The sequence below is a fragment of the Streptomyces sp. NPDC048337 genome (genome assembly GCF_043201175.1).
GTDB lineage: Bacteria > Actinomycetota > Actinomycetes > Streptomycetales > Streptomycetaceae > Streptomyces.
In genome coordinates this window covers 113,383-302,969 of the sequence record NZ_JBICYR010000008.1, presented here as the reverse complement: position 1 = coordinate 302,969, position 189,587 = coordinate 113,383, and the positions used below count along the sequence as shown (strand labels likewise).

The 189,587-nt window shown below is 72.5% G+C and carries 170 protein-coding genes, 1 tRNA gene, 4 pseudogenes and 1 riboswitch; of the genes and pseudogenes, 77 read left to right on the top strand and 98 right to left on the bottom strand.

The genetic code is table 11. The features are described 5' to 3' along the window. Positions 1 to 97: 97 nt before the first annotated feature. The 4 genes and pseudogenes from ACGFYU_RS16825 to ACGFYU_RS16810 all read right to left on the bottom strand — a co-directional run. Positions 98 to 422, bottom strand: a pseudogene (locus ACGFYU_RS16825) (transposase); the annotation flags it as partial. A gap of 294 nt (positions 423 to 716) precedes the next feature. After that, complete coding sequence (locus tag ACGFYU_RS16820; RefSeq protein ID WP_393828033.1) at positions 717 to 1,769, bottom strand: hypothetical protein; 1,053 nt, start codon at positions 1,767 to 1,769, stop codon at positions 717 to 719. Positions 1,770 to 1,772: 3 nt separating this feature from the next. Next, complete coding sequence (locus ACGFYU_RS16815) at positions 1,773 to 4,136, bottom strand: hypothetical protein (RefSeq protein WP_393828032.1); 2,364 nt, start codon at positions 4,134 to 4,136, stop codon at positions 1,773 to 1,775. A gap of 196 nt (positions 4,137 to 4,332) precedes the next feature. Further along, entirely contained in the window at positions 4,333 to 4,599 is a 267-nt protein-coding gene (locus ACGFYU_RS16810) for a hypothetical protein (RefSeq protein WP_393828031.1), read from the bottom strand. Between the two features lie 321 nt (positions 4,600 to 4,920). Here ACGFYU_RS16810 and ACGFYU_RS16805 point away from each other — a divergent pair, with 321 nt between their 5' ends. Continuing rightward, a complete protein-coding gene (locus ACGFYU_RS16805) occupies positions 4,921 to 5,430 on the top strand; it encodes a hypothetical protein (protein WP_393828030.1) in 510 nt (169 codons plus the stop codon). Positions 5,431 to 5,476: 46 nt separating this feature from the next. On the opposite strand, the gene ligD is transcribed toward ACGFYU_RS16805, so the two are convergent. Then, a complete protein-coding gene (gene ligD, locus ACGFYU_RS16800) occupies positions 5,477 to 6,496 on the bottom strand; it encodes a non-homologous end-joining DNA ligase (protein WP_393828029.1) in 1,020 nt (339 codons plus the stop codon). 75 nt (positions 6,497 to 6,571) lie between these two features. Between ligD and ACGFYU_RS16795 the strand changes: the two genes are divergently transcribed. Further along, positions 6,572 to 7,651, top strand: coding sequence for an ATP-dependent DNA ligase (locus tag ACGFYU_RS16795; protein WP_393828028.1), 1,080 nt, complete (start codon positions 6,572 to 6,574; stop codon positions 7,649 to 7,651). 4 nt (positions 7,652 to 7,655) lie between these two features. On the opposite strand, the gene ACGFYU_RS16790 is transcribed toward ACGFYU_RS16795, so the two are convergent. Then, entirely contained in the window at positions 7,656 to 9,107 is a 1,452-nt protein-coding gene (locus tag ACGFYU_RS16790) for an NAD(P)-binding protein (protein ID WP_393828027.1), read from the bottom strand. Positions 9,108 to 9,293: 186 nt separating this feature from the next. On the opposite strand from ACGFYU_RS16790, the gene ACGFYU_RS16785 reads away from it, so the two are divergent. After that, entirely contained in the window at positions 9,294 to 9,812 is a 519-nt protein-coding gene (locus ACGFYU_RS16785; protein ID WP_393828026.1) for an NUDIX hydrolase, read from the top strand. On the opposite strand, the gene ACGFYU_RS16780 is transcribed toward ACGFYU_RS16785, so the two are convergent. The 4 genes from ACGFYU_RS16780 to ACGFYU_RS16765 all read right to left on the bottom strand — a co-directional run bounded on the left by ACGFYU_RS16780 (position 9,809) and on the right by ACGFYU_RS16765 (position 15,114). Beyond that, the gene (locus ACGFYU_RS16780) at positions 9,809 to 10,468 is read right to left on the bottom strand and encodes a GPP34 family phosphoprotein (protein WP_393828025.1); all 660 of its coding nucleotides are present in this window, start codon (positions 10,466 to 10,468) and stop codon (positions 9,809 to 9,811) included. The genes ACGFYU_RS16785 and ACGFYU_RS16780 overlap by 4 nt on opposite strands. A 101-nt stretch (positions 10,469 to 10,569) precedes the next feature. Continuing rightward, entirely contained in the window at positions 10,570 to 12,666 is a 2,097-nt protein-coding gene (locus ACGFYU_RS16775) for an MDR family MFS transporter (RefSeq protein WP_393828024.1), read from the bottom strand. A 36-nt stretch (positions 12,667 to 12,702) separates the two neighbouring features. Continuing rightward, the gene (locus tag ACGFYU_RS16770) at positions 12,703 to 14,058 is read right to left on the bottom strand and encodes a 6-phospho-beta-glucosidase (protein ID WP_393828023.1); all 1,356 of its coding nucleotides are present in this window, start codon (positions 14,056 to 14,058) and stop codon (positions 12,703 to 12,705) included. Between the two features lie 69 nt (positions 14,059 to 14,127). Further along, positions 14,128 to 15,114, bottom strand: coding sequence for a helix-turn-helix domain-containing protein (locus ACGFYU_RS16765; RefSeq protein WP_393828022.1), 987 nt, complete (start codon positions 15,112 to 15,114; stop codon positions 14,128 to 14,130). A gap of 218 nt (positions 15,115 to 15,332) precedes the next feature. On the opposite strand from ACGFYU_RS16765, the gene ACGFYU_RS16760 reads away from it, so the two are divergent. The 3 genes from ACGFYU_RS16760 to ACGFYU_RS16750 all read left to right on the top strand — a co-directional run bounded on the left by ACGFYU_RS16760 (position 15,333) and on the right by ACGFYU_RS16750 (position 17,810). Continuing rightward, positions 15,333 to 16,001, top strand: coding sequence for a helix-turn-helix domain-containing protein (locus ACGFYU_RS16760; RefSeq protein WP_393828021.1), 669 nt, complete (start codon positions 15,333 to 15,335; stop codon positions 15,999 to 16,001). A gap of 64 nt (positions 16,002 to 16,065) precedes the next feature. After that, on the top strand, positions 16,066 to 16,623 hold the full coding sequence (locus ACGFYU_RS16755) for a toxin-antitoxin system, toxin component (protein ID WP_393828020.1): 558 nt from the start codon (positions 16,066 to 16,068) through the stop codon (positions 16,621 to 16,623). Further along, positions 16,620 to 17,810: an MAB_1171c family putative transporter gene (locus tag ACGFYU_RS16750; protein ID WP_393828019.1), complete on the top strand. Its 1,191-nt coding sequence runs from the start codon at positions 16,620 to 16,622 to the stop codon at positions 17,808 to 17,810. The genes ACGFYU_RS16755 and ACGFYU_RS16750 overlap by 4 nt, the downstream gene beginning before the upstream one ends. Before the next feature lie 12 nt (positions 17,811 to 17,822). Here ACGFYU_RS16750 and ACGFYU_RS16745 read toward each other — a convergent pair whose 3' ends face one another. The 3 genes from ACGFYU_RS16745 to ACGFYU_RS16735 form a co-directional block, all read right to left on the bottom strand. Next, positions 17,823 to 18,599 carry a hypothetical protein gene (locus tag ACGFYU_RS16745; RefSeq protein ID WP_393828018.1) on the bottom strand — a complete coding sequence of 259 codons (777 nt, stop codon included), beginning with the start codon at positions 18,597 to 18,599 and terminating at the stop codon, positions 17,823 to 17,825. A 45-nt stretch (positions 18,600 to 18,644) separates the two neighbouring features. After that, positions 18,645 to 19,220: a hypothetical protein gene (locus ACGFYU_RS16740; RefSeq protein WP_393828017.1), complete on the bottom strand. Its 576-nt coding sequence runs from the start codon at positions 19,218 to 19,220 to the stop codon at positions 18,645 to 18,647. 111 nt (positions 19,221 to 19,331) lie between these two features. After that, positions 19,332 to 20,048 carry a 4'-phosphopantetheinyl transferase family protein gene (locus ACGFYU_RS16735; protein WP_393828016.1) on the bottom strand — a complete coding sequence of 239 codons (717 nt, stop codon included), beginning with the start codon at positions 20,046 to 20,048 and terminating at the stop codon, positions 19,332 to 19,334. Positions 20,049 to 20,396: 348 nt separating this feature from the next. Here ACGFYU_RS16735 and ACGFYU_RS16730 point away from each other — a divergent pair, with 348 nt between their 5' ends. The 11 genes from ACGFYU_RS16730 (at position 20,397) to ACGFYU_RS16680 (ending at position 30,211) form a co-directional block, all read left to right on the top strand. Further along, positions 20,397 to 20,552: a hypothetical protein gene (locus ACGFYU_RS16730; protein ID WP_393828015.1), complete on the top strand. Its 156-nt coding sequence runs from the start codon at positions 20,397 to 20,399 to the stop codon at positions 20,550 to 20,552. A 12-nt stretch (positions 20,553 to 20,564) separates the two neighbouring features. Next, a complete protein-coding gene (locus ACGFYU_RS16725; protein WP_393828014.1) occupies positions 20,565 to 20,894 on the top strand; it encodes a TcmI family type II polyketide cyclase in 330 nt (109 codons plus the stop codon). Continuing rightward, the gene (locus ACGFYU_RS16720; protein ID WP_393828013.1) at positions 20,891 to 22,165 is read left to right on the top strand and encodes a beta-ketoacyl-[acyl-carrier-protein] synthase family protein; all 1,275 of its coding nucleotides are present in this window, start codon (positions 20,891 to 20,893) and stop codon (positions 22,163 to 22,165) included. Before ACGFYU_RS16725 ends, ACGFYU_RS16720 begins: the two co-directional genes overlap by 4 nt. Beyond that, positions 22,162 to 23,388: a ketosynthase chain-length factor gene (locus ACGFYU_RS16715; protein ID WP_393828012.1), complete on the top strand. Its 1,227-nt coding sequence runs from the start codon at positions 22,162 to 22,164 to the stop codon at positions 23,386 to 23,388. Before ACGFYU_RS16720 ends, ACGFYU_RS16715 begins: the two co-directional genes overlap by 4 nt. A gap of 53 nt (positions 23,389 to 23,441) precedes the next feature. After that, on the top strand, positions 23,442 to 23,702 hold the full coding sequence (locus ACGFYU_RS16710) for an acyl carrier protein (RefSeq protein ID WP_393828011.1): 261 nt from the start codon (positions 23,442 to 23,444) through the stop codon (positions 23,700 to 23,702). A gap of 28 nt (positions 23,703 to 23,730) precedes the next feature. Further along, positions 23,731 to 24,516, top strand: a complete 786-nt coding sequence (gene fabG, locus ACGFYU_RS16705) for a 3-oxoacyl-ACP reductase FabG (RefSeq protein WP_393828010.1) — start codon at positions 23,731 to 23,733, stop codon at positions 24,514 to 24,516. 63 nt (positions 24,517 to 24,579) lie between these two features. Continuing rightward, positions 24,580 to 25,533 carry an aromatase/cyclase gene (locus tag ACGFYU_RS16700; RefSeq protein WP_393828009.1) on the top strand — a complete coding sequence of 318 codons (954 nt, stop codon included), beginning with the start codon at positions 24,580 to 24,582 and terminating at the stop codon, positions 25,531 to 25,533. Positions 25,534 to 25,535: 2 nt separating this feature from the next. After that, the gene (locus tag ACGFYU_RS16695) at positions 25,536 to 27,035 is read left to right on the top strand and encodes an FAD-dependent monooxygenase (protein ID WP_393828008.1); all 1,500 of its coding nucleotides are present in this window, start codon (positions 25,536 to 25,538) and stop codon (positions 27,033 to 27,035) included. Continuing rightward, positions 27,032 to 28,552 carry an FAD-dependent monooxygenase gene (locus tag ACGFYU_RS16690; protein WP_393828007.1) on the top strand — a complete coding sequence of 507 codons (1,521 nt, stop codon included), beginning with the start codon at positions 27,032 to 27,034 and terminating at the stop codon, positions 28,550 to 28,552. Before ACGFYU_RS16695 ends, ACGFYU_RS16690 begins: the two co-directional genes overlap by 4 nt. Next, positions 28,549 to 29,427 (top strand): alpha/beta hydrolase, encoded by an 879-nt coding sequence (locus tag ACGFYU_RS16685; RefSeq protein ID WP_393828006.1) that lies wholly within the window; start codon positions 28,549 to 28,551, stop codon positions 29,425 to 29,427. The genes ACGFYU_RS16690 and ACGFYU_RS16685 overlap by 4 nt, the downstream gene beginning before the upstream one ends. A 43-nt stretch (positions 29,428 to 29,470) precedes the next feature. Then, positions 29,471 to 30,211: a DUF427 domain-containing protein gene (locus tag ACGFYU_RS16680; RefSeq protein WP_393828005.1), complete on the top strand. Its 741-nt coding sequence runs from the start codon at positions 29,471 to 29,473 to the stop codon at positions 30,209 to 30,211. A 68-nt stretch (positions 30,212 to 30,279) separates the two neighbouring features. On the opposite strand, the gene ACGFYU_RS16675 is transcribed toward ACGFYU_RS16680, so the two are convergent. From ACGFYU_RS16675 to ACGFYU_RS16665, 3 genes and pseudogenes are all read right to left on the bottom strand, one after another. After that, entirely contained in the window at positions 30,280 to 30,477 is a 198-nt protein-coding gene (locus ACGFYU_RS16675; RefSeq protein WP_393828004.1) for an acyl-CoA carboxylase epsilon subunit, read from the bottom strand. Beyond that, positions 30,474 to 32,048 carry an acyl-CoA carboxylase subunit beta gene (locus ACGFYU_RS16670; RefSeq protein ID WP_393828003.1) on the bottom strand — a complete coding sequence of 525 codons (1,575 nt, stop codon included), beginning with the start codon at positions 32,046 to 32,048 and terminating at the stop codon, positions 30,474 to 30,476. Before ACGFYU_RS16670 ends, ACGFYU_RS16675 begins: the two co-directional genes overlap by 4 nt. 25 nt (positions 32,049 to 32,073) lie before the next feature. Next, positions 32,074 to 32,823 (bottom strand): annotated as a pseudogene (locus ACGFYU_RS16665) (SDR family oxidoreductase); the annotation flags it as partial. Positions 32,824 to 33,057: 234 nt separating this feature from the next. On the opposite strand from ACGFYU_RS16665, the gene ACGFYU_RS16660 reads away from it, so the two are divergent. From ACGFYU_RS16660 to ACGFYU_RS16650, 3 genes are read left to right on the top strand one after another with little or no spacing between them, the layout of a single operon-like run. Continuing rightward, entirely contained in the window at positions 33,058 to 33,459 is a 402-nt protein-coding gene (locus tag ACGFYU_RS16660; protein WP_393828002.1) for a hypothetical protein, read from the top strand. Beyond that, complete coding sequence (locus ACGFYU_RS16655; RefSeq protein WP_393828001.1) at positions 33,456 to 34,544, top strand: questin oxidase family protein; 1,089 nt, start codon at positions 33,456 to 33,458, stop codon at positions 34,542 to 34,544. Before ACGFYU_RS16660 ends, ACGFYU_RS16655 begins: the two co-directional genes overlap by 4 nt. A 52-nt stretch (positions 34,545 to 34,596) precedes the next feature. Further along, entirely contained in the window at positions 34,597 to 35,700 is a 1,104-nt protein-coding gene (locus ACGFYU_RS16650; protein WP_393828000.1) for an NAD(P)/FAD-dependent oxidoreductase, read from the top strand. Positions 35,701 to 35,773: 73 nt separating this feature from the next. Here the strand turns inward: ACGFYU_RS16650 and ACGFYU_RS16645 are convergent, their stop codons facing one another. Continuing rightward, positions 35,774 to 37,714 (bottom strand): multicopper oxidase domain-containing protein, encoded by a 1,941-nt coding sequence (locus tag ACGFYU_RS16645; RefSeq protein WP_393827999.1) that lies wholly within the window; start codon positions 37,712 to 37,714, stop codon positions 35,774 to 35,776. 299 nt (positions 37,715 to 38,013) lie between these two features. Continuing rightward, positions 38,014 to 38,460: a winged helix-turn-helix transcriptional regulator gene (locus ACGFYU_RS16640; RefSeq protein WP_393827998.1), complete on the bottom strand. Its 447-nt coding sequence runs from the start codon at positions 38,458 to 38,460 to the stop codon at positions 38,014 to 38,016. 330 nt (positions 38,461 to 38,790) lie between these two features. Between ACGFYU_RS16640 and ACGFYU_RS16635 the strand changes: the two genes are divergently transcribed. The 5 genes from ACGFYU_RS16635 to ACGFYU_RS16615 all read left to right on the top strand — a co-directional run bounded on the left by ACGFYU_RS16635 (position 38,791) and on the right by ACGFYU_RS16615 (position 44,795). Beyond that, positions 38,791 to 39,567 carry a response regulator transcription factor gene (locus ACGFYU_RS16635; protein ID WP_393828044.1) on the top strand — a complete coding sequence of 259 codons (777 nt, stop codon included), beginning with the start codon at positions 38,791 to 38,793 and terminating at the stop codon, positions 39,565 to 39,567. A 126-nt stretch (positions 39,568 to 39,693) separates the two neighbouring features. Beyond that, a complete protein-coding gene (locus ACGFYU_RS16630; RefSeq protein WP_393827997.1) occupies positions 39,694 to 39,909 on the top strand; it encodes a hypothetical protein in 216 nt (71 codons plus the stop codon). Beyond that, complete coding sequence (locus ACGFYU_RS16625) at positions 39,906 to 41,441, top strand: YfcC family protein (RefSeq protein WP_393827996.1); 1,536 nt, start codon at positions 39,906 to 39,908, stop codon at positions 41,439 to 41,441. Before ACGFYU_RS16630 ends, ACGFYU_RS16625 begins: the two co-directional genes overlap by 4 nt. Before the next feature lie 154 nt (positions 41,442 to 41,595). Next, a complete protein-coding gene (locus ACGFYU_RS16620) occupies positions 41,596 to 43,302 on the top strand; it encodes a LuxR C-terminal-related transcriptional regulator (protein WP_393827995.1) in 1,707 nt (568 codons plus the stop codon). A gap of 107 nt (positions 43,303 to 43,409) precedes the next feature. After that, positions 43,410 to 44,795, top strand: a complete 1,386-nt coding sequence (locus tag ACGFYU_RS16615) for an FAD-binding oxidoreductase (protein WP_393827994.1) — start codon at positions 43,410 to 43,412, stop codon at positions 44,793 to 44,795. A gap of 206 nt (positions 44,796 to 45,001) precedes the next feature. On the opposite strand, the gene ACGFYU_RS16610 is transcribed toward ACGFYU_RS16615, so the two are convergent. After that, positions 45,002 to 45,220: a hypothetical protein gene (locus tag ACGFYU_RS16610; protein ID WP_393827993.1), complete on the bottom strand. Its 219-nt coding sequence runs from the start codon at positions 45,218 to 45,220 to the stop codon at positions 45,002 to 45,004. 155 nt (positions 45,221 to 45,375) lie between these two features. Beyond that, positions 45,376 to 47,091 (bottom strand): methionine--tRNA ligase, encoded by a 1,716-nt coding sequence (metG, locus tag ACGFYU_RS16605; protein ID WP_393827992.1) that lies wholly within the window; start codon positions 47,089 to 47,091, stop codon positions 45,376 to 45,378. A 373-nt stretch (positions 47,092 to 47,464) separates the two neighbouring features. On the opposite strand from metG, the gene ACGFYU_RS16600 reads away from it, so the two are divergent. Next, positions 47,465 to 48,115, top strand: coding sequence for a sigma-70 family RNA polymerase sigma factor (locus ACGFYU_RS16600; protein ID WP_393827991.1), 651 nt, complete (start codon positions 47,465 to 47,467; stop codon positions 48,113 to 48,115). 842 nt (positions 48,116 to 48,957) lie between these two features. After that, positions 48,958 to 49,677: pseudogene (locus ACGFYU_RS16595) on the top strand (IclR family transcriptional regulator C-terminal domain-containing protein); the annotation flags it as partial. Positions 49,678 to 50,302: 625 nt separating this feature from the next. Here the strand turns inward: ACGFYU_RS16595 and ACGFYU_RS16590 are convergent. Both ACGFYU_RS16590 and ACGFYU_RS16585 read right to left on the bottom strand, forming a co-directional pair. After that, positions 50,303 to 50,387, bottom strand: a tRNA-Leu gene (locus ACGFYU_RS16590). 202 nt (positions 50,388 to 50,589) lie between these two features. Next, positions 50,590 to 51,531 carry a beta-ketoacyl-ACP synthase III gene (locus ACGFYU_RS16585; RefSeq protein ID WP_393827990.1) on the bottom strand — a complete coding sequence of 314 codons (942 nt, stop codon included), beginning with the start codon at positions 51,529 to 51,531 and terminating at the stop codon, positions 50,590 to 50,592. Positions 51,532 to 51,731: 200 nt separating this feature from the next. Here ACGFYU_RS16585 and fdhD point away from each other — a divergent pair, with 200 nt between their 5' ends. Then, a complete protein-coding gene (fdhD, locus tag ACGFYU_RS16580) occupies positions 51,732 to 52,559 on the top strand; it encodes a formate dehydrogenase accessory sulfurtransferase FdhD (RefSeq protein ID WP_393827989.1) in 828 nt (275 codons plus the stop codon). A gap of 5 nt (positions 52,560 to 52,564) precedes the next feature. Here fdhD and ACGFYU_RS16575 read toward each other — a convergent pair whose 3' ends face one another. Continuing rightward, positions 52,565 to 52,999 carry a (2Fe-2S) ferredoxin domain-containing protein gene (locus tag ACGFYU_RS16575; protein ID WP_393827988.1) on the bottom strand — a complete coding sequence of 145 codons (435 nt, stop codon included), beginning with the start codon at positions 52,997 to 52,999 and terminating at the stop codon, positions 52,565 to 52,567. A 9-nt stretch (positions 53,000 to 53,008) separates the two neighbouring features. Then, positions 53,009 to 54,043, bottom strand: coding sequence for a bile acid:sodium symporter family protein (locus tag ACGFYU_RS16570; protein ID WP_393827987.1), 1,035 nt, complete (start codon positions 54,041 to 54,043; stop codon positions 53,009 to 53,011). Positions 54,044 to 54,191: 148 nt separating this feature from the next. Between ACGFYU_RS16570 and ACGFYU_RS16565 the strand changes: the two genes are divergently transcribed. The 7 genes from ACGFYU_RS16565 (at position 54,192) to ACGFYU_RS16535 (ending at position 63,417) form a co-directional block, all read left to right on the top strand. Continuing rightward, a complete protein-coding gene (locus ACGFYU_RS16565; RefSeq protein ID WP_393827986.1) occupies positions 54,192 to 55,043 on the top strand; it encodes a LysR family transcriptional regulator in 852 nt (283 codons plus the stop codon). A gap of 225 nt (positions 55,044 to 55,268) precedes the next feature. Beyond that, positions 55,269 to 57,092 carry an AMP-dependent synthetase/ligase gene (locus ACGFYU_RS16560; RefSeq protein ID WP_393827985.1) on the top strand — a complete coding sequence of 608 codons (1,824 nt, stop codon included), beginning with the start codon at positions 55,269 to 55,271 and terminating at the stop codon, positions 57,090 to 57,092. Between the two features lie 115 nt (positions 57,093 to 57,207). Next, positions 57,208 to 58,470 (top strand): ABC transporter substrate-binding protein, encoded by a 1,263-nt coding sequence (locus ACGFYU_RS16555; protein ID WP_393827984.1) that lies wholly within the window; start codon positions 57,208 to 57,210, stop codon positions 58,468 to 58,470. A gap of 15 nt (positions 58,471 to 58,485) precedes the next feature. Next, a complete protein-coding gene (locus tag ACGFYU_RS16550) occupies positions 58,486 to 61,209 on the top strand; it encodes an ATP-binding cassette domain-containing protein (protein WP_393827983.1) in 2,724 nt (907 codons plus the stop codon). Beyond that, entirely contained in the window at positions 61,206 to 62,009 is an 804-nt protein-coding gene (locus tag ACGFYU_RS16545; RefSeq protein WP_393827982.1) for an ABC transporter ATP-binding protein, read from the top strand. Before ACGFYU_RS16550 ends, ACGFYU_RS16545 begins: the two co-directional genes overlap by 4 nt. Positions 62,010 to 62,123: 114 nt before the next feature. Next, a complete protein-coding gene (locus ACGFYU_RS16540) occupies positions 62,124 to 62,972 on the top strand; it encodes an aldo/keto reductase (RefSeq protein ID WP_393827981.1) in 849 nt (282 codons plus the stop codon). Between the two features lie 19 nt (positions 62,973 to 62,991). Next, positions 62,992 to 63,417, top strand: a complete 426-nt coding sequence (locus ACGFYU_RS16535) for an RICIN domain-containing protein (RefSeq protein WP_393827980.1) — start codon at positions 62,992 to 62,994, stop codon at positions 63,415 to 63,417. 133 nt (positions 63,418 to 63,550) lie between these two features. Here the strand turns inward: ACGFYU_RS16535 and ACGFYU_RS16530 are convergent, their stop codons facing one another. Next, on the bottom strand, positions 63,551 to 63,856 hold the full coding sequence (locus tag ACGFYU_RS16530; RefSeq protein WP_393827979.1) for a 4a-hydroxytetrahydrobiopterin dehydratase: 306 nt from the start codon (positions 63,854 to 63,856) through the stop codon (positions 63,551 to 63,553). A 179-nt stretch (positions 63,857 to 64,035) separates the two neighbouring features. On the opposite strand from ACGFYU_RS16530, the gene ACGFYU_RS16525 reads away from it, so the two are divergent. Together ACGFYU_RS16525 and ACGFYU_RS16520 are read left to right on the top strand one after the other, a co-directional pair. Then, complete coding sequence (locus ACGFYU_RS16525; RefSeq protein ID WP_393827978.1) at positions 64,036 to 65,817, top strand: FAD-dependent oxidoreductase; 1,782 nt, start codon at positions 64,036 to 64,038, stop codon at positions 65,815 to 65,817. A gap of 25 nt (positions 65,818 to 65,842) precedes the next feature. Continuing rightward, positions 65,843 to 66,637: a helix-turn-helix domain-containing protein gene (locus ACGFYU_RS16520; protein WP_393827977.1), complete on the top strand. Its 795-nt coding sequence runs from the start codon at positions 65,843 to 65,845 to the stop codon at positions 66,635 to 66,637. On the opposite strand, the gene ACGFYU_RS16515 is transcribed toward ACGFYU_RS16520, so the two are convergent. Further along, positions 66,623 to 67,039 carry a hypothetical protein gene (locus tag ACGFYU_RS16515; RefSeq protein ID WP_393827976.1) on the bottom strand — a complete coding sequence of 139 codons (417 nt, stop codon included), beginning with the start codon at positions 67,037 to 67,039 and terminating at the stop codon, positions 66,623 to 66,625. The genes ACGFYU_RS16520 and ACGFYU_RS16515 overlap by 15 nt on opposite strands. Positions 67,040 to 67,292: 253 nt before the next feature. Here ACGFYU_RS16515 and ACGFYU_RS16510 point away from each other — a divergent pair, with 253 nt between their 5' ends. Then, entirely contained in the window at positions 67,293 to 68,729 is a 1,437-nt protein-coding gene (locus ACGFYU_RS16510) for an NAD(P)/FAD-dependent oxidoreductase (RefSeq protein ID WP_393827975.1), read from the top strand. On the opposite strand, the gene ACGFYU_RS16505 is transcribed toward ACGFYU_RS16510, so the two are convergent. Beyond that, positions 68,726 to 70,216 carry a peptide MFS transporter gene (locus tag ACGFYU_RS16505; protein WP_393827974.1) on the bottom strand — a complete coding sequence of 497 codons (1,491 nt, stop codon included), beginning with the start codon at positions 70,214 to 70,216 and terminating at the stop codon, positions 68,726 to 68,728. The genes ACGFYU_RS16510 and ACGFYU_RS16505 overlap by 4 nt on opposite strands. A gap of 124 nt (positions 70,217 to 70,340) precedes the next feature. After that, on the bottom strand, positions 70,341 to 71,186 hold the full coding sequence (locus ACGFYU_RS16500) for a bifunctional 5,10-methylenetetrahydrofolate dehydrogenase/5,10-methenyltetrahydrofolate cyclohydrolase (protein ID WP_393828043.1): 846 nt from the start codon (positions 71,184 to 71,186) through the stop codon (positions 70,341 to 70,343). A gap of 66 nt (positions 71,187 to 71,252) precedes the next feature. Beyond that, positions 71,253 to 71,355, bottom strand: a riboswitch (ZMP/ZTP riboswitch). Positions 71,356 to 71,632: 277 nt separating this feature from the next. Between ACGFYU_RS16500 and ACGFYU_RS16495 the strand changes: the two genes are divergently transcribed. Continuing rightward, on the top strand, positions 71,633 to 73,231 hold the full coding sequence (locus ACGFYU_RS16495) for an RNA polymerase sigma factor (RefSeq protein WP_393827973.1): 1,599 nt from the start codon (positions 71,633 to 71,635) through the stop codon (positions 73,229 to 73,231). 4 nt (positions 73,232 to 73,235) lie between these two features. Here the strand turns inward: ACGFYU_RS16495 and ACGFYU_RS16490 are convergent, their stop codons facing one another. From ACGFYU_RS16490 to ACGFYU_RS16465, 6 genes are all read right to left on the bottom strand, one after another. Next, positions 73,236 to 75,035: a hypothetical protein gene (locus ACGFYU_RS16490; RefSeq protein WP_393827972.1), complete on the bottom strand. Its 1,800-nt coding sequence runs from the start codon at positions 75,033 to 75,035 to the stop codon at positions 73,236 to 73,238. Then, entirely contained in the window at positions 75,032 to 76,093 is a 1,062-nt protein-coding gene (locus tag ACGFYU_RS16485) for an ATP-binding protein (RefSeq protein ID WP_393827971.1), read from the bottom strand. The genes ACGFYU_RS16490 and ACGFYU_RS16485 overlap by 4 nt, the downstream gene beginning before the upstream one ends. A gap of 93 nt (positions 76,094 to 76,186) precedes the next feature. After that, positions 76,187 to 76,636 (bottom strand): SRPBCC family protein, encoded by a 450-nt coding sequence (locus ACGFYU_RS16480; protein ID WP_393827970.1) that lies wholly within the window; start codon positions 76,634 to 76,636, stop codon positions 76,187 to 76,189. A 42-nt stretch (positions 76,637 to 76,678) separates the two neighbouring features. After that, positions 76,679 to 78,088, bottom strand: a complete 1,410-nt coding sequence (locus tag ACGFYU_RS16475; protein WP_393827969.1) for an amino acid permease — start codon at positions 78,086 to 78,088, stop codon at positions 76,679 to 76,681. 75 nt (positions 78,089 to 78,163) lie between these two features. Then, positions 78,164 to 80,290: a phage holin family protein gene (locus ACGFYU_RS16470; RefSeq protein ID WP_393827968.1), complete on the bottom strand. Its 2,127-nt coding sequence runs from the start codon at positions 80,288 to 80,290 to the stop codon at positions 78,164 to 78,166. 160 nt (positions 80,291 to 80,450) lie between these two features. Further along, positions 80,451 to 80,855 carry a hypothetical protein gene (locus ACGFYU_RS16465; protein ID WP_393827967.1) on the bottom strand — a complete coding sequence of 135 codons (405 nt, stop codon included), beginning with the start codon at positions 80,853 to 80,855 and terminating at the stop codon, positions 80,451 to 80,453. Between the two features lie 117 nt (positions 80,856 to 80,972). On the opposite strand from ACGFYU_RS16465, the gene ACGFYU_RS16460 reads away from it, so the two are divergent. Together ACGFYU_RS16460 and ACGFYU_RS16455 are read left to right on the top strand one after the other, a co-directional pair. Next, positions 80,973 to 81,749 (top strand): MBL fold metallo-hydrolase, encoded by a 777-nt coding sequence (locus ACGFYU_RS16460; protein WP_393827966.1) that lies wholly within the window; start codon positions 80,973 to 80,975, stop codon positions 81,747 to 81,749. Beyond that, a complete protein-coding gene (locus ACGFYU_RS16455) occupies positions 81,746 to 82,378 on the top strand; it encodes a DedA family protein (RefSeq protein WP_393827965.1) in 633 nt (210 codons plus the stop codon). Before ACGFYU_RS16460 ends, ACGFYU_RS16455 begins: the two co-directional genes overlap by 4 nt. On the opposite strand, the gene ACGFYU_RS16450 is transcribed toward ACGFYU_RS16455, so the two are convergent. The 3 genes from ACGFYU_RS16450 to ACGFYU_RS16440 form a co-directional block, all read right to left on the bottom strand. Then, positions 82,375 to 83,430 (bottom strand): MBL fold metallo-hydrolase, encoded by a 1,056-nt coding sequence (locus tag ACGFYU_RS16450; protein ID WP_393827964.1) that lies wholly within the window; start codon positions 83,428 to 83,430, stop codon positions 82,375 to 82,377. The genes ACGFYU_RS16455 and ACGFYU_RS16450 overlap by 4 nt on opposite strands. Positions 83,431 to 83,459: 29 nt before the next feature. Beyond that, positions 83,460 to 84,677 (bottom strand): aminotransferase class I/II-fold pyridoxal phosphate-dependent enzyme, encoded by a 1,218-nt coding sequence (locus ACGFYU_RS16445; protein WP_393828042.1) that lies wholly within the window; start codon positions 84,675 to 84,677, stop codon positions 83,460 to 83,462. A gap of 114 nt (positions 84,678 to 84,791) precedes the next feature. Next, positions 84,792 to 85,364 (bottom strand): TIGR03086 family metal-binding protein, encoded by a 573-nt coding sequence (locus tag ACGFYU_RS16440; protein ID WP_393827963.1) that lies wholly within the window; start codon positions 85,362 to 85,364, stop codon positions 84,792 to 84,794. A gap of 188 nt (positions 85,365 to 85,552) precedes the next feature. Here ACGFYU_RS16440 and ACGFYU_RS16435 point away from each other — a divergent pair, with 188 nt between their 5' ends. Beyond that, positions 85,553 to 86,371, top strand: coding sequence for a methyltransferase domain-containing protein (locus ACGFYU_RS16435; protein ID WP_393827962.1), 819 nt, complete (start codon positions 85,553 to 85,555; stop codon positions 86,369 to 86,371). A gap of 95 nt (positions 86,372 to 86,466) precedes the next feature. After that, positions 86,467 to 86,991: a hypothetical protein gene (locus tag ACGFYU_RS16430; protein ID WP_393827961.1), complete on the top strand. Its 525-nt coding sequence runs from the start codon at positions 86,467 to 86,469 to the stop codon at positions 86,989 to 86,991. A gap of 34 nt (positions 86,992 to 87,025) precedes the next feature. Here the strand turns inward: ACGFYU_RS16430 and ACGFYU_RS16425 are convergent, their stop codons facing one another. Together ACGFYU_RS16425 and ACGFYU_RS16420 are read right to left on the bottom strand one after the other, a co-directional pair. Further along, complete coding sequence (locus ACGFYU_RS16425) at positions 87,026 to 88,993, bottom strand: DUF5107 domain-containing protein (RefSeq protein WP_393827960.1); 1,968 nt, start codon at positions 88,991 to 88,993, stop codon at positions 87,026 to 87,028. 65 nt (positions 88,994 to 89,058) lie between these two features. Next, positions 89,059 to 89,625, bottom strand: a complete 567-nt coding sequence (locus tag ACGFYU_RS16420) for a GNAT family N-acetyltransferase (RefSeq protein WP_393827959.1) — start codon at positions 89,623 to 89,625, stop codon at positions 89,059 to 89,061. Between the two features lie 38 nt (positions 89,626 to 89,663). Here ACGFYU_RS16420 and ACGFYU_RS16415 point away from each other — a divergent pair, with 38 nt between their 5' ends. Together ACGFYU_RS16415 and ACGFYU_RS16410 are read left to right on the top strand one after the other, a co-directional pair. Continuing rightward, entirely contained in the window at positions 89,664 to 90,395 is a 732-nt protein-coding gene (locus ACGFYU_RS16415; protein ID WP_393828041.1) for a hypothetical protein, read from the top strand. Between the two features lie 61 nt (positions 90,396 to 90,456). Continuing rightward, positions 90,457 to 91,005, top strand: a complete 549-nt coding sequence (locus ACGFYU_RS16410; protein ID WP_393827958.1) for a hypothetical protein — start codon at positions 90,457 to 90,459, stop codon at positions 91,003 to 91,005. 6 nt (positions 91,006 to 91,011) lie between these two features. Here the strand turns inward: ACGFYU_RS16410 and ACGFYU_RS16405 are convergent, their stop codons facing one another. From ACGFYU_RS16405 to ACGFYU_RS16385, 5 genes are all read right to left on the bottom strand, one after another. Next, positions 91,012 to 92,997 carry a prolyl oligopeptidase family serine peptidase gene (locus tag ACGFYU_RS16405; protein ID WP_393827957.1) on the bottom strand — a complete coding sequence of 662 codons (1,986 nt, stop codon included), beginning with the start codon at positions 92,995 to 92,997 and terminating at the stop codon, positions 91,012 to 91,014. Between the two features lie 13 nt (positions 92,998 to 93,010). Further along, positions 93,011 to 94,378, bottom strand: a complete 1,368-nt coding sequence (locus ACGFYU_RS16400; protein WP_393827956.1) for a M20/M25/M40 family metallo-hydrolase — start codon at positions 94,376 to 94,378, stop codon at positions 93,011 to 93,013. Position 94,379: 1 nt separating this feature from the next. Then, positions 94,380 to 95,213, bottom strand: coding sequence for a M55 family metallopeptidase (locus tag ACGFYU_RS16395; RefSeq protein WP_393827955.1), 834 nt, complete (start codon positions 95,211 to 95,213; stop codon positions 94,380 to 94,382). 178 nt (positions 95,214 to 95,391) lie between these two features. Further along, positions 95,392 to 95,835, bottom strand: a complete 444-nt coding sequence (locus ACGFYU_RS16390) for an SRPBCC family protein (protein WP_385172089.1) — start codon at positions 95,833 to 95,835, stop codon at positions 95,392 to 95,394. Between the two features lie 75 nt (positions 95,836 to 95,910). Then, positions 95,911 to 96,738: a hypothetical protein gene (locus tag ACGFYU_RS16385; RefSeq protein ID WP_393827954.1), complete on the bottom strand. Its 828-nt coding sequence runs from the start codon at positions 96,736 to 96,738 to the stop codon at positions 95,911 to 95,913. A gap of 112 nt (positions 96,739 to 96,850) precedes the next feature. On the opposite strand from ACGFYU_RS16385, the gene ACGFYU_RS16380 reads away from it, so the two are divergent. Continuing rightward, the gene (locus ACGFYU_RS16380; RefSeq protein ID WP_393827953.1) at positions 96,851 to 97,882 is read left to right on the top strand and encodes an Rv2578c family radical SAM protein; all 1,032 of its coding nucleotides are present in this window, start codon (positions 96,851 to 96,853) and stop codon (positions 97,880 to 97,882) included. Positions 97,883 to 97,994: 112 nt separating this feature from the next. Further along, entirely contained in the window at positions 97,995 to 99,566 is a 1,572-nt protein-coding gene (locus ACGFYU_RS16375) for an alpha/beta hydrolase (RefSeq protein ID WP_393827952.1), read from the top strand. A gap of 9 nt (positions 99,567 to 99,575) precedes the next feature. Here ACGFYU_RS16375 and ACGFYU_RS16370 read toward each other — a convergent pair whose 3' ends face one another. Both ACGFYU_RS16370 and ACGFYU_RS16365 read right to left on the bottom strand, forming a co-directional pair. Continuing rightward, positions 99,576 to 99,986, bottom strand: coding sequence for a RidA family protein (locus ACGFYU_RS16370; protein WP_393827951.1), 411 nt, complete (start codon positions 99,984 to 99,986; stop codon positions 99,576 to 99,578). A gap of 26 nt (positions 99,987 to 100,012) precedes the next feature. Beyond that, positions 100,013 to 100,573, bottom strand: coding sequence for an adenylosuccinate lyase (locus tag ACGFYU_RS16365; RefSeq protein ID WP_393827950.1), 561 nt, complete (start codon positions 100,571 to 100,573; stop codon positions 100,013 to 100,015). 581 nt (positions 100,574 to 101,154) lie between these two features. On the opposite strand from ACGFYU_RS16365, the gene ACGFYU_RS16360 reads away from it, so the two are divergent. From ACGFYU_RS16360 to ACGFYU_RS16310, 11 genes are all read left to right on the top strand, one after another. Continuing rightward, the gene (locus ACGFYU_RS16360) at positions 101,155 to 102,951 is read left to right on the top strand and encodes a 3-hydroxyacyl-CoA dehydrogenase family protein (protein ID WP_393827949.1); all 1,797 of its coding nucleotides are present in this window, start codon (positions 101,155 to 101,157) and stop codon (positions 102,949 to 102,951) included. A 193-nt stretch (positions 102,952 to 103,144) separates the two neighbouring features. After that, complete coding sequence (locus tag ACGFYU_RS16355; RefSeq protein WP_393827948.1) at positions 103,145 to 103,960, top strand: TetR family transcriptional regulator; 816 nt, start codon at positions 103,145 to 103,147, stop codon at positions 103,958 to 103,960. A 399-nt stretch (positions 103,961 to 104,359) separates the two neighbouring features. Beyond that, positions 104,360 to 105,697, top strand: coding sequence for a crotonyl-CoA carboxylase/reductase (ccrA, locus tag ACGFYU_RS16350; protein WP_393827947.1), 1,338 nt, complete (start codon positions 104,360 to 104,362; stop codon positions 105,695 to 105,697). Positions 105,698 to 105,729: 32 nt separating this feature from the next. Further along, positions 105,730 to 107,799: a protein meaA gene (locus tag ACGFYU_RS16345; RefSeq protein WP_393827946.1), complete on the top strand. Its 2,070-nt coding sequence runs from the start codon at positions 105,730 to 105,732 to the stop codon at positions 107,797 to 107,799. Beyond that, positions 107,796 to 108,827 (top strand): HpcH/HpaI aldolase/citrate lyase family protein, encoded by a 1,032-nt coding sequence (locus ACGFYU_RS16340; RefSeq protein ID WP_393827945.1) that lies wholly within the window; start codon positions 107,796 to 107,798, stop codon positions 108,825 to 108,827. Before ACGFYU_RS16345 ends, ACGFYU_RS16340 begins: the two co-directional genes overlap by 4 nt. Positions 108,828 to 108,907: 80 nt before the next feature. Further along, on the top strand, positions 108,908 to 109,420 hold the full coding sequence (locus ACGFYU_RS16335) for a MaoC family dehydratase (protein ID WP_393827944.1): 513 nt from the start codon (positions 108,908 to 108,910) through the stop codon (positions 109,418 to 109,420). A gap of 2 nt (positions 109,421 to 109,422) precedes the next feature. Then, the gene (locus ACGFYU_RS16330) at positions 109,423 to 110,628 is read left to right on the top strand and encodes an acyl-CoA dehydrogenase family protein (protein WP_393827943.1); all 1,206 of its coding nucleotides are present in this window, start codon (positions 109,423 to 109,425) and stop codon (positions 110,626 to 110,628) included. Positions 110,629 to 110,814: 186 nt separating this feature from the next. Then, the gene (locus ACGFYU_RS16325) at positions 110,815 to 111,471 is read left to right on the top strand and encodes a phosphatidylserine decarboxylase (RefSeq protein ID WP_030010161.1); all 657 of its coding nucleotides are present in this window, start codon (positions 110,815 to 110,817) and stop codon (positions 111,469 to 111,471) included. A gap of 64 nt (positions 111,472 to 111,535) precedes the next feature. Then, on the top strand, positions 111,536 to 112,312 hold the full coding sequence (pssA, locus tag ACGFYU_RS16320; RefSeq protein ID WP_393828040.1) for a CDP-diacylglycerol--serine O-phosphatidyltransferase: 777 nt from the start codon (positions 111,536 to 111,538) through the stop codon (positions 112,310 to 112,312). Positions 112,313 to 112,768: 456 nt separating this feature from the next. Next, entirely contained in the window at positions 112,769 to 114,253 is a 1,485-nt protein-coding gene (locus tag ACGFYU_RS16315) for an AlkA N-terminal domain-containing protein (RefSeq protein ID WP_393827942.1), read from the top strand. Between the two features lie 14 nt (positions 114,254 to 114,267). Continuing rightward, positions 114,268 to 114,771, top strand: coding sequence for a methylated-DNA--[protein]-cysteine S-methyltransferase (locus ACGFYU_RS16310; protein WP_393827941.1), 504 nt, complete (start codon positions 114,268 to 114,270; stop codon positions 114,769 to 114,771). Here the strand turns inward: ACGFYU_RS16310 and ACGFYU_RS16305 are convergent. The 4 genes from ACGFYU_RS16305 to ACGFYU_RS16290 form a co-directional block, all read right to left on the bottom strand. After that, complete coding sequence (locus tag ACGFYU_RS16305) at positions 114,768 to 115,043, bottom strand: hypothetical protein (RefSeq protein ID WP_393827940.1); 276 nt, start codon at positions 115,041 to 115,043, stop codon at positions 114,768 to 114,770. The genes ACGFYU_RS16310 and ACGFYU_RS16305 overlap by 4 nt on opposite strands. Before the next feature lie 81 nt (positions 115,044 to 115,124). Next, a complete protein-coding gene (locus ACGFYU_RS16300; protein WP_393827939.1) occupies positions 115,125 to 115,553 on the bottom strand; it encodes a hypothetical protein in 429 nt (142 codons plus the stop codon). Positions 115,554 to 115,604: 51 nt separating this feature from the next. Next, positions 115,605 to 116,105 carry an NUDIX domain-containing protein gene (locus ACGFYU_RS16295; protein ID WP_393827938.1) on the bottom strand — a complete coding sequence of 167 codons (501 nt, stop codon included), beginning with the start codon at positions 116,103 to 116,105 and terminating at the stop codon, positions 115,605 to 115,607. 19 nt (positions 116,106 to 116,124) lie between these two features. Next, complete coding sequence (locus ACGFYU_RS16290; RefSeq protein WP_393827937.1) at positions 116,125 to 117,864, bottom strand: BCCT family transporter; 1,740 nt, start codon at positions 117,862 to 117,864, stop codon at positions 116,125 to 116,127. 143 nt (positions 117,865 to 118,007) lie between these two features. On the opposite strand from ACGFYU_RS16290, the gene ACGFYU_RS16285 reads away from it, so the two are divergent. Next, on the top strand, positions 118,008 to 119,156 hold the full coding sequence (locus ACGFYU_RS16285) for a glycerate kinase (protein ID WP_393827936.1): 1,149 nt from the start codon (positions 118,008 to 118,010) through the stop codon (positions 119,154 to 119,156). A gap of 118 nt (positions 119,157 to 119,274) precedes the next feature. Continuing rightward, positions 119,275 to 122,070, top strand: a complete 2,796-nt coding sequence (locus tag ACGFYU_RS16280) for a SpoIIE family protein phosphatase (protein WP_393827935.1) — start codon at positions 119,275 to 119,277, stop codon at positions 122,068 to 122,070. Positions 122,071 to 122,144: 74 nt separating this feature from the next. On the opposite strand, the gene ACGFYU_RS16275 is transcribed toward ACGFYU_RS16280, so the two are convergent. The 6 genes from ACGFYU_RS16275 to ACGFYU_RS16250 all read right to left on the bottom strand — a co-directional run bounded on the left by ACGFYU_RS16275 (position 122,145) and on the right by ACGFYU_RS16250 (position 129,996). Beyond that, positions 122,145 to 124,205, bottom strand: coding sequence for a SpoIIE family protein phosphatase (locus ACGFYU_RS16275; protein ID WP_393827934.1), 2,061 nt, complete (start codon positions 124,203 to 124,205; stop codon positions 122,145 to 122,147). Between the two features lie 104 nt (positions 124,206 to 124,309). Continuing rightward, on the bottom strand, positions 124,310 to 125,161 hold the full coding sequence (locus ACGFYU_RS16270; RefSeq protein WP_393827933.1) for a sulfurtransferase: 852 nt from the start codon (positions 125,159 to 125,161) through the stop codon (positions 124,310 to 124,312). Positions 125,162 to 125,189: 28 nt separating this feature from the next. Beyond that, positions 125,190 to 126,548: a rhodanese-like domain-containing protein gene (locus ACGFYU_RS16265; protein WP_393827932.1), complete on the bottom strand. Its 1,359-nt coding sequence runs from the start codon at positions 126,546 to 126,548 to the stop codon at positions 125,190 to 125,192. Positions 126,549 to 126,575: 27 nt separating this feature from the next. Next, a complete protein-coding gene (locus ACGFYU_RS16260; protein ID WP_393827931.1) occupies positions 126,576 to 127,688 on the bottom strand; it encodes a molybdopterin-dependent oxidoreductase in 1,113 nt (370 codons plus the stop codon). A 219-nt stretch (positions 127,689 to 127,907) separates the two neighbouring features. Next, positions 127,908 to 129,125, bottom strand: a complete 1,218-nt coding sequence (locus ACGFYU_RS16255; RefSeq protein WP_393827930.1) for an aromatic amino acid transaminase — start codon at positions 129,123 to 129,125, stop codon at positions 127,908 to 127,910. Continuing rightward, positions 129,118 to 129,996 carry a DMT family transporter gene (locus tag ACGFYU_RS16250; RefSeq protein WP_393827929.1) on the bottom strand — a complete coding sequence of 293 codons (879 nt, stop codon included), beginning with the start codon at positions 129,994 to 129,996 and terminating at the stop codon, positions 129,118 to 129,120. Before ACGFYU_RS16250 ends, ACGFYU_RS16255 begins: the two co-directional genes overlap by 8 nt. Before the next feature lie 278 nt (positions 129,997 to 130,274). On the opposite strand from ACGFYU_RS16250, the gene ACGFYU_RS16245 reads away from it, so the two are divergent. Beyond that, the gene (locus tag ACGFYU_RS16245; protein ID WP_393827928.1) at positions 130,275 to 130,748 is read left to right on the top strand and encodes an Lrp/AsnC family transcriptional regulator; all 474 of its coding nucleotides are present in this window, start codon (positions 130,275 to 130,277) and stop codon (positions 130,746 to 130,748) included. Between the two features lie 10 nt (positions 130,749 to 130,758). Here the strand turns inward: ACGFYU_RS16245 and ACGFYU_RS16240 are convergent, their stop codons facing one another. The 13 genes from ACGFYU_RS16240 to ACGFYU_RS16180 form a co-directional block, all read right to left on the bottom strand. Then, the gene (locus tag ACGFYU_RS16240; protein WP_393827927.1) at positions 130,759 to 131,268 is read right to left on the bottom strand and encodes an O-acetyl-ADP-ribose deacetylase; all 510 of its coding nucleotides are present in this window, start codon (positions 131,266 to 131,268) and stop codon (positions 130,759 to 130,761) included. Then, positions 131,268 to 132,686, bottom strand: coding sequence for a phytoene desaturase family protein (locus ACGFYU_RS16235; protein ID WP_393827926.1), 1,419 nt, complete (start codon positions 132,684 to 132,686; stop codon positions 131,268 to 131,270). The genes ACGFYU_RS16240 and ACGFYU_RS16235 overlap by 1 nt, the downstream gene beginning before the upstream one ends. A gap of 68 nt (positions 132,687 to 132,754) precedes the next feature. Then, on the bottom strand, positions 132,755 to 133,579 hold the full coding sequence (locus tag ACGFYU_RS16230) for an inositol monophosphatase family protein (RefSeq protein ID WP_393827925.1): 825 nt from the start codon (positions 133,577 to 133,579) through the stop codon (positions 132,755 to 132,757). A gap of 111 nt (positions 133,580 to 133,690) precedes the next feature. Further along, positions 133,691 to 134,272 carry a TetR/AcrR family transcriptional regulator gene (locus ACGFYU_RS16225; protein WP_393827924.1) on the bottom strand — a complete coding sequence of 194 codons (582 nt, stop codon included), beginning with the start codon at positions 134,270 to 134,272 and terminating at the stop codon, positions 133,691 to 133,693. Continuing rightward, positions 134,269 to 135,363, bottom strand: coding sequence for a saccharopine dehydrogenase (locus ACGFYU_RS16220; RefSeq protein ID WP_393827923.1), 1,095 nt, complete (start codon positions 135,361 to 135,363; stop codon positions 134,269 to 134,271). The genes ACGFYU_RS16225 and ACGFYU_RS16220 overlap by 4 nt, the downstream gene beginning before the upstream one ends. A gap of 130 nt (positions 135,364 to 135,493) precedes the next feature. Next, a complete protein-coding gene (locus tag ACGFYU_RS16215; protein WP_393827922.1) occupies positions 135,494 to 135,961 on the bottom strand; it encodes a hypothetical protein in 468 nt (155 codons plus the stop codon). Positions 135,962 to 136,050: 89 nt separating this feature from the next. Beyond that, positions 136,051 to 137,052, bottom strand: a complete 1,002-nt coding sequence (locus tag ACGFYU_RS16210) for a TIGR03842 family LLM class F420-dependent oxidoreductase (RefSeq protein ID WP_393827921.1) — start codon at positions 137,050 to 137,052, stop codon at positions 136,051 to 136,053. 43 nt (positions 137,053 to 137,095) lie between these two features. Continuing rightward, a complete protein-coding gene (hydA, locus tag ACGFYU_RS16205) occupies positions 137,096 to 138,496 on the bottom strand; it encodes a dihydropyrimidinase (RefSeq protein ID WP_393827920.1) in 1,401 nt (466 codons plus the stop codon). A 10-nt stretch (positions 138,497 to 138,506) separates the two neighbouring features. Beyond that, entirely contained in the window at positions 138,507 to 139,802 is a 1,296-nt protein-coding gene (locus ACGFYU_RS16200) for an aspartate aminotransferase family protein (RefSeq protein ID WP_393827919.1), read from the bottom strand. Further along, a complete protein-coding gene (locus tag ACGFYU_RS16195; RefSeq protein WP_393827918.1) occupies positions 139,799 to 140,641 on the bottom strand; it encodes a nitrilase-related carbon-nitrogen hydrolase in 843 nt (280 codons plus the stop codon). Before ACGFYU_RS16195 ends, ACGFYU_RS16200 begins: the two co-directional genes overlap by 4 nt. Before the next feature lie 166 nt (positions 140,642 to 140,807). Continuing rightward, positions 140,808 to 142,280, bottom strand: coding sequence for a hypothetical protein (locus ACGFYU_RS16190; RefSeq protein WP_393827917.1), 1,473 nt, complete (start codon positions 142,278 to 142,280; stop codon positions 140,808 to 140,810). 99 nt (positions 142,281 to 142,379) lie between these two features. Then, the gene (locus tag ACGFYU_RS16185; protein ID WP_393827916.1) at positions 142,380 to 142,760 is read right to left on the bottom strand and encodes a PPOX class F420-dependent oxidoreductase; all 381 of its coding nucleotides are present in this window, start codon (positions 142,758 to 142,760) and stop codon (positions 142,380 to 142,382) included. Positions 142,761 to 143,003: 243 nt separating this feature from the next. After that, on the bottom strand, positions 143,004 to 143,255 hold the full coding sequence (locus ACGFYU_RS16180) for a helix-turn-helix domain-containing protein (protein WP_393827915.1): 252 nt from the start codon (positions 143,253 to 143,255) through the stop codon (positions 143,004 to 143,006). Positions 143,256 to 143,319: 64 nt separating this feature from the next. Between ACGFYU_RS16180 and map the strand changes: the two genes are divergently transcribed. Then, positions 143,320 to 144,087: a type I methionyl aminopeptidase gene (map, locus tag ACGFYU_RS16175; protein WP_393827914.1), complete on the top strand. Its 768-nt coding sequence runs from the start codon at positions 143,320 to 143,322 to the stop codon at positions 144,085 to 144,087. Between the two features lie 3 nt (positions 144,088 to 144,090). Here map and ggt read toward each other — a convergent pair whose 3' ends face one another. Continuing rightward, positions 144,091 to 145,890, bottom strand: coding sequence for a gamma-glutamyltransferase (gene ggt / locus ACGFYU_RS16170; RefSeq protein WP_393827913.1), 1,800 nt, complete (start codon positions 145,888 to 145,890; stop codon positions 144,091 to 144,093). A gap of 138 nt (positions 145,891 to 146,028) precedes the next feature. Here ggt and ACGFYU_RS16165 point away from each other — a divergent pair, with 138 nt between their 5' ends. After that, positions 146,029 to 146,757, top strand: coding sequence for a hypothetical protein (locus ACGFYU_RS16165; protein ID WP_393827912.1), 729 nt, complete (start codon positions 146,029 to 146,031; stop codon positions 146,755 to 146,757). Here the strand turns inward: ACGFYU_RS16165 and ACGFYU_RS16160 are convergent. Genes ACGFYU_RS16160 through ACGFYU_RS16135 form a run of 6 tightly spaced genes read right to left on the bottom strand, consistent with a single transcriptional unit; the run spans position 146,717 to position 153,527 of the window. Further along, positions 146,717 to 147,988, bottom strand: coding sequence for a cytochrome P450 (locus ACGFYU_RS16160; protein WP_393827911.1), 1,272 nt, complete (start codon positions 147,986 to 147,988; stop codon positions 146,717 to 146,719). The two genes, ACGFYU_RS16165 and ACGFYU_RS16160, sit on opposite strands and share 41 nt — an antisense overlap. Positions 147,989 to 148,045: 57 nt before the next feature. Next, positions 148,046 to 148,576 (bottom strand): GerMN domain-containing protein, encoded by a 531-nt coding sequence (locus ACGFYU_RS16155; protein WP_393827910.1) that lies wholly within the window; start codon positions 148,574 to 148,576, stop codon positions 148,046 to 148,048. Continuing rightward, complete coding sequence (locus ACGFYU_RS16150) at positions 148,573 to 150,018, bottom strand: ATP-binding protein (RefSeq protein ID WP_393827909.1); 1,446 nt, start codon at positions 150,016 to 150,018, stop codon at positions 148,573 to 148,575. The genes ACGFYU_RS16155 and ACGFYU_RS16150 overlap by 4 nt, the downstream gene beginning before the upstream one ends. A 6-nt stretch (positions 150,019 to 150,024) precedes the next feature. Next, a complete protein-coding gene (locus tag ACGFYU_RS16145) occupies positions 150,025 to 150,708 on the bottom strand; it encodes a response regulator (RefSeq protein WP_393827908.1) in 684 nt (227 codons plus the stop codon). Positions 150,709 to 150,747: 39 nt separating this feature from the next. Further along, positions 150,748 to 152,415, bottom strand: coding sequence for a murein biosynthesis integral membrane protein MurJ (murJ, locus tag ACGFYU_RS16140; RefSeq protein WP_393827907.1), 1,668 nt, complete (start codon positions 152,413 to 152,415; stop codon positions 150,748 to 150,750). After that, the gene (locus ACGFYU_RS16135) at positions 152,412 to 153,527 is read right to left on the bottom strand and encodes a lipid II:glycine glycyltransferase FemX (protein ID WP_393827906.1); all 1,116 of its coding nucleotides are present in this window, start codon (positions 153,525 to 153,527) and stop codon (positions 152,412 to 152,414) included. Before ACGFYU_RS16135 ends, murJ begins: the two co-directional genes overlap by 4 nt. A 285-nt stretch (positions 153,528 to 153,812) precedes the next feature. Here ACGFYU_RS16135 and ACGFYU_RS16130 point away from each other — a divergent pair, with 285 nt between their 5' ends. Next, positions 153,813 to 154,982, top strand: a complete 1,170-nt coding sequence (locus ACGFYU_RS16130) for an Ig-like domain-containing protein (RefSeq protein WP_393827905.1) — start codon at positions 153,813 to 153,815, stop codon at positions 154,980 to 154,982. Positions 154,983 to 155,104: 122 nt separating this feature from the next. Next, the gene (locus tag ACGFYU_RS16125; protein ID WP_393827904.1) at positions 155,105 to 156,691 is read left to right on the top strand and encodes a CocE/NonD family hydrolase; all 1,587 of its coding nucleotides are present in this window, start codon (positions 155,105 to 155,107) and stop codon (positions 156,689 to 156,691) included. 37 nt (positions 156,692 to 156,728) lie between these two features. Here ACGFYU_RS16125 and ACGFYU_RS16120 read toward each other — a convergent pair whose 3' ends face one another. The 12 genes from ACGFYU_RS16120 to ACGFYU_RS16065 all read right to left on the bottom strand — a co-directional run bounded on the left by ACGFYU_RS16120 (position 156,729) and on the right by ACGFYU_RS16065 (position 166,834). Beyond that, on the bottom strand, positions 156,729 to 157,610 hold the full coding sequence (locus tag ACGFYU_RS16120) for an amino acid ABC transporter permease (protein ID WP_393827903.1): 882 nt from the start codon (positions 157,608 to 157,610) through the stop codon (positions 156,729 to 156,731). Next, entirely contained in the window at positions 157,607 to 158,251 is a 645-nt protein-coding gene (locus tag ACGFYU_RS16115) for an amino acid ABC transporter permease (RefSeq protein ID WP_393827902.1), read from the bottom strand. The genes ACGFYU_RS16120 and ACGFYU_RS16115 overlap by 4 nt, the downstream gene beginning before the upstream one ends. Before the next feature lie 16 nt (positions 158,252 to 158,267). After that, entirely contained in the window at positions 158,268 to 159,173 is a 906-nt protein-coding gene (locus ACGFYU_RS16110) for a glutamate ABC transporter substrate-binding protein (protein ID WP_393827901.1), read from the bottom strand. A gap of 12 nt (positions 159,174 to 159,185) precedes the next feature. After that, entirely contained in the window at positions 159,186 to 159,929 is a 744-nt protein-coding gene (locus ACGFYU_RS16105) for an amino acid ABC transporter ATP-binding protein (protein WP_393828039.1), read from the bottom strand. Between the two features lie 109 nt (positions 159,930 to 160,038). Beyond that, positions 160,039 to 160,479: a DUF6278 family protein gene (locus ACGFYU_RS16100; RefSeq protein WP_393827900.1), complete on the bottom strand. Its 441-nt coding sequence runs from the start codon at positions 160,477 to 160,479 to the stop codon at positions 160,039 to 160,041. 67 nt (positions 160,480 to 160,546) lie between these two features. Further along, the gene (locus ACGFYU_RS16095) at positions 160,547 to 161,332 is read right to left on the bottom strand and encodes an exodeoxyribonuclease III (protein ID WP_393827899.1); all 786 of its coding nucleotides are present in this window, start codon (positions 161,330 to 161,332) and stop codon (positions 160,547 to 160,549) included. 30 nt (positions 161,333 to 161,362) lie between these two features. Then, positions 161,363 to 161,995, bottom strand: coding sequence for an MBL fold metallo-hydrolase (locus tag ACGFYU_RS16090; protein ID WP_393827898.1), 633 nt, complete (start codon positions 161,993 to 161,995; stop codon positions 161,363 to 161,365). Between the two features lie 190 nt (positions 161,996 to 162,185). Next, positions 162,186 to 162,782, bottom strand: coding sequence for a hypothetical protein (locus ACGFYU_RS16085; RefSeq protein WP_393827897.1), 597 nt, complete (start codon positions 162,780 to 162,782; stop codon positions 162,186 to 162,188). Then, positions 162,779 to 163,957, bottom strand: coding sequence for an ROK family glucokinase (locus ACGFYU_RS16080; protein WP_393827896.1), 1,179 nt, complete (start codon positions 163,955 to 163,957; stop codon positions 162,779 to 162,781). The genes ACGFYU_RS16085 and ACGFYU_RS16080 overlap by 4 nt, the downstream gene beginning before the upstream one ends. Before the next feature lie 23 nt (positions 163,958 to 163,980). Next, the gene (locus tag ACGFYU_RS16075) at positions 163,981 to 164,829 is read right to left on the bottom strand and encodes an ATP-binding cassette domain-containing protein (protein ID WP_393827895.1); all 849 of its coding nucleotides are present in this window, start codon (positions 164,827 to 164,829) and stop codon (positions 163,981 to 163,983) included. Next, positions 164,826 to 165,857, bottom strand: coding sequence for an ABC transporter permease (locus ACGFYU_RS16070; protein ID WP_393827894.1), 1,032 nt, complete (start codon positions 165,855 to 165,857; stop codon positions 164,826 to 164,828). Before ACGFYU_RS16070 ends, ACGFYU_RS16075 begins: the two co-directional genes overlap by 4 nt. Next, entirely contained in the window at positions 165,854 to 166,834 is a 981-nt protein-coding gene (locus tag ACGFYU_RS16065) for a substrate-binding domain-containing protein (RefSeq protein ID WP_393827893.1), read from the bottom strand. The genes ACGFYU_RS16070 and ACGFYU_RS16065 overlap by 4 nt, the downstream gene beginning before the upstream one ends. A 184-nt stretch (positions 166,835 to 167,018) precedes the next feature. Here ACGFYU_RS16065 and ACGFYU_RS16060 point away from each other — a divergent pair, with 184 nt between their 5' ends. Beyond that, on the top strand, positions 167,019 to 168,023 hold the full coding sequence (locus ACGFYU_RS16060) for a Gfo/Idh/MocA family oxidoreductase (protein WP_393827892.1): 1,005 nt from the start codon (positions 167,019 to 167,021) through the stop codon (positions 168,021 to 168,023). A 16-nt stretch (positions 168,024 to 168,039) separates the two neighbouring features. Here ACGFYU_RS16060 and ACGFYU_RS16055 read toward each other — a convergent pair whose 3' ends face one another. Then, on the bottom strand, positions 168,040 to 169,227 hold the full coding sequence (locus ACGFYU_RS16055) for a cytochrome P450 (RefSeq protein ID WP_393827891.1): 1,188 nt from the start codon (positions 169,225 to 169,227) through the stop codon (positions 168,040 to 168,042). A gap of 52 nt (positions 169,228 to 169,279) precedes the next feature. Further along, the gene (locus ACGFYU_RS16050; protein ID WP_393827890.1) at positions 169,280 to 170,188 is read right to left on the bottom strand and encodes a DMT family transporter; all 909 of its coding nucleotides are present in this window, start codon (positions 170,186 to 170,188) and stop codon (positions 169,280 to 169,282) included. 136 nt (positions 170,189 to 170,324) lie between these two features. Here ACGFYU_RS16050 and ACGFYU_RS16045 point away from each other — a divergent pair, with 136 nt between their 5' ends. Together ACGFYU_RS16045 and ACGFYU_RS16040 are read left to right on the top strand one after the other, a co-directional pair. Beyond that, entirely contained in the window at positions 170,325 to 170,696 is a 372-nt protein-coding gene (locus ACGFYU_RS16045; protein ID WP_393827889.1) for a hypothetical protein, read from the top strand. A gap of 43 nt (positions 170,697 to 170,739) precedes the next feature. Next, positions 170,740 to 171,207 carry a hypothetical protein gene (locus ACGFYU_RS16040; protein WP_393827888.1) on the top strand — a complete coding sequence of 156 codons (468 nt, stop codon included), beginning with the start codon at positions 170,740 to 170,742 and terminating at the stop codon, positions 171,205 to 171,207. Positions 171,208 to 171,293: 86 nt separating this feature from the next. On the opposite strand, the gene ACGFYU_RS16035 is transcribed toward ACGFYU_RS16040, so the two are convergent. Beyond that, positions 171,294 to 171,911, bottom strand: coding sequence for a dihydrofolate reductase family protein (locus ACGFYU_RS16035; RefSeq protein WP_393827887.1), 618 nt, complete (start codon positions 171,909 to 171,911; stop codon positions 171,294 to 171,296). A 114-nt stretch (positions 171,912 to 172,025) separates the two neighbouring features. Between ACGFYU_RS16035 and ACGFYU_RS16030 the strand changes: the two are divergent. Continuing rightward, positions 172,026 to 172,341, top strand: a pseudogene (locus tag ACGFYU_RS16030) (SDR family oxidoreductase); the annotation flags it as partial. 102 nt (positions 172,342 to 172,443) lie between these two features. Here ACGFYU_RS16030 and alc read toward each other — a convergent pair. Further along, the gene (alc, locus tag ACGFYU_RS16025) at positions 172,444 to 173,562 is read right to left on the bottom strand and encodes an allantoicase (RefSeq protein WP_393827886.1); all 1,119 of its coding nucleotides are present in this window, start codon (positions 173,560 to 173,562) and stop codon (positions 172,444 to 172,446) included. 2 nt (positions 173,563 to 173,564) lie between these two features. Next, positions 173,565 to 174,899 carry an allantoinase AllB gene (gene allB / locus ACGFYU_RS16020; RefSeq protein WP_393828038.1) on the bottom strand — a complete coding sequence of 445 codons (1,335 nt, stop codon included), beginning with the start codon at positions 174,897 to 174,899 and terminating at the stop codon, positions 173,565 to 173,567. A gap of 337 nt (positions 174,900 to 175,236) precedes the next feature. Between allB and ACGFYU_RS16015 the strand changes: the two genes are divergently transcribed. Together ACGFYU_RS16015 and ACGFYU_RS16010 are read left to right on the top strand one after the other, a co-directional pair. After that, positions 175,237 to 176,040 carry an IclR family transcriptional regulator gene (locus tag ACGFYU_RS16015; protein ID WP_393827885.1) on the top strand — a complete coding sequence of 268 codons (804 nt, stop codon included), beginning with the start codon at positions 175,237 to 175,239 and terminating at the stop codon, positions 176,038 to 176,040. Between the two features lie 187 nt (positions 176,041 to 176,227). Continuing rightward, entirely contained in the window at positions 176,228 to 177,748 is a 1,521-nt protein-coding gene (locus ACGFYU_RS16010) for a hypothetical protein (protein WP_393827884.1), read from the top strand. Here the strand turns inward: ACGFYU_RS16010 and ACGFYU_RS16005 are convergent. Together ACGFYU_RS16005 and ACGFYU_RS16000 are read right to left on the bottom strand one after the other, a co-directional pair. Continuing rightward, entirely contained in the window at positions 177,715 to 178,425 is a 711-nt protein-coding gene (locus ACGFYU_RS16005; protein WP_393827883.1) for an ABC transporter ATP-binding protein, read from the bottom strand. The genes ACGFYU_RS16010 and ACGFYU_RS16005 overlap by 34 nt on opposite strands. After that, positions 178,422 to 179,516, bottom strand: a complete 1,095-nt coding sequence (locus ACGFYU_RS16000; protein ID WP_393827882.1) for an ABC transporter permease — start codon at positions 179,514 to 179,516, stop codon at positions 178,422 to 178,424. Before ACGFYU_RS16000 ends, ACGFYU_RS16005 begins: the two co-directional genes overlap by 4 nt. 134 nt (positions 179,517 to 179,650) lie before the next feature. Between ACGFYU_RS16000 and ACGFYU_RS15995 the strand changes: the two genes are divergently transcribed. Together ACGFYU_RS15995 and ACGFYU_RS15990 are read left to right on the top strand one after the other, a co-directional pair. Further along, positions 179,651 to 181,000 (top strand): sensor histidine kinase, encoded by a 1,350-nt coding sequence (locus tag ACGFYU_RS15995; RefSeq protein WP_393827881.1) that lies wholly within the window; start codon positions 179,651 to 179,653, stop codon positions 180,998 to 181,000. Beyond that, complete coding sequence (locus tag ACGFYU_RS15990; protein ID WP_393827880.1) at positions 180,997 to 181,632, top strand: response regulator; 636 nt, start codon at positions 180,997 to 180,999, stop codon at positions 181,630 to 181,632. The genes ACGFYU_RS15995 and ACGFYU_RS15990 overlap by 4 nt, the downstream gene beginning before the upstream one ends. Positions 181,633 to 181,644: 12 nt before the next feature. Here the strand turns inward: ACGFYU_RS15990 and ACGFYU_RS15985 are convergent, their stop codons facing one another. Then, positions 181,645 to 183,135, bottom strand: a complete 1,491-nt coding sequence (locus tag ACGFYU_RS15985; RefSeq protein ID WP_393827879.1) for a PLP-dependent aminotransferase family protein — start codon at positions 183,133 to 183,135, stop codon at positions 181,645 to 181,647. Between the two features lie 237 nt (positions 183,136 to 183,372). On the opposite strand from ACGFYU_RS15985, the gene ACGFYU_RS15980 reads away from it, so the two are divergent. Then, on the top strand, positions 183,373 to 184,002 hold the full coding sequence (locus ACGFYU_RS15980) for an NTP transferase domain-containing protein (RefSeq protein WP_393827878.1): 630 nt from the start codon (positions 183,373 to 183,375) through the stop codon (positions 184,000 to 184,002). Positions 184,003 to 184,252: 250 nt separating this feature from the next. Further along, positions 184,253 to 185,872 carry a malate synthase A gene (gene aceB, locus ACGFYU_RS15975; RefSeq protein WP_393827877.1) on the top strand — a complete coding sequence of 540 codons (1,620 nt, stop codon included), beginning with the start codon at positions 184,253 to 184,255 and terminating at the stop codon, positions 185,870 to 185,872. Between the two features lie 87 nt (positions 185,873 to 185,959). On the opposite strand, the gene ACGFYU_RS15970 is transcribed toward aceB, so the two are convergent. Next, positions 185,960 to 187,036 carry a hypothetical protein gene (locus ACGFYU_RS15970; protein WP_393827876.1) on the bottom strand — a complete coding sequence of 359 codons (1,077 nt, stop codon included), beginning with the start codon at positions 187,034 to 187,036 and terminating at the stop codon, positions 185,960 to 185,962. A gap of 300 nt (positions 187,037 to 187,336) precedes the next feature. Here ACGFYU_RS15970 and ACGFYU_RS15965 point away from each other — a divergent pair, with 300 nt between their 5' ends. Beyond that, positions 187,337 to 188,458, top strand: a complete 1,122-nt coding sequence (locus ACGFYU_RS15965; RefSeq protein ID WP_393828037.1) for a GDSL-type esterase/lipase family protein — start codon at positions 187,337 to 187,339, stop codon at positions 188,456 to 188,458. A gap of 55 nt (positions 188,459 to 188,513) precedes the next feature. Further along, positions 188,514 to 189,107: a 3'-5' exoribonuclease domain-containing protein gene (locus tag ACGFYU_RS15960; RefSeq protein WP_393827875.1), complete on the top strand. Its 594-nt coding sequence runs from the start codon at positions 188,514 to 188,516 to the stop codon at positions 189,105 to 189,107. 33 nt (positions 189,108 to 189,140) lie between these two features. Here the strand turns inward: ACGFYU_RS15960 and ACGFYU_RS15955 are convergent, their stop codons facing one another. Next, entirely contained in the window at positions 189,141 to 189,380 is a 240-nt protein-coding gene (locus tag ACGFYU_RS15955) for a hypothetical protein (protein WP_393827874.1), read from the bottom strand. Positions 189,381 to 189,587: the final 207 nt, after the last annotated feature.

Sequence of the window (189,587 nt, the reverse complement as noted above, 5' to 3'; positions counted from 1 at the left end):
TCCATCGAGAGCATGGACAGCCTCTACCCAGACGACAACACCTGCCTGCCCGGCACCACCGAATGATCAGCTACACCACTCCAAGGGACATGACCCCGTCGACCGCTGCCCGTGAAAAGTCCAGGGCATTCGCACCGCGCAGCTCGGCCAGAAGAGTCTGGTGCAGCCGGGGCCACACACCGGCTTCGGTCCACTCGGCCAGGCGGCGCCAGCAGGTCATGCCCGAGCCGAAACCGAACTCCTGCGGCAGATGTTCCCAAGCGATCCCGGTGTGCAGCACGAACAGGATGCCCTGGAAGACCAGCCGGTCCGGATGCCGCTTGCGCCCCCGGATGCCGAACCCGGCGCTCCACTTTCGGCAACAGCGGCTCAACCACCGCCCACAGCTCGTCATCAACATGCCACGGCTTCGGCCGAGCCACTCCGCACCCCCGGATCAACCGTCCCGGAGTGATCCAATCAGCTCGAAGATCATTTCGTTAGGAGTTCTAAATAGCTTTCGCAGTTCTTGCTCATCGAGCAGTGCGTACATCGCCGGATGGGGCGGCGGGGCCCGGAGAGGTCAGCGGCGACGGCGCTTGAGGATCATCGTGATGCCGAGGCCGAGTGTCGCGGCGCGCAGTGTCTCCGCGTTAGCACAGTCGTGCTGCCGAGCCCCGTCGGCCGTCGCCTCGTGTTGGTCCGCCGACCCAGGAGCCCCCGGATCGGCGGACGGGTCAGCTTGTCGTCTTCCCGCAGCCGCGCTCTGCGGTCACGGCGTTGGTGAACGCGTCGAACAGCGCCGTTCGGGCCTGCGAGGCTTTGTCCATGCCTTCGTCCAGGAGCAGGTCACGGTAGACGTCGTTGAAGCTCATGCCCAGGTACAGGTCGCCGTTCGTGCAGGTTGTGACGGTTCGGGCGCGGTCCTGGGTGGCCGCCTTGTCGCGGCGTACTCCCTGGGCCAGAACGGGGTCGTCACTGATTGCGAAGTCGATCCGTGGTGATGCCGGCCCGTCCAGGTTCAGGCTGCACACCCGGGTTCGGGACTCCTTGCCGGTGACGCGCTCCGTACCCTGCTCCGCCTTGCCCTGGACCAGAGCCGCTTCCGGCAGCCGGAACCCCGGAATGCCGCATGCGTTGGCCGGGTCAGTGGGTTTCGGCGCACCGGCCGGCCCCTGCAGGTGGGCGGGGTCCTTCAAGGTGCCCGTGTCCTTGCAGCCGAGGCCGTCGGCCACGTGCCGGGCCCCGGACATCGCTACACGGGCGAGCGCCTCGGGTGTGGTGCGGCCCTGTGCGAGGTTCACCTTGAGGACCGGGACCTCGGATTCCTTGGAGTTGGGCCGCACCGCGCCGGGGCAGCCGACCGGAAGCAGGACCCATGCCTGCGTCTCGGAGGCCGCACCGGTCGCCCCGCCGACGAAGTAGGAGAAGGCGGAGGCGTCCTTCCATAGCGCGGAGCCGGTCCAGGCGAAGTCTGCGCCGTCGAAGGACAGCTCGGCTTCCAGACCGGGCTGGTCGTCGCTCAGGAACTTGTTGGTGCGCTGCACCTTGCACGAGAACGCGTAGTACGGGTCCGACCCGTCCTGCAGGCTCTGCTGGACGATCCGGCCGGGGCCGGGGAGCGCGGAGCCCGCCTCGGTCGAGGTGAGGGCGCCGGCGCAGAAGTGGTCCGGACCCAGGGCATCCGTGTTCCAGAAGGTGAGCAGCCCGGCGCAGCCGACCAGGGCGGCCACTGCGGCCAGGACGGCGACCGCCCGCCCGGGGCGGGTACCTCGTGTGCGTATGGCCATGGACTACTTCCGTTCCCGCAGTGCGTCGTAGGCGCTCTCGCGCCCGCTCGTATAGCTCTGTCGTGCTTCTCGCTGGGCGGCGTCGATCATGGTGTCCGACTGCCGCGTCTGCATGCCCCAGCTGTCGAAGATCGCGTTGAGGTCGTCCTGGGCGGCGTCGTTGCCGGAGCTGATGCGGTCCCGGGCCAGCAGGCCCTGTTCCGCGGTGACGCCCTTGAGCCACTCGTTCCAGTAGCCGTCGACTACTCGCTGGGCCATGTCGCCGACGACCGGGATGCCGGTGACGGCACCGCCGACGACGTGGTAGCCGTAAACGCGCTGGTCGCCGGCGGCACTCAGCTTGGAATCCCGCTCGCCCAACTTCACATCGCCGCCGACCGCGTTGTACGCGCCGTTGGCCTCGCCGATCTTCGCGGCGAGGTTCTTGACGGCCTCGGGATCGGACAGGTCCTGCGTGGTGAGCTGATGTGCCGTGTAGCGGCGCTCGGCCTCGTGCAGGAGGAAGAAGTTCTCGGGGTCCTCGGAGACGCCGCGCATGATGCGGAGCATGCTGCTCCGGCTGTTCTGGATCCGGGAGTCGCTTCCGTCGGAATCGGAACCGGGCCGGCCGCTCATGGTGCCGTCGCCGACGATCGTGTCCACCATGTCCGGCGTGTACGAGGCCAGTGCCCTCGCGAGCGAGCCGCGCATGCTCGCGTAGCCCGGCTCCTTGAGCAGGTTGTCGCCGTTCGCCTTCGAGTCGTCGCCGCCCCTGCCGGTGGCACTGCCGTAGTCGAGGAGGTTGATCGTGTCGTGCATGATGCGGGCCTGGGCCTCGCTGTGGTGGCCGAGTTCCGCGCCCGGCGAGCCGGCCGCGCGGCCCGTCGTGGCTGCCTCGATGGCCAGGCCGAGGCCGGCGCGGGCGTCCTTGTCGAAGGTGTCCTTACCGGTGACCTCGATGTTGCCGCGCCAGTCGGCGGTGTTGACGACGTCCCAGTCCCGCTTCGTCAGCAGGTGCTCCAGGCGGTTCTTGTCGCCGTCGTTCGCCGGGTCGAGGTAGCCGGTCGCCGTCGCGGGGTCGCGGCTCATGATCCCTAGTGTTGCGTCGACGGGGTCGTTGGCGAACCAGCCGTCCTTCTTGCCCTCGAACGTGCCGTGCAGGTCCCAGACGTCCTTGTCCTTCTTCTCGGCGTCGATCATCTGGTCGGTGAGGTCGCCGAGGAACTGCGGGGAGTAGCCGCTGCCCTGCTGCATGAGGGTGACCAGGCCCTGGTATCCGCGGATCTCCTGGCCCTGGCCGCGGGTCATGGGGGCCTTGTCACCTGCGACGTCCAGGTCGAACTTGTCCAGGCCGGCCTTCTTCAGGTCGCCCATGAAGTCGTTGTAGAACTTCGCGTCGGAGCTCTTCGACCACTTCTCGTACGCCTCCCGGTACTCCTTGGTGCCGTAGGGAGGGTTCTTCTTCCCGTCCTCGAAGACCACCTGCGTGGCGTTCGAGAGGGTGTTCGCCAGCATCTTGTTGGTGTCGCCGTAGAGGCCCTTGCGGCCGGAGTCGCTGCCGTGCGCGCCGTTGTTGAGCGTGTTCGACAGCTTGATCGTTCCTTCGGCGCCGCCGATGGCCGTCACGAAGTCACGGCCGAAGTCCGTGTGGTGCTTGAAGGCGGTGTTGCCGTTGTCGCGCAGGATGCGGTTGAGGCTCTCGACGTCGGCGTTCGAGACCTTCTCGCCGTTGTTGAGGCGGGTGGCGACGTCCTTGGCGTGCTCCAGCTCGTACTGCTCGATGTCGCTCTTCGCGCCCGCGTTGAAGCCGCTGCCCGTGGCGTCCTTGCCGCCGGGGATGCGGTCCTTGTTGCTGTCCTTCACGGCGGCGTCCAGGGCCATCTTCACGCCGGCGTCGGCGTCCTCGAAGGCCTTGACGTACTTCTTGATCTGGTCGGCCCAGTCGTTGGCCGCCTTGTTCCACTCCCCGAGCAGCTTCTGGCCGTCGGGGTCGTGGACGTACGCGTAGCGTTCCTGGGCGGTCAGGTCGGGGCGGACGTTGCCCTCGTCGTCGACGGCCATCTTCGCCTTGCGGGCGTCCGCGACCACCGACTCCAGCCGCTGCTTCAGTTCTGTGAACTGCCCGTGCGCGTCCCGCAGCAGGTTTGCGACGGCCTTCGCCTGCGTCTGCGCGGCCCCGTACTCGTACTGCGTGCCGGCGAAGTTCGTGTACGCGGTGCCCTGGGCTATGCCCTGCCAGGTGGTGTTGCCCTGCGCCAGCCCCTGGGTGGCGGCCGCGTAGGCCGATTCCGCCTTCTTGAAGTCGCCCGCCATGTCGTCCCAGGCCTTCGCCGCGGCGGTGAGCTTGTCGTACTGGGTCGACATGACCTTCTTGTACGTGAGTCCCATGGTCTACTGCTCCCCTCTCAGCGGTATGCCTCGACGCCCGGCTCGGGCGCGGGCTTCAGCAGCGGGCGGAAGCCGTTGTATATCTCGTTGTCCTGACCCAGGAACATCCGCCGTGTGACGGCCAGGTTGTGGGACTCCGTGGCCAGGCGGCTCAGCAGGTTCTTGACCTGATTGTCCCAGGTCGTCTCGACCGTCTTCAGCCCGCCGCAGTGTCCCAGCCGGAGAAGGCGGTGATGGCGGCGGCTGTCTCTTCGTCGGCCTTCTTGGCGGCGGTCTCCGTCTGCGTCTTGACCTCGCCGCCGAGCTTTCCGGATGCGATCTTCTTCTTCGACTCGTCGCTGCCGAAGTCGGCCGAGCCGCCTCCGCCGCCGTCCGGTGCGGCGAGCTGGTTCAGACGCATGGCGGGGTTCTGGCGTGCCGCCGCCTCCGTGCGCAGTTGGGCCCATTCCTCGTCGAAACCCATCGTCTCCCCCGTGGTTGTCCCTCGAGACCGCGAATGCCTCGGATGTCAGTTCTATCAAGGTGTGCGGGTGCGAAGGGTTATGCGTGGCACACCGGAAGCACATCGTGATCTTCGCATCATCGTATGCCGCGAGGTCGCGTTGTGCGGGCGGGGCGAGGGCTGCGAATCCCGCACGGATGGATCCTCCAAGTCCGACGCCGGCAGGTACAGGCCCACCGCCGCCCAGCCGAACACCCGGGCCTTCCCGCGGCCGCGGAACCACGACAGCGTCAAGCCCGCAGCAACGCCATCGGAAGCAAAAGCAGCAGAACCGTCCATCCTGTGGGCCGCCCCCTCATCGTGGTCGCACCGATCGTCGCGATCGGCGTCCTCTACTCGCTCTACAGCAACTGGCACTGGAGCGAGGGCGAGCTTCGTGCGGCCGTCCACGAGGCCGCCGATGCACTGAACCCCAAGCCCCGGTACACGAACCGCGACGCACCCCAGGACGACCTGGTCCGCGCCGCTGTCCCGGAGACCGGCGCAGGACCGGGGCCCGGGGTGCGTGTCCGGGGAAACGGAACGGCCGGGTACACGATCAACACCGAGCACACCGGCGCGGCGTTCTGCATGCGCCTGTCCCTAACCCCGGTCGACACCGCCGCGCCCTTTCCGGCCGCCCTCGAACGTCGGAGCGGCTGGGGAACCCAGCGCTACGTGTACAACCACCGCAATCCGTCAGGGATGGCGCTCATCCTCATCACGACGGTCGTCACCATCGGCGTCGTGATCGGTTTCCACAGCGGTTCGCAGTGGCGGCGCCTGAGACCAGTGGTACGAAGCTGTGTCTGAGCACCGAACACCGCCGTGCCGTCATCGGCGTTGCAGCGCTCGCGAGTCAGTCCTCGCGTTTCGCCCGGCTCGGCTGGACGCGCTTCGGTTCGCCCGGCATCTTCGGGTAGTCCGGGGGGTAGGGCATGTCTCCCAGCCCGTGCTCGTGCTCGTCGCGGTCGGCGAGTTCCAGTACGGGCTCCAGGCTGAAGGCGTGCTCGTCCATCTCCGCGTGCAGGTCGCCCAGTTCGGCGAAGCGGGCCGGCATCGTGACGATGTCGAAGTCGCGCGGCTCGGCCTCGTCCACCTCCTCCCAGCGCAGCGGCGCCGAAACCGGCGCGTGCGGGCGCGGGCGGATGGAGTAGGCGGAGGCGATCGTGCGGTCGCGCGCCGTCTGGTTGTAGTCGACGAAGATCCGCTCGCCGCGCTCCTCCTTCCACCAGGCGGTGGTGACCTTGCCCGGCATCCGTCGTTCCAGCTCGCGGCCGAGGGTGATGGCGCAGCGCCGGACCTCCGTGAACGTCCAGCGGGGCTCGATCGGTACGAAGACGTGCAGCCCGCGTCCGCCCGAGGTCTTGGGCCAGCCGCGCAGGCCCAGTTCCTCCAGCAGGGCGCGCAGTTCGTGGGCGGCGGCCACCGCGTGGTGGTAGTCGGTGCCCGGCTGCGGGTCCAGGTCGATGCGCAGTTCGTCGGGCCGGTCGGTGTCATCGCGCCGCACCGGCCAGGGGTGGAAGGTGAGGCAGCCCAGATTGGCGGCCCACAGGACGGCGGCCGGCTCGGTCGGGCAGATCTCGTCGGCGGAGCGTCCGCTGGGGAAGGCGATGTGGGCCGTCGGAATCCAGTCGGGAAGGTTCTTCGGGGCCCGCTTCTGGAAGAAGGACTCGCCCTCCACCCCGTCCGGGAAGCGTTCGAGCGTGGTCGGCCGGTTGCGCAGGGCGCGGGTGATGCCGTCCGCGACCGCCAGGTAGTACGCGGCCACGTCCCGCTTGGTGAGGCCGCGCTCCGGGAAGTACACCTTGTCCGGGTTGGACAGCCGTACCGTGCGCCCGCCCGCCTCCAGCTCGATGGCATTGCCCGCAGCACCCATGTGCGCCACGGTAGGCGGGGCCGGGCGGGCGCGCACACCGGGCGGGGCCGGACGTACCACCGCAGAATCGGAGGCATGGATCTGCCAGTGATGCCGCCCGTGAAGCCGATGCTCGCGAAGTCCGTGGCGAAGATCCCGCCCGGCATGCAGTACGAGGCCAAGTGGGACGGTTTCCGGGCCGTCGTGCACCGCGACGGCGACGAGGTCGAAATCGGCAGCCGTACGGGCAAGAGCCTGACCAGGTACTTTCCCGAGCTGGTGACGGCCCTCAGGGAGAACCTGCCCGACCGCTGCGTCGTGGACGGCGAGATCGTGATCGTTCAGGGCGGGCGCCTCGACTTCGACCGGCTGACCGAGCGGATCCATCCCGCCGCGTCCCGCGTGAAGCTGCTCGCCGAGACGACCCCGGCCAGCTTCGTCGCCTTCGATCTGCTCGCGCTCGGCGACGAGGCGCTCCTCGACACCCCGCTGGCCGACCGCCGCAACGCCCTCGCCCAGTCCCTCTCCACCGCTCGGCCCCCCGTCCACCTCGCGCCCGCGACCACCGATCCCGCGCTCGCGCAGGAGTGGTTCGAGCGGTTCGAGGGCGCCGGGCTCGACGGGGTCATCGCCAAACCGCTCGATCTCCCCTACCGGCCCGATGCCCGCCTCATGTTCAAGATCAAGCACGAGCGTACGGCCGATGTCGTCGTCGCGGGTTTCCGTTTCCACAAGAGCGGTCCGATTGTCGGATCGCTGCTCCTCGGCCTGTACGACGGCCACGGCGCCCTCCAGCACGTCGGCGTCTGCGCCGCCTTCCCCATGAAGCGCCGCGCCGAACTGATCGAGGAGCTCGAACCCCTGCGCATGCCGGACCCCACGGGCCATCCGTGGGCGGCCTGGGCCGAGGAGTCCGCCCACGAGGGCGCCCGGCTGCCCGGTGCGCAGAGCCGCTGGACCGGCAAGAAGGACCTGTCGTGGGTGGCGCTGCGCCCCGAGCGGGTCGTCGAGGTCGCCTACGACCACATGGAGGGCGACCGTTTCCGGCACACCGCCCAGTTCCGCCGCTGGCGGCCCGACCGGGCGCCGGAGAGCTGCACCTACGACCAGTTGGAGGAGGTCGTCGGATACGACCTCGCCGAGGTGCTCGGCCCGCCGCCCTCCGCAGCCCGCTGAAGGCTCATCCCGCCGTCAGCTTCTCCCACTCCGCCCGGCCCGGCCCCGCCGCGTTCGGCGTGTACTCCGGCCGCGCGGCCAGCCAGCGCGCCACCCGGGCCCGGATCTCCGGATCCGCGTACGCCCGCTCCGGCGGCTCGGCCAGGTGCCGGACCCGGGCCCGCGCCCGCATCACCTCGGGGTCCTCCAGCGCGCAGTCGAACAGCGCGGCCACCTCGCGCGTGGGCCCCGTCCGCACCGCCCGGGTCGCGAAGCGCTCCCCGATGGCCGCGTCGGCGACGACCTGGAAGTCGAACCACGGCTTCAGGGTGCGCACCGCCCACGCGTGGTGGTCGGCGGCGTACTGCAAGGATCCCGGGTCCCGGTGTGCCGTACTGGCCACCCTGCGCGCGGCCCACAGCGCGAGCGAGGTGCCCTGCCCGAGGGTGGGGTTGGTGTGCGTGATCGCGTCCCCGACCGGCACCAGCCCGCTCACCACCGGGCCCCGCTCGTCGGCCAGCGCGCTCCACCGGTTGTCCAGGCTCGCGGTGGCCAGCACCTCCGACCGGGGCTCGGCGCCCAGTGCCAGCCAGGCCGCGCCGGGCGGGAAGGCACGCGCGGCGGCCTCGAAGACGGCCGGGTCGCGCAGGGCGGAGCGCGTGGTGTCCGCGGTGTGCACGAACAGCGTCACGGCGAACAGCCGGTTGTCGGCGGGGAAGACCGCGCATCCGGCGAAGGCGCCGCCCGTGACCGCCCAGGGCCGGCGCGGACCCTCCGCCATGCCCTCGGGCAGCCGGTACCACCGGCAGAAGTAGGCGAGCCCGGTGCGGTGCCGTTCGACGACGGGTGGGCGGCTGCCCGCGGCGGCCAGCCAGCGCTCGGCGCCGCCGCGCCGCCCGCCCGCGTCCACCACCAGGTCCCCCTCGTGGCTCCCGGCGCCGGTGGTCACTCCCGTCACCCGGATCCCGCCCCGCTCGCCCCCGTCGCCCCCGTCGCCCCCGTCGCCCCCGTCGCCCGCGTCGCCGCCGCCACTGCCTCGGTCCGTGATCAGCCCGGTCACCGGTTCCCCGTACCGCGCCACCACGCCCGGTTCCGCGCGCAGGGCGCTCGCCAGTGCGCTCTCCAGCACGATGCGCCGGGCCTGGAGCATGACGAGGTCCTCGTCGCCGGGGCGCGCGGGCGGGCGTACGTCGAACCAGTCCAGCTCGTGCCGTTCGCGGGCCCCGAGCCGGAGCATCTCCTGGTACACGTCCGGCAGTTCGTCGCGCAGCACGTTCCGCGCGGCGCCCAGCAGCGCGTGCGGCTGGGTGGCCTGCGGTACGGTCGGCCGCCGCCAGCCGAAGAAGTCGCGGTCGAGCGCGGTGCCCGGGGCGCGCGTGTCCCGCTCGAAGAGTTCGACCGTGTGCCCGCGCCGTGCCGTGAGCAGCGCCGTGGCCAGTCCCCCGAGACCTCCGCCGATGACCAGCACATGTGCCATTGCGCCCCCCTGAGCCGATGAACCGTACGACGATCACACCGCCCAGAGCCTGCGCGGACGGACCCTGGCCGAAACCCGCACAGATGTCCTAGAGCGCGCCCGGGGCGGCTCGCACCACGGGCCCGGCTTGACACAGGTTGTTGCCGAAGTGGCAAATGGAGCCATGCCCACAGCGGAAGGACGTCCATGACCACCAAGACCGGCGAACGCCCCGAGCGGGCCGTCCCCCAGCCCAACGCCGTCGTCGGCGTCGGGCTGGTCGTCGTCGGCCCGGACGGCCGGGTGCTGCTCGGCCAGGCGCACGACGGCCGCTGGGAACTGCCCGGAGGCAAGGTCGACCCCGGGGAGGGCTTCGAGCAGGCCGCCTCCCGGGAGCTGGCCGAGGAAACGGATCTGCGGGCGGCGCCCGAGGGGATCCGGGTGCTCTCCGTCCAGATCGACGCGAAGTCCGGCGTGACCCGGCTTACGGCGGCCGCCGTCACCACCACCGCGCAGGGCGTGCCCGCCGTCACCGAGCCCCACAAGATCGCCCGCTGGCAGTGGTTCGCCCCGGCAGAGATCCCCACCGCGCTCTACGCCCCGTCGGCGGCGGTCCTGCGCACCTGGCGCCCGGAGCTCGCGACCCTGCCGCACGTGCCCTCGTACGACTACCCGACGGCAGACCACGCGACATCGGACCACCCCACGGCCGCCGAGGCCGGCTAGCTCGTCGCCGCGGCCGTCGCCGCCATGGCCGTCACCATCGCCGCCTGGGTGTCACGGATGGCGGCGCGCACGCTGTCGGTCGCCCACTGACCGGCGGCTATCTCCGCCATCCGCGCGGCGACACCCCTGCGCGGCACGTCGGGGAAGGCCAGCCGGTGCAGCTTGGCCGCGTGGAGCAGGGCGACCAGACCGGCCGTACGTTCGTCCGGATCGAGTCCCCCGACCACCACGGCCCCGAGCCGCTCCCGCAGTTCGCGCCCGACCGTGCCGTCCGCCTCCGGGTGTCGGCGCCGCGGGAACATCCCGAGCACCTTGTCCAGCTCCGCCCCGACCACCCCCCGCGCGTGCAGCCGCTCCAGGGCGCCGCCGACCGCCCGCGTGTGGTCCCTGGTCAGCCAGTCCGTCACCCGGCGCTTGCTGCGCCCCCGCAACCACGCGCCGATCAACCCGATGCGGCTGTCGAGCAGTTCCTCCCCGGTGGACGTGGTGTCCGACAGCGACAGGTACTTGTCGGTCACCGACACCCGCTCCGCCATGACGAGTTCGACCAGGATCCCGCCCGCCGCGGCCCAGCCCACCGCCTGCCGCTGCCGCGCCACCCCGGACTCCCCGTCCAGGGACAGCAGCACGATCTCCTCCGCCAGCGTGATCCCCATGAGCAGCCCCCCGTTGCCCGCGCGCCTCGAAGGAAAGGACGTCCGGCGGCAGCAGGAAGTTCCACACCGGCAGTCCCGCACCGGCAGTCCCACACCCGCCGCTACCCCCGCAGGACCGTCCGCGGTGCGAAGTTGCCCTCCCCCAGGTCCTCGGCCAGCAGCCGCTTCGCGATCGCGTCCGCGGCCACCCGCAGTTCGGCGCTGCGCGGCCGGCCCCGGTCCTTCTCCAGCCGGTCCCCCAGCCAGTCCGCCCACGCGTGCGAGATGACGGCCGCCTCGCGCTCCCCCGCCGGAGTGTGCGCGAGGAAGTTGCCCTCGCGCGTCAGGTACCCCTCGTCGACCATCCGGTCGAACACGGGCAGCAGCACCTCCGGCGGCAGCGACCGGCGGTTCGCGATGAGCCCCAGGCTTGCGTGGCCGACCGTCCGGGTCAGCAGGTCCACCTGCATCACCGCCCACGCGCCCGCCATGTCCAGCCTGGTGTCGGAGGCATCGACGATCGCGCGCGCCTGCTCCGGCCCCATGGTCCGTACGAGTTTCCCGACCGCCAGCTCCAGCAGCTTGGCCGAGTCCCCCGAGGCCGTCGCCGGCGAGGCGAAGCCGTCGCCCATGTCCGTGGACCCGGCCCGGGCGGTGTCGCGCAGGTGGACCTGCTTGAGGAAGAGCGCCACGACGAAGCCGACCACCGCCACCGGCACGGTCCACAGGAACACCGTGTGCAGGGCCTGCGCGTACGCGTCGATGACCGGTCCGGCCTCCGCGGGATCGAGCGCGTGCACGCCCTGCGGGCTCTGCGCGGCCGCGCCCAGTCGCGCCGGATCGGTACCGGTCGCCCGCGCCGCCTCCGCGACCCCCGCCTTCAGCTCGGGCCCCAGGCTGTTGGCGTAGATCGTGCCGAAGACGGCGGTCCCGAAGGAGCTGCCGAGCGTACGGAAGAAGGTGACGCCCGAGGTGGCCGTGCCGAGGTCGGCGTAGTCGACGGTGTTCTGGACGGCGATCGTCAGCACCTGCATGCACAGCCCGATGCCGGCACCCAGCACGAACATGTACGACGATTCCAGCCAGGCGCCGGTCCCCGGCCCCATCCGGGACAGCAGGTACAGGCCGACGCCCATCACCGCGCAGCCCACGATCGGGAAGATCCGGTACCGGCCCGTCTTGCTGGTGACGTTGCCGCTGAAGACGGACGCGATCAGCAGCCCGATGACCAGCGGCAGCGTCCGTACGCCCGACACCGTGGCCGAATCCCCGTCCACGTACTGCAGGTAGGTGGGCAGGAAGGTCATCGCCCCGAGCATCGCGAAGCCGACGACGAAGCTGAGCACCGAGCAGACCGTGAAGACGGGATTGCGGAACAGCCGCATCGGCAGCATCGGTTCCGCGGCCCGCGTCTCGGCCACGCAGAACAGCGCCAGGGCCACCGCCCCGCCCGCGAACAGCCCGATGATGGTCCCCGAGCCCCACGCGTACTCGTTCCCGCCCCAACTCGTGGCCAGGATCAGCGCGCTGGAGCCGGCCGCGACGAGCGCGATGCCCAGGTAGTCGATCCTCGGCCGCCCCGCGGCCCGCACGGAGGGGATCGTCCGGGCGGCCGCCGCCACGACCAGGACCGCGATGGGTACGTTGACGTAGAAGGCCCAGCGCCAGCTCAGGTGGTCGGTGAACAGCCCGCCCAGCAGCGGTCCGATCACCGTCGCGACGCCGAAGACGGCGCCGATCGCGCCCTGGTACTTGCCGCGTTCGCGCAGCGGGACCACATCGGCGATCAGTGCCATCGAGGTGACCATGAGGCCGCCGGCGCCGATGCCCTGCACGCCCCGCCACAGGATGAGCAAGGACATGTTGCTCGCGAGCCCGCACAGGAAGGAGCCGGTGATGAAGACGATCGCCGACACCTGGAAGATCAGTTTGCGGCCGAAGAGGTCGCCGAACTTGCCCACCAGCACCGTCGCGACGGTCTCCGCGAGCAGGTACGAGGTCACCACCCACGACATGTGGTCCGCGCCGCCCAGGTCCGCCACGATCGTGGGCAGAGCGGTGCCCACGATCGTCTGGTCGAGTGCGGCCAGCAGCACGCCGAGCATGATCGTGCCGAAGACGACGTTGCGCCTCCGCCGGTCGAGCACGGGTGGCGCCGCGACTGCGGCGGGGGCAGTGGTCACATCTCGCACTCTCACAGCACCCCCGCCGCGCCGCATGCGGCGCTGGGCCGTACGGGCGACTCCGCGAGGGGATCAGCGCAGGTAGGCCAGGCCCGGGTGCTCGGCGGCGTAGCCGTCCAGCAGCCGCCGGGCCACCCCCACCGAGTCCACCAGCGGATGCAGCGCGAAGGCCTTCACCGCGGCCGCCCGCGAGCCGCTCGCCGCGGCGGCGAGGACCTCCCGCTCCACCGCCTTCACCGAGGTCACCAGCCCGACCGCGTGCAGCGGCAGCGGGGCGACGCCCACCGGGTGGGCGCCGTTCGCGTCGACCAGGCAGGGCACCTCGATGACCGCCTCGGCGTCCAGGACGGACAGCGTGGAGCGGTTGCGGACGTTGAGGATCAGCGTGGCCCGCTCGTCGCGCGCGATGGCCCGCATCAGGGCGAGCGCGACCTTCTCGTAGCCCCCGGACTCCAGGTCGCTCTCCTCGCGCTCGCCGACGCCCGCCGCCTCGCGGTTCTCGGCCATGTACGTGGCCTCGCGCTCGGCCCGGGTCCGGTCCCAGGCGGCCAGCGCCGCTCCGGCCGGCAGCCCGGGCCGGCCGGCCTCGGCGTAGAAGCCGTGCTGCTGGTCGCGCAGGAAGGCCCCGCGGGTCTGCTTGGCCTCCTGGTAGGCCCGTACGGTGTCGCGGTTGAAGTAGTAGTAGTGCAGGTACTCGTTCGGGATCGCGCCGAGCGAGCGCAGCCACTCGGCCCCGAAGAGCCGGCCCTCCTCGAAGGACTCCAGCGCCTCGGCGTCGGCGAGCAGCCGGGGCAGCGCGTCCCGCCCGGCGATGCGCAGCCCGCGCACCCAGCCCAGGTGGTTGAGGCCGACGTAGTCGATCCAGGCCTCCTCGGGCCGCGCGCCCAGCAGTCGGGCGATGCGCCGTCCGAGCCCCACGGGGGAATCGCAGATGCCGATCACCCGCTCGCCGAGCTCCTCGGCCATCGCCTCGGTGACCAGCCCGGCCGGATTGGTGAAGTTGATGACCCAGGCCTCGGGGGCGCTGCGGGCGATCCTGCGCGCCAGCTCGCGGGCCACCGGCACGGTCCGCAGGCCGTACGCGATCCCGCCCGCGCCCACGGTCTCCTGGCCCAGCACACCCTCGGCCAGCGCGATCCGCTCGTCGGCGGCGCGTCCCTCCAGGCCGCCGACGCGGATGGCGGAGAAGACGAAGTCGGCCCCGCGCAGGGCCTCGTCGAGGTCCCCGGTGGCCGTGACGGCCGGCGCGTCCGGCACTCCGGCGGCGGCCGCCTGGTCCGCGAGCACCCGGGCCATGGCCGCGAGCCGCCCGGCGTCCTCGTCGTACAGCGTCACCCGGGTCACCCGGCCCTCGGCGTGGTCGCCGAGCAGTGCTCCGTAGACGAGCGGTACCCGGAAACCGCCCCCGCCGAGGATCGTCAGCCGCACGCCCCTACCGCCCTTCGCCGTGCCCGGTGCCCTGCGCCCGGAGTCAGTGCACCAGTCTCCCCCGGCGGTTCACTCCGCGGGAGACGGCACGGCGCGCAGCCTGGCGCCCTGCTGGTGCGCGGCCCCGCGGCCCGGGACGAAGCCCGCCGGCGCGCCCTGCGGGGCCGAGAGGATCAGGGTGATCCGGGTCAGCCCCATGGCGTCCAGCATCCGGCTGGTTTCGGCCACCATCCGGCAGCGCACGAGGCCCGACCGCGGGTCGGGGTGGCGCACGGTGCGCACCGCCCCGTCCTGCTCGGCCGCCTCGGCCCCGCGGCAGCTGAGCCAGTGCGGCACCCCGTACCGGTAGGCCGCCTCCATGAACGGGTCGCGGGCCACCTCCTGGCGGATGCTGCGCAGCCCCTCGTCCTCGGGGGCGGCGGCCAGCGCGGTGGCGAACTGGGCCAACAGGGGGACGCACCAGGCCGGTTCGTGGTCCTCCAGCACCGCCGCCGCGTCCGGGTGGAACAGCACGAAGCGCAGGAAGTTGTCGTCCGGCAGGGCCGTCGGGTGCGGCCGTACGGACTGGAAGAGCTGGTCGAAGGCCGAGTTGGTGAGCGCGACGTCCCAGCGGTGGTCCACCAGGAAGCTCGGGTAGGGGACGGCCTCCATGAGGGCCGCGTAGTCGCACAGGTAGTCGCGCTGCGCGGGGTCCTCGGGCAGCCGGTTCTCCTCGGCGGCCCGCCAGGTGGGCGGCGGGTCGCGGTCGACCATGACCCGGAAGAGCCAGAAGCACTGCCGCTCGCTCATCTCCAACGCCTCGGCGAGGGCGAGCAGTTTACGGTCCGTCCACTCCTTGACCAGGCCGCGTTCCCAGTTGCCGTACGCACGCACGCTGATGCGGAGCCGGGCCGCGAGGTCCTCCTGGCTCAGCCCCAGCTCTTCGCGGCGCTGGCGCAAAATCTCCTTGCGTCGCTCCGACCGCACGGCGCCACGTGCGGGCTCCTCGCCCGCCAGGCGCTCCTCACCGGCTCGGGCGAAGCCATCGGACGGGCCCACCGCTGCGAGATGTGGCACCGAGAGCTCCCCCTCCTCACGGTCTGGATCTTCATTTCCGTGTGGCGATCCTGCTACCGACCTCATTCGAGTGTCAACTATTGTGGCAATTCCAGCCTCTTGACAGCTCATTCCCGCCACAGCTGTGGCACGTTCTAGCCCTTCGCTGCAGGAACGGATAGATTCCAGAAGCCGACCACGTGCCCGTACCGACTTCGCGCGATCTAGGAGAACCACTGGTGACAGACGGCTTCCCGGCTCCCGTCGCGGTGGCCCACGCACCCCTGGCAGCCACCATCACGCGTGTCGCCGAACTCGCGGGCAAGATGGGCCGCGATCTGAATCAGGTCTTCGATCTGCGGCGCCTCTCGGAGGCCTCCGGCGTACCGGCGGACGTGGTCAGAACCCTGCTCGACGGCAGGCCCGCCGGCGAACCCGATCTCCAGACGCGCTTCCTCCAGCGCCTCGACCTGCTCCGGCGCACCCGGGTCAAACCCAACGGCCGCCGCTACACCCAGCAGGAGATCGCGGACGGCGCCGGCATGTCCCGGCAGCAGGCCGGAGCCCTGATCAACGGCGACCGCCGCCCCACCATGGAGCACTGCGACGCGATCCAGCGCTTCTTCGGGGTGCACGCGGGCTTCCTCACCGCCCACGACGCCGACGCCCTCACCGACGCGCTCCAGCGCACCGAGCAGCAGCTGCTCCAGGACTTCGCCGGGCGGGCGCGGGAAAACACCCCGGCCGCGGCCGCTTCGGGCGGCGACCCGCTGGCAAGACTCCTCCAGAACCACGGTGTACGGGGCATCGCGTGGCGAGCCGCCCAACTGCCCAGCGACAAGCATCGGGACAAGGTGACCGAATGGCTGGACATGCTCCTCGAAAGCGTAAAACCGAACGAATCCTGACCCAGTCGAGAGTCTGGGTCTGATCCTTGAGTCCTGATCCGGATCCGCGCCGACGGGGAGAACGGTGAGCATAGGCAGAGAGCAGCGGCGGTTGTGCGGGGAGCTGGTGGCCGGGATCCGGCTGACCGCGCCCGTGGAACCCGTGGACCTCTACGCCGCCCTCTGCGAGGGCATGAGCAGGCACCGCGGCCGTCGGGTGGAGTTCCGGATGGCCTCGTTCCCGCCGGGGACGGCCAGCGGCCTGTGGCTCGACATGGCGGACCGCGACCTCGTGGTCATCGAGGAACGGACCGCTCCCGACCACCAGTTGGTGATCCTGGGTCACGAGCTGTGGCACATGAAGGCCGGCCACTGCAGCCACCACGTCGACGGCGCCGCCGTCGCCGCCCGCCTGCTGTGCGACGAGGCCGACCTCGGCGAGACCGTCCGGCGGGTCGCCGCGCGCACCCGCGCCGACGTACAGGAGGAGACCGAGGCCGAGACGTTCGGCTTACTGCTGGGTGCCCGGTGCAGGACCTGGCTGGCCGGGTCGGCGAGCCACCGGGCGCCGGCACAGCGCGACGAATTGGCGGGCCGGATCGAGGCCTCGCTGGGCTACCGGGGGCACAGGAACGACCGTTGAGCGGCGAGGACTACTACATACCGGCCATCGCACTGGCCATCTCCCTGGCCTTCAAACTGCCGGCCCTCCGCTCCAACTGGCGTGATCCGCTCCTGCGTTCCGTCTGCGCCCTGCTGATCCTGGCCGCCTCGGTGTTCACCTTCGCCGCCCCGCCCACCATCGACGCGGTCAACCGCCGCACCGGGATCGCCAACGTCTCCGCCCCGCTCGTCTACTGCCTGATCACCGCCTTCAGCGCCTCCTGCCTGGTCCTCATGGTCAACTGGCGAGGCGGCCCGGCCGAGCAGACCCGCCGCGTCTCGCGGCGCTGGATCCTGGGCTACAGCGTGGTCATCGTGGCCCTGATCGTGCTGTTCGCCCTCGGTGAGGCCCCGGTCGAGCGGCTGCGCGACTTCGACACCTACTACGCCAACACGCCCTACCTCGGGCAGATGATCGGCCTCTACCTGCTGGCGCACCACGTGGCCGCGGTCGTGATGGTGTCGCTGTGCTGGCGCTGGTCCCTCCAGGTGCGGGGCTGGCTCCGGGTCGGCCTGGTGATCATCGTCTCGGGCTACGTCTTCAACCTCGCCTACGACGCCGCCAAGATCTCCGCGGTCGTCGCCCGCTGGCTCGGCCACGACCTGGACGACCTGAGTACCTACGTCGCCCCGCCGCTCGCCGCCGTGGGCGCGCTGATCAGCGCGACGGGCTTCGTCGTCCCCCTCGTGTGCCAGCGGCTGTCGGACAACTGGCAGACCTGGACGACGTACCGGAAGCTCGGCGCCCTCTGGCAGGAGGTGCAGATGTGCACGCACAGCTGCACCCCCGGCGTACGGATGTCCTGGTGGTCCGCGGCCGAGCTCCGGGTGATCCAGCGCGAGTCGGACATCCACGACGGGTTCCTGCACCTGGGCCCGTACTTCGACCGGAGCATCCGCGGCGGCGCCTACGAACGCGCCCTCGCGGACGGGGCCGACGCGGCGACGGCGTGTGCGGTCGCCGACGCCGCCATGGTCGCGGCGGCCGTGCAGGCCCGTTCCGCGGACCCCGAGGGCCGAACCATCGGGGACGGCGAGGAGAGCGTGTTCGACACCCCCGACGGGCCGCGCGACCTGCTGCGGATCTCCCACGCCCTGCGCCATTCGCCGATGGTCCAGACGGTCCGGCAGCAGGCGGCGCTGTCGGCGGCGAGCGGTCCGGCGTAGGCCGTACGAGGATCAGCGCGCGGCGGCGACGGCCGTCGCGGGGAACAGCTCCTGGAAGGGGCCGGCGGAGTCGACCCCGTCCCGCCCGTAGGGCGCGTCAAAGCTCCACACCATGAACAGCAGGAACACGATCAGCGCGCTGAACAGCCCGGCCAGCAGCAGCTCCCGCCCGGAGCGCCGGATCTGCAGCGTGAAGATCAACCCGACCGTGACCACCCCGCCGACGAGCAGCCCGAACCACACCACGCCCGGCAGCGTGGACTCCGAACTCTGGGTCCGCGAGTGGCGGGCGTCGTCGGCGGCCGCGATGTGGTCCAGCAGCGGCTGGTAGGCCTGGGCCTGGAGCTCGGTGGTCGGGCTCTGATGGGTGACGTCGCTGCGCAGCTTGCCGAGCAGCTGGGCCCCCTCGGCGGAGGCGCTCTGCCCGGAGGTCAGCAGCGGCCAGTCCACGGAGACGGTGTGGGAGACGTACGCGTTCACCTCGCCGCGGATCCGGTCGCGGACGGGGGCCGGGTAGACGTCGGCGCGCTGGGTGACCTCGTACAGCGACTGCGCCTCGCGCCGCACGCTGTCCTCGGCGGCGCCGCGCGCCTCCCAGACGCCGGCGATGGCCAGGCCGAGCACGATCGCGTAGACCACGCCCACCATCATGGTCATGTACTCGATGACATCGGGGGTTTCACTGGTGTCCTCGTCGTCGGCGACCCGGCGGTGCCGGATCGCGGTGGCGGCGAGGACGAGGGCGCAGACGAGCACCATGGCGATGGCCAGGACCAGCCATTCGGACACGTGGATTCTCCCGGGTGGATCGGTGGATGGATACGCCGCCGGCGGTCAGCCGCGGCTCTTGGAACGGGGGCGCAGGGCGGCTGCGGCGAGTACGGCCGGGGTGGTGACGACGACCATGAGCATCATGGTGGACATCCCGTCCGGGCCGCGCCGCTCCAAGGCCACCGAGTGGTACGGACGCACGTGAAAGGCGCTCACGGGCGCGGCGGCGGCCCTGGGCAGGGGCGGGGCGGGTGCGTCCGCCTGCTCCGGTCCGGCCCCGGGCCCGGCAGCCGGCCCGGGTGTCGGCGGCTCCGATCCCGCGGGCCCGGCCTCCGCGTCGGGCCCGGGCGCGTCCGCCGGGGCCGGAGACTCCGGAGCGCGGGCGGGGCGGGGGCCGGGGGCGCGCCCCGGGTGGTGCACGGTGGGCCGGTCGGCCCCGGGCACGGGCACCCGTACCGAGGGCACGCCCACCCGTACCTCGGGCGGCCCCGGGACGGTCGGCCTGTCCCGGGCCTTCGGCACGCACAGGTCGACGCGGGCGCCGCGGCCGTGGCCGTCGCCCGCGACCGCCACGTGGCCGTGCAGCGGGCACAGCGCCGCCACCAGACCCGCTCCGGCGAAGTACTGCCAAGCGGTCACCGCGCGTCCTCCCGATTCCGCAGCACATGTGAGGGTTACGGCTGAAGAAACGATCACGACCCCGGTTCGATACGCGGCAGACAGGTCAAGATCCTTGGCGGAGGGGTGACTTCAGGCCACCGGCCCATCGGAGTGGGCGGTGGGACCCGTGGGGCCGGTCCGCACCGCGTACGCCGCGGCGAACCCGGCGGGCACCAGGACGTCGGCGAGACGCCAGCCCGGCCGGTGTACGGGCGTCGGGCCGCCGCCCACCCGCATCGCCGCCATGAGGCGGGCGTCGATGCCGCGGCCGGTTCCCTTGAGGAGGGCCTCCTTGCGGGTCCAGCAGCGCGCGAAGGCCGCGGCCCTGGGGCGCCCGGGCGGGAGCGCGGCCAGCTCCGCCCGCTCCCGGGGGTGCAGGGCGGCCGGGACCTCCGGGAGGCGGCCGCCGGACGGCACCTCCTCGACATCGGCGCCCACGGGGCTGTCCGCGAAGGCCAGCAGGGCCAGGCCGCGGGTGTGGGACAGGGAGAAGTGGACGGGGGCGCCGGCCACGGCGGGGCGGCCGTGCGGTCCGCCGCACCCCGGGCAGTCATCCCTGGCGTAGGCGATCCCGGCCGGGTCGGTGCCGAGGTAGGCCCCGAGGAGCAGGCGGAGCGCGACGTGCGCGGCGACGTAGGCGGCGCGGTCGGCGTCGGACCGCCGGGCCCGTGCCCGCCGGCGTTCCTCGGTGTCGAGCAGGTGGAACCCGAAACCGAAACCCGAAGCGGAACCGGACCCGGACCCGGAGCCGGACCCGGAGCCGGACCCGGAGCCGGACCCGGAGCCGGACCCGGCGACTTCCCCCACCGGAACCGACCAGACTTCCGCATTCCCGCGCGGCACCGATAGCGGCAAACCCGACGGAAGAGGATCCCGCCCGAATTCCTTGGGAGCCTGCGGAATACCCGTTCTCCACAATTCAACCATCCCCCGAACCCCCATCCGACCTGCGCTTGTGTACGCGACCTGACGTCGACTTAACCCTCCCGGGAGAAAAGCGCAGTTGACCTTGCAAAACCTGACCGAACCCTGCATGGACCCGTCTTGTTCGCCCCTCTCGAATTGCAGAGTATGAGACGCATCTCCCTAGGGGGAAGGCATGTAGAAGATGCTTATCGTCAATAGGGGTGAGATCGCGGTCCGCGTCGCCCGGGCGTGCCGCGCCGGACCACGGGGTGCTCCGGCGAGCGCCACCTCGACAGGCCGCGGCACGTCGAGCCCCTGTGCCTGGCCGGCACCGTCGTCGGCCTCGCCGTCGAGATCGGCCGGCCCGTCAGCTGCGGAGCCACGCTCTGCGAGATCAAGGGATAGGACACCGACATCATGCACAGCACACTCATCGTCGCCAGGATGGACCTGGCCTCCCGCGGCGACGTCGCCAAGCTCTTCGCCGACTTCGACGGCACCGAGATGCCCCACCTCATGGGCACCCGCCGCCGGCAGCTGTTCTCGTACCGCGGCCTGTACTTCCACCTCCAGGACTTCGACGAGGACAACGGCGGCGCGCTCATCGAGCAGGCCAAGTCCGACCCGCGCTTCCTCCGGATCAGCGACGACCTGAAGCCCTTCATCGAGGCCTACGACCCCGCGACCTGGCGCTCCCCGGCCGACGCGATGGCCACCCGCTTCTACGATTGGGAGGCGGGCAAATGACCGGCCGCCGCGTCGTCATCACGGGGATGGAGGTCCTCGCGCCCGGCGGGCTCGGCACGAAGAGCTTCTGGGACCTGCTCAGCGAGGGGCGCACCGCCACCCGGCGGATCACCTTCTTCGACCCCTCCCCCTTCCGCTCCCGGGTGGCGGCCGAGATCGACTTCGATCCGGCGGAGTTCCTGCTGACACCGCAGGAGGTGCGCCGGATGGACCGGGCCGCCCAGTTCGCCGTGGTCGCGGCGCGCGGAGCCGTCGCCGACAGCGGGATCGACCCCGGCGCGTACGACCCGTACCGGATCGGGGTCACGATCGGCACCGCGGTCGGCGCCACGATGGGGCTCGACGAGGAGTACCGGACGGTCAGCGACGCGGGCCGGCTGCACCTGGTCGACCACGCGTACGCCGTACCCCACCTGTACAACTACATGGTCCCCAGCTCCTTCGCGGCCGAGGTCGCGCTGGCGGTGGGCGCGGAGGGGCCGAGCACCGTGGTGTCGACCGGCTGCACCTCCGGCATCGACTCCGTGGGCTACGCGGTGGAGCTGATCCGCGAGGGCAGCGCCGACATCATGATCGCGGGTTCCTCCGACGCCCCGATCTCCCCGATCACCATGGCCTGCTTCGACGCGATCAAGGCGACCACGCCCCGCGACGACGACCCCGCCACCGCTTCCAGGCCGTTCGACGGGAGCCGCAACGGCTTCGTTCTCGGCGAGGGGGCGGCCGTGTTCGTCCTGGAGGAGCTGGAGAGCGCCAAGCGGCGCGGCGCGCGCGTCTACGCCGAGATCGCCGGCTACGCCACGCGCAGCAACGCCTATCACATGACCGGACTGCGCCCGGACGGGGCGGAGATGGCCGAGGCGATCCGCCTCGCCCTGGACGAGGCGCGGATGAACGGTGACGAGATCGACTACATCAACGCGCACGGGTCGGGGACCAAGCAGAACGACCGGCACGAGACGGCGGCCTTCAAGAAGCAGCTGGGCGAGCACGCCTACCGGGTCCCGGTGAGCTCCATCAAGTCGATGGTCGGGCACTCGCTCGGCGCGATCGGGTCGATCGAGATCGCCGCGTCGGTGCTGGCGCTCCAGCACAACGTGGTGCCGCCCACCGCGAACCTGCACACGCCCGATCCCGAATGCGATCTCGACTACGTGCCGCTCACCGCCCGGTCGCACGCCACCGACGCCGTGCTGACCGTGGGCAGCGGCTTCGGCGGATTCCAGAGCGCCATGGTGCTGGCCCGGCCGGACAGGAAGGCAGCGGCATGACCGTCAAGGCAGTGGTATCCGGGCTGGGCATCACCGCGCCCAACGGCTTGGGGGTGCGGGAGTTCTGGGCCGCCACCCGCGCCGCGAAGAGCGGCATAGGCCGGGTCACCCGCTTCGACCCGGGCCAGTACCCGGCCACGCTCGCCGGGCAGATCACCGATTTCACGGCCGAGGACCACCTGCCGAGGAATCTGCTGCCGCAGACGGACCGGATGACCAGGCTGGCGCTGGTGGCCACGGACTGGGCGCTCGCCGACGCGGGCATCCGGCCCGAGGAACTGCACGGGTTCGACATGGGCGTGATCACCGCCAGCTCGGCGGGCGGGTTCGAGTTCGGCCAGGGCGAGCTGCGCAACCTCTGGGCCAAGGGACGCCAGTACGTGAGCGCGTACCAGTCCTTCGCCTGGTTCTACGCCGTCAACAGCGGACAGATCTCCATCCGCAACGGCATGAAGGGCCCCAGCGGGGTCCTGGTCAGCGATCAGGCGGGCGGGCTCGACGCGGTGGCGCAGGCCCGCCGGCAGATCCGCAAGGGTACGAACCTGATCGTCTCCGGGTCCGTGGACGCCTCCATCTGTCCGTGGGGCTGGGTGGCGCAGCTGGCCGGCGAGCGCCTGAGCACCAGCGCCGACCCCCAGGCGGCGTACCTGCCCTTCGATCCGGCCGCCAACGGTCACGTGCCCGGTGAGGGCGGGGCCATCCTCATCGTGGAAGCCCACGAGGCCGCGCTGGAGCGGGGCGCGCGGATCTACGGGGAGATCGCCGGCTACGGGGCGACCTTCGACCCGAGGCCGGACCGCGGGCGGGTGCCGGGGCTGCGCCGGGCGATCGAGCTGGCGCTGGCCGACGCGCGGGTGCGGCCCGCCGAGGTGGACGTGGTGTTCGCGGACGGCGCGGCGATCCGCGAGCTCGACCGCGTCGAAGCCGAGGCCATCACCCAGGTGTTCGGTCCGCGCGGGGTGCCGGTCACCGCTCCCAAGACGATGACCGGGCGGCTCTACTCGGGCGCCGCGCCGCTGGATCTGGCGACGGCCTTCCTGGCCATCGAGGACGGGCTGATCCCGCCCACCATCAACGTCTCGCCCGCCGCCGAGTACGACCTCGACCTCGTCGTCGACCGGCCGCGCGCCGCGAGCGTGTGCAACGCCCTGGTCCTGGCCCGCGGGCAGGGCGGATTCAACTCCGCCATGGTCGTCCGCGACATCGCCTGCGGGCACGGCTGAGCACCGACTTCCCACCGTACGGACCCGTTACCACCGTCAGAGAGGCATCCGCCATGGCCACCACCGCCACCTTCACCCTCGACGACCTCACGACCATTCTGTTCGCCGCGGCCGGCGATCAGGGTGCCGAACTCGCCGCCGAGCTGGGGACGGAGTTCGAGGCACTCGGCTACGACTCGCTCGCCCTGCTGGAGATCAGCGGCCGGATCGAGCGGGAGTACGGCATCTCGCTCGACGACGACCCGCTGACCGGCGAGAGCACGCCGCAGTCGCTGATCGATTCCGTCAATTCGCTCCTCGCCACGTCCGTCTGAACCTTCATCAGCCACGGGAGAAGAAGTCATGCCGCAGCAGAGTCAGCGGGTCGCACTCGTCACCGGCGCCACCAGCGGGATCGGCCTCGCCGTCGCCCGGCTGCTGGCCGAACAGCAGCACCGGGTGTTCATCGGCGCACGCACCGCCGAGAACGTCGCCTCGACCGTCAAGCAGTTGCGGGAGGAGGGGCTCGACGTCGACGGCAGCGCCGTCGACGTCCGCTCCAACGACGGGGTCCACGCCTTCGTGCGGGCCGCCGTCGACCGGTTCGGCCCGATCGACGTGCTGGTGAACAACGCCGGCCGCAGCGGTGGCGGCGTCACCGCCGACATCGACGACGAACTGTGGAACGACGTGATCGACACCAACCTCAACAGCGTCTTCCGGCTCACCCGGGAGGTGCTCAACACCGGCGGCATGCGGGGCCGAAGCCGCGGCCGGATCATCAACATCGCGTCCACGGCGGGCAAGCAGGGCGTCGTCCTCGGCGCCCCGTACTCGGCCTCCAAGCACGGCGTGGTCGGCTTCACCAAGGCGCTCGGCAACGAGCTGGCACCGACCGGGGTCACCGTCAACGCGGTCTGCCCCGGATATGTGGAGACCCCGATGGCCCAGCGGGTCCGACAGGGCTACGCCGCCGCCTACGACACCACCGAGGACACCATCCTGGAGAAGTTCCAGGCGAAGATCCCGCTCGGCCGCTACTCCACCCCGGAGGAGGTCGCCGGCCTCGTCGGCTACCTGGCCTCCGACACCGCCGCCTCCATCACCGCGCAGGCGCTGAACGTGTGCGGCGGACTCGGCAACTTCTGAGCGCCGCCCGCTCTCCCACCCGTTCCGCGTTCCCCGTTTCCCGTTTCCCGAGAGGAGCACCGCATGTCCGTGTCCGAGCGGTCCAGTTCGCACGAGGTCGAGCACGACGTCACCATCGCGGCCCCGGCGGCAGCCGTGTACCGGCTGATCGCCGAGGTGGAGAACTGGCCACGCATCTTCCCCCCGACCATCTACGTCGACCAGGTCGACAAGGGCACCGGAGAGGAGCGCATACGCATCTGGGCCACCGCCAACGGCGAGGCGAAGAACTGGACTTCGCGCCGGATCCTGGACCCCGAGGGCCTGCGGATCGACTTCCGCCAGGAGGTCTCCGCTCCCCCGGTCGCCTCGATGGGCGGCGCCTGGCTGATCGAGCCGTTGTCGGAGACCGAGTCGCGGGTGCGTCTGCTGCACGACTACCGCGCGATCGACGACGACCCGGCGGGCCTCGCCTGGATCGAGGAGGCCGTCGACCGCAACTCGCGCTCCGAACTCGCCGCCCTGAAGACCAACATCGAGTTCGCGCACCAGGCCGAGGAGCTGACCTTCTCCTTCGAGGACACCGTCCAGGTGAACGGATCGGCCAAAGACGTCTACGACTTCGTCAACGAGGCGAACCTGTGGGCCGAGCGGCTGCCGCACGTGGCGAGCATCCGGCTCACGGAGGACGTACCGGGGCTCCAGACCCTGGAGATGGACACCCGCGCCAAGGACGGATCCACCCACACCACCAAGTCGTACCGGGTGACCTTCCCGCACCACAGGATCGCCTACAAGCAGGTGACCCTGCCCGCGCTGATGACCCTCCACACCGGCTACTGGACCTTCACCGAGAACGCGGAGGGGGTCGCCGCGTCCTCCCAGCACACGGTGGTGCTCAACACCGCCAACATCGCCCGGATCCTGGGCGAGGGCGCGACCGTCGCCGACGCCCGGGAGTACGTGCACAGCGCGCTCAGCACCAACAGCCGCGCCACGCTGGGCCACGCGAAGGACTACGCCGAGAGCCGGCGCTGACCGTGGCCGCCGACCGGCAGGACGCCCAGGTCGTCGTCGTGGGCGCGGGACCCGTCGGGCTGATGCTCGCCGGGGAGCTGCGCCTGGGCGGAGCGGACGTGGTGGTGCTGGAGCGCCGCACCTCCCCCACCACGGAGTCGCGCGCCTCCACCCTGCACGCCCGCACCATGGAGATCCTCGACAGCCGCGGCCTGCTGGCGCCGCTCGGCGAACCGCCGAACGAGCCCCGGGGCCACTTCGGCGGGATCCCGATGGATCTGACCCTCCCCGGCCGGTACCCCGGCCAGTGGAAGGTCCCGCAGTTCCGCACCGAACAGCTGCTCCAGGAGTGGGCGCTCGCGCTCGGCGCGGACGTGCGCCGCGGCTGGGAGGTCGTGGAGCTGGCCGAGGACGGCGAGGGGGTCCGGATCAGCGCGGACACCGCGAGCGGCCCCGTACGGATCCGCGCCGCCTACCTCGTCGCCTGCGACGGCGAGGACAGTACGGTCCGAGCGCTGACCGGGGCCCCCTTCCCCGGTCGGGGCACGGTCCGCGAACTGCTGCGCGCCGACGTGGCCGGCATCGACGTGCCCGGCCGGCGGTTCGAGCGGCTGGAGCGCGGGATGGCCGTGGCCGCGCGCAATCCCGAGGGCATCACCCGCGTGATGGTGCACGAGTTCGGCACCGGCGCCCGGTCCCGTACCGGCCAGCCCGACTTCGCGGAGATCACCGACGTGTGGAAGCGCGTCACCGGCGAGGACATCAGCTCCGGGGAGCCCCTCTGGGTCAACTCCTTCGGGGACGCCAACCGGCAGCTGACCCGCTACCGCGAGGGCCGGGTGCTCTACGCCGGCGACGCGGCCCACCGGCAGATGCCCATCGGCGGCCAGGCCCTCAACCTGGGCCTCCAGGACGCCGTGAACCTCGGCTGGAAGCTGGCCCTGCGGGTCCGCGGCCGGGCCCCCGACAGCCTGCTCGACACCTACCACTCGGAGCGGCACGCGGTGGGGGCGCGGGTCCTGGAGAACATCGGGGCCCAGGCCCTGCTGCTGCTCGGCGACGCGGAGGTGGAGCCGCTGCGGGCGCTGATGACCGGGCTGGTGGCCGCCGAGGAGAACCGCGCCCGCCTGGCCGGGATGATCAGCGGACTCGACATCCGCTACCCGGTGGACGAGGGCGACCACCCCTGGCTGGGCGCACGGCTGCCCGAGCTGGCGCTGGCCGGGCCGGACGGCTCCACCACGACGACCGAGCTGCTGCGCACCGGGCGCGGACTGCTGCTGGACCTGACGGGTGATCCGACGGCCGCCCTCGGCCGGATCGCCGAGCCGTGGGCCGACCGGGTCACGACGGTGGCGGCGCAAGACGGCGGCAGCGGGAACCCGGGCACCGAGGCCCTCCTCGTCCGCCCGGACGGTCACGTCGTGTGGGCCGCGACCTGGCAGGCCGTACCGCTTTACCGGGTCCTGCGCCGCTGGTTCGGCGCGTCACGCCATGAATACGAAAATCCGAGCAGAGGATGAATCCCGTGGACACGGACGTCATCATCGTCGGCGCCGGGCCGACCGGTCTCATGCTGGCGGGCGAACTGCGCCTCGGCGGCGTGGGCGTCATCGTGACCGAGCGGCTGGCCGAACCCACCGGCCAGTCCCGCGGTCTTGGCTTCACCGCCCGCGCCATGGAAGTCTTCGACCAGCGCGGGCTGCTGCCGCGGTTCGGCACGCTGGAGAAGAGCCCCCTCGGCCACTTCGGCGGGGTCCAGTTCGACTACACCGTGCTGGAGGACTCCCATTTCGGGGCCCGCGGCGTCCCGCAGCACCAGACCGAGGCGGTCCTCAAGGCCTGGGCCACCGAGCTGGGCGCGGACCTCCGCCGCGGCTGGGACCTGGTGGACATCGCCGACGAGGGGGACGAGGGGGTGCGGGTCACCCTGAACACCCCGGACGGCGTGCGGCAGCTGCGCGCCGCCTACCTGGTGGGCTGCGACGGGGGCCACAGCACCGTCCGCAAGGCCGTCGGCTTCGACTTCCCCGGCACGCCCGCGACCCGCGACATGTACCTGGCCGACGTGGTCGGCTGTGACCTGCGCCCCCGGTTCCTCGGCGAACGGCTGCCGAACGGCATGGTGATGGCGGCCCCGCTGAAGGAGGGCGTGGACCGCGTGATCGTCTGCGAGCACGGCACTGCGCCGGGCGCCCGCGGCGAGTCCCCGGACTTCGAGGAGATCGCCGACGCCTGGCAGCGGATCACCGGCGAATCCCTCCACGGGGGCGGTGCCGAGTGGGTCAGCTCCTTCACCGACGCCACCCGCCAGGTCACCGAGTACCGGCGCGGCCGCGTCCTGCTGGCCGGTGACGCGGCGCACATCCACCTCCCGGCCGGCGGGCAGGGGCTGAGCACCGGTCTCCAGGACGCCGCCAACCTCGGCTGGAAGCTCGCCGCCACCCTCCGGGGCCGGGCGCCGGAGGGGCTGCTGGACAGCTACCACGCCGAACGGCACCCGGTCGGCGCCCGACTGCTCATGAACACCCGCGCCCAGGGCACGGTGTTCCTCGGCGGCGACGAGGCGGAGCCGCTGCGCCACCTGCTGACCGAACTGCTGGAGTACGACGTGGTCAAGCGACACCTCTCGGGCACCGTGAGCGGCCTCGACATCCGCTACGACGTCGGCGGCCCGGCCCATCCACTGGCCGGCCGGCGCCTGGCGCCCCGGGGCCTGCGGACGGCGTTCGGACCCACCACCACGACCGCCCTGCTGCACGCCGGGCGGGGCGTGCTGCTCGTCCTCACCGACGACGAGCACGCGCCGGAGACCGTGGAGACCGCGCGGGCGTGGGCCGACCGGGTCGACGTCACCCTGGCCGTACCGGAGGATCCGGGGACGTTCGGCGACGCCGCCGCGCTGCTCGTGCGGCCCGACGGGTACGTGGCCTGGGTGGGCTCCGACACCACCGTCGTCGGCGTCCCCGACGGACTGGCCGAGGCCCTGCGCCGCTGGTTCGGCGCGCCGGCCGCCCTCGACGCGGCGTCGGCGGCATGACCACCGCGCCCGCGGCCCTGTCCCGGGGAGTGCGCCGGATCAGCCTGGACGCCGACGGCATCCCGCTGTCGGCCCTGCTGTGCGAGCCCCGGGACTCCGCGCCGCGGGCGACGGTGGTCGCGGTGCACGGGGCCGGCATGAGCGCCGGCTACTTCGACGGCCAGGCCCTGCCCGACCTGTCCCTGCTCACCCTGGGGGCGCGGCTCGGCTTCACGGTCCTGGCCGTCGACCGGCCGGGCTACGGACGGTCCACGGGCCTGCTCCCCGAGGGGCAGGCGCTCGCCGAGCAGGCGGCCACCCTGGCCGCCGCCCTGCGCGACCACCGGGCCCGCTTCCCCACCGGGGCGGGCCTGTTCCTCCTGGCCCACTCGTTCGGCGGGAAGGTCGCGCTGCTCACCGCCGCCGACCACTGCGCGCCCGATCTGCTGGGCGTCGAGATCTCCGGCTGCGGCCACCGGTACGCGCCCGACGCCCACTCGGGCGCGGACGCGGCCCGGGGAGGCAGGCGGAGCTGGGGGCCGCTGCGCCTGTACCCGCCGGGCACCTTCACCACGGGCGGCTCGATCCTGGCCCCCGTCCCGCCCCTGGAGCAGGCGGACATCGTCCGCTGGCCGGAGGTGTTCCGGGGCGCCGCCGGCCGCGTCCGCGTACCCGTACGGTTCACCTTCGCCGAGCACGAGGCGTGGTGGCGGCACGATCCGGAGGCGCTCGCGGAGCTGCGGTCGCGGCTCAGCGCCGCGCCGCGGCTGTGCATCGACCGGCAGCCGGGGGCGGGCCACAACATCAGCCTGGGCTACGCGGCCCGTTCCTATCACCTGCGGTGCCTCGGATTCTTCGAGGACTGCCTGCTCCAACAGGGCGTCACGTACTGTTGAAAACCTTGGTCGGATCGTACGAAACGAGGGGACTGAAACGGATATGACAACCGCTCAGGACGGCGTGCGGGTCGAGCCCAGTGCGAAGCGGGTCAGGGTCTATCTGGGCGGCCGCGCGGTGGCCGACAGCAGCCGCCCCCTGCTGGTGTGGGAGAACCCGTACTACCCGACGTACTACTTCCCGGCCGATGACGTCGACCGGGACCTGCTGACCCCGGACGGGGAGACCGCCCGCTCGCCCGAGCGCGGCGACGCGGAGGTGTTCACGGTCAAGGTCGGCCCGACGGCGGCCCCGGGCGCCGCGCAGCACTACGCCGCCTCCCCGGTCGAGGAGTTGAAGGGCCACTTCCGCTTCGACTGGGAGGCCATGGACTCCTGGTTCGAGGAGGACGAGGAGATATTCGTCCACGTCCGCTCCCCGCACACGCGGATCGACGTCCTGCCCAGCTCGCGCCACATACGCGTGGAGATCGACGGGGTCACGATCGCCGAGACCCGCAGCGCCCGTCTGCTCTTCGAGACCGGCCTTCCGACGCGGTACTACGTGCCGCAGACCCATGTCCGGATGGACCTGCTGGAGCGGTCCGACACCGTCACCCGCTGCCCGTACAAGGGCACCGCGCGGTACTGGTCGATCCGGGTCGGCGACCGGCTCCACACCGATCTGGCCTGGTCGTACCCGACGCCGCTGCCCGAGAGCCAGAAGGCCGCCGGCCTCATCGCCTTCTACAAGGTGGACATCTACGTGGACGGCGTGCTCCACGTGGACCCGAAGCGCCGCTGATCCTCCCCCGGCAACATACGGAGAGCCGCATTCGCCGAATGCGGCTCTCCGCCGTGTCCATGGGCCGGTCAGTCCGTCCAGCTGCGGGCCCCGGTGAACCGGGGCGCCCGCCACCCGACGGCTTCCGCACGCCGCGGGGGCTCCGTCCGGGCGGCCCCCCGCTGAGCCGCCCGGGCGAGCACGACCGCTGCCAGCGCGGCCAGTTCCTCCGCGTTCGCCCTGCCCCGTTCGATGCGCAGCAGGGGCTCCGCCGCGTCCGCGCTCACTGCGGCGGGTTGCCGTGCTTGCGCGCCGGCAGGTCGACGTGTTTGGCCCGCAGCATGGCCAGGCCCCGGATGAGGGCGCCCCGCGTGTCGGCCGGGGCGATGACGTCGTCCACCAGACCGCGCTCGGCGGCGTAGTACGGGTGCATCAGCTCCGCCCTGTACTCCTTGACCAGGCGGGCCCGGGTGGCCTCGGGGTCCTCGGAGGCGGCGATCTGCCTGCGGAAGATGACGTTCGCGGCGCCCTCGGCGCCCATCACCGCGATCTCGTTGGTCGGCCAGGCGTAGGTCAGGTCGGCGCCCACGGACTGCGAGTCCATGACGATGTAGGCGCCGCCGTACGCCTTGCGCAGGATCACCGAGATCCGCGGGACGGTGGCGTTGCAGTACGCGTACAGCAGCTTCGCGCCGTGGCGGATGATGCCGCCGTGCTCCTGGTCCACACCCGGCAGGAAGCCGGGTACGTCCAGCAGCGTGACGATCGGGATGTTGAAGGCGTCGCACATCTGGATGAAGCGCGCCGCCTTCTCCGAGGCCTTGATGTCGAGGACCCCGGCCAGGGACTGCGGCTGGTTGGCGACGACGCCGACGACCTCGCCGTCGAGCCGGCCGAGCGCACAGATGATGTTGGTCGCCCAGCGCTCGTGCACCTCCAGGTACTCGCCGTCGTCGACGATCTCCCGGACGACGGCGCGCATGTCGTACGGGCGGTTCCCGTCGGCGGGGACGAGGTCGCGCAGTGCCTCGCAGCTCCGCCCCGGCGGGTATTCGGCCGAGGCGGCCGGCGGGTTCTCCCTGTTGTTCTGCGGCAGCAGGGACAGCAGGTAGCGGACCTCCTCCAGGCAGGTCTGCTCGTCGTCGTACGCGAAGTGCGCGACGCCCGAGGTCTCGGCGTGCACGTCCGCGCCGCCCAGCCCGTTCTGGCTGATCTTCTCGCCGGTCACGGCCTGGACCACGTCCGGGCCGGTGATGAACATCTGCGAGGTGTCGCGGACCATGAAGACGAAGTCCGTGAGGGCCGGGGAGTACGCCGCCCCGCCCGCGCAGGGGCCCAGCATCACGCTGATCTGCGGGATGACCCCGGAGGCGCGGGTGTTGCGCTGGAAGATCCCGCCGTAGCCGGCCAGCGCCGAGACGCCCTCCTGGATCCTGGCGCCCGCCCCGTCGTTCAGGGACACCAGCGGCGCCCCGGCGGCGAGGGCGTGGTCCATGATCTTGTGGATCTTCTGCGCGTGGGCCTCGCCGAGCGCCCCGCCGAAGATGCGGAAGTCGTGGGCGTAGACGAAGACGGTGCGGCCGTGGACGGTGCCCCAGCCGGTGACGACCCCGTCGGTGTGGGGGCGGTTGCGTTCGAGGTCGAAGCCGCTCGCCCGGTGCCTTCGCAGCGGCTCCAGTTCGCTGAAGGACCCTTCGTCGAGGAGCAGGTCGATCCGCTCGCGAGCGGTCAACTTGCCCTTGGCGCGCTGTCGTTCGGTGGCGGCCGGGTCGCCTTCGAGGAGGCTGCGGCGCAGCTCCTCCAGTTCGGGGATGCCGATCGGCGGCACGTGCTGCCGGTCGCGTTTGACGGTGTCCATGCAGGTTCCCTTCGCGTGTGCGGTGTCAGCCGAGGAGCGAGCCGCCACTGGCGTCGAGGACGGCGCCGGTGATCCGGCGGGCGTCGTCGGAGGCCAGGAAGGCCACGACGTCGGCGATGTCGGAGGGCCGGGCGATGCCGCCGAGGGCGGCCAGCCCGGACAGGGCCTCCCGTACCCCGGGGGCGTCCAGGAAGGCGTGGCCGGTGTCCGTGACGCCGGGCGAGACGGTGTTGACGGTGATGCGGCGCGGGCCCAGGTGACGGGCGAAGTGCAGGCCGATCATTTCCACGGCGCCCTTGGTCATGGCGTAGGCCACTTCCTTCGGATTCGCGTATCGCGTGAGGCCGGAGGAGATGGTGATGACGCGCCCGCCGTCGCGGAGGACCGGAAGGGCGCGCTGCACGATGAAGAAAGGAGCTTTCGCGTTCACGGCCATGAGCCGGTCGAAGAGTTCGGGAGTGGTCTCCTCGGGGCTCGCCCCGGTGGTGTTGATTCCCGCGTTGTTCACGAGAATGTCGAGTTCTCCCGTTCCGCAGAGGGTCTCCAGCCCGGTGCGGAGCTGCTCGAAGAGCGTTTCGACAGCACCGGGACGGCCGAATTCGGCGCGCACGGTGAATGCCCTGCCCCCGCCGGCGGCGATGGTCTTGACGGTATTCTCGGCGGCCTCCCGGTCCTGTGCGTAATGCACGGCGACAAGTGCGCCCTCGCGGCCCAGCCGCTCGGCTATCGCACGACCTATGCCCCGGCTCGCTCCGGTGACGAGCGCCGTTTTGTTGGCTAACCTGCTCATGGCTCGGCCTTCACCCCCGATGAATACTCCCCGGTCTCTTTCCGTCTCATGGTGGGTGGCCGAGAAGGGCCGTTCAAGGCCGAGGATTCCAGGGTTCGGTCATGTTTCGAATGACGGACCGCGTCTTCCTCCGGCGAATGTCACGGCAATGTCAGATCTCCGTCAGTTCCGCGATCTCCCGCTGTCGGGAGGTATCCGGCTGCGGCTAGCTTCGAAGTCATGGAACACGACACCGCTTCAGCCGATGCGCTGAATGAGACAACTGGCCGGAATTCCCCGATCGGTTCCTGGTCGGCGAGTGTGGTCTTCGGAGACAAGACCGCCGAAGTGCGGCTCACTTTCGAGGCGGACGGCACGGTCCGCCTGGCCACCCCCGTGAGCACGGGCGAGGGCACCTGGACGCGGTCGGACGAGGACGACGCGCGGTTCGGCTACCGGGTCAAGGAGGTCTTCGACGACAAGCCGGGGCTCCCCGGCTCGGTGGACATCGAGCAGGACGCGGTGCTGTCGGGGCCGGCGTTCACCAGCTCGGGGACTTCCGTCATCCGGTCCGTGAGCGGCACCCTGCTGGCCTCCGTGACGGCGGACGTGTCGGCCAGGCGGGAAGGCGGTGGCGCATGACGAAGCTCGGCTACGAGGACGCCGTCAACGAGGCCCTCGAACGCCTCGACGACCTGGGCTACGAGCGCGGCGCCCAGGGCGACCTGGCCAACCACGGGCCGATGGGCGCCGAGACCCTGGCCGTCCTCGGACACGCGGACAAGGTGGCCGCCTGGGTCGAGGGCTACCGCACCGCGATGCCCCACCACGAGCCCCCCGCCGCCCGGTTCGCGCTCGACGCCTCCGACGAGTCGTCGTGGCGGCCGGCGCTCGGCGCCTTCGAGCGGGCGGGCGACTGGGAGCAGCTCTTCTCACGGGAGCTGGCCGAGGCCCCGTGGCGCGCGGTGCTGGCCCGCTGGTGGCCCGAGCTGCTGCCGGGGCTGCTCGCGGGACTGACCCACGGGGCCATCCGTACGGCCCACGCGGTGCGGAGCATCGCGGCGGCCCAGGAGCCCAGCCCACGGCAACTCACCGAACTGGCGAGGGCCTTGGCGTACTGGGCCGCGCGCTACACCCGGCTGCCGGGCGAACCCCGCCTGAAGGGCGCCCACGACATCGCCGGCGCCGTCGCCGCCCTGCCCCGCTTCCGCGGCGCGGAGGCGGTCACTCCCGCCGTCGCCCGCAAGCGCTTCACCCAACTCGATGCGATACCCGGCTATTTCGAGGCCCTGGACTCGGTCGCGCCGAACCACGCGCAGTGGCTGCTCAGCGAGATGACCGCGGAGTTCGCGGGCGTCTACCTGGCCCACGACGAGATCTACGCCGTGCCCATGGTCCACGCGGTCACCGCCCCCGCGGCCGTGCGCCTGGTCCTCCCCCACCTCCCCGTCGAGCTGCACGAACCCTCCGTCGCCGCCCTGTGGCAGGTGCACACCGCCTTCCTGCTGGCCTTCACCCGGGACCGCAGAGGGGAGCGGGAGGCGATCGCGGCGGCCACCGACAGCGATCTGCCCTCCTTCGACGAGCTGAGCGCCCGCGCCGTGGAGCACGGCGACGAGCACGTCATCAAGTTCACCGAGGCGTGCCTGCGCGAGCACATGCTCCGGCCCGACCGGCGCTTCCCCGCGGCGGCCTTCGCGGCGCTGTCGCGCATCGACCCCCGGTAGACGGCCTTCGCCGTCGCCGGGCCATCACCACCCATCTTTATCAGGAGGAATCATGAGTTCGACTGTTGTCGTCGTCGGTGGCGGATACGGCGGTACCACCGTGGCCAAGGCCCTGGACGACGTGGCGGAGGTGATCCTGGTGGAGCAGAAGGACTCCTTCGTGCACAACGTCGCCGCCCTGCGCGGAGTCGTCGATCCCGCGTGGAGCGAGCGCCTGTTCCTGCCCTACGACGGCCTGCTCTCGCGCGGCCGGGTCGTGCACGCCCGCGCCGAGCGGGTGGAGCCCGGCTCCGTGACCCTGTCGACGGGTGAGCGGATCGAGGCCGACTTCATGGTCCTGGCCACCGGCTCGACCTACCCCTTCCCCGCCAAGTTCGACATCGACGACGCGGCCGGGGCGAAGGCCCGGCTGGCGGAGACCCGTACCGCCCTGCAGGCCGCCGACGCGGTGCTGCTGCTGGGCGCGGGCCCGGTGGGGGTGGAGTTCGCCGGTGAGATCCGGGCCGCCTGGCCGGACAAGAAGATCACGATCGTGGATCCCGCCTCGGACGTCATCGTGGGCGACTTCCCCGACGAGCTGCGCGCCGAGGTGCGGCGCCAGCTGGAGGAGCTGGGCGTGGAGATCGTCCTGGGCGCCTCGCTGGCGGAGGAGCCGCCGGCCGAGCCCGGCCGGGCCAAGACCTTCACGGCGCAGTTGACGAACGGCGCCGAGGTGACGACCGACATCTGGTTCCGCTGCTTCGGCGCGGCCCCGGCCACCGACTACCTGGGCGGCGATCTGGCCGCCGACCGCCGGTCGGGCGGTCTGGTCGAGGTGCGGGACACCCTCCAGCTGTCCGGGCAGGAGCGGGTGTTCGCGCTCGGGGACGTCACCTCGATCCCCGAGGCCAAGAAGGCCAAGGCGGCCGAGGACCACGCCGTGGTGATCGCGAACAACATCCGCAAGCTGATCGCGGGCGAGACGGAGCTGGAGACCTACCGGGTCGGCGGCCCGATGATCGCCCTGTCGCTCGGTCCGAACGGCGGCGCCGGCTTCATCCCCGAGCGCGGGGTACTGGGTGCGGAGATGGTCTCCCGCGCCAAGAGCGCCGACCTTCGGACCACGTTCTACGAGGAGCTGCTGGGCGTGGTCCGGCCGGCCTCCGACCGGGGCTGAGCGAAGGAGCCGTACGGTGAGCGGGGTCGTCCGGCGCGCGGTCCGCGCGTACGGACGACCCCGCACGCCTGTCTCAACTCTTCGCCGCGGCCCCCGCGGCCCCGTGCTCGTGGTGGCCCGGGCCGCTGTGGGCGTGGAACCGGGCGACCTCGGCCGGGTGGACCACGAACGGCCGCATCATGCCGTCGTCCTCGTGGTCCAGGGTGTGGCAGTGGTAGACGAACTGCCCGGTGCCGCCGTCGAACTTGCCGGCGACCGCCACCCACTGCCCCCGGTTGACGAGGACGGTGTCCTTCCAGCCCTCCTCGTACTTCTCCAGCGGGACGTCCGTGAAGCCGGTGATGGGGGCCGTGGTCCGGGCGGTGGGGATGTCGTAGGTGGTGGTGAAGTTGCGCCGGAACAGCGCCTGGAAGCGGGTCAGGTGGATGTGCATGGGGTGCACCGGTCCGATGGGGCCCACGTGGATGAAGTTCCAGACGGCCCAGCGGTTGTGGTTGATGTAGACCCCGACCGTGTCGTCGAAGAGGGCGCCGAGCTTGCGGAAGGTCCGTGTGGCGCCGGTCTCGGGATCGGTGATCTGGATGATGCCCGCCCCGCCGGGGTCGCTCGCGAGCTCCTCCAGGTCCCACATCTCCGGGTGGCCCTGCTGGTTCATCACCAGCGCCACCCATACGTGGTCGTGGTCCTCCGGCAGCGTCCTGCCGTGCTCGACCCTGTAGTACGAGGGCGAGAGGACGGCGGGGATCGTGTAGGCGTCCGACCGGGTGCGGTCCTCGACCCGGAACTGCATGAGGTCGGGGTCCGTGGGCCCGCCGGCCGTGCGCGCGTCGGTGAGGCGGAGCCTGAGCCCCTTCAGCTGCCGGAAGTCGATCAGTACGTCGAACCGTTCCGCGGGGGCGACGGTCAGGCCGCCCGCCGGGACCGGCGCGGCCGCGGGCAGCAGGCCGCCGTCGGTGCCGATCAGCCGGATCGCGTCGTTGTGGGAGGTGCCGTTCTCGTCCACGAGGTTGAGGGTGTAGATACGCCCGTTGGAGGCGTTGAGCAGCCGGAAGCGGTACCACCGGGCCTCGACGTTCAGGTAGGGCCAGATCACCCCGTTGACCGTGTTGAACGGGCCGGTGAACCCGGCCGGGACCACGTGGTCGCCGAACGGCACGGCGGGGATCTTGAACAGGAGTTGGCCGGTGAGCGCCCCGGTGGCGGGATCGGTGTCGACGTTGCGGTCGCTCAGGATCAGCGGGACCTCGCGGGTGGGGAGGGCGAGGGCCTTCTCCTCCGCGTCGCGGACGAGGTACATGCCGACCAGTCCGGCGTGGACGTTGTACCGGGTGATCGCCATCGCGTGGTCGTGGTAGAAGAGCGCCGCCGACGGCTGGAGGTTCGGGTACTGGGAGATCTGGCTCGTGCCGGTCAGCCCCGCGTTGTGCGGCCAGCCGTCGCTGCCGCCGTTGTTGGGCGCCCCGTGCAGATGGGTGACCGTCCAGGCGGGGAGCTCGGCCACGCCCTCGACGAGGGTGTGGCCCGGCCGGAGGGCGCCGCCCGGGTCGCGGTAGCCGGGGCTCGCCGTCGGATTGGCCGGGGCCGGGGCCTGTACGGCGACCAGCGGCATACGGGTCTCGATGCTGTTGGTCCAACTGACCCGCAGGTCCTTGCCGCTGGGGACGTCGATGGTCGGGCCCGGGTACTGGCCGTTGTAGGCCCAGACGGTCGTGGGCGGCAGCTGGGAGTGCAGCCGCACCTGGGCGGTGGTCAGGTTGATCTTCGCCTCGGTGAGGGTGCCGCCCGCCCGGATCACCGAGGGTATGCGCAGCGGGTCGAGGAACTTGGTGAGGCCCCAGTTCGGGCCGGCCGGTGCGGCCTCGGGGCTCTCGGCCGCGCCCACGGGGGATGCGGCGGCGCCCGCCGGCGGGCGGCCGATGCCCGTCCCCAGGGCCAGCGCCCCGAAGAAGGCGCCGGCCGTCACCACCCTGCGGGTGATCCCCGGCCCACGGTCCCCTCGAATGTCTTCCACCATGCCTGTCTCCCCGTCATGTCCGCTGCGTGTGACTGCTGTTGCGGCGGCAGACTGGCATGGCGAAACCTCGGCGGACAAAGCGCGTCCCCTGCGCTCCGCTGCCCCGCTGAACAGGGCCTTCCGCCCGGATCGGTCGGCCGATCCAAGCAGGTGAACACCACCGCGAGGGTGCGATTGCGGCCATGGTGACCGAAAGACGGGCTACTCCGGTTGCAACTCCCCTGACACTGGCCCCGGATAACCTGACGCTGACGTCACCCGAAATTCACCGTTCCGGCCGGACGGGGCCGGACGGCGGATCAGCCCCCGGCCATCACCGCGGTCTCGGGAACGGCGACCTGGTCCCGGCCGCGTGCGTCGAAGGCCGCCTGAGCGGAGCTCACCGCGCCGACGTACTGCTCGCACCAGGCCCGTACCGCGCGCAGCGGCACGAGCAGGGTCCGGCCGAGCGGAGTGAGCGAATAGACCACACGGGGCGGGGTGTTGGCGTAAACCGTGCGGTCCACCAGGCCGTCGCGCTCAAGGGTGCGCAGCGTCTGCGTGAGCATCTTGCGACTGACCCCGCCGACGGTCCGCTGCAGTTCGGAGAACCGGGCGTCTCCGTCGCCCAACATGTTCACGACGAGGATCACCCACTTGTCCCCCGCGGTGTGAAGCAGGACACGTGGCTCACAACCGGCGCTGAACGGGTCGCCGGACGAACCCTCAGGTGAAGGGGCGGATGAAGTGGTGTTGTCAGTAGCCATGTTGAGCAGCCTACCCACCCAGGTCTCACATGGAACCCTTGTTTCCAGAAGAGACCTGGTCTAGCCTCTGAGCCACGGGCACAGTGAGGGCGGGGAATCACCGCCGATACTCCAACCCCTTGCCTGCGGCTCGTTCGCAAACGGATCAGTCGCTCCAACGGCCGATTCCCGACCATGACTTGTGCTGTGCGTCCGTTTGTCGAACGGGATCCACACGCCGCCCGAAAACGCAGTCCATCCGTGAGGACTCGACTGGCTCGCCGACCGCGTGGTCCCAGGGCGATCGCATTCCCGATTCACCCGGCCATGGGCCCAGTCGACGCGAGAACAGTGCGAGGGGGAGCGCGCAGTGATCAAGAACGGGGGAGCACAGTGATCAGGGGCACCATCGATACACCAGGCATTCCGAGTCGGTCCGACCGCCTGCCGAATACGTCGACATCGTACCGAGTGCTCGTTGTCGAGAACAATATCGGCGACATGGAGGCCCTGACTCGGGGGCTGCGGCGCAATGGCCACACCGTCGACAACGCGAAGACGAGCGACGAAGCACTGGCGCAGTACCGGAACGTCGACATGGTGCTGCTCGATCTCGAACTGCCCGACCTGGACGGCCTGGAGGTCTGCCGGATCATCCGGTCGAGCTGCGACGTCCCGATCATCGCGGTGACGGCCCGGGGTTCGGAACTGGACCGCGTACTGGGATTCCAGGCCGGGGTCGACGATTACGTCGTCAAGCCGTACGGATTTCGCGAACTGCTGGCCCGAATGGAGGCGGTGATGCGGCGCGCGCGGCCGGCCCTTCCGGCGAAGGCCTCCTTTCGCGGAATCTCGCACGGGCCGCTCACCATCGACACCGGCTCCCGAGAAGTGGAGCTGGGAGGCCAGCGCATCGACCTGACCCGAAAGGAATTCGACCTCCTCTTACTCCTCGCCTCCCAGCCGGATTCCGTCGTCCCGCGGCGGCAGATCATGCACGAGGTATGGGGGGACTCCTGGTCCCGGCGGACCGTCGACACCCATGTGAGCAGCCTCCGGAGCAAGCTCGGCGGCAGCGCGTGGATCCTCACGGTCCGGGGCGTCGGCTTCCGCATCGGCCACGCCTGACCGGAAGCGGCCGCACCCCGCGGGACGGGGTGCGGCCCGCCATGACCATGATGTGAGCGTCCGGGGTTCACCCGTCCGGCCCAGTCCGCCACGGCGGCCGCCTGTCCCCCGCCCCATGATCGGACCATGGAACCGGACAGCCGAAACAGCCCGGAAAGCCGGGCGGACGCCCTGATGGACGGCCTGCGGGCGGATCCGGAACGGCCGGCGGCGATACCGTCCGTCTCTTTCCCCGGCGGCCCTCGGGCCCGCGGCATCGCCGACGACGAGTCGAACGCGATCGCCCATCTCGGCATGCTCCGGCTCTACGGCGGCGGCCCGGCCGCCGGAGGCGCGCGGTGACCCTCGCACCGACGCCCCCTTCGGCGTCCGAGGCCGAGCCCCCGGCCCCCGCCAAGAAGTTCTCCTTCCCGAGCGCGCTGACCATCCTGGCCCTCGTCACGGTCGCGGTCTGGCTGCTGGCCTTCCTCGTCCCGGCCGGCCAGTACGACCGCGACGACAGCGGCGCCCCCGTCTCCGGCACCTACCACCGCGTCCAGGACACGCAGAGCTTCACCCAGCGCCTGAACGACCTCTTCCTCTCCCCCGTCAACGGCCTCTACGGCATCCAGGACGTGAAGACCGGCGAGGTCGGCCCGAGCCTCATCGGCGACCTCTACGGCAGCGCGGGCGTCTTCCTCTTCGTGCTCGCCATCGGCGCGTTCATCACGGTCGTCTTCGCCACCGGTGCCCTCGACCGCGGCATCGCCCGCCTCGCCCACCGGCTGCGCGACCGCGGCACGCTGCTGATCGCCGCCGTGATGCTGGTGTTCTCCGTCCTCGGCACCGTGGAGGGCTTCGCGGAGGAGACCCTCGGCTTCTACGGCCTGCTGGTCCCGATGATGCTGGCCCTCGGCTACGACCGCCTCGTCGCCGTCGGGTCCTCCATCCTGGGCGCGGGCATCGGGGTGCTGTGCTCCACCGTCAACCCCTTCGCCACGGGCGTGGCCTCCTCCGCCGCCGACATCTCGCTGGGCGACGGCATCGTGCTCCGCTTCGTGATGTGGGTGGTACTGACGGCCGTCACCATCCTCTACGTCATCCGCTACGCGAAGCGCGTGCGGAAGGACCCGGCCAAGTCCCTGTGCGGCTTCCTCCCGGGCGACCGGGACCAGAAGGCCGCGGCCGACTCCGACGTGGAACCGGAACTGACCGGCCTGCACAAGACGGTGCTGGTCCTGCTCGTCCTGGTCTTCGCCTTCATGATCTTCTCGGTGGTCCCCTGGGCCGGCGCGCTGACCGGCAAGGCGGACGCGACCCCGTACACCTGGGAGCTGGGCTGGTCCTTCCCCCAGCTCTCCGCGCTCTTCCTCTGCGCGGCGGTGCTGGTGGGCCTGGTGGCCCGGATGGGGGAGGCGAAGCTCAGCTCCACGATCATCCAGGGCGCCGCCGACTTCATCTCGCCGGCCCTGGTGATCATGCTGGCGCGCGGGGTCACCGTCATCATGAACAACTCGAAGATCACCGACACCGTCCTCCACTCCATCGAGGGCGTGATCAAGGGCACCTCGTCCGGGCTCTTCGCGGTGATCGTCTTCCTGGTCAACCTCCCGCTGGCCTTCCTGATCCCCTCCACGTCCGGCCACGCCACCCTCGCCATGCCGATCCTGGCCCCCCTCGCCGACTTCGCGGGCGTCTCCCGCGCGGTGGTGGTCACGGCCTGGCAGGCGGCCAGCGGCTGGATGAACCTCTGGGTGCCCACCACGGCCGTGGTGGTCGGCGGCGTCGCCCTGGCCAAGGTCGGCTACGACAAGTACCTGCGTTTCGTCTGGCCGCTGTTGGCCATCCTCTTCGCGCTCATCTGCGGCTTCGTGGCGCTGGGCGCGACGATGTGACGGATGGTCACGGGGCCGGCCGCCGACCGGCCCCGTAGACTCGGACCTGGACCCCACGCAGGGCAACCGCCGCGTCCTTGCGGTCCTCGCCCACCTCCGGGGGCGGGACGGGGCGTAAGCGCGCGGGAGCGGCCCGGGCTCCTATCCTGGAAAGGTGATCACCGGTGAGGAACCGAGGATCGACCGGGCCAGGGCCGCGGCCGACCGGGAGGCCTGGGCGGAGGCGTACGGCCTGCTGCACGGCCTCGACCCCGCCGGGCTGGCCGCCGACGACCTCGCCGTCCTCGCCGACGCGGCCTGGTGGACCAGCCGCGTCGAGGAGTCGATCACGGCGCGGACCAGCGCGTACACCGCGTACGCCGCGGCGGGCCGGGCCCGCGAGGCCGGATTCTGCGCCTGGATGCTCTTCTACGAGTACCAGCTGGCCGGGAAGGCGAGCGCGGCCGCCGGCTGGCTCGGGCGGGCCCGGCAGCGGCTGAGCGGCGAGCCCGAGTGCGTCGAGCAGTGCTACCTCGCCTTGGCCGCGGCGCAGGAGGCCCAGCGGCGCGGCGCCTTCGACGAGGCGATGGACCGTGCGCGCGAGATGGCCGGCATCGCTCGACGCTGCGGCAGTACGGACCTCCTCGCCCTGAGCACCCAGGCACAGGCCGGTGTGCTGCTGGCCGAGGGGCGGGTGGCCGAGGGCCTCGCGCTCCTCGACGACGCCATGTGCGCGGCGATGGCGGGCGAACTCGGCTCCTTCTTCACCGGGTGGGTCTACTGCCTGGGCCTGCAAGCGTGCATGGCCTGCGCCGACCTGCGGCGGGCGGCCGAGTGGACCGACGCCGCCATGGCCTGGTGCGCCTCGATGCCGCAGGAGAACAACTACCGGGGGCTGTGCCGGGTCCACCGCGTGGAGGTCGCCGAGCTGTCCGGCGACTGGTCCCGCGCGGCCGGCGAGGCCGCCCTGACCTGCGAAGAGCTGCTGCCGTACGAGGCGAGGATCGCCGCGGAGGCTGTCTACCTCCAGGCCGGGATCGAGCGGCGGCGCGGTGACCTCGCCGCCGCCGAGGCCTCGTACACGCGGGCCCACGCGCTCGGCCGCGACCCCCAGCCCGGCCTCGCCCTGCTGCACCTGGCCCAGGGGAAGGCCGACTCCGCCGCCGTGGCGCTGCGGCTCGCGCTGGCCGGGGCCGAGGACGGCGGGGACGGCGCGGACGGCGGCGCGGAGATCGCGGCGGAGGCGGGCCGCGGTCCCCTCGCCCGCTCGCGGCTGCTCGCCGCCCAGGTCGAGGTCTCGCTCGCGCTCGGCGACCTCGACCGGGCCCGGGAGGCGGCTCAGGCCCTGGAGGCGGGCGCCCGCGCGTGGGAGCTGCGGTGCGAGTCGGCCGCCACGGTGCTCCACGCGACCGCCGTGGCGGCCGGTGGCGCCGTCGCGTACGCCGGCCACGACCCGGAGCGGGCCCTGCCGCTGCTGCACCGGGCGCTTGCGCTCTGGCTGGAGCTGGGCGTCCCGTACGAGGCCGCGCAGGTCCGGATGACGCTCGCCGCTGCCGACCGGGAGGCCGGGGACGCGGAAGGGGCGCGCCTGGAGCTCCAGGCGGCGCGGGCCGTCTTCGAACGGCTGGGCGCGGCGCCCGACGCACGGCGGGCCGCCGCACTCCTGAGCGGCGCCGCCCACCGGCACCCGGGCGGCCTCACCGCCCGGGAGGGCGAGGTGCTGCAGCTGGTGGCGGCCGGCCTGACCAACCGCGCCATCGCCGCCGAGCTGGTGATCAGCGAGCACACCGTCGCCCGGCACCTCAACAACATCTTCGCGAAGCTCGACGTCTCGTCCCGGGCGGCCGCCACGGCGTACGCGTACACCCACGGCCTCGCCTGATGGGCCATTCGGCCCATGCTCCCTCCCCTCGCACATGGGCGGTTGTGGCGATGAGCCCCCGCCTGCCGAACGGCTACAACGGTGGCCTACGGAAGGCGGTGGGAACCATGACCACCTACACGGCGACGCTCGACGACCGGCAGACACAGCTGCTGCGGGACTCCGTCCACGGCGAGGTCGTCACCCCGCACGACCCGGGCTACGACGAGGCCCGCAAGGTCTACAACGCCATGCACGACAAGCGTCCGGCGGCCGTCGTCCGGGCCGTCGACGCGGGCGACGCCATCGCCACCGTGGGCTTCGCCCGCGAGCGGGACCTCCTGCTCGCGGTCCGCGGCGGCGGGCACGCCGTCGCCGGATACGGAACCTGCGACGGCGGCGTCGTGCTCGACCTCGGCAGGATGCGCGGCATCCGCGTCGACCCCGAGGCCCGCACCGCCCGCGCGGAGGGCGGCTGCACCTGGGCCGGCCTCAACCACGCCGCCCACGCCTTCGGCCTGGCCACCACGGGCGGGGTCGTCTCCAGCACCGGCATCGGCGGGCTGACCACGGGCGGGGGCATGGGCTACCTGGCCCGCCGCTGCGGCCTGGCCTGCGACAACCTGATCTCGGCGGACGTGGTCACGGCCGACGGGTCCCTGGTGACCTGCTCGGCGGAGCGCGACGCCGACCTGCTGTGGGCCGTACGCGGGGGCGGCGGCAACTTCGGGGTGCTGACCTCGCTGGAGTACCGGCTGCATCCCGTGGACTTCGTCCTGGGCGGGCCGACCTTCTATCCGCTGGACCCCGCCGTGATGCGCCGGTACCGGGAGCTGATCGCCACGTCCGGCGAGGAGCTCGGCGCCCTGCTCGTGGTCGCGCTCGGTCCTCCGCTGCCCTTCCTGCCCGAGCGGTGGCACGGCCGGCCGCTGTGCGGGGTGATCACCTGCTGGACCGGTCCCGAGGAGCAGGACGACGAGGTCCGCGCCCGGCTCGCGGCCCTCGGCCCCGTCATCGGGCAGCATCTCGGGCGGATGCCCTACCCGGTGATCAACACGCTCTTCGACGAGCTGCTGCCCGCCGGTCTGTTCCACTACTGGAAGGGCACCTTCAGCCACGGCCTGCCCGACGGGGCGATCGAGGCGTACGCCGCGTACGGGGCCGGGACGCCGTCGATCGAGAGCGCGACGGTGGTCTTCCCGATCGACGGGGCCGTCCACCGGGTGGGGCCCGAGGAGACCGCCTTCGCCTACCGGGACGCCGACTTCTCCACGGCCCTGAGCCCCACCCTCGCGACCCGCGCCGGCTGCGAGGCGAACATCGGCTGGGTCCGCGCCTTCGAGGCCGCGCTCGCACCCCACTCAGCGGGTGGTGCCTACGTGAACTTCATGGACGGGGACGACCAGCACCGGGTGCGGGCCAACTACCGGCAGAACCACGCCCGGCTGACCGAACTCAAGCGCCGCTGGGACCCCGGCAACCTCTTCCGGCTCAACCACAACATCGCCCCCTGACCCGGTACCCCGGCCCGCCGCCGAGCGGGCCCAGACCGACAGCAGGACCGGCAGCGCCAGGTAGCCGAAGCGGCCGGCCGGGGCCAGGAGGAAGGCCGCCGTGAGGCCGATCGCGAGCCGGTCGGCCGCGGCCACCACCGTGCGCGGCGGCCGGAGCACCAGCGAGAGCGCCACCGCCAGGCCGGCCGCCGCCAGCAGAACCACCGTCAGGTACCAGCCCCGGGAGCCGAGTTCGGCCAGCAGGTGCCCCGGCAGGCCGCGAGCAGGGCCACCACCACCGCCACCGCGGGCAGCGCCGTCCACTTCAGCGCGCACGCCCCGGCGAGCACCGCCCCCGCCAGGACCGGCCGCCCGGCCACGGCGGCCGCGAGCAGCCAGCCGGCCACCCACGGGACGGCGCGAGGTGTCGTACGGGAAGAAGGCATGCGGCCATTGCAGCCGCGCGGCCCCCACCCGGTCTGCACACCCAGGCGGACACTTCACGGTGGGGTTTCCCCTACCACCCCGGGACACGCGTGAGGGGCGCGTCCCCGGGAGTACCACCGAGGTCGCGCCCCTCACGGAGTCACGGCTGCCGGGCTCAGGCCTCCGGCGAACCGCCGAAGCGCTCGCGGTAGGACTCCAGGTCGTCCTCGGTGACCCGCGCGAAGAGCACCGGCGGCACGGTGAACGGGGTACCGGCCGGGACCGCGTCCAGGGACCGGGCCTGCTCCGGGGTGACCCACGTGGCCGTGTCGTCGGCGAGCGCGAACGAGGAGCGCATGGCGCGCGCCGAGGCCGGGATGAACGGCTCGGAGACCACCGAGTAGAGGTGGATCAGGTTCATCGCGGTGCGCAGGGTGAGCGCCGCGCCCTCCAGGTCGGTCTTGACCTGCAGCCAGGGGGCCTTCTCGTCCAGGTAGGCGTTGCCGGCGGACCACAGGGCGCGCAGCGCGGCCGCCGCCTTGCGGTACTGGAGGGCCTCCATGTGGCCCTCGTACTCGGCCAGCAGCTCGGCGATCTGCTCGCCCAGCTTGGCCTCGACCTCACCGGCGGCGCTGCCCGCGGGGACCTCGTCGCCGAACTTCTTGCGGGAGAAGGTCAGGACGCGGTTGACGAAGTTGCCGAGGGTGCCGCCGAGGTCCTTGTTGACCGTGGCGGTGAAGTGCTCCCACGTGAAGGAGGAGTCGTCGGACTCGGGCGCGTTGGCGATGAGGAAGTACCGCCAGAAGTCGGCCGGGAGGATCTCCAGCGCCTGGTCGGTGAAGACGCCGCGCTTCTGCGAGGTGGAGAACTTGCCGCCGTAGTACGTCAGCCAGTTGAAGGCCTTGACGTAGTCGACCTTCTTCCACGGCTCGCGGGTGGCCAGCTCGGTGGCGGGGAACATCACCGTGTGGAACGGGACGTTGTCCTTGGCCATGAACTGGGTGTAGCGCACGTCCTCGGCCTCGTACCACCAGGACTTGTAGTCACGGTTGGCCGGGTCCAGGTCGGACCACTCCTTGGTCGAGCCGATGTACTCGATCGGGGCGTCGAACCAGACGTAGAAGACCTTGCCCTCGGCGGCGAGCTCCGGCCAGGTGTCGGCCGGGACCGGGACGCCCCAGTCGAGGTCGCGGGTGATGGCGCGGTCGTGCAGGCCCTCGGTCAGCCACTTGCGGGCGATGGAGGACGCCAGCTGCGGCCACTCCTCCTCGTGGTGCGCGACCCAGGCCTCGACCTCGTGCTGGAGCTTGGACTGGAGCAGGAAGAGGTGCTTGGTCTCGCGGACCTCCAGCTCGGTGGAGCCGGAGATGGCCGAGCGGGGCTCGATCAGGTCCGTGGGGTCCAGGACGCGGGTGCAGTTCTCGCACTGGTCGCCGCGGGCCTTGTCGTAGCCGCAGTGCGGACAGGTGCCCTCGACGTAGCGGTCCGGCAGGAAGCGGCCGTCGACCGGCGAGTAGACCTGCCGGATCGCGCGCTCCTCGATGAAGCCGTTCTCCTGGAGCTTGCGCGCGAAGTGCTGGGTGATCTCGCGGTTCTGCGCGGAGGAGCTGCGGCCGAAGTAGTCGAAGGACAGCTCGAAGCCGTCGTAGACCGCCTTCTGGGCGTCGTGGGCCTGCGCGCAGAACTCGGCGACCGAGAGGCCGGCCTCCTTGGCGGCGAGCTCGGCGGGGGTGCCGTGCTCGTCGGTGGCGCAGATGTACAGGACGTCGTGGCCGCGCTGGCGGAGGTACCGGGAGTACACATCCGCCGGAAGCATCGACCCGACCATGTTGCCCAGGTGCTTGATCCCGTTGATGTACGGAAGCGCGCTGGTGATCAGGTGTCGAGCCATCCTCGGATGCTCCATTTCTCATGTGCGGTGCAGCGTGGCGTGACGGATTGTGAACGGGGTTCATCGTATCGAACCGCCGAAAGGCCACGCGCCGCATTTCTTCACGGTGGACGTAACGCAAAAGCGAGGGCAGTGACCTCTCCGTCACGGCCCTCGCGTTTGGGCCATGCTACAGGCGGCAGGCGGCCCGCAGCGCCGCCGGGGCCCCGCATATGCCCAGGCATATGCATACGCGCCCGGTGAACCCATGCATGATCAGGAGCGATCACGGGGCGATCATCGCCGACCGTTATCGCGCCAGGTTTCTTCTCTCCGCCCTCCGGGTGCGTCCGCGCTGATTTCCTGTTCTGCGCACAGGGGATGAGGTGGAACGGTGAGCGATGGCGGACCGGAGGAGTCCGGTGGGGCCGTGGGACTGCCGAGCCGACGCCGGCGGCCGACGCCCATGAGCCAGTGGGATCCGACGGCGCGCCTGTCGTACTGGGCCTTCCACGCCAATCGGCGGCCCGCGTACATGCGCTTCGCGTATCTGCAGCTGGGCTCCGACGCGGCGGCCGAGGAGGCGGTGGACGCCACCTTCGACTCGATCATGTGCGAGTGGCTCAAGATGCTGCACATGGACCGCCTGGACGCCTACGCGTGGACCGTGCTCAAGCGCTCCATAGTCGACCGGCAGCACCGGCTCCATCCCTGGCAGCGGCAGCCCGAGCCGATGGACATCAGCGCCTTCGAGGCCGCGCTCAAGGAAGCCCACGCCGACCAGTACGAGGTGCTGACCGACACCATCCGCTTCTACTCCGCCGTCTCCCGGCTCGCCGAGCGGCAGCGCGACGCCGTGCTCCTGCGGTACGGGCTCCAGTGCACCCCGGGGGAGGCCGCCTCCGTGATGGGCGTCGACGAGGCCACGGTCCGCTCGTACCTCGGCCAGGCCCACCGGCGGCTCGCCCGCCTGCTCGACACGTCCGCGGCGTCCCCCGAATCGCCCGAATCCGAATCCGAATCAGCCGAATCAGCCGAATCATGAGGCCCCAAGAACGCCGCCAGCCGCCGGACGGCGACGAAACCCCCCGCTCCCTGGCCGAGTTCCTCGCCCGGGCGGGCGTCCGCGACCGCTACCGCCACTACGACCTCGGCGCGGCCGAGGCCCGGCTCCTGCGCGCGACCCCGCACACCCCGGTCCCCGGACACCGTGCCCGGCGCCGGTCCGCGTACGGCTGGAGCGACCCCGTGCGGGACTGCCCGCTCGACGCCGAACGGGCCCGGCGCGACCTCAAGGCCGCCTGCCTGGCCTCCGTATGCTCGCCGAAGGCCGAGGCGCAGCTCGCCTCCTTCCTCGCCAGCGCGCACACCGACCTGGCCGGCGCGGTCGTCTTCGGCTGTCTGCTCCACCTCGCCGGGCTGCGCGAAGGGGCCCGCTTCTGGTGGCAGTTCGCCGCCGGCTCCGGGCGGTCGCGGACCGCCCCGGCCGCTTACTGCCTCTTCCTCGACCACTCCCGGCGCGGTGAGCACCACGACGCCCGGCTGTGGGCGCGCGAGCTGGGGCGCCGGGGGTTCCGGCCGAGCGGCAGGAGGGATCTGCGGGACGTCCGGCTGTGCGCGCAGGCGGCCGTCCTGCGCTACGTCGACCAGCTCGACGATCCCGATCTGGGCCCGGTGCCGCTGCCGAGGCCCGGGCTGCCCGGGGTGCTGGCCGCGTTCCGGCCGCCACCGGCGGCCACCGTGACGGTCACGGCCACCGCCGGGTTCACGCCCCCGCCCGCCACCGCGCCCGCGCCCCCGTCGCGGCCGTCGATCGGCCCGCTGCGCCACCCCGCGCTGACCGCGGCGGCCCGCGGGACGGTCGTCCAGGCCGGGACCGGCGAGGCGCTGGCGGAGGCCCACCGCGCGCTGGCCGTCGTACGGGTCCTGCAGCAGCACCCGCTCGGGGTCCGGGCGGGCCGGCTCGCGCGGAAGGCCGGTCTCACCGAGGCCGGGCTCGGGCCGCTGCTGTCGATGCTGTGCGAGGAGGAGTACGCGTACCGCGCGGGCGCGGGGGTCTACGCGCCCGGGCCGGCCCTGGACCGGCTCGCGGCCCCCGGCGGCCACGGCCTGGCGGGCCAGCTCCAGCGCACCCTGGCCCTGGCCCGGGACAGCGCGGGCGCCGCGGTGTACCTGAGCCGGTACGCCGAGGGGGAGGTCCGGATCACGCAGATGGCGGACGGGCCCGCGGCCCCGCCGGTGCGGGAGTGGGTGGACTTCCGGGCCGCCGCGCACGCCAGCGCCGTCGGCAAGTGCCTGCTGACCCAGCTCGACCACGACCGCCGCGCCGACCACGTGGCCCGCCACCGGCCGGCCCGGCTCACCCCGCAGACCATCACCGACAGCCGGGCCCTGTTCAGCGCCCTGGACGCGGTGGCCCCCGGCGCGCCCGTCTTCGACCTGCTCGAATACTCCCCCGGGGTCGTCTGCTCGGCGGTCCCGATCGCCACCGGCGACGCCGCCGGCAGCCTCGCCCTCTCCCTGCCCGCCCTCCACGCCCACCGGCTGCACTCGGCCACCGAGGCCCTGCGCCGCAAGGCCGTCCCGGTCCTCCTGGCCCTCCTCCTGACCGGCGCGATCCCCCCGGACGCCCCACCCACCCCGACCCCGGACTCCCACCCCCAGGACACCCGCCCCCACGACCCGCACTCCCGAGACCCGTACACCCGGGACCCCTACGCCCGGGACCGCTACGCCCAGGACGCGCACTCCCGAGACCCCTACGCCCCGGATCGCTACGCCCAGGACCCGTACTCCCGAGACCCCTACGCCCCGGATCGCTACGCCCAGGACCCCCACTCCCGGGACGGGCACTCCCAGGACCCCCACTCCCGGGACGGCCACCCCGGAGACCCCCTCTCCCCGGATTCCCTGCCCCCGCAGCCCCGGCACACCCGGAGCCCGGTCACCCCGGAGACCCTCCGCCACCTCCGCCGCCTCTTCCGCACCCCCGTGACGGGCACCGCCCCGTCCCCCGGCGGCCCCCACCTGGTCAGCGACACCACCACGGCGGCGGCCTACCTCTTCGACGCCGCCCCGGACACCGACCCCCCGCGCCTCTCCCTCCCCCACACCTTCACCGAGGTCACCCCGGGCACCCTGACCACCCCGGGCGGCCTGGTCGTCCTGCACACGTGAGGGAAGGGACCGGAACAACAGAAGAGCCCCACACGATGTGTGGGGCTCTTGCTTGTGTCCGAGGGGGGACTTGAACCCCCACGCCCGATAAAGGGCACTAGCACCTCAAGCTAGCGCGTCTGCCATTCCGCCACCCGGACTAGGTGGTCGGCCCCGGTTTCCCGCGGCGACATGGACAACAATAGCAGGGGATCGGCGGGCCTCCGACCACATATCCGAGCGGCCGCCGTCCGCCACGCCGTGCTGACCTGCACGCATGCGCCTACGGGTGAAGCGAGACGGGGCGTCTCGCCGCAGTGGGGCGCGCCGCCGGACCGGCTGTGGCCGGGGCCCCCGCCGGGGTTACGGGCAGCGGATGACCTGGCCCGCGTAGGACAGGTTGCCGCCGAAGCCGAAGAGGAGGACCGGGGCGCCGGAGGGGATCTCGCCGCGCTGGACCAGCTTGGAGAGGGCCATCGGGATGCTGGCGGCCGAGGTGTTGCCGGAGTCGACGACATCGCGGGCGACGACGGCGTTGACGGCACCGATCTTGGCGGCGAGCGGCTCGATGATCCGCAGGTTCGCCTGGTGGAGGACGACCGCGGCCAGCTCCTCCGGGAGGACCCCGGCCTTCTCGCAGACCTTGCGGGCGAGCGGCGGGAGCTGGCTGGTGGTCCAGCGGTAGACGGACTGGCCCTCCTGCGCGAAGACCGGCGGCGAGCCCTCGATGCGGACGGCGTTGCCCATGGACGGGACCGAACCCCACAGCACCGGGCCGATGCCCGGCTCCTCGCAGGCCTCGACGACCGCGGCGCCCGCGCCGTCGCCGGTGAGGACGCAGGTGGTGCGGTCGGTCCAGTCGGTGATCTCGGCCATCTTGTCGGCGCCGATGACCAGCGCGCGGGTGGCGGAGCCGGCCCGGATGGCGTGGTCGGCGGTGGCGAGGGCGTGCGTGAAGCCGGAGCAGACGACGTTGATGTCCATCACGGCGGGGGCGCCGCCCATGCCCAGCTTGGCGGCGACGCGCGCCGCCATGTTGGGCGAGCGGTCGATCGCGGTGGAGGTGGCGACCAGGACGAGGTCGATATCGTCCGGGCTCAGGCCGGCACCGGCCAGCGCCTTGCCCGCCGCCTGGAAGGCCAGCTCGTCCACCGGTTCGTCCGGGCCCGCGATGTGGCGGGTCTTGATGCCGACCCGGGTGCGGATCCATTCGTCGGTGGTGTCGACCATGGCCGCGAGGTCCTCGTTGGTGAGCACTTTCGCGGGCTGGTAGTGCCCTAGCGCCACCACGCGTGAACCGGTCATGGGCGGGATTCCCCTCGTAAGGAAGTCAGGATCACCCAGCTTTGCCTGCTACCGGTGGGTACGTGTGCGCGTGATCCGACAGGATTCGGGCCCCGGAATTTGGAGATTCCCGAGGATCGACCTGTCGGAGCGGGGGACGAAGCGGAACCGGGACAATGGGGTTGTCACAGGAACGAGAACCGAAGGGGTGGGGGATCACCATGGGACGGGTCACCGAGCGCCGTCGCGTCGTCCGGATCCGGAACGGTGCGGCCGGGGTCCGTCCGGACACGCTGGTGACCGAGGAGCCGCTGGAGATCCGGCTGAACGGCAGGCCGCTGGCCATCACGATGCGCACCCCGGGGGACGACTTCGCCCTGGCGGTGGGCTTCCTGGTGAGCGAGGGCGTGCTGGGGCGCGCCGAGGACGTCCAGGCCGTGACCTACTGCGAGGGCGCGACGGAGGACGGCTCCAACACCTACAACGTGGTCAACGTGCAGCTGGCGCCGGGAGTGCCCGTGCCGGACATCACGCTGGAGCGGAACGTCTACACCACCTCCTCCTGCGGCCTGTGCGGCAAGGCCAGCCTGGACGCGGTCCGTACGGCGACCCGTTTCCCGGGAATCGCCGCGGACCCCGTACGCATACCGGCCGATCTCCTCGGCAGGCTCCCGGACCGGCTGCGCGCGGCCCAGAAGGTCTTCGACCGTACGGGCGGGCTGCACGCGGCAGGGCTGTTCACGGCGGAGGGCGAACTCGCGGACCTGCGGGAGGACGTGGGCCGGCACAACGCGGTGGACAAGATCGTCGGCCGGGCCCTCCAGGCCGGCCTCCTCCCGCTGACCGGCTCGGTCCTGCTGGTCTCGGGCCGGGCCTCCTTCGAGCTCGCCCAGAAGGCCGTGATGGCGGGCATCCCGATCCTGGCGGCGGTCTCGGCACCGTCCTCGCTCGCGGTGGACCTGGCGCTGGAGTCGGGCCTGACCCTGGTCGGCTTCCTGCGCGGTCCGAACATGAACATCTACGCGGGCGAGGAGCGGATCGACCACTGACCGTCCTAGCGCTTGCCGCGGCGGCCGCGGCGGGTGGAGTTCGGGGGTTCCTTGGGGGCCGGCGGGTCGATGCGGTGGAGGTCGAGGGTGGGCGGGACCGGGGTGGAGCCGGGGCCGCCGGCTTCCGCCCAGGCGATGATCTCGTCGGTCGCGGTGTCGTCCAGGGCCCAGCCGAACCAGGCCGCGCGGGCTCCGCGGCGGCGGGCCTCGGTGGTGGGCTGGACCACGATGACGTTGGCCTGGGCGCAGGGGCCGAGGCAGTCGCTCGTACGGACGGCCAGGCGGCCGCCGGAGGCCGCGGCGGCCTCGCGGAGGCGGGCCAGCTGACCGGCATGGTCGGAGCCCGGGTTCTTGCGGGGGTCTCCGCAGCAGCAGCCGCGGCAGACCACCAGGGTGCAGGGGCGTTCGGCATGGGCGGCGAGCGGGCGTATCCAGGTCACCGCCGCACGTTACCGGGCCCGGGAGCCGGGGTGTTGGACCGGGCGGGAGACCTCCGCCACACGGTCGGCGGCCTCTTCGGGATCCTGGGCACGGCGGCGGGCGAGGACGGCGCAGACCATGAGCTGCATCTGGTGGAAGAGCATCAGCGGCAGCACGGCGAGGCTCGCCTGGGCCCCGAACAGCACGCTGGCCATGGGGAGTCCGGCGGCGAGGCTCTTCTTCGACCCGGCGAACTGGATGGCGATGCGGTCGGCGCGGTCGAAGCCGAGGCGCTCGGCGCCGTACCAGGTGACCTGGAGCATCACGGCGAGGAGTACGGCCTCCACCAGCATCAGCGCGCCGAGGCGCGGGACGCCGACCTGGTTCCAGATGCCGGCGGCCATGCCCGCGCTGAAGGCGGCGTAGACGACGAGCAGGATCGAGCCGCGGTCGACGTAGCCGAGCACCTTCTTGTGGCGGACGAGGAAGCCGCCGACCCAGCGGCGCAGGGCCTGTCCGAGGAGGAAGGGCAGGAGGAGCTGAACGACGATCTTGACGAGGGAGTCGAGGGAGAACCCGCCGGCGCTGTTGCCGAGGAGGGCCGCCGCGAGGAGGGGGGTGAGGACGATCCCGGCGAGGCTGGAGAAGGAGCCGGCGCAGATCGCGGCGGGGACGTTGCCGCGGGCGATCGAGGTGAAGGCGATGGAGGACTGGATGGTCGAGGGGACCAGGCAGAGGAAGAGCAGGCCGTTGTAGAGGGGCTGCGTCAGGAGGGTGGGGACGAGTGCGCGGGCGGCGAGGCCGAGGAGGGGGAAGAGGAGGAAGGTGCAGGCGAGCACGGTGACGTGGAGCCGCCAGTGGCGCAGGCCGTCGAGGGCCTCGCGGGTGGAGAGCCGGGCGCCGTAGAGGAAGAAGAGCAGGGCCACGGCGGCGGTGGCCGCGCCGTCGGCGGCGGTGGCGGCCGGGCCGCGGGCGGGGAGCAGGGCGGCGAGGCCGACGGTGCCGAGGAGGGCCAGGATGTACGGGTCCAGGGGCAGCCAGGCGGGAAGGTGCGGGCGGCGCATGTGCGGGGGGGCTCACTTGCTGTCGGGGTGGGGGTCTGGGCCCCCTGGGGCTCCCCTTCATGGTCGGGGGTGGGGTGGTGATCGGGAAACCTGCACACCGCACTTACTGTCATCACGAATCGCGATGGGCGCGGCTAGCATGGGCGGTATGTACGACCCTGTCCAGCTGCGTACGTTCCTCACGGTGGCCCAGACGCTGAGCTTCACGCAGGCCGCCGGGCGGCTCGGCGTGCGGCAGTCGACGGTGAGCCAGCACGTGCGGCGGCTGGAGGAGGCGACGGGGCGGCCGCTGTTCGTCCGCGACACGCACAGTGTGGAGCTGACGGAGGACGGCGAGGCGCTGCTGGGCTTCGCGCGCACGATCCTGGAGGCGCACGAGCGGGCGGCTGCCTTCTTCGCGGGGACGCGGCTGCGGGGGCGGCTGCGGTTCGGGGCCTCGGAGGACTTCGTGCTGACGCGGCTGCCGGAGATCCTGGAGGGCTTCCGGCACGAGCATCCCGAGGTGGACCTGGAGCTGTCGGTGGAGCTGTCCGGGACGCTGCACGAGCGGCTGGACGCGGGGCGGCTGGACCTGGTGCTGGCGAAGCGGAGGGGCCCGGGGGACGAGCGGGGGCGGCTGGTCTGGCGGGACCGGATGGTGTGGATCGGAGCGGAAGGGCTGCGGGTGGACCCGGATCGGCCGGTTCCGCTGATCGTCTTTCCGCCGCCGGGGATCACGCGGGCGCGGGCGCTTGAGGTGCTGGAGGGGGAGGGGCGGGCGTGGCGGATCGCGTGCACGAGCGGGAGTCTGAGCGGGCTGATCGCGGCGGCGCGGGCCGGGCTGGGGGTGATGGCCCACACCAGGGGCCTGATCCCGCCGGGCCTGGTCCGGATCGGCGGCCTCCCGGACCTGGGTCCGGTGGACTTCGCGCTCCTGCAGGGGCGCCGCCCTACGGCCGCCGCGGATGCGTTGGCGGCGGCCGTCCTCGCCGGGGGCGACCGCCTCAGCCGCCCGGCCTGACCGGCCGCCCGCCGCTGCGCGGAGCCTTCTCCCCACCCCGCCCCAGCCCCGGGGCGGGGGGTCCGGGTGCGGAACCCCCGGTTTCGGGAGGGGGTGGGGTGGGGAGGCCCCGCGCAGCGGTATGCCCGCGCCACTGGGGAGGTCTTGTGGAGGTATCCGCAGGGTGATCAACCTCCGCCGAACCGGGCGGTACGTTCGCCGCGGCGCGCGGAGAGGAGCGGGGCCTTGCGCGAGATCACCGTCCCACCCGTCGTCACGGGCCTGCCCGTCGGCGGGCTGGCCGACGTCGTATTCCGGCACGCCCAGGAGGACCCGGGCCGGGTGGTGCTCGGCCGGAAGACCGACGGGGTCTGGCGGGACGTGACCTCCGGCCAGCTGGCCGCCGAGGTGCTCGCGCTCGCCAAGGGGCTGCTCGCCCAGGGGGTGCGGTTCGGGGACCGGGTCGCCGTCATGTCGCGGACCCGGTACGAGTGGACCCTCTTCGACTTCGCCCTGTGGGCGATCGGCGCCCAGCCCGTCCCCGTCTATCCGACCTCCTCCGCCGACCAGGTGCACTGGATCCTGTACGACTCCGAGTGCACGGCATGCGTGGTCGAGAACGAGGACCAGGCCATGACGGTGGGCTCGGTCATCGACCGGCTCCCCCACCTGCGCCTGCTCTGGCAGCTCGACGCCGGCGCCGTCGAGGGGCTCGTCGCCGACGGGCTCGGCGTCGCCGAGGACGTCGTGCACCGCCATCGCGGGGCCGTGACCCCCGACGCGACCGCCACCGTCATCTACACCTCCGGGACCACCGGCCGGCCCAAGGGCTGCGTACTCACCCACGCGAACTTCATGTTCGAGGCCGACACCATGGTGACCCGCTGGGAGTCGGTCTTCCAGGCCGGTCCCGGCGAGCAGCCGTCGACCCTGCTCTTCCTGCCGCTGGCCCACGTGTTCGGGCGGATGGTGGAGGTGGCCGCCGTCCGGGCGCGCGTCAAGCTCGGGCACCAACCCGTACTGGCGGCGGCCGAGTTGCTGCCGGACCTCGCCGCGTTCCGGCCGACCTTCGTGCTCGGGGTCCCGTACGTCTTCGAGAAGGTCTTCGCCGCTGCCCGCCGCAAGGCCGAGGCGGAGGGGCGTACGGGTCCCTTCGACCGGGCGGTGGAGGCGGCCGTACGGTACGCGGAGGCGCGCGAGCAGAAGGCCTTCGGCATCGGGCCGGGCCCCTCGGCCGGGCTGCGGATGGAGCACCAGCTCTTCGAGAAGCTCGTCTACGGGAAGGTCCGCGAGGCCATGGGCGGCCGGGTGCGGCACGCCATGTCGGGCGGGTCCGCGATGTCGCGCCGCCTGGGGCTGTTCTTCGACGGAGCCGGGATCACGATCTTCGAGGGGTACGGGCTGACGGAGTCGTGCGCGGCGGCCACCGCGAACCCGCCGGGTGCGACGAAGTACGGCACGGTGGGCCGGCCGATCCCGGGCGGCACGGTGCACATCGCGGAGGACGGGGAGGTCTGGCTGCACGGCGGCCACATCTTCTCCGGGTACCTCAACGACCCGCGCGGCACTGAGGCCGTGCTGCGCGGCGGCTGGCTGGCGACCGGGGACCTGGGACGGCTGGACGAGGACGGCTACCTCACCATCACCGGCCGCAAGAAGGAGATCCTGGTGACCTCCAACGGCAAGAGCGTCGCGCCGACCGCGCTGGAGGAGCGGGTGCGCTCGCATCCACTGGTGTCGCAGTGCGTACTGGTGGGCAACGACCGGCCGTACATAGCGGCCCTGCTCACCCTGGACATGGAGGGGGTCGCGCACTGGCTGTCCATGCGCGGGCGCCCGCAGCTGCCGGCGGCCGATCTGGTGCACGACCCGGACCTGACGGCGGAGGTCCGCCGGGCGGTGGTGGCGGCCAACACCCTTGTCTCGCAGGCGGAGGCGATCCGCACCTTCCGGGTGCTCGGCGAACAGTTCACGGAGGAGCGGGGGCTGCTGACGCCCTCCCTGAAGCTCAAGCGCCGGGCGATCGAGAAGGTGTACGCGAAGGAGGTCGCGGCCCTGTACGAGTCGTGAGCGCGACACCCGGACCAGCCACCTGACGGATCGTCACTTCACCCGTCCGTTGATATTGACGATCCGTCAGGTCGCGCACAGAATGCGGGGATTCCGACCGGAGGGGATCCCCGACATGTTGCGACCGATCCGCACACTGGCCGCCGCGGCGGCGGCCCTCGCGCTCGTCTCCGCCTGCAACTCCGCCTCCAACCAGGCCGCCCCCGGAAAGCCCGGTGCGGCCGGCGATTCCCGCGGGGTGACCGCCGACTCCATCAAGGTCGGCGGCATCGTCTCCATGACGAGCGCCAGCGGCTACAGCAAGAAGGACACCGATCTCGGCGCCAAGGCCCGGTACCTCAGAGCCAACGCCGAGGGAGGCATCCACGGTCGCAAGATCGACTACCTCGGCGCGGAGGACGACGGCCAGGACCCCGCCAAGAACCTCGCGGCCGCACGCAAACTCGTCCAGCAGGACAAGGTCTTCGCGGTCTCCCCCATGAGCTCCGTGACCTTCTCCGGCGCCGACTTCCTGGAACAGGAGAAGGTCCCCACCTTCGGCTGGGGCACGCTGCCCTCCTTCTGCGGGCCCAAGTACATCTACGGTTTCAACGGCTGCCTGGTCCCCACCCCCGGCGGCACGCTCAACCAGACCTGGCCCGAGGGCATCGGCAAGGTCCTCGGCGGGGCCCAGGGCAAGTCGGTGGCGATCATCGCGAACGACAGCGACGCCGGAAAGTTCGGCATCCGCACCTTCCAACAGGGCTTCGCCAGCGCCGGTTTCACCGTCTCCTACGCCAAGGCCTCCGTGCCCGGCACCGCCGTGCCGAGCGACTGGTCCGCGTACGTGAAGGACATCCTGGAGAGCAACGGCGGCAAGGCGCCCGACGCCGTCGTCTCCGTCATGCAGACGCCCAACAACATCGGGCTGTTCACCGCGCTCAAGCGCAGCGGCTACAAGGGACTGCTCTCCGACCCGACCGACTACGACCCCGGGCTGCTCGCCAAGGACGCCACCAAGCAGGCGCTCGACGGGGTCCACGTGCTGCTCCAGTTCGAGCCCTTCGAGTCGGACAACCCGAAGATGGCCCAGTTCAAGGCCGACATCAAGGCCGCGGCGGGCGGCCAGGACGTGCCGCTCAACATGCACATGATGACCGGGTACATGTCCGCCGACCTGTTCGTGTCCATCGCGCAGAAGGCGGGCAAGGACCTGACCGTCGAGTCCTTCCAGGCCGCCGCGCAGAGCTTCTCCGACACCGCCACCCTCGTCGGCGACCGGTCCGAGCCCAAGGGGCAGAAGGACAGCTTCGGCTGCGGGGCGCTCGTACAGCTGAAGGACGGCGCGTACGGGGTCTCCGTCCCGTTCAAGTGCTACGAGCCCATCCCCTTCAAGTAGGGGTGGGGTCAAGGCATGGGGGATCTGCTCGTCTTCGTACTGAGCGGTCTGGTCTCCGGCGCCCTGTACGCACTGCTCGCCACCGGGCTGGTGCTGTCGTACTCGGCGTCCGGGCTGTTCAACTTCGCGCACGGGGCCACCGCCTACCTCTGTGCGCTCACCTTCTACGAGCTGCACTCGGGCCTGGGCTGGCCGGCCGTCCCGGCGGCGCTACTGGTGGTGCTCGTCCTGGCGCCCGGCCTCGGCTGGGGGCTGGACCGGCTGATGTTCCGGCGGCTCGCCAAGGTCGGCGAGACGGCGCAGATCGTGGCGACCATCGGGCTGCTGGTGGCACTGCCCGCCGCCGGGCTGTGGGCGGTGGACCTGCTGACGGACGCGGGCGCGCCGGTCAAACCGGCGGAGAACCAGTTCGGGCTGCCCGGGGTGGGGCCGAGCCCCGCGCGGTCCTGGCAGCTCGCGGAGGGCGTCGGCATCGACTCCGACCAGCTGATCACCTGGGTGGTGACGGCGGTGGTGGCGGTGGCCCTGTGGGTGCTGATGCGGCACACGCGGCTCGGACTGCGGCTGCGGGCCGCCGTCGACAACCGCTCGCTGACCGAACTGCGCGGGATCAGCGCGGACCGGCTGTCGTCGGTGGCGTGGATGATCGCGTCGGTGCTGGCCGGGCTGGCGGGTGTGCTGGCGACCCCGCTGCTGGGGCTGTCCGCGCACGACTTCACCCTCTTCCTGTTCGTCTCGGCGACGGCGGCGGTCATCGGCCGGTTCGCGTCCGTGCCGCTCGCTTTCGCGGGAGGGCTGGGGCTCGGGGTCCTGCAGAACCTGGTCGCCGGATACGCCTCCTTCGCCGAAGGCATCACGGGCTTCCGTACGGCGGTGCCGTTCCTGATCCTGTTCGGTGGCCTGCTGGTGCTGACGCGGCGGGCCCGGACGGCGGGGGTCGCGGCGGTGGACACCCCGCCGGTGGACCATCTGGCCGGGGCCTCGTGGGCGCGGCGGTGGGGGGTGTGGACGGTCGGCGCGGCCGTGCTGTGCGTGGCGTTCTATACGGTGACCACCCCCTTCTGGAGCGGGCTGCTGGCGCAAGGGCTGGCCATCTCGCTGGTGTTCATGTCCTTCACGGTGGTGACGGGGCTCGGGGCGATGGTGTCGCTGGCCCAGGGCACCTTCGTGACCGGGGCCGCGCTGGTGGCGGGGCTGCTGATGAGCCGGGGCTGGCCGTTCGTGGCGGCGCTGGCGGTCGGCACGTGCGTGGCGGCGCTGCTGGGGGCGCTCGTCGCGCTGCCGGCGCTGCGGCTGGGCGGACGGTCGCTGGCACTGGCCACGCTGGCGCTGGCGTTCCTGGCCGACCAGGTGCTGTTCCAGCTGCGCTGGCTGCGGAACGGGGACTCCGGATGGTCCGTTCCGCGGCCGGTGTTCGGGCCGGTGGACCTGTCCGACGACCGGGCGCTGGGGGTGGCGCTGGTGGTCCTGGCCGCCCTGTGCGCGGCCGGGCTGAGCGCGCTGCGGAACTCGCCGTCGGGGCGGGCGATGCTGGCCGTGCGGTCGGCGCCGGCGGCGGCGATGGCGTCGGGGGTGTCGGTGCTGCGGACGAAGCTGCTGCTGTTCACGTTGTCGGCGGGGCTGGCCGGGTTCGGGGGCGTGATGTACGCCTCGTACAACACCCGGATCACGGCGACGGACTTCACGGCGATGACGGGGCTGGTATGGCTGGCCGTGGTGGTGGCGGCGGGGGTCCGGCGGGCGCCGTACGCGGTGGTAGCGGGGCTGGTGTTCGCGGTGGCCCCGCGGGTGCTGTCGGACTATGTCACGTCGTCCGCGCACCTGCCGGTGATCCTGTTCGGGCTGGCGGGGTTGGCCTTGGCGAACGATCCGGACGGGTATTGCGCGGCGGTGCCGGTGCGGTGGGCGAAGCGGCGGGCGGGGGCTTCTCGGGCGTCCGCCCCGAACCCCCGCGCCTCGAACGCCGGCGGGGCTGTACTGCCCGCAGGGCGATTGGGGGACGAGCCGCCTGCGGGGCCCGTCCCCGCCGCGCGGCCCGAACCGGCAGGGCCCGCCTTGGAGCTGTGCGGCGTCACCGCCGGGTACGACGGCGGACTCGTGCTGCACGGGGTCGATCTCGCCGTGCGGCAGGGGGAGATCCTCGCCGTGCTCGGGCCGAACGGGGCGGGCAAGAGCACCGCGTGCCGGGTCGCCGCCGGGCTGCTGCCCGTGACCGGCGGGACGGTACGGATCCGCGGCCGGGACGCCACCCCCGACGGCCCCGTACGCCGGTCACGGGCCGGGGTGCTGCTCGCCCCCGAAGGCCGCGGGATCTTCCCGGCGCTCACCATCGAGGAGAACCTGGCGCTGTACCTCCGGGAACCCGATGCCCGGGCCGCCGTCTACGACCGGTTCCCCCGGCTCGGAGAGCGCCGCGGCGTGGCCGCCGGGGCGCTGTCCGGCGGCGAGCAGCAGATGCTGGCGCTGGCCCCGCTGCTCCAGCGGCCGCCCGAGGTGCTCATCGCCGACGAGCCCTCGCTCGGGCTGGCCCCGCGCGTGGTCGAGGAGGTGTACGCGCTGCTCACCGAACTCCGCGACGCCGGGACCGCGCTGCTGCTGGTGGAGGAGAAGGCGGCGGAGATCCTCGGCATCGCCGACACCGTCGCGTACCTCTCCCAGGGCCGGGTCTCCTGGTGCGGCCCGCGCGCCGAGGTGGAGGCGGACCGGCTGGCCGAGGCCTATCTGGGGATGGCGACGTGAACGGCGACGTGAACGGGTACGTGCTGGAGGCCAGCGGCATCGGCGTGCGGTTCGGCGGGGTCCGGGCGCTTGACGGGGTGGACCTCGGGATCCGCGCGGGCGAGGTGTGCGGGCTGATCGGGCCGAACGGGGCCGGGAAGACCACGCTGTTCGACGTCCTGTCCGGGATCCGGCGGCCCGACCGGGGGCGGATGCTGTTGGACGGTGCGGACATCACCCGCCGCTCCCCCGTCTGGCGGGCCCGGCACGGGATGCGCCGGACGTTCCAGCGCCAGCAGCTGTTCGGCCAGCTGAGCGTGGCCGACAACCTGCTGGTGGCGCAGGAGTGGCGGGGCGGCGGGGGCGGGCCGGCCGCCGATCTGCTCGCCTTCCCGGCGCGGCGTGCCCGGGAGCGGACGCGCCGCGAGCGCGGCGAGCGGGTGCTGGCCGACTGCGGGATCGGCGCGCTGGGGACCTCGTACGCGGGCGGGCTGCCGGTCGGTCAGGGCCGGATGGTGGAACTGGCCCGCGCGGTCGCCGATCCGCCGCGGGTGCTGCTGCTGGACGAACCGGCGTCCGGCATGTCGGCGCCGGAGCGCGCACAGCTCGCGGCGGTGGTCCGGCGGCTGGCGGAGGAGGGCTGCGCGGTGCTGCTGGTGGAGCACAACGTGGCCTTCGTGATGGACCTGTGCACGCGGGTGGTCGTCCTGGACCTGGGCACGGTGCTCGCCGAGGGCACGGCCGCGGAGGTACGGGCCGATCCGGTGGTGCGGGAGGCGTATCTCGGGAGCGGGAGCGGGAGCGGGAGCGGGAGCGCCTGAGGGTCGCGGGCGTATCGGCCGGCGGGCGCGGGAGGATGGCGGGAATACGTCGTACGGGAGGCCGGTTGTGGCCCCCGTACGGCGCCGCACCACGATCCGAGGGAACGACCAGACGTGAACCAGGTCCCCACCGTCACGCTCAACAACGGCACGCACATGCCCCGGCTCGGCTTCGGCGTCTGGCAGGTCCCGGACGCGGAGGCCGAGCGGGCCGTGGCGACCGCGCTGGAGGCGGGCTACCGCAGCATCGACACGGCGGCGGTCTACGGCAACGAGTCCGGCACCGGCAAGGGCATCGCCGCCTCCGGGGTCGCGCGCGAGGAGGTGTTCGTCACCACCAAGCTGTGGAACGGGCCTTCGCGGAAGTGGGGGCGGGACGCGGTGCTGCACGCCTTGGACGATTCGCTCGCCAAGCTGGGGCTCGACCACGTCGACCTGTATCTGATCCACTGGCCGCGGCCGATGCGCGACGACTTCGTCTCCATCTGGAAGACCTTCGAGGAGATCGCGGCGAGCGGGCGCGCCAAGGCCGTCGGCGTGTCGAACTTCCGCCCGGCGGACCTGGACCGGCTCGCCGCCGAGAGCCCGCTGGTCCCGGCCGTGAACCAGATCGAGCTGCACCCGCTGTTCCCGCAGACCGAGCTGCGCGCCCTGCACGCCGAGCGCGGGATCGCCACCGAGGCCTGGTCCCCGCTGGGCCAGGGCAAGGGGCTGCTGACGCTGCCCGAGGTGGCCGCGATCGCCGACCGGCACGGCCGCAGCGCCGCGCAGGTGGTGCTGCGGTGGCACCTCCAGCTCGGGAACATCGCGATCCCGAAGTCGGTGACACCGGCGCGCATCCGGGAGAATCTTGACGTCTTCGGCTTCGAGCTGGACGCCGGCGACATGGCCGCCCTCGACGCGTTGGGGGCGGGCGGGGCTGGGCGGCGGATCGGGCCGGATCCGGCCGTTTTCGACGTCTGAGGGAGCGGGGGGCGTTCGCATGAACCTTGCCGATGGGATCTACCGGATCCGCAACGTGGACAGCGGGCTGGTGCTCCAGCTGGAGGGGGCCTCCCGGGTACGGGTCGGCCCCGACGGGCCGCCCGCGCCGGAGGCGGCCCGCCGCTGGCGGATCTCGCCGGTCCACAGCGGCGGCGGGATCTTCCACGTGGTGAGCGAGGACAACGGCCGGCGGCTGGACGTCGCGAACGCCTCGCTGGACAGCGGCGCCCGGGTGCAGGTGTGGCGGGCCAATGCCTTCGGCGCGCAGGAGTGGCTCGTGGAGGAGCACCTGGACGACCCGGGGGTGGTCTCGCTGGTGGCGTGCATCAGCGACCTGCTGCTGGAGACCGACGCGCAGGGCCGGGCCCGGCAGGGCGAGGACACGGATTCGGCGTCGCAGTGGTGGCGGTTGGAGCGGGTCTGAGGTCGGGGCCTTCCCCCCCTCGCCGGCGTTTGAGGCGCGGGGTACGGGGGCGGAGCCCCCGCCGGGGACCGGGGGGGCTGGGGGCGGAGCTCCCAGGGCGGGGAGGAGGCCCGCAGGGCACGGCCCGGCGGGGTCAGGTCGCGCCGTGGGACGGGGCAAGGGATTCCACGCGCTCGGCGAGGGCGAAGTCGCGGTCGGTCACCGCGCCGCCGACGTCGTGGCTGTTTACCGACAGGCGGACCGTGTTGTAGCCCAGGGTCAGGTCGGAGTGGTGGTTCAACTCCTGCTGGACGGCGGCGATGTGGGCGACCAGGGCGCTCGCCGCGAAGTGCGTGCCCAGCCGGTAGGTACGGAAGATGCGGTCGTTCTCGAAGGCCCAGCCGGGGAGTTCCCGCAACCGGTCCTCGATCTCCTTCTGCGACAACGGCTCACTCGGCATGCACCGGCTCCTCTTCCCGTGACGTGGAGTCAATTTTCCCACACGCGCGCCGGAGCGAACCTTTCGCGCCATAGTGCGCCCGGGTACTTGTCCAGCCTTCCGTGACCACCGCGCCCCCCTTATGCTCCTGCGCCGGACGTGACTGTTACCAGGGGTAACCGGGAAGCGGGGAGTACGGGATGACAGGCAGCGGCAGTTCTCGGCGTACGTTCATCGCTGGGGCGGCGGCCACCGCGGGGGCGCTGACGGCGGCCGGGGGCGCGGTCGCCCCCGCGGCCGCCGCGGCGGCCGCCCCGGCGAACGGGCGCCGCGTCGCGGTGCTCGGCGGCGGGGTGGCCGGCCTGACCGCCGCGCACGAACTGGCCGAGCGCGGCTACGCCGTCACCGTGTACGAGCGCCGGGCGCTCGGCGGCAAGGCCCGGAGCATGGACGTGCCCGGCAGTGCGCGTGGGGGCCGTCGGCCGCTGCCCGCCGAGCATGGGTTTCGCTTCATTCCGGGCATTTACCACAATCTACCCGACACCATGCGGCGCATTCCGTTTCCGGGGAATGTGAACGGTGTGTGGGACAACCTCGTCGCGCCCAGGGAGATGATGTTCGCCCGGGCGGGCGGGAGGGAGGACCTGCGTGCGCCCATCCCCTGGCCCGATCATGCGCCTGCCGAGCTGACGCCCGACGAGCTGCGGCGGGCGTTGACCGGGATCCTGCAGTCGCTGGTGCGGCTGCCGCTGCACGAGACGGCGTACTTCGTGGACCGGGCGCTCGTCTTCCTCACCAGCTGCGACGAGCGGCGGAATGAGGTCTGGGAGCGGACCCCCTGGTGGGAGTTCACCCGGGCCGCGCAGATGTCGAGCGAGTACCAGCGGATCCTCGCCGTCGGCGTCACCCGCAACATCGTGGCGACCAAGGCAGAGGAGGCCTCCACCCGGACGGTCGGCACGCTGGGTGAGGCCTTCGTCTTCAACCTGCTGGGCCGGGGTGCGGACGGGCCGCCGGACCGGATCCTGAACCTGCCGACCAACGAGGCGTGGATCGATCCGTGGGAGGTCTATTTGCGGTCGCTCGGCGTGGAGTTCAGGATCGGGTGGACCGTGCGCGAGGTGCAGTACGGGAACGGGCGGGTGAGCGGGGTCGTCGTGGTCGATCCAGCCGGAGCCCGGCAGACGGTGACCGCCGACCACTACGTGTCGGCCCTGCCGGTGGAGCACGCCCGCCGCACGTGGAGCGCGGGGCTGCGGGCCGCCGATCCGATGCTGGGGCGCTGCGACAAGCTGGAGACCGACTGGATGACGGGGATCCAGTTCTATCTCACCGAGCGGGCTCCGTTGGTTCACGGGCATCTCAACTGCATTGATTCGCCGTGGTCATTGACGGCTATTCAGCAGGCCGAGCACTGGCCGTCGCGTAATTTCCCGGCCGAGTACGGGGACGGCTCGGCCGTCGACTGCCTGTCGGTGGACATCTCGGAGTGGGACAAGCCCGGGATCCTGTACGGGAAGACGGCCAAGCAGTGCACTCGGGAGGAGGTGGCGCGGGAGGTGTGGGCGCAGTTGAAGGCTTCCCTCAACGACACCGGGAAGACCCTGCTGAGCGATTCGGCCCTGCACTCCTGGTTCCTGGACCCCGGCGTGGACGGGCTCGGCACCCCCAACCCCACCAACCAGGACGAGCTGTTGATCCACCCGACCGGCACCTTCCACAACCGGCCGACCGCGGGCACCCGTATCCCCAACTTCTTCCTCAGCGGGGACTACGTGGCGGTCGACATCGACCTGGCGACGATGGAGGGCGCCAACGCCTCCGCCCGGGCGGCCGTCAACTCCCTGCTGGACCGGGATGGTTCCGCTGCGGCCCGGTGCACGATCCGGCCGCTCTACCGGGCGCCGGAGATCGAGTCGGCGAAACGCCACGACCTGTGGCGATACCGTCTCGGACTGCGAAACGTCTTCGACCTGGGATGACTTCGTTTCGGCTAACGTCGGCCACATGACGACTGCCACCCCGACCGTGGGATCCCTCCTTCGCACCTGGCGCGAGCGGCGCGGCATCAGCCAGTTGGAACTGGCGGGCCGCGCCGATTCGTCCTCCCGGCACATCAGCTTCATCGAGACGGGCCGGTCCCGTCCGAGTGAGGAGATGGTGCTGAAGCTCGCCGACCACCTCGACGTGCCGATGCGGGAGCGGAACTCGCTGCTGTTGGCCGCCGGTTACGCTCCCCGGTACGCGCACACCCCTCTCGACGACCCCTCGATGGGAACCCTGCGGGAGGGCCTGGAGCGGCTGCTGGCGGGCTACGAGCCGTACCCGGCGCTGGTCGTGGACGCCACCTACAACGTGATCGCCGCGAACCGGGGCATCATCATGCTGCTGGACGGTCTGCCCGAGCACCTGCTGGCCCCACCGCTGAACGCGATGCGGACCACGCTGCATCCGGAGGGCCTGGCGCCCAAGATCGTCAACATCAAGGAGTGGCGGGGGCATCTGCTGGCCCAGATGGAGCGGCAGATCGCGCTCGCCCGGTCCGAGCCGCTGCGCGCGCTGTACGAGGAGGTGTCCGCGTATCCGGTCCCCGACCGTCCGGGAGATTCCGAACCGGACGAGCCCGTACCGTACTTCGCGCTGCCGCTGGTGATCGAACACGACGGGCAGGTGCTGTCCTTCGTGTCGTCCATCTCCACCTTCAACACTCCGATGGACGTGACCGTCGCCGAGCTGGCCATCGAGACGATGCTCCCGGCCGACCCGTCGACGGTGAAGTACCTGCGCTCACTGGGTGATTGAGCGCAGCGCGAGCTGCTGGGCCACGGCGAAGCCGGCAACGGTGAGGGCCTGCGCCGGGATCCACACGGTCCCGGCGACGGTCGGGGAGAACCACACGAAGAGCGAGACCAGGCTCAGCGCGGCCCAGGCGTAGTTGGTCTCGACCACCGCCTTCACCGCGAACGCCGGCGGCCGACGCCGCGAAGCGAGCCAGCCGACTCCGGCCGCGTAGACGGCGAGCAGGATGCCGAGCTCCAGCAGCAGCCCCTGCCCGATCCCCAGCAACCGGCCGAGCGGGGCGGAGAAGGCCACGTAGGCGAGCCCGTTGGACCCGGTCACGACGGCGTCGAGCGCGAGGAAGCGGCGCAGCACGGTCTGCGGCTCGGTGGTGCGGGCGAGGGTGCCGAGCAGGGTTGCGGACATGGGGGATCAGCCTCCATCGAGGTCGTATGCGCTGGTGGGTACGGGTTCCGAGGCCGAGTGCGCGGCCTCGGAACCCGATGACTCCACTGTGCCGCCCGACCGTTACCCGGTCGATTACCTCCGGGGTCATGCCGGGCCCTCGTGAAGCGTGCGGCGGGAAAGGGGGTTCCGCTGTTTCGGGGCGGGGCGGGAGGCTAGCCTTCACGGAGCCCGCTTTCCCCGAACGTCCCGTCGCCCTACGGAGAATCAGCCGGTGCGAGCCGACGCCCGATCCCGCCGCCACGTCGTCGTCATCGGCGGCAGCATGGCCGGCCTCCTCGCCGCCGCCGTGTTGGCCGAGCACGCGGCGGTCACCGTCATCGACGCGGACACCCTCCCCGACGGCCCGGAGCCGCGCCGCGGGCTGCCGCAGGCCCGGCACGTCCACGTCATGTGGTCCGGCGGAGCGCGCGCCATCGAGGAGATCCTGCCCGGCATCACCGAGGAGTGGACGGCGGCGGGGGCCCTCCGCCGCAGCCTGCCCGCCGACCTGGTCACCAAGACCGCCCAGGGCTGGATCCCGCGATCAGGGGAGAAGCAGTTCAACGTCTCCTGCAGCCGCGACCTCCTCGACTCGGTGGTCCGCGCCCGGGTGACCGGCCTGAAAGGGGTCACCACCCTCCATCGGAGCCGTGTCCGGAGCCTGGAGGGCACGGCCGCCCGGATCGCCGGTGTCCGCGTGGACACCCCGGAGGAGGCCGGCAGGCTCGTCTCCGCCGACCTCGTGGTGGACGCGAGCGGGCGCGGCTCGCGTGCCCGGGGCTGGCTCCAGGAGCTCGGCGTCGGCGGGATACGGCAGGCCGAGGTCGACTCCGGCCTGGTCTACGCGACCCGGATCTTCGAGGCGCCCGCCGGAGCCCACGCGATGGGCTTCCCCATCGTCAACGTACAGTCCGACCCCCGCGTGCCCGTGCCCGGCCGGACGGCCACCCTCGTGCCCATCGAGAACGGCCTGTGGCAGGCCACCCTGTCCGGCACCCGGGGCGGCCGGCCGACCGGTGACCCGGACGCGTTCATCCCGTTCGCCAAGAGCGTCCGGGACCCGATCGTCGGCGAACTCCTCGAAGGGAGGAAGCCGCTCACGGACGTGGCCGTCACCCAGGGCACCACCAACCGCCGGATCCGGTTCGAGAAGGCGGAACTTCCTGCCGGCTTCTTCGCCGTCGGCGACTCGGTCGCCACCTTCAACCCGCTCTACGGGCAGGGCATGACGGTCGCCGCGCAGGGGCTGCTGGCCGTGCGCGACCTGCTGCGCGCCAAGGGGCTCGCCGACCCCGCCTTCGGTCGCCAGGCGCAGCGCGCGCTCGCCCCGCAGGTGGCCACCGCCTGGGAGCTCGCCACCTCGCAGGACATCCTCTACCCGGGCGCCGCCGGGATGCGGCCGCGGCCCGGGGCCGGCCTGCTCAACGCGTACGTCGGCAGGCTGATGACGGGCGCCACGACCCGGGAGCCGCTCACGGCCGCCTTCCTCCAGGTCATCACCATGAGCAGCCCGCCGACGCACTGGCTGCGCCCCTCGGTGGTGTGGCGGGTGCTGCGCGCCTCCGGGCGGGGCGCGCTGACGGCGGCGCCGCTGACACCGGCCGAGCGGGCGGTCGCCGGCCTGGACGCGTCGGACCCGGCCGGGCGTACGGGCTCCCCCGCCCGCTAGGCCGGCGCGGGCGCCTCGCCGGTGAGGGTCTTCAGGCGGCGGGTGAAGAAGACCATCACCGCGCCCGCCGCGATCACCAGGGCGCCCTGCCACAGGAAGTTCAGGCTCTGGCCGAGTACGGCGTCGAGCCGCGGCAGTTGCGCTCCGATCGCGTCGCCCGTGGCCGCCGCCAGGAACCAGACGCCCATCATCTGGTTGTTGAACGCCCGCGGCGCGAGCTTGGTGGTGACCGACAGGCCCACCGGGCTCAGGCACATCTCGCCCATGACCTGGATGACGTACACCCCCACCAGCCACATCAGCGAGACCTTCACGCCCGTGGACGCGATGGCCGCCGCGCCGGACATGACCACGAAGGACGCGCCGGTCAGCAGCAGGGCCAGGCCGAACTTGAGCGGGGTGCTCATCCGCCGCCCGCGCCGTACCCAGAAGGCCGCGAAGAGCGGGGCGAGGGCGATCACGAACAGGGAGGGCAGCGACTGGGTCCAGCTCGCCGGGATGTGCAGGCCGAAGAGGCTCAGGTCGGTCTTCTGCGCGGCGAACATGTTCAGCTCGTTGCCCATCTGGTCGTAGACCAGCCAGAACAGCGTCGCCGCCAGGAAGAGCCACACGTACGCGCGCAGCCGGGTCTTCTCCACGGGGGTGACCTTGGGGCTGCGGTACATCGAGAACAGCACCCCGGCCGGGACCACGACGGCGACGACCGTGAGGACGAAGGTGATGTTGTCGATGCTCAGCGCGTGCGCGGCGGCCAGCAGGGCGATCAGGACGGCCGTGAAGAGCAGGCCGTACGCGGAGGAGCTGCGGACCTTGGCCCGCTCGGCCCCGGTCAGCCGGACGACGGGCTCCTCGCGCAGCTGCCGGGCGAGCCGGCGGCCGCCCAGGACGTACTGGACCAGGCCGAGGGCCATGCCGACGGCGGCGGCGCCGAAGCCGAGGTGCCAGTCGACCTCCTCGCCGAGGTAGCCGACGACGAGCGGGGCGATGACCGCGCCGAGGTTGATGCCCATGTAGAAGATCGAGTAGCCGGCGTCGCGGCGCTGGTCGTCGTCGGCGGCGTAGAGCCGGCCGACGAGCGCGGAGATGTTGGGCTTCAGCAGGCCGGTGCCGATGACGATGAGGACCAGGCCGGGCCAGACGAGCGCGGCCTGCGGGAAGGCCATCAGGGCGTGGCCGGCCATGATGACCAGGCCGCCCCACAGGACCGCGCGGCGGGCGCCGAGGAAGCGGTCGGCGATCCAGCCGCCGGGCAGGGCCAGGAGCGAGATCATGGCCATGTAGACGCCCTCGACGGCCTCGGCGGTGCCCTGGTGCAGGCCCATGCCTCCGTGGGCGCGGGAGGCTGCGAGGAAGTGCACGAGGATGGCGACCATGCCGTAGAGGCTGAAGCGCTCCCACAGCTCGGCCAGGACGAGGGTGGCGAGTCCGCGCGGGTGGCGCCGGGTACCGGCCGTGGCCCGCGTCTGCATGTCCATCGATGCGTTCACATACTCAGTGGAGCCCGGCGGGGCCGGGCGCGGACCGGTCTTTCGGCCCGTTACCAGGGGACGCGGAACGCCCCGGGCCGTAGGGCCCGGGGCGTCGGTCGTGCGCGTCGGCGTGCCGCGCGGGTCAGAGGTCCGCGAGGTCCAGCCCGGCCTGCGCGGCGGCGGCCTGCACGGTCTGCTCCAGCAGGACCGCGATGGTCATCGGGCCGACGCCACCGGGTACGGGCGTGATCAGCGAGGCGCGGGCGGCGGCCGACTCGAAGTGGACGTCGCCGACGTTGCCCTCGTTGTAGCCGGCGTCCAGGACCACGGCGCCCGGCTTGATGTCCTCGCCCCGGATGAACTCGGCCTTGCCGATGGCGGCGACGAGCACGTCCGCCTGGCGCACGATCGAGGGGAGGTCCTGGGTGCGGGAGTGGCAGTAGGTGACGGTGGCGTTCTGCTCCAGGAGCAGCATCCCGGCGGGCTTGCCCAGGATCGCGCTGCGGCCGACGACCACGGCGTGCTTGCCGGTCAGGTCCACGTCGTAGGCGGCGAGCAGCCGCATGATGCCGCCGGGGGTGCAGGAGACGAAGCCCGGCAGCCCGAAGCCCATGGCGGCGAAGGAGTGCATGGTGACCCCGTCGACGTCCTTGCCGGGGGCGATGGCCTCGAAGGCGGCGCGCTCGTCGATGTGGTGCGGGACGGGGTGCTGGAGCAGGATGCCGCTGATCTCCGGGTCCTCGGAGAGCGCGGTGAGGGTGGCCACCAGCTCCTCGGTGGTGGTCTCGGCCGGCAGCTCCACGTGGCGGGAGGTGATGCCGGCCTTGGCGCAACGATTCTGCTTCATGCGTACGTACGTGACGGACGCGGGGTCCTCGCCGACCAGCACGGTCGCGAGGCAGGGTGCGGTGCCGGTGCGCTCGGTGATCTTGGCCGCGTAGGCGGCGGTCTGCTCCGAGATGCGGCGGGCGAGGGCGGTGCCGTCCATCAGCCGGGCAGGGGCAGTGGCAGTCTGGGCAGTCGTCACGGGGTCTCCTGAACGTCGCTGCGGATCGCGGTTCGCCCAGGCGCGCGGCAGTCGACGTACCGGAGGTGCGCGGGTACGCCGGGCCGCTCCCCGGTGGTGATCCACCCGAACGCCAGTCACGGCCCGCGGCCCACTGTAGTCGACTCGTCCGGTGGTCGACCGGAGCCCGACCCGGGGCGGCCGTGATCTACTTGCCGGGGCGGACGGATCCGGCCGGGATCGGGTTGCGCGGCCACAGCGTGGCGCAGGTCACTCAATTCAGCGCGTAACGAATCGACTCGGGCGTGCGATGAACCGACAGGTGTCCTCGCGCGGCCCCGGAATACAGACCCCCCTCGGGTCTGTTTCCCGAGTTCGCGCGATGATGTCCCGCCCACCCCTTATCTGTTCGCAACGAGAGGCTCCTTGTGTCGCTCAGCCCGTCCCGTACGTTCCCTCCGGAGATCGCCGAATCCGAGGCCCTCGTCGCGCTCGTCGAGCGCGGCCGCGAGCAGGGTCACATCAACGGTGACGACGTGCGCCAGGCCTTCGAGGCCGGCCGCATCCCGGTGGACCAGTGGAAGCGGGTCCTGCGCAGCCTGAACCAGGTCCTGGACGAGGAGGGTGTCGCCCTTCACGTCAGCGCCGCTCCCGCCACCAAGGCTGCCGCCAAGAAGCCCCGCAAGGCGGCCGCCGCCCCCGCCCGCACCGTGGCCAAGAAGGCCGCCGCCGCGCCGCGCCCGATCGGTGCGCGCAAGACGGCGGCCACGCCCGTGACGACGACCACGACGACGACCACCGCTGCGGCGATATCCGCATCGCCGGCCGGCGCCGTGGAGGACGAGGCGACGGCCGAGGCCGCCGCCGAGCCGAAGAAGCGGACGGTCAAGAAGACCGCCACCGCGAAGAAGACCGCCACCAAGAAGACGGCGGCGAAGAAGACCACCGCCAAGGACGCCGACGAGGCCGAGGCCCCCGTGGCCGAGGGCGAGGACTGGGCGGCCGAGGACCTCGTCGACGAGGCCGAGGAGGAGACCCCCAAGGCCGGCGGCCAGGGCTTCGTCCTGTCCGACGACGACGAGGACGACGCCCCGGCGCAGACGGTCATGGTGGCCGGTGCCACCGCCGACCCCGTCAAGGACTACCTCAAGCTCATCGGCAAGGTGCCGCTCCTCAACGCCGAGCAGGAGGTGGAGCTCGCCAAGCGCATCGAGGCGGGCCTGTTCTCCGAGTACAAGCTCGAAGAGGAGGAGGACCACAAGCCCGCCTTCAAGCGCGAGCTGGAGATCCTCGTCGAGGACGGCCGCCGCGCCAAGAACCACCTGCTGGAGGCCAACCTCCGCCTCGTGGTCTCCTTGGCCAAGCGCTACACGGGCCGCGGCATGCTCTTCCTGGACCTGATCCAGGAGGGCAACGTCGGTCTGATCCGCGCCGTGGAGAAGTTCGACTACACCAAGGGCTTCAAGTTCTCCACGTACGCGACCTGGTGGATCCGGCAGGCGATCACGCGTGCCATGGCCGACCAGTCGCGCACGATCCGCATCCCCGTCCACATGGTCGAGATCATCAACAAGCTCGCCCGCGTGCAGCGCCAGATGCTCCAGGACCTCGGCCGGGAGCCCACTCCGGAGGAGCTGGGCAAGGAGCTCGACATGACCCCCGAGAAGGTCATCGAGGTCCAGAAGTACGGCCGCGAGCCGATCTCCCTGCACACCCCCCTGGGTGAGGAGGGCGACAGCGAGTTCGGTGACCTCATCGAGGACTCCGAGGCGGTCGTCCCGGCGGACGCGGTGTCCTTCACGTTCCTCCAGGAGCAGCTCCAGTCCATCCTGGGCACGCTCTCGGAGCGCGAGGCGGGCGTGGTCTCCATGCGCTACGGCCTCAACGACGGCCAGCCGAAGACCCTGGACGAGATCGGCCGCGTGTACGGGGTCACCCGTGAGCGCATCCGCCAGATCGAGTCCAAGACCATGTCGAAGCTGCGCCACCCGTCGCGTTCGCAGGTGCTGCGCGACTACCTCGACTAAGAGGTCAGGCCAGTCGGAAGACCGGCCCCCGGGGCGTGAACGGCAGGGAGGCACCCTGCGGGACCAGGAAGGCGTGCTCGCGCCGGATCCGCAGGGTGTCGCACCACCCGTCCGTGATCACCAGCACCGGGGCTCCGGGTGGGAAGTCCTCCGCCCGCTGGAGCAGGTCGATGCCGGGCTGCAGCTCGGTGCCGCCGCGCCCGCGCACCCTCACCCGGCCGGCGATTTCGCTCGGAGGCAGATAGCCCGCGTCGTACGGCGCCGCGTCGCAGAACACGACGCGGGCCGCCGGTACGTCGCGGGCTTCCGCGTACGAGGCGATGGCGCCCAGCGCCTTGCCGAGCAGGGCCGGGTCCATGGATCCGGAGGTGTCGAGGACCACCCCGAAGGTGCAGCGGGCGATCTCCTCGGGCGGGTGGTAGCGGCCCGCGCGCGGGATGTCCGGGGTGGAGGCCTGGCGGCGTGCCGGTCGCGCGAAGGACCGTACGGGTTCGGGGCGCGGTACGTACTCGTCGAACCAGCGGGCGAGGCGGGCGTCCCAGCGCACGGGAGGGTGGGCCAGGGCCCGGATCTCCTGGATCAGCCCGGCGGGCAGCAGCCCGCGCTCCCCGCGCACGTGCAGGTCGAAGCCCTGCACCAGGCCGCGCCGGTAGAACTCGTCGAGATCCGTGTACGGGCATCCCGCGCCGTGCGCGAGCGGCTCGCCCAGGATGTCGCCCGCGCCCTTGCCGCGCAGGGTGGCGAGTCGGCGCATCCGGCGCAGGTCGGTGGCGATGCGGTCGTAGACCTCCTCGACCGAGAGCCCCGTGAGCGCCGGGTCGTGGAGCAGCCCCTCGGGCATGCTGCCGACGCCCATCTCCACGAGCCAGCCGTTGACGACGTAGTCCGCGGCGACGTTGTGCAGGTACGGGTCACGGGCGCCGCGGCGCTCGCCGTGGCGCAGGGCGGCGTGCAGCATCTCGTGGGCCAGGATGAACCGCCATTCCTCGTCGTCGAAGGTGCGCAGCGGGTTGATGTAGATCTCCCCGGCGGTGGCGCTGACGGCGGCGATGGAGATGGCCTGGGCGCGGGCCAGCTCGGCGTCGGCGACGACGGTCAGTCCGGCGGCCAGCCCGCCCAGGAGCGGGTACGAGGAGACGAACCAGGACAGCGCCCGGTCCCAGGGGCGCTGCGCGACGCGTTCGCCGGTGATCCGGTCGCGGCGGCCGCCCGCCACGTCCATGGCGGCGGAGACGCTGCGGGTCAGGGCGTGGGCGAAGGCGGTCTCCCAGTCGGGGGCCCGGTGGATGCTCGACTTGTGCCAGTGCAGCAGCCACTGGTCCGGCTCGCGGCCCGCCGTACCGCAGAGGTCGAGGCCGGGCGGAATGCCGTCGCGACGCCAGCGGGCGGCGAGCTGTTCCTCGTCGCCGCCGGGATAGTCGGTGGGGAGGTGCTCGGGGGCCCGGCCCGCCGGAAAGGTCAGCAGGAAGCGGTTGACCACCACGCAGCGCGCGGCCAGGTCGTACGGATCCGGCTGGGCGCGGCTCTTGTCCTCGGCGGCCGGGACGTGGCCGAAGCCGAGGTGGAGGAGGCAGTGGGCCAGGGCCCAGGCCCATTCGGCGGGCTCGGCCCGGCGGGTGGGGTGGGCGTGGACGTGGCCGTTGGAGTCGACGGCGGCCAGGCCCTCGGTCGGGCAGAGCCGGCAGTTCTTGCGGCGGCAGAACTCGACCTCCAGGGCGGCGAAGGCCGGGTTCCGCTTCACCAGCAGGAGCCCGGCGGCGTACGCCTCGGTGGCCGGGTCGGGCTTGGAGTCCTTGCCCCTCACCGGCGGGCCTCGACCAGCCGGGGCATGTCGCGGGCGGCCTCGACGAGGAACCAGCCGGGCAGCACGGGCAGGCCGTCGGCGTCGTCGGCGATGACGGTCTGGGCCACCTCGACGGAGATCTCGGCGAGCTGCACGAGCAGCGACTTGAAGCGGTACGCGGACTGCCGCATCGCGGGCGAGACGTGCTCCTTCTGCGCCGGGAGCTCCTTGAGCAGGCGGCCGCGGAAGGCCTCGGCGAGGTAGTACAGCAGGTCCCGGTCCTCCGGGCGGCGCGGCCAGTTCGCGTCGCCCTTCATGATCGCCTCGATGCCGTAGGCATGGCGGACGATCTTGGCGTAGCCGCAGAAGGAGACGGCGTGCGCGGGGGTGAGGGTGCCGTGCGCGATGACCTTGAGGGTCTGCTCGTCCAGGTCGGGCCCGAAGGAGTGCAGGGCGTCGGAGAGCATGTGCCAGGAGCGCGGGGTGGAGAACGCCTCCTCGGTCTTGGGCGGCTGCGACCACAGGTGGTCGGGGCGGTCGGTGAGGTAGTCGGTGACCCAGGGGTGGATGCCGTGCTCGCCGGCCCAGACCAGCCAGTCCTGGGCGGACGCCTGGAGGTGGACGTGGGTGAGCCGGTTCACGAGCGCGGAGGCGATGGGCCGGGCCAGCGCGTTGTCCGTGGCCCGGTTTCCGGCGCCGATCACGATGGAGCCGGCGGGCAGCTCGTAGGAGCCGATGCGGCGGTCCAGGATCAGCGAGTAGAAGGCCTTCTGGACGTCCGGGCTCGCGGCGTTGAGCTCGTCGAGGAAGAGGCAGTACGGCTCGTCGCGCGCGATGGCCTCGGGCGGGCAGAAGACGGAGCGGCCGTCACGGATCTGCGGGACGCCGATCAGGTCCTCGGGGGCGAGCTGCGTGCCGAGGAGGCTCACGCACTCCAGGCCGAGGGAGTCGGCGAACTTCCTGACGAGCGAGGACTTGCCGATGCCGGGTGCCCCCCAGAGGAACACGGGCCGCACGGTGGCGAGTCCGAGGAGCAGTTCGGGGATCTGGGCGGGGGTGACGGTGACGGCAGCCTGCACGAGCCTGTATGTCCTCGGGAGTTCGGGTACGTGGTGCGCCCCGTGTGGGCGCACCACTCGATCCGAGGCATCCGGTTTTCCCCGAGCCCGCGGTCAGGTCGCGGAGTGCTCCAGCAGGTGCTTGAGCTTCTCCTCGCTGCGGGGCATCTCCTTGCGGAGCATGGGCTTGACCGCGAGGGGGACCAGGGCCCTGCCCAGGCCGTGGCCCTCGAAGTCGACGGAGAGCGTGACGCGTGAGCGGGCCCCGTCGTCGAGGGGCTCGATCCTGCCCCGCACGTCCGGGCGGACCGGGCCGTCGACGCCGTGGATGTGCCAGCTCCTCGGTGCGTCGACCTCCGTGAATTCCATGGTCGTGGGGATCCTCCGCTTGCCGATCTGCCGGGTGACGACGACCCTCGAACCGACGTGGACGGGGAGATCGCCCATGGGGACGGCCGACACGGCGCTGTCCTGCCACTCCGGCAGGTGCGTGGGGTCCGTCACGTAGGCGAAGACCTCTTCGGGTCTGCGGTCGATGTCGATGGTGTTGCTGATCGCGGACATGGCGACCCCTTAGAGCCCCCCTGGCTGGCCTCTCCTTCCAAATTACCCCGCGGGTGAAACGGCCGCGCGCTGCCTGCGGGCGGCCATCACGGCGTACACGAGGACGCCCGCGAAGAGGAACAGCACGCCCTGGTAGACGGCCGCGTAGCCGGATCCGGCGACCAGCCACATCGAGAAGGCGAAGGCCAGGCAGGCGAGGGCGGCGTCGCGGACGAGGCGGCCGCGGTGGACCTGCTCGGAGCGGCCCGAGAGCAGGAGGTGGATCTGCGCGGCGGTGGAGAGCAGGTAGGGGACGGTCGCCGTGAAGGTGGTGACGAGGACCAGGATCTCGAAGACGGCCGCCGAGCCGGCCGTGTAGTTGTAGACGGTCAGCGCCGAGGCCAGGACGACCGTGACGATGACGCCGGCCACCGGGACGCCGCGCTTCTTCGTCTCGAAGACCTTCGGGAAGAGCCCGTCCTTGGCGGCCGCGTACGGGGTCTGCGCGCTGAGCAGGGTCCAGCCGTTGAGGGCGCCGACCATCGAGATCACGGCGGCGCAGGCGACCACCGTGCCGCCCCAGGTCCCACCGAACATCGCGTTGACGGCGTCGGTGAAGGGGGCCTCGGAGGAGACCAGCTTCTCGTGCGCGACCAGGCCGAAGACGGAGAGGGTGCCGAGCAGGTAGACGGTGGCGGCGCCGACGGTGCCCAGGACGGTGGCCCGGCCGACGTTGCGGGCGGGGTCGCGGACCTCGCCGGCGCTGACGGCGGCGGATTCCACGCCCAGGTAGCTGAAGAGCAGGATCGCGGCGGAGGCGGAGACGGCGCCGACCGCGCTCTGGTCGGTGGCCCGGAAGGGTCCGAGGTTGGCCGGGTCGAAGAAGAACAGCCCGCCGACGGCCACGAGCAGCAACGGGGCGAACTTCAGGACGGTGGAGACCAGTTGGACGGCGCCGACGTACCGGGTGCCGGCCAGATTGGCGAGCGCGGGGAGCCACTGCACGGCGAGGGCGGCCAGGCACATGGACCACTTGTGGGCGCCGACGGCCGGGAAGAGCACACAGAGGTAGCCGACGGCGGCCACGGCCAGGGCCGCGTTGGAGACCCAGGTGGTGATCCAGTAGCTCCAGGCGGCGAGGAAGCCGGCGAAGTCGCCGAAGGCGGCGCGGGCGTAGACGTACGGGCCGCCGGTCTGCGGGTGCCGCCGGGCGAGGCGGCCGAAGACGAGGGCGAGGGCGACCGCGCCGAGGGTGAGCACGCCGAAGGCGACGAGGCTGATCGTGCCGAAGGGGGCCACCGAGGCGGGGAGCAGGAAGATTCCGCCGCCGATGATGTTGCCCATGACCAGGCAGGTGGCGACCGGCAGGCCGAACCGCCGCTCGCCCTGCGGGGCGGCCCCGCCGGTTGCGGTGGGCGCGCTGGTCCCGGCGGCCAGGCCGGTGACGGCGGGCGGGGCTTCGGTGCTGGTCATCGGTGGTGCGCCTCGGCTTGTCTCACATGGTGGGCAGGTCAACCCATGGTTGACCACCGCGAAGGCCGCACCAAATCAACGGGTTTCGTCCCGTACGGATCCCTCCACGGAAGGAAGCCTTCCGCCTGGAGCCCGCTCCGGCCGTGGATTCTCCTCCGGCCCGGGAACGGAGCCCGACCGCGGACCCACCGGGACCTGGGGGCCGTCCGCCTCCCGCAGCCAGCGCCGCAGTACGCCGTGCACCGCCTCGGCGCCCACCAGCCCGTCGCCCGGCTCCGACAGCTCCGTCGGCCACAGCAGGAACGGGTGCCCCTGCTCCCCGCCCAGCCCGCCGTGCGAGCCGATCTGCTCCTCGAAGGCGTGCACGCGGCCGGAGGCCGGGTCGTACGCCGAGTTCACCATGACGTCGGCCACGTGCGGGAAGCCGTCGGTCCGCCGGACCGCATCGGCCGCGCCGGGACCGAAGGACGCCAGCAGTTCCTCCGCCTCTCCCGGGACGTCGAGGCGGGCCTGTGCCCCGCCCGGGCCCAGCACCATCCCGTCCACCAGCAGGAAGCCCACGCCCGGGTGGTTGGCCAGGGTCGCCAGCAGGGCGGGGTGCGCGCGGTCGATCCGCTCGCGCGTGGCCCGGCCGGGCAGGTCCGGGAAGGAGATGAGCCCGAGGTTGCCGGAGGCGAGCACCACCGGGTCGGGACCCGGCCGCGGGTGGGCCTCCTCTCCCCCTTCCACCGGCCGGTGGAGCGCCGCGAGGACGGCCGTGCGGGCCTCGGCGCCGCTGTGCGTACGGCCGGCGCGGCGGGAGACCGGCAGCCCGCAGCCCGCCCGGACCAGGTCCTTCAGGGTCAGCCCGTACCGGGCGAGGAAGGTCTCCCCCGGGCTCTGGCCGTGGTCGGAGAGCAGCACGATCCGGTAGTCGCGCGGGGCGTGTTCGGCGACCCGGGCGATCAGGGCGATGCTCCGGTCCAGGCGCCGCAGCACCTGGTCGGTGTCCCGGCCGCGCGGACCGGAGTGGTGGGCGACCTCGTCGTAGGCGACCAGGTCGGCGTAGACGGCGGCGCGGCCGGCCAGCATGTCGCCGATCACCGCCGCCACGACCACGTCCCGTTCCACGACCGTCGCGAAGGCGCGGATCAGCGGGTACAGCCCGCCGCGGGCCACGCGCGGCCGGTCCCCGCGGATCCGCGCCCGCAGCGACTGGCCGATCTCCCGGCCGGCCTCGGCGACGAAGGACAGCGCGGTGCGCACGGCGTTGGCCGGGTCGGAGAAGTACGCGAAGTAGCCCGCGCGGGAGCGGTTCTCCCGGCCCCGGCGGGCGGAGACCGACAGGACGAGGGCCAGCTGGTCCGCGCCCCCGCTGAACAGGTTGCCGCGGCTGGCCCCGTCGAGGGTGAGCAGCCCGCCGTCCCCGGTGCGCCGGACGGCGCGCCGCTGGAGCTCGGCGGCGCTGGTGGGCCGGTTGCAGACCACCACCTCGCCGGTGTCCTTCTCGTACCAGCGGAAGGCGGGCACGTCGAAGTTGGAGCCGTGCAGGATGCCGAGCTGGCTGGCGCCGGTCTGGCTCGACCAGTCGGTGCGCCATGCGGCGAGGCGGTGGCTCCGCTCCAGCCAGCCGGAGACGGTCGGCATCAGGCCGGTGCCGCAGGCGTGGCGGAGCACCTCGTGCCCGACCCCGTCGAGCTGGAGGAAGACCAGCCCGGGCGCGGCCTCGTTCGCGCCCGGGGCCCCCGCCCGGCGCTGGCGTCGGCGCCGCCGGTCGGCGAGCCGGTAGAGCCGCCGCCGGTACGCCTCGTCGTCGCGCACCGCGAGCGCGGTGGAGGTCGCGGAGGCCACGGCGGACATGGCCGCGGCCACGACCACCGCGGTCTCGGGGGCCACCTCGCCGCGCCCCGACGGGATCAGGCTGAGGGCTATGAGCAGCAGCGAGCCGTTGAGGAAGAAGACGAGCAGTCCGAGCACGAGGGCGGGCACCAGCAGCAGGGCCCGTACGAGCACGGGCCAGACGAGCGCGCTCAGCAGGCCGAAGGCCCCGGCGCCCCAGGCGGCGGTGAGGCCGATCTGCGTGACGCTGTCGCCATCGCCGGACTGGAGGCGGAAGTCCGGCAGGATTCCGGCCAGCGCGAGCATGGTCAGCGTCGACGCCGCCCAGACGAGGACCACGCGTATCAGGGCGCCGCCAGCGGTCCGCCACCGTCCTCGCAACACGCCGCACCCGCCTCACCGATCCGGCCCACGACCCGTCCGCGAGCCCCCGTCCCGCTTTCCAGGCTCGCACAGCGGGGCCCGTCGGGCGGGGCGACACGGGTGGCGCACGGACGCGCGGCAGGGGGCGGAACGGGGTGCCGGGTTCGGCCCGTGCCGCGGCTCAGGTGCCGTCGTAGCCGGCGGTCGGCATCGACAGCCGGCGGTGCACCTCGGCCTTCATCGCGGAGGTGTACTGCGGCTCCTCGTGCCCGGCGGTCTCCAGCCGTACGCCGCGCCGCTCGCACTCGGCGGTGAACTCCTCGACGGACCGCAGCGCGCGGGCCAGCACCCGGTGGTTGGCGGCGACGAACAGGTCGACCTGCCCGGCGTCGATGTCGGACCACAGCCCGAAGTGGTCGGGGCGCAGCCCGTAGACGAGCAGGTGCCGCGTCACGACGTAGCCGCGGTCGGCGGCCCAGCGCGCGCACACGGCGTGCTGGCTGCGGGTGTCCACGGCGAAGGGGTCGGCGTCGAGGTCTTCGAGCGGGGCCAGGCTGGCGATCGCGGCCACGCGCAGCTCTTCCATGCCGCCCGACCCTACTCCGATCCGCCGCCGGGGAGGAGGGGTCGGTGGGCATCGGGTTCCGGGCGGCTGCGGGGGGCAGCCTTTAGGCTCGTGGGCGAGGCGTGAGGAGGGAGGCCGGTGCCGGTGGAGATCACCTGGTGGGGGCATGCCACGTGCACGGTCGAGGACTCCGGGGTACGGGTGCTGACGGACCCGCTGTTCGCCCGACGGCTCGCGCACCTGCGGCGGCGGCGCGGGGCGGTGCCCCCGCCCGAGGCGGCGGTGGCGGACGTGGTGCTGGTGTCGCACCTGCACGCCGACCACATGCACCTCCCGTCGCTGGCCGCGCTGGCGCCCGGGACCCGGCTGCTGGTGCCGCGCGGCGCGCGCCGGGCGGTGCCGGGGCTGGCCCGGCTCGCGGGGGTGCGGGGGCTGACGGTGACGGAGGTGGTGCCGGGCGAGGAGGTCGCCGTACGGGAGGACGTACGGGTACGGGCGGTCAGTGCCCGGCACGACGGCCGGCGGCTGCCGTTCGGGCCGCAGCGCGCGCCCGCCCTCGGGTACGTGGTCCAGGGCTCGGCGCGGACCTACTTCGCCGGGGACACCGGGCTGTTCGACGCCATGGCCGAGGAGGTCGGGCCGGTGGACGTGGCCCTGCTGCCGGTGGGCGGCTGGGGCCCGTACCTGGGGCCGGGCCATCTGGACGCGGGGCGGGCGGCGCGGGCGCTGGCCGACCTGGCTCCGGCGGCGGCGGTACCGGTGCACTACGGCACGTACTGGCCGATCGGGCTGGACGCGGTCCGGCCGCACGAATTCCACGCGCCGGGCGAGGAGTTCGTGCGCTGCGCGCGGCGGCTCGCGCCGAAGGTGACGGTGCGGGTGCCCGACCACGGCGAGCGGGTGCGGCTGCCGTGACCTGGCGGGAGATCGCGGCGGCGGCCGGCCAGGTTCCGCCGGAGACCACCCAGCAGGCGGTGGGCTACCCGGCGTTGTTCGTGCTGGTGGCGCTGGGCGCGCTGGTGCCGGTGATCCCGACGGGGGCGCTGGTGAGCTCGGCCGCCGTGGTGGCGTTCCACCAGCAGTCGTTGCCGTTCGGGGTGTTGCTGGTCTTCGCGGTGGCGGCGCTGGCGGCGTTCACCGGGGACGTGGCGCTGTACTGGCTGGGCCGGCGCGGGGTGCGGTCGCGCAACGGGTCGCGCTGGCTCGAGGCCCTGCGCGGCCGGGCCACGCCCGAGCGGCTGGAGCAGGCGCAGACGAAGCTGGACGAGCACGGGGTGCTGGTCCTGGTGGTGTCCCGGCTGGTCCCGGCGGGCCGGATCCCGGTGATGCTGGCCTGCCTGCTGGCCCGGATGCCGATGCGCCGCTTCGCCCGGGGCGACGCCCCGGCCTGCCTCGCCTGGGCGGCGACGTACGGCCTGATCGGCATCCTCGGCGGCTCCCTCTTCACGGAGCCGTGGAAGGGCGTGGCCGTGGCGGTCGGCCTGACCCTCCTGATCAGCGCGGGCCCCGCACTGTGGCGCCGGATCCGGGGCGCCGGGGCCTAGTCGAGGGTGCGGGAGGCGCCGATCGGGAGGTCCCAGAGGGTGTCGCGGGGCAGGCCGGCGCGGGACCAGGCGGCCCGGACGCGGTTCAGGGGTTCCATGACGGGTTCGGCGGAGAGGACGAAGGTGGCCCAGTGCATGGGGGCCATGCGGCGGGCGCCGAGGTCGAGGCAGGCCTGGACGGCCTCTTCGGGGTCGGCGTGGACGTCGCTGAGCCACCAGCGCGGGGCGTAGGCCCCGATCGGCAGGAGGGCGAGGTCGATGCCGGGGTGACGGCGGCCGATCTCGGCGAACCAGTGGCCGTAGCCGGTGTCGCCCGCGAAGTAGAGCCGCTTCGGTTCGGGGCTGCGGGTGTCGGTGAGGATCCAGCCTCCCCACAGGGAGCGGCAGGTGTCGATCAGGGACCGCTTCGACCAGTGGTGCGCCGGGACGAACTCGAAGCGTACGCCGTCCAGTTCGGCCGCCTCCCACCAGTCGAGCTCGGTGACCCGGGTGAAGCCGCGGCGGCGGAACCAGCCCGCCAGGCCGGCCGGGACGAAGAGGGCGGTGTGGCGGGGCAGCCGCTTGAGGGTGGGCGCGTCGAGGTGGTCGTAGTGGTTGTGGCTGATGACCACCGCGTCCACCGGCGGCAGATCCGCCCAGCGCACCCCGACGGGGGTCATCCGGCTCGGCGTGCCGAGGATCCGCCGGGACCAGACGGGGTCGGTGAGCACGGTCAGCCCGCCGGTGCGCAGCACCCAGCTGGCGTGCCCGGCCCAGGTGACGGAGGCGGTGCCGGGCGCTGCCGCGGGCAGGGGGGCGGGCGCGTAGGGCAGGTCGGGGATCCCCCGCAGCCCTTCGGGGCCGGGCCGGAAGGCGCCCTCCCGGGCGAGCCGGGCGAAGGCGCGGACGCCGGGCAGCGGCGTGGTGAGCCGGTCCGCGAAGGACCGCGGCCAGCGCCGGTGCTCCCCCAGCGGCCGCGGGGCGGCGGGGGTCGCGGGTGCCGTCGGGGCGGCGGGAGCCGGGGCCGGGCGTGGTGGGGGCGGGGAGGTGGGGGTGTCGGTCCCGTCCCTCATCAGGAAGTCTCCGTTCACCGGTTCGGGCATCAGGCCAGCCCGGCCAGGACTGATCCGAGGAGGTCCAGGGAGCTCCGTACGTGCGGCAGCGCGAGCGGATCGCGGGCCGTGAGCGCGGCCAGCCGCTCCTCCGGGGTGGCTCCCAGCAGCGGCCCGGTCGACAACCTCACCCGCAGCGCTCCGAGTTCGTCCGCGAACCGCTGCCCGCCGGGGGTGGGCGCGCCGATCCGGGCGCCGAGCCAGTCCTCCAGCTCCATGGCGTCGCCGACCCCGTGCCGGGCGAGTCCGGCGCGCAGCGGGGTCAGGTCGGCGTAGAGGTGGCGGCCGGCCTGCGGGGGCCGGGCCAGCGCCCCGCCGGCGAGGAGTTCGCGGTGCGCGGCGGCCGCGACCGCGCCGTGCAGGCGGGCGGCCGCGTAGGCCCGTCCGGCGACGGCGTCGGGTTCGTCGAGGGCGTGCGCGGCGGCCCCGGCGACGGGGCCCGCGACCAGCGCGCCGGTGGCGGTCAGGACGTCGAGGGTGCGGGCGCGCAGCCAGGTCCCGCGCGGGGTGTCGGGGAAGCGGACCACGGCCGCGGGCCAGCCGGCGGGCAGCAGCGCGCCGGACAGGTCGACGAGGACGGCCGCCCGGTCGGGCAGCATCTCGGCGGGGCTCAGCACCAGGGTGTCGTGCGGCCGGTGCACGGTGTCGCGCCAGCTCTCGTCGCTGACGACGAAGAGCCCGGCGGACTCGGCGGCCTCACAGGCCTCGCGCAGCATCTCCGGCGGCGGCACGGTCGCCGTGGGGTCGTCGGCGACCGACAGGAGCAGCACGCGCGGGTCGCCGCCCTCGGCGCGGACCCGCCGTACGGTCTCCAGCAGCGCGTAGGGGTCCGGTACGCCGCCGCACTCGGCCGGGGTCGGCACGTGGTAGGCCCGCCGTCCCAGCAGCCGGACCTGCGGGGTCCACCAGGCGGGACAGGGGCGGGGCAGCATCACGTCGCCCCCGTACGCCCCGAGCAGCGCGAGCAGCAGCGCGGGGGCGCCGGGGCCCGCGGCCACGTACTCGGGGGCGGTGGGGAGCCCGCGGCGCGCCCAGTGCCGGCAGGCGGCCTCGCGTACGGGTTCGCCGCCGCCCGGGGGTTCGGGGGCGGCGCGTCCGGCGGCCGCGGCGAGGACGGAGAGCAGCTCGGGCAGTACGGGGAGGCCCGGCTGGGGCGCCGGTGGGCCGTACCGGACCGGACCACGGCCTTCCGCCGCCGTGCGCTGCATCCCCGCCACCGCTTCCCGCCTTCCGCACCGGCCATCCCGCTGACCTTTATACGATTATTCAAGCCGATACGCCCGTTATCGGCGCTCCGACCGCCCGATCGCCGGGGCCACCGCTCAGCCCCGCCGCCCCAGCAGCGCGAGCAGCCTGGTCTGCGCGTTCGCACCCGCCGGCACCTCCAGCGGCTCGGCGTACATCCCGCTCGCCGCCAGCCCGTCGGCGTACGGCATGACCTCCTTGATGGAGAACTCGACCAGGTCGTCCGGCAGCCTGTCGTCGGCCCCGATGCCGCGGGAGAGGTCCCAGGCGTGCACGACGCAGTCGGCGGTCAGCTCGGAGCAGTACGCCCTCCCCAGCGCGGGCCCGTACGAGAGGCGGACGGTCCGCTCCAGCGCCCCCGGCGCGGCGAAGGCAGCGTGCGCGGCGGCCGAGGCCTTGTCCCACGCGGCGACCGGGTCATCGCCGAGCACGTCACCGGAGAAGGCGTCGCCCATCTCCTCGACCGTGCGCCCGTCGGCGACCAGCGGCGGGATCCAGAGCTGCTCGCCGGCGACGTGGTTGACCAGGTCCCGCACGGTCCAGTCCGTACACGGGGTCGGCGCGTCCCACTGATCGTCGGCGACGGCGCGCAACCGCTCACCGAAGAGCCGCAGCGCGGCGGCGTGCTGTTCGAGCAGCGTGCCCGGCATGCCTCTCACCGTCCTGTGCCATGGGGTTCCCCCTGAGCCCACTGTCCTCGCCCCTGCATTTCCCTGCCACCGACCCGACCAATCCCCTTGGTCCACAAGGAGCGTGTCCACATGTCAAAACACATATCTCATAACTCGAACTGATCATCTACGCTGGGACCAACGCTTCGACGAGGAGGGGCCAGGCCATGAACGCCGCCAAGGAGACCGCCGTCTACACGCACGGCCACCACGAGTCCGTCCTACGCTCGCACCGCTGGCGCACGGCCGCGAACTCCGCCGCGTACCTGATCGGCGAACTCCGCCCCGGGATGTCCGTCCTGGACGTGGGCTGCGGTGCGGGCACCATCACCGCCGACCTGGCGGAGCTGGTCGCGCCGGGCGGCAGCGTCACCGCCGTCGACGCGGCCGCGGACGTGGTCGAGCAGGCCCGGGCCCACGCGGCAGAACGCGGGGTGAGCGGTATCGAGTTCGGCACGGCGGACGTCCACGCGCTGGACTTCCCGGACGACTCCTTCGACGTGGTCCACGCCCACCAGGTGCTCCAGCACGTGGGCGACCCGGTGCAGGCGCTGCGCGAGATGCGGCGGGTGTGCCGGCCGGGCGGGATCGTGGCCGCGCGGGACGCCGACTACGCGGCGATGACCTGGTATCCGGCCGAGCCGGGCCTGGACGCGTGGCAGAGCCTGTACCGACGCGTCGCCCGCGCCAACGGCGGCGAACCGGACGCCGGACGCCGCCTGCTGGCCTGGGCCCACGCGGCGGGCCTCACGGACGTGACCTCGTCCGCGACGGCCTGGTGCTACGCCACCGCGGAGGAGATCGCCTGGTGGTCGACCACGTGGGCGGACCGCACGACGTCCTCCGCCTACGCGGACACCGCCACCGCCGGCGGCCACGCGACCACGGCCGAACTGGCCTCGATCGGCGAGGCCTGGCACACCTGGGGCGCGCAGCCGGACGCCTGGTTCTCGGTCCTGCACGGCGAGATCCTGTGCCGGGTCTGACGGTGCGCCCGTGGACACGGTTCGAGGGCCGCTGATCGATTGATATAGCGTGCCCACGTCAAGAAACCGTAAGCACGCCACTGGGGGACTCCCATATGACCTACCCGCCGCAGCCCGGCCAGCCCGGCCCGTACGGACAGCAGCCGCCGCAGGGATACCCGCCCCAGCCGGGCCAGGGGTACCCGCAGCAGGCTCAGCCCCCGTACGGCGGCGCACCGCAGCAGCAGATGTACCCGCAGCAGCAACAGCAGTGGTCCGCTCCGCCGGCGCCGCCGTCCCGGACCGGCGGCCTGGGCGTCATGAAGATCCTGAAGATCATCGGTGTCGTGATCGCCCTCATCGTCGTCGCGGTCGGCTACTTCCTCAGCCAGGACGACGCCGACCACGCCGAGGTCGGCGACTGCCTCAAGAACAACGGGACCACGATCAGCCCCGACCTTCAGGTCGTGAAGTGCGGTGAGAGCACGGCCAAGTACAAGGTGGTCGAGGTGATCCCCGACACCCTGGACAGCAAGAAGTGCGAGGGCAAGGCCGACATGGGCTACTACGAGCAGACCAGAGGCGGCCGGCGCAGCTCGGGCAAGCAGTTCGTGCTCTGCCTCAACGAGATCAAGAAGTAACCGGTCCCGCGCCGCGGCCCCCGCACCGCGCCCCCTACCCCGGCGGGCGCATGCGGAAGTCGTAACGCGGCGGCAGGGGGCGGTCGGTGAGGGTCGACCAGACCTCAGCCAGGATCTCTTCGCCCTCCCGGAGGTCCGGGAGGGCGAAGCCGTCCTCGAAGACCCGGCGGGCCGCGGCCACATGGCCCTCCGCGGCCAGCAGCCGGGCCGCGAGGAGCCGGAAGCGGCCCTGTTCCCGCAGCGCGGGCCGCAGGCGGTCCCAGACGCGGCGGGCCTCCGGGAGGCGGCCGGCGGCCAGCAGGGCCGTCATCGCCTCCCTGCCCAGCGCGGACTCCGCCGCCGTCCACGCCTCGACGCCCCGGCTCTCCGCCAACAGGTCGTCGAAGGCCGCCGCGAAGCCGTCGGCCGCCCGCGCCGGATCACCGGCCAGCTCGTCCGCCGCCGCCAGGCACCGCAGCAGCGGCCACCGCGACGGGGCCAGCGCCAGCCCGCGCTCCCAGCTCCGTACCGCCTGGGCCACGTCGCCCGCGTGCCACTGGGCCACCCCGAGGTGGTACTCCGTCAGCGGTTCCGCCGGCGCCGTCTCCAGCATGTCCCGCCAGTGCGCGGCTACTAGGCTCGGCCCCGGCGGCGCCACCCGGCGCGGCGCCGGGAAGACGCCCGTACGCCACAGCTCCAGCCACGGCGCCTGCTCCTCGCCGAGCGTGGACTCCTCGAAGGGGGTGCCCGGCAGTTTGAAGCCCCCGCACAGCACCTCCAGCGCGCCCCAGCCCGAGCCGGCAGCCAGCCGCTCCCCCGGCTCGGTGTCGGCGCGGCCGCGCCACGCCTCGTACGCCGCGTCCACCCGCTCGGCGGGCAGCGCCCGCGCCAGGGCGTCCTCGGCCGCGCCCCGGGCCGCCGCCCAGTCGGCGCCGTGCACCGCCCCCGGGTCCGCGGCCAGCGGCCCGTACGCCTCCAGCCAGCTGAACTCCGCCCCGGCGTCCAGCCGTACGTGCTCCAGCTGGGTCCGGGCCAGTCCGGCCTGGATCTCCGCGTAGCCGCCGGTGCCGGGCTCGGTGAGCCACTCCTGCCAGCGCCGGCCGCCGCCGCCCGCGCCCCACACGAACAGCTTGCGCCCGCGCAGCCGCCGCGTGGAGGTCTGGACGAGCCCCTGCCCGGCCGCGTCCAGCGAGGCGATCCAGGGCCGGGCCCCGTCCGGGACCTCGTAGAAGAAGTCGGCCGGGTACTCGCTGCGCGGCGGGTACGTGCGGTCGGCGCCCTCCCACTCCGGTACGGGAACGCGGCGCAGCGCGCGCTCGTAGCCGAAGTGCCAGGCCTCCTCTGCGGGGGCCAGGACGCGCGTGCCCGCGTCCTCGGGGACGGCGATGTTGGACCACCAGTAGACGGGCGCGGGCCGCTCGTGCGGATTGCGCACGCGCACGCCGACGTAGAGGAACTCCGAGTCCTCGGGCAGCCACAGGTCCACCTGGAAGGGCAGGTCGCGCAGCCGTTCCCACTCCCACAGCCGCACCATCGCTCCCCCGTCCGGGGCGGGGACGAGGGCGGCGTGCAGCGGGGCGCAGGAGAGGGTGGTGTGCCCGGTCGCGCCGGTGTTCCACTCGATGCCGCCGGAGAACCAGGCTCCGTTGAGGGCGAAGTTGGCGGGCTGGAACACCGGGTTGCGGTAGAGCAGTTCGCGCCCGGTCGGCAGGTGGACGAGGGAGTGCACGCGCCCGCCGAGCCCCGGGAGCACGGTGACCCGCAGGTGGTCGTTCTCGATGACGATCGACTCGAACTCCCCCTCCGCGCGCCGTCGTCCGTACCCGTCGCGGATCCGGACGGGCAGCAACGAGCGCAGCGGCTCGTAGCCGATCTGCCGCGCCATGTCGCGCGGCAGCCCGTCGCGCGCCCGCTCGTCGAGTTCGTGCACTCCGTCGGGCGCGCGCAGGGCGGGCAGCGGGTTGTCGGGGCCCAACGGGGCGGCGGGGAGGGTCAGTACGGCGCGTCGGACGGTGGTGGCCATGAGGGAAATGGAACACGCCACGGCGGCCTGTGCACAGGGGTTCCGCGGATCACCACCGGTCAGGATTACGCAAAGGCCCCGGCGACCATGTCGGCGGTGAGGGCCCAGCGCTCGTGGTCGCGCCAGGCGCCGTCGACGTGGAGGAAGTCCGGGGAGAAACCCTCCAGTCGGAAGCCGGCGCCGCGCACCAGGGCGATCGAGGCGGTGTTGCCCGGCTGGATGTTGGCCTCCAGGCGGTGCAGTCCGAGGCCGCCTTCCCCGGACGGGGCGAAGGCCTGCGCGAGGACCAGGCCGAGGGCCTCGCGCAGCAGCCCGCGCCCGGCGGCGTGTGCGAAGGCCCCGTAGCCGAGGGCCCCGCACCGGAAGGCGCCGTGCACGATGTTGTTGACGTTGACGAAGCCGGCGATGGCCCCGGTCTCGCGCTCGCACACGAGGAACCCGGCCCGGGCCCCGTCCCCGATCAGCCGGGTCGCGTAGGGCTCGTACTCCTCGACGGTGACGGGCGGGAAGAGCCACGGGTGGTGGAGCTCGCGGCTCTCGTGGGCGCGGGCGGCGAACTCGGGGCCGTCGGCGAGCCGGAAGGGCCGCAGGCCCACCCGTGCGCCCTCCCTGAGGTACGGGGAAATGGTCATCCGCCCAGGCTAGGAGGTGTGGCACGATCCCCGGTGTGATGATCGACAACGACACCCCGGAACTCCTGCTCGCGGCGGCGCGCAACAACGCCGAGTGGTGCGACGCGGTCTGCCGCGGCCACGGCCCGCGCGGCGCGTTCACCCGCGACGCGTGGACCAGCGCGCACCGGACCCCGCCGCTGTACCCCGACGCGGTGACCCTCACCCCGCAGGCCTCGACGGCCGCGCTGCTGGCGGGGATCGACACCGGCTCCGCGGGCGGCTGCTCGGTGAAGGACAGCTTCGCCGTGCTCGACCTGGCCCCGGCGGGCTTCGAGGTCCTGTTCGAGGCCCAGTGGATCCACCACCCGGCCCCGGAGCCGGCCTCGTCCCGCCTGGAGTGGTCCGAGGTCACCACCGCCGGGGAGCTGGTGGTGTGGGAGACCGCGTGGGACGGCGAGGAGAGCACCGGCCTGTTCCACCCGGCCCTGCTCGGCGAGGACACCGGTGGGGACACCGGTGGGGACACCGCCTTCCTCGCGGGCCGTGCCGGGGACCGGATCGTCGCCGGGGCGGTCGCGCACCGCACCGGCTCCGTCGTCGGCGTCTCCAACCTCTTCGCGCACCACGACGGGGACGTCGACGCCGCCTGGGCGGGCGCCCTCACCGGGATCGCCGCCCGCTGGCCGGGCCTGCCCGTCGTGGGCTACGAGCACGGCGACGACCTGGACGCCGCCGTACGCAACGGATTCACCGTGCTCGGCCCGCTGCGGGTCTGGCTGCGCACCTGAGCCTTCCCGGCGAGGTCAGCGGTGTTTTTGCGGTGTGATCGACTTCGGTGAGACTGGCGCCGTGACATCGAACCAGACGGCTCGCCTCATAGGCGCCATATTCGGACTCGTCTTCGTGCAGGCCAACGCCGGCGCCCTGCCCCCGGCCGCCGCCGTGCCCCTGCGCGTGCTGGGGATCGCGGCGTTCATCGGGCTGTTCATCGCACTGCGCCGGGCCCGCGTCCCCGAGGGCGCCGCCGCCGGCGGCACGACGCCGAGGACCTTCGGCCGGGGCTACCGCTACGTGGTGGCCGCCGAGGTCCTCCTCCTGGCGGCCGGCCTCTTCGTCATCGCCCGCCTGCTGCACAGCCCGCAGGCCGCGGTCGGCTGGATCGCCCTCGTCGTCGGCCTGCACTTCTTCGGCTTGGCGGCCGTCTGGCGCATGGCGTCGGTACGGCTGCCGGCGGCCGCGATGTCCGCGTGCGGCGCCGCCGGTCTGGCCCTGGCAGCCTGCGGCGCCCCACCCGCCGTCATCGCGGTGGTCGCGGGCATCGTCCCGGGCGCGGTGCTGTTCGGCTCCGTCTGGTGGAGCCTGCGCGCCGGGCGCCCGCAGGCCGCCGCCCGCGCCTGATCCCGCTCAGACCTCCAGCTCCAGCCGGGGGACGTCGGTCCGCTGGATCCCGAACACCTGGGTGTAGAGCGAGAGTTCCGCTTCCAGAGCCCGGATCATCGTGTCCGCCCGCCGGAAGCCGTGGCCCTCGCCCTCGAAGGCCACGTACGCGTGCGGTACGGACCGGCCCCGCATGGCGGCGAGGAAGCGCTCCGCCTGGGCCGGCGGGCAGACCGCGTCGTCCAGCCCCTGGAGCAGCACGAACGGCGCCGTGATCCGGTCGGCGCGGGCCACCGGCGAGCGCTCGCGGCAGCGTACGGCGAGGGTCTGCGGCGGCCCCGCCAGGGCGTCGATGTAGCGGGATTCCAGGTCGTGGGTCTCCTCGGCGAAGCCGAGCAGGTCCAGTACCGGGTAGATGATCGCCGCGCAGGCGTACAGCTCGGTGGCGGCCAGCGAGGCCGCCGCCGTCCAGCCGCCCGCGCTGCCGCCGCGGATCGCGAGCCGGTCGGGGTCGGCGGTGCCCTCGGCGGCCAGCGCCCGAGCCACCGCCGCGCAGTCCTCCACGTCCACGACGCCCCACTGCTCGCGCAGCCGCTCGCGGTAGGCGCGGCCGTATCCGGTGGAGCCGCCGTAGTTGACCTCGACGACGCCGATGCCGCGCGAGGTGAAGTAGGCGATGTGCAGGTCGAGTACGGGCGGCACGTGGTCGGTGGGGCCGCCGTGCGCCCACACCACGTACGGGGGCAGTTCGTCGGCGGCGGCCCGTACGGTCGGGTGGTGCGGCGGGTAGACGTGGGCGTGGATCTCCCGGTTGTCGGGGCCGAGGAAGGTGCGGCTCTGGGGTTCCGGGTAGTGGGCCGGGTCCACCGGGTCCACGCCCTCCGCGCCGACCACCCGGGCGTGCCCGCTCGCGGTGTCCAGCTCGACCACCTCGTACGCGCTGCGCGGGCTGGCGGCGACCCCGTAGACGCGGGTCCCGCTGACGGCGAGGGTCGGCTGCCAGGCGGTCCACGGCCCGGCGGCGTCGACCAGGTCCCCGCTCTCGGGGTCGAGGATGCCGAGCACCGAGGAGCCCTGGCCGTGCAGGACCGCGACGAGCCCGTCGGGCAGCGGGGCGATCCAGCGCAGTCCGGGCTTCCACAGGGGGCCGCCGAACTCCTCTTCCCGGGGGCACAGGTTGACGGCCTCGCCCGATTCCGGGTCGACCCGGTACGGGTTCCACCAGCCGCTGCGGTCGCTCACCGCGAGGAGGGTTCCGCCGGCCGTCCACTCCACCTGGGCGACGGCCTCGTCGGGGCCGCCGAGCACGGTCCGCGGTCCGGCCAGGGTCCCGTCCGCGGTGACCTCGGCGAGCCGCAGCTCGGTGCCGTCCCAGGGCATCCGGGGGTGGTCCCACACCAGCCAGGCGGCGCGCCGGCCGTCCGGGGAGATCCGCGGACCGGTGGTGAACCGGTGCCGGTCGTCCGTCAACTCCCGTACGGCCGAGCGGTCTTCGGCCGCCGATCCGTCGAGCGGTACGGCGGCCAGGACTCGGCGCACGTCGGTCGGCGCCGGTCCGGTGAACTCCTCCAGCACGCACCAGACTTCGGTGCCGCGCAGCACCGGGTCGGCCCAGCGCAGCCCGCCGCCGACGGCGGAGACGGGGGTGAGGGGACGCGGCCCGGGGGCGCCGGGCGCGTCGGGCTCGTAGGCGTACAGCCGCTGGTCGGCGAAGTGGACGAAGACCACCAGGGGCCCGCCGACGGCCCGTTCGGTACCCGCCCACGGGCTGCCGCCGTATTCGGTGACCCGGCTGCGCACGTTCCACGGCTCGGGCAGCACGGTGCGCTCGGGGCCCGCGCCGGCCGGGCGGCGCACCAGGGCCCGGCGGCCGCCCTCCCGGGGCCGGGGCTCGGTCCACCACACCTCGGAGCCGACCGTGCCGACGTACTCGGGGCGCCCGTCGAGGGAGGCGGCGAGCCCCGCGCCGATGGGGGAGGGCCAGCTTCCGTAGGGCACGGTCACCGCCGCCATCACCGGGCCCCGCTCACAGGGTGCGCAGCGCGTGGTCGAGGACGCGCACGCCGAAGTGGAGCGCCTCGACGGGGACCCGCTCGTCCACGCCGTGGAAGAGGGCCCAGTAGTCGAAGCCGGGCGGCAGCTTGAGGGGGGAGAAACCGTAGCCGGTGACGCCGAGGCGGGAGAACTGCTTGGCGTCGGTGCCGCCCGCCATGCAGAAGGGCACCACGTGCCCGTCCGGGTCGAACCGCTCGACGGATTCACGCAGGATCGCGTACGTCCGCCCGTCCACGGGGGCTTGGAGCGCCACCTCCCGGTGGTGGAACTCCCAGGTCACGTCCGGGCCGGTGAGCTCGTCCAGGGTGGCGATGAACTCCGCCTCGCCGCCGGGCAGCATGCGGCCGTCCACGTAGGCGGTGGCCTGGCCGGGGATCACGTTGAGCTTGTAACCGGCGCTGAGCATGGTGGGGTTGGCGCTGTTGCGTACGGTCGCCTCGACGAGGACGGCGGCCGGGCCGAGCTCGGCGAGGACCGCGTCGAGGTCGAAGCCGGGGGCGCGCGGGTCCACGGACAGCCCGTGGGCGGCGGCGAGTTCGGTGATGCAGGCGGTGACGGTGTCGGTGAGCCGGACCGGCCAGTCGTACTCCCCGATCCGGGCCACGGCGGCGGCGAGGCGGCTGACGGCATTGGCCCTGTTGGGCTTGGAGCCGTGGCCGGCGGTGCCGTGCGCGGTCAGCTTCAGCCAGGCGGTGCCGCGTTCGCCGGCCGCGATGGGGTAGAGGGTCCGGCCGGGGCCGGTGTGCACGGTGAAGGCGCCGGATTCGCTGATGCCCTCCGTACAGCCCTCGAAGAGGTGCGGGTGGTGGTCGGCGAGGAAGCCGGAGCCGTCGACGGCACTGTCCTCCTCGTCGGCGGTGAAGGCGATCACGATGTCCCGCCGGGGCTTCACCCCGGCGCGCGCCCAGGCCCGTACGACGGCGAGCACCATCGCGTCCATGTCCTTCATGTCGACGGCGCCGCGGCCCCAGACCACGCCGTCGCGGACCTCCCCGGAGAAGGGGTCGACGCTCCAGTCGGCGGCCTCGGCCGGGACCACGTCGAGGTGTCCGTGGACGAGGAGGGCCTCGGCGTCGCGGTCGGTGCCCTCGATGCGGGCGACGACGTTGGTGCGGCCGGGGGTGCGCTCCAGCAGCACCGGCTCCAGGCCGGCGGCGGCGAGGCGCTCGGCGGCGTACTCGGCGGCGGGGCGCTCGCGGCAGTCGCCGCCGCCCCGGTTGGCGGTGTCGATCCTGATGAGGTCCGAGGTGAATTCGACCACCTCGTCGAGGGCCGTCCGGTCCACGGGATCGTCCGCCGCGTCGCGGGCGCCGGGGATCTCGGTCGTCACTGTGCGCATGTCAGCCATACTGCTCCTCCACGGCCGCCGAGACGACCGTCGTGACCGCCTTGAATGTCCGGATCCCCTCGTACATCGTCCCGCTGGTGTACGAGACCCTCCGCTCCCCGCACCGCTCCGTGCCCGGGACCACGGTGGCGGCCAGGGCCAGGTGCTCGGCGTCGAACTCCAGCTCCACGGTGAAGGGGCCGCGGTGCACGGGATCGCGCCGGCCCGCGAGGGCGGTGGCCTCCTTGGCCGCGGCGCGGATGTCGGCGGCGGTGCGGGCCGGGGTCCTGCACACGGCGGCGTAGCGCGAGACGTGGTCCTTCACGGCGACGGTCACGGCGTCGGGAGCGTATCCGGCGGCGTCGACGCAGGTCAGGTCGTCGCCGGTGACCAGGATGACGGGGACCCCGAACTCGCCGACAACGTGGGCGTTGAGCAGCCCCTCGCTGGCGCGGACCCCGTTGACCCAGACGCCGGTGATGGAGTTGGCCAGGTAGGTGTGGGCGAGGACCCCCTCGGAGCCGGCTCCCGTGTGGTAGCCGACGAAGGCGATGCCGTCGACGTCCCCGTGCTGGACGCCCTCGACCATGGAGAGCGTCTTGTGGCGGCCGGTGAGCATCTCCACGCGGGCGTCGAGCCGCTCCAGCAGCAGGTTGCGCATGGTCCAGTGGGCCTCGTTGACGAGGACCTGGTCGGCGCCGCCGTCGTAGAAGCCGAGGACGGCGGCGTTGACGTCGGAGGTGAACATCGCCCGGCAGCGCTCCCATTCCGGGGTGCCGGGCAGTACGTCTGCGGGCCAGGTGACGCCGGTGGCGCCTTCCATGTCGGCGGAGATGAGGATCTTCATCGGGCCCCCGGGCGGTCGGTGGCGCGCGCCGCGGGCGGTGGCACGCGCAGGGCCCCACCCTAGCCGTCCGGCCCTCCTTCAGGCTCGGGGCCACGCCCCGCCGGGCGCCCGGGTCCGGGGCGCCGGTTCACCCGATCCGGTGAGGCCGTGTGCCCGGCCCCACCGTCAACGACCGGGCTCAGGCCTCGACTTCGGTGGCCAGATTGGCCAGCACGGTGTCGTAGATCCGGCCGAGGCCCTTGGGCGCGAAGGTGCGCTCGAAGAAGCCGCCGATGCCGCCGGCGCCGTTCCACACGGTGGTGACGACGGCCTTGGACTTGCCCTCGCCGGCCGGGGTGACCACCCAGGTGGTGACCATGGAGGAGTTGCGGTCCTTCTCCACCAGCTGGCCGTCGGTGGGCTCGGTGACCTCCAGCAGGCAGTCCCGTACGCGCTTGCTGGTGGCCTGGAGCTTCCAGTGCACCAGCGTTCCCTCGCCGTCGCCGCCCTCACGCACCTCGTACTCGCTGAAGTGCTCGGGCAGCAGCTTCCCGCGGGTCCCGGTGTAGTCCGCCAGCGCGTCGAACACGGTCTCCGCGTCGGCCGCGATGATCCGCTCCGTGGTGGCCTCGACCTGCGCCATAGCTGTTCCTCCAGCAGTTGTGTTCGCTCGTCACGGCGAAGCCAACCACCTCCGGGGCGGGCGCCCAAATCCGGGTCAGACGTGACAGCGGACGGAGACGAGGAGGGTGTCCTCCGGCAACCCGGCGAGGTAGGCCGCCACCGCTTCCGGCTCCCGCGTCGGCGGAGGCGTGTGCGGACAGGCGGTGGGGTCGTCACAGGCACCGTGCAGCGGGTCGTCACCCCACTCACACCACCAGCCGTCAAGGGTCAGGACGTTCTCACACGCGGCGGCCCAGCCGGCGCCGTACCGGACGTACGCCTCCCTGCTGTACGAGCCGAAGATTCCGAGCGGGTCCTCGATGGCACGCAGCACGGAGTCGAACCCGTCGACGGCCGGATCGGCGGGCAGTCCGGCGGCCCACGCGCGGAAGGGGGCGACCGGAGTCTGCGCGAGGTATTCGGCGTGGGCCGCGATGCACGCGGCTTCGTAGTCGGACCGTTCCCTTCCCAACGGGTCCGGGCGGAAGTCCTCCCACGGCCGGGCCGGCGGGTGTTCCCGGAGTACCTCCTGCCAGTGGTCCCAGGCGGCTCCGGCCAGTTCGGCGGTCCGCTCCGACCTCCCGCGCACCACCAGCAGCCCGCGCGGGCCGCCCGCGCACCAGCCGGGCAGGCTCGGCTCGACGGTGCCGTCCCAGAGCGGCTGGTCGTGGACGATCCGGGGATCTCCCTCCCGGCCCGGCCGGATCCGGTAGCCGACGCGGTTCGAACCTCCGCTGATCCGCCAGTGGTCCCAGATCCGCAGGTCCACGTGGACATCCCGGTCCTGGTCGATCCAGAAGGGCGCCAGGGCCTCGCCGACCGCCTCGTCCAACCGCTCGCCGGCTTCGCCCGGAAGGCACACCGTCAGTCTGAATCCCGCCATGGGGCGGAGCCTCGCACGCCGCGCACCCGGCTGACCAGCGAATATCCCGGCCCGCACGATCATGGGAACGTTTGTTCTATTCTCGGCGCAGAGCTACCAAGGGAGGCGCCGCATGCGCTGGGACAACCTGACCGAGGGCCCCACGGGGCCTGCCGCGCTCTTCGGGGCCGGCGCCGTCGTCACCCGCACCTTCGACACCCCCGAGTTCCGGGGGATCACCTTCCACGAGGTGCGGGCCCGCTCGATCGTCAACCGGGTGCCCGGCGCCTCCCGCATGCCGTTCGAATGGACCGTCAACCCGTACAGGGGGTGCAGTCACGCCTGCGTGTACTGCTTCGCACGCAAGACCCACAGCTACCTCGACCTCGACACCGGCCTCGGCTTCGACTCCCAGATCGTCGTCAAGACCAACGCCCCCGAGCTGCTGCGCCGCGAGCTCGGCGCGCGCCGCTGGACCGGCGCGCACATCGCCATGGGCACCAACGTCGACTGCTACCAGCGCGCCGAGGGCCGCTACCGGCTGATGCCCGGGATCATCGAGGCGCTGCGCGACCACGCCAATCCCTTCTCGATCCTGACCAAGGGCACCCTGATCCTGCGCGACCTCCCCCTCCTCCAGGAGGCCGCCGAGGTGGCCGAGGTCGGGATCTCCGTCTCCGTCGGCTTCACCGACACCGGCCTGTGGCGGACCGTGGAGCCCGGCACGCCCTCCCCCGGCGCCCGGCTGGCCGCCGTACGGGCGCTGACCGACGCCGGCATCGAGTGCGGGGTGCTGATGGCCCCGGTGATCCCCTTCCTCGGCGACTCCCCCGAGCAGTTGCGGGCCACCGTGCGCGCCGTCGCCGAGTCCGGCGCCACCTCCGTGACACCCCTGGTACTCCATCTGCGGCCCGGGGCACGCGAGTGGTTCACCGCCTGGCTGGGCGAGCACCACCCGCACCTCGTGGAGCGGTACGAGCGGATGTACGCGGGCGGCTCGTACGCGCCGACCTGGTACCAGCGCCAGATCACCCGCCAAGTCCACCGGCTGGCGGCCGAATTCGGCATCGGCCCGAGCGGCCGCGGCGCGGCCCGCCGGATCGTCACCCCCGAGCGCCCCGCGGTGGACGCGCCCGCCGAACCGACGCAGCTGACCCTCCTCTGAGGCGCGCGGTCCGCTGCAAGGTCATCACATCGGGCCAATAGGCAGCCCAATCCCGTCTTCCAGGCACGGTTTCCGGGACGATTCCGCCCAGAACCCTCGGCTGGGAGGCCCCATGCTGCACCCCTTGAAGAAGCGCGCCGCTGTCCTGCTGTCGATCTCCACCGCCCTCGCCGCCGCCACCGCGCTGGCGAGCCCGGTCACGGCCGCGCCGGCCGCGCCGGCGCCCTCGAAGGCGGCCCTGCGCTGGACCGACTGCGCGACGCCCCGCTACCCGACGCTCCAGTGCGCTTCCCTCAAGGTGCCCCTCGACCATGCCCGGCCCACCGGCCGGCAGATCTCCCTCGCCCTCAGCCGGGTGCCGCACACCGCCGCCACCTCCCAGGGCCCGCTGCTGGTCAACCCGGGCGGGCCCGGCGGCAGCGGCCGCACCCTCGCCGGGTTCATCGCCTCCGCGCTCCCCAAGGACGTGGCCGCCCAGTACGACGTGATCGGCTTCGATCCCCGGGGCGTGGGCAAGAGCGAGCCGGCCCTCGACTGCGGGGCCGGCCACTTCACCCCCGTGCGGCCGGACTCCGTACCGCGCGACGAGGCCACCGAGCAGGCCAACCTGGAGCGGGTCCGCACGTTCGCCGCGTCCTGCGCGTCCAAGTACCCGGACGTGCTGCCGCACATCGACACCGTCTCGGCCGCCCGCGACATCGAGGTGCTGCGCGGCGCGCTCGGCACGGAGCGGATCAGCTACTTCGGCTACTCGTACGGGACCTACCTGGGGGCGGTGTACGCCAAGCTGCACCCCGGCCGGGTGCACCGGCTGGTCCTGGACTCCGTGGTCGACCCGGGCGGGGTCTGGTACGAGGACAACCTCTCCCAGGACCTGGCCTTCGACGCCCGCCACAAGGCCTTCCTGGCCTGGGTGGCGAAGTACGACGGGACCTACCGGCTCGGCACCGATCCGGCGGAGGTCGAGGAGCGCTGGTACGCGATGCGCGAGGCCCTGCGCGGGACGCCGGCGGGCGGCAAGGTGGGCCCGGCCGAGCTGGAGGACACCTTCATGCCGGGCGGCTACTTCAACGGCTACTGGCCGAACCTCGCCGAGGCGTTCGCCGCGTACGCGGTGAAGGCGGACCCGAAGCCGCTGGTGGCGGCGTACCAGCGGTTCGGCGCGGTGGAGCCCTCCGCGGGCAACGGCTACAGCGTCTACACGGCGGTGCAGTGCCGCGACTCGGCCTGGCCGAAGGACTGGGACCAGTGGCGCGCGGACATGTGGCACACGCACGCCCGGGCGCCCTTCATGACCTGGAACAACGCCTGGTACAACGCCCCGTGCGCGTTCTGGCCGACGGAGCCTCTCCAGGCCCCGGACGTGACCAACGCCGAGCTGCCGCCGGCCCTCCTCCTCCAGGCGACGGAGGACGCCGCGACCCCGTTCTCGGGGGCGCTCAGCATGCGGGAGAAGCTGAAGGGCGCGGCGCTGGTGGTCGAGGAGGGCGGCGGCAACCACGGCATCTCGCTCAGCGGCAACAAGTGCCTGGACGAGAAGGTGTCGGCGTACCTGAAGACGGGGACGGCCGCGGACGCCACCTGCGCCGCGCAGCCGGACCCGAAGCCGGCCGCGGCGACCCGCGCGGTCCCGCCCTCGGCGGGCGGCGCGGCCCTGCACGGCCTGCTCGGCTTCCGCGGCTGACCCTGCCGGTCAGACCGGCAGCACGGCGAAGGCCTCCACCTCGACCAGCAGTTCCGGCCGCACCAGGGCCGTGACCTGGACGGCGGAGGAGGCCGGCAGCCGGTCGGCGGGTATGAAGGCGTCGCGCGCCTCCCGTACGGCGGGCATGTGCGCGACGTCCGTGACGAAGTAGGTCAGCTTCACCACGTCGTCGAAAGTGGCCCCGGCGGCGGCCAGGCAGCGCCGCAGGTTCTCGAACACCTGGTGGGCCTGGGCGGACGGGTCGCCCTCGCCGACGATCTCGCCCTTCTCGTCGAGGGCGACCTGCCCGGAGACGGCGACGAAGCGCCCGGTGCCCCACACCACATGGCTGAGGCCCGCCGCGGGGCTGACGCCTTCCGGCGCGGAGATGCGGGTGAGGTGGCTGTCGTGTTCGCCCATACGGACGATCATGCCGGCCCGCGGCGTCAGGGCAGGGCCCGCAAGGCGGCCGTCGCCGCCACCGCGAGGCGGGGGTGGGACTGGGCGCGGACGAGGAGTTCGCGGGCCCGGGGGTCACCGAGGGCGCCCAGGCCCTCGACGCAGGCCAGGGCGACCCGCCAGTACGGGTCGTGCGGGGACAGCAGCCGGGACAGGGTCGCCATCAGCGCGGGAGCCGATTCCGGGGCGCGCAGGGCGGTGAGCAGCCGGACGGGCTGGAGGGCGTAGGCCGTGCGCAGGGAGTTGGTGGCGAGGGCCGCGGCCGCGCGGGCGGTGCGGGGGTCGTCGAGGACGGCCAGCGCTTCGGCGGCGGCCGCGCAGCGCGGCGGGTCGCGGTGGTTGAGCAGCAGCACCAGGGACTCGAAGGCGCGGCGGTCCCCCGCCAGTCCCAGCCGGTACGCGGCGAGTTCGCGGGCCCACAGGGGCAGCCCGGCCGAGGTCAGGGCGGCCGCGAGGGCGTCGGGGCCCGCCGCGAGGAGGACCTCGTACTGCGCACGCTCCGGCGAACCGGCGGCTTCCGCCCGCAGTCGCTCCAGCACGTCGTTCACCCGGCCACCCTAGAGGAGGGATCCGAAGTTCCGGACGCCTTCCCGCGGTTGGCCGGACCCGGTCGGCCAGGTGAAGTGCGGTCGGCCGAATGCCGTAGCCGGATGCGTGTCGCCCCGGATTCCGCTCCCGTCACCTCGGCGCCGATCGGGCGGCTCTGCCACACCGGCCGTCCGAAAGGCACCTACGGGAGCGGACAGATCGGCGACGGAGCACAGCCTGGCCACCCATCACCGAGGGCCGGTTGATCGATGATCGATGATCGGTACATTTGGGCGGTACAGGTCACATCTCCGCACTCTGGCGCGACAGTTACCGACGGGTTACTGTCGTGCCAACACGCATGAGGACGGCCTGGTGACGCAGCCTCCTCGTGCCAGTCGGTTCTGTACGACTTCACGGCGTGACCCCGGGACAGGGTTCCGCCGCTTCAGCCCTCCGGGCCCCACCCTCACCGGGTCTCGCCCGTCGGCCTTCTCCACACCGGTATCCCGCCCCGCCTCCCGCGCGCCGGGACACGGCATCCGCGCGCGCTGTGCGGCGCGCGCGCCCAGTCGTCACCCTCTTCCACTGGAGTCCCTCGATGGACCGTCCGTCCAGTCACCCCACCCTCCAGACCATCGCCGTCGTCGGCCTCGGCACGATGGGCACCGGCATCGCCGAGGTCCTCGCCCGGGCCGGCCGCGAGGTCATCGGCATCGACGTCAGCGAGGCCGCCGCCCGCCGGGCCGCCGCCTCCCTCGCCGCGGCGACCGCCCGATCCGTCACCCGGGAGCTCCTCACCGAGCAGGAGCGGGCGGACGTGCTCGCCCGCTTCCGCACCTACGCCGACCTCGGCGCCGCCGCCGAGGCGGACCTCGTCATCGAGGTCGTCCCGGAGTCGTACGAGCTCAAGCAGCAGGTCTTCCGCGAGCTCGACGCGATCGTCCGCCCCGACACGATCCTGGCGACCGGCACCAACGCCCTGTCGGTGACCCGGCTCGCCGCCGAGTCCCAGCGCCCGGAGCGCGTGCTGGGCCTGCACTTCTTCAACCCGGCCCCGGCGATGAAGCTGGTCGAGGTCGTCTCCAGCGTGCTGACCGCCCCGCCGGCCGTCGAGGCGGTCACCGAGCTGGCCCGCGAGCTCGGCAAGGAGCCCGTCTCGGTCGGCGACCGCCCCGGCTTCGTCGCCGACGGTCTGCTCTTCGGCTACCTCAACCAGGCCGCCGCCATGTACGAGGCCAAGTACGCCTCCCGCGAGGACATCGACGCGGCGATGCGGCTCGGCTGCGGCCTGCCCATGGGCCCGCTCGCGCTGCTCGACCTGATCGGCGTGGACACCGCCCGTACCGTCCTGGAGGCCATGTACGCCGCCTCCGGCGACCGGCTGCACGCCCCGGCGCCGGTCCTCGGGCAGCTCGCCGAGGCCGGGCTGACCGGGCAGAAGTCCGGGCGCGGCTTCTACACGTACGAGGCCCCGGGCAGCTCGGTGATCGTCCGCGACCTGCAGACCCCGCCGGACGGCGCCCTGCTCGGCGCGGGCCGCCCCGTCACCTCGGTCGGCGTGGCCGGCTCGGGCACCATGGCGAGCGGCATCGCGCAGGTCTTCGCGCAGGCCGGCTTCGCGGTGGTGCTGGCCGCCCGCAGCCAGGAGAAGGCGGAGGCGGCGAAGGCCGCGATCGGCAAGTCCCTGGGCCGTGCGGTGGCCAAGGGCCGGCTGACGGACGAGGCCGCGGCGCGGACCCTGGACCTGATCACCCCGGCCGGTTCGCTGGACGCCTTCGCCGAGGTGGACCTGGCCGTTGAGGCGGTGGCCGAGGACCTGGCCGTCAAGCAGGAGCTGTTCGCGGCCCTGGACAAGGTCTGCAAGCCGGGCGCCGTGCTGGCGACGACCACCTCCTCACTGCCGGTGATCGCGGTGGCCCGCGTGACCTCCCGTCCGCAGGACGTGATCGGCATGCACTTCTTCAACCCGGCCCCGGCGATGAAGCTGGTCGAGGTGGTCCGCACCGTCCTGACCGCCGACGACGTGCACGCCACGGTCCGCGAGATCTGCGTCAAGGTGCGCAAGCACCCGGTGGACTGCGGGGACCGGGCCGGCTTCATCGTGAACGCGCTGCTGTTCCCGTACCTCAACAACGCGATCAAGATGGTCGAGCAGCACTACGCGACCCTCGACCAGATCGACGAGGCGATGAAGCTGGGCGGCGGCTACCCGATGGGGCCCTTCGAGCTCCTCGACGTGGTCGGCCTCGATGTCTCGCTGGCCATCGAGAAGGTCCTCCACAAGGAGTTCCGCGACCCGGGCCTGGCCCCGTCCCCGCTGCTGGAGCACCTGGTCGCGGCGGGCTGCCTGGGCCGGAAGACCGGCCGCGGATTCCGTGAGTACGCCCGCCGGTAACCCCCGGCCGGGCCATGAGCCGGATGCGTGGGGAGGGCTCCTCGGGCCCGCCGGACCCTCACGGCGGGCAAACCCTCCCGACGAGCACTGTGTGCCCAGTGCCGGCCCTCCCCCGCATCCATCCCTGTCCCACCCTGCGGACCGGCAGCCCCCTCAGGCGCGCTCACCCGCGCGAATGAAGTACTTTCGCTCTATGTCCCAGCCCGCCAAGACCTCGCCCCGTGCCTCCTCGGCATCCGACGCCCCGGAGAGCGCGGCCGGTACCCGGGCTGCCGCCCAGCGCCTCAAGATGCGCCGCGAGCTCGCCGCGGCGGCCATGGAACTGTTCGCGACCAAGGGGTACGAGGCGACGACGGTCGACGAGATCGCCGCGACCGCCGGGGTGGCGCGCCGGACCTTCTTCCGGCACTTCCGGTCCAAGGAAGAGGCGATCTTCCCCGACCACGACGACACCCTGATCCGCGCCGAGGCCGTCCTCGACGTGGCCCCGGCGCACGAGCACCCGCTCGACACGGTGTGCCGGGGGATCAAGGAAGTCATGAAGATGTACGCCGCCTCGCCGGCGGTGTCGGTGGAGCGCTACCGGCTGACCCGCGAGGTGCCGGCGCTACGGGAGCGGGAGATCGCCTCGGTGGCCCGCTACGAGCGGCTGTTCACCCGCTATCTGCTGGCGCACTTCGACGAGACCGACCACCACGACGGCAACGACGACCCGCTGCTGGCCGAGGTGGCCGCCTCCGCGGTGGTGACCGCCCACAACCACGTGCTGCGGCGCTGGCTGCGGGCGGGCGGCCAGGGGGACGTGGAGGCGCAGCTGGACCACGCCTTCTCGATCGTCCGCAAGACCTTCGGTACGGGCATCGGCGCGGGCCGCACGCTGAACCCGGCGGCGCCGGCCGCCCCGGCGGCGGTCCGCACGGAGGGCGAGGTGCTCGTGGCGGTGGCCCGTACGGACGCCCCGCTGGACGAGGTCATGCGCACCATCGAAGAGGCACTGCGCAACAAGTAGTCGAAAGAGGCAGCACGCGCGACACGCGTCACACTGGCCGCCCCCGGCAACGGGGGCGGCCTTTTGCTTTGTCCGGCTTGCCCCTACTCGCGGGTAACTCTGATCGATCATCGCTCATCCGCGCAGGTCAATAGGCAAATGAGAGAAAGTTTTGGCACGCGGTGCCTTGCTAGGTGACACGGGGTGCCATACGTTGAATCCCGTCCGGACGTCCCCGCGGTCCACCCCCACACGGTGCGGACCGCGCCCCGGATGCCTGCGTCACCAGGCCCCCGTACGCCCCACCACAGGCGTGCCGCACCACCGCTTCGCCGAACCGACGGCACACACCACACCCGCTGCACGCACCTGCGTACCCCTCAGCGCACCCTCATTCAGCGCTAAGCCGGAGGCTCTACCGTGAAGGACATCCTGGACGCGATCCAGTCGCAGGCCGCTACGGCCGCCGACTTCGCGGCCCTGCCGCTCCCCGACTCCTACCGCGCGATCACCGTGCACAAGGACGAGGCGGAGATGTTCGCAGGGCTCACCACCCGCGAGAAGGACCCGCGCAAGTCCCTCCACCTCGACCAGGTCCCGCTGCCCGAACTGGGCCCGGGCGAGGCCCTGGTGGCCGTCATGGCCTCCTCGGTCAACTACAACTCCGTGTGGACCTCGATCTTCGAGCCGGTGTCCACCTTCAGCTTCCTGGAGCGCTACGGGCGCCTGTCGGAGCTCACCAAGCGCCACGACCTGCCGTACCACATCATCGGCTCCGACCTCGCGGGCGTCGTCCTGCGCACCGGCCCCGGCGTCAACGCCTGGAAGCCGGGCGACGAGGTCGTCGCGCACTGCCTCTCGGTCGAGCTGGAGTCCTCGGACGGCCACAACGACACGATGCTCGACCCCGAGCAGCGCATCTGGGGCTTCGAGACCAACTTCGGCGGCCTGGCGGAGATCGCGCTCGTCAAGTCGAACCAGCTGATGCCCAAGCCCGACCACCTCAGCTGGGAGGAGGCCGCCTCCCCCGGCCTGGTCAACTCCACCGCCTACCGCCAGCTGGTCTCCCGCAACGGCGCCGGCATGAAGCAGGGCGACAACGTCCTGATCTGGGGTGCCAGCGGCGGACTCGGCTCCTACGCCACCCAGTTCGCGCTGGCCGGCGGCGCCAACCCGATCTGCGTCGTCTCCAGCGCGCAGAAGGCGGACATCTGCCGCGCGATGGGCGCGACCGCGATCATCGACCGCAGCGCCGAGGGCTACAAGTTCTGGAAGGACGAGCACACCCAGGACCCGAAGGAGTGGAAGCGCTTCGGCAAGCGCATCCGCGAGCTGACCGGCGGCGAGGACGTGGACATCGTCTTCGAGCACCCGGGCCGCGAGACCTTCGGCGCCTCGGTCTACGTCACCCGCAAGGGCGGCACGATCGTCACCTGCGCCTCGACCTCGGGCTACAACCACGAGTACGACAACCGCTACCTGTGGATGTCGCTCAAGCGGATCGTCGGCTCGCACTTCGCCAACTACCGCGAGGCGTGGGAGGCCAACCGCCTGGTGGCCAAGGGCAAGATCCACCCCACCCTGTCGAAGGTCTACTCCCTGGAGGAGACCGGCCAGGCCGCCTACGACGTCCACCGCAACCTCCACCAGGGCAAGGTCGGCGTCCTCGCGCTGGCCCCCGAGGAGGGCCTCGGCGTGCGCGACCACGAGATGCGTGCGACGCACCTCGACGCGATCAACCGCTTCCGGAACATCTGAGACAGCCTCAAAGGCCTAAGGGACAGCCTGAGATGACAGAGCGCCAGAAGGACCGTCCGTGGCTCATGCGGACGTACGCCGGCCACTCCACGGCCGAGGCGTCCAACGAGCTGTACCGCCGCAACCTCGCCAAGGGCCAGACCGGCCTGTCGGTCGCGTTCGACCTCCCGACGCAGACCGGCTACGACCCCGACCACATCCTCGCCCGCGGCGAGGTGGGCCGGGTCGGGGTCCCGGTCTCCCATCTGGGCGACATGCGGCGGCTGTTCCAGGACATACCCCTGGAGCAGATGAACACCTCGATGACGATCAACGCCACCGCCATGTGGCTGCTGGCGCTCTACCAGGTGGCCGCCGAGGAGCAGGGTGCGGACATCTCCCAGCTCCAGGGCACCACGCAGAACGACATCGTCAAGGAGTACCTCTCGCGCGGGACGCACGTCTTCCCGCCCGGGCCGTCGCTCCGCCTGACGACGGACATGATCGCGTACACGGTCAACCACATCCCGAAGTGGAACCCGATCAACATCTGCAGCTACCACCTGCAGGAGGCCGGGGCCACCCCGGTCCAGGAGATCTCGTACGCGATGTCCACCGCGATCGCCGTCCTGGACTCGGTGCGCGACTCGGGCCAGGTGCCCGAGGAGCGCTTCGGCGAGGTGGTCGCCCGCATCTCCTTCTTCGTGAACGCGGGCGTCCGCTTCATCGAGGAGATGTGCAAGATGCGCGCCTTCGGCCGCATCTGGGACCAGGTCACCCGCGAGCGCTACGGCATCGAGAACCCCAAGCAGCGCCGCTTCCGCTACGGCGTCCAGGTCAACTCCCTCGGCCTGACCGAGGCGCAGCCGGAGAACAACGTCCAGCGCATCGTCCTGGAGATGCTGGCGGTCACCCTCTCCAAGGACGCCCGCGCCCGCGCGGTGCAGCTGCCGGCCTGGAACGAGGCGCTGGGCCTGCCCCGGCCCTGGGACCAGCAGTGGTCGCTGCGCATCCAGCAGGTCCTGGCGCACGAGAGCGACCTGCTGGAGTACGAGGACATCTTCGCGGGCTCGCACGTCATCGAGGCCAAGGTCGACTCCCTGGTCGCCGACTGCCTGGCCGAGATCGACCGGATCCAGGAGATGGGCGGCGCGATGGCCGCCGTCGAGTCCGGGTACCTGAAGGGCGAGCTGGTCTCCTCGCACGCCGAGCGCCGCGCCCGGATCGAGGCCGGCGAGGACAAGATCGTCGGCGTCAACTGCTTCCAGCAGACCGAGGAGAACCCCCTCACCGCCGACCTGGACGGCGCCATCATGACGGTGGACGGGGCGGTGGAGGCGCTGACCGTCGAGCGCATCGGCCGCTGGCGCGCCGAGCGCGAGGAGTCCTCGGACCGGCAGGGCAACGGCGACCCGTTCGTCTTCCCCACCACCCGGCAGGCCCTGGAGCGCCTCAAGGAGGCCGCGGCCGGCACCGAGAACCTGATGGAGGCCACCCTGGAGTGCGCCCGCGCCGGTGTCACCACCGGCGAGTGGGCGAGCGCCCTGCGCGAGGTGTTCGGCGAGTTCCGCGCCCCGACCGGGGTCTCGTCGGCGCCGGTGGCGGTCACCGCCGAGCCGGGCACGCCGATGCACGAGGTCCGCGAGAAGGTGGCCCGCACGGCCGACGAGCTCGGCTCGGGCCGGCTGCGCCTGCTGGTCGGCAAGCCCGGCCTGGACGGGCACTCCAACGGCGCCGAGCAGATCGCCGTCCGGGCCCGCGACGCCGGCTTCGAGGTGGTCTACCAGGGCATCCGGCTGACGCCGGAGGAGATCTCGTCGGCGGCGCTGGCCGAGGACGTCCACTGCGTGGGACTGTCCATCCTGTCCGGCTCGCACAGCGCGCTCGTGCCCGACGTGCTGGAAAGGCTCCGCGCGGCGGGGGCGGGCGACATCCCCGTCATCGTCGGAGGCATCATTCCGAACGCCGATGCCGTGTCCCTCAAGGCGGCAGGAGTCGCCGCCGTCTTCACTCCGAAGGACTTCGGCATCACGGAGATCATCGGCCGTATCGTCGACGAGATCCGCAAGGCCAACAAGCTCCACCCTCTCGAAATCGTTGCAAGCACGGAGGTCCCCGCATGACCACGCCATCCCACCCGTCGCCCGCCACCACCCTGCCTGACCTCCGCTCCGCGTCGGACACCTCTAGTCCCGTGGTGAACCGCCTTCGCCCGCGTCGCTCCTGCCTCGCGGTGCCCGGCTCGAACCCGCGGTTCCTCGAGAAGGCCCAGGGCCTGCCGGCCGACCAGGTCTTCCTGGACCTGGAGGACGCCTGCGCTCCGCTGGCCAAGCCCGAGGCGCGGCACACCATCGTCAAGTTCCTGAACGAGGGCGACTGGACCGGCAAGACCCGTGTGGTCCGCGTCAACGACTGGACGACGCACTGGACCTACCGGGACGTCGTCACGGTCGTCGAAGGCGCCGGCCAGAACCTCGACTGCATCATGCTGCCGAAGGTCCAGAACGCCGAGCAGATCGTGGCGCTGGACCTGCTGCTCACGCAGATCGAGAAGACGATGGGCTTCGAGGTCGGGAAGATCGGCATCGAGGCGCAGATCGAGAACGCGCAGGGTCTCAACAACGTCAACGCGATCGCCCAGGCCTCGCCGCGCGTCGAGACGATCATCTTCGGCCCGGCCGACTTCATGGCCTCCATCAACATGAAGTCGCTGGTCGTCGGCGAGCAGCCGCCCGGCTACCCGGCCGACGCCTACCACTACATCCTGATGAAGATCCTCATGGCGGCGCGGGCCAACAACCTCCAGGCCATCGACGGCCCCTACCTCCAGATCAAGAACGTGGACGGGTACCGCGAGGTCGCCGGGCGCGCCGCGGCCCTGGGCTTCGACGGCAAGTGGGTGCTGCACCCGGGCCAGGTCGAGGCGGCCAACGAGGTCTTCTCGCCCTCCCAGGCCGACTACGACCACGCCGAGCTGATCCTCGACGCGTATGACTGGTGCACCTCGGAGGCCGGCGGCAAGAAGGGCTCCGCGATGCTCGGCGACGAGATGATCGACGAGGCCAGCCGCAAGATGGCCCTGGTCATCGCGGGCAAGGGCCGCGCCGCCGGCATGCAGAGGACGTCGAAGTTCGAGGTCCCCACCGCCTGAGGCGATCCCGCAGTGTCGGGCGCACCCATCCCCAGCCCCAGGCCCCGCAGGGCCTGGGCAAGCACCCCGGAGGGGGCACCATGCAGTTTGGCCGCACCTACGAAGAGTTCACCGTCGGCGACGTCTACCGGCACTGGCCCGGGAAGACCGTCACCGAATACGACGACCACCTCTTCTGTCTGCTCACGATGAACCACCACCCGCTTCACATGGACGTGAATTACGCGGAGAACACCACGGACTTCGGCAAGAACGTGGTCGTGGGCAACTACATCTACTCGCTGCTGCTCGGCATGTCCGTGCCGGACGTCTCCGGGAAGGCCATCGCCAACCTGGAGATCGAGTCCCTGCGGCACGTGGCGCCGACCTTCCACGGCGACACGATCTACGGCGAGACCACGGTCCTGGACAAGACCCCGTCGAAGTCGAAGAACGACCGCGGCATCGTCTACGTGGAGACCAAGGGCTACAAGCAGGACGGCACCCTCGTCTGCGTGTTCCGGCGCAAGGTGATGGTCCCGACCGAGACGTACATCAAGGAGCGCGGCGGCGAGCAGCCCGGCCGCCCCACGCTGAAGGAACAGGGGAAGTAGCCATGGCCCGACTCGCCCAGACCGCCGGGCTCACGGACGTCCAGCGGGAGATCCTCAAGACCGTCCGGGAGTTCGTCGACAAGGAGATCATCCCGGTCGCGACCGACCTGGAGCACCGCGACGAGTACCCGCAGCAGATCGTCGACGGCCTCAAGGAGCTCGGCCTCTTCGGGCTGATGATCCCGGAGGAGTACGGCGGCCTGGGTGAGTCGCTCCTCACCTACGCACTGTGCGTGGAGGAGATAGCGCGGGGCTGGATGTCCGTCTCGGGCATCATCAACACCCACTTCATCGTGGCGTACATGCTCAAGCAGCACGGCACCCAGGAGCAGAAGGACCACTTCCTGCCCCGCATGGCGCTGGGCGAGGTGCGAGGCGCGTTCTCGATGTCCGAGCCGGGGCTTGGCTCCGATGTGTCGGCCATCACGTCGAAGGCGGTGAAGGACGGTGACGAGTACGTCCTGAACGGCCAGAAGATGTGGCTCACGAACGGCGGCACGTCCACCCTGGTGGCCGTCCTCGTGCGAAGTGACGAAGGACACCCCGAGGGGACGGCGCCCCACAAGTCGATGACGACCTTCCTCGTGGAGAAGGAGCCGGGCTTCGGCGAGGTCCGCCCCGGCCTGACCATCCCGGGCAAGATCGACAAGATGGGCTACAAGGGCGTCGACACGACCGAGCTCATCATGGACGGACTGCGCATTCCGGCCAATCGTGTACTCGGCGGCGAGACGGGCCGAGGGTTTTACCAAATGATGGACGGGGTCGAGGTCGGCCGCGTCAACGTGGCGGCCCGTGGCTGCGGCGTCGCTCAGCGTGCGTTCGAGCTGGGTGTCTCGTATGCCCAGCAACGTCACACTTTCGGCAAGGCCATCGCCGAACACCAGGCCATCCAGTTCAAGCTGGCCGAGATGGCTACCAAGGTCGAAGCCGCCCATGCGATGATGGTCAATGCAGCACGCAAAAAGGACTCCGGGGAACGAAACGACCTCGAAGCAGGGATGGCGAAGTACCTCGCCTCCGAGTACTGCAAGGAGGTGGTGGAGGACGCCTTCCGTATCCATGGCGGCTACGGGTTCTCCAAGGAGTACGAGATCGAGCGCCTCTACCGCGAGGCTCCGATGCTGCTGATCGGTGAAGGTACCGCCGAGATTCAGAAAATGATCATCGGGCGACGCCTGCTCGAGGAGTACCGACTCCAGGGCTGAAAGTCCCTTTTGCGACGGATCATCCACTGATCCGTCGCGGAAGGGTAACTGCCAGTCACTGGCCGACGGCCATCGACTCGGCTTCTGGCTTGCCCAGTTGTTGCGTGCAACCGATAGCATTCCAGTAAAGCCGCCGTCCCGTCCCCCTGTTTGCGGCGCGGCAATCACCCGCTACGAAGGTCATCCATGCCCCACAGCCAAACCTCTGCACCTCGCGACAGCCTCCTTGGCGTACGCCTCGCGCGCGGAGCATCGCCGTGGCTTCTGCCGACCGTCGCCACCGCGGCACTCAGCCTCACCCGGGCCCGCAAGTCCGGACGCTGGGCCGCGGCGGCCGTGCCCGCCACCGCTCTCGCGGCGGGCATGCTGTGGTTCTTCCGCGACCCCGAGCGTGAGATCGCCCAGGGCCGTGTCATCTCGCCCGCCGACGGTGTGGTGCAGAGCATCATGCCGTGGAAGGACGGACGGACCCGGGTCGCGATCTTCATGAGCCCGCTGAACGTCCACGTCAACCGCGCGCCCCTCGCGGGCACGGTGACGTCCGTGGAGCACATCCCCGGCGGATTCGTCCCCGCGTTCAACAAGGAGAGCGAGAACAACGAGCGCGTTGTCTGGCACTTCGACACCGAGCTCGGTGACATCGAGATGGTGCAGATCGCCGGCGCCGTCGCCCGTCGCATCGTCCCGTACCTGCCGGCCGGCACCAAGGTGGAGCAGGGCGAACGCATCGGTCTGATCCGCTTCGGTTCGCGCGTCGACATCTACCTCCCCGAGGGCGTCGAGGTCGCGGTCGAGGTCGGTCAGGCCACCACCGCGGGGGTGACCCGAATTGACCGTGACTGACCCTGAGACTCCCGCCACCGGCTGGGTTCCGGAGTCCACCGAGGAGGAGTCCGCCGAGGACGACATGCCGCTCTCGCTGCGGCTGTCGATAGCGGACACCCTCACCCTCGGCAACGCGACGTGCGGATTCATGGCGGTGTACTTCACCACCACCGGAATCCTCATCCCGCACCTCACCGGCAGCGGCGAGTCGGGCATGGCCCGCAGCAGCGCCGCGACGGCGGTGATACTGATGCTGCTCGCCGCGGTCTTCGACCTCTTCGACGGCATCGTGGCCCGCAAGCTGCGCAGCTCGCCGATGGGTGCCGAGCTGGACAACCTGTCCGACCTGATCAGCTTCGGGCTGGCACCGGCGTACTTCGTGCTCGTCTACGGCATGGTCGCCGTCGACGCGCACCAGAAGATGTCGGCGCTGGCTGCGATCGTGGTCCTGCTGGCGGTGGTACTGCGCCTGGCGAGATTCAGCTGCGTGACGATGAAGGACGGCATGTTCCAGGGCATGCCGAGCCCGTTCGGAGCCCTGACGGTCGTCTCCATCGTCCTTCTGGAGCTCCCCTTCGTCCCGACGCTGCTGGCGATCATCGGGGTGGCCTGGCTGATGGTGAGCCGGGTCGAGTACCCCAAGCCGCGGGGTGTCCTCGCGGTGGCGATGCTCAGCTGGATCGTCGGGGCGATGGGGCTGCTGGCGGCCTGGGCGTTCGACGCCCCCGGTGGTCAGCTCCTCCTCCAGACGGGCTGCGCCCTGCAGATCGCGATGGCGGCGACCATTCCGCTGTTCGCGACCACCCGCCGGGCCAACACCTTCCGCCACAACCGCCGCGAGGCGCGTGCGCTGCGCTAGCCGCGCCGCCTGCCTGTACGGGAGGGCCCCCGGATGCCTATGCGTCCGGGGGCCCTCCCGTTTCCCGCACCCGGGCCCGGCTCCCGGGGCTCCGCCCCGGTACTCCGCGCCTCAAAGATCCGGGGCTCCGCCCCGTACCCCGCTCCTCAAACGCCGGAGGGGCTGGGTTTGCCCGGCGGGGCCGGATCTGCGCGGCGGCGCTGAAATCGCCCTGCGGGCGATCCAGCCCGCCTGGGCGCAAGGTTGCGCTACGCGCACGCGCCAGCCGACGCCGGCCAACTCCAGCCCCGCCGGCGTTTGAGGCGCCGCCGGAGGCAAACTCAGCCCCGCCGGCGTTTGAGGCGCGGGGGCTCGGGGGCGGAGCCCCCGCAACGGCGCCGCACCCGGCCCGGGGGCCGTAGCCTTGATGTCGGAAAACTGCCAGCCGGAGGCGGACCGACCCCGGATCCTGGAGCCATGCACACCGACACCGAGCGCTGCGTCAGAGCCGTGCAGTCGAAGGACGCCCGCTTCGACGGATGGTTCTTCACCGCCGTCCTGACCACCCGGATCTACTGCCGGCCCAGCTGCCCCGCCGTGCCACCGAAGGTCGAGAACATGACCTTCCTGCCCAGCGCCGCCGCCTGCCAGCAGGCCGGGTTCCGGGCCTGCAAGCGGTGCCGGCCCGACACCAGCCCCGGCTCCCCCGAGTGGAACGCCCGCGCCGACGCCGTCGCACGCGCGATGCGGCTGATCCAGGACGGGGTCGTGGACCGGGAGGGCGTGCCGGGGCTGGCCCTGCGGCTCGGGTACTCCACCCGCCAGGTGGAGCGGCAGCTCAACGCCGAGCTCGGCGCCGGTCCGCTCGCCCTCGCCCGGGCCCAGCGCGCGCAGACCGCCCGGCTGCTCATCGAGACCTCCGAGCTCCCGATGGGCGACGTGGCCTTCGCCGCCGGGTTCTCCTCCATCCGCACCTTCAACGACACCGTCCGCGAGGTCTTCGCCCTGGCCCCCAGCGAGCTGCGCCAGCGGGCCGTGAAGGCCAGCCGCGCCAAGGACGCCACACCCCGGATCCCGGGGACGATCAGCCTCCGGCTGCCGTTCCGGACCCCCCTCAACCCCGACAACCTCTTCGGGCACCTCGCCGCGACCGCCGTCCCCGGCGTGGAGGAGTGGCGGGACGGCGCCTACCGCCGCACCCTACGCCTCCCCTACGGCACCGGCGTCGTCGCACTGACCCCGCAGCCCGACCACATCGGCTGCCGCCTCGCCCTGACCGACCTGCGCGACCTCACCATCGCCATCAGCCGCTGCCGCTGGATGCTCGACCTGGACGCCGACCCGGAGGCCGTGGACGAGCAGCTGCGCTCCGACGCGCTGCTGGCCCCCCTCGTGGACAAGGCCCCCGGCCGCCGGGTTCCCCGTACGGTCGACGCGCAGGAGTTCGCCGTACGGGCGGTCCTCGGCCAGCAGGTGTCCACGGCGGCGGCGCGCACGCACGCGGCCCGGCTGGTCACCGCCCACGGGGAGCGCGTCGAGGACCCGCTGGGCGGGCTGACCCACCTCTTCCCCTCCCCGCAGGCACTGGCCGGCCTGGACCCGGAGGCGCTGGCCCTGCCGCGCAGCCGGCGCGCCACGCTCACCACCCTGGTGTCGGCCCTCGCCGACGGCTCGCTGCCGCTCGGCATCGACAGCGACTGGGAGGCGGCGCGCGCGCAGCTCTCGGCGCTGCCGGGCTTCGGCCCGTGGACCACCGAGATCATCGCGATGCGGGCGCTCGGCGACCCCGACGCGTTCCTCCCGTCCGACCTGGGCGTACGGCGTTCCGCGCAGGGGCTGGGGCTGCCCGCCGGCCCGGCCGCGCTGACCGCCCGGGCGGCCGGCTGGCGGCCCTGGCGCGCGTACGCCGTGCAGTACCTGTGGGCCACCGAGGACCACGCCATCAACCACCTGCCCGTCTGAGGAGCCCGAGCACCATGAGCAGCAGCAAGCAGCACACCGTCGTCGACAGCCCCTACGGCCCGCTCACCCTGGTCTCCACGGAGGGCGTCCTCAGCGGCCTCTACATGACCGGGCAGCGCCACCGGCCCGCCGAGGAGTCCTTCGGAGAGCGGGTCGCGCCCACCGAGGAGCCCTTCCCGGCGGTGACCCGGCAGCTGACCGCGTACTTCGCCGGGGAGCTCACCGAGTTCGACCTCCCGCTCCGGCTGGAGGGCACCGACTTCCAGCGCAGCGTGTGGGACCAGCTGGTGCGGATCCCCTACGGCGAGACGTGGTCGTACGGGCAGCTCGCGGCCGAGCTCGGCAAGCCGAACGCATCGCGGGCGGTGGGCCTGGCCAACGGCAAGAACCCGATCGGGATCATCGTGCCCTGCCACCGGGTGATCGGCGCCTCGGGCGGCATGACCGGCTACGGAGGCGGCGTCGACCGCAAGGTGCGGCTGCTGGCCTTCGAGTCCGGTCAGGGGCTGCCCGCCTAGCCGATGAGCACGCGCTCCGCTTCGTAGATCTTCGGCTCGGACCTCGGCATACCGCTTTCCTGGAAGATCGTCGCCGCCTTCTCCATGAACGCCGCCAGGGCCTCCTTCGACTCCCACAGGTCGACCACGAGCCAGCCGCCGTCCGCCGGGGCCCCGGCGTGGGAGATGAAGCCCTCCGCCGGCCACCACGACGCCGCCGTGATCTTCGCGGTGTTGGCCTCGTACTGCTCCTTGGTGACGCCCGGCAGTTCGATGATGACGATGACGGCCACGGTGCTGCTCCCGTCGGTCAGGGGCGGGGGGACTCCTCCAGTCGAGCAGTCCGCCCCGGCCCCCGCACGGCGGGCAGCGCCTCAGACGACCATCAGGGGGACGAGCAGGGCGAAGGCGGCGCCCGCCTCCACCGCGTAGCCGTACAGGGACGGGTGTTGGACGGGGGCGGCGAGCAGGACCACGCTCTGCCTGTCGACGGCGGCCGCCACCCAGTCCGCGTCGGCGCCGAGGTTGCCCTGGTACCAGCCTTCGCATGAGCCGGGGCCGCTGACGGCGAGGAGGTCGTCCTCGCGGCGGTAGAGGGCCTGCCACTGGGCGGCGGGCACGGACCAGCCCTCGAAATCGGTGAACTGTGCCCAGCCGCCCTCGCGGATCGCGGTGTCGAACAGCCAGACCGGCATGCCCTCGGAGGTGACTTCACCGCCCGCCTGCTGATCGGTGGTGAAGTGGACCATGGGCAGGGCGTCGGGTCCGTCGGCGGTGCTGGGCCAGGCGTACATCGTGATCATCAGCTGATTGTGTCCTGCTCGCAGTAAGCCCGGTGTTACAAGGCCGGTCTTTTACGCGGCCGACGGGCGGCGGCCGTTCTCCAGTTCCGCGGTGCCCTCGCCCGACTGGAGGACCCGGTAGGCCTCTTGGGTGCGCAGCCCGAGCGATCCGGGCAGGTACGCGGTGAGTTCGGCGGGCTCGACCAGCCGCCAGGAGATCAGCTCCTCCTCCTGGAGCTTGACGGAGGCGAGCTGGTCGGCGTCCAGCACCCCGCCGTCGTAGAGGTACGCGACGAGGGGCGGGCGGTCCGGGCCGAGGGTCCAGTCGACGGCGAGGAGCCGGCCGAGCGGTACGTCGATGCCGATCTCCTCGGCGCTCTCGCGGCGCGCGGCCGTACGCGGTGACTCGCCCTGGTCCGACTCGATCGTGCCGCCCGGCAGGGCCCAGCCCTCGCGGTAGTTGGGCTCGACGAGCAGGACCCGGCCCTCGGCGTCCCGGTAGAGGGCGGCGGCGCCGGCCAGCACCCGGGGCAGGCTCGCGATGTAGGTGGCGTAGTCATCCGTGGTGGTCACCCGGCCACCCTACCCAGGCTCAGCCCTCGGGACCGCCGGTGCCGTCCGCGCCGTCCGTGCCGTCCGGGCGTCCCCGCCCCTTGGACTCGGCGACGCGCCGCAGCCGGGGGTGGCGGGCCGGCGCCTGCTCGGTGATGGCGTCGCCGACCATGGCCCGGACCGCGTCGCGCAGCCCGTGCAGCGCGTGGTGGCGGGCGGGCCCGGCGCCGGGGTCCTCCCGGAGTTCCTTCACCAGGGCCCAGCAGAGCACGAGCATGACGATGACGAAGGGCAGCGCGACGAGGATGGTCGCGGTCTGGAGGGACTTCAGGCCGCCGGCGACGAGGAGGACGGCGGCGACGGCGGCCATCAGCACGCCCCAGGTGACGACCAGCCAGGTCGGCGGGTGGAGCGAGCCGCGGCTGGTGAGCGAGCCCATCACCAGGGAGGCGGAGTCGGCGCTGGTGACGAAGTAGGTCATGACCAGGGCCATGGCGACCCACGAGGTGAGCGTGCCGAGCGGCAGCGCGTCCAGCATCGCGAAGAGCGAGGCCTCGGTGCCGTCCTTGATCCTGGCGGCGAAGTCCACGGCGCCGGTGGAGTCGAGGCGGATGGCGGTGCCTCCCATGACGCAGAACCAGATGACGGTGGCGCCGCTGGGGACGAGGAGCACGCCGACGAGGAACTCGCGGATGGTGCGGCCGCGCGAGATCCGGGCGATGAAGGTGCCGACGAAGGGGGCCCAGGAGAGCCACCACGCCCAGTAGAAGATCGTCCACGCGCCGAGCCACTTGGCGTCGGTGAAGGCACCGGTGCGGCTGGCCATGGGCAGCAGCTGGTGCAGGTAGCCGCCGACGCTGGAGGGGATCACGTCGAGGACGTAGACGGTGGGGCCGAGGAGGAAGACGAACAGCATCAGGGTGGCGGCGAGCACGATGTTGATGGTGCTCAGCCACTTCACGCCCTTGTGCAGGCCTGAGAAGGCGGAGAGGACGAAGGCCGCGGAGAGGGAGCCGATGATGATCAGCTCGACGCCGGTGGAGTCCTCGATGCCGGTGGTGATGTTCAGGCCCTTGGAGACCTGGAGCGCGCCGAGGCCGAGGCTGGTGGCGGTGCCGAAGACGGTGGCGAAGACGGCGAGCAGGTCGATGGCCTTGCCTCCCCGGCCGTTCGCCCGCTCTTCGCCCATCAGGGGGACGAAGGCGGAGCTGAGGCGGTTGCCGCGGCCCTTGCGGAAGGTCGCGTAGGCGAGGGCGAGGCCGGCGATGCCGTAGATGGCCCAGGGGGTGAGGGTCCAGTGGAAGAAGGAGTACTCCATGGCCGCGAGGGCCGCGCCGCCCGTGGCGGGGGCGGCCCCGGAGGCGGGGGGCGGGCTCAGGTAGTGGGTGAGCGGCTCCCCCACCCCGTAGAACATCAGGCCGATGCCCATGCCGGCGCTGAACATCATCGCGATCCACGCGAGATTGGTGAACTCGGGCTCGGAGTCGTCGGCACCGAGCCGGATCCGGCCGAAGCGGCTGACGGCGAGGACGACGCACATCACGAGGAAGAGGTCGGCGGCGATCACGAACAGCCAGGCGAAGTTCTCCAGCACCCAGGCGAGCGCCGTGCTCGACGCGGTGTCGAAGGAGTCCTTGCCGAGGGCCGCCCAGGCGACGACGGCCAGCACGGCGAGCACGCCCACGGTGACGACGGTGCGGTCGGGAGCGCCGTCCGCGTCGCCGCCGGGCCCCCCGCCGGGGGAATCCGGACGTGTCTGTTCCAGCGAATCCGCGATCATGTGGCCACACTATGCGGGCGTATATCCGTATTTAGGGGTATGGCACGCCGGGTGTGTCCCAGGCCACGCATGGGCATAGGAGGATCCTCCGGATACCCTCAGGGTGGCGCGACTGCACTGTTCGATAGCAAGGGATTAGCAAGGTGACGGACGGAGCAGTAACTGAGACCGCGCGCGTGCTCATCGCCGCGGACAAATTCAAGGGCTCGCTCACGGCCGTTCAGGTCGCGGAGCGGGTGACAGCCGGCCTTCGCAAGGCCGTACCGGGCGTGGAGATCGAGACCCTCCCCGTCGCGGACGGCGGCGACGGCACGGTCGCGGCCGCCGTGGCGGCCGGTTTCGAACGCCGGGAGGTACGGGTCACCGGGCCCCTCGGCGAGCAGGTCACGGCCGCTTTCGCCCTGCGCGACGGCACCGCCGTGGTCGAGATGGCGGAGGCCTCCGGGCTGCAGCTGCTGCCGGCGGGCACCTTCGCCCCGCTGACGGCCACCACGTACGGCTCGGGCGAGGTGCTGAAGGCCGCGCTGGACGCGGGCGCGCGCTCGATCGTCTTCGGCGTGGGCGGCAGCGCCACCACGGACGGCGGCGCGGGCATGCTGGCGGCGCTCGGCGCGGTCTTCCTGGATGCGAACGGCGAACCGGTCGGTCCGGGCGGCGGCGCGCTGGCGTCCCTGGCCTCGGCGGACCTGTCCGGGATCGACCCGCGCTTCGCGGACGTGGAGTTCGTCCTCGCGAGCGACGTGGACAACCCGCTGACCGGCCCGAAGGGCTGCGCGGCGGTCTACGGCCCTCAGAAGGGCGCGTCGCCGCAGGACGTGGCGACGCTGGACGCCGCGCTGGGGCACTACGCCCAGGTGCTGGAGAAGGCGATCGGCCCGAAGGCCACCGAGCTGGCGGCCTCCCCGGGCGCCGGCGGTGCGGGCGGCATCGGCTACGGCGCGCTGCTGCTCGGTGCGAGCTTCCGTCCCGGCATCGAGCTGATGCTGGAGGTGCTGGGCTTCGCGCCGGCGCTGGAGCGGGCCACGCTGGTCATCACCGGTGAGGGCTCGCTGGACGAGCAGACGTTGCACGGCAAGGCGCCGGCGGGCGTCGCGGCCGCCGCGCGCGCCGCGGGCAAGCCGGTGGTGGCGGTCTGCGGCCGCCTGCTGCTGAGCCAGGAGGCCCTGGAGGCGGCGGGCATCCGCCGCGCCTACCCGCTGACGGACCTGGAGCCCGACCCGGCCAAGTCCATCCCGAACGCGGGTCCCCTGCTGGAGCGGGTCGCGGCCAACATCGCCGCCGACGTTCTCTGACCCGTACCACTTCCCGAGGCCCGGCCCCCCGACGGGGGTGCCGGGCCTCGGGCGTACCCGGGGCCGGGCCGGGGCGACAGCCACTCCCAAACCCCCGCGACAGTGTTAGAAAGGGCTCATGACCGGACGTTTTGGTCGCCAGCCGACCGGATGGGGCCCGCGCCTGCTGGCGCGCCTGTCCCTGGGCGTGCGCAGCGTCGCCGGTCAGGTCTTCGCCCTCCAGGCGGTGATCGTGCTGCTGCTGATCACCGCGGCCGCCGTGGCGCTGGTGGTCCAGGCCCGCTACGACGGCGAGCGCGACGCGAGCCACCGCTCGCTCGCGGCCGCCGAGGCCTTCGCGCACGCCCCCGGGCTCCCGGCGGCGCTCAAGTCGGCGGACCCGACCGCCGAGCTCCAGCCGCTGGCCGACGCCGCCCGGCGGGCCTCCGGCGTCGACTTCATCGCCGTGATGAGCACCGACGGGCTCCGGTACACCGATTCGCGGCCCGAGCTGATCGGCCAGCGGGCCTCGGGCGACCTGTCGCGGGCCGTCGCCGGGCAGTCCTTCACGGAGACCTTCAGGGGCGAGCCCAGCGACGCGGTGCGGGCCGTCGTGCCCGTACGGGACGCCAGTGGCACCGTCGTGGGCCTGGTCGGCACCGGCATCGAGGTCGTCAACGTCTCCGACGCGGTCGGGGACCAGCTCCCGCTGCTCCTCGGCGCGGCCGGCGGCGCGCTGCTGCTCGGCACGGGGGGCGCGTTCCTGGTCAGCAGGCGGCTGCGGCGCCAGACCCACGGCTGGGGCGTCGCCGAGATGACCCGGATGAACGAACACCACGAGGCCGTCCTGCACGCCGTGCGCGAGGGCGTGCTCATCATCGACGCCGAACGGCGGCTGCTCCTCGCCAACGACGAGGCCCGCCGGCTGCTCGACCTGCCGGCCGACTCCGAACAGCGGCACGTCGGCGATCTCGGCCTTGACCCGCGCACCGCCGAGCTGCTCGCCTCGGGCCGCAGCGCGACGGACGAGGTGCACAGGGCGGGCGACCGGCTGCTCGCGGTCAACGTGCGCCCCACCAAGCCGTACGCGGGCCAGCCCTCCGGCACCGTCATGACCCTGCGCGACACCACCGAGCTGGCCGCGCTCTCCGGCCGGGCCGAGGTGGCCCGCGAGCGGCTCCAGATGCTCTACGACGCGGGCGTGCGGATCGGGACGACCCTGGACGTGGTGCGCACCGCCGAGGAGCTCTCGGAGGTCGCGGTGCCGCGCTTCGCGGACTTCGTCACCGTGGAGCTGCTGGAGCCGGTGCTGCGCGGGGACGAGCCCTCGGAGGCCGTCGGCACGTACAGCGAGATGCGGCGGGCGGCCATGAGCGGGGTCCGTGCCGACTCGCCGCTCCAGCCGGTCGGCGACATCATCCGGTTCGAGGTGCCGACGGCGCCGATGGCGGCGGCCCTGGACGCCGGGCACGCGGTGCTCGCGGCCGATCTGACCGCCGCGATGGGCTGGCGGGCCCAGGACGCCGACGGGACCGCCGTCGCCCTCGACTACGGGCTGCATTCGCTGATCTCCGTACCGCTCCAGGCCCGGGGCGTGGTCCTGGGCATGGCCAATTTCTGGCGGGCCGCCGACACCCCGGAGTCCTTCGACGAGGAGGACCTGTCCTTCGCGGAGGAGCTGGGGGCGCGCGCGGCCGTCTCCGTCGACAACGCCCGCCGCTTCACCCGCGAGCACGCGATGGCCGTGACCCTCCAGCGCAGCCTGCTGCCGCGGGTGCTGCCCGACCAGACCGCCGTGGACGTCGCCTTTCGCTACCTGCCGGCGAAGGCCGGGGTGGGCGGCGACTGGTTCGACGTGATCGCGCTGCCGGGCGCGCGGGTGGCGCTGGTGGTCGGCGACGTCGTGGGGCACGGGGTGCACGCCGCGGCCACGATGGGGCGGCTGCGGACCGCCGTGCACAACTTCTCCACCCTGGACCTGCCGCCGGACGAGCTGCTCGGGCACCTGGACGAGCTGATCAACCGGATCGACCAGGACGAGGCCGGGGACGGCGGCGGTGACGAGGTGGACGGTGCCGCGGACGGGGTGGGCGAGGCCGCCGGGATCACCGGTGCCACCTGCCTGTACGCGGTCTACGACCCGGTCTCGGGGCGGTGCGTGATGGCCAGCGCCGGGCATCCGGGGCCCGCGCTGGTCAGCTCCGACGGGGAGGTGGAGTTCCCCGAGATGCCGACCGGGCTTCCGCTGGGCGTGGGCGGCATGCCCTTCGAGTCCACCGAGCTCCTGCTGCCCGAGGGGAGCCGCCTCGTACTGTTCACCGACGGACTCGTGGAGGACCGCCACCGGGACTTCGACGCCGGCCTGACCCTGCTCGCCGAGTCCCTGTCCCGGCCCGGCCGCAGCCCCGACCAGGCCTGCTCGGACGTGCTGGCCGCGATGCTGTACCCGGTGCAGAGCGACGACATCGCCCTGCTGGTCGCCGACACGCGGCTGCTGGAGCCGGACCGGATCGCCGAATGGGAGGTGCCCGGCGACCCGGCGGCCGTCTCCCGGGTGCGCAACGCCGGGGCCGCACAGCTCGCGGCCTGGGGGCTGGAGGAGATCTCCTTCACCACCGAGCTCATCCTCAGCGAGCTGATCACCAACGCCATCCGGTACGGGAGCGCGCCCGTGCGCGTACGGCTGCTGCGCGACCGCAGCCTGATCTGCGAGGTCTCCGACGGCAGCAGCACCGCCCCGCACCTGCGGTACGCGGCCACCACCGACGAGGGCGGGCGCGGGCTGTTCCTCGTCGCGCAGTACGCCGAGCGGTGGGGCACCCGCTACGCGGAGCGCGGCAAGGTCATCTGGGCCGAGCTGCCGCTGACCGGTGGCGCGGAGCCGCCGGCGCCGGCGCCGCTGGACCTGGACGCGCTGGAGGACCTGGCCTGGTAGCCCCTGGCCTCCCGGCCGGGGTGGCGGATCCGGGCGGGCCTGGGCGGTCCTGCGCCTGCCGGCGGGGCTGGGTTCTACCGGGTGCGGGCCAGGAGGACCGCCACGTCGTCCTGGGGAGCGTACGGGAGCAGGCTCTCCAGGATCCCCTCGCACAGTTCCTCCAGCGGCTGCTCCGCCCCGCCCAGGGCCTGCGCCAGCCGGTCCATGCCCTCGTCGAGGTCCCGGTCCCGGGCCTCGATGAGCCCGTCGGTGTAGAGCACGAGCAGGCTCCCCGGGGGCAGCGGCACCTCCTCGGTGCGGAAGTCCTGGCCGCCGGTGCCCAGCGGGGTTCCGGGCGGGCCGTCGAGGAAGGTGATGGTGCCGTCGGCCGCGGCCACGGCCGGTGGCGGGTGGCCGGCGCGGGCGATCACGCAGCCTCCGGACGCCGGGTCGTGGACGGCGTAGACGCAGGTGGCCATCTCGTCCTCCCCCAGGTCGGCCACGACCGCGTCGAGCGAGCGGAGCATCCGATCCGGGGGCACGTCGAGGCGCGCGAGGGTCCGTACGGCCGTGCGCAGCTGTCCCATGACGGCCGCCGCGTGGATCCCGTGGCCCATGACGTCGCCGATGACCAGCCCGGTCCGGCCGCCGGGCAGCTGGATGACGTCGTACCAGTCCCCGCCGACGTCGTGGTCGCTGGCCGGCAGGTAGCGGCCGGTGAGTTCGAGGGCCGTGACCTCGGGCAGGGCGCTGTTGGTGAGGCTGCGCTGGAGGGTGAGGGCGGCCTGCCGCTGCCGGGTGTACATCCGGGCGTTGTCGATGTTGAGGGCGGCGCGGGCGACCAGCTCGTCGATCAGGACGCGGTCCTCCTCGTCGAAGGGCTCCCGTTGGCGGAGCCGGGTGACGGCGACGGCGCCGAGTACGGTGCCGCGCGCGACCAGCGGGATCATGCGCGCGGAGCCGAGGGTGGCGAGGTAGTCGCGCAGCGGCCCGGCGCGCGGGTCCGTGATCAGCGCCGGGACGTCGGAGGCGTAGAGGTTCATGGGCCGGCCCTCGGCGATGACCTGTTCGTAGACCGAGCCCGTGGGGATCTGGAAGGTCTGGCCCGCGGCGAGTTTCGCGGTGGGGGCGGTCGGGTCGGGGAAGGAGGCCGCGAGCCGGCGCATGAGCCCGCGGGTGGAGGCCGCGGGGACGGCGGCCTCGTCGGGGCCGAGGACCGCTTCGAGGAGCTGTACGTCGGCCGAGTCCGCGAGCTGCGGTACCAGGAGGTCCACGACCTCCTGGGCCGTCTGCCGCAGGTCCAGGGTGGTGCCGATGCGGGTGCCGGCCTCCGCCAGCAGGGCGAAGCGGTGGCGGGCCCGTTCGGCGTCGGCCTGGGCCTGCTGGCCCTCGGTGATGTCGATGAGCGAGGCGATCAGCCCGAGGGGGTGCCCGGAGCCGTCGAGCAGCGGGGCGTAGGAGCAGGACCAGGTCCGGTCGTGCTCGGGGTCGGCGGGGGTGCGCCCGGTGCGGCGGACGTCGACGACGGCCGTGCCCCCGTCGAGCACCCGCTGCATCATCGCCTCCAGCGCGGTGGCGTTGACACCGGGGACCACCTCGGTGAGCCGCCGGCCGAGGTGTTCGGTGGCGGAGACCCCGTTCATCCGGGCCAGGGCGTCGTTGACCCGCAGGAAGCGCAGGTCGGGGCCGAGGGTGGCGAGGCCGATGGGCGACTGGGTGAAGAGGCTCTGCAGCGCGGCGAGGGAGTCGCGCATGTGGAGGACCTCGGAGGTCTCCACGGCGATCAGCATGGCGCCCATACGGCCGTGCGGGTCGACGGCGGGGACGATCCACATCTCCATGGCGACGCGGTGGCCGTCGCGGTGGCGCACGGGCAGGATGCCGACGACGGTCTCCCCGGCCTGCACGCGGTGGGTGAGCTGGTCGGCGAGCTCGCGGTTGGGTTCGGGGACGAGGACCTCGGTGCCGAGGCGGCCGAGGATGTCCTCGGGGCGGTACCCGAGCAGGTCCTGGGCGGCGAGCGACCACTCCACGACGCGGCCGCCCGCGTCCTCCCGCCACAGGGCGATCGGCAGCAGCTCGCGGAGCACGCCGGCGTAGCCGACGGCCGCCACCGGCGGGTCCGGCACCTCGCTCGTCGACTCGTACGTGTCCACCGCACCGACCTCACCCCGGGGGGCCCGATTCCTACCGATTCACCCTATCCGAGGCATCGGTGCGGGGCTCTGCGTCCGGCGCCCGGGTGCCGCTCCTGGTGCGGTCAGCCCATCTCGACGGGGGCGCGCACCAACGAGCCGTACTCGGTCCAGGAGCCGTCGTAGTTCTTGACGTCCGGGTAGCCGAGGAGCTCGTGGAGCGCGAACCAGGTGTGCGAGGACCGTTCGCCGATGCGGCAGTAGGCGATGACCTCGCGTTCGGGGGTGATGCCCTTGCCCGTGTACAGCGCCTTCAGCTCGCCGGCCGACTTGAAGGTGCCGTCGTCGTTGGCCGCCTGCGCCCAGGGGACATTGGCGGCGCCGGGGATGTGGCCGGGGACCTGTGCCTGCTCCTGCGGCAGGTGCGGGGGCGCCAGCTTCTCGCCGCGGTACTCCTCCGGGGACCGGACGTCGACCATGTGGATCCCAGTCCCCACGCTGTCCAGCACCTCGGCGCGCATCGCGCGGAACTGCGGGTTCTCCTCGCCCATCACAGTGAAGGAGGTGCGGGCGTACTGCGGGACCTCCGGGGTCATCTCCCGGCCTTCCAGCTCCCACTTCTTGCGGCCGCCGTCGAGCAGCTTGACCCGGCTGAAGCCGCGCAGCCGCATGATCCAGTAGGCGTAGGCGGCGAACCAGTTGTTGTTGCCACCGTAGAGGACCACGGTGGTGTCGAAGTCGACCCCGGCCTCGGCCAGCAGCGCGCCGAGGGCGTCGCGGTCCACGTAGTCGCGCCCCACGGGGGTGTGCAGGTCAGTGGTCCAGTTCCAGCCCACGGAGCCGCGTATGTGGGCCTGGTCGTAGGCGGTGGTGTCCTCGTCCACGTCGATGACGCGGACCGTTCGGTCGTCGAGGTGGGCGGCCAGCCAGTCGGTGTCCACCAGTGTTTCCGGATGTGCGTAGCCGTTGCCTTCCATGATCGTCGTCCTTTCGTCCTCTGCGCGGTCACGCGTGTGCCATCAGGTTCCGTACTCCTCCTCTGATCACGGCCGTGACGGGGATCGCTGCCCGGTCGAGCAGGCTCGCGGCGATGGTGGCCCGGCGCCCGCTCCCGCACACCGTCCAGATCTCCCGGTCGCGCGGCAGCTCGCCCAGCCGGCGGGGCAGTTCGGCCAGCGGAATGGAGAGCGTGCCCGGGATGCCGCCCTCCGGGCGCACCGGGCGTACGTCGAGCACGCAGGTGCCGGCGAGGCGCCCGGCCAGTTCGGAGACGTCCGCCGTGCGGAGGGACCGCAGCGGCCGGCCGGCGGCGGCCCAGGCGTCCACGCCGCCCGCCAGGTACCCGGCGACGTTCTCGTATCCGATCCGCAGCAGCTGCACGGCCGCCTCGCGGGCCGCGTCCTCGGCCGGCTCGGGCAGCACCAGCACCAGCCGGGTGCCGAAGGGCACCACCTCGGCGACCAGGCTCGCGAAGCGGTCGTCCAGCTCGTCCCAGACCGAGTCGGGCACGTGGCCAGCGGCGAAGCTTTTGCGGTCGCGCCCGTCGACGATCTGGGCGCCGCCCCCGGACAGCCCCTCCACCACGGCCGGCGTGAGCGGCCGGGGCGCGGGCGGGCCGCCGAGCACCCGGGGCCCGGACCGGTTGATCGGCGCCATGTGGTGGTAGTAGGCGGGGTACGGGGGCAGGCCCGCCAGCCTGCCGCTGACGAACTCCGCCTCGTCCCGGGTGGCCAGCGCGGGGTTGGTGCGCCGCTCGGCGCCCACGGTGGTGGTCCGGTCCCGCGACACCGGGCCGGCCGTGCAGGAGCTGCCCGCGCCGTGCGTGGGCAGCACGCGGGTGGCGTCCGGCAGCAGGGCGAGCCGCCGCAGGCTCTTGAACTGCGCCCGGGCCAGTTCCTCGGTGTGGTCGGCGCCGGAGAGGTCGGTGCGGCCGGCGTTGCCGACGAGGAGGCTGCCTCCGGTGAAGACGGCCGTCGGTGCCCGCTGCGTATCGTCGAAGACGAGGTAGGAGGTGTGCTCGGCGGTGTGGCCGGGTGTCTCCATCGCCCGTACGGTCGCCTCCCCCACGGTGATCTCGTCGTCCTCCGCGAGGGGGAGGTGGTCGAAGGCGTACGGGGCGCGGGCGGGGCCGGCCACGGTGGCGCCGGTCGCGGCGCGGACCTCCAGGGCGCCGGAGACGTAGTCGTTGTGCACATGGGTCTCCAGGACGTACCGGATCGCCACCCCCCTGGAGGTACAGGACTCCACCAGTTCCCAGCTGTCCCGTTGCGGGTCGACCAGCGCTGCCTCGTCGCCGCTCACGAGGAGGTAGCTGGTGTCGCCGAGCGATGCGGTGGTCATGATCTCGATCTCGGTCCGGTTCATGGGGTCACCCCGCGCTGCCAAGGTCGTTCAGACGACGACCACGTCGACGGATGCCACGGGATTGCACCCGTAGCCGTGGGCGTTCCACGGGGCCCGGGGCGGCTGGGTGTCGCCGTGTTCATCGGTGGCGCGGGACAGCAGCCGGTACGGGCCGGGGTGCGGCGGCAGCCAGCGGTACGACCAGCCGGTCCAGCCGTAGGGGCCGGCCGGGGGTTCGAGGACGGCGTCGTGCCAGTCGTCCTCGGCCGGGCCCGCGCCGGTTCCCGGGCCCTCGTCGCCCTCGTAGGCGGCCCGCACCTCGACGCGCCGTACGGGCACCCCGCCGCCCGACCAGGCGCGGCCGCGTACGCGTACCTCCCGGCCGCGGCCGAGGGCCGTGTCCGGCTCGGGCTCGGTGATCAGCGACTTGACCCGTACGGTCGTCACGGGCCCCTCGGGGATGCCCTCGGAGGCGATGTAGACGTACTCCTCGGCCTGGAAGACGCCGGTGAAGGGCTCCGTGACGGCCCACGCCTCGACCAGCCACTTCACGTCGGCGACCGCGTACCGGCCCGGGACGATCAGGCGGACGGGCGCCCCGTGCTCCGGTGCGAGCGGCTCACCGTTCATGCGGGTGGCGAGGAGGGTGTCGGGATGGAGGGCCACGGCGAGCGGGAGGCTGCGCTCGAAGGCCGTCGGCTGCCCGTGCACGGTGCCGGAGTCGGCTCCGGTGAAGACGATCTCCACGGCCGCCGGATCGATCCGGGCCCGGGCGGCGAGGGAGCGGAACGGCACCCCCGCGAAGCGGGCGCAGCCGACCGCCCGCTGGTCCCAGGGCAGGCCGGGCGGGCGGGGCTTCATCAGGGCGCGGCCGTTGCCCGCGCACTCCAGGACGACGTCGAGTTCCCGGTGCTCCATCGCGGCCAGCTCGTCGTGGCCGATGTCGAACGGGGCGGCCGCGGCTCCGCCGAGCCGCAGCCGCCACCTGCGGGATGTGGTCTGCGGGATGCCGAAGTGGTCGCGTACGAAGAGGGCGTTCGCCGGGGTCACCGGTTCGGACAGGGCGGCCGCCGGCGTCTGGGCGTTGTACGGGTCGGCCGTGACCGGCTCGGGTGCCCAGACCGTGGCACCGGGCCCTGGCGAAACCGGCCGTGCCGTCATGACAGCAGTTTAGGTCTGGTCCCTTGACTCCGGCGAAATAGGGAGGAAACTCATCAATACACCGGAATACCGGAAAGAGCCGCACCTCCCTCCGGAGACGTCCTGAGGCCCGCGTGACCCTGTTCCAGGCTCTGGCCAGGCCCCCGGCAGCACTTGCGAACCACGGGAGTCATCGGCGACGGCGGATGGCTCATGGATCGGCGAGACTGCCGGGGACTGTCATGCGCCCATGGCGATGACCCCCGCGATGCCCCGCGCGAGGAACGGAATGCGGTGGGCCGGGATGCCCGCGATGTTGATCCGCCCCGAGGTCGTGCCGTAGATCGCGAACTGCCTGCGCAGCCGGAGCATCTGCTCCGGCGAGAGCGGCAGCATCGAGAACATGCCCTGCTGCCGGGCGAGCACGCGCGCCTGCGCCTCGCATCCCAGGGCGCTCAAGTGCGCGGTCAGGTCGGTGCGGTTGGCCGCGATCCGGCCCCGCATGACCTCCAGTTCCGCCCGCCACAGCGCGTGCAGCCGCTCGTCCTCCAGGATCGCCGTGACCACGGCCGCGCCGTGCTCGGGCGGCATCGAGTACAGAGTCCGGGCGGCGTTCTGCAGGGTCGTCTCGGCGTGCCGTACGGCCCGGCCGGACGCGCCCAGGACGATGGCGCAGCCGGTGCGGTCGCTGTAGAGGCCGAAGTTCTTCGAGCAGCTGACGGCGATGAGCATCTCCGGCACGCGCGCGGCCAGCATGCGGGTGGGCGCCAGGTCGGCTTCCAGGCCGCCGCCGAGCCCGTGGTAGGCGAGGTCGACGAAGGGCACCCAGCCGTCCCGGACGGCCAGTTCGGCCAGGGCCGCCCAGTCCTCCGGCGACGGGTCGACCCCGGTGGGGTTGTGGCAGCAGCCCTGGAGCAGCACGACGTCGTCCCGCCGGGCTCCGCTGAGCTCGCGCAGCACTCCGGCCGCGTCGAAGGCGCCGTCCGCGTCGAGCCAGCCGAACGGGCGCACCCGCAGCCCGGCGGCCTCCAGGATGGGCCGGTGGTTGACGTAGGCCGGGTCGCTGACCCAGACCGTGGTGCCGGGGCGGGTCCGGCAGATCAGATCGGCGAGCAGCCGCAGCGCGCCGGAGCCCGCGACGGTCTGGACCGCCGCGGCCCGGTCGACCGGCGCCTCGGACCACGGGGAGCCTTCGGCGGCCCCGGCCCCCAGGACCGTCCCCAGCAGGGCCCGGTTGAAGGCGGCGTTGCCGGACAGGCCCCGGTACTCCTTGGACGCGGAGCGCTCCGCGAGGCGGATCTCCGCCTCGCGGACGGCGGCCATGACGGGCGTGCGGCCCGCGGCGTCGCGGTAGACGCCGAGGACCAGGTTCAGCCGCTCGGGCCGCTCGTCGGCCGCGAACTCGGCGGTCAGGTCCCACAGCGGGTCGGTGGGCGGCGGCGGGAGGAGCTCAAGCATCTGCGGGAACCTCGGGGCGGGGGTGGGGGCGGACGGAGGGACGGCGGTTGGCGAGAACGACGCCGGCGGTGATGAGGGGGACGCCGATCAGGACGGCGAGGGTGGGCGACTCGTCGAGCAGCGGGATGGCGAGCAGGACCACGGCCACGGGGCTGAGGCTGCCGCCGACGGCGCTGCGCTCGGCGCCCAGCCGGCGGATGGCGAAGGCGTACAGCAGGCCGGCGCACAGGCCGACCCCGAGCCCCTGCACCACGAGGAAGAGGGCGATGTCGCCGCCCGCGGCGTGGGCGAGCCCGGTGGGGAGCACCCCGGTGAGGACCAGGAGCCCGATCACCGCGAAGGAGGGCAGGCACAGCAGCCCGATGGACCCGACGGGATCGAGGTCCACGTCGCGCAGCCCCACCGTGTACAGGGCCCACAGTCCGCTGGCCACCAGGAGCGTGCCCGCGCCCTCCAGCACGCCGGCGTCCACGGGGACGACGTAGCGCCAGACGAGGGCGACCACGCCGACCGCGATCAGCGCGAGTCCGGCCGCCTGCGTGCCGCGCGGGGCGCGGTGACCGCGGGCCACCATGAGCGCGGAGACGAAGAGCGGGACCATGCCGGGGACGATCGAGCCGACGAAGGCGGCCGAGGTCAGGGCGCCGCCGTGCATCGCGGCCAGGAAGAACGGCACCCCCGCCCCGCAGACGATCTTGGCCGCGGCGCCCGGCCGTACGGCGGCGATGCGCCGGCGCCGGCGCCAGAGCGCGGGGGCCAGGACGACGAGCGGGACGCCGAAGCGCAGCAGGGCCGCGTCGGCGGGCAGCAGGGTGGAGGCGCTCAGGGCCCGGGCGCTGAGCGCGAAGGCGGCCCAGATCGACACGGTCACGAGCAGCGCCAGGGTGCCCTGGGTCTGCGGGGAGAGCCCGCGCCGGCTGGGGGTCCCCCCAGCGGTAGCTGGGGGAGGGTGTCCGGCACGCGGGCCCGCCGCATCGGAAGGCGCGGCCGCTGTGGAGGTGTTCGTCGCGACCAAGGAAAGTGCTCCAGCCTCTGGGACCGGACCGGTCTGGTCCGTCACTGGCAACGCTAGGGCCTGGGGCGGGGCAGCCGATTGCCAGTTCTATCTCTCGGACATACGTTTGGGGCAGAATCTGCCAAGGAGTGGCCATGGACGCAGTCGATCTGCAGATCATCCGGGAATTGCAGGCCGACGGACGCCTGACCAACCAGGAGCTCGCCGACCGGGTCCGGCTCTCCCCGTCGCCCTGCCTGCGCCGGGTCCGACGCCTGGAGGAGACCGGTCTCATCCGCGGCTACACGGCCATGGTCGACCAGGTCGCCTTCGGACTCCCGGTCACCGTCTTCGTCCGGATCCGGCTGGAGCGCCACACGGCGGAGGCGGTCCGGCTCTTCGAGGAGCACGTCGCGGTCATCGAGCACATCCAGGACTGCTACCTGATGGCGGGCAGCAGCGACTACCTGCTCCGCGTCGTCATCGAGGACCTGGAGGCGTACGAGGCCCTGGTGCGGCACCGGATCCACGCCATCCCGGGGATCGCCTCGATCGAGTCGAGCTTCGCCTACGGCAGCGTCAAGCAGTCCAGGACCTACCCCCGTCCGGCCCCGGGCAGAAGGTCCTGATCCCCGCGGGTCAGCCGACCCGGGCGGCGAAGGCCGCGTAGGCCTTGTCGTCGAAGAGGACGAAGCGCACCTCTTCCACCTCGGTCCGGGCCGCCCGTACGGTCTCCACCGCGATCCGCGCCCCGTCGTCCATGGGCCACCCGTAGATGCCGGTGGAAATGGCCGGGAAGGCGACCGTACGGGCCCCCAGCTCGTCGGCGACCCGCAGGGATTCGCGGTAGCACGAGGCGAGCAGCTCCGAGCGGTCCTCGTCACGGGACCAGACGGGGCCGACGGTGTGGATGACGTGCTCGGCCGGAAGGCGGCCGGCCGTGGTGGCGACGGCGCGGCCCGTCGGCAGGCCCTTGCCGTAGTGGGAGCGGCGCAGGTCCTCGCAGGCGGCGAGGATCTCCGGGCCGCCGCGCCGGTGGATGGCGCCGTCGACCCCGCCACCGCCGAGCAGCGAGGAGTTCGCGGCGTTGACGATGGCGTCGGCCTTCTCGGCGGTGATGTCGCCGCGGACCAGGGTGATGCGGACCATCAGGAATCCTTTCGCAGGTGGCGCCAGACCGCCTTGGCCGCGTTGTGGCCGGACATGCCGTGGACGCCGGGGCCGGGCGGGGTCGCCGAGGAGCAGATGAAGACGGCCGGGTGGGCCGTGGCGTACGGGAACAGGGAGAGCCTTGGGCGGAGCAGGAGTTGGAGTCCCGAGGCGGCGCCGCAGGCGATGTCACCGCCGACGTAGTTGGGGTTGCGGGCGGCGAGTTGCGGTGGGCCGGCCGTGGCGCGGGCCAGGACCAGGTCGCGGAAGCCCGGTGCGAAGCGCTCCAGTTGGCGTTCGACGGCGTCGGTGAGGTCGCCGTCCCAGCCCGCGGGGACATGGCCGTACGCCCAGAACACGTGCTTGCCGGCGGGCGCGCGACCGGGGTCGGCGAGGCTGGGCTGCGCGGTGATGAGGAAGGGGTTGCGCGGGGCGCGGCCGCCCGAGGCGAGTTGGAGGGCCGCGTCGATGTCGCGGGCGCGCGGGCCGATCTGGACGGTGCCGGCCCGGCGCGGCTCCTCGGCCGTCCACGGGACGGGGCCGTCCAGGGCGTAGTCGAGCTTGAACGCGGCGGCGCCGTACCGGTAGCCGTCGTAGGCGCGCCCCAGGCGGGCGATGCGGGCCAGCGCGGTCGGCGAGGTGTCGAAGACGTAGGTGCGGGCGGGCGGGAGGTCGTCGAGCCGCTTGACCTCGAAATCGGTGTGGACCGCGCCGCCGAGGTCGCGCAGGTAGGCGGCGAGGGCGTCGGAGATGGACTGCGAGCCGCCGCGCGGCATCGGCCAGCCGCCCGCGTGCGCGGCGAGGGCGAAGACCAGGCCGACGGCGCCCGTGGCGATCCCGCCGAGCGGGGCGATGACGTGCGCCACGAGCCCCGCGAAGAGGGCGCGCGCCCGCTCGTCGCGGAAGCGGCGCAGGAGCCAGGTGGAGGGGGGCAGTCCGGCCAGCCCGAAGCGGGCGAGGGTGAGCGGGTCGCGGGGCAGCGCGGTGCTCGGCAGGGACATGAAGTCCCGCGCCAGGGTGTCCCACTTGCCGAGGTACGGGTTCACCAGGCGGCGGTAGGCACCCGCGTCGCGCGGGCCGAGGGAGGCCGCCGTCTCCGCGACCGAGCGGGAGAGGACGGCGGCCGTTCCGTCGTCGAAGGGGTGCGCCATCGGCAGCGGGGCGTGCAGCCACTCCAGCCCGTACCGCTTCAGCGGCATGGTGGCGAAGACCGGCGAGCCGATGCCGAGCGGGTGCACCGCCGAGCAGGGGTCGTGCCGGAAGCCGGGCAGGGTGAGCTCCTCGGTCCGGGCTCCCCCGCCGACCGTGTCGGCGGCTTCGAAGACGGCCACCGAGAAGCCGCGCCGGGCCAGTTCGACGGCGGCCGTCAGCCCGTTGGGCCCCGCCCCCACCACGACCGCATCGAGAATCGACGGCACTTGCGACTCCTTCGTCCGGCGGCGCCTTCGCTCCCAGGATATTCCGCCGCCCGCGCGGGCCGGTCGGCCTACTCGCCCCGCAGCAGGTCGCGGATCCGTACGGCGGTGGGCTCGTCGCGTCCGACGGCGAACGGCAGCGCGTTGTCCCGGTCCACCCGGAAGGGAACCCCGGCGACGGTGCTCTGCGCCCCGCCGGCCTCGGCGACCAGCAGCAGACCGGCCGCGTGGTCCCAGGCCGAGGGCCAGGTGAAGGCCAGGCCGTCCATCTCGCCGCGGGCCACCCTCAGGTACTCCAGGCCGGCCGAACCGCACGGGCGGGCGGCGACCCCGGGCACGTCCAGGCGGCTCAGGGCCCGCTTGTCCGCCTCGGAGGTGTACAGCGGGTGGGCCATGGCCACGCGCAGCTCGGCGCCGGGCTCGGGCGAGCCGCTGCGGATCCGCTCTCCGTCCACGTACGCACCCTGCCCGCGCACGGCGGTCGCCATCTCCTCCAGGGCCGGGGCGAAGGTCCAGGAGGCGAGGATCTCCCCGCGGTGGGCCAGCGCCACCAGGGTGCAGAAGGCGGGGTCGCCGGAGACGAACTGCCGGGTGCCGTCGACCGGGTCCACGATCCACACCGGCGCGTCGGCGCGCAGCGCCCCGTACACCGTCGGGTCGGCGTGCACGGCCTCCTCGCCGACGACGGCCGAGCCGGGGAGCAGCCGGGTCAGGGAGGCCGTGAGGTGCTCCTCCGCCTTGCGGTCGGCGACCGTCACCAGGTCGTGCGGTCCGCTCTTCTGGTCGACCTCGTGCTCGGCGAGCTGCCGGAACCTCGGCATGATCTCGACCGCCGCCGCCTTGCGGACGGCCTCTTCGACATCGGACAGGCCACGGGCCAGGAACTCATCGATCATGCCTCCAGCAAAGCACGCCCCACCGACAAACCCCACCGACGGTACGGGTCGCCGGTCCGCACAGGGGGTGGATTCCCGGTGAACCGCCCTGGGCGGGACCCCCGCCCAGGCTCATACGAGGAGGCCCAGCAGGGTGGCCCGCAGCCGGGCGTCGGTCCGGGGCCCGGGGCGGCCGGCGACGCCCGAGCGGAACAGGGCCGAGCCCTCCATCAGCATCACGAAGACCTCGGCGCGCGCGTGTGCCTCGGCGGCGGTCACGGCGGGCCGGTGGTGGCGGATGAATGCCGCCACGTGCTCCGCGTACCGGGCGTAGAAGGCGCGGACGGCAGTGGCGGCCTCCTCGTCGTGGGCGGCCATGGCCCACACCTCGGTGAACAGCCGTACCAGGGGCAGGTCTTCGTGTTCGCCGAGGACGCTGTCCAGGACGGCCGGGAGGCCGCCGTCGGTGCCGCTCGTGTCCGTCAGGCCCTCGACGCGCTCCAGGGAGGCGGTGAGGATCCGGTCGAGCAGGGCCGTCAGGAGGTCGGAGCGGGCCGGGAAGTAGTACTGGAGGTGGCCCAGCCGGACACCGGCGGCGTCGGCGACGGCGCGCATGGTGAGTTCCGCGCCGCCCGCCGAGCCGAGGATCCGCTCGGCGGCGTCCAGCAGTGCCGTGCGCCGCAGCGTCCCCTTGGAGGTCGGTCCGGGGCTCACGCGGCGGCCGGGACCCCGGCCCGGTCGTGCTCGGCGGCGAGGTCGACGCGGACGCCGTGGGCGGCGAGGAGCGCGGCCGCCGCGCCGGGCTCGGGGTGCTGCTCCGGGAAGACCACGCCCTCGGGAGCGGCGGACCCGTCGGCGCCGAGCACACGCCGCAGCCCGAGCAGCGCGCCGACCGCCGTCAGGTGGCCCTGGCCGCGCGGATCGGTGACGGTCGCGGACCGGCTCCGGCCGCGGTGGGCGACGTCGACGCGGAGGAGGGCGGTGCCGCCGTCGCCCGGGGAGTGGAGCAGGGCCCGTCGTGCTGGGGCCCAGCGCTCCCCGCCCGCCCAGCGGAAGAAGCCCGTACCGCGCAGGGCGAGGAGGGCGCGGGTGGCGGCCGCGGAGCTGAAGCCGATGCGGGTGGCCGCGGTGGAGGTGCCGAGGGTCAGGGGAAGGGTGAACTGCTCCGGGGTGTCGATGCGCGCGACCCGGACGGGGAAGTCGCCGACCCGTACCGTACGGGCGTCCGTGAGCGGCGCGGTCAGCCGGCGCCGGCCGTCGTCGACCACCTCGAAGCCGATGCCGAGCCGGTCCATGAACTCCACGGAGTCCGCTCCGGCCCGGTCGGCCATGTCCCAGCGCACGGCGATCTCGACGCGCTCGGCGCCGCCCAGCTCTTCGGCGAGCTTCGCGGCGACCAGGCTGCTGACGCCGCCCATCCACGCCGAGGAGAGCAGCACCGGGGCGGTGGGGCGCAGCAGCGCGGCGACGGTGACGGCCCGCTGGAGCCGGGCCGTCCACCGGGTGATGTCGACGTAGGGGATCCCGCCCGTGACGGCGGCCCGCAGGACCCGGTCGTCGGGGTCGTTGACCGCGCCGACCACGGCGCGCACCCCGGCCCGGAAGGGCGTGGGGTCGCCGAGGTCCCAGGCGCGCACCTCGCTCCCGAGCTCGGCCGCCAGCTCGCGGCCCTTCTCGGGGGAGCGTCCGGTCAGCAGGGTCGGGTAGTCGACGGCCGCCATGCGGGCGATCTCGGCGCCGACGGTTCCGTATCCGCCGGTGATCAGGACCGGGCCGGAGGGGTCGTGAAGCAGTTCATCGCTCATGCCGCAAACTATAGGTCAAATGACCTAGAAATGGTGCCGTAGCAGCGGACACGGCCACGAAAAAGCGCCGCGGGCCCACGTGTTGCGGGCCCGCGGCGCGGAAATGCGGAGATTCGGGGCGGGTGAAGCCCTAGCCGCAGTGGGTTGCGTTGCGGTGGACGTCCCCGTGCTCCCCGTTCGGGGTGAAGGTCTCCGCGAAGAGGGAGATGCAGCGGCCCGAGGCGTTGACCGAGACCGGCCCCGCGTACGTCTTGAAGTAGCCGCCGTCGTAGTCGTCGTCATCGATGGTGCAGCGGTAGCCGGGCGTGCTTCCGGCCACGCAGCGGTCGATGCTGACCTGCATGTAGGTGCTCTGGCCGAGCCCACCACCGCTCGTCTTCACGTTGGACGCGCAGTTCCTGCCGGTCGAGGCGTCGTAGTACAGGTTGATCGTGCTGACGTGGATCGGCGACTGGCTGGAAATGGGCAGGTTCACCGCGTACGTGTCGATGAGCGCCCCACTGCATCCAAAGCCACCGGCGTTCGCCGCCGGCGCGAAGGCGATGCCGGTGGCGGCGACGGCCGCGAAACAGCCGGCGACAGAGAGGAACTTACGCATGGAGACCCCCTGGGAGATGATCGGATCACCGAACATATGGACCATCTCCCCTATGCCACAAGGGATTTACGATGCGCTGAGCACGGATCTCATCCGCTGAGGGCCGGAATGACGTGTTGCCCGTAGGCGTCGATCGTGGCCTCGCGGGCGTCGTGCATGTCGTAGACCGCGAACTGGTCGACGCCCAGGTCACGCAGGGCGGTCAGCTTCTCGATGTGGGCCTCGGGCGGGCCCAGGAGGCAGAAGCGGTCGACGATCTCGTCGGGGACGAAGTCCGTGGACGGGTTTCCGGCGCGGCCGTGGTGGCTGTAGTCGTAGCCCTGGCGGGCCTTGATGTACTCGGTCAGGGCGTCCGGGACCAGCCCGGAGTGCTCGCCGTAGCGGGAGACCAGGTCGGCGACGTGGTTGCCGACCATGCCGCCGAACCAGCGGCACTGGTCGCGGGCGTGGGCGAGGTCCTCGCTCACGTACGCGGGGGCCGCCACGCAGATGGTGATCGAGTCCGGGTCGCGGCCCGCCTCCGCCGCGGCCTCGCGGACCGACTTGACCATCCACTCGGTGAGGTAGAGGTCGGCGAGCTGGAGGATGAACCCGTCCGCCTTCTGCCCGGCCAGCGCGAGCGCCTTGGGCCCGTACGCCGCCATCCAGACCGGGAGGCGACCCTCCCGGACCCAGGGGAGGCGGATCGGGTTGCCGTCGACGAGCGCCTCGCGGCCTTCCGCCAGGTCGCGGATGACCTCGATGGCCTCGCCGAGCCGGGCCAGGGTGTTGGGCTTGCGCCCGGCGACCCGCATCGCCGAGTCCCCGCGGCCGATCCCGCACACGGTGCGGTTGCCGAACATGTCGTTGAGGGTGGCGAAGGTGGAGGCGGTCACCTCCCAGGTGCGGGTGCCCGGATTGGTGACCATCGGGCCGATGTGGAGCTTGCGGGTGTGCTCCAGGATCTGGCTGTAGATGACGAACGGCTCCTGCCACAGCACGGCGGAGTCGAAGGTCCAGCCGTAGCGGAACCCGTTGCGCTCCGCGCGGCGCATCAGGCTGACGACCTGGGAGGCGGGCGGGTCGGTTTGCAGGACGAGGCCGAAGTCCATGGCGGCTCCTTGCTCCTTGCGCCGTGCGGGGCGCTGCGTGCGCTTACAGGTACTGGCAGGTATCGCGGTGGATGAAGGCACCGTGCCCGGCCCGGCCGGTGAACTCGCGCCGGTCGATGACGAGTTCACCGCGCGAGAGGACCGTTTCGACGCGTCCGGTGATCCGCTTGCCCTCGTACGCCGAGTAGTCCACGTTCATGTGGTGCGTCTCGGCGGAGATGACCTGCTCGGCGTGCGGATCGTAGAGGACGATGTCGGCGTCGGAACCGGGCGCGATGGTGCCCTTCTGCGGGTAGAGGCCGAACATCCGGGCCGGGCTCGCGCAGGCGATCTCGATCCAGCGGCGGCGGCTGATGTGCCCGTCCAGGACGGCCTGGTGGAGGAGGTCCATGCGGTTCTCCACCCCCGGCAGCCCGTTGGGGATCTTGGAGAAGTCGCCGCGGCCCAGCTCCTTCTGGCCGCGGAAGCAGAAGGGACAGTGGTCGGTGGAGACCACCTGGAGGTCGTTCGTACGCAGCCCCCGCCACAAGGCCGCCTGGTGCTCGCGGGGCCTGAGCGGCGTGGAGCAGACGTACTTGGCGCCCTGGAAGTCGGGCTCGGCGAGGTTGTCGGTGGACAGGAAGAGGTACTGCGGGCAGGTCTCCCCGAAGACGGGCAGGCCCTTGTCCCGGGCGGCGGCCAGCTCGGCCACCGCCTCCTCCGCCGAGACGTGGACGACGTAGAGCGGGGAGCCGGCGACCCGCGCGAGCTGGATGGCGCGGTGGGTGGCCTCGGCCTCCAGCAGTACCTTGCGGACCTCGCCGTGGTGGCGGGGATCGGTCTCACCGCGGGCCAGGGCCTGTTCGACGAGGACGTCGATCGCGATGCCGTTCTCGGCGTGCATCATGATCAGCCCGCCGTTGGAGGAGGCCCGTTGCATGGCCCGCAGGATCTGCCCGTCGTCGCTGTAGAAGACCCCCGGGTACGCCATGAACAGCTTGAAGGAGGTGACGCCTTCCCCGACGAGGAGGTCCATCTCCTTCAGGGTGCCCTCGTTGACGTCCGAGAGGATCATGTGGAAGGCGTAGTCGATGGCGCAGTGGCCGTCGGCCTTGTCGTACCAGGTGTCGAGCCCGGCGCGCAGGGGCTGGCCCACGCCCTGCACGGCGAAGTCGACGATGGTGGTGGTGCCGCCCCAGGCGGCGGCCCGGGTTCCGGTCTCGAAGGTGTCCGAGGCGGAGGTGCCGCCGAAGGGGAGCTCCATGTGGGTGTGCGCGTCGACCCCGCCCGGGATGACGTACTTCCCGCTCGCGTCGATCGTACGGTCGGCCGTCCAGGCCTCGGCGGCGGCCGAGCCGCTCGCGGCCAGGGCCGCCACGCGGCCGTCCTCGATCAGGACGTCCGCGTGCAGTTCGTCGGCGGCGGTGACGACCAGGCCGCCGCGGATCAGGGTGCGGATGCTCATCGGAATCCCCCTACTGGATGCTGCGGAGCGCCTGTTCGAGGATCTCGGCGCCCTCTTCCGCCTCGGCCACGGTCAGGGAGAGCGGCGGCGCGATGCGCAGGACGCTGGTGTCGTGTCCGCCGCCCTTCCCGAGCAGCAGTCCGCCCGCGCGGGCGGCCTCCAGGACGGCGGCGGCCGCGTCCGGGTCGGCCCGGTCGGTGCCGGGCCGGGTCAGCTCCAGCCCTGCCATCAGGCCCCGGCCGCGTACCTCCCGTACGGCGGGCACGTGGGCGGCGATGGCGCGCAGCCGCTCCAGGAGGAGGCCGCCGACGCGGCGGGCGTTGCCCTGGAGGTCGTGTTCCAGTACGTACGCGAGGTTCGCGTTGCCGGCCGCCATGGTGACCGGGGAGCCGCCGAAGGTGGAGATGGAGTTGGCGTCGAGGCAGTTCATCACCTCGGCGCGGGCGACGACCCCGCCGATGGACATGCCGTTGCCGATGCCCTTGGCGAAGGTGAGGATGTCCGGCGGGCCGCTCCGGTCGTGGGCCTGCCAGCCCCAGAAGTGTTCGCCCGTACGCCCCCAGCCGGTCTGCACCTCGTCGCTGATCCACAGGATGCCGTGGCGGCTGAGGACCTCGCGGAAGGCTCCGTAGAGGCCGTCGGGCGGGGAGGTGAAGCCGCCGACGCCCTGGATGGGCTCGGCGATGAGCGCGGCCACTCCACCGCGGGCCTGGCCGAGGACGTCTTCGAGGTCCGCGACGGCGGCGGCGGTGAAGTCGGCGTCGGAGAGGTGGGCGAAGGGGCCACGGGTGCGGACGGCTCCGTGGACGTAGTACGTCTGGAGCGGCGAGAGGCTGGTCGGCGACCAGCCGCGGTTGCCGGTGATCGACACGGTGGAGAAGGACCGGCCGTGGTAGCTGTTGCGCATCGCCAGGATCTGGTTGGAGCGGCGGTACGCCGTCGCGAGCAGCAGGGCGGTGTCGTTGGCCTCGGTGCCGGAGGTGGTGAAGAAGACCCGGGCGTCGGGGATGCCGGACAGGGCGGCGATCCGCTCGGCCAGCTCGATCATCGGCCGGTTGAGGTAGAGGGTGGAGGAGTGGATGATCCGGCCGGCCTGCTCGGAGACGGCCTTGGTGACCTCGGGCAGGGCGTGGGCGGTCATCGTGGTGAGGATGCCGCCGAAGAAGTCGAGGTAGCGGTTGCCGTCGGCGTCCCAGACGTGGCGGCCTTCGCCGTGGGTCAGCTCGATGGGGCGGTCGTAGTAGAGCGCGAGCCAGTCGGGCAGGACGGAGCGGTGGCGGCTGTGCAGGGGAATCGGGTTGGTCACGGCTGTACGAGCCCTCCGTAGGCGTCGGGGCGGCGGTCGCGGTAGAAGGCCCATTGGGTGCGGACCTCTTCGATGAGTCCGAAGTCGAGGTCCCGGACGAGGAGTTCCTCCTCCTTGTCGCTTGCGACCTCCCCGACGAACTGGCCGCGCGGATCGACGAAGTAGCTGGTGCCGTAGAAGTCGTTGTCGCCGTACTCCTCCTGGCCGACGCGGTTGATGGCGGCGACGAAGTACTCGTTGGCGACGGCGGAGGCGGGCTGTTCCAGCTGCCACAGGTACGCGGACAGGCCTCGGGAGGTGGCGGACGGGTTGTACACCAACTGGGCTCCGGCCAGACCCAGTTGACGCCATCCCTCGGGGAAGTGGCGGTCGTAGCAGATGTAGACGCCGACCCGGCCGACCGCGGTGTCGAAGACGGGCCAGCCGAGGTTGCCCGGGCGGAAGTAGTACTTCTCCCAGAAGCCCTTGACCTGGGGGATGTGGTGCTTGCGGTACTTGCCGAGGTAGCTGCCGTCGGCGTCGATGACGGCGGCGGTGTTGTAGTAGAAGCCGGCGCTTTCGAGCTCGAAGACCGGGACGACGATGACCATGCCGGTCTCGCGGGCCAGGGCCTGCATGCGGCGGACGGTCGGGCCGTCGGGGACGGGCTCGGCCCAGCGGTAGTGCTCGGGCTCCTGGACCTGGCAGAAGTAGGGGGCGTTGAACACCTCCTGGAAGCCGATGATCTTCGCGCCCTGGGCGGCGGCGCGGCGGGCGTGCTCCTCGTGTTTGGCGATCATCGACTCGGTGTCTCCGGTCCAGGTGGCCTGGACCAGCGCGGCGCGGACGACTTGGGCCATGAGCTGCTCCTCGCGACGGGAACGCCGGTTCTACGCACGTAGACGGAGTACGTAGGGAGTAGAACGTAGGCCTCGTCACAGCGTGGGGCAAGACCGCCGTGCGCGGTTGGAGTAGTCGATCACGTTACGTCGCCCCGTGGTCGATTGCGGTCAGGAGACGGGCGGTTTACGCCGTGGCGATGCCGGCCACGCGGAGGGCGTGGGACAGGTCCCGGCGGTGGGTCGCGGACAGGGCGGCGGCGGCCCGGAGCAGGCGCGGCGCGAACCACCGCGGGTCGCGGCGGGCGAGGTCGGCCGCCTCCTCCGCGGTGCGGACCCGGACGAAGGCGTCGAGCAGGGCGTCGGCCTCGCGGGGCCGGCCGGCCCCGCCGAGGGCGAGTGCCGCGTCGGCGACCTCGGCGGTGGGGCGGGACACGCCCTGGCGGAGCAGGCGGTCGCTGTCGGTCTCCCGGCCCGCCTCGCCGAGGGCGGCGGCGGCCTCGGCGAGCCGCTCGGGCGGCAGCGAGGCGGCCTCCCACAGCAGGGTGCCCCAGTCGGCCGCGAGCCCGGCCCCGAGCAGCTCGGCGGCCAGCCCGGGGAGCCGGTCCGCGGGCCATCCCGCGGCCTCGCAGAGCAGCGCGTGCGCCTCCCCGCCCCGGCCTTGCGCGCGCAGCGCGACCAACTCCCCGACCAGGGCGCGCGTGCTCCCTGCGGGGGGCTCGGCCGGGAACGGGGTCCCGGTAGGCGTCGGGGCGGTTCCGCCGGGGCCGGTCCCGCGCCGGGGCACCTCCTCGGGTGCCGAACGTGACCAGGGGTCGGAGAGTGGCGGCGGAACAACGTTCGGCACCCTGCGGGGGCGCCCCGGCACACGCCCGTCACCACCGGAACCTGGGCCGAAGCGGGCGCCGCGCGGGGCGGGAGCCGGTGCGGGGTCGCCGCCGGGGTGTCCGGGGGGTGGGGTGAAGGGCGGGGGCTCGGGGGCCGGTGAGCCCGCGTACCGGGCGCCTCCGGCACGCCGTGCCCCGCCCCGCAGCCACCGTCCCTCGGCCCGGCCGACGGGGCGCTCGGCCTGCGGAGCCCGCTGCCTGGGCAGCCCGGGCAACGGCTCGCCTGGCCCGTCCACCGGAGGCGCGGTCCCGGCGGCGGGGCCGGGCGGCGTCGCCCCCGGCCACGGGGAGCGGGCGGGCGTCCCGGGCCACGATTCCGCCCCCGCGGGGGACACGGCCGACAGGCGGGACGTCAGGTCCGCATGGCGGGACATGGCCCGTGCGGCATCGTCCTGGACCCAGGAGAGCTCCCGGGACAGGGCGTCCGCCTCCGCCGGGTCGGCGGTGGAGCCGAGCCGCGCCATCAGGGCACGCAGGGCCGTCTCCGACTCGGCCCGCCGATCGGCCGCGGCCGCGAGCTGGGTCCGGAGCTCCTCCGTCCCGCCCGGCAGGCGGTCCCACGCCGTGACCGCCGCCGCCCGCAGCCGCGCCGCGTATACGGTCTCCCGCTGCGCCGGCTCCGCACCGCGCGCCGCCGCCAAGTCCCGCAGCAGCGACTCCAGCACGTCCCACGGCGGCATCGCGGCCCCGTCGAGGCAGGCCCGCATACCCGCCGGGTCCCGGCGCAGGAACTCCCCGTACCAGCCCGACCCGGGATCCAGCCTCTGGGTCAACCCCCGCAAGTACTCGGCAAGTTGACTGATCGCCAATGAAGTCGCGGTCTCCATGACCGCATTGGACCCCACCAGTGTTACGGGCGGGCTACGGGCACCTCAAAGCTTCACGGCGATCCCGGTGTGCGGCCGTTTCCCCCGCCGCGCCACCGTGGCGGGCAGGTCCACCACCCAGAACTGCCAGGTGTACTTCCGCCGCATCAGCCTGCGCACCCGCTTCAGCCCCGCCTCGTCCAGCAGTCGCGCCTCACCCTCCAGCACGGGCGCCCCCGGCGCCACGCGCCCCCGCACGTCGCACGGGGCGACGGAGACCCGCCCGTTGTCGCGTATCCGCTTCACCTTCCACGAATCGCTGCGCGTCCACACGTACAGCTCACCACCGTCGGCCACCGCCCACACCGGAGTCGCGACGGACGTGCCGTCCTTCCGGAAGGTGGTCAGGCTGACGTACTTGCCCCGGTTCAGCTCCTCGAGAGTCATGAGCGGAGCCTACGGCGCCCGGGCGGCGGAGGACCGCGTCCCCCGAGTCGTTCTCAGGGGCCCGGTCGCCGGGGACGGCGCAGGCCGCGACCAGGAGCCCGCTGGCGAGCAGTGCGCCGAGGAGCCCGAGACCGAGTCGCTGGGATGCGTTCGTGGCTGACACGCCTTCACGTGTGCCCCGCGCCCCGGCGGTTCCACCGCCGGTTGGTCCGTTCGGCCGCCGCGCGCGCCCGAACGCGGTGACTATGCGGGAACGACGGCGCAGCGCCGCAGCAGCTCGTCCAGGGAGAGCCCGAGCGTCTCGGCGAGGGCCGCGACCGTGAAGAAGGCGGGGGTGGGCGCCCGGCCCGTCTCGATCTTGCGGAGGGTCTCGGCGGAGAGCCCGGCGCCGGCCGCGACCTCGACCATGCTGCGGCCGCCGCGGGCCTCGCGCAGCAGGGCGCCCAGCCGCTCGCCGCGCTCGCGCTCTTCGGGGGTGAGGGGGGTACGGACCATGCCCTCATCCTACCCCGCGACCCAATAAGTATCCCGTTATAGTTATACCGGTATAGTTATTGGCATGGTGGAACTGAAGACAGACCGACAGATCGACGAGATGCGCGCGGCGGGCCGGGTGGTCGCGCAGGCCCTGGCAGCGGTGCGGGAGGCCGCGCGCGTCGGGGTGTCCCTGCGGGACCTCGACCGGGTGGCCCGCGAGGTGCTCCGCGAGGCCGGCGCGGCCTCGCCCTTCCTGGGATACCGGCCGGGCTTCGCGCCTGTGCCCTTCCCCGCCGTGGTGTGCGCCTCGGTCAACGACGCGATCGTGCACGGCATCCCGGACGGGTACCGGCTGCGCGACGGCGACCTGGTCAGCATCGACTTCGGCGCGAAGCTCGGCGGCTGGGTCGGCGACGCGGCGGTGAGCTTCACGGTCGGCCGGGCCCGCTCCGCCGACCTGCGGCTGATCGAGACCGCGGAGGCGGCACTCGCCGCCGGGATCGAGGCCGCCGTACCGGGAAACCGGATCGGGGACATCGCCCACGCCGTGGGCACGGTCTGCCGCGCCGCCGGGTACGGCATCCCGGACGGCTTCGGCGGCCACGGCATCGGCCGCGGCATGCACGAGGACCCGGGCGTGCCCAACGAGGGCCCGCCGGGACGCGGCATGAAACTGCGCCCCGGCATGGTCCTCGCCATCGAGCCGATGCTGATCGCCGGCGGTACGGACGACTACGTCTGCGACCCCGACGGCTGGACCCTGCGCACCGTCGACGGCTCCCGCGCGGCGCACGCGGAGCACACGGTGGCGATCACCGCCGAGGGCCCGAGGATCCTCACCGCGCTGTAGCCGCTACGGCCTCCCGTGCGGGCGGACCACCATGGCCGAGCCGCCGCCCCGGCGGCTCGTCTCGGCCGCCGCCAGCCAGCGGCCGTCGGGCAGCCGCTGCACGCCGGTCGCGGCACCGATCTCCGGGTTCTGCCGGAAGCCCTGGCCGAGTGCCGCCAGCTCCGCGCGCACCGGGCTGTTCCACAGCCCCGGCTCCAGCTCGGTGGTGGTCTGGTTGCGCTGGCTGGCCCGCGGCGCGGCGATGGCGTCGACCAGCGGCAGGCCCCGGTCCAGGTGGCCGATCAGGGTCTGCAGGACGGTGGTGATGATGGTGGCGCCGCCCGGGGAGCCCACCGCGAGGACGGGCCGCCCGTCGTCCAGCACGATGGTCGGGGACATGGACGAACGCGGGCGCTTGCCGGGGCCCGGCAGGTTCGGGTCCGGGACGCCCGGCGCGGCCGGGGCGAAGGAGAAGTCCGTCAGCTCGTTGTTGAGCAGGAAGCCGCGGCCCGGCACGGTGATCGCGCTGCCGCCGGTGGACTCGATGGTGAGGGTGTAGGAGACCACGTTGCCCCAGCGGTCGGCGACCGTCAGGTGCGTGGTGTTCTCCCCCTCGTACGTGGTCGGGGCGGCCTGCCCGGTCGCCGCGCAGGGCGCGGGGTCGCGCGGGTCCCCCGGTGCCAGCGGGCTGGTCAGCGCCTGGTCCGGGCGGATCAGGCAGGCGCGCGAGTCGGCGAACCGCTGGGACAGCAGTTCGCGCGTCGGCACGTTCTCGGCGGCCGGGTCGCCGACCCAGCGGCCCCGGTCGGCGAAGGAGATCCGGGATGCCTCGATGAACCGGTGCAGGTACTGCGCCTCGGACAGAGCGGAGAGGTCGGCGCCCTCCAGGATGTTCAGCGCCTCGCCGACGGTGGTGCCGCCGGAGGAGGAGGGCGCCATGCTGTAGACGTCCAGGCCCCGGTAGCCGACCCGGGTCGGGGCCTGCCGCTTGGTCTCGTACGCGCGCAGGTCGCCGGTGGTCAGGTCGCCGGGCCGGACGTTGCGGGTGGCCGCCGGGTCCACCGGGGGCTTGCGGACGGCCTGGACGATGTCGTCGGCGATGGGGCCCTTGTAGAGGGCGCCGGTTCCCTTGCGGCCGAGCTCCGCGTACGTGGCGGCCAGGTCCGGGTTCTTGAAGGTGGAGCCGACCACCGGCAGGGCGCCGCCCGGCAGGAAGAGCTTCCTGGTGTCGGGGAAGTCCTTGAACCGGTCCTGGTTGGCCTCGGTCTGGGCCCGGAAGGTGGAGTCCACGGTGAAGCCGTCACGGGCCAGTTTCTCGGCTGGCTTCAGGAGTTGGCCGAGCGGGCGGCTGCCCCAGGAGTCCAGCGCGCTCTTCCAGGTAGCCGGGGTGCCGGGGACCCCGACCCCGCGGCCGCTGGTCTGGCCCTCGGCGAAGGGGATGGGGGCGCCGTTCTCCTGGAAGAGGCCGGCGGTGGCCGTGGCCGGGGCGGTCTCGCGGCCGTCGATGGTCTGGACGCGGCGGGACTTGGCGTCGTAGTAGACGAAGTAGCCGCCTCCGCCGATGCCGGCCGAATAGGGCTCGGTGACGCCGAGCGCGGCGGCGGTGGCGACGGCCGCGTCCACTGCGTTGCCGCCGGAGCGCAGGACGGCGATGCCGGCGGCGGAGGCATCGGCGTCGACGCTGGCGACGGCCCCGCCGTAGCCGACGGCGACCGGCACCTTGGCGGGGGTGGCGGGTGCCGCGGGCGGGGCGGCGGCTCCGGTCGAGACGAGTGCGGCGGCGACGGCCAGCAGCGGTAACGTACGGGCGGCGGAACGGTGCATCCGGACCTCCAGTGGCAGCGTGCGCCGAGCCTAGCGGCCGCCCCGGCGCCCCGTCAGGGCGTCGGCCCAGGAGCCCGGTTCACGGGCCCGGTGTACCGGCCGGTGACCCTCCACATGCGATGCCCTAGCATCCGGCGCATGAACGACGACGTGCGCAACATCGTGCTCGGGGTGATCGCCACCGCCTGCAGCGGCGGGTTCGGCTGGTTCACCCGGACCTACGTCTGGCGGCGCGCGCTCCGCCGCAAACAGGCCTTCTTCGGCCTGCCGACCGGGTCCGACTGTCTGTTCGTGGTCAACCGCCAGATGGGCGGCACCGATTCCTCCCTGCACCGCAACGACGCCTTCGCCCTGCTGGAGATATCCGCCCTGATCAAGGACTGCGGGGCGAACGTGCAGATCGTCACCCACGACGGGGCCCGCCAGGGTTTCGGCGAGCGGGCCGAGTTCTGCGTCGGCGGACCGGTGTCCAACGCCCGGACCACGGCGCATCTGGCCTCCATGCTGCCCGGGGTGCAGACCGACGTCGGCCTCGAGCCGGGCCATCCGGACCGCGGGGCCATCCGCGTCGGCGGGGAGACGTACCGCTGGGAGAAGGGCCTGGTGGAGTACGTGCTGCTGGCGCGGCTGACCACCGGGCAGGGATCGCGGCCGGTGTTCCTGCTGTCGGGGCAGACCGCCAACAGCAACCAGGCCGCCGCCCGTTACCTGGCCAGGCACCATGTGCGGCTGGCCCGCACGTACGGCGACACGTCGTTCTGCGTGATGCTGAAGGTGATCAACTCCGACGCCTACGGGCCGGACGTGACCGAGCTGGTGGCGGACGTCACCGGGGCGGCCCGGACACCCGTAGCGGCAGCCGCGTGATCCCGTTGATGAAGTTCGAGACCAACCGCCGTGGCGGGCCGACGAGTTCGGGGGCAGGCATGGCCGCGCACCACTCCTCGTAGAGGGTGCGCAGCTGGAGCCGGGCGAAGTGGGCGCCCAGGCAGACGTGCGGACCGTCCCCGAAGGACACGTGCGGGTTGGGCGCCCGGCCGAGGTCGAGGCGGCCCGGGTCGGTGAAGACGCGCTCGTCGTGGTTGGCGGAGGCGTGGAAGACCACCACCTTGTCCCCCGCCCGGATCGGCTGCCCGGCCAGCTCGGTGTCGGCGGCGGCGGTGCGGCGGAAGCTGAGCACCGGCGGGTGGACGCGCAGGAGTTCGTCGGCGGCCCTCTCCACCGGGACCTTCCCCCCGGCGAGTTGGCGGTAGGCGTCCGGGGCCTGTGCGAGCGCGAGCAGGCCGCCGGGGGCGGCGCTGCGTACGGTGTCGTTGCCGGCGACGGTGAGCAGGAAGAAGAACATCTCCAGCTCCGCCGGGTCGAGCCGGGCCTCGGCCAGCGCGGTCATCACGTCGTCGCCGGGGTGCGCCCGCTTGTGGGCGGCCAGTTCGCGGGCGTACGCGAACATCTCGCCGAGCAGCGCCGGGGAGCGCGGGTTCAGCGGCTTGCCGTCGGGGCCGAGGAGGGGTGCGGGCGCGTCCTCGGGGTCCTGGTAGCCGATGACCCGTACGGTCCACTCCAGCAGCAGGGCGCGGTCGCCGGGCGGGACGCCCAGCAGGTCGGTGAGGTTGAGCAGGGCGTATTCGTCGGTGACCGTGCGCACGAGGTCGGCGGCGCCGTCCTCGGCCCCGTCCCGGGCGGCGGCCAGCAGCGTACGGGCGCGTTCCCGCACCCTCCCGGCGAAGGCGTCGACCCGGGCGGGCGTGAAGGCGCGGGCGACGAGCCGGCGCAGCCGGCCGTGATCCCCCGAGGTCTTCGCCGGGTCCTGGTTGAGCATCGTGCGGCGCAGGAAGGGCAGGTCGGCCGGGTCCGGGTCGCGGATCTGGGTGGCGCCGGTCCAGGAGGAGTAGGTGCGGTGGTCGCGCAGGAGGCGGACGACATCGGCGTGCCGGGTGACCGCCCAGAAGCCGGGGCCGGCGGGCCAGCCCCCGATCTCCGGCTCCGCCTGCCAGGCCACCGGGTGCCGCTCGCGCAGGATCCGGTAGCGGGCGTGCGGGATGCCCTCGGCGTAGATGCGGGGGTCGAAGACGTCTGGGACGTCCGCGGCGTGGTCCATGGGGCCACCGTGACGGGTGTGCGGCCCTGCCCGCAAGGGCGCGGGCGGCCGCGGGCGTCAGCGCCGCGGGCACTCGGCGGCGGGGAGCTCGGTGTCGGTGCCCCGGAGCGCGACCGGGCTGAGGGTGTCCGGCACGGCGGAGACGCCGACGGTGCACACGAGCTGGTTGCGGGCGAGCTCCGACAGGCCGCCCACGGCGAAGGGCACACGGACCGTGATCCCCGCAGCCGGCGAGTAGTCCGTCACCGCCATGGTGTCCTCCTGTCCGGCGGGCAGCCGGGGCAGCGCCGTCGTGAGCCCGGCCTCCCGGGCCGGACCGACCGGGCCGTCCAGCAGCAGCCGCGCGAGCGCCCGGGGCGCGATGGTGTAGCCGCCGTCGATCGCGAACGGGACCGGGACGAGCCGGTCGCCCTCCTTGGAGACGAAGTAGAGGACGGCGGCGTTGCCGCCGGGCTTCTTCACGGTGGCCGCGTGGCCGCTCTCGATCACCCCGGTCGGTTTGATCCCGCATCCGGAGAGCAGCAGCGCGCAGCCCGCCAGCGCCGCCGTGGCCGCCGCGGCCCGGGATCTCGTCTTCCGCCCGGTCATCGGTGGGCCTCCAGCGGCATGTCGAGGGTGAAGAGGGCTCCCCCGGCAGGACTGTTGGCCGCCCGGAGGGTGCCGCCGTGCAGGCGGACGTTCTCCAGGGTGATGGCGAGTCCGAGGCCGCTGCCGGCGGAGCGGGTCCTGGCCGCGTCGGCCTTGAAGAAGCGGTCGAAGATGTGGGGCAGCACCTCGGGGGCGATGCCGGGCCCGCTGTCGGCGACGTCGATGAGCAGCCGTTCGCCGTCCTCCCCCGGCGCGGTCCGTACGGTGACGCGTACGGGGGCGCCGCCGTGCCGCAGGGCGTTGCCCACGAGGTTGGCGAGGACCACGTCGAAACGGCGCGGGTCGAGCCGGGCGCGTACCCCGTCCGGCAGCTCGGTGACGACGCGCTCGTCGTCCCAGTGGCGTCGTTCGAGGGTCTTGCGCACGGCTTCCGCGATGTCCACGTCGTCGAGGTTGAGCTCGGCGGCCCGGGCGTCGAAGCGGGATATCTCCATCAGGTCCTCGACGAGGACGGCGAGTTTGCCGGTCTCGGCGCTGACCAGGCGCAGGGCCTTGGCGGTGTCGGCGTCGAGGTGTGCGGCGTCCTCGTCGAGGACCTCGGTCACGGCGAGCATCCCGGCGAGGGGGGTGCGCAGCTCGTGGGAGACGTCGGAGGCGAAGCGGCGGGCACGGGTCTCCGCCTCCTGCAGCTCGCGCACGGACTCCTGCAGGGCCCGGGCGGTCTCGTTGAAGGTGCGGGCGAGGCCGGCGAGTTCGTCGGCGCCCCGGACCTCGATGCGGGTGTCGAGGCGGCCGCGGCCCAGCCGCTGGGCGGCCCGGCGCATGTCGCGGACCGGCCGCAGCACGCTGCGGGCGGCCAGCAGCGCGGGGACGATGGCGATGGCCAGCCCCGGGACGGCGCCGCGCTGGGCGGCGACGACCATGGCCTCGACGGTCTGCTTCTCGGTGGTGAGCGGGATGCTGGCGTAGAAGACGGCCCCGGTGGCTTCGGTGTAGCCGTTGTGCGCGAAGAGGGCGGGGACGCCGATCGTGAGCCACGGATTGCCGCGTTGGTCCTCGACGCGCTGGAAGGCGGTGTAGCGGTTGTTGCGGACCTGCTCGCGCAGGCTGTCGGTGATCACCGTGGACGTGGGCGTACCGGGGTTGGTGGAGGTGCGCAGGCCGCCGTACTCGCCGAAGATGATCCACGGGTGTGGTTTGCCGCGCTTGCCGAGCTCGGTGACGATGCGCTGGAGCTCCTGCTGGGTCATGGGGAGGCGGATCTCCTGCTGCTCCACCTGGTCCCGCAGGGTGCTGACGGCGGTGTCCTGGGTCTGCTTGAGGATGGCGTTGCGCGCCTGCTGGTAGGTCAGGGCGGCGGTGGTCACCGCGCTGATCGCGGCGACCAGCAGGAAGGCCGCGATCAGCCGGGTGCGCAGGCCCAGCGGGGCTATCCGTCTCACGGCGGCCTACAGGGGGCCGAAGCGGTAGCCGAAGCCGCGTACGGTCTGGATGTAGCGGGGGCTGCGGGCGGGGTCCTCGATCTTGTGGCGCAGGCGGCGCACGCAGGCGTCCACGAGCCGGGCGTCGGCGTGGTAGCTGTGGTCCCAGACGTACTCGAGGAGCTGCTGGCGGGAGAAGACCTGCTCGGGCGAGGCCGACAGGTGCAGCAGGAGCTTGAGCTCGCTGGGGGCCAGCGCGACCCGCTCGCCGTTCTTGGCGACGGTCAGCCCGGCCCGGTCGATGGCGAGTTCGCCGTGGACCTCGACCTCGGGGCGCACGCCCACGGGGTCGATGAGCCGGCGCAGGACGGCCTTGATGCGGGCCTCGATGACCTCGGTGCGGGCGGGTTTGACGATGTAGTCGTCGGCTCCGGCCTCCAGGCCGACGACTATGTCGAAGTCGTCGCCGCGCGCGGTGAGCATGATGATCGGCACCTCGCTGGTCTCGCGGATGCGGCGGCAGACCTGCACGCCGTTGATCCCCGGCAGCATCAGGTCGAGCAGGACCAGCTCGGGGCGGAAGCCCCCCATCAGGGCGAGCCCCTCCTCGCCGGTCTCCGCGGAGCTCACTTCGTGCCCGCGCCGGCGCAGGCCCAGGCCCACCCCCTCCCGCACGGAAGGGTCGTCCTCGATCAGCAGTACGCGTGGCATCCGGTCAGTATCCCAAGGTGTTTCATGGCTTTCATCCCGCTATCGGCCGATCTTGCGCCGCAGGGAGTCCAGCTGGTCGGTGATCTCCGTCAGGCGCAGCGGCCCGGCGAGGAGGACGACGACGAGCGCCAGCGCGATGGTTCCCGCCCCGACCGCGGCGAAGTTGCCGAAACGGTCGGCGGCGCGGGCGGCCGCGTACCCGGCGGCCGCCGCTGGGACGCAGGCGGCGAGGAGGCGCAGGTGGGTCCGTACGGCGGTCGCGCGCAGCTGCGTACGGGTGCCCGCGCGCGGGCCGAGCCGACGGGAGAGGGCGTACGCGGTCACGGCGGCGCCCGCGAGGAAGGCGAGGGAGGAGGCCGCGGCCATGCCGGTGACCGCCCAGCGCGGGGACAGCAGGAGGTACGCGGCGGCGGACAGCCCCGCGTTCAGCGCGGCGATGACCAGGTTCAGGAAGAAGGGGGTGCGGGTGTCGGAGAGGGCGTAGAAGCCGCGCGAGAGCACGTACTGGGCGGAGAAGGCGATCAGGCCGGGTGCGAAGGCCATGAGCATGCCCGCCATGACCTCGATGTCGGCGGCGCCGGTGCGGCCGTACTCGAAGACGCTGCCCATCACCCAGGGGGCGAGGGCGGCGAAGACGGCGGCGGCGGGGACGACGAGGGCGGCGCTGGAGCGCAGGGCGTAGGAGATGTCCCGGCGTACGGCGCCGAGGTCGCCGTCGGAGGCGGCGGAGCTCATCCGGGGCATCAGGGCGGTGACGAGGGAGACCGTGATGATGCCCTGCGGGACGATCCACAGCTGGTAGGCGTTGCTGTAGGCGGTGTAGCCGGCGCCGCCCGCGAGGCCGGCTTCGACGGCGTGCTGTCCGGTGGTGGTGGAGAGCCGGGTGACGACCCAGTAGGCGATCTGGTTGGTGAGGACGAGCATGACCGTCCAGCCCGCGTTGCGCAGCGGGCGGCCGAGGCCGCTGCCGCGCCAGTCGAAGCGGGGGCGCCAGCGGAAACGGGCGGCGCGCAGCGAGGGGACCAGGGCGAGGGCCTGGATGACGATGCCGGCGGTGGTGCCGAGGCCCAGCAGCCGGGTCTCGGCGGCGGTCAGGCCGTCCGCGGCGTCGTGGGAGACGTAGAGGAAGAGCCCGAAGACGCCGATGATCACGAAGTTGTTGAGGACCGGGGTCCACATCATCGCGCCGAACCGGCCGCGGGCGTTCAGCACCTGGCCGAGCAGGGTGAAGAGCCCGTAGAAGAGGATCTGCGGCAGGCAGTAGCGGGCCAGGGCCACGGTGGTGTCCGCCTGGGCTCCGCTGTAGTCGGTGTACGCCGAGACGATCAGCGGGGCGGCGAGGACCGCGACGGCGGTGAGCGCGACGAGGGCCGCGGTGCAGGCGGTGAGCAGCCGGTCGGTGTAGGCGGAGCCGCCGTCGGCGTGCTCCTTGGCGGCGCGCACGAGCTCGGGGACGAAGACCGCGTTCAGGGCGCCGCCGATGAGCAGCATGTAGATGATGTTCGGGACCGTGTTGGCGACGGCGTAGCCGTCGCCGAGCAGTCCGGTGCCGAGCGCCGCGACGACGACGGCGGATCGGACGAAGCCGGTGGCGCGGGAGACGATCGAGCCGGCCGCCATGAGCGCGCCGCTGCGCAGCACGGAGGTCTTCCCCCCGGCCGCGCGCTCGGCGCCCGCCTCGGCGGGTCTGGTGTCGGTGGCCGTCACCGGCGGGCCATGTAGGCCTGGAACGCCTTGTAGAGCGCCGTGTTGGCGTATCCGTCCATCGGGGTCTCCCACTCGCCGAGCGTCTCGACGACCTGTCCGCCGGTGCCGAGCTTCCAGCGCAGCAGCCCGAAGGAGCGTTCGTCGGGGTCGAGGGTGGAGGGTACCCCGCGCATGTCGTACTCGTCCGCCCCTAGGGCATGGGCGTCACACATCATCCGCCACTGCAGGGCGTTGCTGGGGCGGACCTCGCGGCGGTGGTCGGCGGAGGCGCCGGTCTGGTACCAGACCCGGTTCCCGGCGACGATCATCGTGTGGGCGGCGAGGATCTCGCCCCGGTGGATGCCCAGGTAGAGCCGCATCCGGCCCGGATTCTCGGCGTTGAGGACCTGGTACTGCTGCTCGTAGTACGCGAGGGAGCGGCCGAGCCGGAAGCCGTCCCGCTCCTCGGTGATCCGCAGCAGCCGGTAGAACTCGGGCAGGTCGTCGGCGGTGCCGACGACCGTCTCCACTCCCGCCTTTGTGGCCTTGCGCACATTGCGCCGCCACTCCTGGTTCAGGCCGGACCACAGGTCGTCGAGGGTGCGGCCGGCCAGCGGTACGCGGAAGACGTGTCGGGGCTGGGCGTCGCCGTCGTCCTCGCCGCCGCAGCGCTTCCAGCCGCGCGTGCGCAGCCGGTCGGCGAGGGCGGCGCCGACCGGGTCCACCTCGGTGGCGAGCACGTCGGAGATCTGCCGGCCGGGCCCGGTGGCCGCTTTGACGGTGGCCGCGTCCCAGCGGCGGTAGGCGGGGGTGGGGCCCATGCGGACGGCGAAGGCGCCCGCCGCCCTCAGGTGGCGCTTGAGGGGGGTGAGCCAGCGGTCTATGTGCGGGTCGGACCAGTCGGCGACGGGGCCCTCGGGCAGGTAGGCGAAGTATTTGCGGGTGCCGGGGAATTGGCGATAGAGAACGAGTCCGGCACCGACGAGGCTGCCGTCGGGCAAGTGCCATCCGACCCTTTCCGAGCGCCAAAGGTCCTTCACCTCGGCCCAGGACGGGTACTGCAGAAAGCTCGCCCGCCCGTGCCCGGAGAGGAATCCCAGGTATGCGGAAACGGACAGGGCGCGCACGCTCAACTCCTGATCCTGGTCTTGCTGAGCGGGGGTCACGAGCAGTGCACACACGGCCGGCGGCCTTCCTGTTCGATCCGATGGGTACACACAGCACTCTCACAGCCGCCCGTGACCGAAGTGCGCGGCGAATGTGACCGGACGATGACCGTTTCGCTGCGGTACATGTCACAGAGAAAATCCGGATCTTTTCTTCAACTTCCGCAACCTAAAGTCGCTCTGTCCGCTCCTACTTTGCGGACGTTCATTTCGTTGGAGGGGTTTTCGTTGAGCCGCACACGCCGTACCGCCATGGCTGGGACCGCACTTCTGGCCCTTGCGCTGACCGCCTGCGGGGGCGGTTCGGGAGCCGCCGGGAGCGGGTCCGGCAAGGCGGAGATGAAGCCGAAGCCGGACATGGCGATCTCCGTGAACCTCACGGGCGATCAGGTCAAGGCCGGTGAGCCCGTGAAGGTGACCATCGCCGACGGCAAGCTCTCGCTCGTGAAGGTGACGGACGCCAAGGGCGGGGAGTTGGCCGGACAGATATCCGCCGACGGCAAGACCTGGACCTCGGAGCGCAACGCCTCGCCCGGCACGGACTACAAGGTCGAGGCGCAGAACACCGACAGCCAGAGCGCGACCGCCCAGTTCAAGACCTCGGCCGCCGACAAGGTGAACAAGGTCTCGATCAACGTGGCCAAGGGCAGCACGGTGGGCGTGGCCATGCCGGTCTCGCTGGTCTTCGACAACCCGGTCAAGAACAAGGCCGAGGTGGAGAAGCAGCTGAAGGTCACCACCTCGGACAACACCGAGGGTTCCTGGGGCTGGTTCAAGGACTACTCCGGCAAGGACCGGGTGGACTGGCGGCCCAAGGACTACTGGAAGTCCGGCACCGACGTGAAGGTCGACATGAACCTGAACGGCGTGGACTCCGGCCCGGGCGGCGGCCTCTTCGCGCGGGACTACAACACCGAGTTCAAGATCGGCAAGGACCGCCGGATGGAGGTCAGCCTCGACACCAAGAAGCTGAAGGTGACCGAGGACGGCCAGACGGTGAAGACCATCCCGATCTCGGCCGGCACGCCGGGCGGCAAGAAGGCCTCCTGGTCCGGGAAGATGGTGCTGATGTCCAAGGAGGGCACCATCCGGATGGACTCCCAGACGGTGGGCCTGGGCGACGCCTACGACAAGATGGTCGACTACTCGATGCGGCTGACCTGGTCGGGCATGTACGTGCACGCCGCGCCCTGGAACAACGCCAACTTCGGCGTCGCCAACACCAGTTCGGGCTGCGTGGGCATGAGCGACGCCAACGCCAAGTCCTTCTACTCCGAGGTGCAGGTCGGCGACCCGTTCGAGGTCGTCGGTGACGGCTCGAAGGGCAACGCCGAGATCGGCAACGGCTACGGCGAGTGGAACCTGTCCTGGGACCAGTGGAAGGCCAAGAGCGCCCTCTCCGGCACCCCCCAGAACGGCTGATCCGGCCGCTGACTTTCGTTCAATCGTTACCAGTGCGTAACTTACCCATGGGTTACTTCCGGTAATCCTCTGCGGCTACCGTCGGGTCACTTTGACGACCCGGCGCACGCGAGGAGCGATTGATGGAACGCACCACCACCGCCGCAGCCGTGGCAGCCCTCCTGGCGGCAGCCGCCCTGGGCCTGGCCCCCCACCAGGCCCAGGCGGCTCCCGCCACCGCCGTGACGGCGTCCGCCGACGCCTCTTCGGAACTGCGCTTCCACGACATCCCCGGCTCCGGAGGCATCACCCTCAAGGGCAACGTCTTCACCCCGGCCGGCGCCCAGGCCGGCCGGAAGTATCCGCTGATCGTGCTGCCCACCAGCTGGGGCATGCCGCAGATCGAATACATCGCCCAGGCCAAGAAGCTCGCCGACTCCGGCTACGTCGTGGTCGGTTACACCTCCCGCGGCTTCTGGCTCTCCGGCGGGCAGATCGAGGTGGCCGGCCCGCCGGACGTCGCCGACGTCTCCGCCGTCATCGACTGGGCCCTCGCCCACACCCCCGCCGACGCCGACCGCATCGGCCTCGGCGGCGTCTCGTACGGCGCGGGCATCAGCCTGCTGGCCTCCGCGCACGACCCGCGCGTCAAGGCCGTGGTCGCGATGAGCGGCTGGGCCGACCTCATCGAGTCCATCTACTCCGGGCGCACCCAGCACCTCCAGGCCGCCGCCATGCTCGGCGCCGCCGGCTACCTCACCGGCCGCCCGGGCCCCGAACTCCAGCAGATCCTCGGCGACTTCCTCGGTTCGAAGCTGGAGAACGAGCAGGCGATGATCGACTGGGGCAAGGAGCGCTCGGCCGCCGAACAGGTGGACCGGATCAACGCCAACGGCCCCGCGATCATGCTGGGCAACGCCTGGGGCGACACCATCTTCCCGCCCAACCAGTACGCGAAGTTCTTCGAGAGGCTGACCGGCCCCAAGCGCCTGGAATTCCGCCCCGGCGACCACGCCACCGCCGAGGGCACCGGCCTGCTCGGCCTGCCCAACGACACCTGGACCAACGCCCACCGCTGGTTCGACCGCTACCTCAAGGGCGAGCGCAACGGCGTCGACACCGAGGCCCCGGTGCAGATCAAGTCCCGCAGCAATGACGGCTACGAGGGCTACGCCGACTGGAAGTCGGTCGGCTCCGGCGGCACCGAGAAGCTCGCGCTCTCCGACAGCGAGCACCTCTTCGCCAACGTGGACTCCGGCGCCGACGGCGGGATCATCTTCCTCTCCAGCGTCCTCGACCAGTTCGTCAAGGCACCCCCGGCCGCCTCCATCCCGCTCCTCCCCCGCGCCTTCGCCGCGGTCTGGCAGTCGGAGCGCTACGGCGAGGACCGCCGCGTCCGCGGCACGGCCAAGCTGCACACCACCGTCACGCCCACGAAGGCCGACGGCACCTTCGTCGCCTACCTCTACGACGTCGGCCCGCTCGGCATCGGCAAGCTCGTCAGCAACGCCCCGTACACCTTCCACGACCGCACCCCCGGGCGGGCGTTCGGCGTGGGCCTGGAGCTTTTCTCCACCGCCTACGACGTGCCCGCGGGCCACCGGCTCGCCCTCGTCGTCGACACCGTGGACCCGCTCTACATCGAGCACAACCCCGCCGGCGCGCAGCTGACCTTCTCCTCGCCGCGCACCGATCCCTCGTACGTCTCGGTGCCGCTGCGCGAGCAGTGACCACGGCTGCTGCCGGGCGGGGAAGGCTCCCCGGGGGCTACTCCCGGCCCGGCAGCACCACTCCCGGTTCGGCCGCGGCGACCTCCACCGCCTTGGTCTTGAGGCTGCGCCGCTCCCGCCGGGCCACCCAGGTCGCGAACCAGGACAGCAGCATGCACATCCCGATGTAGATCGGCGAGATGATCATCACGACCGGGATGAAGGGCAGGTCGTAGTCGAGGTTGGAGGCGATCAGCTTGCCCGCGTGCAGGAACTCCTCGTAGGTGATCAGGTAGCCGAGCGAGGTGTCCTTCAGGGCCACCACCAGCTGGCTGATGATGGTGGGCAGCATGGCGCGGACCGCCTGCGGGGCGAGGACGAAGGTCATCACCTGCGTCTTGCGCATGCCGAGCGCGTACGCGGCCTCGCGCTGGCCCTTGGCCACCGCGTTGATGCCCGTACGGAAGACCTCCGCGAGCACCGAGCCGTTGTAGAGGGTCAGCCCCGCCACCAGAGCGGGCAGCGGCTGGACCTTCAGGGCGACGAAGATGAAGAAGATCATCACCAGGACCGGCATGGCCCGGAAGAACTCCACGCACAGCGTCGCCAGCCAGCGCACCGGCCGGTGGACCGAGAGCCTGCCGGTGGCGAGCACCGCGCCGAGCACGAGCGAGAGCACCGAGGCGTAGGCGAAGGCCTTGAGGGTGTTCCACAGGCCCTTGAGCAGCAGCTCCTGGATGCCCTCGTAGGTGAAGGGGCTCCACTTGGCGGCGGTGAACTGGTGGGTGTCGAAGAGCAGGTAGAGGATCCAGGCCAGCAGGCCGAGGATCACCACGGTCGACAGGATCCCGTAGAGGAAGTGCCGGCGCTGGGCCTGGGGGCCCGGGATGTCGTAGAGGGCGGTGGACTCCATGTCCCCGTGGAGCGCGTGCGCGGTCATCGGGCGACTCCGAAGCGCTTCTCCAGCACGTTGAAGAGCGCGCTGATGGACAGGGTGATGATCAGGTAGCCGACGGCGATCCAGACGAAGGTCCAGATGATGCTGTAGCCCAGCTCGTTGAGGGTCTTGTAGGTGCCCAGCAGCTCGGTGACGCTGAAGGCGCCCGCGATCGCGGAGTTCTTGGCGAGCGCGATCAGGGTGGAGCCGATGGGCGGGATGACGGAGCGGAAGGCCTGGGGCAGGACCACCGCGCCGAGCGTCTGGCCGAAGGACATGCCGAGGCTCCGGGCCGCCTCGCCCTGGCCCTTGGGCACGGTGTTGATGCCCGAGCGCAGGGCCTCGCAGATGAAGGCGGACGTGTAGCAGCCGAGCGCGAGGACGGCGAAGAGCTGGAAGGGCAGGACCAGGCCGAAACGGGGCAGGCCCAGCAGGACGGCGAAGAAGAGCAGGGTGAGCGGGGTGTTGCGCAGGACGGTGACCCAGACCGTGCCGAAGACCCGGAAGGAGCCGACGGGCGCGACGCGGAAGGAGGCCATGACGAAGCCGAGGACCAGGGCGAGGAGGGAGGCGTAGACGGTCAGCTCGACGGTGCCGAGGAACCCCTTCCCGTAGAGCGAGAAGTTCTTGGTGAGCACGTCCATGGCGGTGTCCTCTCCCTCAGCCCGCCGGGTAGCGGTCGATGGGCGGCGGAGCGGGGGCGGGCACGCCGGACAGGCCGAGCGTGGCCTCGTAGGCCTTCTTCCAGTTGCCGTTCCTCTCGTTCTCCTCCAGGGCGTCGTCGAGCGCGAAGCGCAGGGCGTTGTCGCCGCGCGGGACGCCGATGCCGTAGGGCTCCTTGGAGAAGGGCCTGCCGACCACCTTGAGTTCCTCGGGGACCTTGGCGGCGTAGCCGAGGAGGATGGAGTCGTCGGTGGAGACGGCGTCGACCTGGTAGGTGAGCAGGTTGTCCACGCAGACCGAGTAGGTGTCGTAGGCGACGAGGACGGCCTTGGGGAACTCCCTCTGGAGCCGCTGGTACGGGGTGGAGCCGGCGGCCGAGCAGACCTTCTTGCCCGCGAGGTCCTCGGGGCCCTTGATGTCCTTCTCGTTCCTGCGGACCAGGAGGGACTGGCCGGCCATGAAGTAGGGGCCGGCGAAGCCGACCTGCTTCTTGCGGTTGTCGTTGATCGTGTAGGTGCCGACGTAGTAGTCGATCTGGCCGTTCTGCAGGGCCGTCTCGCGGTTGGCGGAGGCGATCGTCCGGAACACGATCGTCTTGGGGTCGAAGCCGAGCGAGGCCGACATCATCCTGGCGATCTCGATGTCGAAGCCGGAGTAGCCGCCGCCCGCGGGGTCCTTCTCCCCCAGGTACGGCTGGTCCTCCTTGGCGCCGACCACGAGGTGGCCGCGCTTGCGGGCCTTCTCCCAGGTGCGGGAGTCGGGCAGCCGGAAGGCGGTGTCGACCTTGTACGTGGGCAGGTCCTCGGGCTGTGGTCCCTTGACCGGGGGGCTGCCGGACCTGCCGCAGCCGGTGGCGGCGGCGAGCAGGACCGCGAGGAGCGCGAGCGCGCGCAGGTGTCTCATCGGCCGGGCCCCTCAGTGCTTGAGGATCTTGGAGAGGAAGTCCCTGGCCCGCGCGCTCTCGGGGGCGGTGAAGAACTCCTCCGGGGTCCGGTCCTCGACGATCTTCCCGTCGGCCATGAAGACGACGCGGTTGGCGGCGGAGCGGGCGAAGCCCATCTCGTGGGTGACCACGACCATGGTCATGCCCTCCCTGGCGAGCTGCTGCATGACCTCCAGCACCTCGTTGATCATCTCCGGGTCGAGCGCGGAGGTGGGCTCGTCGAAGAGCAGGGCCTTGGGGTTCATGGCGAGGGCGCGGGCGATGGCGACGCGCTGCTGCTGGCCGCCGGAGAGCTGGGCGGGGTACTTCTCGGCCTGGTCGGCGAGGCCGACGCGGTCCAGGAGCTCGCGGGAGCGCTTGTCCGCCTCCTCCCTGCGGCGCTTGCGGACCTTGATCTGCGAGAGGGAGATGTTGGCGAGGACGGTCTTGTGCGCGAAGAGGTTGAAGGACTGGAAGACCATCCCGACCTCGGCGCGCAGGTGGGCCAGCTCCTTGCCCTCGGCGGGCAGCGGCTGTCCGTCGAGGAGGATGGTGCCGGACTCGACGGTCTCCAGCCGGTTGATGGCCCGGCACAGGGTGGATTTCCCCGAGCCGGAGGGGCCGATGATCACCACCACCTCCCCGCGGCCGACGGTGAGGTTGATGTCCTGTAGTACGTGCAGCTGTCCGAAGTGCTTGTTGACGTCCCGCAGCTCGATCAACGGATCGACGGCCACCATGCGCTGCCCTGCCCACTTGTCGGTGTCGAGGTCAGCGCAAACTATCCAGCCCTGGAAGGGCACTTCACCTCGACACGCCTAAAGGGGACATAAAGCCCGGATCGGGTCAGCCCTCCGAGGCCTCGGCGTAGGCCTGGCTGAGCTCGGGGGAGCCGGTCATCGCCCAGGAAACCCCCGATTCGATCACGTTCAGCTCCCGGCCGGAGGCCAGCCGGATCACCGGCTGGCCGTTGGGCCAGACCTGCCAGCCGGCGCCCGGGATGGTCCGGATGATCACGGTCCCGAGGTAGAAGCCCGCGTCGTTGCCGAGCCACGGCACGATCTCGGGATCCCGCCGCCAGCGCGGCATCAGCTGGTCGAGCGCCTCCAACGAGGCCTGGCTCTCGTCGAGTTCGAGCCCGGCCTGCCTCGCCTGGACGCGCAGCATCTCGCACTCCGAGAACAACTCGGCAACGCCCTCGGGATCGTCCGCGAGGGCGGCGGCGAGACCCGCGCCCTGTTCCGATTCATGCCGGTTCAGCCAGTTGTCCAGGAAAGGGATGTTCATACCGCCCAGCGTCGCACCAGGATCCGCCGCTGGCCACAGGGCGCGCCTGGGCGGAATCCACTGAGCCCTAGCTGTCGAGCGCCAGGTCCACGACGACCGGTGCGTGGTCGGAGGCGCCCTTGCCCTTGCGCTCCTCGCGGTCGACGTACGCGTCGGTGACGGCCTTGGCGAAGGGCTCGTTCCCGTACACCAGGTCGATGCGCATGCCCCGGTTCTTGGGGAAGGCGAGCTGGCGGTAGTCCCAGTACGTGTACGGGCGGTCGTACTTGAGGGGGCGCGGCACCACATCGGAGAGCCCGGCGGCCCGCAGCGCCTCCAGGGCGGCCCGCTCGGCCGGGGTGACGTGGGTGAGGCCCTCGAAGACCGCGGGGTCGTAGACGTCCTCGTCGGTCGGGGCCACGTTGTAGTCGCCGAGCACGGCGAAGGGGCGGGGGCCGGCCGCGTCCTCGGCGACGGCGGTGGTCAGGGCCCGGAACCAGTCCAGCTTGTAGCCGTAGTGGTCGTGCTCGACCTCGCGGCCGTTGGGCACGTACACCGACCAGAGGCGGACCCCGCCGCAGGTGGCGGAGATCGCGCGGGGCTCGTCGACCTCCTCGTAGAGGGGCCCGCCGGGCAGCCCCACGACCACGTCGTCCAGGCCGACCTTGGAGATCAGGGCCACGCCGTTCCACCGGCCGGTGGCGTTGACGGCCGACTCGTAGCCCAGCTCGCGCAGCTCGGCGTGCGGGAACTGCTCGGCGGAGCACTTGGTCTCCTGGATGCACAGGACATCCGTACCGGAGCTCTCCAGCCAGGCCAGCAGGCGGGGCAGCCGGGCGGTGATGGAGTTGACGTTGAACGTGGCGATACGCATGCGTCCCAACCTACCGCCCGGCACCGACAGTCACAGTTCTGTGGAGTCCCCTGCGGTGAGTCGGCCGTACTCGGCGCCGCCGAGGTTCCCGATCTGGGTGGCGTAGATCGGCAGCGCCAGGTCGGTCAGGCCCGCGTCGTGGATGGCGAGGGTCTGGCGCGGCTTGACCTCACGGACGTAGTCGATCACTTCGGCGATCTTGTTCCATGGCGCGTGCACCGGGAGCATCAGCGTCTCCACCTCCGCCCCGGGCACGGTCAGGGCGTCCCCGGGGTGGAAGAGCGAAGCGTCCACCAGGTAGCCGACATTGGTGATCCGCGGGATGTCCGGGTGGATCACGGCGTGCAGTTCGCCGTGCACCTGGACCTCGAACCCGGCGGCGGTGAAGGTGTCCCCGTGGCCCACGGTGTGCACCCGGCCCGGATAGGCGGGGGCCAGCTTCTCCGCGACGCTGCGCAGGGTCCACAGCTCGGCCGCCGGATTCGCGTCGAGGGCGGCCCGCAGCCGGCCCTCCTCGAAGTGGTCGGGGTGTTCGTGCGTGACCAGCAGGGCGTCCGCCCCGAGGCCCGCGTCCTGTTCGCTGAAGGCGCCCGGGTCGATGACGAGCGTGCGCCCGCCCTTCTCCAGCTGGACGCAGGAGTGCAGTCGCTTGGTGAGCTTCATGATCCCCAGGCTAAGCGGTCTCGGGGAAGTGGGGTGCGTTTCCGCGTCGTCCGGTGCGGTGCATCGCAAGGCGGAGCAGTGCCCTTGTACTGGACGTACTTGGGTGCTGCGACAACGCGGCGAGGTGCCGTGCCGGACGACGCGGGGACGTGCCCCAATTCCCCGAGACCGCTAGACCCGGAGGCCGGTGTCACGGGGTCGTCGTGGACACCACGTAGACCCTGGGGTGCTCCGGATCCGTCATGTCGACCGTGATGTCCCGGGTGGGGCGCGGGTCCGGCTGCTCCAGGGTGATCCCGTACCAGGTGGCCTTCGGGCTCCAGCTCCAGCCCGCGACCTCGGCGTCGTGCGGGGAGATCGCGACCTCGCCGGGGTTCAGCGCGGCCCGGCTGGTGCCGACGGAGGCGAGGAAGAGGTCCAGGTCCGCCGGGGTGACCGCAAAGGCGGTGAACAGCCGGCTGGTGCGCCAGTTGTTGGTCTCCAGGAACCCGACCCGCCAGGCCTTGTCCGGGATGGGGACCTCGTAGATGCTGCGCTGCACCTTCGAGGGCCAGCCGGGGCGCACCTTGGTGGCACCGATCTTCGCGGCCTTGTCGCGGCCGCTCTCGCGGCTCTGCTGGGTGGAGATCGCCAGGTAGCCCGCGGGTACGCCGATCAGCAGCACGATGATGATCGCGGTGATCCAGCGGCGCTTGACGACGTGCCTGCGGTCCTCGGCGGTGGGCCGCGGCGTGCCGCCCTCGTCGGGGGCGGAGGCCTGGCGGGGCAGGGTGGGCGGGGGTGTCACGCTTTCGGTTCCTGGTCCTCGGGGCCGGTGGTGTCGCGCCGGCCCAGCTGCTGCGCGTAGCGCTCGTACCGTTCGTAGCGCTCCACGCGGCGGCGGGTGGCGCGGCGGAAGCGGCGGGCGACCAGTCGGGCGAGGTCGGCCGCTCCGACCATACCCGCCTCCGGGCCGAGCTGGGCCTTCGCGATCCGGGCCTCGGGGCGGTAGCCGCGGCCGGTGAGGTGGCGGCGGAAGGCCTCCCGGGCCGGGCCGATCAGCAGGTCGTCGGCGGCGCTGACCCCGCCGCCGATGACGAAGCAGGAGGGGTCGAGGGCGGCGGCGAGGTTGGCGATGCCGACGCCGAGCCACTGGCCGATGTCCTGGAGCAGCTCCACGCACATCGCGTCGCCCTCGCGGGCCAGCTCGGTGATGAGCGGCCCGGTGATCTCCGAGACGTTGCCGCCCACCCTGGCGATGATGTTGTACGCGACCGGGGAGTCGGCGGCGGCCAGCTCGCGGGCCTCGCGGACCAGGGCGTTGCCGGAGCTGTACTGCTCCCAGCAGCCGCGGTTGCCGCAGGGGCAGCGGTGCCCGCCCGGGACGACCTGCATGTGGCCGAACTCGCCGGCGACCCCGTACCGGCCGCGCTTGACCTGGCCGCCTTCGAGGATGGCCCCCCCGATGCCGGTGCCCAGCGTGATCATGACGAGGTGGTCCTCGCCGCGGCCGGCGCCGAAGCGCCATTCGGCCCAGGCGGCGGTGTTGGCATCGTTGTCGACCATGACCGGGACCGCGAGCCGGGACTGGAGGGCGTCACGCAGCGGCTCGTCCCGCCAGGCCAGGTGCGGGGCGAACAGGACGCGCGAGCGGTCGGCGTCCACCCAGCCGGCCGCGCCGATGCCCACCGCGTGCACGTCGTGCCGGTCGGAGAGGTCCAGGACCAGCTCGACGATGGTGTCCTCGACGACCTTGGGGCTCTTGGACTTGTCCGGGGTCTCGGTACGGATCTTCTCCAGGATGATGCCGTCGGCGTCGACGACGCCGGCCATCACCTTGGTGCCGCCGATGTCGATGCCGACGGTCGGGACGCGCGGGGCGGTCAGGTGCGACCTCCGCTCGCGCGTGCCGACCGTGCGCAGCACAGTGGCCCGCGCCGAGCCGCGGCGCGGCGGCGTGAACCCCCGGTAGGTGCTGCTCATCGGTGTGCCGTCGTCTCTCTTGCTCATGCCGTGCCCGGCGCGGCGTCGTCGCCGCGGGGCGCGCGCCCGCCTGCGGCGGGGCCCTGGCCCGATTCTGCCACCCGCTCCAGTTCGTGGCTCAGTTCCTCCAGCTCCGAGCCGCCCGCCATCTGGCGGGTGAGCTCGTCGAGGCTGATCGAGTCGCGGGTGTGGCTGCCCGCCATGGTGCCGCGCTTGAGGAGGACGAAGCGGTCCCCGACCAGGTGGGCGTGGTGCGGGTTGTGGGTGATCAGAACCACCCCGAGGCCGGCGTCGCGGGCGGCGGCGACGTACTTGAGGACGACGCCGGACTGCTTGACGCCGAGGGCGGCGGTGGGTTCGTCGAGTACGAGGACCTTCGCGCCGAAGTGGACGGCGCGGGCGATGGCCACGCACTGCCGCTCGCCGCCGGAGAGGGTGCCGATGGGCTGGTCGACGTCGCGCAGGTCGATGCCCATGCGCAGCAGCTCGGCGCGGGTGGTCTCGCGCATGGACTCCACGTCGAGGCGGCGGAAGGGGCCGCGGCCCTTGGTGGGCTCGGAGCCGAGGAAGAAGTTGCGCCAGACCGGCATCAGGGGGACGACGGCCAGGTCCTGGTAGACGGTGGCGATGCCGCGGTCGAGGGCCGCGCGCGGGTTGGCGAGCACGGTCTCCTCCCCCTCGATCTCGAAGGAGCCGGCGTCGTGCCGGTGCAGCCCCGCGATGATCTTGATGAGGGTGGACTTGCCGGCGCCGTTGTCGCCGAGGACGCAGGTGATCTCGCCGGCCGACACCTCCAGGGAGACCCCCTGGAGCGCGCGGATGTTGCCGTAGTACTTGCTGACCTCGGTCAGCTTCACGAGTGCGGTGCTCACTTCTCCTCCGCCCGCTTGCGGACCCACGCGTTGAGCAGCGTCGCGAGCAGCAGCATCGCGCCGAGGAAGAACTTGAACCAGTCCGGGTTCCACTGGGCGTAGACGATGCCGTTGCTGGTCATGCCGAAGATGAAGGCGCCGACCGCCGAGCCGATGGCGGAGCCGTAGCCGCCGGTCATCAGGCAGCCGCCGATGACGGCCGCGATGATGTAGAGGAACTCGTTGCCGACGCCCTCGCCCGACTGGACCACGTCGAACGAGAAGAGGATGTGCTGTCCGGAGATCCAGGCGCACAGGGCGACGCCCATGTAGAGGCCGATGCGGGTCTTCACGACGGGCACGCCGGTCGCGCGGGCCGCGTCGGCCCCGCCGCCCACGGCGAAGATCCAGTTCCCGGCGCGGGTGCGCAGCAGGATCCAGGTGGCGACGGCCACCAGGGCCAGCCACCACAGGATGGTGACCTTGAGGGTGACCGAGCCGACGTTCCACTGCGAGGCGAAGAGCGCGCGGGCGGAGGGGAAGCCCTCCATGTCGGCGATGGTCTTGGTGGAGACCGATCCGCTGATCAGCTTGGTGAAGCCGAGGTTCAGGCCGGTCAGCATCAGGAAGGTGCCGAGCGTGATGATGAAGCTCGGCAGCTTGGTGCGGGTCAGCATGAAGCCATTGAAGAAGCCGACGGCCAGGGTGACGGCCAGGGAGACCAGGACGCCGACCCAGACGTTGGCGGTCATCTGGTAGCTGAACATCGAGCTCAGCAGTGCCGAGGTGGTGACCATGACACCGGCGGAGAGGTCGAACTCGCCGCCGATCATCAGCAGCGCCACCGGGACGGCCATGATCCCGATGGTGGAGGCCGAGTACAGGATCGTGCTGAGGCTGGAGGCCCGCAGGAAGCTGTCGGCGGCGAAGGAGAAGAAGACGAAGACGGCGGCCGCGCCGACGACCGCGCCGAGCTCGGGGCGGCCCAGCAGCCGGCGGATCACGTGGGTGGGCGCCAGCCGTTCGTCCGCGGTGGTCGCCGTGCTCATCGGCTGCCCCGCTTGATGAACTCCTCCAGCTTGGCGGCTTCGGCGCCGGTGACGATCTGCGGTCCGGTGAGGACCGGGCGGCCGCCGCCGAGCACGTCCGCGTTGTAGCGGTAGAGCCAGAGCAGGTCGACGGCCTCGTAGCCCTGGAGGTAGGGCTGCTGGTCGACGGCGAAGCCGAGGGCGCCGGACTTCAGGTCGCGGGCGACGGATTCGTTGAGGTCGAAGGTGTCCACCTCGGCCTTGCTCGCGGCCGCGTCCTTGGCCTTGATCGCGGTCGGGGCGAAGGGCGCGCCCAGGGTGAGGATCGCGTCGACGGAGGGGTCCGCCTGGAGCTTGGCCTGGATGGCCGCCTGGACGGAGGGCATGTTGGTGCCCTCGACGTACAAGTTCTCCATCGTGCCGGCGAAGGTCTTCTTGGCGCCCGCGCAGCGCTGCTCGTGACCGACGTTGCCCTGCTCGTGCAGGACGCAGACGGCCTTCTTGCGGCCGCGCCTGCTCAGCTCGGTGCCGACGGCCTCGCCCGCGATCTGCTCGTCCTGGCCGATGTGGGTCAGCGCCCCGTACTCGGCCGACTGGGCGGATCCGGAGTTGACCGTGACCACCGGGATGCCGGCCTTGACGGCCTTGGCGATGACGTCCTTGAGGGCCTCCGGCTTGGCGAGGCTGACGACGATCCCGTCGACCTTCTGGTCGATGGCGTTCTGCACGAACTGGGCCTGCTGCTGCGCCTGGTCGTCGTGGGCGTAGACGAAGTTGATGTTGTCCTTCGCCGCGGCCTCCTTGGCGCCCTTCTGGACGATGTCCCAGAAGGTGTCGCCGTCGCCCGCGTGGGTGACCATCGCGAAGGTCCAGCGCGGGGTCGACACGGCGGGCCGGCCTGCCGCCTCGGCCTTCGCCCGGTCCTCGGCGCGCTTGCCGCCCGTACTGCTGCAGCCCGCGAGCGAGGCCCCCAGTACCGCCGCGAGCACGGCGCCCACGACCCGTACCCCTGTCCGAACCCTAGCCACGTCGCCGCGCCGCCCTTCCCTCGTCCGTGTCGTCCGTCATCAAACGGTCATTCCGGTTCCAGCCGCCCAGTATCCGCCACAGTGGACCATGGAGGGCCATCGGGGCATGCGCGGGCAGATTGACAGGTCCCCCGTACGGGGTCACGTTGAGTGCATGCGCATCGGGCTCATCGGAACGGGCCGGATCGGCTCCTTCCACGCGGCGGCGCTGGCCCGCCACCCGGAGGCGGGCTCGCTCCTGCTCGCGGACGCCGACCCCGCGCGGGCGGCGCGCCTGGCCGACCGGCTCGGGGCCACCGCCGCGCCCTCCGTGGACCAGGTCTTCACCTGGGGCGTGGACGCGGTGGTCGTGACCTGCGCGACCGAGGGGCACGCCGAGCTGGTCGTACGGGCGGTACGGGGCGGGCTGCCGGTGTTCTGCGAGAAGCCGGTGGCCCCGGACCTGGCCCGCTCGCTGGCCGTGCTGCGGGAGGTGGAGGACGGCGGCGGACTGCTCCAGGTGGGCTTCATGCGCCGCTTCGACGCGGGCTACCGCACGGCCCGCGAGCTGGTCCATTCGGGCGCCCTGGGCCGGCTGCACACCGTACGGACGATGACGGCCGATCCGGCGCCGCCGACCGCCGAGTACCTGGCCACCTCCGGCGGGCTGTACCGGGACTGCCTGGTGCACGACTTCGACATGGTGCGCTGGGTGACCGGGCACGAGGTGGCGGAGGTGTACGCGGCCGGGTCGGACGCCGGTCCTGCGCGGTTCCGGGAGACGGGCGACATCGACACGGCGGCGGCCGTGCTGATCCTGGACGACGGGACCCTGGTCACCTGTACCGGGACCCGGTGCAACGGCGCCGGCTACGACGTGCGGATGGAGCTGGCCGGTGAGCTGGACCAGGTGTCCGCCGGGCTGGACGACCGTACGCCGATCGCCTCGACGGAACCGCACGGTCCGCCCCCGGCGAGCAAGCCGTGGACGGGGTTCCTGGAGCGGTTCGCCGCGGCGTACGAGGCGGAGCTGGCGGCCTTCGTCCGGCTGGTGCGCGGCGAGGGGGCCAACCCCTGCGACGGGCGCGAGGCGCTCGCCGCGCTCCGGATCGCGGAGGCGTGCGAGCTGTCGCGGCGGGAGCGGCGGCGGGTGCTGCTGGCGGAGCTGCCGGACGTCTGAGGCGGCCATGGCGGGGCTACCAGCGGACCGGTAGCCGCTTGACACCCCGGATCAGGGTGCCGGGGATCCACTCGCGGGGTCCCGCGTCGGGGTCCTCGTACAGGCGGGGGAAACGTTCCAGCAGGGCTCGGATCGCGATGCGGCCCTCCATCCGGGCGAGCGGGGCACCGAGGCAGAAGTGGATCCCGTGGCCGAAGGCCATGTGGTTCTGGCCGGTGCGGCGGATGTCGAAGACATCGGGGCGTTCGAACCGCGCCGGGTCCCGGTCGGCCGCGGCGAGGGCGACGAGGACGGCGGAGCCCTCCTCGATGAAGGTGCCGCCGATCTCGAGGTCGGCGCTGGCGAACCGGAAGGTGGCGCTCTCCAGCGGGCCGTCGTAGCGGAGCATCTCCTCCACGGCGCCGTCGATGAGCCCGTCCGGGTCGGCGCGCAGGGCCGCCAGCTGGTCGGGGTGGGCGAGCAGGGCCCGTACGCCGTTGCCGATGAGATTGACGGTGGTCTCGTGTCCGGCGACGAGGAGCAGGAAGGCCATGCCGACCAGCTCCTCCGGGGAAAGCCGGTCGCCGTCCTCGTCGCGGGTCCGGATGAGGGCGCTGAGCAGGTCGTCCCCGGGGGATTCGGCCTTGGCCTCGACGAGCTCGGCGAGGTAGCCGGACATGGCGCGCAGGGCGGCGGCTTCTGCTTCTTTGCTGGTGGGCGCAACGATCTCGGTGGACCAGTGACGAAAGGTGCCGCGTTCGAGGTCGGGGACGCCGAGGAGCTCGCAGATGACGGTCATCGGCAGCGGCACGGCGAAGTCCTGGATCAGATCGGCGCGCCGCCCGGGGGCCCCGGCCATGACCTCCAGCAGCTCGTCCGTCACCTCTTGCACGCGCGGGCGAAGGGCGTCGACCCGGCGGGAGGTGAACTCGCGGGCCACCAGTCGGCGCAGCCGGGTGTGGTGGGGCGGGTCGGATCGCAGCATGTTGGTGCTGACGCTGGTGGTCGTGCGGTCCGCGTAGAGGCCGGCGATCTGCCAGTTCTTGGAAACATCAGGGTGGGCGAGGGCCTGCCGGGCCTCGTCGTGGCCGACGATCAGCCAGATCTTCTCCCCGTCGGCGGTCTTCACCCGGTGAACGGGGCCGCTGGCCCGCAACCGCGCGTAATGCGGGTACGGATTCTCATTGAAGTCATCGGCGAGGTTGCTGAGGTCCAGAACGGGCATGGGGGCAGCGTAGGCCCGGAGTTGACCTTGAACAGGGCCCCGTTTCGGACAATCAGGCGGCGGCGCGGCGCCCCCACGCGGTCCCGGCCAGCACGAGGACCACGCCCGCGAGGCCGAGTACTCCGAGCCGCTCGCCGCCGATGGCGATACCGGCGGCCGCCGCCCAGAGCGGCTCGGTGCCGAGCAGCAGGCTGACGCGGGAGGGCGAGGTCCGCCGCACGGCCCACATCTGCACGAAGAAGGCAAAGAGCGTGCAGAAAACGGACAGGAAGGCCAGCCCCGCCCACTCACCCACCCCGAAGTCGGCGGCGACGGCCCAGGGACTGTCCCCGGTCCCGGGCACGGAGGCCAGCAGGACGAACACGATCACCGCACTCCCCAACTGCACGGTGGTCAGCGACAGCGAGTCGGCGTCCTGCACGGCCTTGATCCGCGCCATGAGCAGCACGTGCAGGGTCCGGGCGAGGGCGGCCCCGAGAATCAGCAGGTCACCGAGGCTGGGCGCGGTGAACCCACCCCCCTGCGTCAGCAGCACCACTCCCCCAACGGACAGGGCAGCGGCGGCGAGAAATGCCCCGGAGGGCGCCTGACGCCGCACAACGCCCTCAGCCAGCGGCGTAAAAATCATGGTCAAACTGATAATCAACCCGGCATTGGTGGCGGACGTGTGCACGACCCCGTAGGTCTCCAGCAGGAAGATCCCACCGAGCACGAGCCCCAGCACCCCGGCCCCACGCAGCTGAGCCGCACTCAGCGCCCGCAGCCGCGCCCACCCGGCGGCGACGAGCACGGGCAACACAAGCCCGAACCTCAACACGAGAACGGCAACGACGGTGTGCGTGGCGGTGATCCCCTTGGCGGCGAGATAGCTCCCACCCCACACAACAGCGACGCCCAGGACGGGCAGGTCGGCGAGCCAGGTACGGCGGGGAGCGGCGAGGGCGGGCGAGAGGGCAGTCACCGGCGTCTGTCTCCATCGGTGGTTCACGGGGTGGAGACATCGGCGGCTCGCACGGATTCAGCCCAAGCTACCGGAGCCGATCTCCCCCGGCGACCCCATTCCGGGCGCCCCCCCACATCCCCGTAGCATCAGCCACATGGCTGATCTCTACGCCCTGGACCTCGCCTTCGACCTCGTCGAGGGCACCCCGGAGGCCGTCCTCGCCGAGATCCGGCGCCAGCTCGCGCCGGACGCCGGCCTGCTGGGCGCCCGCGGCCCGGCGTGGCGCGTCGGGGGCATGCTCGTCGGCGAGTTCGCCCCGTCCCTGCGCGGGGGCTGGGCCCTGACCGCCCGCCAGGAAATCCACGAGGAACAGCTCCCAGACGTGGAGGACTTCCTCCTGACGGTCGCACCGCACATCCGCCCACCGGGCCCGGTGGGCCGCATCCGCCACTACGAGTACGAGTCCCCGGACCTCCTCGTCCTCCGCGAAGGTCGAGTGGTCCAGCTGTCCCTGGACCCGCGCTAGGCCGGATAAGGTGCCCGCGAAGTCAGGCCTGAGGGGGATCACGTTGGAGCGACGGAAGGTGATCGGGATCGGGGCGGCGCTGGCGGTCCTACCCGTCTGGTGGACCCTGCGCCAGGTGGTGAGCGGGGCCGAGGGGGAGGACTGGCACACCGACACCGCACCGCTGGAGCAGGCGTTCCCGCTGCTGGGCCCGCTCACCGACGCCAAGTGGGTGAGCAGCCGTGACAACGACCGGGACCTGCCGTCGCCGGAGCTGGTGATCTCGGGCTTCGCCCGGCTGGCGCCGGGGAAACTCGCCGAGCTGACGGCGGCCCACGCCTTCGTCACCGAGGGGCCGACCGACGACTTCTCCTCATGGTTCGAGAAGCCACTCAAGGGCAAGGGGCCGAAGAACCCGCAGTGGGTGCGGTCGCACGAGCTGGACCGCGACGGCAACGGCCACTCCACCAACCTGTGGTTCGACCGTCGCAGCGACACTGTCCGCTTCCGGGCACTCAACCCGTACGGCTAGGACGCGTATCAGCGGCCCGACGCGGTCGCCGGGGAAAGCCGGGGACAAGCCCTACTCGTCCTGCGGCAACCGCGTCGGCCTCCACTTCAGTCCGCGAACGACCCGAAGGTGGCCCGCCCCTTCGGCCGGTAGGTGTGGATGGCCGTCCCGGCCGAGGTGGTCCGCGAACCGACCACCTCGTAGGCGGTAGGCAGCCCACCGGTGGGAAAGAGCCGCCGCCCGGCCCCCAGAAACACGGGAAAGACCAAGAGATTCATCTCGTCGACAAGATCCCGGGCCAGCAGCCACTGCGCAAGCGCACCACTGCCGTGCACCTGCAACTCCCCCTCCAACTCGTCCTTCACCCGCACGATCTCGCTCTGCAGCTGCTCCCCGTCGAGCACGGTGACCGGCCCCCACTCCGGCTCCTTGAGCGTCGTCGAGGCGACGTACTTGGGCAGCCGGTTCAGCTTGCTCGCGACGGGATCGGCGGGATCGTCGTGCCGCGGCCAGTAGCTCGCAAAAATCTCATAGGTCCGCCGCCCGAGCAGAAACGCCTCGACCCGGCCGAACACCTCGGTGACGAACTCCCCCATCCCCTCATCGGCGAACGGCACCAGCCACCCGCCGTACTCGAACCCGCCACTGGGATCCTCCTCGGGCGCCCCGGGCGCCTGCATCACGCCGTCGAGGGTCAAAAAGGTGGTGAGTGTCAGCTTCCCCATGACTCCGCGCTCCTAGCTCGATGTTCCCCACACAGATCCAGACTCCCGGACCCCCTGAAACTCATCGGCGCGGCGCGCGAGAGCGTCGCGCCGGATTCCTGCCAGCGCGGGACGGTGGCGCCGGTGACCGGTGGGAGTCGGGGGATCGGGGCGGCGGTCGCGCTGCGGCTGGCCGCGGACGGGGCCAATGTGGCGATCACCTACGTGAACGATGCGGAGGCGGCCGCCGAGGTGGTCGGCAAGGTGGAGGCGCTCGGGCGGCGGGCCGTGGCGGTGCGGGCCGATGCGGGGGACGCCGCAGGCGGCCATGACGGCCCTGGGCCGCTTCGGTACGGCGTCGGAGGTCGCGGGCATGGTCGCGTTCCTCGCGGGGCCCGAGGCCGCGTACGTCACCGGCGCGGAGTTCGCCGTGGACGGCGGACACGCCGCCTGGCGGGTACGCCGCAGGGGCGCGCCGCCAAAGCGGTGCGCCCCTGCGGGTCGTGCGCGCCCCGGGGGTGTCGGCCCCCGGGGCAGTCGGCGGTGGACGGCGTCAGCCGCCCAGCTCCTGGTGGCGGGCGGTCAGCGCGGCCGCGCCGGCCTCCGTCAGGGAGCCGAAGAGGCGCAGGCGGGAGAAGCCGCCGTCCGGGAAGATGTCGATCCGGACGTGCGTGCCGACCGCCGGGGTGTCCAGCACGAAGCGGTGGTTCGTGTCGGGCTGCAGGCGGGTCCGGGGGAGGAACTCCTGCCACTCGCCCTCCTCGCCCGTCTTGATGGAGAGGGAGGCCCAGCCGGCCGAGTTGCCCTTGAGGTAGGCGGTGTCGATCTCCACCGCGCGGATCTCGGACTCCGTCACGAGCTGGTAGCGGATCCAGTCGTTGCCGTTGTCACGGCGACGGGCGGTCTCCCAGCCGTCGTCCATCTTGCGGGAGCGGCCCGGGTTGATGGTGTTGGTCGGCGGGGAGTAGAAGCGGTTGGAGGCGTCCTGGACGGAGCCGCCGTTCTCCAGTGCCACCACGTCGAAGGAGCCAAGGGCCGCCAGCCACGCCGGGTCCGGGAGGACCTCGCCGTAGACGCGCAGGCGGGCGATGCCGCCGTCGGGGTGCTGGTTGACGCGCAGGTGCGTGAAGCGCTGCTCGACGTCCACCTCGAAGCCGTTGGCCGCGTGGCCGCCGACCGGGGTGCGGGCGACCAGGGTCGTCCACTTGATGTCGTCGCCCTGGAGCTCCTCCGGGGTCGGCGCCAGGGCGCCCTCCCAGTTGGTGCCCTCGATGGAGACGGCCTGCGGCATGTTGCCGCGGAAGTGGGCGGTGTCCACGACGATGCCGCGGATCACGCCGGGGGCGCCCAGGCGCACCAGCGCCCAGTCGTGGTCCTCGGCGGTCGGCCAGGGCTGGTCGGCGGAGACGCCGCGGCGGCGGCGGGTCTCCCAGCCGTCCATGATCTTGCCCTTGTGGCCGAAGTGCTCGGGGTCGAAGTGACCGGCCTCGGCGATCAGCAGGTTCTCGCGCTGGGCGAAGAACTCGTCGTTGGCGGCGATGACACCGGCGCCCAGCTCACGGGCGGCGAGGTTCGCGTACTGGGTGAACGGGAAGTCCGCGGTGCGGTAGTCCGCGTACGGGTCGCCGCCTCCGTACGGGTTCGCGTTACCGGTGAAGGAAGGAATCGCCACTGTCAGTTCTGCCTTTCAAGGAGGAGGCCCGTGGGCTCGGTCGGGGTGCCGTGGTCGGCGATCTGCGTGCCGCGCAGCCAGGTGGACTTCACGACGCCGTGCAGGGTCTTGCCCGCGTACGCCGTGACCTGGTTGCGGTGGTGGAGCTCGGCCGGGTCCACGGTGAACGTTTCTTCAGGCGCGAGGACCGCGAAGTCGGCGTCGCGGCCGACCTCGATCGCGCCCTTCTGCGCCAGGCCGGCGAGGGCGGCCGGGGCGGTGGACATCCAGCGCGCGACCTCTTCGAGGGTGCGGCCGCGCTTGCGCGCCTCGGTCCAGATGGCCGGCAGGCCCAGCTGGAGGGAGGAGATGCCGCCCCAAGCGGTGGCGAAGTCGCCGGTCTTCAGGTCCGCGGTGGAGGGCGAGTGGTCGGAGACGATGCAGTCGATGGTGCCGTCGGCGAGCGCGTCCCACAGGACGTCCTGGTTCGCGGCCTCGCGGATCGGCGGGCAGCACTTGAACTCGGTGGCGCCGTCCGGGACTTCCTCGGCCGTGAGGGTGAGGAAGTGCGGGCAGGACTCGACCGTGATCTGCACGCCCTCGGCCTTGGCCGCGGCGATCAGGGGCAGCGCGGAGGCGGAGGACAGGTGCAGGACGTGCACGCGGGCGTTCAACCGCTTCGCCTGGGCGATCAGGTTCTGGATCGCGGTGTTCTCGGCGTCCTGGGGGCGGGAGGCCAGGAAGTCGGAGTACTTGGGGCCCGGGTTCTGCGGGGCGGACTCCAGGTGGTGCGGGTCCTCGGCGTGCACGATCAGCAGGCCGCCGAAGCCGGTGATCTCGGCGAGCGAGGTGGCCAGCTGCTCCTGGTCGAGCAGCGGGAACTCGTCGACGCCGGAGGGCGACAGGAAGCACTTGAAGCCGTAGACGCCGGCGTCGTGCAGCGGGCGCAGGTCCTTGACGTTGTCCGGCAGGGCGCCGCCCCAGAAGCCGACGTCCACGTGCGCCTTGGTACGGGCGACCTCCTGCTTGACGCGCAGGTTGTCCACCGTGGTGGTCGGCGGGAGCGAGTTGAGCGGCATGTCGAGGATGGTGGTGATGCCACCGGCCGCGGCGGCACGGGTGGCCGTCCAGAAGCCTTCCCACTCGGTGCGGCCCGGGTCGTTCACGTGGACGTGGGTGTCGACCAGGCCGGGGAGCAGGACGTCGTCACCGAAGTCCTGCAGCCGGGCTCCGGCCGGTACCTCGGCGTCGTGTGCGAGCACGGCCGTGATCTTCCCGTCGGCGACGGCCACCGAAGCGGCGCGCGTCCCCTCGGGGGTGATGACGCGCGTCGAGCGCAGTACCAGTTCCACAGCCACGTCGGCCACCGGAACCTCCCCATCTACTTCCACAGAGCGAAATTCAACGTTCTGTTGACGGAGTCTTCACCCCCGATCCGGGGCCAGTCAAGAGCGCCCGGACGGACCACTGACACACCGACACCGCAATTGGATGTTTCCACAGGATGGAATTAAGATTTCACTATCCAGAATGTAGCTACCACCACGGGGGACCGGGGAGGTAACTTCCCGAGGACGTCCGCCACCAGGACAAACCGCCTCTGACCGGCGGGGACGGCGTCGCCCCGGCTCTAGGGCCGACGCCGACCGACCGGTAGGCTGCTTCCTTGCCTGCCAGCACCGAAAGGACCGCGCCGTGCCGACGTCCAGCGCCAGCACCACCGACGCTTCCGCCAAGCCCACCGCCGCCAGCGGTGGCGTCCAGTCCCTTGAGCGCGCCTTCGATCTGCTCGAACGCATGGCCGACGCCGGGGGCGAAGTGGGCCTCAGCGAGCTCTCCGCCGCCAGCGGACTGCCGCTGCCGACGATCCACCGTCTCATGCGCACGCTCGTCGCGTGCGGCTACGTACGCCAGCAGCCCAACCGACGGTACTCCCTCGGCCCCCGGCTGATCCGCCTCGGGGAGTCCGCGTCGCGCCTGCTCGGCACCTGGGCGCGCCCCTATCTCGCCCGTCTGGTCGAGGAGACCGGCGAGACCGCGAACATGGCCCTGCTCGACGGGGACGAGATCGTCTACGTCGCCCAGGTGCCCTCCAAGCACTCCATGCGCATGTTCACCGAGGTCGGCCGCCGGGTGCTGCCGCACTCCACCGGCGTGGGCAAGGCGCTCCTGGCCTACACCCCCGCCGAGGAGGTACGGGCCCTCCTGGCGCGCACCGGCATGCCGGCGGCGACCGAGAAGACCATCACCACCCCCGAGGGCTTCCTGGACGCGCTGGAGCAGGTCCGCAAGGTGGGCTACGCGGTCGACGACAACGAGCAGGAGATAGGAGTCCGCTGCCTCGCCGTGTCGGTGCCGAACTCGCCGACCGCCGCCGCGATCTCCATCTCGGGCCCGGCGGGCCGCGTGACCGAGGCGGTCGCCGAGTCCTTCGTGCCGATCCTCCAGGGTGTCGCCGCCGAGCTGTCGGTCGCGCTGGCCAACCAGAGCCCCGCGTAACGCACGCACCTGCCTGAGCAGCCCCTGTGCCCCGCCGGATCCGTCCGGCGGGGCACAGTCGTGTGTACGGGCCGCCCCTGGCCGGGGAGGACGGCGTACGCCGACCGCCGCATCTGCGCTGGCGGGGCCGGGGCGGGCCCGGCAGCGTGGTGCGCCCGGCCCGTTTCCCGCCCCCAGAGGTCCGCTCATGGCTTCCGACCCGCTCACGGCTCCGAGCGCACCGAGCCCGGCCACCGGGCGACCGCGGCCGTCGCCCGCCGCTCCCGGGGACCGGCGCGATCTCGTCCTGCTGGGGGCCGTCCCCGCCGTGTACGCCGCCGTCCAGCTGGTCCTGGCCGTCCCCGGCACCGGGCTCGCCTGGGACGAGACCGTCTACGTCAGCCAGGTCGCCCGCGACGCCCCCGCCGCGTTCTTCAGCGCCCCGCGCGCCCGCGGGATCAGCTGGCTCGTCGCCCCCGTCGCCGCCCTCACCCCGTCCGTCCCGGCCCTGCGGATCTACCTGGCCCTGCTGTCGTCCGGCGCCCTGCTGCTCTCGCTCCTGGTCTGGCGGCGCCTGCTCCCCACCCCCGTGATCGCCCTCGCGGGGGCCCTGTTCGCCGGCCTGTGGACGACCCTCTCGTACGGGCCGCAGGCCATGCCCAACCTCTGGGTGGCCTTCGGGGCCCTGATCGGCGTCGGCTGTTTCCTGCGGGCCGCCAGCGACGGCGGCGACCGGCGCGCGCTCGCCGGGCTCGGCGCCGGGATCGCCCTGGTCGCGGTCATGCGCCCCGGCGACGCGATCTGGCTCGCCCTCCCCCTGGTCTGCGCCGCGGTGGCCGTCCCCCACTGGCGCCGGCCCGTCCTCCCTGTGGTGATCGCGGCCGGTGCCGTCGTCGGATGCGCGCCCTGGGCCGTCGAGGCCCGGCTGCACCACGGCGGCCTCCTCGCCCGTCTGCACCGGGCCGGTGAGATCCAGGGCGGCCTCGGCTGGAACCCCGCCTTCGCGGACCACCTGCGGGCCCTCGGCGGCCGCACCCTGTGCCGCCCCTGCGACGTGTCCCTGGAACAGCCGGTCGCCGTACTGTGGTGGCTCGCCCTCCCGCTGCTCACCGCGGGCGGGCTGGTCCACGCGTACCGCGCCCGGCGGCTGCGCACCCTCCTGGTGCCCACCGCGGCCGGGCTGTCGGTGGCGGCCCCCTACCTGCTGCTGGTCGGCTACGCGGCCCCGCGCTTCCTGCTGCCCTCGTACGCGCTGCTCTCGCTGCCGGTGGCGCTGTGCCTGACCCGGCTCTACGCGGGGACCCGCGCACGCCCCCTCGCCCGCACCGCCCTGTGCCTCGTGCTGGTCGCGCACCTCGCACTCCAGCTGGCGATCACGGCCGCCGTGGCGGCCCGCAGCCGGGCCACCGACGCGGCGTTCACCGCCGTGGCGGCCGACCTGCGCGCGCAGGGGCTCGTGCCGCCGTGCCTGGTCGGCGGCGAGGAGGCCGTCCGGGTCGCGTTCCGCGCGGGATGCGCCTCGCGCCAGGTGTACGGCGGCCATGACGGCAGCATCACCGCAGCCGGGTTCGCCGACCTCGCCCGCACCCGGCCGACGGCGGTCCTCGTGGCGGACGACGCCCCTCCGCCGCCCTGGGCCGGGGGCTGGCACGCGCGCCCCCTGCCCCCGCTCCCGGAGCTGCGCGGCCTGCGCGCCTACCTGGCCCCTTCCGTCCGCCCCGCCCCCTGAACCACCGGGGCCTCGGTCAGGCGGCCGTCGGCCATGGTCGCCGTGCGGTCCATCCGCTCCAGGTGGGCGTGGTCGTGCGTGACCAGCACCGTGGCGGTGGAGCGCTCGCGCGTGAGCGTGACCAGCAGGTCGAGGACGGCCGCGCCCCGCTCGTGGTCGAGGGCGCTGGTCGGCTCGTCGACGAGGAGCACGGCGGGCTCGTTCATCAGGGCCCGGGCGATGTTGATCCGCTGGCGCTGACCGCCGGAGAGCTGGTGGGGCCGCCTGTCGGCCTTGTCCGCCAGCCCCACCGCGTCCAGCAGCTCCAGCGCGCGCCGGCGCAGCGCCTTGGAGGGGCGGCCGGAGAGGTGCGCCATGACCTGGAGCTGCTCGGCGGCGGTGAGCGAGGCCAGCAGGTTCGGCTGTTGGAAGACGATGCCGATCTTCTCCCGGCGCAGGGCCGACTTCTCCGCGGCACCCAGCCCGGAGGTGTCCTGGCCCGCGACGACGACCCGGCCCGAATCCGGGGTGACCAGGGTGGCGGCCACCGCCAGCAGGCTGGACTTGCCGGAGCCGGAGGGTCCGATCACCGCCGTCAGCGTGCCCGCGGGCACCTCCAGGCCTACCGAGTCGAGGGCGGTGAGCCGGCCGTCGCCGTCCGGGTAGGTGAGGGTGACGTCGTGGACGAGGAGGGTCATCGGGTGCTCCCGAGGGCGGTCAGCGGGTCTACGGCGGTGATCCGCCGGATGGACAGGGCCGCGCCCAGCGCGCCCAGCACGATCATGATCGCGGCCGGCACGAGCACGGTGGCGGCGTCGAGGACGAAGGGCACGTCACCGCCGCTGATCAGCACGCCGAAGCCGGCGGCGAGCGCGGTGCCCACCCCGGTGCCGATGGTCAGCATGACCACGGCCTGGCCGAGGGCGTCCTTGAGCAGGTACGGGGTGGAGGCACCCAGTGCCTTGAGGACGGCGATGTCGCCGCTGCGCTGGATCGTCCACACGGTGAAGAAGGCGCCTATCACCAGGGCCGAGATGGCGAAGAGGAAGCCGCGCATCAGCTGGAGCGAGCCGTTCTCCGCCTGGTACGAGCCGATGGCTCCCAAGGCCTCGTCGACGGTCTGGGCCTTGGTGCCGGAGGCCTTCTCGGCGGCGGCGAGGTCCAGGCCGCCGCCGTCGGACGCGGTCACGGCGACGACGGTGGCGAGGGTTTCGAGGGAGGTGCCGGGGTTGCCGATGCGCTGCCAGTCGTTCAGGTCCATCCACACGACCGGGGTGTGGCTGTAGGCGGCGGTGCCGGACACGGCGGCCACGGTCAGCTCCAGCGGGCCGATCTTGAGCTTGGCGCCGGCGGTGAGCCCGCCGAGCTCCTTCGCGGCCTTCTCGGTGAGGACCACCCGGCCCTGGCCGAGGCCGCCCGCGCGCGGGCCGAGCCTGCCGGCGGGGTCGACGCCGAAGACGGAGACGGCCGCGGTGCGCTCGCCCGCGGCGGCGTTGGTGGTGCGGATGCCGAGCGGCTCCGCGGAGGCCACCCCGGGCCGGGCGCGCCAGGCCTGCCAGGCGGACTCGGGAACCTGGGAGTTGGTGAAGGACACCTTCTGGTCACCGGCGGGGGCGGCGAAGGCCAGGTGTGTGGCGGGCAGACCGGTGATGGCCGAGATGTTCTCCCGGGCCAGGCCGGAGGTGAGCCCGGACAGCAGGCCGACCAGCAGCGTGATGAGCAGTACGACCGAGCCCATGAGGGCGAACCGGCCCTTGGCGAACCGTAGATCTCTCCATGCGACGAACATGATCCCCACCTTGGTCTTCCGCGTGGACACAAGGCATCGCGCCACGGTGGCGATCCTCGTATCGAAGGGCGCAGGCGGACATCAAACTTTTGGTTGACCGGGGGCGGTCGGGGCCGACTTACGCTGGTCAGGCCATGACTGCTCCTGCCGCGTCCCCCGCTCCCGCCCCGGACCCCGCCGCCTCCCGCGCCCTCACCCCCGTGACGAGGGTGCTGCGGCTGTGCCTGCACGCGCTGCTGCTGGGGCTGCTCGTGCTGGCCGCCGGGCGGGCCGTCGCCGACTCCGCGCCCCTGGCCGGCTGGGTGGTCGCCGCGAGCGCCGTACTGGCCGCCGTGTACGCGGGCGGCGTACGGGCCCCCGCCGTGCACCGTTCGCCGCGCGCCGGGGCGGCGTGGCTGGCCGGGCTCGGCGCGGCCTGGGCGGCGGTGCTGGTGGTCTCCCCCGACGGGCTGTGGATCGCCTTCCCGCTGTACTTCCTGGAGCTGCACCTGCTGCGGCTGCGCTGGGGGGTCGCGGCCGTCGCCGTGACCGCCTGCGCGGCGATCGGCGGCTTCCTCGCGCACAGCAGCGCGGTGACCCCCGGGGCCTTCCTCGGGCCGCTGCTGGGCGGGGCCGTGGCGGTGGCGACCGTACTGGGCTACCAGGCGCTGTACCGCGAGAGCGAACGCCGCCGCGAGCTGATCGACGAGCTCATCACGACCCGGGCCGAGCTGGCCGCCGCCGAGCGGGGCGCGGGGATCCTGGCCGAGCGGGAGCGGCTCGCGCGGGAGATCCACGACACCCTGGCGCAGGGGCTGTCCTCGATCCAGCTGCTGCTGCGGGCCGCGGAGCGGTCCCTCTCCGAGGGGCGCCCGGGGGGAGAGGCCGCCGGTGCCGGTGCGCCGGGCTCCGCCGGGGCCCCGGAGGCGTCCGGGGCCGCCGGCCCGGCCGTACCCGCCGGCCCCGTCGCGGCGGCGCTCTCGCACATCGCGCAGGCCCGGGAGGCCGCCCAGGAGAACCTCGCCGAGGCGCGTCGTTTCGTACGGGCCCTCACGCCGCCGGATCTGGAGCACGGGTCGCTCGCGGGTGCGCTGGAGCGGCTGTGCTCGGGGGTGCCGGGGCCGCGGGTGCGGTTCTCGCTGAGCGGCGGCCCGCGGGTGCTGCCCACGCCGTACGAGGTGGCCCTGCTGCGGATCGCCCAGTCGGCGCTGGCCAATGTGGTGCGGCATGCGCGGGCCGGGCGCGCGGAGATCACCCTGACCTTCATGGACGCCTCCGTCACGCTGGACATCGTGGACGACGGGCACGGCTTCGAGCCCTCCTCGGCCCCCTCGGCCGCCTCGCGCGCGGCGGGCTTCGGGGACGGCGGCTTCGGGCTGCCCGCGATGCGCTCGCGCGCCGAGAGCCTGGGCGGGCTGTTCACCGTGGAGTCCGCCCCCGGCCAGGGCACCGCCGTGGCCGTCACCCTGCCGCTGCCGCTGGAACCCCTGGAGGCCCGACCGTGACCATCCGCCTCCTGCTCGCCGACGACCACCCGGTGGTCCGGGCCGGGCTGCGCGCCGTGCTGGACACCGAGCCGGACTTCGCGGTGGTCGCCGAAGCCGCGACCGCCGAACGGGCGGTGGAACTGGCGGCCGCCGAGCCGGTGGACGTGGTCCTGATGGACCTGCAGTTCGGGCCCGGGCCCGGCATGCACGGCTCCGAGGCGACGGCCCTGATCACGGCCCGGACGGGCGCCCCGAGGGTGCTGGTGCTGACCACGTACGACACGGACGCGGACATCCTGGCGGCGGTGGAGGCCGGCGCCTCGGGCTACCTGCTCAAGGACGCCCCGCCGGAGGAGCTGGCGGCCGCGGTACGGACGGCGGCGGCCGGCCAGTCGGCGCTGGCCCCGGCGGTGGCGCTGCGGCTGATGGACCGGATGCGGACCCCGGCGGAGGCGCTGACGAAGCGGGAGCTGGAGGTTCTGCAACTGGTCGCGGACGGGCTGTCGAACCAGCAGATCTCCAAGAAGCTCTTCCTCAGCCAGGCCACGGTCAAGTCCCACCTGGTGCACATCTACGCGAAGCTCGGCGTCGACTCCCGCACCGCGGCCGTCGCGGCCGCGGCCACCCGCCGCCTGATCCGCACCCCGTAGGCCTGGTGGGGCTCAGGCCACCCAGTGCGGGCGCTCCACCGCCGGGGCCAGGGGGACCCCGTCGTGGAAGGCGGCCGCGAGGCGGCGTACGCCCTCGTCCAGGCGGTCCGGCGGGAGCGTGTACGGGATCCGGAGGCGGTGTTCGAAGGTGCCCGGGTCCACGCCGAAGCGGGCGCCGCGGCCGATGTGCACCCCTGCCTCGGCGGCCCGCTCGGACAGGGCGGAGCTCACCGGCTCGCCGAGGTCCACCCAGAGTGAGAGCCCGCCGGGCGGGAGCCGCCAGGACCATTCGGGGGTGTGCCGCTGCAGGGACCGCACCAGGGCTTCGCGCTGGATCCGCAGCTGTGCGAGGCGTGCGGGCAGGGACCGTTCCAGGCCCTCCATGAGGGGGAGGGCGACCAGCTGGTCGAGAACGGAGCCGGTCATGTCCGCCGAGACCCGTACGCCCGTCAGCTCGGTGATCATCTTCGCGCCGGCCCGGATCCAGCCCACCCTGAGGCCTCCCCAGTGCGTCTTGCTGAGCGAGCCGAAGGTGATCACGTGGTCGGCGCCGCCGCGCGGGGCGAGCGAGGCCAGGGGCGGGGGCGCGGGGACGTCCAGGGCGATGTCGGCGATGGTCTCGTCGACCACCAGCCAGGTGCCGGTGGCGCGGGTGGCCGCGAGCAGCCGCAGCCGCTGCTCCGGCGGCATCAGGGCGCCCGTCGGGTTGTGGAAGTCGGGGATCACGTACGCGAGCCGCGGCACGGTCTGGCGCAGCGTGGACTCGGCTATCTCCATGTCCCAGCCGGCGTCCGAGACGGCGAGGGAGCCGGTGCGGACCCGCGCGTGGCGCAGGGCGTCGAGGGCGTTGGCGTAGGTGGGGTTCTCGGTGACGACCCGGTCCCCGGCCCGGCAGAGCAGGCTGACGACGAGGGCGAAGGCCTGCTGGGCCCCCGCGGTGATCAGGATCTGCTCGGGACGGGTGGGCAGCCCGCGCCGGGTGAACCGGTCGGCGACGGCCGTGCGCAGGTCGGGCAGGCCGAAAGGGTGGTAGCCGGGGCTCCGGGCGAGCCCGGGCAGCCGGGGGGCGGCCCAGGCGAAGGCCTCGGCGAGGCTGCCGTCCGGGGCGCCCATGGCGGCGATGGCCAGGTCGATCCCGGGGTCGCCGTCGGGCCGGCCTCCGGTGCCACCGCCGATGATGGCGGGCGAGCCGACCGGCAGGTGGCCGTCGGGGAGCTCGGTCCAGGTGCCGGAGCCGCGCCGGCTGCGGACGTAGCCGCTCTCGCGGAGCAGGTCGTAGGCGCCGGTGACGGTGGCCCGGCTGGCGCCGACGGCCTCGGCGAGCTCGCGTTCGGCGGGCAGCCGGACGTGCAGGGCGACCCGGCCGTCGAGGATCAGCGTGCGCACGGCGTCGGCGAGCGCACGGTAGCCGGGGCGGGCCAGGACCTCGGCGGGGAGCAGGGCCGCGAGCTGGCGGCTGCCGATGGTTCTGTCCGCCGTCTGGACCACTCGCCCGTTTGCCATGCCAACCTCCCCTGATTGGCTCTGCCGACCAGGCCAATCGAGGACCAGACTCGCGGTATTGGCCCACGATTGGCAAGGAGATGCCGAGATGTTGACCGACCGTGACGAACGTGCCCTGCTGGCTGCCGCCGAGAACCGGATCTCCGAGCCGCTGCGGATCGGGGCCGCGCTGGCCGCCGTACGACGCACGCTGACGCGGCTGCGGCCCGGCTCGGCCCAGGAGCGAGAATCGGTGGCATGTCATCCCACACCGACTCCGATTCAGCCCCTTCAAGCCAGTCGCCCGTGATCGCCGGCCTGCTCCTGGCGGCCGGCGGCGGCCGACGCCTGGGCGGGCGGCCCAAGGCGCTGCTCCCGTACCGCGGCCGCCCCTTGGTCGAGAACGCCGTACGGGTGCTGCGCGAGGCGGGCTGCGGCCCGGTGCACGTGGTGCTCGGGGCCTCCGCCGCCGAGGTCCGCGAGCGGGCGGACCTGGCCGGCTGCGTGGTCGTGGACAACCCGGACTGGGCGGAGGGGATGGGCTCCTCCCTGCGGGTCGGCCTCGCCTCGCTGGCCGGCACGGAGGCCCGCGCGGCCCTGGTCTCACTGGTGGACCAGCCGGGCATCGGGCCGGCGGCCGTGGCCCGGGTACGGGAGGCGTACCGCTCCCCCGCGAGCCTGGTGGCGGCGGCGTACGACGGGGAGCGCGGCCATCCGGTGCTCTTCGGCGCGGACCGGTGGGCTGACATCGCGGCGACGGCGACGGGAGACAAGGGCGCGCGGGTACATCTCACCCGGCATGCGGGTGAGCTCGTACTGGTGGAGTGCGCGGACATCGCGGAGGCCTATGACATCGACACCCCGCCCGACCTGGCACGTCTCCTCTGAGCACGGCGTGACGACGGTGGCACTGAGGGCCACCGGGAAGCGGAATCTGTCGACTCAGAGAATCTCGACATCAACAAACCATTGAACTTCCACCATGAGGAAATTACTATCCACTGGTCAGAAGCGCCCTAAACCCAAGACGGCGCCCGCGACCGTATCCCGGAACTCTCCACACCCGACGGCACTGCGTGCCGTCTCGCGCGAGCATTCCCCGCGGCCGCCAGGCACCGCCGCTGAAGGAGTGACAGATATGTCCGCACCAGCGCCGTCCCCGCTGGCCATCGTCGACGCCGAGCCCCTGCCACGGCAGGACGAAGTCCTCACCGAAGCGGCCCTCGCCTTCGTGGCCGAGCTCCACCGGCGGTTCGCCCCCCGCCGCGCCGAGCTCCTGGCCCGCCGCGTCGAGCGCCGCAACGAGATCGCCCGGACCTCCACCCTCGACTTCCTCCCGGACACCGCACAGGTCCGCGAGGGAGACTGGAAGGTGGCCCCGGCCCCGGCCGCGCTGAACGACCGCCGTGTGGAGATCACCGGTCCGACGGACCGCAAGATGACCATCAACGCCCTGAACTCGGGCGCCAAGGTCTGGCTCGCCGACTTCGAGGACGCTTCGGCCCCCACCTGGGAGAACGTCGTCCTTGGCCAGCTCAACCTCATCGACGCCTACGAGCGCCGCATCGACTTCACCGACGCGCGCACCGGCAAGGCGTACGCCCTGAAGCCCGCCGCGGAGCTGGCGACCGTCGTCATGCGCCCGCGCGGCTGGCACCTCCAGGAGCGCCACCTGCAGTTCGAGGGCGCCCCGGCCTCCGGCTCGCTGGTCGACTTCGGCCTCTACTTCTTCCACAACGCGCAGCGTCTGATCGACCTCGGCAAGGGCCCGTACTTCTACCTGCCGAAGACGGAGTCGCACCTGGAGGCGCGCCTCTGGAACGAGATCTTCGTCTTCGCCCAGGACTACGTCGGCATCCCGCAGGGCACGGTGCGCGCGACGGTCCTCATCGAGACCATCACCGCCGCGTACGAGATGGAGGAGATCCTCTACGAGCTGCGCGACCACGCGGCCGGTCTGAACGCGGGCCGCTGGGACTACCTCTTCTCCATCGTCAAGAACTTCCGTGACGGCGGCGAGAAGTTCGTCCTGCCGGACCGCAACGCGGTGACGATGACCGCGCCGTTCATGCGCGCCTACACCGAACTGCTGGTCCGCACCTGCCACAAGCGCGGCGCGCACGCCATCGGCGGCATGGCGGCCTTCATCCCGTCCCGCAAGGACGCCGAGGTCAACCGGGTCGCCTTCGAGAAGGTCAAGGCCGACAAGGACCGCGAGGCGAACGACGGCTTCGACGGCTCGTGGGTCGCCCACCCCGACCTGGTCCCGATCGCGATGGCCTCCTTCGACGCGGTGCTCGGCGAGAAGCCGAACCAGAAGGACCGCCTGCGCGAGGACGTCTCGGTGGCCCCGGGCGAGCTCATCGCGATCGACTCCCTGGACGCGAAGCCGACGTACGAGGGCCTGCGCAACGCGGTCCAGGTCGGCACCCGCTACATCGAGGCCTGGCTGCGCGGCCTCGGCGCGGTCGGCATCTTCGGCCTGATGGAGGACGCGGCCACCGCCGAGATCTCGCGCTCGCAGATCTGGCAGTGGATCAACGCCGGCGTCATCTTCGAGAACGGCGAGCGGGCCACGGCCGAGCTGACCCGCAAGATCGCGGCGGAGGAACTGGCCGCCATCCGCGCCGAGGTCGGCGAGGAGGCCTTCACCACCGGCAAGTGGCAGCAGGCCCACGACCTCCTCCTCCAGGTCTCCCTAGACGCGGACTACGCCGACTTCCTGACCCTCCCGGCGTACGACCAGTTGGTCGGCTGAACCCCCGGATTCGACTGAAACGCACAGCAGCCGAACACCGGTCGCCTCCGCCCCCGCCGCCTCACCGCGCCGGGGGCGGAGGCGTTTTCAGGCCACGGCCACCGCCGCGAGCCGATCGGCCACGTACGCAAGGTGCTGACTGTGACCGGCACGTATCCACCCCTCGGCATTCCCCGCACCGAGCGCGCCCGAACCGGTGGCGCAGGCGTGCAACCAGCGGTCCCCCTCACTGAAGCCGGCCCCGCGGAAGTCGTACTCACCCACCATCCGTCGGGCGATCTCCCGCACCCGCTCGGCATGCCCTTCCCCGGCCATCGGGGCCTTGGCCAGCAGGAAGGTGCGCTCGGTCGTGTAGCGCAGGACTCCCCACGGAGGACCGCCACCGGCGACCGTGTCGGCGGCGCCGGCATGGTGCGCGCCGTAGTCCCCGTAGGTGAGGGCGGCCGGCAGGACAGGGCGGGCATGGCCGACCATGTGCCAGACGTCCCAGTCGTGCCGATGCGCCTCGACCGGCCCCCGGCCCGCGGCTTCGGGGGCGGTCGGCGGGAACGCTCCGGCCAGCAGGGCGATCGTCCGCCAGCGCGCGAGAGGACCGAGCGATTCCAGTGCGCGCAGCGCGTACTTGTCCGCCCTGTGTCCTTCATGGGTGACCGGCCCCAGATCCAGGAGCAGGTCAAGCGGGACACCGCCCGGGCCGCCGATCCGCTCCACGAGCCGGCGTACGCGCTCGGCCCCGCGCTCCGAACCTGCGCCCTCCGCCGGAACGCGCAGGCCCAGCCCGTTCCCGCAGGCCAGGGCGAATTCCACACAGGCGTCCCGCTGCCGGTCGGCCCGCCCGGGCCCGGTGACCGGCCGGACCGAGGCACCCAGCAGCCGCTGCCAGAAGCCCTCCGTGACGGCGTCGGGCTCGCCCTCCAGATGGCGGGCATCGACCCAGGCGGGGGCTGACCGCTGGGCGACGACGATCCCGGCGGCCAGGGAAGGCGTACGGGCCGCGCCGACGCCGCGCGGCACGGTCCACAGAGGTCCGACGAGGGCGTGACGCGACGGCGTCAGGCCGGAGTACGCCGCGAGCGCGCCGCGCCGCACGGGAAGGACGGGTACGTAGAGCGGCTCGACCATGGTGGCTCCCCCGTTGACCGCCTTGGTTGCGCTTCTGTTCACAGCGTGAACGGCAAGGGCCCTGACGGGAACAGCGCGATTCGGCCAGTTGCGGCCGGGGTGGGAGCCGAACGACCGGTCGGTTGTTACTCGTTCGTAACGTGACTGTACCTAGCGGTAACAAGTGGGCGCGTGTCACCTTTCCGGTGCCACCGGCCGGCGGTACCCCCACTTTCCCAGCCATGCACCGGAGTTGTTCCCTGCTCCCGCATGGCCGACCGCAGGAGTTCCGCAGTGATCGGATTCCGCACCGCCAGCAAGAACCGGACCCGCCGTCGTGTGCGACGGTCGGTCGGGGCCGGGATGGTTCTGCCGCTCGCCGTCGGGGCGTTGCTGGCCGCCGGGGCCGGGACCTCCGCCGCCAGTCCCGGGGCCGGACCCACCGCCGTGGTGTCCATGGGCGACAGCTACATATCCGGCGAAGCCGGGCGCTGGAAGGGCAACAGCCTGACCAACAGCGGCAGCCGCAACGGGACCGACCGGGCCTGGGTGAGCGGCAGCACCTACGATCCCGGCAAGGTGTACGGGGCCACCGCGGGCGGCTGTCACCGGTCCGACTCCGCCGAAGTGATCAGCCCCGGACCCATCGCCGAGAAGGCCGTGAACCTGGCCTGCTCCGGGGCGACCTCCGAGAACGTGTTCCGCGCCTCCAACGGCGGCGTCGCCTTCAAGGGCGAGGCCCCACAGGCCGATCAGCTCGCCGCCGTCGCCGCGAGCAACAACGTCAAGGTCATCGCGCTGTCCATCGGCGGCAACGACCTCGGCTTCGCCGACATCATCAAGGAGTGCGCGTACGACTTCGTGCTCTGGAACTCGTACTGCTACGACGACCAGCAGGCCGGGGTCGACCAGAAGATCGACGCCGTGATGGCGAACGTCGGCAAGTCGGTGGACGAGGTGCGCGCCGTGATGCGCGCGGCCGGGTACGCGGACTCCTCGTACCGGATCGTGCTGCAGTCCTACCCGTCGCCGATACCGCGAGGGGCGGAGAACCGCTACACGCAGAGCGACTGGAGCCGGCTCAACACCGGCGGCTGCCCCTTCTGGAACCGGGACTCGGACTGGGCGCGGGACTCCCTCGTGCCGCAGATAGCGGGCCGCCTCAAGGGCGTTGCGGCCGCCAAGGGCGTGCAGTTCCTGGACCTGCGGGACATGATGCAGGGGCGCGAGGTGTGCGCGAAGGCGAGCAAGCAGGTGAGCTCCACGGTGCCCGCGTCGGCGACGACGAGCGAGTGGGCGCGCTGGATCGACAACAACGAGTCGCAGGGGCTGATCCAGGAGTCCATGCACCCCAACTACTTCGGGCAGCTGGCCGTCGGCCGCTGCCTGTCCCTGGCGGTCGCGCAGCCCGCGGGCTCCGCCGTCAGCTGCAAGAACACCGCCGGCGCGGACCAGACGGGGATGTTCCTCGCGCCCGCGTCGTAGCCCGTACGCGAAAACGAAGTGATCGGTGGCGGTTCGGGCTGACATGCTCGCGGGCATGGCAGCCCGAACCGCTCGTCCCAGTCTCTACATCTCCGTCGACATCGAGGCCGACGGGCCCATCCCCGGGCCGTACTCGATGATCAGCTTCGGGGCCGCCGTCGCGGGCCGCCAGGACGGCGCCTCGTATACGGCCGCCGATCCGCGGGAGCACACCTTCTACCGCGAGCTGCGGCCGATCAGCGACGCGTACGTGCCGGAGGCGCTCGCCGTCAGCGGGCTGGACCGCGACCGGCTGGTCCGGGAGGGCGCCGATCCCGCGGCGGCCATGGCCGAGTTCCGGAGCTGGGTGCGGGAGGTCTCCGCCGGGGCGCAGCCCGTGATGTGCGGCTACCCGGCCTCCTTCGACTGGACCTTCCTGTACTGGTACTTGATGCGCTTCGGCGGCGACAGCCCCTTCGGGCACTCCGGGTGCCTGGACATGAAGACCCTGTACGCCGTGAAGGCACGGGTCCCGCTGCGCGCCGCGGTCAAGGGCCGGATGCCCCGCGAACTGCTCTCCCGCCGACCCCATACGCACCACGCCCTCGACGACGCCGTCGAACAGGCCGAGCTGATGAGCAACCTCATGCGGTGGTCTCCGCCCGCGTAGTCCCGTTGCCGGGCCCGTTACGGGTGGCACCGGCTACGCCGCCCGCTCGGCCACCACCGCCGGCGCTCGTGCCGGCGACGCGCGGCCGCCGCCCCCCTCCCAGGCCTGCCCCTGCGCGAGCGGCCGGGCCGCGTGGGCCCGTACGGACTCCGCGAGCGGGCCGGGGGCGAGGTCCCGCAGGGACTCGGCATCGACCCGGCCGACCCCACCCGCCGTCGGCGACGCGCACGCCTCCGGCGTGGAGCACAGCACCCGCTGGCCTACCTGCTGCACGCACTCCACCGGTACCTGTCCCTCGCGTGCGGCGGATCCCCACGAGCTGCCCCCCGCGCAGAGCTACCTGCTGCGGGGCCGCCAGGTCCGCAGGGCACCGACTCCGCCATGGCACCGTACGTGCGCAGGTCGCAGGCTCAGGGGAGTACCGCCTGGTAGCCCCCGTCTGTCGGGGCTCGTATCGCCTTGAAGGGGCGCGACAGGCGG

Coding starts and splice junctions, on each gene's coding strand:
- ACGFYU_RS16110 (WP_393827901.1), bottom strand. CDS start 159,173: ATGAGACACCTGCGCGCGCTCGCGCTCCTCGCGGTCCTGCTCGCCGCC.
- ACGFYU_RS16480 (WP_393827970.1), bottom strand. CDS start 76,636: ATGTCCGCGATCAGCAACACCATCGACATCGACCGCAGACCCGAAGAG.
- ACGFYU_RS16680 (WP_393828005.1), top strand. CDS start 29,471: ATGACAACCGCTCAGGACGGCGTGCGGGTCGAGCCCAGTGCGAAGCGG.
- ACGFYU_RS16145 (WP_393827908.1), bottom strand. CDS start 150,708: ATGCCACGCGTACTGCTGATCGAGGACGACCCTTCCGTGCGGGAGGGG.
- ACGFYU_RS16395 (WP_393827955.1), bottom strand. CDS start 95,213: ATGAAGATCCTCATCTCCGCCGACATGGAAGGCGCCACCGGCGTCACC.
- ACGFYU_RS16690 (WP_393828007.1), top strand. CDS start 27,032: ATGAATCCCGTGGACACGGACGTCATCATCGTCGGCGCCGGGCCGACC.
- ACGFYU_RS16685 (WP_393828006.1), top strand. CDS start 28,549: ATGACCACCGCGCCCGCGGCCCTGTCCCGGGGAGTGCGCCGGATCAGC.
- ACGFYU_RS16155 (WP_393827910.1), bottom strand. CDS start 148,576: ATGACCGGGCGGAAGACGAGATCCCGGGCCGCGGCGGCCACGGCGGCG.
- ACGFYU_RS16005 (WP_393827883.1), bottom strand. CDS start 178,425: ATGACCCTCCTCGTCCACGACGTCACCCTCACCTACCCGGACGGCGAC.
- map (WP_393827914.1), top strand. CDS start 143,320: ATGGTGGAACTGAAGACAGACCGACAGATCGACGAGATGCGCGCGGCG.
- ACGFYU_RS16385 (WP_393827954.1), bottom strand. CDS start 96,738: ATGGCGGGATTCAGACTGACGGTGTGCCTTCCGGGCGAAGCCGGCGAG.
- ACGFYU_RS16530 (WP_393827979.1), bottom strand. CDS start 63,856: ATGCCGAGTGAGCCGTTGTCGCAGAAGGAGATCGAGGACCGGTTGCGG.
- ACGFYU_RS16300 (WP_393827939.1), bottom strand. CDS start 115,553: ATGATCACGATGTACGCCTGGCCCAGCACCGCCGACGGACCCGACGCC.
- ACGFYU_RS16425 (WP_393827960.1), bottom strand. CDS start 88,993: ATGGCCACCACCGTCCGACGCGCCGTACTGACCCTCCCCGCCGCCCCG.
- ACGFYU_RS16445 (WP_393828042.1), bottom strand. CDS start 84,677: ATGCAGCGCACGGCGGCGGAAGGCCGTGGTCCGGTCCGGTACGGCCCA.
- ACGFYU_RS16230 (WP_393827925.1), bottom strand. CDS start 133,579: ATGATCGATGAGTTCCTGGCCCGTGGCCTGTCCGATGTCGAAGAGGCC.
- ACGFYU_RS16500 (WP_393828043.1), bottom strand. CDS start 71,186: ATGGACGGCACCGCCCTCGCCCGCCGCATCTCGGAGCAGACCGCCGCC.
- ACGFYU_RS16070 (WP_393827894.1), bottom strand. CDS start 165,857: ATGAGCACGGCGACCACCGCGGACGAACGGCTGGCGCCCACCCACGTG.
- ACGFYU_RS16345 (WP_393827946.1), top strand. CDS start 105,730: ATGACAGAGCGCCAGAAGGACCGTCCGTGGCTCATGCGGACGTACGCC.
- ACGFYU_RS16400 (WP_393827956.1), bottom strand. CDS start 94,378: ATGCGCACAGTGACGACCGAGATCCCCGGCGCCCGCGACGCGGCGGAC.
- ACGFYU_RS16340 (WP_393827945.1), top strand. CDS start 107,796: ATGACCACGCCATCCCACCCGTCGCCCGCCACCACCCTGCCTGACCTC.
- ACGFYU_RS16240 (WP_393827927.1), bottom strand. CDS start 131,268: ATGGTCCGCATCACCCTGGTCCGCGGCGACATCACCGCCGAGAAGGCC.
- ACGFYU_RS16645 (WP_393827999.1), bottom strand. CDS start 37,714: ATGGTGGAAGACATTCGAGGGGACCGTGGGCCGGGGATCACCCGCAGG.
- ACGFYU_RS16535 (WP_393827980.1), top strand. CDS start 62,992: ATGAACCTTGCCGATGGGATCTACCGGATCCGCAACGTGGACAGCGGG.
- ligD (WP_393828029.1), bottom strand. CDS start 6,496: ATGGGTGCTGCGGGCAATGCCATCGAGCTGGAGGCGGGCGGGCGCACG.
- fabG (WP_393828010.1), top strand. CDS start 23,731: ATGCCGCAGCAGAGTCAGCGGGTCGCACTCGTCACCGGCGCCACCAGC.
- ACGFYU_RS16390 (WP_385172089.1), bottom strand. CDS start 95,835: ATGGCGCAGGTCGAGGCCACCACGGAGCGGATCATCGCGGCCGACGCG.
- ACGFYU_RS16660 (WP_393828002.1), top strand. CDS start 33,058: ATGGAACACGACACCGCTTCAGCCGATGCGCTGAATGAGACAACTGGC.
- hydA (WP_393827920.1), bottom strand. CDS start 138,496: ATGAGCATCCGCACCCTGATCCGCGGCGGCCTGGTCGTCACCGCCGCC.
- ACGFYU_RS16440 (WP_393827963.1), bottom strand. CDS start 85,364: ATGCCGGGCACGCTGCTCGAACAGCACGCCGCCGCGCTGCGGCTCTTC.
- ACGFYU_RS16055 (WP_393827891.1), bottom strand. CDS start 169,227: ATGCCCGTTCTGGACCTCAGCAACCTCGCCGATGACTTCAATGAGAAT.
- ACGFYU_RS16290 (WP_393827937.1), bottom strand. CDS start 117,864: ATGATCGCGGATTCGCTGGAACAGACACGTCCGGATTCCCCCGGCGGG.
- ACGFYU_RS16265 (WP_393827932.1), bottom strand. CDS start 126,548: ATGAACCGGACCGAGATCGAGATCATGACCACCGCATCGCTCGGCGAC.
- ACGFYU_RS16815 (WP_393828032.1), bottom strand. CDS start 4,136: ATGGGACTCACGTACAAGAAGGTCATGTCGACCCAGTACGACAAGCTC.
- ACGFYU_RS16725 (WP_393828014.1), top strand. CDS start 20,565: ATGCACAGCACACTCATCGTCGCCAGGATGGACCTGGCCTCCCGCGGC.
- ACGFYU_RS16610 (WP_393827993.1), bottom strand. CDS start 45,220: ATGCCTTCTTCCCGTACGACACCTCGCGCCGTCCCGTGGGTGGCCGGC.
- ACGFYU_RS15980 (WP_393827878.1), top strand. CDS start 183,373: ATGTCATCCCACACCGACTCCGATTCAGCCCCTTCAAGCCAGTCGCCC.
- ACGFYU_RS16405 (WP_393827957.1), bottom strand. CDS start 92,997: ATGGCGGCGGTGACCGTGCCCTACGGAAGCTGGCCCTCCCCCATCGGC.
- pssA (WP_393828040.1), top strand. CDS start 111,536: ATGCCGCTCTCGCTGCGGCTGTCGATAGCGGACACCCTCACCCTCGGC.
- fdhD (WP_393827989.1), top strand. CDS start 51,732: ATGGGACGGGTCACCGAGCGCCGTCGCGTCGTCCGGATCCGGAACGGT.
- ACGFYU_RS16720 (WP_393828013.1), top strand. CDS start 20,891: ATGACCGGCCGCCGCGTCGTCATCACGGGGATGGAGGTCCTCGCGCCC.
- ACGFYU_RS16780 (WP_393828025.1), bottom strand. CDS start 10,468: ATGGGGATCACGCTGGCGGAGGAGATCGTGCTGCTGTCCCTGGACGGG.
- ACGFYU_RS16420 (WP_393827959.1), bottom strand. CDS start 89,625: ATGACCATTTCCCCGTACCTCAGGGAGGGCGCACGGGTGGGCCTGCGG.
- ACGFYU_RS16700 (WP_393828009.1), top strand. CDS start 24,580: ATGTCCGTGTCCGAGCGGTCCAGTTCGCACGAGGTCGAGCACGACGTC.
- ACGFYU_RS16160 (WP_393827911.1), bottom strand. CDS start 147,988: ATGGACCACGCCGCGGACGTCCCAGACGTCTTCGACCCCCGCATCTAC.
- ACGFYU_RS16035 (WP_393827887.1), bottom strand. CDS start 171,911: ATGGGGAAGCTGACACTCACCACCTTTTTGACCCTCGACGGCGTGATG.
- ACGFYU_RS16465 (WP_393827967.1), bottom strand. CDS start 80,855: ATGGAAGAGCTGCGCGTGGCCGCGATCGCCAGCCTGGCCCCGCTCGAA.
- ACGFYU_RS16125 (WP_393827904.1), top strand. CDS start 155,105: ATGGAACGCACCACCACCGCCGCAGCCGTGGCAGCCCTCCTGGCGGCA.
- ggt (WP_393827913.1), bottom strand. CDS start 145,890: ATGCACCGTTCCGCCGCCCGTACGTTACCGCTGCTGGCCGTCGCCGCC.
- ACGFYU_RS16195 (WP_393827918.1), bottom strand. CDS start 140,641: ATGGCCCAAGTCGTCCGCGCCGCGCTGGTCCAGGCCACCTGGACCGGA.
- ACGFYU_RS16045 (WP_393827889.1), top strand. CDS start 170,325: ATGGCTGATCTCTACGCCCTGGACCTCGCCTTCGACCTCGTCGAGGGC.
- ACGFYU_RS16810 (WP_393828031.1), bottom strand. CDS start 4,599: ATGGGTTTCGACGAGGAATGGGCCCAACTGCGCACGGAGGCGGCGGCA.
- ACGFYU_RS16180 (WP_393827915.1), bottom strand. CDS start 143,255: ATGGTCCGTACCCCCCTCACCCCCGAAGAGCGCGAGCGCGGCGAGCGG.
- ACGFYU_RS16370 (WP_393827951.1), bottom strand. CDS start 99,986: ATGGGCGAACACGACAGCCACCTCACCCGCATCTCCGCGCCGGAAGGC.
- ACGFYU_RS16555 (WP_393827984.1), top strand. CDS start 57,208: ATGTTGCGACCGATCCGCACACTGGCCGCCGCGGCGGCGGCCCTCGCG.
- ACGFYU_RS16640 (WP_393827998.1), bottom strand. CDS start 38,460: ATGGCTACTGACAACACCACTTCATCCGCCCCTTCACCTGAGGGTTCG.
- ACGFYU_RS16565 (WP_393827986.1), top strand. CDS start 54,192: ATGTACGACCCTGTCCAGCTGCGTACGTTCCTCACGGTGGCCCAGACG.
- ACGFYU_RS15985 (WP_393827879.1), bottom strand. CDS start 183,135: ATGGCAAACGGGCGAGTGGTCCAGACGGCGGACAGAACCATCGGCAGC.
- ACGFYU_RS16165 (WP_393827912.1), top strand. CDS start 146,029: ATGAACGACGACGTGCGCAACATCGTGCTCGGGGTGATCGCCACCGCC.
- ACGFYU_RS15960 (WP_393827875.1), top strand. CDS start 188,514: ATGGCAGCCCGAACCGCTCGTCCCAGTCTCTACATCTCCGTCGACATC.
- ACGFYU_RS16000 (WP_393827882.1), bottom strand. CDS start 179,516: ATGTTCGTCGCATGGAGAGATCTACGGTTCGCCAAGGGCCGGTTCGCC.
- ACGFYU_RS16120 (WP_393827903.1), bottom strand. CDS start 157,610: ATGACCGCGCACGCGCTCCACGGGGACATGGAGTCCACCGCCCTCTAC.
- ACGFYU_RS16450 (WP_393827964.1), bottom strand. CDS start 83,430: ATGAGGGACGGGACCGACACCCCCACCTCCCCGCCCCCACCACGCCCG.
- ACGFYU_RS16715 (WP_393828012.1), top strand. CDS start 22,162: ATGACCGTCAAGGCAGTGGTATCCGGGCTGGGCATCACCGCGCCCAAC.
- ACGFYU_RS16095 (WP_393827899.1), bottom strand. CDS start 161,332: ATGCGTATCGCCACGTTCAACGTCAACTCCATCACCGCCCGGCTGCCC.
- ACGFYU_RS16670 (WP_393828003.1), bottom strand. CDS start 32,048: ATGGACACCGTCAAACGCGACCGGCAGCACGTGCCGCCGATCGGCATC.
- ACGFYU_RS16090 (WP_393827898.1), bottom strand. CDS start 161,995: ATGAAGCTCACCAAGCGACTGCACTCCTGCGTCCAGCTGGAGAAGGGC.
- ACGFYU_RS16775 (WP_393828024.1), bottom strand. CDS start 12,666: ATGCGGCGCGGCGGGGGTGCTGTGAGAGTGCGAGATGTGACCACTGCC.
- ACGFYU_RS16330 (WP_393827943.1), top strand. CDS start 109,423: ATGGCCCGACTCGCCCAGACCGCCGGGCTCACGGACGTCCAGCGGGAG.
- ACGFYU_RS16335 (WP_393827944.1), top strand. CDS start 108,908: ATGCAGTTTGGCCGCACCTACGAAGAGTTCACCGTCGGCGACGTCTAC.
- ACGFYU_RS16435 (WP_393827962.1), top strand. CDS start 85,553: ATGAACGCCGCCAAGGAGACCGCCGTCTACACGCACGGCCACCACGAG.
- ACGFYU_RS16790 (WP_393828027.1), bottom strand. CDS start 9,107: ATGGCACATGTGCTGGTCATCGGCGGAGGTCTCGGGGGACTGGCCACG.
- ACGFYU_RS16130 (WP_393827905.1), top strand. CDS start 153,813: ATGGCTGGGACCGCACTTCTGGCCCTTGCGCTGACCGCCTGCGGGGGC.
- ACGFYU_RS16010 (WP_393827884.1), top strand. CDS start 176,228: ATGGCTTCCGACCCGCTCACGGCTCCGAGCGCACCGAGCCCGGCCACC.
- ACGFYU_RS16375 (WP_393827952.1), top strand. CDS start 97,995: ATGCTGCACCCCTTGAAGAAGCGCGCCGCTGTCCTGCTGTCGATCTCC.
- ACGFYU_RS16430 (WP_393827961.1), top strand. CDS start 86,467: ATGACCTACCCGCCGCAGCCCGGCCAGCCCGGCCCGTACGGACAGCAG.
- aceB (WP_393827877.1), top strand. CDS start 184,253: ATGTCCGCACCAGCGCCGTCCCCGCTGGCCATCGTCGACGCCGAGCCC.
- ACGFYU_RS16795 (WP_393828028.1), top strand. CDS start 6,572: ATGGATCTGCCAGTGATGCCGCCCGTGAAGCCGATGCTCGCGAAGTCC.
- ACGFYU_RS16570 (WP_393827987.1), bottom strand. CDS start 54,043: ATGCGCCGCCCGCACCTTCCCGCCTGGCTGCCCCTGGACCCGTACATC.
- ACGFYU_RS16315 (WP_393827942.1), top strand. CDS start 112,769: ATGCACACCGACACCGAGCGCTGCGTCAGAGCCGTGCAGTCGAAGGAC.
- ACGFYU_RS16710 (WP_393828011.1), top strand. CDS start 23,442: ATGGCCACCACCGCCACCTTCACCCTCGACGACCTCACGACCATTCTG.
- ACGFYU_RS16615 (WP_393827994.1), top strand. CDS start 43,410: ATGACCACCTACACGGCGACGCTCGACGACCGGCAGACACAGCTGCTG.
- ACGFYU_RS16415 (WP_393828041.1), top strand. CDS start 89,664: ATGATCGACAACGACACCCCGGAACTCCTGCTCGCGGCGGCGCGCAAC.
- ACGFYU_RS16515 (WP_393827976.1), bottom strand. CDS start 67,039: ATGTCCGCAACCCTGCTCGGCACCCTCGCCCGCACCACCGAGCCGCAG.
- ACGFYU_RS16270 (WP_393827933.1), bottom strand. CDS start 125,161: ATGGAAGGCAACGGCTACGCACATCCGGAAACACTGGTGGACACCGAC.
- ACGFYU_RS16820 (WP_393828033.1), bottom strand. CDS start 1,769: ATGGCCATACGCACACGAGGTACCCGCCCCGGGCGGGCGGTCGCCGTC.
- ACGFYU_RS16520 (WP_393827977.1), top strand. CDS start 65,843: ATGACGACTGCCACCCCGACCGTGGGATCCCTCCTTCGCACCTGGCGC.
- ACGFYU_RS16255 (WP_393827930.1), bottom strand. CDS start 129,125: ATGCTTGAGCTCCTCCCGCCGCCGCCCACCGACCCGCTGTGGGACCTG.
- ACGFYU_RS16260 (WP_393827931.1), bottom strand. CDS start 127,688: ATGACGGCACGGCCGGTTTCGCCAGGGCCCGGTGCCACGGTCTGGGCA.
- ACGFYU_RS16245 (WP_393827928.1), top strand. CDS start 130,275: ATGGACGCAGTCGATCTGCAGATCATCCGGGAATTGCAGGCCGACGGA.
- ACGFYU_RS15995 (WP_393827881.1), top strand. CDS start 179,651: ATGACTGCTCCTGCCGCGTCCCCCGCTCCCGCCCCGGACCCCGCCGCC.
- ACGFYU_RS16215 (WP_393827922.1), bottom strand. CDS start 135,961: ATGCGTAAGTTCCTCTCTGTCGCCGGCTGTTTCGCGGCCGTCGCCGCC.
- ACGFYU_RS16550 (WP_393827983.1), top strand. CDS start 58,486: ATGGGGGATCTGCTCGTCTTCGTACTGAGCGGTCTGGTCTCCGGCGCC.
- ACGFYU_RS16525 (WP_393827978.1), top strand. CDS start 64,036: ATGACAGGCAGCGGCAGTTCTCGGCGTACGTTCATCGCTGGGGCGGCG.
- ACGFYU_RS16210 (WP_393827921.1), bottom strand. CDS start 137,052: ATGGACTTCGGCCTCGTCCTGCAAACCGACCCGCCCGCCTCCCAGGTC.
- ACGFYU_RS16585 (WP_393827990.1), bottom strand. CDS start 51,531: ATGACCGGTTCACGCGTGGTGGCGCTAGGGCACTACCAGCCCGCGAAA.
- ACGFYU_RS16060 (WP_393827892.1), top strand. CDS start 167,019: ATGCGCATCGGGCTCATCGGAACGGGCCGGATCGGCTCCTTCCACGCG.
- ACGFYU_RS16185 (WP_393827916.1), bottom strand. CDS start 142,760: ATGACTCTCGAGGAGCTGAACCGGGGCAAGTACGTCAGCCTGACCACC.
- ACGFYU_RS16325 (WP_030010161.1), top strand. CDS start 110,815: ATGCCCCACAGCCAAACCTCTGCACCTCGCGACAGCCTCCTTGGCGTA.
- ACGFYU_RS16080 (WP_393827896.1), bottom strand. CDS start 163,957: ATGAGCAGCACCTACCGGGGGTTCACGCCGCCGCGCCGCGGCTCGGCG.
- ACGFYU_RS16310 (WP_393827941.1), top strand. CDS start 114,268: ATGAGCAGCAGCAAGCAGCACACCGTCGTCGACAGCCCCTACGGCCCG.
- ACGFYU_RS16115 (WP_393827902.1), bottom strand. CDS start 158,251: ATGGACGTGCTCACCAAGAACTTCTCGCTCTACGGGAAGGGGTTCCTC.
- ACGFYU_RS16475 (WP_393827969.1), bottom strand. CDS start 78,088: ATGACCAGCACCGAAGCCCCGCCCGCCGTCACCGGCCTGGCCGCCGGG.
- ACGFYU_RS16655 (WP_393828001.1), top strand. CDS start 33,456: ATGACGAAGCTCGGCTACGAGGACGCCGTCAACGAGGCCCTCGAACGC.
- ACGFYU_RS16360 (WP_393827949.1), top strand. CDS start 101,155: ATGGACCGTCCGTCCAGTCACCCCACCCTCCAGACCATCGCCGTCGTC.
- ACGFYU_RS16630 (WP_393827997.1), top strand. CDS start 39,694: ATGGAACCGGACAGCCGAAACAGCCCGGAAAGCCGGGCGGACGCCCTG.
- metG (WP_393827992.1), bottom strand. CDS start 47,091: ATGGCTCGACACCTGATCACCAGCGCGCTTCCGTACATCAACGGGATC.
- ACGFYU_RS16100 (WP_393827900.1), bottom strand. CDS start 160,479: ATGAACATCCCTTTCCTGGACAACTGGCTGAACCGGCATGAATCGGAA.
- ACGFYU_RS16220 (WP_393827923.1), bottom strand. CDS start 135,363: ATGAGCGATGAACTGCTTCACGACCCCTCCGGCCCGGTCCTGATCACC.
- ACGFYU_RS15965 (WP_393828037.1), top strand. CDS start 187,337: ATGGTTCTGCCGCTCGCCGTCGGGGCGTTGCTGGCCGCCGGGGCCGGG.
- ACGFYU_RS16380 (WP_393827953.1), top strand. CDS start 96,851: ATGCGCTGGGACAACCTGACCGAGGGCCCCACGGGGCCTGCCGCGCTC.
- ACGFYU_RS16280 (WP_393827935.1), top strand. CDS start 119,275: ATGACCGGACGTTTTGGTCGCCAGCCGACCGGATGGGGCCCGCGCCTG.
- ACGFYU_RS16650 (WP_393828000.1), top strand. CDS start 34,597: ATGAGTTCGACTGTTGTCGTCGTCGGTGGCGGATACGGCGGTACCACC.
- ACGFYU_RS16355 (WP_393827948.1), top strand. CDS start 103,145: ATGTCCCAGCCCGCCAAGACCTCGCCCCGTGCCTCCTCGGCATCCGAC.
- ACGFYU_RS16785 (WP_393828026.1), top strand. CDS start 9,294: ATGACCACCAAGACCGGCGAACGCCCCGAGCGGGCCGTCCCCCAGCCC.